Consider the following 223,089-nt stretch of genomic DNA (forward strand, 5'->3'; position numbering starts at 1 on the left):
CGGACGCTTGCTTGGTGATCAGGAAGGCGTTCGCCGAGGGCACGCCCTTCGCATTGCCGCAGGCCCAAGCCATCAGCGGTTGGCCACAGTGCAGCAGCACACCCTCGGCCAGCTTCCGCTCGGTGGTCTTGATCGCTCCGGTGAGCTTCCATCCTTGGGAGATGCCGATGGTCTGGTCTTCCTCGATCCCGGCCTCCAGCAAGGCATCGAGCACGGCGCCAATGCCGGCCGGGTCGAGCCCCACCTTGTCGAGCAGTCCGGCCTCGTTCACCCGGGCGACGTAGACGGCCAGCTCCTCGACGTCATCCCCGATCTTCTCGACGATGGTGAGGTCACCGACGGCCTCCAGGTCTCGCAGCCTGGGCGCCTCTGACTTCCGGCGTTCGAGCACCGACGGGTGCGCCCAGGCGTGCGCCCAGTGAAACCAGCGACGGCCCCCGCGCTCGCGCCCAAGAAGGGTGAGGGCGAGAAGGTCGTCCAGGCCGCCGCCGTCGACACCGCCGACGATCACCTCACAGAGCTCGATCAACCGATCCAGGGACAAACCAGCCAGCGCCTGTGGCTCCCAGAAGGAGGCCCCGACCCAGCTGTCCGACATCAGCGCCAGGCCGATCTCGATGTTGAGGAACTTGGCGAGGAAGCCTCGCACCTCGGCCTCGCCGTCCAGCTCGGCCTGCATGAACAGGCGTTCGAGCGTCGGGCGATCCACCGAAAACCCCATGTTGGGATTCACCAGGTGGAAATTCTCCGGGCGGCGAGCCTCCCCGCTCTCGATCATCTCCTTGGGGAACTCGTAGATGACCGGGAGGAACCGGTTGTCGTCGATGCGACCGTCCCGCACGCCGCGGGCGTAGGTCAGCTTCGACTTGAACACGCCAGCCGGCGGTTCGTTGGACTGGGTCGTCAGCCAGATGATGAAGCCTTCCGGACGCGACAGCAGGCCGCCGGTGGCTTCCCGGATCATGTCCGGTGCCTTGGGGTTCTTGCCGAACAGCCACGCTTCGTCGATCAGCACACCGACCGCTTTCTTGCCGCCGACCACATCGCTGTCGGCGGCGACCACTTTCAGGGTTGCGCCGGTTTCGCGGTGGGTGATCAGGCGCATGTGCGGCTGAACATGGAGCAGCGCCGACAGCTCGTCGTCGTGCTTCACCATCGCCGCTGCCGGCTTGAAGCTGTTGTCGGCGATCTCCTTGGTGGGCGCGAGGATGATGAACTCAGCCTCAAGGCGCCAATTGCGGATCAGCGCAGTCAGCATGATCGCGGCGGCGATGGTCGACTTCGAGTTCTTCTTCGGGATGCAGAGGAAGTACTCGGTGATCAGTCGCTGGCCGGTCTCGCTGTTGTAGCTGCCGAAGATCGCCCCGGCGAATTCGAGCACCCAGGGGGCGCAAGCAGCCTCGATGGTCGGGCTACCTGGTACATCGACCAGCTTCAGAGATCGGAAGACCTCAAGCCCTTCCTCGGCCTCAGCCGGAAAGAGCGGCGCCGGAATGATTGATTCGCCCGCACTCAGGCGCTGCCACCATTCGGGGCAGGCAGTTGTCCAGAGCATGGGTTACCCCTTCACGACTTTGAGCGGCGGCTTGCTCTGCTTGTACTTGCCAGCGCCGGCTTCCTTCGCGGCTTCCTGCTTCGCTTCCTTCTTGCCCTGGTCGCCCTTCTTGCCGTGCACATAAGGCATGGCGGTCTGGGCAGCGTTGCGTCGGTCGAAAACTTTCGCCCGCGGCTCATTCATCAGGGCCAGCAACCACTCCAGGGGATCTCCCGTGTTCGGCAGGCAGGTCAAGAATTCGCCGTCGGACTCATCGCCTTCGGGCAGATCGTCAACGTCATCAGGGGGCGGCTTCCAAGACTTCGCCGATCGCGTCTTGCCCTTAACATTCAGCTCGGCTGTTAACGCCTCAATCGCGGCGATGATCTTCGGATCTTTGGCCCACCGCGAACCCGACACGGAAGCGCTGGAGCCCAGACACCCAGCGGCCTCGGCCGCTTCTTTGTTGGACGCACCACGGGCCTTTGCGTCAACAAACCGTCGCTGTTTGTCTGTTAACGCCATTAACAAAAAACCTTGGGGGTGGAAAAAATGTGCGAATGGGATCGGAGGCGGTCTAGCTGAGCGCCAATCCCCATAATTCGATCCCCCCCTACCCTGGGAGGGTCAGCGACCAGCTCGCGCCGCCGCTTCCTCGCGCTGCTTGTCCGAGTCGTGGCAGGGCTTGCAGAGCGGCTGCCAGTTCTCCTGGTCCCAGAAGAGCTCCGGGTCACCGCAGTGCGCCACCTTGTGGTCGACGACACTGGCGGCAGAGGTCATGCCCTTCCGCAGGCAGTAGACGCACAGCGGGTGATCCCGCAGGTACGTCTCACGCGCCTGCTGCCATCGGTAGTCGTAGCCGCGCTGACTTGAGGTCAGGCCGGCACGCCAGGAGCCAGGCGAAGCGGTGGCAAGCCTGGGGCGCTGTTCCGCCAACTTGGGGCGAAGCGTCTTCAGTCGAGCCATGGGTCAACTCTCGCGGCGCGGAAGTTTCCAATCGGCGAAGCGGTCAGCGATCTCGGCCAACTTCTTCACACCCAGGAAGCCGGTGAAGACACCAGCAGCAGTGGCCATGTTCGATGGCAGGCCGGCCCACTCCAGGACTGGGATCAGTCCGAGGGTGATCAGCGTGCAAAGCGCGGCTTCGAGCAGCGCCTGGCGACGAGTGCCGCCACCGTAGATAACCCGGATCAGGGCAACCAGGAAGGACAGAGCGCCGGCGTACAGCACAGGCGAGTGCTGGCTCAGCCAGGCGAGGACAAGCGCCCACGTCTCTGGTTTGTCGGGCATGTTGGCCATCTCGTTATCCCCTCTGCGGGGCGGAAATGAAAAAGCCCAGCGCGAAGGCTGGGCTCAGAAAAAGCCCGACTCAATGGCCGGGCTGGATGTCGTGCGAAGGTTCGCCGAAGCGGCAAAACCGCAATGTGACACAAACTCTATCTGCGCTGATTATCACTGTCAATACGTCCAGCCTGTATATACCCTCAGGCCGCCTTTCGGTCATCCATCAGGAAGCACGCCGTGATCGCCGACAGCCCAGCGCGAACCAGCATCCGAGCGTCCGCATAGCTACGGTCCATTCGGTCACCCACCTCGCGATAGGTGAGCCCGTGGACGAAGTAATAGGTCATGCTCTCAACCACCTCTGGATCATCCGCTACCAAGCTGGCGAGGTAGCGATCCACCTGCAGGGCTCGGTCATCACTGATCAGCAAGTCGGGTGACTTGAACCGCTTTTCGTTGGCCGGGTTGCGCAACATGATCGCCAGCAAGGGTGACGCGCAACGCGGCACGCCGTTGTCTCGCCACACCCAGAGGCCGTACTGCTCCATCAGGAACTCGGTCGCTTTGATCTTCATGCTGCTCCCCTTTTCAGCTCGCGCACCTTGGCGCGGAAGTGGGCCTTCAGGGCCTTGATCTGTTCAACGCTGAGCTTCAGCGGTTCGTGCTTGCCTTCCAGGCGCGCCACTCGATCAGCGCCGATGCGCTGGATGAGGCGGATTCGGTACTCCAGGATGTTTCCGGACAGCTGCGTGTTGCAGGGCGAGCACTGCTTGTGGACGTTGTCCTCGTCGAAGCGCAACTCTGGGCAGGCGCCAACCGAGCGGTAGTGGCCGGCGTCGTACTTGCCTTGGTGGTGGCGGTCACAAGAGATGCAGGGCTTGTCGGCGTCGCGCAGGCGGATGTACTCGTTGAAGGCCTGCTGAGCCTCCTTCAGGTGATCCGCCCTGCTCTTCAGCTTCTCCTTGCGCTCCTTGATCTCGCGCCGCTCCCGGCGCTGGAACGCCACCCGATCTTTCTCGCGCTGCGCGGCGACCAACTTCAAACCACAAAGCGGGCTGCATACAGCCTGCAACTGGCGATCTGGACTGAACGGCGCTCGGCATTGCTTGCACTTCTTCGCATTGGGCTTCTTCTGCAGGGCCTGTCGCATGGTCAGTCCCCACTGAAGTGAGAGCCGCCTGGGCCCTTCTGGTTGTTCCACTCGCTTTCGTTGTTGCCAGCGATGACTGCGATGCGGATGCGCTCGGACAGGTCGTTCTCGGCCTTGTTGGCGCGCTGACCGAGCGCCCAGGCAAGGTCCTGAATGCTCACGCCGATCAGACCGCGAGCCACCCAGCCAACGCCGCCGCAGTCGTCACAGGGGAGTTGGTAGAAGACACCCTGGACTGTGCCGGTGCCTCGACAGGGGCGGCAGCGCTCAACCTCGATCTGCTCCCGCTTGAACTCAGGCCCGTGCTTCTTCGGCATGCGACCTCCGCTTGATCTCTTCGTCGATGAGGTTGCGCTCGAAGCGTATGTCTCGACCTTCGGCTTCCAGCTTGCGGATGCGACTCCAGTCAGTCTTCGCAACCCTGGTAGCTCGGACCTTCGAGCCGCCGTGAGTGCGCTTCATGGAGACGCCTGCTGCGAATTGCTGACAGTCCATGTTGAGCTTGTGCCGATCAGCTGCATCTGCCTTGGCAGCAAGCAATTGCTCCTGGGTCATGGCGACGACCTGCTCACGCGTCAGCATGAGTCACCTCGCTGGCCTGCATATCAGCCTTGATGATCGCCACCACCTCGTCGCGGGTGGCCAAGTAGAACGAGGGCTCTCGTCCGCCGGGGCGTGTCACCGTGTAGCGGGTTTCCGGCAGCCGGCACACAGCGACGGTGTAACCGGCATCGGTCATCCAGCAGTCAGCAACCTGACTACCGTCTGCGTTTCGTTTGGCGCGCAACTTCAGGGGCGTCAACTCAGGCATTCGGCACCTCCTGGGCGCGTTTGGTGATTTCGATGATTTCGCCAGCGAGCAACTGATCTGCCTGGGCCTGGGCAACCAGAAGCCCCTTCAGCAGCCGGACCGACCTGGCCTCGCTTCGTTCGCGCAGCTCGGTACGCTGCTCGTCGGTCATATCCATGCGGGATGCCCGGCGCTCTTCGGCACGCTCACGGCGCAGGTGATCCAGGCCGGTACGGAGCGCCTCCAGGCGTTCGCGAATTGCGGCGGGTGCCTGGACAGAGTCGCCGGTCAGCAGGCCAGCGATGGCCCTGCCGCCCTCGCCCGCAGGCTCCAGGTTGTGATGGGTGAGCAGCAGGGTTGCAGTGGGCGCAGGAAGACGCCCCAGCACGCGCGCCTCCTCGATGGCGCGAGCCCGGCTGTTCTGGTCATGCCCCAAGGACAGCGCCCAACTCACCGGACGCGCTTCTTGGCGGGCGGCGAGCGTGAAGCGCTCGTAGGCCGAGATGAACGCCATCCGGGCACCCACCTTGTCGCCGGCTTCGTAGATCGGCGTCGCCGCGGCCGCCGCCTTCTGAATTTCCGGCGTCATGAGCACCGTCTCGGCCTCGTCCATCGACTGCATGGCGATCGCCCATGCCTCGTTCGGCTCGGGGCGGCCATCGGCGCCGTGGACCCGCTGCAGGATCGCCGCCAATGTGAGCTTGCCGGTCAGCTCACGACGGCACGCGCGCAGGGCATTGGCGATCAGCTCGACAGGATGCTCGGCCAGGTCCTCAGCGATCATCTCGGCCGCATTCGCGCTCATCAGCTGCCCTAGTACCTCAGCGGTGGCCACTATGGCCATGGCCAGTTCGGCCTTCTGGTCAGAGGAAAGCATTCTTGCCGCCCTCCCCCTTGCCGCGCAGGTTCTGGGCCGCCGTCAGCGCGGCATTGGCGTTCGCCTGGGTCTGCTCGATCTGGCGGGCGGTGGTCCCGTTGACCTGGGAGCCGGTCGCCCACTGGGTGCGGTACGACTCCGCCTTGGCCAGCAGCGAACCCAGGTCGTGGCAATTGCGGATCAGGTAGGCGTCGTTGATGCCGACGAAGTAGGCGGCCACCGCCGGGGCCTCAGCCGCTCCCAAGCGCTTCAGCAGGTCCCGCACCTGGGTGTTGACCTTGGCATTGCGGACAGGGTCCGTGCCGTAGCGGTTGTTGTACGCCGCCGCATAGGCCGACCAGATTGCCCGGCAGTCTTCCTGCCGCACAGCCTTCTCGTCGGGCTGGCCGGAATCGGCCGGCAAAAGGTTCCCTGTTGGTTCTACTGACGGTTCTATTACGGTTCTGGGTGCAGATGCTGCGGGGGTGGGGTGCACATCCTGCGGGGGTTGGGGTGCATCAGGTTCGGGGGTGGGTGCATTTGCTGCGGGGGTGCATTTCTTGCGGGGGCGCACCTTCTGCGGGGGTGCAAATGCTGCGGGGGTTACGGTGAACATGGTCGACCGACCTTGACGCCCCTCGATCCGCAGCACCTTGCACTCGCTCAGCACCTTGATCGCTTGCTGCACAGCGCGCTCGGAGAGGCAGGTGCGCTCACCGATCTTCGCCACCGAAGGCCAGCACACACCCTCGTCGTTAGCGTTGTCCGCCAGGCTGATAAGGACGGACTTCTGGGCAGGGGTGAGCCCCTGGAGCGGCCAGCAGGCCGACATGATGATCGTGCTCACTGCGCGCGCTCCAGTTGGTGCTCGGCCCAAAGGCTGGCAACCCACTGCACGCCCTTCGTAGTGAACCGCGCCTGTGTGTAGGCGTGGCTGTTGTGCTCGCTGGTGCCCGTCCTGGTCTCGAACCGGCCGGCGGCGATGTGGTTGCTGTGAGCGGTGAGCGCCACGTTCAGGTAGTACATCACCTTCTTGCGGATCAGCATGTCACGCAGCTGGTGCTCATTCGCCTTCAGCAGCTTCGCCACCTGGCGGAAGCCCATCGAGCCCTTCGTCTCGACGTAGCGGTCTACAAACTCAACCTTTGGCGCGGCGATCATCAGGGCCTGCTCGGCAACCTGACGCTGCTCGAACTGAACAGCCCAGGCCCTGGCGGCCTCTGCCGGGTTGGCGAAGTTGGGCAGTGCAAGCGCCGGCGCCTGCATGGATTCCAGCTCCTGCCACCGATCAACGATCTTGGCAGTGAACTCGGGCGACAGGCGCGCGACCAGCACCAGGCTGTCGCGCTTGGACAGCAGATGCTCGGGGTACTCCTGGCCGTTCTGTTCATGGACGTAGGGGGTCTCCACAGATTGTGTTACCCCCTGTTCGACCAACTCCCGCGCAGTGCGAAGTACTTGGTCATGGCGCCGACCAGTGAGCTCGGCGATCTCGCGCGACGTCATCGTCATGCGCGCCACGTTTTGCACAAGGTGATTTCGTGGCGCGGTGTTGCTGGTATCAGAAGTGATGTGCATACTGCCTCCTGTGTTCTGAACCCCGGCGCCGTGTCCCCACACCTGGCCGGGGTTTTTCTTTTCTGGCGTCAGGCAGCGCTGACGGATGCTTCCATCTCGTCCAGGCTCGACCGGACGTGTGCGAGCTCTTTGCGGATCGAGGCCTTCTCGATCTGGGTGACATGGCCGTCCTGCAGGGCGGTATGCACCGCGATGGTCAAGTCGGAGACCTCCTTCCCGACCGTCAGCAGCGAGGCAGTCAGGCCAACCGGCTTGGGCTGGTCCTTCTTGACGACTGCCAGACCGAACTCCCCCGCCAGCGCATTCAGGACCAGCTCTCGAGCTTCGTCCGGAAGGTGAGTCAGGATCTGGCCGAACATCTCCACGCTCATGCGATGGCTGTCCCGGTTTGGATTGGCACAATCCAGCAGTCGGGTCTCATTGACCCCCATGCGCTTTGCCAGGGCGGTTCCGCCTTCCGCTTTCACTGCCCGGTGCAGGGCGCGCTCGAACTCTTCCATTGCGAATCTCCGATTTTTTTCGCGTAGCCCCAGCGGCAGGCCGGCGGCAATATGTGGTTACAAGTCAGGCGGCAGAGCGACCCGGAGCAGCGCTGCTGCGAAGCTCGGAAGGGTCAACCAGTTCGCCTCTCGCCTTGGCCAGATCAGCGATACAGTCGGCGTAGTTGGTTTCCCCGGTGTACTCGGTGCGCGGCAACTGATTGCGCTGCACCCACTTGTCCACGGCCTGGCGCGTTTTCTTGCAGGCCTTGGCAACTGCGATCGCCCCGCCCGCTCGAGTGACCGCTTCAGCTACCGGGCCACCAACGGAAGAAGGATTCTTCATGGTCAACCTCTCTTATCAACCCTCAGTTGATATTAAACATCAACTGACTGTTGCACAAGCTTCATGCAAGCATCAACTAATGGTTGAGTCTCAAGACATCCGCGACGCTTTCGCAGCTCGCCTGAACAAAGCTCTCGATGGCGCCTCTGGTGTCAGGGCTGAGCGCGGGCGCAATACAGACCTTCACGCTGAGCTCTCGAAACTCGGCGTCAGCGCTACGAAGCAAGCGACGCACAAGTGGCTGACCGGGGCTTCTATCCCTGAGCGCTCTCACATCGAGAAGCTGGCGAAGTGGCTTGGAGTTCGTACCGAATGGCTGGAATACGGCCATGGCGAGATGAAGGAGATCTCCGCGGCAGCCCCGTCATCGGCCGACATAGTTCGCAAAATGCTTGAGAAGCACGGCAAGTCGCTAACCGCGGACGCCAGGAACAAGATAGTCCAGGCCGTTGAGTCAGAATCGGCGCCGCTAGCCTCTCTGGCAGATGATGAGCTGGCTGTCATTCGTGTGCGTCCTGGAGAGTTGTCCATCCCGCAATATGATGTGCGCGGATCGATGGGCGCCGGCCAGATTCCGGATGATTACGTGCGCCACATCCGCAACGTCATCATCTCCGAGGACATGGTTCGAGAAATGGCGCTGACCTACACGTCGCCCACCAATCTCTGCTTTATGACCGGCATCGGCCAGTCCATGGAGGGCACCATCAACGACAAGAGCCCTTTGCTGGTCGATCGCGGCGTCCAGTCGTTCATCGGCGATGGGGTCTATGCCTTCACGTGGGAAGGATTCTTCAACGTGAAGCGCCTCCAGCTCCTGGACTCGGAACATGTGGAGATCATCTCCGACAACCCGACGTATCAGCCCAGGAAAGCGCGCATCGAGGACCTATTTGTGCATGCGCGCGTTCTGGTTGCCTGGAACGCCAGGAAGCTCTAGCGCTAGAACGGTGATGGCTGCTGCATAAGTTGCTGGAAGGTGACCTCTGGCGCGAGCTCCGTCCTTATCATCGTGAGCTCATCCACATAAGACACGTCTTCCGGAGGCATCTCTTCCTCCTGATCAGCGGCAGTCCACTGCAGCTGAACCGTCCCATCTTCGTTGTGTGTCACCTCAAGACCGTCAGTCTCGGCCAGCTCCCCCATCACCTGGCTCCACGCCGCATCCGTATCGCTGTCGATTCGCCAGATCGTCGCGCGGTGCGCCGCCTGCGCGCGGGGGCTGTGGATCATCTCGGAAATTCGCAGGCGCAGACGGTCAACAGGACTGCTAGACGCCGTGTCTCGGGACACCTTCTTCGGTTGCTTTGCCATCACATAGCTCCATGCCAATGCTGTATGTACATACAGTATTTGAGCGTCCTCGCCTGATCAAGAACCTTTGGTTGAATTAATTTTATCTCCTTAAAAATCAATCAGTTGACCTACATCAGCCAAAATATCAACTATTGGTTGTTGACTGATTGCAACTTACGGTTGATATTTAGGTCACGCCAGCACACCGGCGCCAGGCCACCGAGCCGACCGCTCTTTAACAACGCACCCAATGACGAATACAGCACCTGCCGCTACCGGCGACCGGCGCACCCATCTAGAGGCCAACTGAGGGGCTGAAGGGTGGAGCGCGGCGAAACGCCAAACCGTGTGAATGACCCGGCAAGCAGGTGTGAGGACCAGAACCACCAGTAGTGGACTGGGGAGACACCGAATCGAATTAGCGCGCCAAGCCTCGGCGAAAGGCGCGCCGTACCTCTCGTCGTGTGCCCTACACCAACTGGGCACCGGGGCTGCACGCGGCGAGTTGCATATGCCCGATGACCATGGCGAAACGAGAACGACGCGCACGGCGCCATGACCAGGGAAGCCCCAAGCCAACCGACCTTAAGGCCTGAGCTGCACGCATCGGCGGCGGGCCATACGTACATCGCTGAGCATGCAGCCGCGCAAGATCCCAGCAGGTGCGAGCGGCACCAATGCATCACTGAAGCGCCTTCCCCAGAGGGCGCTTTGGGATGACAACAGGGAGGTAAAGGAAATGGCTCAATTCAACATCGACGCACACCTGAGCAACGGCAAGCGCCTTCAGTGGCTGGCCATACCCGACGAGGGCGAATCCCTCCAGGACGTGGTTCAGCAGGTGAAGACGGCGGCCGCTCGCAAGTTCGGCCTGGCAACTCCCCTGCGCCGCTGGACCATCATCCGCGCCAGTAACGGAGTGGTCACCGTGTCCATGCACATGTAGGCATCACTTCTGCCGCTTCGCTGAGGCGGCAGCGGGATGCCTACCAGCATCAATCCCCCTTGGTATTGCCCGGCTTCGGCCGGGTTCTTTTTAAGCCCAGTCGAGCACAAGGACATCACCATGACCGAGATCATCACCAGCATCACTGCTGCAGAACTTCCCGCTGTTGGCCAGCCCCTGGCCGGCGGCATCTTCGTTGGCCGTTACTGGGCGGGCAAACAAGCCCGCGCCCTGGTGTTGCTGGGCGCGGAGCACGAATTCGAAGGCGCCTGGGGCGAATACGGCCAGGACATCGCCGGCACCCACTGGGTAGATGGCGAGACCAGTACTCGAGCCATGGCCGAGGCCGGTAGCGAGATCGCGAAGAAGGCACTGGAACTCGGCGCCTTCATCCCTTCCTGCCTGGAAGGTCAGCTGATCATGGCGGCCAAGCATGCCGGCGCGATCACTGACCTGCGCGAGGACCGCTTCTACTGGCTGAGCACGCAGTACTCCGCCTACTACGCCTACGGCATGGCCTTCGAGGGTGGCTGGCAGAACTACAACGACAAGGGCAACGAGCGCCTCGTGCGCCCCGTCCGCAGGAAATTCCTCTAGTCCTTCAATCCTTCATTCATGGGCGCGTATGCGCCCTCGCTTTTTGAGGTGCCAGGGTGGCGCTGCATACCGATCTTGAGATTCACCGTAGTGCCGAGGAACTGCTCGGCGTTGTCCTCAAGCTAGTCAGGCATATCCCAAGGGACATGAAGCAGCTAGTCGGTGGGAAGCTCCGTGACGAAGCCCTGCAGGTGATGGTGCTGATTGGTCGGGCCAACATGGACCGGAATAGGCGTCAGCACCTGGATCTTCTCCTCGAAAGCGTTTGGATGATCAACCACCTGTTGCGCGCGATGGTGAACGAGCGATTCATCAGCATCCCGCAGCACGCTCAGGCCATGAAGCTAACCGCCTCAATAGGCCGCCAGGCAAATGCCTGGAAGAGAACCGCAACCGCGCCCGTTACCTGAGAGCTACGGCCCTCTTGTCTGCGCGCTGAATCTGGTCGTGCCGCTGCCCGCCCCGGGCACCGCCAAGCGCATCCACAGGGACCACCGGACACCGGCGAGGCCTGGCGCAGTTCCCCTGCTGAGCAATCGGCAGGGCGACGTGGATAGCACGATAGGTCGCAGTACTCCGCCAACAACGCCTACAACATGGACTTCGAGAATGGCTGGCAGAACAACAACGACAAGAACAACGAGCGCCTCGTGCGCCCCGTCCGCAGATTCAATGGTTGCACCCTTTACGTTCGAAGAGCTGGCCCAGGCCTACTTCGACTGTCGGCGCCACAAGCTCAACACCAACAGTGCGCGCCGGTTCGAGCTGAACCTGGAAGAGAACCTGCTGGGGCTCTACGAAGAGCTCCTCGGCGGAACATACAAGCCGGGCCGCTCCATCTGCTTTGTCATAACCAGGCCAAAGCATCGCGAGGTATGGGCTGCCGACTTTCGGGATCGCATTGTTCATCACCTGCTCTACAACCATATCGGCGCCGACATAGAGGCGAAGTTCATCGCCGACAGCTGCGCCTGCATTCCAGGGCGCGGCACCCTGTACGCCGCCGAGCGCCTGGAGGCGAAGGTACGGAGCGTGACGCAGAACTGGAGCCGCCCAGCGCATTACCTGAAATGTGATCTAGCGAACTTCTTCGTGGCCATCGACAAGCGCGTGCTGACCAACCAACTGGTGCGCCTGATTGACGAGCCCTGGTGGCGCCAACTGGCGCTCCAGATCCTGTGGCACGACCCGCGCGCCGACTACGAGGTGCGCAGCCCCAGAGGCCTGTTCAACAAAGTGCCACAGCACAAGCAACTGACGGCGCAGGCGGCACACCTTGGACTCCCCATCGGCAACCTGTCCTCTCAGTTCTTCGCCAATGTGTATCTGAACGAGCTGGACCAGTTCGTGAAGCACCGGCTGCGGGCGAAGCACTACATCCGCTACGTGGACGACTTCGTGTTACTCCACGATTCCCCGCAGCAGCTGAACGCCTGGCTGGCAGAGATCGAGGCCTTTCTGCCAAGCCTGGGCGCCAGACTCAACCCGAAGAAGACCATCCTGCAGCCGGTAGAGCGCGGCATCGACTTCGTGGGCCATGTCATCAAGCCATGGCGCCGCACAACTCGTGCGAGAACAGTGAAGGAAGCCATACGGCGAGTCGCTGCAGCTGCGCCGGATGACCTCCGCACTATCGCCAACAGCTACTTCGGGCTGCTGCGGCAGACCAGTCACTCACACCGGGACCGTGCCGCACTTGCCAGAGCGGTCCTGGCCAGGGGATGCCCAGTCAGCGGAGCGCTGACCAAGGCCTATCAGCTAACTAAGAGGGAGGATGCAGCCATGTAACCGACAGCCCTGGTAGTTCGGCAACAAGCCGGGCGAGCCGCGAAACGCTCACCGACATAAGGCGGACGTGAGCGCCGGAAAGGCCCTGTCGGACGGGCCTTTCCACCTTCCATTCCCTGATCCCTTTCGAGAGCACTCCTCCGCGGCGCCAACCGGCGCACAGCCGCGCGCTGGAGTGCTGCCCAAAGGAAGCCACCACCCAGACGAGGTGATCGCCATGCAACAGCTGAACACTCGCCCGCAGCTGGCCCAGCTGCTGACCCTGTCCGCCGCAGCGCGCGCCGCATTCGAAGAGCGCCGCACCGTCGTAGTGGAAAAGCCTGCCTACCAGATCCGCCCCTCTGGCCGCGGCTTCTTTCACATCATCGACACTGCAACCGACAAGGTCGCCAGTTTCCGTCGTGATTACCAGGAAGCGATTGCTCGCGCTGAGCAGCTAACCATCCGCAAGCGCGATGACATCGGAGCGGAAGGCTGATGGCCAAGTCCCAGAAGGAACGCAGCAAGGCCTCTGCCGAAAAGCGCCAGCGCCTGGACGAAATCGAGCTGCGGCACCAGGTGCGCCATGGCACTCGGGCGATGCTGGAAAACCTAATGCTCTGGCATGGCCTGCTCGAGATCAGCGAAGCGGTTCAGTTGCTCATCCTGAATACTCACGCCCTGGGAAAAGAAGCCTCCGCGAAGTTCTTCATCGACCGAGGCTCAGGTGGCGATAACTGCAACGAACTGCTGCGCCACAGGTTGCGCCCGGGGCCGAGGCAGGTCTTCGCCGATCTGATGGGCTGGCATGGCATCGAGGAGATCTCCGAAGCGGTTCAGCTCCTGATCATGCATGCCCATGACCTGGGCCAGGAAGGTTCGGCTCCCCTCCTCGCTATTCCGCGCCACGATTTCACACCATCGGAATTCGTGGCGCGTCAGCTCGAAAGGCTCGGCCGGAAGGAGGCTGAGCTTCTCGACCGGATCGAGTCGTGAGCCGGCCTCTCTGCCTTCACGTTGCCTACTACCAGGGGCGCAAGGCCCGCGAAGAAGGCCGCCCATGCCTTCCGCCGCACGGATTCAGCGCGGCCAGCTTCTGGTGGGTAGCCGGCTGGAACGACCGCGACATCGAGTGCCACGCCCTCGACGCTGCATAACCCTATTACCACGCCATCCGCTGCACTCGCGGCGCGGCGGCGCTCTACCTGGAGAAAGTCATGAGCCTACCTGTACAGGCCTGCTCCGATCAGGAGCTGCAGGACTACGCCAGCATTCACCCTGAGGCTGCAGCTGAGCTCGCGCTGCGTATAGCCACGGGAGCGGCGGCGCGCGATGTCGAGATGGATGAACTGCGCGCCCAGATTCGCGACATAGAGGATGAGCTGAGCGAGGTGGAGGACGGGCGTGGCGCGCTGAGGCGCCGTGCCTCCATCTGCATTCGCACCGTGACGCGACTCCTGGAGGATCACAAAGCCAACCCTGCGCTGGCCAATGCCGTGAGAAAAGCGCTCAGCCAGCTGGAGGACGGCTTGTGATCAGCTACGGATCGGTCTGCAGCGGCATCGAGGCCGCGAGCGTTGCGTGGCACTCACTGGGCTTTCGCGCCGACTGGTTCGCCGAGATCGAACCCTTTCCCTGTGCCGTCCTGGCTCACCGCTGGCCCGAAGTTCCCAACCTCGGCGACATGAAGAAGCTCGCGCGCCAGGTGCTGACCGGCGCGATCAAGGCACCGCCGCTGCTGGTAGGCGGCACTCCATGCCAGGCCTTCAGCGTGGCCGGCATGCGCGAAGGCCTGGCCGATCCGCGCGGCGCCCTCACCATCAAATACGTGGAGCTCCTCGATGCAATTGACCATGTTCGAACCCGGCGAGGCGAGCCTGAAGCCGTCTGCCTCTGGGAAAACGTCCCCGGAGTCCTCTCCGACAAGAAAAACGCGTTCGGCTGTTTCCTCGGCGCCCTGGTGGGCGAATCCGAAGAACTCCAGCCGCCAGGGGGCAGGTGGAAGGACGCTGGTTGTGTGTATGGACCCCGGCGAACAATTGCATGGCGGGTTTTGGATGCCCAATATTTCGGCCTGGCCCAACGACGCCGCCGTGTGTTCGTTGTCGCAAGTGCTCGAGCTGGATTCGATCCCGCAGCGGTACTTTTTGAGCGCGAAGGCCTGCGCCGGGATCATCCGCCGCGCCGAGGCGAGGGGAAAGACGTTGCCGGACACGCTCCTTTCGGCCCTTCGCTCCAGTGCGGGTGCGGCTACCTTTTCGGAATAAACCTGGGCGCCTGGGGCTGCCCGAACTGCGAAGGAGACGAAGGTCCTGCCGTCGAAGTGTTGGCCGGTGTGCCGGCCTTCGGCGGAGAGAACCAGTCGCGCTCACTCTTCCAGGCCGGCGCGCTGACTGCGCACGGAGCCAGGAACGACTTCGCTTCTGAAACATTCTGTGTGGCGCCGACGCTTGCTGGCGGCGCTCGAAAGCGCGGCGACTACAGCCTGGACGATATCCCAACCGTTGCCGGCACGCTCCAGGCCAGCGGAAAAGCGGCCGGCAGCGCAACGCAGCAGGATGCCGAGTCGGGGCTGCTGGTTATCCATGGCACCCAAGATCCTGACGTGCTCGGCGACATGGCGCACACACTTGGCCGGAACCATGGCCAGGAGAACGCCGTGCTCGCCTTCAGCTGCAAGGATTACGGCGCGGATGCGGGTTCACTGGCGCCGACCCTGCGCGCGATGGGGCACGATGGCAGCCACGCCAACGCCGGCGGCCAGGTGGCCGTCTGCATCACCGGCGAGATCACTCACACCCTGAAGGCGGAAGGCTTCGACGCCAGCGAAGATGGAACCGGTAGAGGTCAGCCGCTGACGACGGCCGCCGCCGGAGTTCGGCGACTCACTCCGCGCGAATGCGAGCGGCTACAGGGATTTCCTGACGACTACACGTTGGTCCCTGGCTGGGATGGCTGGCGGCCGATGGATGCCAGCGAGACGCCAGAGTCGTGCCAATCCGAAGGCCTGGCTGTGCGGCAGGCGAAGCGCAGCAAGCGCTGGTATGTCCGCGACGTCGACGGCCCCCGCTACAAGGCCATCGGGAACAGCAAGGCTATTCCCGTGGTGCGTTGGATCGGGCGGAGGCTGGCGCAACAGCTCTAGCGCTAGCTCGCCGTTGCTACAGCTCCACCGCCTCCAGCTTGTACTTCTGGAGTTCCCGCATCTGGTGGAACCAGTAGAAAACAGATTCAGCTTTCTGTTTGCTTTCAAACTGTTCGGCGTTTTCAGGTTTAGCGGTTCGGTATCGAATCCCCTCAGTGTCGGGCGAAGTGCCGTAGTACACGCCGTCATCGCCAGTCATCTTCACGATCCACACCATCGCACTCTCCTTGATCCGGCCACATGCCGGGCCATCCGAACCTACCCCAATACCCTGCCGCTGGCTATCAGCCAGGGTTCTTCACACTGAAGTTCGTCGAAGACCACACCAGCGCCACAACCCAGCCGATGAAGGTCCAGCCGATGAAGACATTCAGCAGAACGATCGGCACGACCTGAGGGTGATTGCGCTTGCCAGCGATGATCGATGGCAGGAAGTAGATGGCGCCGCCAATCACCAGGATCAGCACTGCAGTAATTCCGTCCATGTGGCTCTCCTTGTTGGTGAGCCGAACCTACTCCACTCCATGCCATTGCGCCACTACGGCGCGAGGACGAAGTCATGCCCGAAGAAAATGAACCGCTGGCCGTAGCCGGCATTGATCCCAAGACCATGGAATGCAAATTCATCGGCCGGCGCCATCCAGACGATGTGATGGAGGCAATTGAGTGCGGCTTGATCGTTGTGCCGGTGACGGCGGAGAAGGCGCGCTGGGCATATGGCGAGATCATTGGCGACCTGGAGGCGCTCACGAAATGAAGCGCATCTACCTCGCCGGCCCCATGACCGGCCTGCCGGATTTCAACTACCCAGCATTCCACGCCGAGGCCGCGCGCCTGCGCCAGCTCGGCTACCACGTCGAGAACCCCGCCGAGAACCCGGCGCCAGCCTGCGGCACCTGGGCCGGCTATATGCGCCTGGCGCTTGTCCAACTCGTCACCTGCGACTCCATCGCCCTCCTCCCTGGCTGGATCCACTCCAAGGGGGCGCGCCTGGAGTTTACCGTCGCCAAGAACCTGGGCATGCGCGCCATCGACGCCAGCCAGATCACCGAACCAGCGAGGGCAGCAGCATGATGATGGCCAAGGCGAGCGATCGCGACATCGACGCAGCAGGCGAGCTGCTGCAACTGCTCGATACCATCGATCAGCATTGGGGCGGCCCCAGCCCTATTCCAGATGCTCCGGACAACCTCTTGGAGTTCCTGAGCGCGACGGATAGCGAGTTCGACGCGGAAGATCCGGAGCACCTGCAGGTGCTCTACAACCACCTGGCTCGCCTGCTCTGCCGGGCCCCAAACTTCCACGGACGAATCATCGGCGGCATGTGCTACGTCATCCACAACCCGGACAACGAGATCATCGCCCCGGATCTCGACTACCTGGAAATGCATCCGAAGCTGCGCGGGCTGCTGAACAACCTGGCGCCGACGCCATGACCCGCCCCACCTTCTGCCGCGGCACCGGCCAACCCTCCGAGAAATGCGACTGCCTGCGCTGCAGGCCTGCCCTCAAGGAGCAAGCACCATGCAAGCCATCCAACTGACCGTCGAGCACCGCCAGGGCCGCAACGGGAAGCCGTACCTGCTGATCGACGGCCTTCCACGACTCGGCGCCGAACTCGATCCAGACCAGGCCCACGCGCTGGGCCGACAGCTGATCCAGGCCGCAATCGACTCCCGCCAGGGCGAGCGCGGCACCATCCAATACCCCGTAGAGGGCTGAACCATGACCGAACAACAAGCCTGCACCCTCTGCGGTGCGGGAGGGCACACTGCTGCCCAGTGCAACAAGGACGATAACGCACCTGTGGATGCCTGCGCCTGGCTGGAGAGCCTGGAAGGCGACGCATGGGCTGATGCTTGCGAGGAGATTGCAGCGTCGGTGCAGAAGATGCGTCAGCAGGCAGATGACGAAAAAGTGGAGCGCGAGGCTTTTGAAGCGCATGAATCCAAAGAGCGCCGCCTGTCCCCAGCCGATCAGCAGTTTTGGTTCCGGCGTGGCGCTATAGCTGACTACGACCTCAAGTCTATCGATGACGCGTGGAAGGCTTGGAAGGCTCGCGCAGCGCTTGCGCAGCCATCCCTTCAATGCAAGAAGTGCGGCGGCACTGGCGATGCTGACTCAGGCGGAATCCACCCTTGGGGTGAGGCTGCAATGGTTCCTTGCGATTGCGCGCATACAGAAGTAGCGCAGGGGGAACGGGAGTCTCTAGCCCTGCAAGAGCTGATCCGCGTTCGTGAGTGGGTGGCCAATCGGAAAGGCCAGCCTGAGAAGCTAAAGAACACTGGGCAGACCTACATAATGATCGAGAAGTGCGAGACGCTCGACATGCTGGATTGGGCGATTGAGAAAGCCCGCGCCGCCCTGGCGCAACCCTCCCCGGCGCCGGAGCTGGAGCGGCCAATTGCGGTTGCCTATCGCAGCAGCGAATCCGGCAACCTCTATGAGGATCATTACGGATTGAAGGACCCTGAACCGCTGATGACCGTAGCCCAGCACGACCGAATCCGCGCTCAAGATGCCGCACAGATTGACGCGGCGGCGGCCTTGCTGGCTTTCACTCGGGGCAAGCTAGTGAAACTGAAATCCGAGCGCGACGCCGCCCAGGACAGGGTCGTGGAGCTGGAGAGGCAGGAGCCGGTGGAAGAGTGGAGACCGGTTGTTGGCTTTGATGGACACTATTCTGTGTCGTCTTTAGGAAGACTTCGCTCTGATAAAACAGGGAAGTACCTTAGCCTCAATTCGCTAATGGCGAGCGGCTATGTGAAAGCAAGTTTGCACAGGGACGGGGTACGGGAACAGACATCAGTTCACCGTGTCGTTGCCAAGGCATTTCTGGATAACCCGGAAGGACTTGATGAGGTTAATCATCTCAACGGAGACAAGACAGACAATCGGGTGATTAACCTTGCGTGGTGCTCTCGTAGCGAAAACGTCGACCATGGATATTACCAGCTTGGGCATCTTGTTCATCCAGTGAAGGCAATTCCGGCCGAAGGGAATGGACCTGTTCTTATTTTCTCATCCATCGAACAAGCTGTCGCTAATGGGTTTACATCGCGGAATATCTACGACTGCTTAGTTGAAGGATATAGGGTTCATGCCGGCCATCATTGGCAGAGCATGAGGAGTGATCAGGTCGCCCAGGCTGGGCAGGTGCCGGAGGGCGTCCGCGCATGGTTCGAGGCCAAGGAAGCCCACGTCAACGCGGTGGGCGCCTACAACGCTCGCCTGAAGTTCGTTCGCGAGCACTGCCCATTCGGCACCAGCGTCGATCCTGAGTACCAACTGATGGAAGAGGCAGACCGGAAGGCGCGCAGCCTGGTCGGACCGATGTTCGATGAGCTGCGCGGGCTGCTCGCCGCCGCGCCGGCGCAGGGAGGTGAGTGATGGATGACATCTGCGCTACCTTCATCCTCTGCTGCCAGCTCGGCACGCTCTGTGGGCAGGCTTCGATTAAGGACCTCCCGGGCTGCTGGGAGCACAAGGTGGACGAGGACTGGAGCATATCGTTCAACGGGCACAGCGAAGAGGTCCGAGACTCAACTGGGTCGCCGGTGCCGCCTCTGTCGATATGGGTCAAGCACAGCCGTTACTTCGCGGACGGCATCATCACTCCATTCGGCGGAATGATCGTCGGTGGACGAGAAGCGGAAGACGACTTAGTGGCCGCTCTGGAGAGCGCCATTCGCACCCTAGGCGGCACACCAGCTACGGACGACGAACCGGCGCAGGGAGGTCGCGATGAGTGAATTCAAGCGCGAAGAGCGCTTCATCGTCATCAAGCGCAAACATCTTTCCGCCGAAAGCAGAACCCATGACTCGCTCGAGCAAGAGTTGCGCGTCTGGCTGGACCGGCACTTGGTTCCCACTAGCGAATGCGTTGTGGTCGAGAGCGACTGGCCGGAATACGAAACGGTCTGGTCGATGATCGCTGCCAGGATCGAAGGTCGGCTAACGCCTTACCAAGTTCTTGAGCAGCAGGTTCATGCTCTGCGCCAGCACAAGACCGACTACATTGAGGCAGCAGAGGGAACTCGGCGCGCGCTCGAAGCCGAGGCCCAGGCGCTCAGGGATGAAGTTGCAGCTCTGCGCCAGGACATGGAACGACTCAACGCCATCGAGGCCAACTGCTGGGATGTGCACTACGACAGCAGCCCGAATGCCGATGCCGGCGACAGCACCATCAGCATTGAGATCGTCGGCCATTACCAGGGCGCGCCTCACGTCCGTGTGCTCGGCGAGAACTACACCGAGAACCTGCGCGCCGCCATCGATCAGGCGATGACCGCCGAAGCGTACCCGCCGGAGCGGCCTGAATATGACGAGCGCGGTAGACCTGTCCGCGCCACGAAATCGAACAACGATGAAACGTGGCGCGCCACGAAGGGGGCCGGGGGATGCGATATGTAACGGTTCGCAAGTTCGCGGCGGAATCTGGCTATACCGAGGCCGCCATCAGGTCGAAGATCCGCGACGGCGTCTGGCGAAAGGATGACATCTGGATCAGTGCGCCGGACGGCCGAACGCTGATCGACGTAGAGGCATATGAATCATGGGTAGAGATGGGCGGGGAGTCCGAGCGGTCTCCGATACGAGTATTGAAATCACCTTCATGTATCGCGGCGTCCGCTGCCGCGAAAGGGTCGCGCTCAAGCCCACAGCCACTAACCTAAAGCGCGCTGAGCAGCACAAGGCGGCGGTCGAGCACGCGATCGCCGCCGGAACCTTCGACTATGCCGTGACCTTCCCAGGATCCCCGCGCGCCGCCAGGTTCGCCCCCGAGGTATCGCAGGAGACATTGACGGGCTACCTGAAGCGATGGCTGGAGGCGAAGCGCAAGCACGTCTCCAGCAGCACCTTCGACGGTTATCGGAAGATCATCGAGCACCGCCTGATTCCGGGCCTTGGCGTTCTGCTGGTGGTCGACGTGAAGCGGAAGACGGTGCGGGACTGGCTGGACGGCCTCGAGGTCAGCAACAAGACGCTGTCGAATATCCAGAGCTGCCTGCGCTCGGCGCTCAGTGATGCAGTGGAGGAGGAGCTGATCGACAGCAACCCGCTCGCGGGCTGGACGTATAGCCGAAAGGAGGAGGTGAAAGACGATGACGTCGACCCGTTCTCGCCGGAGGAGCAGCAGGCGATTCTGGCCGCGATGGAGGGTCAGGGTCGGAACCTGGTGCAGTTCGCCCTGTGGTCTGGGATGCGCACCAGCGAGCTGGTGGGCCTGGAGTGGGGAGATATCGATTGGCTGCGCGGTGAGGTGCATGTAATGCGGGCCATCACGCAGGCGGCGAAAGGGAAAGCGGAGGTGACAAAGACCGCTTCGAGCCGACGGAGCGTCAAGCTGCTCGGCCCCGCCCTGGAGGCACTGAAGGCGCAGAAAGCCTTCACCTATCTGGCGCACCAAGAGGTATTCCAGAACCCGCGCACCGGAGAGCGCTGGGCCGGCGACGGCCCGATCCGGAAAACCCTGTGGCAGTACGCCCTGAAGCGCGCAGGTGTTCGGTACCGGCGGCCATACCAGACGCGCCACACCTACGCCTCGATGATGCTTTCTGCCGGCGAACACCCGATGTGGGTGGCGCAGCAGATGGGGCACAGCGACTGGACGATGATCGCCCGGGTGTATGGGCGGTGGATGCCGACGGCGGACGAAACTGCCGGATCAAAGGCGGAAGAGCGATTTGCGAAGAATGACAGCAATATGCCAACTTCTGGCTTGGAACCCGCATCAAACAAGGGTTAGACGCGGTTTCAAATCCCCCCGGCTCCACCAAGTCCAAAGAAAAAGGCGCTGAGCCTCAAGCACAGCGCCTTTTTTCTTGTCTGCGATTTGCCTAGAGCGTGAGGAACCCCAGCCGCGGCATCAGCAACTCGGCACGCTCTTCCCCTACCGTTTGGGCACAAGGCTTCCGCAGGCGCAACCGTTCGGCATTGCACAGCAGCGGGCCGTCGTCGTCTTCGGTACCGAAAGGATCATCAATCAGCACACCCTTGATCAGCCCCTGGCGAAACAGCTCACGTATGGCGAGGAGGTTGGCTTCGCGCGGCCCGCTCAGATCGCTGATGGATTTGAAGTCGCTTTCCGTGAGCTGGCTGAGCACTGCATTCAGCTGGGCCTGGGAGGGTTTATGACTCATGAGAAAGCTCCGGGTGCAGCAAGGGTCAAGCCTAACTATCGGCGGCAAATCTTAACGCTGGATTAGCGTCGCGCAGATTGACCTGGGTCCACCTGCGCGGTGCATCGCATCAGTCGCGCGAGACGCCTAGCTCCAGCAGGGCGAGACGCTCTTCGAGAGCCGCAATGCGGCCTTCCAGCTCGACCAGTCGCCCTTCGTCATGACCGCCGCTGTCGCTACGCTCTCCAGAAGCTCGGCTACCGCTGGCCGCGATGGCGGCCTCGCGGTCCTCCTCGGTGCCCAGCAAATGCATATAGCGGTCTTCGCGCTGGCCGCCCAGGCGTTCCAACTGCATGGCCATGCCGCGGCCGGCGAGGCGTTCGAGCTGGTGGCGAACTTCCTCGGTGTCGTCGAAGTCGTGCATGCGCTGGCTGCGGGTGAGCAGTTCGTTGAGCGTCTGCGGGCCGCGCAGGAACAGCAGGCCGAGCAGTATCACCTGCGGCTTGACCAGCTCCAACGCCTTGTCCAGGCGCTGCTCCCAGCGGTCGGCGCGGCTGCCCATCACCAGACGGGTCATCTCGCGGCCTTCGAGGTGGCGCAGGGATTGGCCGACCTGACCGGGGGTGAGGTTCATCACCGGGTCGCGGCTGGTCTTCTGGTTGCAGGCGGTGACCAGGGCGTTGAGGGTCAGCGGGTAGGCTTCGGGCGTGGTGAGCTGCTTTTCGATCAGGCATCCGAGTACGCGAGCATCCACGGCGCTCAGCGGTTCGAAGTCGGGCAGTGTGTCGAGCGACTGGCTCATGGCGGTTTCCGTCAGGTTGGGAACCGCCCTAGCCTAGCCAATTGCGCAGCGTTTGGCAGCCTCAGGCCGCGCCGGACAGTCGGCGGTTCAGCGGTCGCTCGATGACTGCCCAGTGGGAAAAGGATGCTGCCAGCTCCTGTTCGCGGCCCTGCGCATCGCGCCCCAGCGAGCGGTAGGCAAGGTCGCCAGCGAACCAGTTGGCAGTGTTTGCGGCCACCACGCGGCCCTCGCCGTTGACCACCAGGGCCTCATGCCCCATCTGCATCAGGTTGCCCAGCAATACGCCCTCGAACTCATGCAGGGCGATATCGGCGGCGGCGACGCCGATGAAGCGACCGTCCACCTGGATCGGCACGGAGAAGGCGAGGATGTACAGGTCGGTGCCATAGAGATCGACGAAGGGCCCGACCACCGAGGGCTGGCCGCTGGCGCGCGGGCGCGAGAACCAGGGCATGTTGAGGTAGTTGTAGAAGCTCTCGCTGCGCCGGTTGAAGTTCAGGCTCATGGGCACGACCTTGTCGCCGCGGCCGTGGTACCACCACTCCAGGTACATGTCCTGGTCGGCCAGTTCTCCCGGCTCGATCACCACGCCGGTGCCGTGCAGACGCGTACCGTCATCGGTGAGGTCGTGCTGGATGCGCGGGCGCAGTGCACCGAGATCCTTCGAGGACGGACGCTTGCCTTCCTCCGCCAGCGCCCGCCAGATCGCCACGACGTCGCCCGCCAGTTCGTCGAGACGCTGGAAAACGTTACGGATGGAAGCGTCAATGCGCTGGGCGCAGCGCTGGAGTTCATCCGAGGGTTGTTCGCTGGACATGACCGGGTGCCTCGCTGTTCTTGTTATCGCGCAGGCCAGAGAGGCCCGCTCAGTCGGTTCGCTGCGCACCCACTCGTGCGCGCCGGGAAAGCAGAAAGCGTTGTGCCACTCAGCCGTCGTCGGCCAGCAAGCTCAGGCGCAGATTGATCAGCCGCCTGATGCCCCGGGTGACGTGGGCTTCGGCCAGCGCGCTGGCGAGATTCGAGTCGCCCGCACTGATCGCTTCGAGAATGGCGCGGTGTTCCTGCTCGATGGCCGCAGCGCCCGGAAAGCCTTCCACCAGCAGCCAAAGCCATTCGCCGATTTCCGCCTGCAGGCGCGTCTCCGCGTGGGTCAGGCGCACGGACTGGGCGGCGACGGCAATCTCGATATGGAAACGCGCATCGGCGCGGCGTTGTTCCTGCCGAGTCGTGGCGTTCGCCAGCGCATCCAGGTACTGAGCGATGCGCGCCTGCTCATCGGAGGTGGAGCGTTGCGCCGCCAGGCGCGCAGCGGCGCCGGCGATGGCGACATGCTCGTCGCCCAGGTCGCGCAGTTCCAGCGCACTCATCTGGCGCAGTTGCCCCAGCAGAGCGTCCTCGGACGTGTGCTGCGGCGAGCAGACAAAACTCCCGCCATTACGCCCACGGCGGGTTTCGATCACGCCGCGTTCGCGCAAATCCGCCAGCGCATCGCGCAGGGTCACGGTGGCGACGCCGAACTGCATGGCCAACTCGCTTTCGCTGGGCAGTTGCTCGCCCTCGGCGTAGAGGCCGAGATCGACCATCTCCACCAGACGGCGCGCGACTTCCTCGGTGCGCCCTTCCTGGCGCAGGCGCATGAAGCTGGCGGGGCGGACTTTCCTGAATTCGTTCATAGGCGGCAGTGCGAAGGGGGCGCTTGGGGCGGACGCTTCCTGCGCGAAAAGTTCCTGTTCTGGCGGTGATGACGAAGTCTATCTGCAGGCTGGCAGCACCTTCGTTCAAAACTATGTCTCCATATTTTTAAATCGCTTTCGGCACTTTCAGCAAGGTATTTCGCTCTGAAAAGAGCTTTGAAACGTTCATTTTTCGACCTGTATTGGCAACCGCAAAATCTTAAGATATGGTTTCAAATGTATTTGCCAGCGACGGTCCGCAGGCCGTCTCCGCCCACAACAGCAAGAACGAGGAGCGATACGCATGAGCCAGCCAACCCGCGCCGAATGGGAAGCCCGCGCCAAGGCCTTGAAGATCGAAGGCCGCGCCTTCATCCAGGGCGAGTACCTCGCCGCCGCCTCCGGCGACACCTTCGATTGCATCAGCCCGGTGGATGGCCGTCTGCTGGCCAAGGTCGCCAGCTGTGACGCCGCCGACGCCGAGCGTGCCGTGCAGAGCGCCCGCGCCACCTTCGACTCCGGCGTCTGGTCGCGTGAAGCGCCAGCCACCCGCAAGGCCGTGATGATCCGCTTCGCCGCCCTGCTGGAAGAACATGCCGAGGAGCTGGCGCTGCTGGAAACCCTGGACATGGGCAAGCCCATTGGCGATTCGCTGAACGTCGACCTGCCAGGCGCCGCCGACTCCCTGCGCTGGAGCGGCGAGGCCATCGACAAGGTCTACGACGAAGTCGCTGCGACCGCCCATGACCAGCTCGGCCTGGTCACCCGCGAACCGGTGGGCGTGGTCGCCGCCATCGTGCCGTGGAACTTCCCGCTGATGATGGCGGCCTGGAAGCTTGGCCCGGCGCTGGCCACCGGCAACTCGGTGATTCTCAAGCCGTCCGAGCGCTCGCCGCTGACCGCCATCCGCATCGCCCAGTTGGCCATCGACGCTGGCCTGCCGGCCGGGGTGCTGAACGTGCTGCCCGGCTACGGCCATACCGTCGGCAAGGCCCTGGCGCTGCACATGGATGTGGATACCGCGGTCTTCACCGGCTCCACCAAGATCGCCAAGCAACTGATGGTCTACGCCGGCGAATCGAACATGAAGCGCGTCTGGCTGGAAGCTGGCGGCAAGAGCCCGAACATCGTCTTCGAGGATGCCCCGGACCTGCAGGCCGCCGCCGAAGCTGCCGCCGCCGCTATCGCCTTCAACCAGGGCGAAGTCTGCACCGCCGGATCTCGCCTGCTGGTGCAGAAGTCGATCAAGGCGAAATTCCTGCCGCTGGTGGTCGAAGCGCTCAAAAGCTGGAAAGCCGGCCATCCGCTGGACCCGGAAACCAACGTCGGCGCCCTGGTCGATGGTCGCCAGCTGGAGCAGGTGCTCGGCTACATCCAGGCAGGCCAGGACGAAGGCGCGAAGATCCTCACCGGCGGCAAGCGCGTGCTGGAGGAAACCGGTGGCACCTACGTCGAGCCGACCCTGTTCGACGGCGTGAGCAACACGATGAAGATCGCCCGCGAGGAAATCTTCGGCCCGGTGCTCTCGGTCATCGAGTTCGAGGACGCCGAAGAAGCGATCCGCATCGCCAACGACACCCCGTACGGGCTGGCGGCGGCAGTCTGGACCCGCGACATCTCCAAGGCCCACCTCACCGCCCGTGCCCTGCGCGCCGGCAGCGTGTGGGTGAACATGTACGACGGCGGCGACATGACCGCKCCSTTCGGCGGCTTCAAGCAGTCYGGCAACGGSCGCGACAAGTCGCTGCACGCSTTCGACAAGTACACCGAGCTGAAGGCGACCTGGATCAAGCTGTAACGCGATCCGGAACACAAGAGGTTTGGAGCAAGACGGCGCGCGGCTGATGCCGCGCGCCGAACAATAACAACAACGCTTTCCGTTGCACCCGATTGGCTGCCGACGCGAAAACCTCAGACAGGAACCCCACGATGAACAGCTCTATCCAGCCAGGCGCCGCCCTGGACCGCGACGCGGAGCAACTACGCGCGCTGGGCTACACCTCCAATTTCGAACGCAGCATGACCCTCTGGCAGAACTTCGCCCTGGGCTTCACCTACCTCTCGCCGGTGGTCGGCGTGTACACCCTGTTCGGCCTGTGCCTGGCCGCCGGCGGACCGCCAATGTTCTGGTCTTACCTGCTGGTGGGTATCGGGCAGATGCTGGTGTGCCTGATCTTCTGCGAAGTGGTTTCACAGTTCCCCATCTCCGGCGGCGTCTACCCCTGGGCGCGACGCCTGGTGGGCAAACGCTGGGCCTGGATGGTCGGCTGGATCTACTCGGTGTCGCTGTGCGTGACCATCGCCGCCGTGGCACTTGGCGCGGGCCCGTACATCGCCACACTGCTCGGCTTCGAATCCACGCCGGTGACCAACACCTTCGTCGCCCTGGCGCTGACGGTGATCGCCACCCTGCTCAACCTGTCCGGCACCAAGCTGCTGGCCCGCGTGGCAATGTTCGGCTTTATCTGCGAGCTGCTCGGCGCGCTGGTGATCGGCACCTACCTGCTGATCTTCGAGCGTCACCAGCCGTTCTCGGTGCTGTTCAACACCTTCGACATCCGCATCGACGGCAGCTACTGGCCGGCCTTCCTCACCGCCTCGCTGGCGGGGATGTTCCTCTACTACGGCTTCGAGGCCTGCGGTGATGTCGCCGAGGAAACCCCGAACCCCAGCCGCCGGATTCCCAAGGCCATGCGCATGACCATCTGGATCGGCGGCGGCGCGGCCATCTTCGCCGCCCTGGCGCTGATCCTCGCGGTACCGGACATGCAAGCAGTGATCTCCGGCGCCGACAAGGACCCGATGACCACCATCCTCGACAACGCCTTCGGCGTGGCCGGCGCGCGCCTGGTGATGGCCGTGATCATCGTCTCCTTCGTCTCCTGCGTGCTCAGCCTGCAGGCCGCCGCCAGCCGCCTGCTCTACTCCTACGCCCGCGACGAAATGGTGATGGGCAGCGGCCTGCTCAAACGCCTGTCGCCCAACACCCACGTACCAGTCGCGGCGCTGATCGCCTGCGGCGTGATTCCCAGCGTGATCGTCTGCGCCGGCTTCTACCTGCAGAACGCCATCGCCATGGTGGTGAGCTTCGCCGCCATCGGCATCTACCTGTCGTTCCAGATGATCGTCGGCGGCGCCCTATTCGCCCGCCTGCGCGGCTGGAAGCCGAGCGGCGCCTTCACCCTGGGCAACTGGGGCTGGATCGTGAACATCCTGGCGCTGACCTACGGCGTGCTGGCGATCATCAACATGTCCTGGCCACGCACCCCGGACGCGCCCTGGTACCTGAACTACGGGATCATCCTGGTGGGCGGCATCGTGATCGTCCTGGGCCTGGCCTACATGACCCTGTTCCGACCCTACGACAAGGGCACCGCACCCCACGGGGATGCGTGGAAGCTGCATCAGCAGTAAGTGTTGGAGTGAAATGAGAACGCCCGGCGGGATGCCGGGCGTTTTTCATTGAGCGGGTGATTGCCCAGTGCGCTGTTGCCCGGCCACGCGTGCGTAAAGTTCAGCGTAGGCCTCCCCCATCCCACGCGCAGTGAAGGTAGCGAGGAATCGAGCACGTGCAGCCTCGCCATACCTTGCGGCTAGTGCAGGATCGTCCCACAGCGTCTGCATGGCCTGGCGCAGTGCCGAGGCGTCGGCTGGTGGAACCACGATGCCGGTTTCCTCGTGCTGATTGATGAAACTGGTGCCAGTGCCAATCTCGCTGCAGATCAGCGGCTTGCCCATCATCGCACCTTCCAGCAAGCCGATGCCGAATGCTTCCGAGCGCAGGTGCGAGGGGAAGATCACGCCATAGCAGGCCCACATCAGATCGATCTTTTCCTGCTCGTTGACCTGCCCCAGGAAATGCACATTGCTCAGGCCGTGCTGTACGGCCATCTGCATCAGCTCCTGCTCCAGCGGCCCCGCACCGACGATGAGCAACGGCCAGGAAGCGGCCTTCATCGCCTCCAGCAGATAGTGCAGGCCCTTGTAGTAGCGCAGCACGCCAACGAACAGGAAAAAGCGCTCGCCATAGCGCCGGTGCAGCTTCGCTACCTCGGTGACATCGGGACGCGGATACAGGTCCTGCTCCAGTCCGATGGGAATGGCGCAAGCCTTGTCTTGATAGCGCTGCAGAACGGTAGAGCTTTCCAGATAATTGGGGCTGGTCGCGGCGATCGAATCCACCCGTCCCAGGAACGCGCGCATCAAGGGCCGATAGAGTTGCAGCAGGGCCTTCTGCCGCACGATGTCCGAGTGGTAAGTCACCACGCTCGGCTTGCCCAGCCCCTTGAGCAGGTGGACGAGGTCCATGAATGGCCAGGGGAAGTGGTAGTGGATGACGTCCGCCTGCTTGGCCAGGCTCGCGAAGGCCCCCAGCGACGACCAGGAAAAACCAGTGGAGGCGATATGCAGATCCTGCCTGGCCTGCACCAAGCGGAAACTGGAGGTCGTCACCGGCTTCATCGGTTCTTTGGCCAATGACAGCACGGTGTTCTCGCAGCCCTGGGTAGCCGTGGCGTGGGTCAGGTGACGAATGAACATCTCGACACCGCCGAACTGTTCCAGACCGAAGGTCTTGTAGAAGTGCAGGACCTTCATGGCACCCGTACCTTGCCGACCTGGTCCGTCCACAAAGCCCTCTCCAATTCGGCGAAGCGGAACTCAACCCTCACGGTTCGATACTTCTCAGACTCGCCCTGCGCCATTGACCCGCCGATAGAAATTCCGGACCGTCACAGCGGCACTGGATGAAAACGAAAAGAGCACCAGCGATGCTACCGAGACCAGCCAGCGCCGGTGGAACCAGCACAGCAGGTACTTGTTGATCAGCAGGTCGGCGTAACGCAGTGCCTTTTGCGAGGGCGAGCGTTGCGTACGCAGGATGTGCATATCCTGCTCGGTCATCAACGACTCCGGCGCGTAGGGCGCGCTGAGAAATCGACCAGGAGGCTCTACCCCCAGACTCTGCCAATCGTGAAGCTCGAAGTTCTCCAGCAACAGCTCTTCCCACGCACTGAACAGCTCGAAGCTGGTGTGCGAGATATGCTCAAGATCCAGGCGCAGGCCATTGCGCTGAGCAAAGCGCAGAAATATCGCCTGCTCTGGCAGAAGACGGAACGAGGTGAACCCCTGGAAAGTACCAATCGGGTTCGTGCGAGGGCCGCCGGAACGGTACAGGAAGTCCTTGGGTATGAGCTCGCTGCCCCAGAGCTTGCGCAGATCTTCAGTACGCCCGAACTGCAAGGTGTCGGTGAGGTGGAACAGGTACGGAACCTTGCACGGGTTGCGCAGGAACAGGTTGGACACCCCGACTCGCTCGGCGAAAAATTTTGCCGACGCTTGCCCGCCAATGCGCGCGAGCACCACATCGCTGCAAAGGACATGGTCGGTTCTCAGCTTCAGGCAGTATTCCCGTTCGACCCGTGCCAGCCCGTTGATCATGGTCGAGATCAACTTGTTCACGTTGTTGACGTTGCCGTTCACGTCTTCAAATTGCGCAGCCGAGCCATCCGCGACGACAACCACGCCCTCATACGAGGGACTGCGGCTGATGTCGGTGGTGGCAAGCACAATCTGCGCGTCCGGCAGATAGCGTCTGACCGATTCGATGGCGCGCCCCGCCAGGTCCGCGACGCCGTCGCTCAGCGGCCCCTGAAGCAGGACGGTCAGTTGCCGGGAGGTGATGCTCATACGCGGCCGTTGAGTTGATCGGCCAACATCAGGCTCAGCGCCACGACAGTCACCGTAGGGTTGCGCGAGCCACAGCGCGGGAATACGGCGGAGCCGGTGACATAGACGTTTTCTGTGCCACGCAACTTGAATTCGCCGTCCACCACCGAGCGCGGACCATTGCCCATGCCCAGCGTACCGACCAGGTGGTGAGTGCCGAACCACTTGTTGTAGTGCTTCATCTCACCGCTCTTGAGCGGCACCGCTCCCACCGCCTCGATCTTGTCGTAGATGTCCTTGACGATCTTGTCGTAGATCCCCTTTTCGCGGTGATAGGCCTCGCTGTCCAGGGTGATCTTGCCGTTCTTGTAGCCGATGGCCACGTCCCACTCCGGCGGAATCTCCAACAGGATGAACAGGGCCAGCGTCGAACCGACACCGCGAATGGCTTCCTCCAGATCCCAGTGGTTGATCTTGTTCAGATCGATGGCGCCACTGAGCGACTGATCGGAGATGGGGGTCATCAATCCCAGCGTGGTGTATTCGATACCGTCGCGCTCGCCCGACAGCTCCGGGATGACGAGCTGCGAGGAGGTGTTCAATTCGTGATACGGAATCGCCGAGTCAGGCAGCACGCAGGTCAGCTGGGCGATGGCGTGGTCCTGATAGTGATGCCCCATCAGATGCGCCGGCGTGGCCTGGGGCAGGTTGCTCTTGAGCAGCAACTTCATCGACTCGACACCGTGAGCGGCCACGATGACTCGGTTGAAGCGGATGCTCAGTGGCCCTTCCTGGGTCATGCAGAGCGCTTCCACCGCCTTGCCCTCCTCGAAGCGCAGGGACTCGACCATGACCCCATTGAGCACGCGCTTGCCGGCCTGGATATGCAGCGATCGGGTCTTGGCGTCCATGGGGCAGAGTTCGCAATCCCCGGCGCCCATGCAGGAGCCCTGGCCATTGGAGTTGTCGCCGGTCAGGTTGTGTGACTGCGCACCGATGTAGGCCGCCGGGAAATAGGGCTCCAGTGCGGCCCGCCACTTGGCAACACCCTTGATCTTGGCGCGCGCATTGCGCCCATCGGGGTCATGCGGATCGGCGGCGATGCGCAGCAGCTGCTCGGCCTTGGAGTAGAAGGGTTTCATCTGCTCCATGGTGAAGGGCCAGGCAAAGGTGCCCGTGCGATCGGAGAACACGTTTTCGGTGAGCCGGAAGCTCAGCCCGCCCCAGTGATTGGAACAGCCGCCATCCACCACGATGTATTCCGAGCGGCAGTCACCACCAATCTTCTCCGGCTTGTTGAACGGCAGGGCCGAAACATAGGAGTGACGGATCATCGCCGAGTGGCGGTCGATCTTGCCTTCCTTCTGGATCTCGTAGAAGCGCTGGCGACGTTCGAAGATGTTGAACTTCTCGCCGCGCTCGACGATCAGAACGTCTCCATGGAGTTCGCTCGCCACACTGCGGCCAGCAAAGCCATTGCCGATGATCAGGGTATCTACAAACATACTTATTCAGTCACTCGGAAGAAGCCTGGAACGCCATGCAGGCGCTTGGCGGCGTCGGCCACAATGAGATGACGGTTGGGGTTCACCAACTGCCCCATCAACGCCATCCGGTCCCGCTCGGTGACCCGCCGCGAGAGAATCTTGAGCAGCAGCTCCTGAGATACCAACTGCAGGTTCAGGTGCTTGTTGCGCATCACGAATGAGTGCGGATCGAAGCGCCGCGCGTTGGCATTGGTGACGCCCTTGGTGATCGCATGACCAGCCAGGCCGCCAGCCAGCACCAGCATTCCGGAGACGAAGGTTCTACGCTTTACACTTTCCATGGTTCGTCCTTACGCCCGCGCCCGATTGCTGACTCTGCGGATGGCGAACCGCGCCAGCGCCCGCAACATCACGAATGGCCATTTGAGCAGCGGAATTCTGGCCACGAGTTTTTCGGTCGTGGCGGAAAGAAACAGCAAGTCGGTCTCCAGTGAGCTACCAGACAGGCTGCGGATTTCCGGCAGGACGTTGAGCGCGGCATTGCTGGCACGCAGATACAAAGGCAACTGGACGCGAGGGACGATGAACACCAGCTTCGACTGCCGGGCCGGAGGCAGCATGAAGAGGCAGGTCGCCAGCTTGCCGATAAAGTCTTCGCCCGTACTGAGCGCATGCTGGCCGAAGTCGAAGACCAGCCAGTCCTGCTCGATGGAGCCGATCTGCTCGGCAATCCGATTGGTATCGAGCACAACCTTGCCATCGGCGAAACTTCCCTTCTCATGCAGGAAGTCATCGAGCAGGAAGCCTCTGCGCGCCCCCAGCTCGGTGTCTGGCTGAGCCACTAGGTTGTAGAAGTTATCCACTGCAATGATGCTGCTTCTGGGCGCATCTTCCGTCTGGATCGCAGACAGTCTCGCGACGAGACCATCAAGATCCACTGTCCCGGCATCCCGGGCGACGACGAATACTTTCACGAGTCGGCCTTCGCGTAGGAGTCGAAGGGCGTCGAGTTATGGATGGCTCGAACGCACTCCTTGAAGCTGGTGAAATAGAAAAACCGGCCATTCTTCCGATAGAGGTTCAGCGCGGAAAGCAGGACGCCGGGAAGCGACAGCACACGGCTGTGGAAGTATTCCCGTGGAGTCTCGAAGAACCAGGTCTGAACCGTGCGCTGCTTGATCATGCTGCGCACCGGCCAGCAGTCGATGATGAAATTGCGCTTGGCGTCGGCCGGGTCCTTGAGGAACTTCTGCTCGTACTCCAGGCGCAGTCCGTCAGGCAGTTGATCCAGCAGCACCAGCTTCTCGAAATCGGAGATGAACTGGCGGACCGAGGCCAGATCGTTGGCAAACGAGGAATGACGCACCACCGTGCTGATCAGGCGTACCCATCGGCGAGCCCCCAGGTCCTTGAGACCGGTGGGGATCGACGGGGCGCTTTCGTCGCTGACATAGCGGGCGGCGAACAGCTGAAGCCTGGCCAGCGCTGCGGCAGGGGTCATACGTAGCAGCGGCTTCTTCGGCAGCAACGAAAGGAAATTCGGCGAGGCCGACGCAATCGCGCCGTTGGGAACTTCGATGTAGGCGCTGGAGCCCAGCACCGCTCGCGAGGTGATGCTTTGCGTAATACCGTGCGGATTGATGCGGGTGGGCACGCCCAATTTGGAGCTGCGCACGCCGTGCTCGATATCCTCGTATTCCACCCACAGCAGCGACTCGTCCAACGGGCAGAGATTCCACACTTCCCTGCGGCAGATGTAGAGGCTGCCGGTGGGATAGGAGATGTCGTTGTTGTAGCGGATCGGATTGGCGAAGCAGAAGCCGGAGCGCTCGAGTTCGGTGAAGGTCGAAGGCGCAACGGTCACCGCACTTTGATCGGTACGGTGCAGCCCCTTGATGCCACCACCCATCTCATTCATCGAGCGGCCCAGGTCGGAGTAACGACGCGGGTACATGCACATTCGATTGTCGAAGAACAGGCTTTGCAGCGTCATGAGCGGATAGCGCGGGCCAAAGCGACGCACCATCTCGCCGAAATGGCTGGGCAGGAAGACGCGGTCGTGCAGGATCACCAGGTTGTTGTAGCGCGCTTCCTGGGCCAGGCGGTTCTTCTTCTTGCAGATCTGCACCGGCGGCGCGGTAATGTCCTCGCCGACAATGCGCACCTGATCGAAGTAGCGGAAGTTCTTGCCCGGTGTGCCGCAGAGGAGAATTTCCTTGTTGGGAATATCCAGTTCGAGGATGCGCTGCACGACGGCGTTGAGCACCGTGGCGTCTTCCGGACCAACCGGCAGGCCGAAGGTCCAGCTGTCGAGGTCGTCATCGGCCTCGGCCGGCAGACGCGCCGACTTTTGATAGGTGACGCGAGTAGCACTGCGCTCGATGCAGGTCAGTGCTACCTGGAAGTAGTCTCGATCCAGGTAGCTGGGCTGAGGCGTGTCTTCGATCAGCGTCAGCGTTTGCCCCACTTCCAGAAAGTGGGCAGCATCCCACAGCAGCAGCGGACTCAGGGGCGAATCGCTTTGCACGCCGTAGAAGCAGTAGGAGCCCGCTCCGTAGATGTCCAGCGGACGCTTGGCAGCGTGCAGCTTCCTGATCGTGATGTCGGCCTGGCGGCCCTTGAACTGGCGGAAGGAAATCAGCCGCTCGCATGCTTGCGGCAAGCTCAGGTCGAGCGGAATGTCACGCAGTTGCTTGGGCGTCAGATAGCCCAGCTTCGCATCGTGTTGGAGCGCAATCGTCTTCATGCTTCTACGAGGTACTTGTCGTTCAGTGCTCCAGGCACCTTGACTACAACGGTGACCGCATCGGAAAGGGCCTTGAACGCGGTGACATCACCTGGCTCTAGCACCACGATTTCACCAGCGCCCCAGACCTTGCCGCACATTTCCACTTCACCGGAGAGCACCAGCGTCACCTCGGTGGCGATCTTGTGATAATGCGCCGCTTCGGCGTCGCCGGCCTGGTATGGCTTGACCGCCACTTCGCAAGCTTGCGTGCTGAACGCAGTGGGTGTGAAGCCGCCGACGAACCAGCCCTTGACCATGTCTTTGAGATTCGCGGAATTCATCGGGCGCCTACCGTTTCGAAAGCGTGCAGCTGATGGGTGTTCTTCAGCGGGTGGTACTGGTTCAGCTCGACGCGGAAGGTGCCGATCCTCTTGTGCTGCAGTACCAGTTCGTTCAACGCCGGCGCGATGTAGAACACATCGTTGACTTTGGCGTCCTTGCGGATCATTTCCTTCACCGCCTCGACGAATACCGCACCCCGGTCGAACCAGTACAGGCCCGCCACCGCGTGGTTGCTGATCGGGTTTTTCTCCGCTGCTTCGACGACGTAGCCTTCGTCGTTCAGGCGAGCGAAGGAGTAGCGCGGGTGCAGGGATTTGAAGATGACCACGCCGGCATCGCACTGGTCGCTGCGGAAGCCGCCGACGATGTCTCGCAGCGAACCATCGAGCAGTTCGTTGCAATTGAGGATCAGCAACTCGTCATCGTTGTCGATGCTTTCCGCCGCCAGGAGCGCGGTGCACGCCGCCCCCATGGTCAGCGCCTGGACGGCATGCACGCTGGCCACCGGGCTCATCTGCTGGAGCATATTGCGCAGGTGGTACTTGGAGACGTCCCCCTTGGGCAGCATGCAGATGATGCGTGCCGGCTCCAGCGACAGGCAACGTTCCACCAGGTGCTGGATCAGCGGGATACCGTCGCGCTCGGACAGGTAGTCGGGGTAGTTGCTCTCGGCCTTCACCGAAGTGCCTTCACCACCGGCCAGCAGTACGATGTTCAGTTTGCGCATGATCAGGCCTCCGGCCGCTCTTGCCGCTGGGCTTCGATCTGCTCGATGCGGCGGGTGATGTTTTCCAGGTTGACGTCCTCGACGTCCTCGACCACCAGAACGTGTGCGCCGGAAGCGCGAGCTGCGCGAATACCGTTCTCGTTGTCTTCGACAATCAGGCACTCGTCAGGGGAAAGACCGAAGGACTGGATGGCCTTGGTGTAGATGTCCGGAGCAGGCTTGGGGCTCTTGACGTCTTCGTTGGACAGTTTCAGGTCCAGGTACTGATCCAGACGCGCCTTCTCCATCATCACTTCGACGGTGTGGCGAATGGAGTTGGAGGCCACGGCAAGCTTGTAACCACGGTTTTTCAGCGACGACAGCGCGTACTGGTGATTGAAGGTCGGCTTGCACTGCGAGTAGACGATTTCCATCGTGTACGCCTGCTTCATCTCATTGATGAAGCCGTGCAGCTCTTTGGGCAGGTCGTGCTCGACGCTGAGCATGTTGAGCTTGCGCGAGGTCGGCAGACCATCATAGGTGGTCAGGTGGTCGTGGCGGCTGATGGTGTGGCCAAACAGATTCAACGCCTTGTTCAGGGCATCGTAGTGCCACTCCTTCGCCTCGATCAGCACACCGTCCATGTCGAATATCACTGCTTTGATCATGAGTTCATTCCTTGAAGAAAGTACGGGCGGATTCGGGCAGATCGGTGCACAGCGTCAGATTCGCCGCGTCCTGGAAATCGCCCAGCAGTTGCCAAAGCGGCAGATGTTCGCGGCCGTGCAACTCCGAGGAGACGACGCAGATCTGCTTGCCGCCAGCCAGGAGGTCGGCGATCTGATCGCGGGAGTACCACTCGACGCCGAAGCTATCGAGCCAGATGCCATCCGCCTCGTTCAGCCAGGCAGGCGCCGGCTCGACCTCGCTCTGGCGGGTGTAGGTGCTTACACCCGCAGCGAGATAGCTGCGCATGTCCGGGACGGCCATGTCGAAGACGAACCAGTTGCTGTGGCCGCGCGCCGCGAAGGCGCTCTTGAGCGCCTCGCACAGTCCGTCTGCCTTGATGTTCATGGCCAGCGGGAGGTTGCGCCCGGCCATGATGTCCAGCAGATCGTCGAGCGACATCTCATCGCCGCACGGCATGTCGTGGGATATGACCAGGCGACCGGCCACATCACGCACGTCGGTCTCGGTGCCGAAGCCCAGGTCGAACGAGCGCTCGAAGGCAACCTTCAAGTTGCGCTCGGCCTTCTCCAGCCAGTAGCCGCGATGACTGATGATCTGCATGCTCAGCGCCCCGCGGTGGCCGACTGGCTGACCGGCAGGCTGAGGAACAGGTTCAGGTCGGCTGGAATGCCCAGACCGTACATGCCCGCCCCTTCCGAGCCGATGCTGTAGTGAACGATGCGGGCGTCCTGCCCGATCATCTCGTTGTAGGCCGGCGCAACATAGAACTCACCATTGACGCGCAGGCCCTTGTCGAACATCGATTCGATGGCGGTAATCAGTTGTTGGCCGCTGCGGAAGTTGTAGATACCGACGGTGGCTTCGTCGGAGATCACTTCCTTCTCGATGACGCGATCGATGCGGCCGGCAGCGTCGAAACCGACGAAGGACCACTTGGGATCGTCAGCCTTCATGGTCATGATCAGGCCATCGGCCTGCTGTTCTTCCATGGCACGCAGGTAGTCGTTGATGTCGATATCCACGTACTGGTCGCTGTTGGCGATCATCACCGGATCGTTCGAGTCGATCAGCTCCTTGGCGGCGTAGACGGTGCACGCGGCGCCTTCGGTCAGGCCGTCGAGCTCGACGATGGCACAGCCCGGCGCCCACTCCTGCAGCTTGTCTTTCAGGCCATAGGCCTCAACGTGGGCGGCCTGGCAAATGAAGATGAAGCGGTGCTCGCAGGCCGGCGTCAGGTTATCGATCACCACCTTGATCATCGGCACCGAATGCACCGGGATCAGCGGCTTGGGATCCTTGTATCCTGCGACCGCAAAACGGCTACCGGCGCCTGCCATGGGAACTACTATGTTGAGCATCTGCTTTTCCTTCACTTGCGCAGAATGAATTCGTCGTACGCGTCCATGATTTCGCTGGTCGGGCCGAGCATCTGTACGCGTCCATCCTTGAGCCAGCACACACGGCTGCACAGCTCTCTGATACGACTGGAGTCGTGGGACACGAACACCACGGTCTGATTGCCGGCCATCATTTCCCGCATAGTGGCTTCGGCCTTCTCGCGGAAGTGCCCGTCGCCGACGCTTAGCACTTCATCCAGCAGGATCACGTCCGGCCGCGCGCACTTGGAAATGGCGAACCCCAGGCGCGCACGCATGCCGGTGGAATAGCCGCGCACCGGCTGCGACGCGGCGTCGGCCAGCTCGGCGTAATCGAGGATTTCGGCGCAAAGCTCGCGCATGCGCTTGCGGGTCATGCCCATGAACATGCCGCTGAGCACGATGTTGTCGCGTGCATCGAGGTTGTCGTCGAAGCCCAACTGCAGGTTGAGCAGCGAGATATTGGAAACCGAGCGGCGCACGCGGCCACGGGTGGGCTGGTAAATGCCCGCCAGCACCTTGAGCAGGGTGCTTTTGCCGGCGCCATTGCCGCCCACCACGCCGAAAGTCTCACCATGGCCGATGGAGAAAGAAACGTCGTGGAGCACGCCGGTCGAGCCCCTGGAGAAGAGTCCCAGACCATTACGGAAAGACAGCGACAGGCCGTCTGCAGTCAAAGCGTAGGTGTCGTTCATTTGCTCAACGCCATGGCATAGGAGTTCTTGTTGTTCGCCACGAAGAGAGCCGCGACCAGGAACACCGCCAAACCGCCGCTGAACAAGGTGAACAGTTCTTCCAGCGGCGGAGCGCGATCGTACATCAGCACCTCGCGGTACAGATTGACCAGCGATGCCAGCGGGTTGAGCTCGAACAGGGTATGGAACTGCCCAGGAACGATGTCTTTCGTGTAGAAAATCCCGGAAGCGAACATCAGGAATTGCATGCCGGTGGAGATCAGGATGCGCAGATCGGGCATGAACGGAATGAGGCCGGCCACGAAAACGCCGATGCCTGCCGTGATGATCAACTGGACGAACGCGATGAGAGGCAAGTACAGCCAGACCAGCGTCGGTCGCAGCCCCAAGGCGCAGAGCAGGACCAGCAACAGAGCGACTACAACCGATTCCTTGACCACATCCTTGAAGATGGATGTCAGAGGGAAAATCAGCGGGTCCACGGTGCAGTGTTCGAGAATGAATTTCTTCTCGTAGATGGCATCCGTGCAGTTGAGCACGCTCTTGCTGAACCAAGTCCAGAAGGTCACGCCAATGATCAGGAACACGGCGTAGTCCTCCACGGGAATACGCAGCAACTGCCCGAACACCATGTAGTAGATGCCGAGCATGATCAGCGGCTCGAGTACCCACCACGCAAGCCCGAGACGGGTCCTGGTGGACTCTGATTTCAAGCCCAGTCTTGCCCTCTCTATCGATACCTGGACGACCGACCAGATACCGCTCCCCACCCCCAGCTGGAAACTCACGACACTCCCTCACTTTCCCAAGGCCGAATGACGCCGCTGCGCAGGCAAGGGATTTTTAGTCCGCCGCGCAGTTCGTGTGCATTCAAGGCAAAGTTCACCGCGCGGCTTACAGTGCGCCGGCGATGCTCCCCCAACAATTCAGCGCAAAACGCGCCAAAATCCTTCAAACAAAATCGGCAGATGTCTCTCTGCTCGAACCATCCCGTACAGCCACGCAGCCGACGCTTTCGTCGTACTGGCTAGGCAATTGCTACGGAATGGAATGATGCCGCGGCATCCAACTACGAGCCGCACGCAGGCCTGGGTGAACAGGCTGCCGCCGACCTTCTCTGACGACGCCCAGACTCCGGCATTGACGGCGGAGGCTGGGCGATAAGGCTGGTTTTCAGTAGTGGCATTCCCTTGTCCTTTCCGAAAACGAAAAACGCTTCACACCAAAATTATGGATTTATTAAGGTGAGGAAAAACGCAAAAAATGTAGGAAAAATCCGATTACTGGCATAATGACACCCTACCAAACAGGCGTTCGGGTAGGGAAAAGAACTGCACGTTCGTCGGTATTTATTTCCTATTACAACGGTGATAGACCGTCTTTATGTCTCGGCGACAGCCAGACAGCCCAGGCTGGCCTAGGCGAAATTCCTTTCAATACTGCGAACTTACGCAGCATTTACCAACACGTTCGAAGGTAAATCACCACCGCTCCTCTTTGCCGACGCAACGACCACATCCTGACCATCAAAAATCCTTGCGGGCCCGCAGACACTTCGACACGGAACTCTGGCATGCGTTACCTGGTCGCCCCCGGCAGACGCGTGATAAATCGCTTCCAGAGCTCAACGATGCTGAAGAGGCAAAGAAAACACCCTGCAAGCAGGGCGTTATTCAGCGACTCCAGGTCATGTAGCACCGGCCCCTCATCCCCACTCACTTCGAAGAGCCAGCCCCTGAGACAGGATCGCTCGCCAAGCAGTAGACGCGCAGCGGAGGGCGCCTGGATGATCAGGCGAGTTCTTCAGCCACTGCCCACAAACGCTCTCCCGCACCTGGTGTTTCCATCCATTGCTTCAGCGAGCGCGTGGGCAAGTCGAAGTATTCCCGCGTACGCGCATAACCATGCCCGCCCATGCGGCCGATGGCGTCGAGGCCGAGCTGATCGATATAAAGCGTCGCCGGGTCGATCAGGTCGTCGCGCACATGGGCCATCAGCACTTCGCCAAGGATGATCTCTCGCGATTGGCCGATGGACAGCGCCATCATCCTCCGGCACTCCAGTGCAACCGGCGCCTCGCCGATGCGCGGGCAGCCAACGCGGGTGCCGGGGATGGCGGTGAGGCCGGCGGCGACCAGTTCGTCGAAGCCTGGCTCGAAGGGCACGGCGCAGACGTTCATGGCTTCCACCAGCGCGTCGGAGACGATGTTCACGGTGAATTCCTGATTGTTACGGATGTTCAGCGTGGTGTCCTTCGGGCTCAGGTCGCTGTAGTTCTCCACGCCCAGGGCGAGGATCGGCGGGTCGGCAGAAAGGGCGTTGAAGAAGCTGAAGGGGGCGGCGTTGGCGCGGCCTTCGGCGTCGATGGTCGTGACCAGCGCGATGGGCCGCGGCACGACGCTGCCGATGAGGATCTTGTATTTCTCGCGGGCGGACAGCTGCTGGAAGTCGAAGCTGAGCATGGATTGATCCTTCAATGAGCCTGCGGTGCGTGGGCATCGAGCAGCGGTGCGGCGGTGCTGTACGAGTCGGCAAAGGGAATCGCGGAACGGAACAGCGTGCGCCACGGCGGGTTGCCAAAGGCACGCTCTGCGTGGTGCTGCATCTGTTTCTGGAACAGTGCGTCAGCGCGGTGTTGCAGGTCGGCGTAATCGACGCCGATCACCTGGCCGCCCTGCATCACGCTGCGGCCGTCGATGAAGCTGGCGATGCAATCGTCGCCGCGGCCGGCGGTGAACAGGTTCTTCAGCGGATCGAAGAATGGCCCCTGGTGGAAATCACCCAGGCGGAACACCGTGATGTCCGCACGCGCGCCGACGGCGAGACGGCCGAGGTCATCGCGGCCCAGCGCCTGGGCACCGCCGAGGGTGGCGGCGTTGTACAGATCGAGCATGCGCGTGTGCTCGGCATCACCCTCCTTCACCCGCGCGATGTTCAGGCCCTGGCGCAGGTTGTCGAGCATGTCCGCCGGGAAGGTGTCGGTGCCCATGGCGAGATTGATGCCGCGCGCGCGGTAGGCACCGAAGGAATCCAGCGCGTCACCCTCGCGGGCAAACACCACGGGGCAATGCACCAGGCTTGCGCCGGTGTCGGCGAGGCGCTGCAATTCGTGATCGCCGCTGTGCAGGATGCCGTGGGGCAGCACGCTGCGCGGGTTGAGCAGGCCGTAGCTGTCGAGCCATTGCAGCGAGGACGTGTCGCGCAGGCGGCGCACCAGCTCCACTTCGTAGCGCGACTGGCAGCAGTGCAGGCGCAGCGGCGCGTTCAGTTCACGCTGGACGGCGGCGGTGCGTTCCAGCAGCGCGGGTGTGCAGGTTTCGATGCGATCGGGCAACAGCGCGCCGCGTACCAGGCTATTGTGTGCACCGTCGAAGTCGCGGAAGAAGCGTTCGGCTTCCTTCAATCCGGCGAGCCCTGCGGCTTCATCCCAGTGCTGCGCGGGGCTGCCGTCAGCGCGGGCGTAGGTCATCCCGCTCATGTAGCAGGGACCGAGATAGGTGCGCAGGCCCAACTCACCGGAGAGCGCGGCAACCCCGGCGAACTCGTCGTAGTGCTCGGCCCAGCGCCGGTAGTACATGGAGGTGATCGGCATGGCGGTGGTGATACCGTTGCGGATCAGTTGGGTGAAGGCGTAGCGGTATTTGAACAGCTCCTCGTCCGCGCTGTAGCACTCGCTCGGGCCGGTGCGCAGATAATCCTCGGACCAGACGCGGCCCATGTTCCATTCGGCGCCGTTATCCAGGGTGAGCACCGTGGAATCGAGATCGCCCAGCGCATCAAGATCAATGAAACCGGGGCCGACCAGCGCGTGGCCGTAATCGATCCACTGGCCGACGTCACCAGGAAAGCCGCGTCCGACGAAGAGTATTTTCCCGTCCTCGAACACGACTTCGCCGTGACGCCAGAGCACATGCTGCGTGCCGTCGAAGCCGACCACGAAGCTGGCTTTCAGGCCGAGGCGCGCACCGCTCACAGGCGCGACTCCAGCAGCCGCCCATGCTCGGCGATCAGCCTGCCGGCCTTGAATACCTGACGCTGCGCTGGACGCGCGACCACGGCCTCGCCGAGGGATTCGACCGGTAGCAGGAGGAAGTCCGCTGGCGCACCGACCTCGATACGCGCCGGCTCCCGGCCCAGCGCGCGAGCGCCGTTAGCAGTGGCAGCGGCGAAGGCGGCGGCAAGGTCGTCGTCCTTGCACAGGTCGAAGCGGAAGGCCAGCAGCATCGCGCGTTCGAGCATGTCGCCGTTGCCCATGGGCGACCAGGCATCGCGGATGCCATCGCTGCCCAGGCACAGGTTCACGCCGGCTTCGCGCAAGGCGAGGAACGGCGGCACCGGGGTATCGGCCGGGGCGGAGCTCATCAGGGAAATGCCTAGCTCGGAGAGTCGCTCGGCCAGCGGCTCGACCTGCTCCCAGGGCGCCATGCCCAGGCAGTAGGCGTGGCTGATCATGACCTTGCCCTGCAGGCCGTGGCGCTCGGTGAAGTCGGCGATGCGGGCGATCTGCCAGAGGCCCAGCTCGCCCTTGTCGTGCAGATGGATATCGACGCCCCGGCCGAATTCCACGGCGAGGCCGAAGACGATATCCAGCTGGGCGATGGGGTCGTCGTCGATGCCACAGGGGTCGAGGCCGCCGACGTTTTCCACGCCCAGTTGCATCGCCTCGCGCATCAGCTCGGCGGTGCCAGGGCGACTGACCAGGCCGGTCTGCGGGAAGACCACGAACTGCATGTCGATCAGATCAGCGTACCGTTCGCGTAGCGCCTGCATGGCGACCACATGGCGCAGGCCCAGCTCGGGGTCGATGTCCACGTGGCAACGGAAGGTCAGCGAGCCGCGGGCGATGCACTGCTCCAGCAGCGCGCCGGCACGCTCGGAAATCGGCGCCTCGATCTCGCGCAGAACGCGGCGTTCGTTGGCAATGTAGTCCTTGAGCGTCGGCCCGGCGCTGTTAGGCCGCCAGGGTTGGCCCCAGAGTGTCTTGTCCAGGTGGCAATGGCTCTCTACCAGCGGCGGCAGCAGGAGCTGGCCGGCACCGTCGACGTCGTCCTGTGCAATGGCGACGCCGCTCGCCGGGCGGCGCTCGGCGATGCGGCCGTTGTGGATCAGGAAATCTTCCGCCGCGTTACCGAGCGGACGGATGTTGCGCAGCCAGTAGCTGTCGGTCATGGGGACCTCGGATCTTGTTGAAAACGAAGGGCGGATAACCGCTTGCGGTTATCCGCCAATGAGCACGACGACGCGCGCTCCGGGTTCAAACTGGTAGGAGCGAGCTTGCTCGCGAACCGCACAACGTCGGTCAACCCGGAGTCTGTTCGCGAGCAAGGACTAGGCGTCCCCCTCGGTCCTACGAAGAGCAGTCCCGGGTACGGAGCCCGGTCGGACCATCAGCCCTTCAGCTTGGACCAGATGCGGTCCTGCAGCTCGCGGGACTTGTTGCTGCATTCCTTTTCCAGGCGCAGGCGCTGTGCGTATTCCTCGGGCATGTTGATGGCGTCCATGACCTTCCACTTGGCGTCGAGCAACTGGTCGGTCTGGATGCCATTGGAATAGGCGATGGCGTTGGTCACCGCGGCGGCGTTCTCCGGCTTCATCATCCAGTTGATGAAGACCTTGGCGTTCTCCGGATGCGGCGCGCTTTTCGGCACGGCAAAGTTGTCCTGGAAGGACGCCACGCCCTCGCGCGGGTAGACGTACTTGATGGTGCTCTTCTGCAAGGTGGCGCGGGCGGTGGAGCCGTTCCAGTTCTGCATCAGCACCACTTCGCCGGAGGCCATGCGGTCTACGGTGTTGTCCGAGCTGTACATCTTCAGGAAGGGCTTCTGCTTCTGCAGCAGCTCGAGAATCTTCTTCGCATCCTGCGGGTTCTCGGTGCACTCGTCGACGTTGAGGTAATGCGCGGCGGCGTTGATCAGGCTGCTCGGCGTGTCGAGCGCGGCGACCTGCCCCTGCAGCTCCGGACGCGGCTCGAAGAACTCCTTCCACGAGTTATCCAGCTTGCCGCCCGGCACCCGCGCGCTGTCGTAGGAGAAACCGGTGGTGCCCCACAGGTAGGGCGCCGAGTACTTGCGACCGGGATCGAAGCCCGGATCGCGGAAGGCCGGTTTGACGAACTGGAAGTTGGCCAGCGTGGGCGTGTCGATTTCCAGCAGCAGGTCCTGATTGATCAGCGTCTGCATGATCGAGTGCGACGGCACGATCACGTCGTATGCCGCACCGCCGGCCTGCAGTTTCGCCAGCAGGGTTTCATTGCTGTCGTAGCCGTCCATGGTGACCTTGATGCCGGTCTCCTTCTCGAACTTGGCCAGCAGTTCCACCGGGTAGTAGTCGGTCCAGTTGTAGAAGAATAGCTGCTTGGGTTCCTCGGCCTGGGCGACGCCCGCAGCCAGCAGGACGAGGGACAAACCGGCAAGGCCGTGACGCAGGGCATTCAACTTCATAGCGCTCTCCGAAAAGCTAAAGGTCAGGGTCGGCAGTCGTTATCAAGCGTCGGGTTTGCCGCGTTGGCCAAGCCAGTACGACAGCACCACGAGGACGATGGAAATCACCAGCATGAGAGTCGAGATGGCATTGATCTCGGGCGTCACCCCGGCCTTGATGGCCGAGAAGATGTAGACCGGCAGCGTCGTCGAGCCGGGGCCGGCGACGAAGAAGGTCATGATGAAGTCGTCGAGGCTGACCACGAACGCCAGCACCGCACCGGACAGCACCGCCGGCCACAGCAGCGGCAGCGTCACCCGGCGGAACACCTGGTACGGGCTGGCGTACAAATCTCCGGCGGCTTCCAGCAGGCTCTTGTCCAGATCGTTCAGGCGCGCGCGGATCGGCAGGTAGGCGAAGGGAATGCAGAAGCCGACGTGGGCGACGATCACTGTCAGCAAGCCGAGCTTGATGCCCAGCGACATGAACAGCAGCAGCGTGGCCACCGCGATGACGATCTCCGGCAGGATCAGCGGCAGGTTGATCCCGCCTTCCACCAGCCGCCGTCCGTAGAACGGCCGCGAGGTCGCCAGCGCCGCCGCCAGGGCAATCGCCGTGGACAGCACGGTAGCGAAGCCGGCGACCACCAGCGAGTTGAATGCAGCGGCCTGGATCGAGGGGTTGGCGACGATCTTGCCGTACCAGGCGAAGGAGAATTCGGTCCACACCGTGGCCGAGCGGTTGGCGTTGAAGCTGTAGGCGATCAACACGAAGATCGGCAGGTACAGATAGGCCAGCACCAGCAAGCTGGTTTCGCGGGTGCCGGGGAGTTTCTTCAGGTGCTGGGCGATCATGTCGAGGCTCCCAGGTGGACGGCCTTGGCCGCGCGGCGGCTGTACAGGGCGAACGCGATCAGCGCGAGCAGCATGATCGCCAGCAGCAGGAACGACAGCGAACCGCCCAGGGGCCAGTTGCGCGCGGTGCCGAACTGTTGCTGGATCAGGTTGCCGATCATCAGCGTCTTGCCGCCGCCGAGGATGGCGGGGGTAATGAAGGCGCCCAGGCTTGGCACGAACACCAGCAGGGAGCCGGCGATCACGCCCGGCATGGACAGCGGCAGGATCACCCGACGCAGTGCCTTCCAGCGGTTGGCGCCGAGGTCGTAGGCGGCCTCGACGAGACGCCAGTCGAGCTTCTCCAGGGTCGAGTAGATCGGCAGGATCATGAACGGCAGGAAGCTGTAGACCAGCCCGACGCAGACCGCGAAGTCGTTGTACAGCAGGGTGATGCCGCCGGCCTGGGGGAACAGCGCATTGACTGTCTGGGCGATCCAGCCGTGCTCGCGCAGGATGATCAGCCAGGCGTAGTTGCGGATCAGCAGGTTGGTCCAGAACGGGATGGTGATCAGCAGCACCATGAGGTTGCGCGAGCGCTCGCTCAGGCTGGTCATCCACAGCGCCACCGGGAAGCCGAAGAGGAAGCACAGCAGCGTGGTGCCGCCGGCCTGGAACAGCGAGCGCAGCAGCGCCTGGGCGTAGACCCAGTTGAGCTCCAGGTTGCCGTCGAAATCCTCTTGGAAGAACAGCTGCACGTAACTCTGGATCTGCCAGTCGGCGTGCCAGTCGACGCCGCCGTAGAGGTTGCGCGGCAGCAGGCTGATGTAGCCCATGATCGCCAGCGGGATGGCAATCAGCCCGAGCAGCGTCAGGGCCACCGGGCTGAGCAGCAACAGGCGTCGGGTGGTGGGCGACTCCTTCATCTCAAGCCTCCATCAGCAGGCAGGCCTGCGGCGGCAGGTGCACCGCCACGGCCTCGCCGACGTCACGGGCGCGGCCGCCCTCGTTGCTCTCGCGCAGGGTGATCTGCGAGGCATCGGGCAGGCGGCAGCGGTACAGCGTGGCGGTGCCGACGTACATCACCGTCTCGATCACCGCACGCAGGTGGTGCGGCTGCGACGGGTCGACCAACTTCGAGCGCTCCGGGCGGAAGGCCAGTTGCACGCTGGCGCTGCTCAGGCCCGCCGGCATCTCGCAGGCGATTTCCGCGGCCATGGCGTTGGGGTGGAAGCCGCCCTGGCGCATCTGGCCGGGAAGGAAGTTGATGTCGCCGATGAACTGCGCGACGAAGCGATGCGTCGGGCGTTCGTAGATTTCGTTGGGCGTGCCGATCTGCATGATGTTGCCGTGGGACATCACGGCGATGCGGTCGGACAGGGTCAGCGCTTCTTCCTGGTCGTGGGTGACGAAGATGAAGGTGATGCCCGCCTCTTCCTGCACGCGCTTGAGCTCGACCTGCATTTCCTTGCGCAGCTTCAGGTCCAGCGCGGACAGCGGTTCGTCGAGTAGCAGGACCGATGGCTTGGGCGCCAGCGCCCGGGCCAGGGCCACGCGCTGTTGCTGACCGCCGGACAGCTCGGCCGGCTTGCGTCGCGCCAGGTGTTCCATCTGCACCAGCGCGAGCATTTCCTTGACCCGGCCGGGAATCTCGCCGCGCGCCAAGCCCTGCATCTCCAGGCCGAAGGCGATGTTCTCGCTCACCGACATGTGCGGGAACAGCGCATAGCTCTGGAACACGGTGTTGATACGACGACGGTAGGGCGGCAGGTCGTTGACCCGCTCGCCGCCGACGAGGATGTCGCCGGAGGTGACGTTCTCGAACCCGGCGATGCTGCGCAGCAGCGTGGTCTTGCCGCAGCCGGACGGCCCCAGCAGGGTGAAGAACTCGTTATGGGCGATGTCGACCGACACTTCGTTGAGGGCGGGAGCGACGTTGGGATCATCGGTGTAACGCTTGCTGACCCGACGCACCTCGACTGACGACGAGTGATTCATTTTGGTGCATTCCTCTTGTTTTTGTATGCAATATTTGAATGCAATCTAGAAATAGCTGATGTATTTTTCTTCTGCAACTAGTTTTGCACGGACGGTTTTGCGGCATCCTTTGACGGGTCAAGCAAGAGGCGGAGTCGCTCATGACGGAGAAGCACCCCGAATCCACGGTGGAACGCGTCTACCAAGGGGTTTACGAGGCGATCAGCAAGCGCAGCCTGCGCCCGGGCATGAAGCTCGGCGAGGCGGCATTGGCGGATTTGTTCAAGGTCAGCCGCACTTCGGTGCGCGCGGCGCTGAAACATCTGGAAGCGGATGGGCTGGTGTCCAGCGCGCTCAACAAGGGTGCATGGGTGGCGTTACCCAGCGACGAGGAGATCCGCTCCCTGTTCGAAACCCGGCGGCTGATCGAGATCGGTATCGTCAGCGAACTCTGCCGCCGCGCGGACAGCGCGATCATCCAGGACCTGCGCGACCACGTGGCGCTGGAAGAGGCGACCCACGACCACGACCACGCGCGGTTCGTCCATCTGCTCGGCGAGTTTCACCTCAAGCTGGCGGCGGCGCTGAACAACCCGGTGCTGCTGGATTTCTTCCGCAAGCTGATCGAGCGCGCCTCGCTCTATGCCACGACCCTGGACGACGACCAGCACGAGACCTGCCGCGGCAACGAGCACCAGCGGCTGATCGAGTACATCGAGGCGGGCAACCAGGCGGCGGCCATCGAGCTGACCTGCATGCACCTGAACGCCATCGAGCAAGCGATCATCAAGGCGGCGGGGAACCTGAAGGCGGATTACCACCCGCTCAAGCATCTGATTGGTGGCTGAGGCGCTGCCCGCACAAGAACATGGGGCTTGGGGTGCATAACCTGGAACAGGTTATCCACCAGATACAGTCCGGCGGATAACGCTGGCGCGTTATCCGCCCTACGAAAAGCGTGCAGAGAAAACGCCCGACTTCCAGCGGGCGTTCGTCATTCAGGCGGTCGGGCCGCCCGTGATGCGATCGAAGCCCCGGCGAATTTCCTCTTCAGGCAGGTTGTCGCCGATGAAGACGATGACACTCTCGCGCTGCTCGTCACCTTTCCACTCGGTATCCCAGTCGAATCCATAGAGCCGCAGCACGCCCTGGAACACTAGGCGGCGCTCCTCGCCGGCGATGTTCAATACGCCCTTGTAGCGCAGCAGCGAGTTGCCGTGCCATTGCAACAGGTCGTCCATGAACTCACTGAGACGTTCGATTTCCAGCGGCTGGTCGCTGCGCAGCACCAGGGTGGTGATGCGGTCGGTGGTAGCCGCCGCCGGGCGCACCGGGCGCAGCAACGGGCGCAGGCCAACGTCGGCGTTGAGGTTGAAACCGCGCACGTCGAGCAGGCGCTCCAGTTCGATGGTGCCGTGCTCCACCGAGTGGATTTCGGCGCGCCGATTGATGCGCTGCAGGCGCTCGACCAATGCTTCGTATTGCTCCGGCGACACCAGGTCGCGCTTGCTCACCAGGATACGGTCGCCGAAACCGACCTGGGCCTGGGCGATCGCTTCCTGCAGGTGGCGGTCGGCATTGGCGGCGTCTACCAGGGTGATGATGCCGTCGAGCAGGTAGCGCTCGCGCAGGGTCTCGTCGACGAAGAAAGTCTGCGCCACCGGCGCCGGGTCGGCCAGGCCGGTGCACTCGATCACCAGGCGGTCGAAGTCCAGCTCGCCGTTGTCGCGGCGCTCCAGCAGGACGTAGAGCGCACGCTCGAGGTCGTTATTGATGGTGCAGCAGACGCAGCCGTTGGACAGCGTCGTCACCTGCACCGCATCGTCGCCGAGCAATTGGGCATCGATGGGCGTCTCGCTGAATTCGTTCTCGATCACGGCGATCTTCAGGCCGTGTTCGGCCTTGAGGATGTACTTGAGCAGGGTGGTCTTGCCGGCCCCGAGGAAGCCGGTGAGAACAGTCACCGGAATCTGCGGCACGCTTGCGGAATCGGTCATGGGAACATCCAGGCAATCGGAAAAGAAAACGGGCCGCGATCGCTCGCGGCCCGCATTTCTATTTTATGAAACGTCGACGAGGCAGGCGAGGCAAGGCGCCAGCGGCCGGAAAAAGCGGAGTCTACTTCAGTAGATGAGCATTTTTCCGGCCGCTGGCAACGCAGCATCGGCCACGCAGCCAGTTTCATCGCATCAGCAGCAGCGGATCGGCCTCCCCTTGCCGCCGCCATAGCGCGCTTCCTGGCGCTCGCGGAAGAACTCCTCGTAGGTCATCGGAGTCTTGTCCGGATGCTTGTTCTGCATGTGCTGAACGTAGGTGTCGTAATCGGGCATGCCAACCAGCATGCGCGCGGCCTGCCCGAGATACTTACCCATGCGGCTGAGGTCGTTGAACATGATGAACCTCCGTCAGGCGTCCGGGATCGGCTGGAACGGAGCTTCCTTGTCGGTGCGCTCCTTCTTGGTCCAGGCGCTGGCGCCTACCTTGATCGCGTACACCAGAACGCTGAACACCACCAGCAGGAACAGCACGGTGAGGCCGGCGTTGATGTAGGCATTCATCATCACGTGCTGCATCTGGCCGATATCCTTGGCCGGGGCAATGATCTGCCCGGCGTCCAGGCCCGCCGAGTACTTCTTGCCCAGGGCGATGAAGCCCACGGCCGGGTTGCTGTCGAACAGCTTGATCAGGCCGGCGGTGGTGGTGCAGATCAACAGCCAGGCGGCCGGCAGGGCGGTCACCCAGACGTACTGCTGGCGCTTCATCTTGATCAGCACGACGGTGGAGAGCATCAGCGCGATGCCGGCGAGCATCTGGTTGGAGATGCCGAACAGCGGCCACAGCGTGTTGATGCCACCCAGCGGATCGACCACGCCCTGGTACAGCAGCCAGCCCCACAGCGCGACGCAGCCGCCGGTGCCGATGATGTTGGCGGTCCAGGATTCGGTCTTCTTCAGCGCCGGAACGAAGTTGCCCAGCAGATCCTGCAGCATGAAGCGCCCGGCACGGGTGCCGGCGTCCACCGCGGTGAGGATGAACAGCGCCTCGAAGAGGATCGCGAAGTGGTACCAGAAGGCCATGGTGTTCTCACCCGGCAGCACCTGGTGAAGGATGTGCGCGATGCCCACGGCGAGGGTCGGCGCACCACCGGCACGGGCCAGGATGGTGGTCTCGCCGATGTCCTTGGCGGTCTGGGCCAGTACTTCCGGAGTGATGGTGAAGCCCCAGCTGCTGACGGTCGCGGCCACTGCGGTGACGTCGGTGCCGACCACGGCAGGCGGGCTGTTCATGGCGAAGTAGATGCCCGGCTCGATGACCGAGGCGGCAACCATCGCCATGATCGCCACGAAGGACTCCATCAGCATGCCGCCGTAGCCGATGTAGCGGGCGTCGGGTTCGCGGTTGAGCAGCTTGGGCGTGGTGCCCGAGGAGATCAGCGCGTGGAAGCCGGACACGGCGCCACAGGCGATGGTGATGAACAGGAACGGGAACAGGCCGCCCTTCCACACCGGGCCGGTGCCATCGGTGAACTGGGTCAGGGCCGGCATCTTCAGCTCCGGCGAGACGATCACGATGCCGATGGCCAGGGCGATGATGGTGCCGATCTTGAGGAAGGTCGACAGATAGTCACGCGGCGCCAGCAGCAGCCACACGGGCAGCACCGAGGCGATGGCGCCGTAGGCGATCAGCATCCAGACGATCTGCACACCATGGAAGGTGAACACCGGGGCCCATTCGGGGCTGGCGGCAATCTGGCCACCGAGCCAGATGGAGCCCAGCAGCAGCACGATGCCCACCACGGAAATCTCGCCGATGCGGCCCGGGCGGATGTAGCGCATGTACACGCCCATGAACAGCGCGATCGGGATGGTCGCCAGTACGGTGAACATGCCCCACGGGCTTTCGGCCAGGGCCTTCACCACGATCAGCGCGAGCACCGCAAGGATGATGATCATGATCAGGAACGCGCCGAACAGGGCGATGGTCCCCGCCACCTGCCCCATTTCCTCGCGGACCAGTTCACCCAGGGAGCGCCCGTTGCGGCGGCTGGAGATGAACAGCACCATGAAGTCCTGCACGGCGCCGGCCAGTACGACGCCGGCGATCAGCCAGAGCGTGCCGGGCAGGTAGCCCATCTGCGCTGCCAGCACGGGGCCGACCAGCGGGCCGGCGCCGGCGATGGCGGCGAAATGGTGACCGAAGAGGATGTGCTTATTGGTCGGGACGTAGTCCAGGCCGTCGTTATTGAGGACCGCAGGGGTCGCTCGATTGGGGTCCAGTTGCATCACCTTGGTGGCGATGAACAGGCTGTAGTAGCGGTAGGCGACCAGATAGATGGCGACGGCTGCGGCGACGATCCACAGTGCGTTGATGGCTTCGCCGCGGCGTAGCGCCACGACTCCCAAGGCAAATGCACCGACTATCGCCACCGCCAGCCAGGCAAGGTGACGTAGCAGGCTGTTGTTATTGTTCATAGCGAGGCTTCCGACAGTTTGAAGGCGAGAATTCGCAGAAAAATTCTAGTCTTTTCCAGCGACCCATTCATACGACCTTAGTCTAGGGCGGTTACGCGCTTATTGCCGGAGGTCAACGCGTTCCGACCCTGGAGTCAGGAAATGAAAAGACCCGCCGAAAGGCGGGCCTTGGGTGGTGCACGGAGGGATCAGGCCGGTTGCTTGGCGTACTGCGCCAGTACCTGATCGCGGCTCATCACCGCCAGGGTGTTGTTCAGCACCTGCTCGCCGGTGGCGTCCTTAGAAGCGAAGATCTCCCCGAAATGCTGCTGGGTGACTTGAGCGAAGTGCGCGCGATCCTGCACCGGGATGCCCAGCAGAACAGCGTAGGCATCCAGAGCCTCGCCATGTCCCTGCGCCATGTTCTCGGCGATGTTGTCGAGCATGCCGTTCATGGCGAAGATCGAGCGGCCGCCGTAGGTGATGCGCTGGCTGGCGTCGCAACCGTTGGTACCGGAAGTCAGGCCGAAGGTGGCGTTACCCGAGGTGCCGTTGGTGGTGGTGGCCAGCAGGTGCGGGAACAGGCCTCGTTGACCGTCGAAGACCATGTTGCCCCAGCCGCAGCCTTTGCCGCTCTGGCCGGCTTCGTCCGCGTGCGCTGCCAGGCTGGCAACGCTGATAACCCCAAAGATCAGACCCTTGATGAGTTTATTGTCCATGCTCTGCACTCCGCAGTTGTAGTGGTTAGACGCACATGGAGCTTTGGCGAGGGTCAGCTGACTGTCAAACCCGCGCGAGCAGCGTCTGACGGACGAAACGTCAGCAACCGGTGTACGACGCGTCAGTAAGGGCTTACGTCTATAGTGAGGCGAAGCAGAAACGGCCGGAGAGCCACGACATGACTGACGATCACGACGAGCGCCGGCGCTTCCAGCGCATCGCCTTCGACGCCGGCACCGAGATCAGCCAGGGCGACCTGCGCTGGAAGGTGACGCTGCTGGACCTGTCCCTCCAAGGGCTGCTGGTGCAACGTCCGGAGCACTGGAACATAGTCGCGCAAGAACCGGTGCAGGTGCGCATCTACCTGGGCTTCGACGTCAACGTCTATATGGAGGCCGCCCTCGCCTGGGAGCGTGAAGGCCTGCTGGGGTTCAACTGCCGGCACATCGACCTGGACTCCATCAGCCATCTGCGCCGCCTGGTGGAGCTGAACCTGGGGGACGAATCGCTGCTGGAGCGTGAGCTGATGTTGCTCAGCGAGCATTGAGCCGATCCTACAAAGAGCCTCTATTCGAACAACGCATCCAGCGCCTGCTCCAGGCGCGTTACGGCGATGACCTGCAGGCCGGGCGGTGACTCCTTGGGCGCGTTGCCCTTGGGCACGATGGCGCGCTTGAAGCCGTGCTTGGCGGCTTCCTTCAGACGCTCCTGACCACTGGGCACCGGGCGCACCTCGCCGGACAGGCCGACCTCGCCGAACACCAGCAACTGGTGATCCAGCGGCCGGTTGCGCAGGCTGGACATCACCGCCGCCATCAGCGCCAGGTCCGATGCGGTTTCCAGCACCTTCACCCCGCCGACCACGTTGAGGAATACGTCCTGGTCGTAAGTGGGGATACCGCCGTGGCGATGCAGGACCGCCAGCAGCATGGCCAGACGGTTCTGGTCCAGGCCCAGGGTCACCCGGCGCGGGTTGGCCAGGTGGCTGGTGTCGACCAGCGCCTGCACTTCCACCAGCATCGGCCGCGAACCTTCCCAGGTAGCCATGACCACGCTGCCCGGCACCGACTCCTGAGCACGGGTGAGGAAGATTGCCGACGGGTTGGAAACCTCCTTGAGTCCGCGGTCGGTCATGGCGAAAACACCCAACTCGTTCACCGCGCCAAAGCGGTTCTTCACCGCTCGCAGCAAGCGCAGGCGGCCATCGGATTCGCCCTCGAAATACAGCACGGTGTCGACCATGTGTTCCAGCACGCGCGGGCCCGCCAGCGAACCTTCCTTGGTGACGTGGCCGACCAGGAAGATTGCCGTGCCGCTCTGCTTGGCGAAGCGCACCAGCAGCGCCGCGCTCTCGCGCACCTGGGCGACGCCGCCGGGCGCGGATTGCAACTGCTCGGTGAAGATGGTCTGGATCGAGTCGATCACCATCACCTTGGGCTGCTCCTGGCGCGCCGTGGCGATGATGGTCTCGATGCAGGTCTCGGTCATGACCTTGAGCTTGTCTTCGGGCAGGCCCAGGCGGCGGGCGCGCATGGCGACCTGCTGCTGGGACTCCTCGCCGGTGACATAAAGCGCCGGCAGGCGCGTGGCGATGTTGCAGAGGGTTTGCAGAAGGATGGTGGACTTGCCGATACCGGGGTCGCCGCCGATCAGCACCACCGAGCCGTCGACCAGGCCGCCGCCCAGGGCACGGTCCAGTTCCGCCGAGGCGGTGGAGAAGCGCGGCATCTCCTCGACGCTGACTTCGGCGAGGGTCTTGATGTTGGCCTGCTGGCCAGCCCAACCGCCGCGGCCGGAGCTGTTGCCCGAGCCACCGGTGGGCGTGGTGTCGATGACGGCCTCGACCAGGGTGTTCCAGGCGCCGCAGTCAGGACATTGCCCGGCCCATTTGGGATAGGTGGCGCCGCACTCGGTGCAGCCGTACATGCGCTTGGCCTTGGCCATGGGCGGACTCCGTCAAAGACAAAGCCCGCATCATAGCCAATCGGGCCAGGCGCTTCAGCTCGCCAGGCGGCGGTACTGGCTTTCCATGTCGTGCTTGAGGCTTTCGCGGCGCATCAGCAGCGAAGCCAGCGTGCAGTCGGGGCGTTCTATGCCCTCCTCCACGCGGCCGATGCGCTGATCCAGCAATTCGTACTGCAACTTCATGCGCACCAGGCGCTCCTGGGCACGCAGGGCTTCGACATTACGCTTGCAGGGCTTGGTGACGGACTTGCCAGAGGACGAAATGACTTTACGCATGGCGGTGGCACCGGTTGGAAAAGGATGACAGGAGCCTACGCCTTGCTCCATCCAACACCCTTGACTCTGGTCAAGCTCAACCGGATCGCTTGAGCAGGTCGGCGATCTCGTCCTTCAGTGTCACGCGTTGCAGTTTGAGGGAGTTGAGAGCGAGATCGTCCATCGCTTCGCGGCCGTCCTCGATGTCGTAGATCTTCCTGTCCAGTTCCTCGTAGCTGGCGGCCATGCGGGTGAAATTGGCGTCTTTGCCGTGCAAGCGGGTCATCAGGGCCTTCTGCTCGGGAAATTCGCGGGACAGCGGATGATGTTCGAGCGGCATGGCGGGCCTCCTTTTGTGGATCCGTGGGCGTAGATGGGTTGCCCGGTAAGCCTAGACCAGGTTGTGAACCCGCCCAGCGCCGCCGGTCATACGGTGTGAATTGGACGCCACCGGGGTGCTCAGACGACGACAGGCCGCTAAACTGCGCCTGTCCCTCTCTATCTTGCGTAACAAGGAGTCAGTGCATGAGTCTGCTTAGCGAATTCAAGGCCTTCGCCGTCAAGGGCAACGTCGTCGACATGGCCGTCGGTATCATCATCGGCGCCGCGTTCGGCAAGATCGTCTCGTCCTTCGTCGGCGACGTGATCATGCCGCCCATCGGCCTGCTGATCGGAGGCGTGGACTTTTCCGACCTGGCGATCACGCTCAAGGCCGCCGAAGGCGACGTGCCCGCGGTGGTCCTGGCCTACGGCAAGTTCATTCAGACCTGCCTGGACTTCATCATCGTCGCCTTCGCCATCTTCATGGGCGTGAAGGCGATCAACCGCCTCAAGCGCGAAGAGGCCGTGGAGCCCAGCGTTCCGCCGGTGCCGACCCCCGAGGAAACCCTGCTGACCGAGATCCGCGACCTGCTCAAGCAGCAGAACAACCGCGCTCCCTGAGCAGATCGCTGACCATCAGCCGGGTCAGGCTGGCGGCGTCAGCAGCACGCGGCCTATGCGCCGCTCGCTGACGTCCGTCACTTCCAGGCGCCAGCCGCCCAGCTCCAGCGTGTCTCCCTTGGCCGGCAAGCGGCCAAGGTGCTTGAGCGCCAGCCCGCCGAGAGTCTGGTACTCCGCTGTCGGGCGCGCGTAGAAGCCGACCCGCTCGGCGAGCGCACTGAGCGTCACCGCACCGTCCACCCGGTAGCCAGCGGCATCGGGCTCGATATCAGTGCCGGAGACTTCGCTGGCATCGGGCAGCTCGCCGGCGATGGCCTCCAGTACGTCGGTCATGCTCAGCATGCCTTCGAAGCCGCCGAACTCGTTGACCACGAAGGCCAGGTGGGTCGAGGCCTCGCGCATCAGTTCCAGCGCGCCCAGCACGGTGCTGCTGTCCGGAAGGCTCAACGGCTCGCGCAACAGCGGCAGGATGTCCAGCTCTCGGCCCTGCAACAGGTCCGCGAACAGTTCCTTCTTGTGCACATAACCCAGCGGCTCGTCGATATTGCCTGCGCGGATCACCAGCAATCGGGAGTACGGCGACTCCAGCAGCGCGCGGCGGATGTCCTCCGGGCTGTCGGCGACGTCCACGCGGTGCATCCGCTGGCGGTCGATCATCACGGCTTTCACCGGGCGCTCGGCCAGGCCCAGCACGCCACTGATCATCACCCGCTCGCGGCGGTCGAACGGCGCCTCGCTGCCCTCCGCCGGGCCGACCAGGTCAGCGATCTCCTCGCCCACCTCGTCGGCATCCACCTTGCCACCCATCAGGCGCAGCACGGCGTGCGCGGTGCGCTGGCGCAGGCCGCGTTGCCCACGCTGGCTCTTCTGGCGCTTCCAGCGCACCAGTTGGTTGGCCATCTCGATCAGCAGGCTGAAGCCGATGGCGGCGTACAGGTAGCCTTTCGGGATGTGGAAGCCCAGGCCTTCGGCGGTCAGGCTGAAGCCGATCATCAGCAGGAAGCCCAGGCAGAGCATGATTACCGTCGGGTGCTCGTTGACGAAGCGGGTCAGCGGCTTGCTCGCGACCATCATCAGGCCGATGGAGAAGATGACCGCGATCATCATCACTTCCAGCTGGTCGACCATGCCCACGGCGGTGATCACCGCGTCGAGGGAGAACACCGCGTCCAGCACCACGATTTGCGCCACTACCGGCCAGAAGGCGGCATAGACGCGCTTGCCATTGGACGTGTGCACGCGGCCTTCCAGGCGCTCGTGCAGCTCCAGGGTCGCCTTGAACAACAGGAACAGGCCACCGAACAGCATGATCAGGTCACGGCCCGAGAAGCTCTTGCCGAATACTTCGATCAACGGCTCGGTGAGCGTGACCAGCCAGGAAATGCTCGCCAGCAGGCCCAGGCGCATCAGCAGCGCCAGCGACAGGCCGATCAGCCGCGCGCGGTCGCGCAGGTGCGGCGGCAGCTTGTCCGCGAGGATCGCGATGAAGACCAGGTTGTCGATGCCAAGCACCAGCTCGAGCAGGATCAGGGTGAGCAGGCCAAGCCAGGCCGTGGGGTCCATCAGCCATTCCATGTGGACTCACCTCGCTGGGTGCGCGCCATGGCAGGCCGGGAAGCAGCATCCGCGAGCGCGGGTGCCGGGGGAGGTTCGCCGATCACCGGCTCTACGGGGGTAGGCACCGGGGTCGGCTTCGTACTTTGACTGTCCATCGAGGTCCGAAAAAGGGGAAACGGACGCCTATCCTAAGGGCAAAGACGGGGCGCCCTCAGCGGACAATCTTTTCAAAATCTATCGAGCGACACTTACCAATAGTTTTCCACGGCGATCTGGCCGGGCTTGCGCGTCAGCGCCAGGCTCATGCCGCGGGCCTTCAGCACCGCACGGGTGTCCTCGATCATCTGCGGGTTGCCGCAGAGCATCACCCGCGAATGCTCAGGGGTGAGTTCCAGCCCGGCGGCGCGTTCCAGCTCGCCGTTCTCGATCAGCGTGGTGATCCGCGCATTCAGGCAGCCGGGCACCTGCTCGCGGGTGACCACCGGAATGAACTGCAGCTTGTGGATATGTTCGGCCAGGTGCTCCATCGCGCCGAAGCTGGCGATCAGGTCGCGGTAGGCCAGCTCCTTTTCCTCGCGGGCGCTGTAGACCAGCTTGATGGTCTCGAAGCGCTCCCACACCTCGAAGTCCTGCAGGATCGACAGGAACGGCGCCAGGCCGGTGCCGGTGGACAGCAGCCACAGGTCGCGACCATCGGGGAAGCGATCGAGGGTGAGGAAACCGAAAGCCTGGCGATCCACCAGCAACTGGTCGCCGACGCACAAGCGGCTGAGCTCGCTGGTGAATTCGCCGCCGGGAACGACGATGGAGAAAAACTCGAGGAAGTCGTCGTGGGGAGCCGAGACCATCGAATAGGCGCGCCAGACGATGCTGCCGCCGGGCTTGTACACGCCCAGGCGGGCGAACTGCCCGGCGCGGAAGCGGTAGCCGCTGTCGCGGGTGGTGCGCAGGGTGAACAGGCTCGGGGTGAGCGTCTGCACCTCCACCAGGGTCTGGCGGGTGAACTTCTCTTCGCTGGCGGTCATCGTCCGCTCCTTTGCAGGCAACGGCCCATTTTCCCGTATTCAGGGCGATAGAAACACCCGCAAGGCTTGTGGCTATCCGGGGAGATCGCCACAAGCCTGCTCCAGATCACTGCCAGGGGATCAGTGCTTGCGGTTTACCACCTGGGCGGCGCGCAGCACGTCGGTGCCGATCTCCCCTTCGAACTGCTTCCACAACGGCTGCATGGCGGTGCGCCAGGCATCACGCTCGGCCGGCGTCAGGGCGATGATGCGCGCCTTGCCGTTGGCCACCACATGGTCACGTTCCTTCTGGTTCAGCGCCTCGGCGTCCTTGTTCACCTCGACGGTGACCTCTTCGACGATGCTCTCAAGTTGGGTGCGCACCGGGTACGGCATGCTGTTCCAGAACTTCTGGTTGCTGATCACCATGTAGCTGAGCACACCGTGGTTGGTCTCGGTGATGAACGGCTGCGCGGTATCCAGCTTCTGGCTGCCGATGTTCGACCAGGTGTTCTCGGTGCCCTGCACCTTGCCGTCCTGCAGCGCCTTGAGGGTCTCGGCGAAGGGCATCTTCACCGCCGTGGCATCGAGCAGGCCGAACTGCGCGTTGATCACCGAGGACGGCTGGATGCGGAAGGCCAGGCCCTTGGCATCGGCCGGCGCGCGCAGCTCGCGGTTGGCGGAAAGCTGCTTCATGCCGTTGTTCCAGTAGCCCAGGCCGTAGATGCCCGAGCGCGCCATGGAGTGCAGCAGCTCACGGCTCTTGTCGCGCTTCTGGAAGCGCTTCACCGCCTCCAGGTCATCGAACAGGAACGGCAGGTCGAAGACCTCCAGCTGCTTGGTGTAGCCCTCGAACTTCGACAGCGATGGCGCCAGCATCTGCACCTTGCCGTCCTGCAGCGCCTGCAGTTCGTCGGCATCGCCGAACAGCGTGGAGTTGGGGAATACCTCGACCTTCACCTGGCCGGCCAGGCGCTCCTCCACCAGCTTCTTGAACAGCAGCGCGCCACGGCCCTTGGGCGTGTCGTCGGCGACGACGTGGGAGAACTTGATCACGATGGGCGCATCGGCGAAGGCCGCTTGAGCCACGAGGAAAAGGGCGGACAGGGCCACCCCGAGCAATGACTTGTACATCGACATCCTTATGCAATGGCAATAGCCCGGCGCGCGAACGAGCGTCGCGTGTCGAGGATTCGTGAAGACTTGGAGTGGTGGCCGTCGGTCGGCGGAGCGCAGCTCCGGGATCGGGCCCTACCGGGTCGCCTGGAGCGCCCGGTTATTATTGGGAGGCCGCCGCGCAGCGATGCAAAGACGACAGCGGGCGGATAGGTCATAATTTTTCGGTATAACGCCGCCCCGCACAAGCGGATGATGGCCGACTGCTTCGCAGTTTGATGACAATCTCATTGCAATCAGCCTCGTCTCATTGCGACTTCCAGCTCCAGCTGTTCCCAGCCCTACTTCGTTCGAGAGTCCCATGCCCGTCCTCGCCAGCCCCTTCGCCCAGCTCGACCTGGTCCGCCACCCCGAACAGCGCGAAGACCCGCTGCAGGCCTTCGATGCGGCGGACGAATACCTGCTCGCGCACCTCCACGAACAGGGCGTTGGCGTGGATAGCCGGGTGCTGGTGCTCAACGACAGTTTCGGCGCACTCGCCGCCAGCCTCGCGCCCCATGTGCGTCTGACCAGCAGCGGCGATTCACACCTGGGCTTCATCGCCCTGCAGCGCAACCTGGAACGCAACGGCCTGACCGACGCCCCGCTGACCTTCGTGCCCGCCAGCGAAACGCCGCAGGGCCCGTTCGACCAGGTGCTGGTGCGCGTGCCCAAGACCCTGGCGCTGCTGGAGGAACAACTGATCCGCCTGCACGGCCAGCTCGCGCCGGGCGCCAAGGTGGTCGCCGCCGGCATGATCAAGCACCTGCCGCGCGCCGCCGGTGATCTGCTGGAGAAGTACATCGGCCCGATGCAGGCCTCGCTGGCGGTGAAGAAAGCCCGCCTGCTGGTCGCGACCGCCGAACCACGCCCGGCCCCCGCGTCGCCCTACCCCACGCGCTACCGCCTGGACAAACCGGCACTCACGCTGGTCAACCACGCCAACGTGTTCTGCCGCGACGGCCTGGACATCGGCACCCGCGCCTTCCTCCCGCACCTGCCGCAGACCCACCACACCGTGCGCGCAGCGGACCTGGGCTGCGGCAACGGCGTGCTGGGCATTGCCTTCGCCCGGCTCAATCCGCAGGCCGAGCTGACCCTGGTGGATGAGTCCTACATGGCCGTGCAGTCGGCCCGCGAGAACTGGCAAACGGCCCTCGGCGACCGACCTGTGGATATCCATCCCGACGATGGCCTGGCCAGCCAACCTGCCGACTCGCTGGATCTGGTGCTGTGCAACCCGCCCTTCCACCAGCAGCAAGTAGTCGGCGACTTCCTCGCCTGGCGCATGTTCCAGCAGGCCCGCGCGGCGCTCGTGACGGGTGGCGAGCTGTGGATCGTCGGCAACCGTCACCTGGGCTACCACGCCAAGCTCAAGCGCCTGTTCCGCGGCGTGGAGCAGGTGGCGGCAAATCCGAAATTCGTGGTGCTGAAAGCGACCAAATAAGCGACTGGCATTGCTCCGGCCCGCGCGCCGGAGCAGCATGGATCGCCTTCGCCAGGACGCACGCCATGACCGCACAAGAGCCCTCCCCCTCTACACCGGAACTGATCCGCAGCGCCGACGGCGTCAACCTGGCGCTGCGCCTCGTGGGCCCTGCGGATGGCGTGCCCGTCGTGCTGACCCACGGCACCTTTTCCAACCATCGAAGTTGCCAGGGGCTGGCCAACTACCTCGCCGGACAAGGGTTCGCCTGCTGGCTGTTCGAATGGCGCGGACATGGCGACAGTGAGCGCAACGGTTTTATCCACAGCTTCGATGATGTCGCCGAGCAGGACGTGCCGGCGATTCTCGATGCGGTGAGCCTGCGCAGCGGGCAAACGGCGCTGCACTGGATCGGCCATTCCGGCGGCGGGCTGATCGTCTCGATGTGGGCGGCGCGCCATCCCGAACTGGCGCAGCGGCGGCTGCGCTCGATGGTGCTGATCGGCTCCCAGGCCACGGCGGCCGGGGCCAGTCTTTCTCATCGGCTGGCCGTGCTCGGCTACGACTGGCTGCTGCGCTGGCGGCGCGTCGCGCCGAGCCGGGCGAAGAGCGTCGGGCCGGAGGCAGAGAGCGCACGGCTGATGCGCCAGTGGTGCCAGTGGAACCTGCGGCGGCGCTTCGACTCGCTGGCGGGGTTCGACTATCTGGCGGGACTGGCGAACGTCGATTTACCGGTGCTGGGCGTGGCAGGCAGCGGCGATACCTTCATCGCTCCGGTTGCCGGGTGCGAGGCCCTGGTGGAAGCGTTCGGCGGCAACGACGCGAAGCTGGAGCTGTTCGGCCTGGCGACCGGCGCGAAAGAGGATTACAGCCATAACCGACTGCTGCTGTCACGCAATGCCAGCCAGGAAATCTGGCCGCGTATCGCGCAGTGGCTGGAACAGCGCTGAAACCGCGAGATTCGGTGCTGCCGGGACTCGCGAGCAAGCTCGCTCCTACAGGAGAACTCCAGCGCCACCTTGCAGGAATGAGGGGGACGCCCAGTCCTTGCTCGCGAACCCTTCAGGAGCGCAGGACTTCCGGCGTGTCTACGTCTCGCAAGACACCCGCGTCTTTCACTTCGACGACGACGCAACTGTCACGATGCGCCTGCACCACCGCGCGGGCGCCTTCATCGCCAGTGAGCTGCGTCAGTTCCGGCCAGAAGTCACGACCGAACAGCACGGGGTGGCCACGCTGGCCATCGTGAAGCGGAAAGAGAATGGTCGAGGCACCGGCCGCATCGGCCAGCGCACGCAGGGTTTCCGGTGCGATCCACGGCATGTCGCCAAGCAGGATGGCCACGGCCTGGGCGTCGGAGTCCAGCAATGAGGCTGCACCCGCGGCGAGGCTGTGCCCCATGCCAAGCGCTGCGTCCGGGCTGTGGATGACGCGGCAGCCGGCTGGCAGGCCGAAGGCATCCGCCTGCTCGCCAGCACGCAGCACCACCCGCACGTCGTCGAACACGGCCTGGGCCCGCTCGACGCTCTGCGCGAGCAGGCTGCGCCCATCCGGAAGAACCGCGCGGCGCTTGTCCGCGCCGAAGCGCGAGCCCTGGCCGGCGGCCAGGACCAGCGCCACCACCGTCACAGCGCCTCGCGGGCAATGCCGCTGCGCGTGCGCAGGATGTCGGCGAGCACGGCCAGGGCGATTTCCGCCGGGGTCTTGCTACCCAGATTGAGGCCGATGGGCGCGTGCACGCGCGCCAGCTCCGTCTCGTTCAGGCCACCGATGCGGTGCAGGCGTTCGCGGCGTTTGTCGGAAGTGGTGCGCGAACCCATGACGCCAATGTAGAACGCTTCGGTGCGCACCGCCTCGAGCATCGCCAGGTCGTCGATCTTCGGATCGTGGGTCAGCGCCACCACGGCGGTGTCCGCGTGGCAGCCGCCGTTGGCGATGAAGATCGACGGCAGCTCGCGGCGGATTTCGATGCCGTCCAGCACCACGCCATCGAGCGCCTCTTCGCGGGGATCACAGAGGATCACTTCGAAGCCCAGGCCCTTGCCGAACTCCGCGCAGAAATGCGCGACGCTGGAATAACCGGCCAGCAGCAGACGCTGTGCCGCACCCACGCGCAAGCGAACACTGGCTTCGTCCCGCTCCACGCGCGGGCCGTGCTCATGGTCGTCACTCAGACGGCGGCTGCCGTCCTGCAGGTTCACTTCGCGCAGCAGGCGACGCTGGCCGAGCAGCGCCGACTCCAGCTCGCGCAGGTGGGCCTGCACGTCGCAATCGGGCGCGAGGTTTTCCACCAGGACGTCGAGGATGCCGCCGCAGGGCAGGCGGATATTCGTGCGGGTATCGGTGCCGTCACCATAGCGCACGACGACTACCGGCTCGCTGAACTCGCCTTCGGCGACGCGTTCGAGAAAGTTATCCTCGACGCAGCCGCCGGACAGCGAACCCACCCACTGGCCGCTGGCGTTGACCGCCAGCAACGAGCCCGGCGCGCGGGGCGCCGAGCCATAGGTGAAGAGCACGCTGCACAGCCACACGCGCTGGCCGGCGTTGGACCACTGGAGCGCCTGCCGGACCACTTGCAGATCGAGATGCTGCACGACTCACTCCGCTTTGAGTTGAGCGATCTGTTGTACGCCCATGTCGCCCGGCAGGCCACCCCAGGCCTGGCGCAGGTAGTTGATCAGGTCCGTGAGTTGCTCGTCACTGAGCTTGTCGGCAAAGCCCGGCATCGGCTGCATGCGCTCGAAACCGGTGAACTGCTGCTCGCGGATGCCTTCGACGATGACCTTGGCCAGGTTGCGCGAATCGGCCAGGCGCAGGGTGGTGTTGCCCTGCATGGCCACGGCAATGTGCGGCTTGCCCTCGCCATCGTTGCCGTGACAGCCGGCGCAGACGTTGAGGTACTGCTGGCGGCCGCGCTTGGCGCTGTCGCTGAGCTGATCCTCGGCCACCGCCTGGACCACCTTGGCCTGCGGCGGCTGTTCGCCGAGCAGGTAGGTCGACATGGCGGCGAGGTCCTCGTCACCCAGGTGCTGGGTGCTCAGGTGCATCACCGGGAACATCTCGTTGAACATGCTGCCTTGCGGGCTCATGCCGTGCTTGAGGAAGCCGGTCAGGTCGGCGCTGGTCCAGCCGCGCTCGGCCAGGTCCTGGGCCAGCAGGCTCGGAGCGCTGTAGCCGTTGAGCAGGCCGCCGGTCAGGCGCTTGTCCTGCTCCAGGGCGCCGATCTGGTTGCGCGGGGTGTGGCACTCGCCGCAGTGGCCGAGCACTTCCACCAGGTACTGGCCGCGCTTGTAGGGCTCGCTCTTGCCCTCGGTGTTTTCCAGCTGGACGCTCTTGCCGTAGAGCATGTTCCAGCCACTCAGGCCCATCCGTACGTTGAACGGGAAGCTCAGGCTGGTTTGCGGCGCGGCACGGTGCACCGGCGTCTGGCTCATCAGGTAGGCGTAGAGGGCATCGCTGTCCTCGCGCTTGATGAGGTGGTACGAGGTGTAGGGCATGGCCGGATAGAGGTTGGCGCCGTCCTTGCGCTTGCCCTCGGTGAGGGCGGCGAAGAAGTCGTCGGCGCTGTAGTTGCCGATGCCGAAGTCCTTGTCCGGGGTGATGTTGCTGCCATAGATGGTGCCGAACGGCGAGTGGATCGGCAGGCCGCCGGCGAACGGCGCGCCGCCCTCGGCGGTGTGGCAGGCCATGCAGTCGGCAGCGCGGGAGACGTACTCGCCGCGCTTGATCAGCTCCTGGTCAGCGGCTTGTGCGCTGAGCGCTAGACCAAGGCCAATGGCCAGCGCGAGGCCGGAAAGAATGCGCTGCATGCTCAACCCTCCTTGACCAGGCCGAGATCGGTCAGCACTTCGCGGGTGGCGTCGTAGTAACGCACGTACCCGGTGCAGCGACAGATGTGGTGGCCGAGGCTCGCCTCGATGGTCGATTCCAGTTCGCTCTTCTTCAACGGCTGGCGCTGGGCCTTCTCCACCAGCACGGTGGCGGCGTTGACGAAGCCCGGTGCGCAGTAGCTGCACTGGAAGGCGAAGCGGTCGACGAACTTCTGCTGGATCGGGTTCAGTTCCTTCACCGAACCGTCTTCCTCGCGCTTGGCGTGGCCCTCGATGGTGCGCACCTTCTTGCCTTCGAAGTAGTGCGCGCCGGTGATGCAGGTGCGCACTTCCTCGCTGGTGCCGTCGGGGTTGTCGACGATCACCACGCAGGCATGGCAGATGCCCTGGCCGCAGCCCAGGCGCGAACCGGTGAGATTCTGGTATTCGTGCAGGTAGTCGATCATCGGCAGGTCCTCGGGAACCTCGACCGGACCGACGGTTTGACCATTGATGGTCAAGTTGAGCGGACGCTTAGCCATTGAGGGCCTCCTTGATGCGAGCGGGGGTGATGGGCAGGTCGCGGACGCGCTTGCCGATGGCGTGGGCCACGGCGTTGCTGATGGCGCCGACCACCGGGATCATCACCACTTCGGCGATGCCCTTGGACGGGTCGCTGGGCGAGAGCGGCGGAAGGATTTCCGAGCTCTGCTGCCAGACGGCCACGTCCTTCGCCTTCGGGAGACGGTAGCGGTTGAAGTTCCAGTCGCCCTCGCCCGGGCCACCCTCGTACAGCGGCATGTCTTCCAGCAATGCGTGGCCGATGCCCATGGCGGTGCCGCCTTCGATCTGGCCTTTCACCAGTTCCGGCACCAGCACGCGGCCACACTCGATCCAGCTGTGATGGTTGAGCACACTGACTTCGCCGTTGCCCTTGTTCACCTTCAGCTCGACGATGGTCGCCACCGGGCTGTAGTAGGTCACGGCGGCGTTGTTCAGCTGCACCGGCGGATAGGCCACGTTCTGGCGATCCAGCAGGTGGAAGCCGGCGCTGTTCATCTGCGCCTTCTTCACACCCGGCGCGCCGTCGCCGTACTTCACGGCCAGGGCGTCCAGCGGCAGGCGGTCGCGCACGCCATCGATGACGTAGTCGCACTCCGCCCAGCTCCAGCGGTTGAAGCCGTGGACGGTGGCGCCAGTGACCAGGCCCTTCTCGTGGGCGACCTGCGCCAGTTCGGCGAACGACAGTGGCTGCAGGCCGTTGGCGGTGAGCTTGCCGTCGACCCAGTGGGCGTCCTCGCGGCGCACCACCAGCGGGTTGGCGGCGCCGTTGAACGGGCCGCGACGCCAGATTTCCAGGGCCGCCGGCCACAGGCCGTGGTTGAACAGCACGCGTGCCGCTTCGCGGGTGGCGTGGCTGAAGTAGTAGGCCGAGTTGGTCGCCGACGACGCCGAGGCGTACTTGCCGACCCAGCGCGGATTGCGCAGCTTCTCGTCCTGGGTCGGCTGGCTCATGGTGTAGGGGTCTTCACCGCTGATCAGCTGCAGTTCCGGCCACTCGGTTTCGGCGGTCTTCATCTCGTCCGCCGGCTTGCCGAGGAAGTCGGCTACCACCAGCGCCTGGGAAGTGGACATACCGGTACCGATCTCGATGCCGATGTGGCGCATGTGCACCTTGCCGGTGGCATCGAACTCGATGCTCGCCATGGGCGCTTCCGAGCCGGTGCCGAAGTCCTTCTGGCAGATGGCGAAGCCGACGCCGTACCAGTGGTCCGGGTCCTTGGCGTCCATCGACTGCTTGCGTGCGTCGCGGGTCTTCCACCACTCGTGGGCAGCGGCCTTGTCGAGGATTTCGTGCAGGCGCAGCGCACCGGCAGGGATCGCGCCCTGGGTGTTCTTCATGCCCGACTTCAGCGCGTTGACGCGGCGCAGTTCGATGGCGTCCACGCCCAGGCGACCGGCGATCTCGTCCACCATCATCTCGGTGGCGGCCATGCTCTGCAGGGTGCCGTAGCCACGCATGGAGCCGGCCTCGACGGCGCGGGAATGGTAGGCGGTCACCTGCAGGTCGTTCTGCGGCATGTAGTAGATCGACTGCGCGGCGGTGGCGCCCACGGCGGCCACGGACGGGCTGTAGTTGATGCGGCCGCCGCCGTCCACGCTCATCTCGGTGCGGAAGATCTTGAAGGTCATGTCCTTCTTGTCCACCGCGAGCTGGTAGCGGATGTCGAACGGGTGGCGCTTGATGCCGCTCTGGAACTGCTCGTAGCGGTCATTGGCCAGGCGCACCGGTACACCGTTGCCGTACAGCGCAGCGAGGGCCGCGTAGTAGACGAAGATGTTGTGGTCCTTGGAGCCGTAACCCACGGTGTAGCCGGGGTGCATGTTCAGTTTGGCCAGGCCGAAGCGCGACGGGGCGATCATGTGCGCCGTCTCGTAGGCCGCCTCGAACGGGCACTGGGTGGCGACCACGAAGTGCAGGGTCTTGCTCGCCGGGTCGTACCAGCCGTTGCCGTTGTCCGGCTCCATGGCGGCCGGCTCGATGGACGGGGTCTTGTAGCGTTCGTCGAAGACCAGCCAGTTCTCCGGCGGGTTTTCGATCTGGTCCTTGATCTTCTGCGCGTAGAACAGGCCCTGCTCGGTGAGGTCACCGTGCTGGTTGGGCTGCTGGTTCCACACCGGTTTGCGCTCGCGGATCATCGGGAAGAGGATCGAGTCCTTGAGGCTGGAAAACTCGTCCGGATCGGCCGAAGTCGCCCCGCCCACACGCACGTAGCGGAAGCTGCCGTAGGGGTCGCCCTGGTACAGCGGGGCCTGCGCACCGTAGCGGATCGCCTTGTCGTTGAACTTCATCTTCAGCTTGGCCTGACGGAAGCGCTCGAAGTCGTTCCAGATCAGGATCGCCACCGGGTGGCCAATGAACATCGGCACCTTGCCGCGCGGCAGCAGCGGGTCCGGGGCATGGGCTTCGGGGAAGACGATGCCGTCCTTGTCCAGGTCCTCGGCGGTGACGATGCGGTCGGGCTGCAGCTCGGCGCCCAGCCAGGCGAGGTCGATACCGTCGAAGATGCGGTCGGCCTTGATGGTCTTGAGCAGCATGGCGTGGCCCTGCTGCTGCGGCCAGCCGGGCATGTCCTTGGAGCGGATGTCGCGGGCGAACACCTTGTTGCCGCAGACCTTGGACAGCGCATCGTTACGGAAGCGCGCCTTGCCGTCGTGGCCCATCCACTGCTGCGGGGAGACGGTGACGGAGTTTTCCATCAGGGCAGCGAAGGCCCGGCTGCCGAGCGGCGCCATGGTCACGCTGACACCGGCAATCAGCCCGCCCTGCAGGAAGGCGCGCCGGGAAATATCACGGTTGGACATGGTTCATCCTCTGGACGGTGAAGGCCCGCCCATGTCGTTTTTTCGGTGCTGGAGAGAGTTCGGAGGCCGCGGAATCGCGGGCGTCTCGGGGATGGCGCCGGAGGAAAGATCCTGCAGGAAAACCTGACTCTTCTGTCAACTTTAACGCACCTCAATAGTGCGAAGCAAAGTCAATCGGACAGCTTGTCGCGGAGATGAAAATTTTAGTCGACGGGTCGAGACTATTCGCCAATAGCAAAAACCCTCGGCGACAAGCGGGAAAGTGTTACGCCGTGCTACGCTGCATGGCCCTTGCTTAGCCTCCTAACGAACCTTCCAGATAAGCCTCCAAGATGACCGCCGAAGCCACGTCCCTGCTGCGTCACCGCCCTTTTCTCGCCTTCTGGCTGGCCCGCGTCTGCACCGCCAGCGCCTTCCAGATGATCACCGTGGCCATTGGCTGGCATATCTACGAACTGACCCACAACGTGCTCGACCTGGGCCTGGTCGGATTGGTGGAATTCACCCCGCGCGTGCTCTTCATGCTGCACACCGGTCACGTCGCCGATCGCTACGACCGCCGCCGCATCGCTTCGCTCTGCCAGGTCGGCCAGGGCCTGATCGCCGTGGCGCTGGTGGTGGGCGCCAGCACCGACAACGTGACCCGCGAGATGATCTTCGTGATGGCCTTCCTGCTGGGCACCGCGCGGGCCTTCGAGATGCCGACCACCCAGGCGCTGCTGCCGAACATCGTGCCCACGGCACTGTTCCCCCGTGCCGTCGCCGCGTCCGCCTCGGCCATGCAGGCGGCGACCATCGCCGCGCCGGCGTTCGGCGGCTTCCTCTATGCCTTCGGCGCCTTCTGGGTCTACACGCCCACCGCAGTGCTGTACTTCATCGCCTGCACCCTGGTGCTCACCCTGCCCTCGCGCCAGGCGCCGGCCGCCCAGGGCAAGGCCACGCTGGAGTCGCTGCTGGCGGGCATCCGCTTCATCCGCAGCCGCCCGGACATCTTCGGCGCCATCTCGCTGGACCTGTTCGCCGTGCTGCTGGGCGGCGCCACCGCACTGCTGCCGGTGTTCGCCAAGGACATCCTACTGACCGGCCCCTGGGGCCTGGGCCTGCTGCGCTCGGCCCCGGCGGTGGGCGCACTGCTGATGTCGTTCTGGCTGGCGCGCTTCCCCATCGAGCGCAACGTCGGGCGGATCATGTTCGCCGCCGTGGGCGTGTTCGGGGTCACCACCATCGCCTTCGGCCTGTCGACGTCCTTCTGGTTCTCCCTGGCGGTGCTGGTAGTGCTGGGGGCGGCGGACATGATCAGCATGGTCATCCGCGGCGCCTTCGTGCAGCTGGAAACCCCGGACGAGATGCGCGGCCGGGTCAGCGCGGTGAACGGCCTGTTCATCGGTGCCTCGAACCAGCTGGGCGAATTCGAATCCGGAGTCACCGCGCACTGGCTCGGCACGGTGCCGGCGGTTGTACTCGGCGGCGTCGGCACACTGGTCGTCACCGGTGCTTGGATGAAGCTGTTCCCCACCCTGGCCAAGCGCGACAAGCTGCACTGAAAAAAATCCCCCGCTGGAAGCACCGGCGAGGGATGTGGGAACGGGCGCCGGGGGACGGCGCCCGGATGGGATCGATTGCGCGGCTAGTGCGGCGTGCCCAGCCCCGCCGCGCTCATGAACAGGCGCATCAGCCAGGCTGCGACGCCCAGGCCGGCGACGCTCAGCGCCCAGATCAGTACCAGCCAGCCGAGCCGCTTGCGCAGCGGCGCCTTCTCCTGCTCTTCATGGGTCATCACGCGCACCTCTAGTGGTAGCCGTCGCCGTGCTTCACCTTACCGCGGAACACGTAGTAGCTCCACGCGGTGTAGACGAGGATGAAGGGAATGATGAACAGCGCGCCCACCAGCATGAAGCCCAGGCTCTGCGGCGGCGCCGCGGCGTCCCAGATCGACATCGACGGCGGGATAATGTTCGGCCACAGGCTGATGCCCAGCCCGCTGTAGCCCAGGAAGATCAGCGCCAGGGTGAGCAGGAACGGCTTCACATGGTCATTGCGCGCCACCGAGCGCAGCAGGCTGTAGAAGGTCAGCAGCACCAACAGCGGCACCGGCAGGAACCAGAACAGGTTCGGCAGGCTGAACCAGCGCTGGGCGATGTCCTCGTGGGCCAGCGGCGTCCACAGGCTGACGATGCCGATCACTGCCAGCAGCACCAACGCCAGGGGCTTCGCCAGGTCATGCATGCGCTGCTGTAGAGGCCCCTCGGTTTTCATGATCAGCCAGGTGCAGCCCAGCAGGGTGTATGCCACCACCAGGCCCAGGCCGCAGAACAGCGGGAACGGTGCCAGCCAGTCCAGCGCGCCGCCGGCGAAGGCGCGGTTTTCCACCGGGATGCCCTCGATGAAGGCCCCCAGCGCCACGCCTTGGAAGAAGGTCGCCACCAGCGAACCGACGATGAACGACTTGTCCCAGATGTGCCGTTTCGCCGGCCGGGCCTTGAAGCGGAACTCGAAGGCCACGCCGCGGAAGATCAGCCCCATCAGCATCAGGATCAGCGGCAGGTACAGCGCCGAGAGTACCGCCGAATAGGCCACCGGGAAGGCGCCGAACAACGCCGCGCCGCCCAATACCAGCCAGGTCTCGTTGCCGTCCCAGACCGGCGCCACGGTGTTCATCATGACGTCACGGTCGCCCTCGTCCTGGCAGAACGGATAGAGCATGCCGATCCCCAGGTCGAAGCCGTCCATCACCACATACATCATCACGCCGAAGATGATGATGATCGCCCAGATCAGCGGAAGGTCGATGCCCATGCTCAGTTCCTCCCTGCCGGACTGTCGGTTTCATCGTCGTCGAGGCCCTCGGCGGTCGCCGACAGCGGCCGCGCCGGAGTGCGTTGCTGGCCGGCGCCACCCTGGCTGGTTTCGCGCCCCTCATGGGTGATCGGGCCCTTGCGCACCAGGCGCATCATGTAGCCGATGCCCACGCCGAACAGCGAGAAGTACACCACCACGAACATCACCAGGGTGATGCTCATCTGCGTCACGCTGTGGTTGGACACCGCGTCGCTGGTACGCATCAGCCCGTAGACCACCCACGGCTGGCGACCGATCTCGGTGGTGAACCAGCCGGCGAGGATCGCGATCAGGCCGGACGGCCCCATCCACAGCACCAGCTTGAGGAAGGCGCGACTCTCGAACAGCCGCTTGCGCCAGCGCAGCCAGGCGCTCCACAGGCCGACGAAGATCATCAGCATCCCCAGGCCGGCCATGATGCGGAACGACCAGAACACGATGGTGGAATTGGGCCGGTCGGCCTTCGGGAAATCCTTCAGCGCCGGGATCGGCTCGGTCAGGCTGTGATTCAGGATCAGGCTGCCGAGTACCGGAATCTCGATCTTGAAGCGGGTTTCCTCACGCTCCATGTCCGGCCAGCCGAACAGGATCAACGGGGTCGGTTCGCCGCTGCTGTTATCCCAATGGCCTTCCATCGCGGCGATCTTCGCCGGCTGGTGCTTCAGCGTGTTGAGGCCGTGGGCGTCACCGACCATGGCCTGGATCGGCGCGACGATCAGTGCCATCCACATCGCCATCGAGAGCATCTTGCGGATCGCCGGGTTGTCGCGGCCACGCAGCAGGTGCCAGGCCGCCGAGGCGCCAACGAAGAAGGCGGTGGCAACGAACGAGGCGATCGCCATGTGCAGCAGGCGATAGGGGAAGGACGGGTTGAAGATGATCGCCACCCAGTCCACCGGCACCACCACGCCATTGACGATCTCGTGGCCCTGCGGGGTCTGCATCCAGCTGTTGGAAGCGAGGATCCAGAAGGTCGAGATCAGCGTGCCGATCGCCACCATCACCGTGGCGAAGAAGTGCAGGCCGGGGCCGACGCGGTGCCAGCCAAAAAGCATGACGCCGAGGAAGCCGGCCTCGAGGAAGAAGGCGGTCAGCACTTCGTAGGTCAGCAGCGGGCCGGTGACGCTCCCGGCGAACGCCGAGAAGGCGCTCCAGTTGGTGCCGAACTGATAGGCCATGACGAGGCCGGAGACCACGCCCATGCCGAAGTTGACGGCGAATATCTTCGACCAGAAGTGATAGAGGTCGCGGTAGACCTCCTCCTGGGTCTTCAGCCACAGCCCTTCGAGCACTGCCAGGTAGCTGGCGAGGCCGATGGTGATGGCAGGGAAGATGATGTGGAAGGACACGGTAAAGGCGAACTGGATCCGGGCCAGGTCGAGCGCCTCTAATCCGAACATGACGATTCCTCTTCAGGCTGACGCCCACCCCACGGAGGGTCGGCACCGTACCTTGCGCATGCGCAGGGCGTTCTTGCGTGATGTCTGTGTTGCTTGATGGATCTTTTTCGAGCCGCCGATCTCCTGTCGGTTCGGGTTTCTTTTGCCGCCCAATCAGAATGGACCGCCATCCGCATTGACGCCGCTCAAGAAAACGACTCGATTTTACGCGTGCCCGCGGCGCGGGCTGGAGTGGTGGGTTGCCGCGCGACGGGGTGTCGCGCGACAGGATGTCTCATCCGATCAGGCCGTTCGATATGAACAAAATCGAATATGAAAATGAAAAATTAATATTTTATTGGAATAAAAAAGCCGGGTAACTTTCGTCTCAACCGCTGCCAAGTGAGCTGCGGAACTAGAATCCACCGCCCGTACGAAGGCCCCATCCCGGCCGGCCCGGACGCCAGCGGTCATCTGCCCCACAAGGACATCGCAATGAAAAAGCTGCTGCTTCTGACCGCCCTCGCCGCTGCCTTCAGCACCTCTGCCTTCGCCAACGAGAAGCTCGTTGTCGCTGCCACCCCGATCCCCCACGCCGAGATCCTCGAGCTGATCAAGCCGACCCTGGCCAAGGAAGGCGTGGACCTGGAGATCAAGGTCTTCACCGACTACGTGCAGCCCAACGTGCAGGTCGCCGAAAAGCGCCTGGATGCCAACTACTTCCAGACCAAGCCGTACCTGGATAACTTCAACAAGGGCAAGGGCACCAACCTGGTCACCGTGACCGGCGTGCACGTCGAGCCCTTCGGCGGCTACTCGAAGAAATACAAGTCCATCGGCCAATTGCCGGACGGCGCCACCGTCGCCCTGCCCAACGAAGGCAGCAACAGCGGCCGCGCCCTGCTCCTGCTACAGAAGGCCGGCGTGATCAAGCTCAAGGACCCGAGCAACGCCCTGGCCACCCCGAAAGACATCGCCGAGAACCCCAAGCACCTGAAGTTCAAGGAGCTGGAATCGGCCCTGCTGCCGCGCGTGCTGGACCAGGTCGACCTGGACCTGATCAACACCAACTACGCGCTGGAAGCCAAGCTCAACCCGGTGAAGGACGCGCTGATCCTCGAAGACCGCAACTCGCCCTACGTGAACTACCTGGTGGCGCGACCGGACAACAAGGACAGCGATGCGCTGAAGAAGCTCTCCGCCGCCCTGACCAGCCCGGAAGTCAAAGCCTTCATCGAGAAGAAGTACAACGGCGCCGTGGTGCCAGCCTTCTGATCCGTCGCCCGGCCATCCGCCGGGCGCAACGACTCCCACGCTGGGCGCGCCCTTGGCGCACCCGCTTCAACGCCGGTGGGCAGGTTCCACCGGCGTTTTTCTTTCCCAAGGACTTGCCATGAGCGACCACGCCAAAGGCCCTTCCACCCGCGCCGTACACAGCGGCCACGACGCCGACCGGCGCATGGTCACCCGTGCCAAGAGCCAGCCGATCTACCAGAGCTCGGTGTTCGTCTACGACTCCCTGGAGCAGGTCGACGACTTTCTCGCCGGCAACCCCGACAACTACATGTACACGCGCATCGGCAACCCCAACCACAGCGCCGTGGAGGAATTGCTGCGCGACCTGGAAGGCGGCGAGGACGCGCTGTTCTCCGCCTCCGGCATGGCGGCCATTTCCGCCGCGCTGCTCGGCGTGCTCGGCGCCGGTGATCACCTGATCGCCAGCCGCGAGCTGTACGGCACCACCCAGAGCCTGATCGAGAAAGAGCTGACACGCTTCGGCATCGCCTCCACCCTGGTCGACCTCAACGACCTGGCCGCGGTGAAAGCGGCGATCACCCCGACCACGAAACTGATCTACACCGAGACCGCCTCCAACCCGCTGGTGCGCGTGAGCAATGTCCCGGCGCTGGCCGATCTCGCCCACCGCCAGGGCCTCAAGCTGGTGGTGGACAACACCTTCCTCTCGCCGGTGCTCTACCAGCCGCTGCGCGATGGTGCCGACCTGGTGATCCACAGCACGACCAAATACCTGAACGGCCACAGCGACGCCATGGGTGGCGCACTGGTCGGCGACGCACAATGGATCGCCGCGGCGCGGCGTTTCCAGATCAACGCCGGCGGCAGCGCCAGTCCCTTCGAGAGCTGGCTGAACTTCCGTGGCGCGAAAACCCTCGCACTGCGCATGCGCGCGCATTCGCAGAACGCCCAGGCACTGGCCGAGGCCCTCGAGGCGCACCCGCAGGTGGAGCGCGTCTACTATCCCGGCCTGCCCTCGCACCCGGACCACGCACTGGCGCAACGCCTGTTCCGCAAAGGCCACTCGGGCATGCTCAGCTTCACCCTGAAGGGCGGCCTGGACCAGGTCGACGCGCTGATCGGCGCGCTGCAACTGGCCGCCTTCGCCCCGTCGCTGGCCGGTGTCGCCAGCAGCATCACCCACCCCGGCAAGACCTCGCACCGTGCGCTGTCCGCCGAGGCGCTGACCGCGCTGGATATCCACGACGGCACCATCCGAGTCTCGGTGGGCATCGAGGACAGCGAGGACATCGTCAGTGACTTCCTGCAGGCGCTGGACGCGCTGTAAGAGCAGAAGGAGATTTTCCATGAACGCCCCCCACGCACCGCTACCACTGCTGACCTTCCCCGACGCCGACAAGAGCCCGCTGAGCATCCGCGCCAAGGCGCTGGTGTTCTTCGACCCTCGCTCCCACGAAGTGCGCGACGAGGTAGAGCGCCTGGCGCCATTGCCGCAACCGGTGCTGATCCATGGCGAGACCGGCACCGGCAAGGAGCTGCTGGCCCGTCACATCCACCGCGCCAGCGAGCGCCCCGGCCTGTTCGTCGCGGTGAGCTGCAGCGCGCTGAGCCGCAACTACGCCGACGCCGAGCTCTTCGGCTACGCGCCAGGCGCGCACAACGGCCCGGTGGGCAGCCGCGCCGGCTGGTTCGGCTCGGCCAATGGCGGCACCCTCTATCTCGACGAGATCGCCGACCTGCCGCTGTCGCTGCAACAGAAGCTGCTGCGCGTGCTGCAGGAACGTGAAGTGCTGCGCGTCGGCGCGCGCGAGCCGGTGCCGGTGGACGTGCGTCTGGTCGCCGCCACCAGTATCGACCTGGGGCAGGCGGTGAAGGCGGGGAAATTCCTCGAAGGACTGCAGCAATACCTGCACGACGGCAACCTGACCTTGCCGCCGCTGCGCGAGCGCATCGGCGATATCCAGCCGCTGGCCGAGTACTTCCTAGGCGTGCACGCGCAACGCCTGGAACTGTCGGTGCCACAGATCGCCAGCGACACCCAGCGCGCGCTGGAAAGCTATTCGTGGCCGGGCAATATCCGCGAGCTGGAGAACGTCATCCACTTCGCCTTGCTGGTCAGCCCGGACGAAGAGATTCGCCCGGAGCACCTGAATTTTTCGGGCGGCGCGGCCGGGTCAGGCGGCGTAGCGGGGCCAGGCGGGAAAACGGAAGTGAACGAAGCGGCACTGGAGCGCCTGGTGCGCCAGCCCGGCGTCGAGGCGCAGTTGCGTGCGCTGCTGCAACGCCTGGAGCGCGAGCGCGGCTGATGCCGCGCTGTAGTCGCCAGCGCGACCCGAAGGGCCGCGCACGGGCGACGGGGCAGTCTTACTTGGTGGCGGTGTTGGAGTGCGCGACCACTGGAGTGCACGACGGGTTGGTCAGCTTGGCCGGATCGGTCAGCAGGCCCGGCATCATGCGCGAGGTGCAGTTGAACACGCGGCCTTTGGTGGTGGTGGCGACGTAGGAGAGTTCCTGGCCACCCAGGGCGTCCGGCTGACCGGCTTTGACGTCGCTGACGACCAACTCGTCGGAGGAAGCCAGACCGATCATCTGGGCGGTGGCGGCCTGCAGCGGAACGATGGCCTGGTTGGTGGTCATGGTCTGGCAGCCAGCCAGCGAAGCGAAGAGTGCAGTGGCAAGGGCGATGCGTTTGAAGTCCATCTCGATGATGCTCCCTGTTGGTGGTTTTTTGTCCTGCCGGGGGAGACTAACGGAATCAACAAGTCAATCGCCATAGCCGATTCACAAGTTTTTCACGAAAAACTGCACACTCGTTCAAGCTTCCAGACTTGAACCCGCTCTATTTCGGCGATTGTGCTAAGGGAATACCTGTTTCTCGCCGTTGACAGCCGTCTATCGCGTAAAAGCCAGAGCCTGCGCTGAACCGTTTCACCTTTGGCGACGAATGGTCGCAGTGAAAGGCCGGGCCGACCCGCAGGTCGGCAGGAGGGAATCCTGAGCAAACAGTCAAAAACATGACTATTACTCGCAAATATCGTAAAAATCAGTCTCATCGACCATATCAATACCTGCCATCGAGATCATTCACTTCTTTTTGTCACAATCTTCAGGGAAAATGGCTAACAGGCGGTCGGGACCCATTTTCCCCGGCGCCATTGGAGACTATCGTGACCAGCTTTGCCGCTCTTGCTAACTTCTTCGCCGCCACCGCTTTCCTGACTGCGCCCGCGAAGGCCGACCCGGAACGCCGTGAGATCCGTGAGGCGAAAAAGAACCGCCGCAAGTAAGCAGTACCCGCTCCGCTCGGCCCTTTTGACAGGGCCGGCGGCGGGACCATCGGTCCCGCCGATTGGCTTTCCAGGGCCATCCCGTGTTTTCATTGAATGCTTGTTCAAGGAAAAGTCAGAGGGACCCCGCCCGTTTTGTCCGTTGCACAATCGCCCCCGTCCGTAACACCCTCACCCTCCATGCGCATGAACCCACCGGTCTTCTACGGTGCGGCCGCGCTGATCCTTCTCTTCGCCCTGATCGTCATCAGCCAGCCCCAACGGGCCGGTGAATGGCTGCTCGCCGCACAGTCCTGGGCCGCCGATACCGTCGGCTGGTACTACCTGCTGGCGATGACGCTGTACCTGATCTTCGTGGTGGTCACCGCGCTTTCCGGCTACGGAAAGATCAAGCTCGGTGCCGACCACGACGAGCCGGAATTCAGCTACCTGTCCTGGGCCGGCATGCTCTTCGCCGCCGGCATCAGCATCACTTTGTTCTTCTTCTGCGTCTCCGAGCCGCTGACCCACTTCGCCCAGCCACCGCAAGGCGAAGCCGGCACGCCGGAAGCGGCGCGGCAGGCGATGCAGCTGCTGTTCCTGCACTGGGGCCTGCACGGCTGGGGAGTATTCGCCCTGGTGGCGATGGCCCTGGCCTACTTCGCCTACCGGCACAACCTGCCGCTGGCGCTGCGCTCGGCGCTCTACCCGCTGATCGGCAAGCGCATCAACGGCCCCATCGGCTACACCGTGGACTGCTTCGGCATCATCGCCACGGTGTTCGGCCTGGGCGCGGACATGGGCTTCGGCGTGCTGCAACTCAACGCCGGGCTGGACTTCCTGTTCGGCATCGCCCACAGCCATCCGGTGCAGATGACGTTGATCGCGCTGATGATGGGCGCGGCGATCCTGGTCGCTGTATCAGGCGTGGACAAGGGCATCCGCCTGCTCTCTGACATCAACATGCTGCTGGCCTGCGCGCTGCTGCTCTTCGTGCTGTTCGCCGGCCCCACCCAGCACCTGCTCAACACCCTGGTGCAGAACATCGGAGACTACCTCGGCAGCCTGCCGACCAAGAGCTTCGACCTCTACGCCTACGGCAAGGACGGCAGCGACTGGCTGGGTGGCTGGACGGTGTTCTACTGGGCCTGGTGGATCGCCTGGGCGCCTTTCGTCGGGCTGTTCATCGCGCGCATCTCGCGCGGGCGGACGATCCGCGAGTTCGTCTTCGGCGTGCTCTTCATCCCGCTGGGCTTCACCCTGGCGTGGATGTCGATCTTCGGCAACAGCGCACTGGATCAGGTACTCAACCATGGCTTCAGCGAACTGGGCCGCGTGGCCATTGCCGATCCGTCCATGGCGCTGTACCAGATGCTGCAGAACTACCCCGCGAGCCGTGTAGTGATCGCGGTGACGGTGCTGGTCAGCTTCGTCTTCTTCGTCACCTCGGCGGACTCCGGCACCGTGGTGCTCTCCACGCTCTCCGCCCACGGCGGCAACGCCGACGATGACGGCCCGAAGTGGCTGCGGGTGTTCTGGGGCGTGGCCACCGCGCTGGTCACCGGCGGCCTGCTGTTCGCCGGCAGCATCGATGCGCTGAAGTCCGCAGTGGTGCTGACCTCGCTGCCCTTCTCGCTGATCCTGCTGCTGATGATGTGGGGCCTGCACAAGGCGTTCTACCTCGAATCCCAGCGCCAGCGCGCGCGCACCCACTCCCTGGCGCCACCGCCCTCGGCCAAGCCCGGCGGCTGGAAGCGGCGTATCTCCCAGGCCGTGCACTTTCCCACGCGGGATGAGGTGTACCGCTTCATGGTCGATGTGGTCAGCCCGGCGATCGCCGAGGTCTCCGAGGTCTTCCGCGAGAAGGGCCTGCAGGTGGAATCCGATCTCGACCTGGGCAACCTGGAGCTGGTCCTGGAAATCGGCCACGGCGAGCAGCACACGTTCCTCTACCAAGTGTCGATGCGCGGCTACTTCACCCCGTCCTTCGCCCGCGCCGGCATGGGCGGCCTGCACCTGAAGAACCGCCGCTACTTCCGCGCCGAGGTGCACCTCTCCGAAGGCAGCCAGGACTATGACCTGATGGGCTACAGCAAGGAGCAGATCATCAACGACATGCTCGACCAGTACGAGCGGCACCTGCAGTTCCTGCACTTGGTACGTTGAACCAGGCTGAAACGAGAAAGGCGCCCACAGGCGCCTTTTTCACATCACGGCGATGGATCAGCCGCGTGCGCCGCCCAGCACCTTGCGGTAGAACAGCACGCAGATCGCCACGAAGACCACCAAGCCAAGCCACTGCGCGGTGTCCTCGAAGCCGCCGCCGACCAGCGCCAGCGGTGCGTCCGTGCCAGTGGTGCCGATCACGGCCGCCAGCAAGATACCCATCAGGCTCTCGCCCACGATCAGGCCCGAAGCCAGCAGCACGCCACGGCGCTTGGGCTCGTCGGAGTACTTCTCCACATCCTTGCCGGCGGCTGCCGCGCGCTTGGCCAGCGCCGTTTCCAGCAGCCAGGCGATCACCGCGCCGACCACCAGGGTCATGCCGATGGTGGGCGGCAGGTAGATGCCCAGGCCGACGGCGAGCACCGGCAGGCTGGCCTTGCCGGTGCGGCGCAGCAGCACATCCACCAGGATCAGCGCGATGCCCAGCGCCACGCCGATGAGGATCATGTTCCAGTTCAGCGCGTTGTGGAAAATCCCGCTGGCGATGGCGGTCATCAGCGTTGCCTGCGGTGCAGCCAGGGCGGCGTTCGGGTCCATGCCCTCGCGCGGCAATGCGCCGGTGAAGCCATAGGCGTTGAACAGCAGCTCCAGCACCGGCGGGATCACCAGCGCGCCGACCAGGCAGCCGACGATCAGCGCCACCTGCTGGCGCCACGGCGTGGCGCCGACCAGATAACCGGTCTTCAGGTCCTGCAGGTTGTCGTTGGAAATCGCCGCGATGGCGATCACCACCGAGGTGGTGAACAGCGCCAGGGCAATGGCGAGCTTGCCGCCCTGCTGGTCGAGGAAACCGGTCTCCAGCGATCCGACGCCGAGAATCAGCAGCGACACCAGGATCACCGCGATGATGCCGATGCCGGAGATCGGGCTGCTCGACGAGCCGACCAGGCCCGCCATGTAGCCGCAGGCGGCGGCGATCAGGAAGCCGAAGAAGAAGGCGAAGATCACGCAGACCGCCACCAGTCCCCAGAAGCCGACGCCCTTCAGGTCCGGCGCGGCGTCGCTGAGGAAGTAGGAGAAGACCACGAACAGCGCTACCAGCAGGAAGCCGGCGATGGCGACTATCCATTTGGCGGAGAGGTCCTGCTCGGTGCGCAGGTCGCTGGCTTCGCCGCGGCCGCGCACGGCACTGAGCGACGACCAGACGCCCTGCACCATGGGTTTGAACAGCGTCGCCAGGGTCCACAGTGCGGCGATGCCGATGGTGCCGGCGCCGAGGAAGCGCACCTGGCTGCTCCACAGTTTGGTGGCCAGCTCCGGCAGCGTTTGCCCCGCCGCCAGCACGCTGTTCACCGAGAGCAGCGGCACGGCCACGCCCCAGGCGATGACCACGCCGATCAGGATGGCGATGCCGGCGGTGATGCCCATCAGGTAGCCGGCGCCGACCAGCGCCAGGGAGAAGCCGGTGGACAGGCGGAACGCCGCCTGCCCGGCGGTGATCCAGAAGCTGAAGCCTTCGGCGAGCACCTTGAAGCCACTGCTGAACAGGCTGAAGGCCGCCGCGACCACGCCGCCGGCAAGGATGTCGCGCAGGCCCGGGCCGCCGGCTTTCGCGGGCTTGCCGGCCTTCTCCTCTTCCTCGTCCTGGCTGCCGACACGGAGGATCTCCGCCGCCGCCACGCCCTCGGGGTAGGGCAGGCTGCTCTGCACCACCATGACCCGACGCAGCGGGATGGTGTAGAGCACGCCGAGGATGCCGCCGATGGAGCAGATGGCCGCCGTCTGCCAGAACGGGAAGCCGCTCCAGTAGCCGATCATCAAGAGGCCCGGAAGGATGAAGATGATCGAGGACAGGGTGCCGGCCGCCGAGGCCTGGGTCTGCACCATGTTGTTCTCGAGGATGTTGGAGCCGGAGAAGTAGCGCAGCACGGCCATGGAAATGACTGCCGCGGGAATCGACGAGGCGAAGGTCAGGCCGACCTTGAGGCCGAGGTAGACGTTGGAAGCGGTGAACACCACGGTGATCAGCGCGCCGAGGATCAGGCCGCGAACCGTCAGCTCGGCGAGGTTGGACTCGTCGGGAATCCGTTCTTGCATGTAGGCAGTCTCTTCATAAAGCGCAACTGCCAAAGCGTAGGACAGTGCGCCAGCCGCCGCGACCCAGAATGGCGACGAATGCGGTCTGCCGTGCGGCTTTGTTGCCTTAAGTCACGGGGATGAAGGGAAATTGCCCCTGCAGGAGCGAGAGGGACGCCCAGTCCTTGCTCGCGAACCGCACAACACCGACACACCGATGAAATCCGTTCGCGAGCAAGCTCGCTCCTACAGAAGAGCCGGTCAGAACGGTTTGTCCCCGAGAATCGTCGCCCGGTGCATCACCCGCCGCTGCGGGCGGTAATCATCCACCGCGTAGTGCTGGGTCACGCGGTTGTCCCAGAAGGCCACGTCGTTTTCCTTCCAGCGCCAGCGCACGGTGAACTCAGGACGCGCGAAGTGGGCGAACAGCAGGTCGAGAATGGCGCGGCTTTCCGCCGGCTCCAGCTCGTTGATGCGGGTGGTGAAGCCGTCGCTGACGAACAGCGCCTTGCGCCCGGTGACCGGGTGCGTACGGATCACCGGGTGGCTGCGCGGCGGGTTCTTCCTCCGCGCCTCTTCCAGCCGCGCGCGATCCGCGTCGGTGGCACCGAAGCGCTCCTGCGGGAAGGACTTGCTGATGTCGTGGGTCGCGGTAAGGCCGTCGAGGAGTTGCTGCAGTGGCTTCGACAGCGCCTCGAACGCCGCGATGCCGCTGGCCCACAGGGTATCGCCACCGTAGGGCGGCAGCTGCTTGGCGGCGAGCACTGCGCCCAGGGCCGGGGTTTCCAGGAAGGTCACGTCGGTGTGCCAGATAGCGTTGTCGCGCACATCGGTGACGGCGGTATCGAGGACGATGACTTCGCGCTGTTCCGGCGAGCTGGGGTAGATCGGGTGGATGTGCAGGTCACCGAAGCGCGCGGCGAAGTTCGCCTGCTGGCTCGGCGTCAGCGGCTGATCGCGGAAAAACAGCACGTGGTGATCGAGCAGGGCCTGCTCGATCTGGCGCTGCGCCGCGTCGTCCAGCGGATCGGCCAGGCGCACGCCGGAAACGACGGCGCCCAGGGCCGGGCTGATGGGTTCGATGCTCAGGGTGGTCATGTTCGTGTTCTCTCGTGAGGTTCACGGGAAGAGGCGTGCTCTGCCCTGTCCCTCACCTGCGTGGTGAGGGCGTCGGATCAGTGTTCTCGAAGAAGGAAGCGGTTATTCCCAGGAAGCAAACCGTTTCTGCAGCCAGCGCAGCCCCAGCTCGAAGCTCAGCGCGATGGCGGCGATCAGCAGGATGCCCAGCACCACCACGTCGGTGGCGAGGAACTGCGCGGCGGACTGCACCATGAAGCCCAGGCCGCGGTTGGCGGCGATCAGCTCGGCGGCGACCAGGGTCGACCAGCCCACGCCCAGGGCGATGCGCAGGCCGGTCAGGACTTCCGGCAGCGCGCTGGGGAGGATGACGTGACGCACCACCTGCAGGCGGCTCGCGCCCAGGCAGCGCACGGCCTGGATGCGCGACTTGTCCACGCGGCGGACACCGGCGGCAGTAGCGATCAGCAGCGGGGCGAACAGGGCAAGGTAGATGAGCAGCACCTTGGACAGCTCGCCGATGCCGAACCAGATGACGATCAGCGGCAGGTAAGCCAGCGGCGGCACCGGGCGATAGAACTCCACCAGCGGATCGAACGCCGCGCTGACCAGCGGATTGAGGCCCATCAGGATGCCCAGCGGAATCGCCGTCAGCACCGCCGCGCCCAGCGCCAGCAGCACACGCATCAGGCTGGTGCCGACGTGTTGCCACAGCGAGGCGTCGACGTAACCTTCGGCCAGCACGCGCTGGAAGGCCTCCACCAGTTGCTCCGGGGCCGGCAGGAACAGGGTGTCGACCCAGCCCAGATGCGTGGCCAGCCACCAGAGCACGAAGACGCCGACGATGCTGCCGGCGGCAGCCCAGCGGCGGTAATCACCCGGTACGCTGCGGGATTTCGGCGCGGCGGCGGGGAGTTTGGCGGCGAGGGTTTCAGTGGGCATGCTCGGCCTCCGGTTCTTCGAGGAACTCATCGAGAAGCAGTTGGCGCAGACGCGCGAATTCCGGGTCGGACTTGATGCTGCGCACCGGCTCGCCGGCGGCGTAGCGGCGGGCGAAGTCCAGCGACAGGCGCTTGACGATGCGCGCCGGTGGCCCGTCCATCACCACCAGGTCAGTGGCGAGGAACAGCGCTTCGTCGACGCTGTGGGTAATCAGGAACAGGCCCTTGCCGGTCTTGCGCCACAGGTCGAGGGTCAGCACCTGCATGCGTTCGCGGGTCAGCGCGTCGAGCGCGCCGAAGGGTTCGTCGAGCAGGAGGAAATCCGGTTCCACCGCCAGTGCGCGGGCGAGGCCCAGGCGCTGCCGCTGGCCGCCGGAAAGTTGCGAGATGCGGTAGTCCGCGTGCTCGCCCAGGCCCACCAGCTTCAATACTTCGTGGGCACGGGCATTGCGCTCGGCAGCGCCGACGCCGCGAATGCGCAAGCCCAGGGCCACGTTGTCCAGGGCGTTGAGCCAGGGCATCAGGGCGTCATCCTGGAACACCACGCCGCGTTCGCCGCCAGGACCTTCGAGGGTCCGGCCATCGATCTGCACGCGACCGCTGTCAGGCGCCTGGAAGCCCGCGAGCACGTTGAGCAGGCTGGACTTGCCGCAGCCGGACGGGCCGAGCACCACCAGGGATTCGCCCTTGGCCAGGCTGAGAGTGAGGTCCTGCAGCACGACGCGCTCGCGTCCGCGCTGCTGGAAAGTGAGGCTGACCGCCTCGGCCGTCAGACGGCTCATGTTCTGCCCTCCGTAGGGTGAGAAAGGGATGCTGCGGTGCCAACCCTCCGCCCAACCCTCTTCCTGGAAGGGAGAGGGTTGGGGAGAGGGTGCCCCGCTGCAGGTCGATCAGCGCTGCCCCACCTGCACGCTCTCCGCCTGGCGCACGTATTCCGCGCTGACGTAGGGCGAGTAGTCCTTGAGTACCGAAGGCACGCGCTTCTGCTCTTTCAGGAAGGCAGCGGTGCCAGCGATGTCCTTGGCGGTGCCACCACCCAGCAGCGCGGAAGACAGCTGCGCCTGGGACTCGGGGAAGGCCGAACCGGCCAGCAACTCGGGCACGTCCTTCGGATCGGCGCCGGTCAGCTTGGCGATCTTCTTCACCTGTTCGGAATCGGCGGTCCACTCGGCCTTGTGGGCGTTGTAGTCGGCGAAGGAGTCCAGGCTGACCTTGGCGAACTTGGCGATGACTTCCGGGTGCTTCTCGGCGAAGTCCTTGCGAGCGACCCAGACCTCGAAGGTCGGTGCGCCCCACTTGCCGACTTCGGCGGCGTCGGTCAGTACCTTGCCGGATTTCTTGATCTCGCCCAGGGCGGGCGACCAGACGAAGGCGCCATCGATGTCGCCACGGCGCCAGGCGGCGGCGATCTCGGTGGGGTTGAGGTTGACGATCTTCACTTTGCCGGGGTCGATGTTCCAGTGCTTGAGCGCGCCCAGCAGGCTGTAGTGCGAGGTCGACACGAAGGGCGTGGCGATGGTCTTGCCGACCAGGTCCTCGGGCTTCTCGATCTTGCTGCCGTTGCGCACCACCAGGGCCTCGGCGGCGTTGATCTGCGCGGAGACGATGAAGGCGACGATCGGCAGGCCACGGGAAGTCGCGGCGGCCAGCGGGCTGGAGCCGAGGTTGCCCAGTTGCACGTCGCCCGAGGCAATGGCGGCGACCACTTCCGGGCCGCTGTTGAAGCGGCGCCAGTCGAGCTTCTCGCCGATGACTTTCTCGTAGGTACCGTCGGCCTGGGGCACCTTGGTCGGGTCGATGCCGGTCTGGTAGCCGAGGGTGATATCGGCCTGGGCGGCGCCAGCGACGCCGACCAGGGCAAGCGCGGCCAGCAGGCGGCGCGGGGCACTGATGTGTTTCATGTGGAGCTCCTGGAAATGCGTACAAAGGCGGCCGGCCGGGCCGTGACGGGCCGCTCGGGAGAGCGGCGGGAAATAGGGGATCAGTTGCTCGCCACGTCCGGCTGCCACACCGGCACCGCGCGGGCATCGACAGGCTTGGGCAGCAGGCCTTCGGCGTAGAAGGCGTCGGCAATGCGTTGCTGCTCGTCGAGGCCGTCCTTGCGCACCGGCTGAACGTCATAGCTGCGGCGGGCATTGGCCTGTTCGACGGTGGCGACATCGAGGTTGCCCCACAGCGGGCCGAGCACCTTGGCGGCGTCGCTGGGGTGCTCCTTCACCCAGCGGCCGGTCTTCTGCAGTTCGGCGAAGACCTGCTTGAGCACTTCCGGGTGAGCCTTGGCGTACTCGGTGGACGCCAGGTAGTAGCGCTGGTAGCTGGCCAGGCCCTTGCCATCGACCAGCACGCGGGCGTTCTGCTGACGCTGGGCGCTGGCCACGTACGGGTCCCAGGTCACCCAGGCATCGACCTTGTGGTTCTCGAAGGCGGCACGGCCATCGGCGGGAGTGAGGTACGCCGGCTGGATGTCGGAGAACTTCAGCCCGGCCTTCTGCAGGGCGGCGATCAGCAGGTAGTGGCTGCCGGCGGCCTTGGTCACGGCCACACGCTTGCCTTTGAGATCGGCCAGGGAGTTGAGCGGCGAATCGTGCGGCACGAGGATCGACTGCGCGGTGGGCGACGGGGTTTCGCGGGCGAAATAGGTCAGCTGCGCGCCGGCGGCCTGGGCGAAGACGGGTACGGTATCGGCGACGTCGGCGGACAGGTCGACGTTGCCCACATTCAGCGATTCGAGCAGCGGCAGGCCGCTGGGGAACTCATGCCAGGTGACCTTGATGCCCTGCTTGCCCAGCTCGCGCTCCAGGTTGCCCTGGGCTTTCACCACGGTCAGCAGCGTGGAGGACTTCTGGAAGCCGATGCGCAGGGTCTGCTCAGCCTGGGCGGACAGGGCGCCGAACAGGGCGACCGACGCGCTGAGGCCAACGGCGAAACGGCGCAGGAAATGACTGCGGGACATGGATACGGCTCCTCGGGTACGGGTTGGCCGCCCGCAGAGCGAGGCGGACCACTGGACAGGTCAGGTGATGCTGGATGAGTCCGGTGGTCCGGTAGAGCGAAGATTACAGGTATAAAAAATCTAAAATAAATAATTTTTAGTTCTTAACTAATGCCGGACGGATTTACCCGCCGATCAGTGCGCAGCCCCCAGCAGCCGGGCCCTCAAGCCTTCCGCGCGGAGACTCGACTGCGCGGCCTCACGAGCCACCGCCAGCGCCTGGATGGCCAGGTTGGAGAAATGGCTGCTGCGGCTGAAGCTCAGCCCGGCGCCAGCGGCGATGTCGTCGTCCAGTTGCGCGGCGGCCTGTTCGCTGAGCACCAGCCCCAGCCCGAGAAGCCGCAACAACTCAGAGCTCTGCGCCAGTTCCAGCCGCTCTGCCGCATGCAGTGCAAGACCGAGGGCGACGTTGGCTTCCAGCAGCAGGGCCAGGCCATCGCACAGCGAACGCCGAGGCGTGATCGCCAGCCCCGGCGGCAGGAGGATGTCTTCCGGGTGCAGACGCAGTTCGTTGCACTGCGCACCGCCGCGCAGCACCAGGCCCGCACGGGCGCCGGGCAGCGCGGCGAGGAGGAAATCGCGACCGGGTTCGTACCAGGCGCGCAGCACCAGCCAGTCGGCGGCTTCGACGGTGAAGGCGTCCCACTCCGCGCCATTGACGCGGAAACCACCGCGCACATGTTCGGCGGCCTGCAGCGACTGCCCGTCCCCCAGCGCACCCCACAGCGGCTCGCGCAACAGCGTCAGGTTGAGCAGGCGCTGCACCTGCTCGCGGCTGCCCAGCAGGCTGACCCGCGCCAGCTGCAGGTGGTGGACGGCGAACAGCCGGGCCAGCCCGCCGTCCCGCTCGCAGAGATCGCGCAGGGTTTGCAGGATGTCCTGCCAGGGACTGGCGCTACCGCCCAGTTGAGCCGGCAGGGACAGCCGCAGCAGGCCGGACTCGCGCAGGGCGCGAGCCCAGGTTCCGGCCGTGCTGGGAACAGGCGGTGCGACCGGCCGGGTCGCAGCCAGCCGGAATGGAACAACGCTCATGGACACCTCTGGAAAGACGCGAGGATCAGTGGCCTGGGCGTTGGGCGCGCGGGTGGACTGAAGCGGAAACGGAGCCTGGAACAACCCCGTTACGCCGTCGGGCAGAGCCGACGGCCAGGGCGGCACTTAGAACCATATCCAAGCACCGCCACAAGGTTAAATAACCTTTTTGCCTTAGCTGAGAACCCGCCACTCAGTGGAATGAGGTGGCGAAGGAGGTATCGATCACGCTGGAGGTATCGAAAGCCTTGGGCAGCGCGCCGGTCTGCAGGAGGAAGTCGGCGGTGCCCTGGTAATCGGCGGCGGCCTGTTTATCCACCGGGCCGACGCTCATGGCGGCCTGGCCGATCCAGTGGCGCGACACGGACTGGTCGAGGTTGGCCTTTTTCGCCCAGATTTCGGCGTACTGCTCCTTGTGCGCCTCGACCCAGGCGCGGGCCTTCTGCAGGCGGCCAAGGAAATCGGCGATCTGCTCGCGCTTGGGATCGATGGAATTGGCGTTGGCAGCGATGCTCGACAGCCCCGGCATCAGGTCGCGGGCAGTGAGGATCGGGCGCGCGCCGGAGAACACGATCTGCTGCGAGATGTAGGGCTCCCACACCGGGAAGGCATCGATGCTGCCGCGTGGCAATGCGGCGGCGGCGTCGATGGGCATCAGCTTGACGAACTCCACGTAATCGCTGGGCAAGCCGGCCTTCTCCAGCGCACGCAGGGTCAATTGCTGGCTCCAGGCGCCCGGCCAGTAGGCGACCTTCTTGCCCTTGAGGTCGGCGATGGTCTTCACCGGCGAATCCTTGGGCACCAGCAGGGCAATGGTGTCCGGGTTCTGCCGGGAGATGCCGATCAGCTTCACCGGCGCGCCCTTGGCGGCGAGGAAGATGAAGCCCGAGTCGCCGAGGAAGCCCAGGTCCAGCGCACCGGCCTGCAGGCCTTCGGCCACCGGCGCGGCGGACTGGAAGTGCTTCCAGTCGACGGTGTAGGGCGCGCCTTCAAGCACCCCGGACGCTTCCATCGATGCGCGCACGTTGTAGTAGTTCTGGTCGCCCACCCGCAAGGTCGGCAGGTCGGCGGCCTGGGCCAACGGCGCGCCCAGGATGAGCGCGGCGAAGGTGGCGCGCAGGCGTTGCTTCAGGTTCATCGAAAAGCTCCTCAGCCGGCGCGCCGCAGTTGCGGCAGACGGGCGATATGGTCGTGGATGGCGGGAATCAGACCCTGGCCGTAGCGCACGGCATCGCCGAGCGGGTCGAAGCCACGGATCAGGAAGGTGGAAACGCCCAGGCGGTAGTACTCGCCCAGCGCGGCGGCGACTTGCTCGGGCGTGCCGACCAGCGCGGTGGAGTTCCAGCGCGCACCGGTAAGCCGGGCCACGCCGGTCCACAGGCGTGTATCGAGCACCTCGCCCTGCTGCGCCGCGGCCAGCAGGCGCTGGGAGCCAACGTTTTCCGGCTGGTGGTCATTGAGCGGCAGGCCCAGGCGGGTGCGGTTCTCCCGCACCTGTTCGAGCACTTCGGCGGCGCGCTTCCAGGCAGCTTCCTCGGTATCGGCGACGATGGGGCGGAAGGACACCGAGAAGCGTGGATCACGCCCCTGGGCATGCGCGGCAGCCCGCACGCGGCGGATGTGACCGTCGACGGCGGCCAGCGGTTCGCCCCAGAGCATGTAGGTGTCCGCGTGCTTCGCCGCGACGTCGATGGCGGCATCCGAGGAGCCGCTGAAGTAGATCGGGATGTGCGGCTTCTGCTGCGGGCGCACGGCGGGCGAGGCCCCCTGGAAGCGATAGAACTCGCCATCGAAGTCCACCGGGCCTTCAGCGCTCCAGATGTCGCGCAGCGCTTGCAGGTATTCATCGGTGCGGGCGTAGCGGCGGTCGTGTTCGAGGTAGTCGCCGTCGCGGGCGAGGTCTTCGTCGTTGCCGCCGCTGACCACGTTGAGGGCCAGGCGCCCATCGCTGAACTGATCGAGAGTGGCAAGTTGCCGGGCAGCCAGGGGCGGCGCGATCACTCCGGGTCGATAGGCCAGCAGGATGCCCAGGCGCCGGGTAGCGGCAGCGACGAAGGAACTGACCACCGCTCCTTCGGCGGCATTGCTGAAATACCCCACCAGCACGCGGTCGAAACCAGCGTCCTCATGGGCCTGGGCAAAGCGCCGGACGAATCCGGCATCCACCGCCTCCCCCAGCGGCTGGTCCACCTCGGAACTCGGGGTGGCGGTGATCATGCCGAGAATTTCCACGCTCACTGTGTTGCCCTCGCCTGGGCCGCTGCATAAGGTCGGCGGCTTTCGTTATAAGGAAAGCGTCGGTTTTGACGTTGTTCTTAGAAGCTATAGGCAAGTTATTCATGATGGAAATTCATTTTTGTCATATCCTAATATGCTAAATACGCATATTCAGGCGCGACCAAGTTGCAGAGCGGGATTTTCTGCGTTTCTACAAGGGCAGCAGGTGCGGCGAATCAGGCCGCCGCGATGTCGAGACCTTCAGCCACCGCATCACCGAACAGCCGCGCCGGCGATTCGAGATTGCCCAGCAGGCGCGGGCGCACCAGCCAGAGCTGGATCAGCGGCTGGAAGTCGTCCAGTTGCAGCACGCGCAACTGGTCGCGGTAGCGACTGCGCGCCAGGGCCGGCGCCGGCACGAGGCCCAGCCCGCGCCCTTCGGCCACAAGGCCCAGCTGCAGCTCGCTGCCGAAGGTTTCCAGGTTCAGCTGCAACCCCAGCCCCTGGTCGGCCAAGGCGCGTTGCAGGCCGGCGCGGAAACCACAGCCGTCGGGGTTGAGCACCCAGCCGTGCTGGTAGCAGTCGAGCAGGCGGCGGGCCTTCACCTCACTGTCGCGCGCGGCCACCACGCACAATTCCATGCGGCCCAGCGCGGTGGCGCCGAGGTCATCGGGGAACACCTTGCTCGGCGGGAACAGCACCACGGCCGCGTCCAGCTCGGCATTCTCCAGCCGAGCCAGCAGATGGCTGCCCCACCCGCTGCTGACCTGCGCGCGCAGCTCCGGGTATTCACCGGTCAGCCGCCGCAGGGCCTCCAGCAACACCACCTCGCCGATGCTCTGCGGCACGCCCAGGCGCAACACGCCGCTGGGCGCGCTGTCGCCGGCCACCAGCTCACGCAGGCCGTCCACCTCGCGCATCACCCGCAAGCACTGCTCGAACACGCGGCGCCCGGCGGCAGTGGGTTTGAGCGGCTTGGTGTTGCGGTCCAGCAGCTCCACCCCGAGGGACTCCTCCAGGCTCTGCACCCGCCGGGTGATGGCTGACTGGGTCAGGCCAAGGCTCTCGGCGGCCTGGCTGAGGGAGGCGTTGCGGATCACCGCGACGAAGGCATCGATGTCGTCGATCTTCATGGGGCTGGCACCAATTGCATTTCTCGCATATTAGCTTAGATTCAAAATGCATTTCAGGAATAAAAATGCGTTTGCTACCGTAGCGCCAGAACCTTCCGGAGTGAATCCCCCGCATGTCAGCCTCCCTTCGCCTCGACCGCCTGCGCCAGTTCATCGGCGATCTGGCAGCCGTGATCGACACCGCTCCCGACGAAGCCGCGCTGCTGGCCGAAGCCCGCCCGTTGCTCGCCGAACTGGTGCGCCATGACGACTGGCTACCCGAGGACTACGCCCGCCCCGACCCGCAGCGCTACCAGCAGTACCTGCTGCACGCCGATTCGCGGCAGCGCTTTTCGGTGGTCAGCTTCGTCTGGGGCCCGGGTCAGCGCACGCCAGTGCACGACCACCGCGTCTGGGGTCTGATCGGCATGCTGCGCGGCGCCGAGTATTCGCAGCCGTTCGCCTTCGCCGCCGATGGCCGCCTGCAGCCCGTGGGCGAGCCGCATCGCCTGGAGCCGGGCGAAGTGGAGGCAGTGTCACCCCGCATCGGCGACATCCACCAGGTCAGCAACGCCTTCGCCGACCGGCCGTCCATCAGCATCCACGTCTACGGTGCCAACATCGGCGCGGTTCGGCGTGCTGTCTTCAGTGCCGAAGGTGAAGAGAAACCCTTCATCTCCGGCTATTCCAATAGCCAGTTGCCCAATATCTGGGACCTGTCGAAAGAGAACCCTGCATGAGCCAGATCATCCGTCGTTCCTTCCACGATATCCGCGCCGCCCTCCTCGCCCGCCAGGAGTTGGCATTGCTGGATGTGCGCGAGGAAGACCCATTCGCCCAGGAACACCCGCTGTTCGCCGCCAACGTGCCGCTGTCCAAGCTGGAGCTGGAGATCTACGCCCGCGTGCCGCGCCGCGATACGCCGGTCACCGTCTATGACGACGGCGAAGGCCTGGCGCAGATCGCCGCGCAGCGCCTGCTGGCGCTGGGCTACAGCGACGTGGCCATTCTCGACGGCGGGCTCGCCGGCTGGCGCGAGGCCGGTGGCGAGTTGTTCAAGGACGTGAACGTCCCGAGCAAGTCGTTCGGCGAACTGGTGGAGGCCGAGCGCCACACCCCGTCGCTGGCCGCCGAGGAAGTGAAGGCGCTGCTCGACGCCCAGGCCGACGTGGTGGTGCTCGACGCCCGCCGCTTCGACGAATACCAGACCATGAGCATCCCCAGCGGCGTCAGCGTGCCGGGCGCCGAACTGGTGCTGCGCGTCGCCGAGCTGGCGCCGAACCCGGCCACCCGCGTCATCGTCAACTGCGCCGGGCGCACCCGCAGCATCATCGGCACCCAGTCGCTGGTGAACGCCGGCATTCCCAACCCGGTGTCGGCGCTGCGCAACGGCACCATCGGCTGGACCCTGGCCGGCCAGCAGCTGGAACACGGGCAGGCACGGCGCTTCGCCGAGGTTTCCGCCAGTACCCGCGAATCCGCCGCCCAGCGCGCCCGCGCCGTGGCCGACCGCGCAAACGTCGCGCGTATCGACCTGGCCGGCCTGCGCCAATGGCAGGGCGAAACCGAGCGCACCACCTACCTGTTCGACGTGCGCACGCCGGAAGAATACGAAGCCGGCCACCTGCCGGGTTCGCGCTCGACTCCCGGCGGCCAGCTGGTGCAGGAAACCGACCACGTCGCCAGCGTGCGCGGTGCGCGTCTGGTGCTGGTGGACAACGACGGCGTACGCGCCAACATGAGCGCTTCCTGGCTGGCCCAGATGGGCTGGCAGGTGGCAGTGCTGGACGGGTTGACTGCCGCCGACTTCAGCGAACAGGGCGCGTGGAGTGCACCGCTGCCGCCCAAGCCGCAGGCCGAGACCATCAGCCCGCAGACCCTGGCCGACTGGCTGCGCGAACCGGGCACCGCCGTGCTCGACTTCACCGCCAGCGCCAACTACGTGAAGCGCCACATCCCCGGCGCCGCCTGGGCCCTGCGCAGCCAGCTGAAGCAGGCAGTGGCGCAACTGGGCAATGCCGAGCGTTATGTGCTCACCTGCGGCAGCAGCCTGCTGGCGCGCTTCGCCGTGGCGGAAGTGGAGGCCCTGAGCAACAAGCCGGTGTTCCTGCTCGATGGCGGCACCGGTGCCTGGGTCGCCGCCGGCCTGCCCACCGAGGAAGGCGAAAGCCATCTGGCGGCGCCGCGCATCGACCGCTACCGCCGTCCGTACGAAGGCACCGACAACCCCCGAGAAGCCATGCAGGGCTATCTGGACTGGGAGTTCGGCCTGGTCGAGCAACTGGGCCGCGACGGCACCCACGGCTTCTTCGTGATCTGACCTGAGCCGGAAAACACAGCGCCCGCCCACAGCCTCCTGTGGGCGGGCGCTTTGCGTTCCGGGATCAGTTCGCGGGGCCGCGTCGCCACTGCGGCAGGCCGATCAAGACCACCGCGCTGATGATCACCGCCATCGCCAGGGATTCCGCCAGGCCGATGTGCTCGCCGGCGAATACCACGCCGAGCATGACCGCCACCGCCGGGTTGACGTAGGCGTAACTGGTCGCCGCCGCCGGGCGCACATTGGCCAGCAGGTACATGTAGGCGCTGAAGGCGATGATCGAGCCGAAGACCACCAGGTAGGCCAGCGCGCCCCAGCCGGCGGCGGTGGGCATCTGCTCCAGGCGCTCGCCGCTGAGCAGGCTGCCCAGCAGCAGCACGCCGCCACCCACCAGCATCTCCACCGCGCTGGCCATGGCGCCGGCGGGCAGGTCCAGGCGCCGGCTCCACACCGAGCCGAAGGCCCAGGTGGCCGCCGCAAAGATGATCAGCGCCGCGCCCGCCGGGCTGCCCTGCAGGTTCGAGCCGAGGTTGAGCAGCACGATGCCGAGCAGGCCCAGGGCGATGCCGGCCCACTCCAGCGCGTTGGTCCTGTTGCCGAAGAAGCGCCCGAACACCAGGGTGAACAGCGGCACGGTTGCCACGGCCAACGCCGCCACACCCGAAGCCACGCCCCAGTGCTCGGCCACCGTCACCCCGCCATTGCCGCAGCTGAGCAGCAGGATGCCAATGGCGCCCGCCGACAAGCACTGTTTGAGGCTCGGCAGCGGCGCGCCGCGCCAGAGCATCCAGGCGAACAGGATCGCCCCGGCAATGATGAAGCGGCAGCCGGCCATCAGCATCGGCGGCCAGGATTCCACGCCGATACGGATGACCAGGTAGGTCGAGCCCCAGATGAAATAGAGGGCGAAAAACGCGGCGATCAGGGTCAGGGAGACGCGGGCTCTGGGCATGGGCAGGGTGGTCATGAAAGGGGCTCGACAAGGCGGGTGGGGCGATTCATTTTATGCAGGCATCCACCCACGGATAAGGCACAGACAACGCCAATAGCGGCGTAACACTTTTCAATCGATGGATTTTCCGGTCATTTTCCGTTGAATCTGTTTTAACCAGAATGCCGAGGCAAGACTGATGGACAAATACGACCGCGCCCTGCTCGCCGCCCTGCTGGAAGACGGCCGCCTGTCCTTCGCCGAACTGGCCCGACGCATCAACCTCTCGCCTCCCGCCGTGGCCGACCGCGTGGCGCGCCTGGAGGCCGAAGGCGTGATCACCGGCTACCACGCCAGCGTAGACCTGTCGAAGATGGGCCGTTCGATCCAGTGCCTGATCGAACTGCGCCTGAACGACCATCGCAGCAAGACCATGCTCGACCCATTGCTGGAAATCCCGCAGATCATCGACTGCTACCGCATCACCGGCGAAGCCTGCGTGATGCTCAAGGTGGCGGTGAGCTGCACCCAGGAACTGGAAGAGCTGATCGACCGCCTCGCCCAGTTCGGCACCAGCAAGACTTCACTGGTGCTCTCCACGCCCTTCTCCCGGCGAATCCATCCGGCGATGTTGCAGGGTGGCTGAGGACCTTTCTAGAAGGCAATTGCAGGGGGAAGACTCTCTCCTACGGAAGCGACCTGGCGAGGCCCCGCTCGCCGGCTTTCTGTAGGAGCGAGCTTGCTCGCGAGCAGCCCGAACTTCGGCGTAACCGGTATTCGCGAGCAAGCTCGCTCCTACAGCTCCCTCGCAGTTTCGTAGGGCGCATAACGCGCCAGCGTTATCCGCCACTCCCCTATCGGCGGATAACCTGTTCCAGGTTATGCGCCCTACGCTCTGCTCTTCGTAGGATAAAAAAAGGCGGCGCCGCTCGCGCGGTGCCGCCTGAAGTCACGGAGTTGCTACATCGCGGGGCGGCGAAGAGGGCCGCCCCGTTGTATTGGATTACCGTTCGATGATCGCGGTCACACCCTGGCCGCCCGCGGCGCAGATCGAGATCAGCCCGCGCCCCTTGCCGGCGGCATCCAGCAGCTTGGCCAGGTTGGCGACGATGCGCCCGCCAGTGGCGGCAAACGGGTGGCCGGCTGCCAGCGAACTGCCCTTCACGTTGAGCTTGCTGCGGTCGATGGAACCCAGCGGCGCATCCAGCCCCAGGCGCTCCCTGCAGTAGTCCGCGTCTTCCCAGGCCTTGAGGGTGCACAGCACCTGGGCGGCGAAGGCTTCATGGATTTCATAGAAGTCGAAGTCCTGCAGGGTCAGGCCGTTGCGCGCCAGCAGGCGCGGCACTGCGTAAACCGGCGCCATCAGCAGGCCTTCGTGGCCGCCGACGAAGTCCACCGCCGCAGCTTCGCCATCCTTGAAGTACGCCAGGATCGGCAGGCCACGCGCCTTCGCCCACTCCTCGCTGGCCAGCAGCACCACGGAAGCGCCATCGGTCAGCGGTGTGGAGTTGGCCGCCGTCAGGGTGCCGCGCGGGCCCTTCTCGAACACCGGCTTGAGGGTGCCGATCTTTTCCAGGTTGATATCCGGGCGCAGGTTCTGGTCGCGCACCAGGCCGCGGAACGGCGTCATCAGGTCGTTCTGCCAGCCCTCGTCGTAGGCGGCGGCCAGCTTGTGGTGGCTCTCGTAGGCCAGCTTGTCCTGCTCGTCGCGGGGAATGGCCCAGGTCTGCGCCATCAGCTCGCAGTGCTCGCCCATCGACAGCCCGGTGCGCGGCTCGCCGTTCTTCGGGATGTGCGGCATCAGGTGGCGCGGGCGGATCTTCAGCAGGCTTTTGATCTTCTCGGCGTTGGACTTGCCGCGGTTGGCTTCCAGCAGGATCTTGCGCAGCCCTTCGTTGACGCCGATGGGCGCATCGGAGGTGGTGTCCACGCCGCCGGCGATGCCGCAGTCGATCTGCCCGAGGGCGATCTTGTTGGCCACGAGAATCGCCGCTTCCAGGCCGGTACCGCAGGCCTGCTGGATGTCATAGGCCGGAGTTTCCGGCGCCAGGCGCGTGCCCAGCACGCACTCGCGGGTCAGGTTGAAGTCGCGCGAATGCTTGAGCACTGCGCCGGCGACCACCTCGCCCAGGCGCTCGCCGTGCAGCTTGTAGCGCTCGATCAGGCCGTCCAGCGCGGAGGTCAGCATCTCCTGGTTGCTCGCCGTGGAGTACAGGGTGTTGGAGCGGGCGAAGGGAATACGGTTGCCGCCGACGATGGCGACCCGGCGCAATTGGGTCATGCAGAGCTCCTGGATGGATGAGCGTTAAAGTGCGGTCAAGGCTAACCTTAGCCGCTTGTGTCGCATTGGCCGCCCCGCCGTTGCGCAGGTCAGCGCGGTCAATTGCGTCGAACCCCTGCCTGCGTAGAGTGGTCAGCACTTTAGAGAATCCGTTCAGGAGCCCGTTCCATGACCGATCGCTACATTGCCTTCGCCAACTCCAACGTCGGCCGCCGCCTGGTCGGCGCCCTCGGCCTGCCTGCGCCGGTTCGCCTGGAGCGCTGGAGCGCCGGGCGCACGCGGCCGGTGGATGGGGCGCTGCTGCTCGGTGGCGAGGGCAACCTGAACGAGGCCGTGCTGCCCTTCGCCGAGTGCCTGACCGATTCGATCTTCGCCTTCAGCGACGGCCAGTACGGCCTGCCGCGCTGGACCGCCGAGCACGGCCCCAAGCTCAAGGCCATCGTCTTCGATGCCAGCGGCCTGACCCGTTTCGAGCAGACGATCGAACTGCGCACCTTCTTCCAGGGCGCCCTCAAGGGCCTGGATAAATGCCCGCACGTGGTGATCCTCGGCCGCGCGCCGGAATCGATCAAAGACCCCATCGCCGCCAGCGTGCAGCGCAGCCTCGAAGGCTTCAGCCGCTCGCTCGGCAAGGAAATCCGCCGCGGCGGCAACGTGCAACTGGTGTATGTCGGCAAGGGAGCCGAGGACCAGCTCGAAGGTGCATTGCGCTTCTTCCTTTCGCCAAAGAGCGCGTATGTCTCCGGGCAGGTCGTGCGCCTGTCTGCCTACGACAAGCAGGTGCAGGACTGGAGCCGCCCGCTGGTGGGCAAGCGCGCACTGGTGACCGGCGCCGCTCGCGGTATCGGTGCGGCCATTGCCGAGACCCTGGCCCGTGACGGCGCCGAGGTGGTGCTGCTGGATGTGCCACCGGCCAAGGACGCGCTCGACGCCCTCGCCGCGCGCCTGGGTGGCCGTGGCGTGGCGCTGGATATCTGCGCCGCTGATGCTGGAGAGCAACTGGTGGCGGCGCTGCCCGATGGCGTCGATATCGTGGTGCACAACGCCGGCATCACCCGCGACAAGACCGTCGCCAAGATGAGCGAAGCGTTCTGGAATTCGGTGATCGAGGTGAACCTCAAGGCGCCGCAGGTGCTGACCCAGGCCCTGCTGGACGCGAACAAGCTGCATGACGATGGCCGCGTGGTGCTGCTCGCCTCCATCAGCGGCATCGCCGGCAACATGGGCCAGACCAACTACGCGGTGAGCAAGGCCGGCCTGATCGGCCTGGCGCAGGCCTGGGCGCCGACGCTGGGCAAGAAGGGCATCAGCATCAACGCGGTGGCGCCGGGCTTCATCGAAACCCAGATGACCGCCGCCATCCCGTTGACCATTCGCGAGGCCGGCCGACGGATGAACTCCATGGGCCAGGGCGGCCTGCCGCAGGACGTCGCCGAAGCGGTGGCCTGGTTCGCCCAGCCGGGCTCCGGCGCGGTGAGCGGCCAGGTGCTGCGGGTGTGTGGGCAGAGTCTGCTGGGCGCCTGATCCGCTCCAATTGACTCCATCTGCAGGATGGCGTGGAGCTAAGCGATACCCATCAATCCCTGCAACAGCATGGGTATCGCTTGGGCTCCACCCATCCTACGAACCACGCCACAGGCCGCAGGGCGGATAACCTGGAACAGGTTATCCGCCGGCCCCTTGATGGCGGATAACGCTGGCGCGTTATTCGCCCTACATAAAGCCGCTCTCCCCTGCCCCCGCCATGCTCTCGATCCGGCCATCAAACCGGTCATCTGTCGCGCCGGCCGGTCAATGTCGCGCCGCGATCAACTCGCGAAACTCCTCCGCGCTCACCCGGTGGTCGCCATCGCGGTCCGCACGCACGATCAACGCCGGCTCCTGGGTCATGAACTCCGCCTGGCTGACCTTGCCGTCACCGTCATGGTCCGGCCAGGCGATGGCATTGGGCGAGACCTGCACGCTGGGATTTGGCGGCGTCACTTCCTCGCGGGTCAGCAAGCCGTCCTGATTACGGTCCAGCCGGTGGAATATGCGCGCGCGCATCGGCGCCATGTCGCTGGCCTCGATGTAACCGTCGCCGTTGGCATCCAGGCGGGAGAAGGCCGTTTCGCCCATTTCTCCCGCAAAGGCGCAGGGCGCGGACAACAGAGCGGCAGACAGCAGGAAGGCGTGGCGGATTCGGCTTTGCATCGGTGATTCCAAGGTGGGACTGACCGGCAAAGCCTATCCACAGGCGGGCTCGAAAGGGTTCGATCACTCCGCCGGCGGTTGCGGGCGACCGCGGCGGCGGAACTCCACGGGGGTCTCGCCGACCCAGCGCTTGAAGGCACGGTAGAAGGTGCTGGGCTCGGAAAAGCCGGTCCGCTCGACGATCACCTCGATGCGCTCGTCGGTCTTGAGCAGCAGTTCCTTGGCCAGGCGACAGCGGTAGTCGGTCACCAGGTCATTGAAACGCACTCCCGCCATGGCCAGGCGTTCGCGCAGGCGGCGGGCCGGCATGTCCAGCCGCGCGGCGACCTGTTCCAGCGTTGCGCCGCCATCCACCAGCAGCACGCCGATCAGCTCGCGTACCTTGCGCACCAGGTCCAGCCGTTCCACTTCCGCCAGTTGCCGGCGCGCCAGTGACTCGTGCATGCGCAGCAGCTCGGGAGCGGCATGGCGCGAGGCCTTGTCCAGCACGGCGGCGTCGAAGACCAGGGCATAACGCTCGGCACCCAGCACGGCGGGGCAGCCGTAGACTTCGCGATAACGCCCGGCCGGCGCGCCTTCCGCATGCATCAACTGCACTTCGTGGGGCTTGAAGTCACCTTCGGTGAGGGCGTGGAACAGGCGCACGACCGCACCGGCCAGCATTTCGGGAAAGTGCCGGTTGGTCCCGGCGCTGTGGCCGAGCAGCAGCACGGCCTTCTCGCCCTCGACTTCCAGGCGCGCGTTGAGGGTGTCGGAGAGCAGGCGCACGTAGCGCAGGGCATGGCGCAGCCCTTCGCCGAACGTGGCGCTGGACAGGAACAGGTATTCCAGCAGCAAGCCATGGAATGCGGGCAGGTGTCCGGCCAGGTAGAGGCCGACATGCTCTTCGCCGCACTCTTCGGCGGCGGCTTTCCAGAACAGGTTCTGAGCGCTGTGGGGGAATCGTCCGGCAGGCAGGCTGCCAGCGGGCAGGCCGACGCGGGCCAGCACGCGGTCGGGGTCGGTACCGCTGGCGCGCAGGGCGTCGATCACCGGGCGCATCAGCGCCACATCGTCGGTCAGATCACGCATGGTGTTTTTTCTAGTTATCCATGGGGCGGGCCCATCTTAGGCAGCTTTCTTATCGCCCCTCAAGAGAATCAGGAAGCAGGTTGAGGGAAATATCCAGGCAATGGCGGGTCAGATTGACTTGCCTGCCGCGCGCCGCGTTGCCACGGCCAATGCCTGGGGCCGAGCACTGGCTAAGCTGAATGAATGCCCCTCAGGAGATACCCGATGCCCCGCGATTGGCTCGACCTGTCCGCCCCACCCGCCCTCACCGGCCTGTTCGTTCGCGCGGCGCTGCGCCGTGGCGTGCGTGGCCGCAGCCTGCCAACCCGCGGCGTGCGCTGCCCGGTCACGGTCGACCCGAAGCAGCTGGAGCGCTACCGCAAGGTCTGCGGTTTCACCGATAACCACCTGTTGCCGCCTACCTATCCGCACATCCTCGCCTTTGGCCTGCAGATGGGACTGCTCACCGACGCGAGCTTCCCGTTCCCTCTGCTGGGCCTGGTACACCTGGAAAACCGTATCAGCGTGTTGCGACCGCTGGGCGGGCTGGGCCCCTTCAACGTCAGCGTGCGGGTGGCGGACCTGCAGCCCCACGAGAAAGGCGTGACCTTCAGCATCATCACCCAGCTGCACGACCAGCTCGGCCTGCTCTGGGAAGGCGACAGCCGCATCCTGTTCCGCGGCATGCGCCTGGACGGCTCGCCAGCGGCGCGCCACGAAGAGGCCGAGCTGCCTTTGGAGCAGATCGACGCGTGGAACTGCCCGGCGGACATCGGCCGGCGTTACGCCCGCGTCGCCGGCGACTACAACCCGATCCACCTGTCGGCTGCCAGCGCAAAACTGTTCGGCTTCCCTCGCGCCATCGCCCACGGCCTGTGGAACAAGGCGCGCAGCCTGGCCGCCCTGGGCGAGCGTCTGCCGGCCGCCGGTTATCGGGTCGATGTGCGCTTCCAGAAGCCCGTCCTGCTGCCCTCCTCCGTCACCCTGCTGGCCAGCGAGCCCGCGCCTGTCGGGCAATTCAGCCTGCGCGGCAAGGACGACCTGCCGCATATGGCCGGCAGTTGGGGCCCGCTGGACGTTTGAAGCGCCAGGCTTGAAGCTATGGGGCTGACGCTGGAGCCCCATCTGCAATGAACCTCGAAGCCATCACCGCACGCCTGCACGCCATCCGCGACCACAACGACTGGAGTCGCTTCCACAGCCCGAAGAACCTGGCCATGGCGGCCAGCGTGGAAATGGCCGAACTGGTGGAAATCTTCCAGTGGCTGCGCGAGGACGAATCGCGCCAGTTGCCACCGGAGAAACTCGCCCACGCCGGCCAGGAGGTCGGCGATATCGTGCTCTACCTGCTGCTGATGTGCGCAGAACTGGGCATCGACATGAACCAGGCGGTACTCGCCAAGCTGGCCGACAGCGAACGGCGCTTCATCGAAGGAGGCGCCAAGTGAGCGAATCCCCGAAGACCGGCGACCGTCACTTCGACGAACTGGCCACCCGCTTCGCCGAGAAGATCTACGGCGGCGCCAAGGGCGCCATCCGCCTCGCCGTGCTCCAGGCCGACCTGGCCGAAGCCTTGCCCGATCGCCCGCTGCGGGTACTCGACATCGGCGCGGGCCTGGGCCACATGTCGCTGTGGTTGGCCGGGCGCGGCCATGAAGTCACCCTCGCCGAACCGGCCGCACCGATGCTCGTGGCCGCGCGCCAGCGTTTCGAGGAAGCGGGTCTGAACGCCACCTTCATCGAGGCTCCCTGGCAGGACCTGCTCGGCCAGCTCAACGAGCCCTACGACCTGGTGATCTGCCACGCCGTGCTGGAATGGCTGGCCGAGCCGCTGGCCATACTTCCCGTGCTGCACCAACTGACCCGCGCCGATGGCTGGCTGTCCCTGGCCTTCTACAACCGCGATGCGCTGATCTACCGCAACCTGCTCAAGGGGCATTTCCGCAAGCTGCGCAAGAACCGCTTCGCCGGCGAGGGCCAAAGCCTGACCCCGCAGGAACCGCTCGATCCGCGCGTACTGGAGGCTGCCATGGCCGGTCACTGGAGCATCGAGGTGCGCAGCGGCGTGCGGGTGTTCCACGACTACATGCCGGTGGAATTCCAGCACAAGGCCGAGCCGCTGGACCTGGTGGAGATGGAACTGCAATACCGTCGACATCCTGCCTTCGCCGGCCTCGGCCGTTACCTGCACTGGCTGTGCCGGCCGCAGGATTAGGTGCATAGTTGCCACTGCGCACGCCAATCGAAGTGAGCGTGCGGGAGTCCGTCATGCCGCGTCATCTGCTGGTCCTGCCACTGTTCGCCGCCCTCGCCGCCTGCCAGGGCCAGAACCCCTACACCGCCACCTCGCTGCCGATGCCACCGGCACCCGCGCAGGCGGCCAATCCCGGTCTCGATCCGGGCAGCTATCCCGCGCCGCCGCTGGACTACGGGCGCTTCCGCTCGTGGAGCTGGATGGACGGCACCGGCTTCGGTGGCCCGCTGCAGGATGCCGTCAGTGAGGCACTGGATCAGCGCGGCCTGCGCCCGGCTCGCCCGAATACGCCGGCGGACCTGACCGTCAGCGCCCATCTATACAGCGAGCAGCGCACCCGCCAGACCACCGACTACTACAACGGCGGTTACTACGGCGGATACGGCCGCTGGAACGACCCGTGGTATGGCGGCTACGGCGCCTCCTACCCGGTCACCCGCACCTACGTGGTCACCGTCAGCGTGGTGCGCATCGCGCTCTTCGATGCGCACAACCGCCAGCAGGTATGGAGCGGCAGCGCCGAGTACGAAGACGGCAGCAGCCAGGCCGACCAGGCCCGCGCGCTGCGCGAAGCCGCGCGCAAGGCCATGGACGGTTACCCGCCGGGCTGATCGCCGGCTGGCCGGAAACCTTGCCAGAATTCATCCTTCGCGCCGCGCCCCGTCTGCCGCTTGCCTTTGCGCGGACTCTGCGCTTGGATGAAAGCTCTGTCAGGAGTAATCCAACCATGATCCGCCGTTTGCTGCTCTTAGGCCTGCTGCTCGGCCTCGCCGCCTGCGAAACCACCAGTGTCAGCCGCGACTACGACACCACCCGCGACTTCTCGCGCTACCAGACCTGGAGCTGGGCTCAGCCAGCGTTCGAATACCGCCCGGATGACCCACGCATCAAGAGCGACCTCACCGAGCAACGCATCAGCGATGCGGTTGCCGACCAGTTCGACCAGCGCGGCCTGCGCAAGGCCCAGGACGGCAACCCGGGCGATGTGAAGATCCGCGCCTACCTGATCGTCGACCAGCGCCAGGACCAGGTGACCACCTACACCGGCGGCTACTGGGGCGGTTACTGGGGTGGCTACTGGGGCCCGCCGCCCATGGCCGAGACCCGCAGCGTGACCTACAAGGTCGCCACCATCCAGGTCGACATGCTCGACGGCAAGGACGGCAAGCTGGTCTGGCGCGGCAGCGGCGAGCAGATCATGCGCAGCAGCCCACCGACGCCCGCCGAGCGCGAAGCGGCAATCCGCGAGACGGTGCAGAAGATCATCGCCCAGTACCCGCCGCACTGAGTCTGGTGAGCACGTGAAGCAACCCGCCCTGCAACACCGCCCCGCCCTCGCCGACGACCTCGGCGAGGTGGTCGGCTTTCCCCGGGACGCCGACGAACTCTTCTACTGCTACCCCAAGGCGAGCTGGCCGTTGACCATCGGCCAGCTCGCCGCCGCCATGGCCGAACGGCGCGCAAGCACCGTGGCGCTGCTCGATGGCCGGGTCGCCGGCTTCGCCAACTTCTACCAGTGGCAAGCCAATGAGTCCTGCGCGCTGGGCAACATGATGGTCGCGCCCTGGGCACGGCGCAGCGGCGTGGCGCAGTACCTGATCGAGGTCATGGAGCATCTCGCCCGCGACCAGTACAAGGCACAGGTCATGAAAGTGTCCTGCTTCAACGCCAACGCCGCCGGCCTGCTGCTTTACGCACGCCTGGGCTATCGGCCGCAGGGCATCGTCGAGCGCGCCGACCCGCAAGGCCGGCGCGTCGCCCTGGTCCAACTGGAGAAATCCCTTGTCCACGCCTGAAGTCCAGCGGGTGCTGATCATCGTCAGCAGCGGCCCGAGCACCCCGGCGCGCTGCGCCGCGCCTTTCTACACCGCCACGCTGCTGGCCTGCATGGACGCACAGGTCACCCTGTTCCTCAGTGGCGAAGGCACGCGCCTGGCCTTTCAGGACATCGCCGATCACCTTTATGCCGCGGAGGGTGGCGAGCCCATCAGCCATTTCATCCAGCAGGCCAAGGAAGCCGGCGCGCGCCTGCTGATGTGCCGCGCACCGGGTATCAACATCGATGAGAGCCGACTGATCGAAGAGGTCGACGAGATCGCCAGCGGCGGCGAGATGGCGCGCATGATCCTCGAGTATGACCGGGTACTGACCCTGTGAAGCTGCAAGGCCTCGAATTCCCGGATCAGCTGCTCTACGCCCCCGAGTACAACCTCTGGCTGCGCGAGGAAGGAAGCGGCGCCGTCACACTCGGCCTCACCTCATACGGCTGTGCGATCTACGGGCAGATATTCGCCTTCACCCCCAAGCGCGATGGCTGGCACATCGATTGCGACCGCAGCTTCGGCGTGGTGGAGTTCGCCAAGGCTGCTTCCTCGGCGCGCAGCCCGCTGGACGGTACCGTTCTCGCCAGCAACGAAGCCGTGGTGCGTCGCCCCGGCCTGATCAACCAGGACTGCTACGGCGAGGGCTGGATGGTGCGCCTGAAGCCCGACGACTGGGCCAGCGCCCGTGGCCGTTTCCTGTACGGCGAGGCCGCGCTGAAAGCCTTCGAGCAGCGCATGCACCTGGACAATTTCGACCCGGATGACGACGGGGTCCAGGCGCTGCGCCCATGAGCCGGGAAGGCAGATGCCTCGCGCTACTGCTCTGCCTGCTGGCCAGCCCGGCACTGTACGCAGACCAGCCCACGCAGGACGGCTTCGTCTATCTCGACCAGGTACTGAAGTCCGCGCGCTATGAGGTGCGCTACGCCGGCGCCGACAACTTCGTCGGCGAGCCCATCGACGGTTACCAGAAAGCGCGGATCATCCTGACCCGCGAAGCAGCCAGCGCATTGGCGGCGGTGGAGAAGGACGTCGCCCTGAGCGGTCTGGCACTGAAGATCTTCGATGGCTATCGCCCGCAGCGCGCCGTGGATGAGTTCCGCCGCTGGGCCGCCGACCCGCAGGACATTCGCCAGAAGGCCCGCTATTACCCCGCGCTGGACAAGCCTGCACTGTTCCGCGACGGCTATATCGCCAAGCATTCCGGCCACTCGCGCGGCAGCACCGTCGACCTCACGCTGGTGGACTCCAGCTCCGGGGAAGAACTGGACATGGGCAGCCCGTTCGACTTCTTCGGGCCCATCTCCCATCACGGCACCGCGCTGGTCAGCGTGCAGCAGACGCGCAACCGAGAAACCCTGCGCCAGGCCATGCTGCGCCACGGCTTCGAGCCTTATGGCGCCGAGTGGTGGCACTACACCCTGAAGGCCGAGCCCTACCCGAAGACCTACTTCGATTTCCCGGTGCAGTAAGCGATAGCGGCCTTCCCTGGCCGCGGGAAATCAATCGTCGTCGTGCTTGCTGGAGTTGTCGCCAGCGCCGTCCAGTCCCTTGGTGTTGTGGGTGCCCGGCGTCGTCGCGGAAATCGCCGTCGCCTTGGACAGGCCACGGGTGTCCTTGGAATGCGCCACCGAGGAAGTCGTCTGGCCGTGGCCCTTGCTGTCGTTCTTGGTGCTGCCGTAGTGATTACCGCTCAGGCCATGGTCGCGGGTGGCCTTGCCGGCATGCTCGCCGCCATCGTTCGCGCCATTGCTGTTGCTGCCGTGGTTACCGCCGGGGCCGCCCTTGCCGCCGCCATGGCCACCACCGTTGCCGCCGGCATTGCCACCGCCGTGACCGCCGCCATTACCACCACCGTTTCCACCACCGCCACCGCCTTTGGCATAGACCGAACCGATCGGCGAGAGGTCGGCGGGCAGCAAGGCTGTCGTGCCGAGTGCGAATGCACAGGCTACCGCAACAACCAGGGACATTTTCATCTTGTTATCGCCTCCAGGGGCGGGGGGTTGAGATACCTGTATGACTTGCTACAGCCCCCGCAGTTCGTGGCCTGCCGACGAAATGCCAGCACGCCGGTGCCAACTCCATCGCTGCCGCGGTAGCGTCATAACGGCTACGCTGTACCTCACAGGAACTTAAACAGGGAAGCAACACGGATATGTCCAGACTCAACACCCTCTTGGCTGCCGTCATCGGCTTCACGCTGCTGGGTAGCGGCCCACTGCTATTGGCCGACCCGGGCAAGAACAAGGGGCACGGCAACAACGCTCAGCACGGCAATCGGGGCAACGCCGGCCAGGGCGGCAACAACTGGCAGGGCGGCGGCCCGAGCATCGACGTCAGCGGCGTGCAGGTCATCCTCAACGACAACCGCAACTACTGGAATCCGGGCGCCACGCTACCGCCGGGCATCCAGAAGAACCTCGCGCGCGGCAAGCCTCTGCCACCAGGCATCGCGAAGAAGCTCGACGGCCGCCTGATCGGCCGTCTGCCCCACTACGACGGCTACGAGTGGCAGCAGGCAGGCACCGACCTGCTGCTGGTGACCATCGCCACCGGCGTCATCTACGAAGTGCTGCATAACGTGCTGGATTGATTGGTTTGAGCTGCAGGAGAGGGTGATGCCGCGATCGCGACCACGGGGCGCTCCTGCAGGATTGACTCGGAACTCCGTCGGCCCGATCAGCCTCCAATCCTCGCCCTCCCACCGCTATCGCCGGAGTTTCCACATGAGCCCGCAAGCCCCCGAATTCGACGGCCAGCGCTGGAGCAACGCCGAAGACGACCGCATCGAAGTCGTTGCAGCCGATCCCCATTGGCCACAACGATTCGCCGAGGAAGCCGCCGCCATCGCCCAACAGGTCGAGCTCCCCGGCCTGGGTATCGAGCACATCGGCAGCACCGCCGTACCGGGGATGGATGCCAAGCCGATCATCGACATCCTCCTGCTGCCGCCGCCGGGCAGCGACCCGCACCGGCTCATCGAACCGCTGCAAGGGCTGGGTTACCAGTACTGGGCGGAGAATCCCGACACCTCGCGACTGTTCTTCGTCAAAGGCATGCCGCCGCTGGGCAGCGGGCGCACCCATCATGTCCACGTCATGGAGCTGAACGAAGCCTCGCGGCGGCTGCTGTTCCGCGACTGGCTGCGCACCCACCCCGACGACGCCCGACTCTACGCGCAGGTGAAACACGACCTGGCACAGCGCTTCCCCACCGACCGCGACGCCTACACCGAAGGCAAGGACGAGGTCGTCGCGCAGATACTGGGGCGCGCGCTCAACCCGCCGGAGCACCACCGCGACGGCGACGCAGCCCACGGCGGCGAAATCCAGGGACCGGACAGCCGGCGTTAATCCGCCGTTAATCCAGCCGGCCGAAGCTCGGGGCTCCCCTCAGGAGGAAGTCCCATGCTCAAGCTCTCCGTGGTCACCTTCGCCTGCTTCACCCTGGTCGGCTGCGCCGACGCCCCGCACTACAACCACTTCGGTGCCATCGAATCGCCCGTGCGCGAATCCTTCGGCGAAGACAACCTCGAACGCCAGCCCACCCGCGTGCGCCTGCAAAGCGACGATTATTCGGCGCAGCAACAGCGGATGATGTGGGGCGAGTGACGTCGCAACACCTCGGCAGACCGCGCCAGCGGCTGCCGAGTGCGCTATAACGGCAACTCCCCAAGGCACAGGAATCGACGCCATGGCCTTCGACTGGCACAGCGCCCCGATCACCCGGCAGACCCCGCTGGATAGCCACTACCGCAACACCCAGAACGTCCGCCGCTTCATGACCCAGCACTGCGGCGACGACTTCCATTTCGACCGCGCCTTCATGACCTGGATACGCAGCGGCGCGCCAGCGGACATGGGCGCGGTGGTCGATGAGTGGCGGCGGCGCAGGGGCTGCGCGACCACTCGTTAACAACCGATCCACAGAGTAAAGCGGCCGTCGCGAATGGGCATGGCGCCCCGTACAACGCTGTAACGCACGGGCAGGACCCCACCCGCTCCGACGCCCAGACGATCAGCCAGCGCCAGTACTTCTTCGAAGGACACTTCCGGCAGGTACTTGTTGAAGGAGAAACTTTCTCCGCCAATCAGCACCTGCAGCGCGTAGACGTCATCGCGCTCTGCGTCATAAGCCATCAAGCCCTGTAGCTGAGCACCGGACGGTAATCGAAACAATGCGCGAACAAGCAAGGGGCCCAATTGCCCGGCCTGAGTCGCCATCAGCGGGATCAGAAAACATTCTTCCCGTCGCCCATCCTGCAACCGCCAAAGATCGCCCAACTCCAGGTGCTCTTCGGTGAACTGGTCCAGCCTGACCATGGCCAGAGCCCTCCTGACGGCGCAGCCTTGATGATCCCAGGCAGACAATAGCTCATGCCTGCTCAGCCTGTGCCGAGGGAGGAAGAAGTCGAAACTGGGGAATTGGCGGAAGGCAGTGAGAGTCGAACTCACCCAGGAACGGCTGCCGTCCCCCACCGGGTTTGAAGCCCGGCCACGCCACCGGGCGTGATTGCCTTCCCTGGTCAGAAGCCGGCTGCGCGAATGCAGCGGCGAAAGCGGGAGCCCGGATGTTGCCATTGTTGCCACGCTGGATGCCAGCGCAGTGATGCCGCAACGCTAGCTGGAACGTGACGCCATTCCCCGCAGTCCGTCATACAAATATGGCCAAGTACAATCAAATTGCTATTTACTGGCCAGAAAAAGACGGCAATCTGGCTGCCCGTGCTCTAACCTCGCTAGCAGTAACCCAGGGAGCTACAACGGCATGAAGCCCACTCTACCCATCCTCGAGATTTGCCCACATCAGGGCATCGGCCCGGTCTGTCTGGGCGACACGCGAGCCATGGCGCGCGACGCGCTGGCTGCCGCCGGTTTCCCGCTGGAATCGTCCAACGGGCCAACGGACTACTTCTGCCAGGCGGCGATCCAGGCCGAATGCGATGAGCAAGGGCTGGTCTGGTTCATCGGTATCTCCCAGAACGAGCGATACCTCGCTCGCTACCAGGGTGTGGACGTGTTTTCGCTGTCAGCCGGCGATCTGTTCTCGTTGATCGCCTCGACGGATGACTCCGGCGCCCACGAATTCACCGACAGTGAATACCTGTTCCCCGGCCAGATCATCACGTTGTGGGATGCGGACGAACAATACGACCGCCAGGGCAACGAGACGCGCCCTGTCTGGGGCCCAGGTGGGCATCGGCAACTCCGCTTATGCCGAAGCGATCGCGGCCATTTGAGCCACTGGCGGACTTTGTGGCGACTGGGGCTCTATGCTTGTCCCGCACGCTGACAAGGGAACTCCATGCTGAACGCCAAACTCACCAGGGCACTGCTCTGGGTAGTCATCGCCATCCTCGCCATCGTCGTACTGGCACTGGGGCTGCGGGTCGCCGCGCTGCGCAACATCCCGCCGCTGGAGCCCTGGCATACCTGGGTACCGAACGACCTGCGCAGCAACGAAATCGACCACCTGGACTGGACCGGTTACCTGGCCGCCGAAGACAGGCTCATGCAGGCCATGCGCAAGGAAATGGCGGCCAGCCTGCAGCCCTTCGAGCGGGTGGCCTACAACCGCTATTTCGATAAGAGCGAGGTCTACCCCGGCCACTTCGCCACCGACTGGAACCGTTCCTACGAGATGCATCCAGCCGGCGAAGTGCGCGGCGCGGCAGTGCTGTTGCATGGGCTGACCGATTCACCCTATAGCCTGCGCCACCTGGGCGAGCACCTGCGGCAACAGGGTTTCGTGGTCATCGCGATCCGCATGCCGGGCCACGGCACGGTACCCGCCGGGCTGACCGATGCGGACTGGGAAGACTGGATGGCTGCCACCCGGCTGGCTGTGCGCGAGGCATCGGCGCAATTGCCCAAGGGCGCACCGCTGCTGATGGTGGGCTTCTCCAACGGTGGCGCACTGGCGATGAAGTACAGCCTGGATGCACTGGACGACGCGAGCCTGGTCATGCCGAAGCAACTGGTGCTGATCTCGCCGATGATCGGCGTCACCCGTTACGCCCAGTTCGCCGGGTTCGCCGGTTTGCCAGCGCTATTGCCGGCCTTCGCCAAGGCGGCGTGGCTCAACGTACTCCCGGAGTTCAACCCCTTCAAATACAACTCCTTCCCCATCGCCGCAGCACGCCAGACGGTGGAGTTGACCGACGCTGTCCAGCGCAGTCTGGAGAGCGCCAATCGCCGCGGCAGCCTCGCTCGCCTGCCATCGATCCTCACGTTCCAGTCCCTGGCCGACAGCACCGTCAGCACTCCAGCGGTGATCAGCAACCTGTACGACCGGCTGCCGGACAACGGTAGCGAACTGGTGCTGTTCGACCTCAACCGCTCGCTGAACTACGGCCCACTGCTGCGCCCGGAAATGGCCACACTGGGCGACCGCCTGCTGCCGGAGCGCCAGCGCAACTACGACCTGACGGTAATCTCCAACAGCCCGCTGGGCAGCCAGGTTGCAGCTCTGCATACGCCTACCCACAGCCAGCGACAGGAGAGCCAGCCGCTAGCGGTAAGCTACCCACCGGACCTGTTCTCTCTGTCCCACGTGGCGCTGCCCTTCCCGCCCAACGATGCGCTGTATGGCCAGCACCCGGACCCATCGGAAGACTTCGGCATCCACCTGGGCACCCTCACGCCCCGCGGTGAACGGGGCGTACTGATCGTCGGGCTGGACCTGTTCCAGCGCGTGACGTCCAACCCGTTCTATGACTACCTCGTGCAGCGGGTGGATCAGGTTTTGCCATCACGCTAACGCCTGCCCATGTCCGGAAAGGCGGCAGTCAGCTGTCGGTGATGAACCGCCGAATCAGCCAGGAACGCGTTGGGCCCACTTCCCGCTAGAGAACAAGGCTCTCGAAGGATGCGGGGAATAGAGTGTTCAGAAGGCATCTTCGGCGGTACCAACCGAGCATTGGCGCTAACCGCGCGGCTCACTGTTGATGGCGTTGATCATCGCCCAACGGCGGCCACATCCTGGATGTGTGCACCAGCGCGAGAACCCACAGGACGTCGGCCTCGATCTGATAGACCAGCCGGTAGCTCTCATGGGGGATCAGCTCACGCGTGCCGGGAATTCGGCCGGGCTTGCCCATCATCGGGAAGCTCCTGAGCCTGGCGGCGGTAGTGCTGAAAAGGATGTCCATGTGCGCGGCTGCGCCTGGGTTTTCGGAGGCAAGGTATTCCCAGATATCGAGGCGATCCTGCTGGGCATCCCGCGTCCAGAAGACCTTCATTTACGCTCGGTTGCCCTTGATCGAAGCGCCGCAAATACCGCCTCGACTTCTTCGTCCGAACGCCCGTCTCCCACAGCCATCGAAGCACGCCCCGCCTCGACCTTGGCCTGCAAGTACTCGTCGTAGTCCTGAGCCTGGCGTTGCTGGCGTATGAAATCCCGCATCAGTTCGCGCATGACCTGAGACGCAGGGCGATGAGCCGCCTCGGCGGCGGCCATGAACTCGGCGCGCAACTCGGGCTCGAGCTTCATGGTGAATACGGCTTCTTTGCTCATGGGGAATTACCTGGTGATGAAAAAGTATATACCTTGTATACACCCACCTCACTGTAGGCGATCCCCGCTGTTCAGCGGAATCCGCTTCCGACCAATAGTCAGGAATTGTCGTCGGACGGGCCCTGCGCCAACGCCGAATCCTCCCTGATCCCTCGCTCATTGCCGAAGCGGCGGGTGAAGCCGATGCGGTCGAAGTACTCCAGCAACTGGATGCAGCGCTTGCGGCCGATGCCGATGCGGTCGCGGAAGGTGGCGGCGCGGATGATGCCGGCTTCGTCGCGCAGTTGCAGGGCGTGGCCGGCCAGTTCGCGTAGGGTCTGCTCGGGGTAGAACAGGTCCTTCACCACCTGGTGCAGTTGGCCCAGGCGGGCGAGCTTGCGCAACAACAGGCGCACGTCGGCCTCCTCCTCCTCCAGCTCCCGCGCCAGGTCGCGTACCCAGGGCGGGTCGAAGGAGCCCGCCAGCAACAAAGGCCAGAGGCGTTCGCGCAGCTTCTCGTCGGCCTCGACCAGTTGTACCCGGTGATCCGGCAAGTGCAGCCAGGGACCGCTGCTGGCAACCTGCCCGGTCGCCAGCAGGCTTTCCAGCAGGGCGATGAAGACCGGCCGTTCCAGAGAAGAGAAAGCGTAGCGGCGCAAGCGATCACGGTCGGGGCCGAGTTCGTCGGGGGCTTCGGCGTGGAAGCGTTGCAGGGCATCGAGCAGTTGCTGCTGCAGTGCAGACCAGCGTTCGGCTGCGAACAGCCGTGCTCCGAGCCGTGTATGGATCTCAACCAGTTCGCCGGGCAGTTGCCAGCCCTCGCGCGGGCGATTGAACTGGCGCGCCAAGAGCGCCGGATCGAGGCCATTGCCGGCGTGCGCCAGCAGTGTTGGCAAGGCACCTTCAAGGCTGTCGCCCTGCAGTGCGCGCAACTGCTCCAGGCGCTCCGGGCTGCGCCGATTGCGCGCCGGGGCGAACGGGTCGAGCACACGGCCGCCGCCAAGGGTGCGTTGCGCGGACTGGTCACGCAGCACCAGGTGGTCGCCGTGTACGGCATGGCTGGGTGCATTCAGCACCAGCTGCGCGAAGGCACGTTCGCCAGGCTGCAGTCGCTCGCCTTCCAGTAGTGCGACGCGGCCGGTGACGTCCTGCGCGCCAAGGTGGACATGCACCGGCGTCCAGTGTGCAAAGGCACGGCTTTCGCCGGGCAGCAACTGCAGGTCGATATCGATGCGCGTGGTGGGTGCGTAAAGCTCCGGGGCGATCAGCCAGTCGCCGCGGTGAATCTTCTCGAGGCTCAGCCGCTCGCCGGCGATATTCACCGCCACCCGCTGGCCGGCGTGGGCCTGCTGCGCTTCGCGGTTCTGTGCATGCAGGCCACGCACGCGAACGCGGCGGCCGGCAGTGCCCAGCAACAGCTCATCGCCGACCTGGACGTGGCCGGCAAAAGCCGTTCCGGTCACGACGATGCCCGCTCCGCTGACGCTGAACGCGCGATCCACCGCCAGGCGGAATCCACCGTTCGCCGCCAGCTCGCGAGTCTCGCGGGCCGCCTCGCGAAGAGCGTCGCGCAGGATGTCGATGCCCTCGCCATTGACGCTGGAAACCGCAATGACCGGTGCACCGGCAAAGGGCCCGGCCGCCAGCAGTTCGTGCAGATCGTCCGTAACCTGCTCCACCCGCTCGGACAGCACGCGGTCGGCCTTGGTCAGCGCAACGATGGCGCGGCGTATCCCGAGCAGTTCGACAATAGCCAGGTGTTCGCGGGTCTGCGGCATCACGCCGTCGTCGGCGGCGACCACCAGCAACACCAGGTCGATGCCGCTGGCGCCGGCGAGCATGTTGTGGACGAAGCGCTCGTGCCCCGGCACGTCGATAAAACCTGTCAACGCACCGTCGCCGAGCTCTGCGTAGACATAGCCCAGGTCGATGGTGATACCGCGCTCGCGTTCGGCCGGGCGGCGGTCGCCTTCGACGCCGGTGAGGGCGCGCAGCAGGGACGTCTTGCCGTGGTCGATGTGCCCGGCGGTGCCGACGATCACGCCTCGCCCTCGGCCAGCAGAGGCAGTTGCCCGACGAAGCCGGGCTCGTCGTCGAGCTGGCGCAGGTCGAGCCACAGCGCGTCGTCGTCAATGCGGCCGAGCACCGGGATCGGCAGGCAGCGCAGGCGCTCTTCAAGGTCCAGCAATGCGCGGCCACGCTGGCGCTTGGGCTGGTTCGGTCGCAGGCACAATGCAGCGCTGGGCAGCCGCGCAACCGGCTGTGCGCCGCTGCCGATCATGCCCAGGGCATCCACGGCTCTGACGCTCCAGCGATCGCCAAGCAGCGCAGCGAAGGCCGGCGCAAGTCGTTGCGCCTGGGTGCGGATATCGGCCTGCGGCCGGCTGAGCAAGCGCAGGCTGGTAAGGCGCTCGGCGAGGCGGTCGGGGTCGCGGTAGAGATTGAGCACGGCCTCCAGCGCGGCAAGGGTCAGCTTGTCCACGCGCAGGGCGCGCTTGAGCGGGTTCTTCTTGATCCGACCGATCAGCTCCCTGCTGCCCAGGATCAGCCCGGCTTGCGGGCCGCCAAGCAACTTGTCGCCGCTGAAGGTGACGATGTCGGCACCGTCGCGCAGAGCCTCCTGCACGGTCGGCTCCTTGGGCAGGCCCCAGCGGGTGAGATCGACCAGGGTGCCGCTGCCCAGATCCTCCAGCAGCGGCAAACCATGGGCGTGGGCGATCTGTGCCAGTTGCGGCGTCGACACGCTGGCAGTGAAGCCCTGCACACTGTAGTTGCTGGTGTGCACGCGCATCAGCAGGCCGGAGCGCGGGCCGATGACGGCTTCGTAGTCCTTGGCGTGGGTGCGGTTGGTGGTGCCGACCTCGACCAGCTTCACCCCGGCGCGGGACATGATATCGGGGATGCGAAAGGCGCCGCCGATCTCGATCAGCTCGCCACGGGAAATGACCCCTTCCTTGCGCGCGCCCAGGCTGTTGAGCGCCAGCAGCACGGCGGCGGCGTTGTTGTTGACCACGGTGACGGCCTCGGCGCCGGTGAGCTCGCGGATCAGCCCGGTGATGAGGTCGTCGCGGTCGCCACGCTTGCCGGTGGCGAGGTCGAATTCGAGGTTGAGCGGGTAGCGCGCCGCCATCGTGATGGCTTCGATGGCCTCCTCCGGCAACAGCGCGCGGCCGAGGTTGGTGTGCAGCACGGTACCGGTGAGGTTGAACACCCGCCGCACGCGGCTGGCGTGGTGCGCGGCGAGGCGTTCGCCGGCACGGCCGGCGAGCACGGACTCTTCCAACTCGACTGCTGCCAGTTGGCCATGGCGCGCGGGGTCACGCAGCTCGTCTAGCAGGTCGCGCAGGGTCTTGAGCAGGGCCTCACGGCCATAGCGTTGCTGCAAAGGCTGGCAGGCCGGGCTGCGCAGCAGGCGGTCGATGGAGGGCAAACGTACCGAGGTCATGGACGAACCTTAATGCGGAGTCGATGGCTGGAGTCAGTGTAGGGCGCATAACGCGGAACGCGTTATCCGCCGTTGTCGCTCGGCGTTCATAGGATGGGTGGAGCCTGCGATACCCATGCTGTGCTTGATGGGTATCGCTTCGCTTCACCGCATCCTACGAAGAGCCACCCGGTGCGAGCAGCAGATTCGGTGCGGTGCGCAGATAGCCGTCTTCGGCGAGGCGAATGTCCAGGGCGAGGCTGGCCAGGTCGTCCGCCTGGGGTTCCGCGTGCTTGTCGTGCTGCAGGTAGAACTGCTTGAGGTAGGACTGGCAGCCAGGGCAGGTTTCGGCCTTGAGCGGCGCCTGGTCGCTGGCCACGCCTTCGCGCTGCAATGAGTAGTAGGCCAGCCCCTTGCTCTCGGCGCAGTGGCTGCACTTCACGCGCACGTAGTGCCATTCGCAGGAGCACAGCGAGCAGGCCAGATAACGCAGCCCGGCGTGCTTGCCCTGGTGGCGGATCATCCCGGCCACCGGCGGCGCGCCGCAGGCCGGGCAGAGGGCCTGGCTGTCGGTTTCCACCAGGGTGTCTTCCGGCAGTTGCAGCAGCCACTGGCTGAAGGCGACCTGCAGTACGGCGCCGAGGAAGGGCACCAGGGCTGGCGGCAGCAGGTCGAACTGGCCGTTGAGCAGGCCCAGTGCCCAGGCCTTGCGCTGGCCGGAGTCGGCGTTGCGCAGTGTCTTCAGCGCCTCGACCACGGCCGGGTTGGCGGTGAGCTCATAGGCATCGAGGAAAGCATCCAGCAGCGGCAGCCACGCACCTTCGCGCACCAGGACTTCGTAGGCCAGCGGCGGCATGCGGTGTTCCTGGCTGCGGGCCAGCGCGGCGGCATCCGGCGTGGGCAGGAACAGCTTGCGGTCCAGCAGCACCTGCTGAGCGTCGCAGACCCCGGCAATCAGCTCCAGGTAGCCCTGCAGCGGATTATCCGGTGCCAGTTCGCGCAGGCGTGCGGCGCGGCGGGAGAACAGGTCTTGGAGAGGTAGATTGAACAGCGGCGGGATGTTTGCGGCAGCTTCGATCTGCCCGGGTTCAAGAATTCGGCCTGACACGCAGGACTCCTTGTTGGGTTCGGAGCGGGGCCTGAATAGCCCCTCTCCCTAGCCCTCTCCCGGAAGAGAGAGGGTATGGTTCGTGCCGGCGAGTGCACTGGCCTCAGCCGGCGATTACGTCGAGGGTCAGTGGCCCTTGCCCTTGTCCACGTCCTTGAGCCAGGCAGCGTGGTGCTTGCGCGCCCAGCCGCGGCTGACCCAGCCGTAGAGCATGGCGCCCATCGAACCCTTCACCCAGAGGCCGGCGTAGATGTGCACCAGGATGCTGCAGATGAGTACGAAGGCGGCGAAGGCATGCAGCAGCGAGGCGATGCGGATGATGTCGATGCCGAAGAAGTGGCTGAAGTACGCCCGCCACATCACGAAGCCGGTCACCAGCAGCACCAGCATGCACAGCAGCAGGGTCCAGAACAGCAGCTTCTGCCCGGCGTTGTAGCGCCCGACCTCGGGGAGGTTCTCCTCGCGGTTGGTCACCACGTCGCGCCATTGTTTCAGCCACTGCACATCGCGCTTTTCCACCAGGTTGTGGTGGGCAAAGCGGATCACCAGGCCGAGGAAGAACAGGAACATCGCCACCCCGAGGAAGGGATGGAGAATGCGCGTCCACGGCCCGCCGCCGAACAGGTTGGTCAGCCAGAACATGGCCGGATGGAACAGCGCCAGCCCCGAGAGGCCGGCGAGGAAGAACAGAATGGCCACCATCCAGTGGTTGCTCCGTTCGTTGGCGTTGTAACGCTGGATATCTTTTTTCATGTCGTCGGGCTCCTTGCTGCCCTTTTCCGCCCCCCCGCGAGGAGGGCGGACGTCAGTCAGCGGGGATCGCGCGGATCATAGTCATGCACCGATGGGTCGACCTTGTGCACCGGCGCCTGCGGGTCGGGGCCGTCTTCCTCGTCCTCCTCGACCCGGTTGGGGCCGATGCGGGTGTAGTGGAAGAACCCGGCCAGCACCACGCCGGCCATGGCCAGCAGGCCCAGCGGCTTGGTCAGGCCTTTCCACAGGCTGACCAGCGGGCTGATCGCCGGTTTGTCGGGCAACCCGGCATACAGCGACGGCTGGTCGGCATGGTGCAGCACGTACATCACGTGCGTACCGCCGACGCCTTCCGGGTCATACAGGCCGGCGTGCTCGAAGCCACGGGACTTCAGGTCGACGATGCGCTCGGCAGCGTGTTCCTTCATGTCCTCCTTGGTACCGAAGACGATGGCGCCGGTCGGGCAGGTCTTCACGCAGGCCGGCTCCATGCCCACGGCCACGCGGTCGGAACACAGGGTGCACTTGTACGCCTTGTGGTCCTTCTGCGAGATCCGCGGGATGTTGAACGGGCAGCCGGTGATGCAGTAGCCGCAGCCGATGCAGTGGTCCTGGTTGAAGTCGACGATGCCGTTGGCGTACTTCACGATCGCCCCGGGGCTCGGGCAGGCCTTCAGGCAGCCGGGCTCGGCGCAATGCATGCAGCCGTCCTTGCGGATCAGCCATTCCAGGTTGCCGGCTGGCGCTTCGTACTCGGTGAAGCGCATCACCGTCCACGACTGGTCCGTCAGGTCGATGGGGTTGTCGTAGGTGCCATGGTTGTGGCCCACCTCGTCGCGCAGCTCGTTCCATTCCGAGCAGGCGACCTGGCAGGCCTTGCAACCGATGCACTTGGACACGTCGATCAGCTTGGCCACTTCCTCCTCGTGACGCACCGAGGGTGACGGCAAGGTGGTGGCGGAGCGGGCGTAGATGTCTTGGCTACTCATGGGTCACCTCACGCCTTTTCCACGTTGACGAGGAAGGACTTGAACTCCGGCGTCTGCGTGTTCCCGTCACCCACGAAGGGGGTCAGGGTGTTGGTCAGATAGCCGTTGCGCGCCACGCCGGAGAAGCCCCAGTGCAGGGGAATGCCCACGTGGTGCACGGTCTGGCCGTTGACCTGCAGCGGACGAATGCGCTTGGTCACCACCGCCACCGCCTTGATGAAGCCGCGGTTGGAGGACACCTTCACGCGGTCGCCGGCCTTGATGCCGATTTCCTTGGCCAACGCCTCGCCGATCTCGACGAACTGCTCCGGCTGGACGATGGCATTCAGGCGGCAATGCTTGGTCCAGAAGTGGAAGTGCTCGGTGAGCCGGTAGGTGGTCGCGGCGTACGGAAATTCCTTCGCCGTGCCGAACAGCTCCATGTCGTTCTTGAACACCCGCGCCGCCGGGCTGCTGATCGCCTGCGGGTTCTTGTGCAGCGGGTTGACGCCGATCGGCGTCTCGAACGGCTCGTAGTGCTCGGGGAACGGGCCCTCGGCCATCTTGTCGACGGCGAAGAAGCGCGCCACGCCTTCGGGGTTCATGATGAACGGGTTCATCCCCGCTTCCGGCGCCGAGTCGGGCTTGAAGTCCGGGATGTCGGTGCCGCCCCAGGCCTTGCCGTTCCACCACACCAGGCGCTTCTTCAGCGGGTCCCACGGCTTGCCGCTGACGTCGGCCGAGGCGCGGTTGTAGAGGATGCGCCGGTTGGCCGGCCACGCCCAGGCCCAGCCCAGGGTCTGGCCCATGGCGTAGGGATCGCTGTTGTCGCGGCGGCCCATCTGGTTGCCCTGCTGCGTCCAGGAGCCGGCGAAGATCCAGCAGCCACTGGCAGTACTGCCGTCGTCACGCAGCAGCGCAAAGCCGGGCAACTGCTCGCCCGCCTTCGCCAGTACCATGCCATTGGCGGGGTCGACGAGGTCGGCCAGTGCCTTGCCGTTGTACTCCTTGGCGATCTCCTCCGGAGTCGGTTCGTCGGGCGTCAGGTACGGCCAGTCCAGGCCCAGGATCGGGTCTGGGAACTTGCCGCCGTCCTTGCGATAGGCTTCGCGCAGGCGATGCAGCAGGCCGCTCATGATGGCGATGTCGGTGCGCGCTTCACCCGGCGGCTCGGCGCCCTTCCAGTGCCATTGCAGCCAGCGGCCGGAGTTGACGATGGAGCCGTCCTCCTCGGCGAAACAACTGGTGGGCAGGCGGAACACCGTGGTCTGGATGGCCTGGGTGTCGACGTCGTTGTGCTCGCCGGCATTGCGCCAGAACTCGGAGGTTTCGGTGGCCAGCGGGTCCATCACCACCATCCACTTCAGCTTGGCCAGCGCAGCGCTGACCTTGGCCTTGTTGGGGAACGAGGCGATGGGATTGAAGCCCTGGCAGAAGTAACCGTTGACCTTGCCCTGGTACATCATGTCGAAGTAGCGCAGCACGTCGTAGCCGGCGCCGGGCATGTCCAGCTTGGGCAGCCAGTCGTAGCACCAGTTGTTTTCCTTGGTCGCGGATTTGCCGAACCAGGATTTCATCAGGCTGACGTGGAACTTGGGATAGTTCTGCCAATAGGACAACTGCCCCGGACGCAGCGGCTTGGACGTACGCTTGGCGAGGTATGCGGTGAAGTCCTGCTCGGCATCGCCGGCCAGGGTCAGGTAGCCGGGCAGCGAGTTGGACAGCAGCCCGAGGTCGGTCAGGCCCTGGATGTTGGAGTGACCGCGCAGGGCGTTCATGCCGCCGCCGGGCATGCCGATGTTGCCCAGCAGCAGTTGGACCATCGCGCCGGTACGGATCATCTGCGCGCCCACCGAGTGCTGGGTCCAGCCCAGGGCGTACATGATGGTCATCACCTTGCCCGGTGCGGCGGTGGTGGAAATCTCCTCCCACACCTTGAGCATCATGTCCTTGGGCGTGCCACAGATGTTGCTCACCACATCCGGCGTATAGCGGCTGTAGTGCTGCTTCATCAGGTTGAACACGCAGCGCGGATGCGTCAGGGTCGGGTCGACCTTGGCGAAGCCGTCCTCACCCAGCTCGTACTGCCAGGAGGACTTGTCCGGGTAGGTGCGCTTCTCGGCGTCATAGCCGTTGAACAGACCGTCGTCGAAGCCGAAGCCTTCCTTCACGATGAAGGAGACGTCGGTGTAGTTGTGCACGTACTCCTTCTGGTACCTGTCGTTTTCCAGCAGGAAATTGATCAGGCCACCGAGGAAGGCGATGTCCGTGCCGGTACGGATCGGCGCGTAGTAGTCGGCCACCGAAGCGGAACGGGTGAATCTTGGGTCGACCACCAGCAGGCGCGCCTTGTTGTGCGCCTTGGCTTCGGTCACCCACTTGAAGCCGCACGGATGCGCTTCAGCGGCGTTTCCGCCCATGATCAGAATCAGATCGGCATTCTTGATGTCGGTCCAATGGTTGGTCATGGCGCCACGGCCAAACGTCGGGGCAAGACTTGCCACCGTCGGGCCGTGTCAGACACGCGCTTGGTTGTCGAATGCCAGCAGTCCCAGGGAACGCATCACCTTGTGGGTGATGTAGCCCGCTTCGTTGGAAGACGCCGACGCGGCCAGGAAGCCGGTGGTCAGCCAGCGGTTCACCGTCTGGCCCTGGGCGTTCTTCTCGATGAAGTTGGCGTCACGATCTTCCTTCACCAGTTTGGCGATGCGGTCCAGCGCTTCGTCCCAGCCGATGCGCTTCCACTCGCTCGAACCCGCTTCGCGAATCTGCGGGTACTTCAGGCGATTGGGGCTGTGGACGAAATCGAGCAGGCCGGCGCCCTTTGGGCAAAGCGTGCCGCGGTTGACCGGGTGATCGGAATCACCCTCGATGTGGATGATGTTCTGCGAGACGTTCTTCGCCGCATCACCCTGGCTGTACATGAGGATGCCGCAGCCTACCGAGCAGTACGGGCAGGTGTTGCGGGTCTCGACGGTGCGCGCAAGCTTGAAATGGCGGATCTGGTCGGCGAATGCATCCGGGGGTGCCATCCCGAGTGCCGCCAGGCTCGATCCTCCAAGGCCCACGGCGCAGACCTTGAAAAATTGCCGACGGTTCATATCCATCGTGCGTCTCCTGATCAGGCAGCGTACGTCCGGTGCATAGCCGGACCCTTGCTGCTTAAAAGATAGCCAAGCGGACGCAATGCGCCAGCTTTGAGCGGGGCAGACCATGCACGCGGAGACTTTGCGGCGCATTGACGCGCGTCAGTGCGTCACTCAGAACGGACTGGCGAGTACCCCTAAATGGGCAACGGGCGGGTAGGCGCAGGAGATAGAGGCCCCATCGAAACGACAGGCGGACTGCGCGCGATCCGGCTGGAGGGTTTCGTGCAGTCCGAGCAGTGCCACACCGATGAGGGCAGCGAGCAGGTAATGGCGCGCATGTCTTGTTCTTATCGCTTTCATGACGACCTCCGTCACTTCAGCCAGCGTTCGGGGCACGAAGCCCTGCCATGGGACAAGTCTGGAACCTGTGGCCAGTCTGTCAAATCGAAACGCTTGACCGAAATGCCCGAACGGAACGGCAGCCGGGCCGTTAACCGACCCACCGCCGGCCCATTAGGGTGGCAGGACCTGATTGCCCATGAGTGCTTCCATGCCGTCCGCCGCCTCGCCTTTTCCTCACCTGCTCGCCCCGCTCGACCTGGGCGCCCTCCAGCTACGCAACCGCGTGGTGATGGGCTCGATGCATACCGGGCTGGAAGATCGCCTCTGGGACTTCGGCAAGCTCGCCGCCTACTATCGAGAGCGCGCGCGCGGCGGCGTCGGTCTGATCATCACTGGCGGCTTCGCCCCCAACCGCGAAGGCTGGCTGCTGCCGCTGGGCAGCAGCCTGACCAGCGGCCTGCAGGTGCCGGCGCACCGCCGCCTGACTCAGGCGGTGCACCGCGAGGGCGGGCGCATCCTCCTGCAGATCCTCCATGCCGGGCGCTACGGTTATCACCCGCTGGTGGTCTCGGCCTCGCCGCTGAAATCGCCGATCAGCTGGTTCGCCCCGCGCGAGCTCTCCGAGCGCGGCATCCTGCGGACCATCGCCGCCTTCGTGCGCTGCGCGAAGCTCGCCCACGCCGCCGGCTACGACGGCGTGGAGATCATGGGCAGCGAGGGCTACCTGCTGAACCAGTTTCTCTGCCCACGCACCAACCAGCGCCACGACCGCTGGGGTGGCGACCTGGGCAACCGCATGCGCCTGCCGCTGGAGATCGTGCGCCGCACGCGTCGCGCGCTGGGCGAACGCTTCGTCATCAGCTACCGCCTGTCGCTGCTCGACCTGGTGGAAGGCGGCAACAACTGGGACGAAGTCCGCACCGTTGCACGAGCCCTCGAAGGCGCGGGGATCGACCTGCTCAACACCGGCGTCGGCTGGCACGAGTCGCGGGTGCCGACCATCGTCACCTCGGTGCCGCGCGCCGCCTTCGCCGACGTCACCGCACGCCTGCGCCGGGAGTTGCGTGTGCCGGTGATCGCCAGCAACCGCATCAACACGCCGGAAGTCGCCGAACGCCTGCTCGCGGAGGGCCACGCCGATCTGGTCTCAATGGCCCGTCCGCTGCTGGCCGATCCGCAGTTCGTGGAAAAAGCTGCCGCCGGCCGCGCGGAATCGATCAATACCTGCATCGCCTGCAACCAGGCCTGCCTGGACCACGCCTTTGCCAATCGCCGCGCCAGTTGCCTGGTCAACCCGCGTGCAGCCTTCGAGACCGAACTGCGTTACCGCAAGGCGCGCGTCCACAAACGCATCGCGGTGATCGGCGCGGGACCGGCCGGGTTGTCCGCCGCCTGCGTCGCCGCCGAGCGCGGCCATCGCGTGACGCTGTTCGAGGCTGCCGGGGAGATCGGCGGGCAGTTCAACCTTGCCAAGCGCGTGCCGGGCAAGGAGGAATTCCACGAGACATTGCGCTACTTCGCCGTGCGACTGGGCGAGCTGGGCGTCCAGGTGCAACTGGGCCGGCGTATCCAGCGCGGCGAACTGAGCGGCGAGTACGACGAGGTGATAGTCGCCACCGGCATCCAGCCGCGCACGCCGTCGATCCCGGGCATCGCCCACGCCAAGGTGCTGAGCTACCTCGACGTGCTGCGCGGCGCACCGGTGGGCGCGAAGGTCGCACTGATCGGCGCCGGCGGCATCGGCTTCGACGTCGCCAGCTTCCTGCTGACCGACCGCGATGGGCCGCAACCGCTGGGCGAATGGCTCGGCCAGTGGGGCATCGATCTGGACAATGCCACGGGTGGCGGGCTGATCCCGCCGGTCGCCGCCGCTCCCCGCCGGCAGCTCTGGCTGCTGCAGCGCAAGGCCGGGCAACCGGGGGCCGGGCTGGGCAAGACCAGCGGCTGGGTGCACCGCGCGCACCTCAGGCATCACGGTGTACGAATGCTTGGCGGCGTCGAGTACCTGCGCATCGACGATGACGGCCTGCACATCCGCATCGATGGCGAAGAGCAATGCCTGGCCGCGGACAATGTGGTGATCTGCGCCGGCCAGGAACCCCTGCTGGAACTGCAACCGACACTGGCGGCGGAGAACCTGCGCTACCACGTCATCGGCGGCGCCAGCGTGGCGCGGGAGCTGGATGCCAAACGGGCCATCCGCGAGGGCGCCGAACTGGCCGCGCGGTTGTAGGACATGCGCCCGGCCAGTGAAGACTTCCCACAAGTATCTCAGCCAGGGAGACTGTAATCTGTTAGATTACAGTCCAGCGATGTTCAGGAGCTCCCGCCACAAAGGGCTGCGCGCCCTTTATCAGTACGGTGATCCTCGCGGCGTGCGGGCGCAACGCATCCTCGCCGCTCTGGATACAGCCAATGGCCCCAGAGATATGGACCTGCCCGGTTACCGCCTGCATGGACTCAAAGGCTCGTTGGCCGGTTACTGGGCCGTCAATGTCTCGGACAATTGGCGGGTGATTTTCCGCTTCATCGACAGCGACGCAGAGTTGCTGGACTATCTCGACTATCACTGACCGAAGGAGCAGAGCATGGCGATGCATAATCCGCCTCATCCCGGAGAAGTCCTGCTCGAGGATGTCTTGCCGGAGCTATGCCTGTCCGTGACGGCACTGGCAACCCACCTCGGCATAAGCCGCCCGCACCTGTCCAAGGTTCTCCATGGCCGCGCGCCGATCAGCGCCGACCTGGCCTGGCGCCTGGAGCAGGCGGGCCTGGGGACTGCCCGCCATTGGCTGGCCATGCAGGCCGCATACGACCTCTGGCAGGTCAGCCAGCAAGCTCACCCGCCCATCGCTCGGCTGAAAGCCGTCGCCTGATCCCGCTGATTCACGCCGACTCAAGCAATACCTTGATCGCCTGCAGGTCGCGCTCCACCCACTGCGCATCGCGCTCGAAGGTGGCGTCGTCCATCTGCGGCTGACGCAGCAGGGTCAACTGCAACTCGCAGCCATCGCCATTGGGGATCAGCCGCAGCGGGATATGAATGGCCGGAGCCTGCTCGGGTAGCACGTCGTGGTCCAGCACGCCGAACCCGTTGCGCGGCGAAAAACGCACGCGCAGGGGCCCCTGGGGTGTCTGCGCCAGCCACAGGTCGCCTTCAAGCGGCGCGATGGCGCTGCACAGCCCGGAAGCCCAGTAAGGGAAGTTATTCGGGTCGGCGAGGAAGTCGTAGGCCGCATCGCGAGTCCGCTCGATGCGGACGCTGAGGACGCGGGAAGCGCGGGTGGCCATGATCGGCACCTCCATCGGGACGGGAGCAATGCTCCGGTCTGGTGCATACTACGCGGCTACATTTCATCGTTCGATCGCAGGACGGCCCTTCGCCGCCCTGCCCGCGAGCCGTTTCCGGAGTTTCCCATGCCTACGCCGCCCTGGTGGATGTTCGTCCTGCCGCTGATCGCCGGCGCCTGCCTGCCGTTGCAGGCGGGCATCAACGGTCAACTGGCCAAGCAAGTGTCCAGCGTACTGGCCGCCGCGCTGATTTCCTTCTTTGTCGGCATGCTCGGCCTGCTCGCGCTGACCCTGGCCAACCGTGAATTCCCCAGCCTCGCAGCGATGCGCGGGATGCCCTGGTGGCAGTGGTGCGGCGGTTTCCTGGGGATGTTCTTCATCTTCATCGCCGCCTTCGCCGCGCCGCGCGTCGGTGCGCTGATGTTCATGGTGCTGGTGCTCGCCGGGCAACTGGGCATGGCGCTGGCCCTGGACCACTTCGGCTGGGCCGGCTTCAAGGAAGCGCCGGTCAGCGCTATGAAGGTCGCCGGCATGGTCGCCATCGCCATCGGTATCTGGATGATCCGCAGGGGCTGAGCGGACCGACGGGCGGGCCCGACAACCAAGCCACACTGGCTATGCTGCTGGGACCCGGACCGTGCCGAGTCACGTCATGGATACACTCCCGCACAGCGACGAGCCGTCGGAATGGCTATTCGGCTCCCGCACCTTCAACCTGCGTCGCGACCGCCTGCGCTGGCCCGGCCGTGACGAGCCGGAAACCGCCTACGTTCTCGAGTACCCGGACTGGGTCAATGCCACGGCGCTGACCCGCGATGGCGAGCTGCTCCTCGTGCGCCAGTACCGCCATGGCGTTCGAGGCTGGGTAGTGGAGCTGCCCGGCGGCTGGGTCAAGCCGGACGACGCCGACCGCGAGCAAGCCATTCGGCGCGAGCTGCTGGAAGAGACCGGCTATGTGTTCGACCAGGTCGAGCCGTTGCTGTCGCTCTCACCCAACCCCGGCACCCATGACAACCTGCTGCATGCCTTCCTCGCCACAAGCGGGCAACGCGTACGCGAACCGCAGCCGGACGACGACGAGCACATCGTCGTGCTGACGCTGCCGCTGGCGGAGGTGCAGACGCGCTTGCTGGACGGCTCGCTGCTCGACAACGGCCACCTCAGTTGCCTGCTACTGGGTCTGATGCGTCTGGGCCGGCTGCGTTTCGGATTCCCCGAGGGAGATCTTGCATGACGGATATCCAGGTGATTCTGGTCGACGAGCACGACAACCCCGTCGGCACACTGGAAAAACTCGAGGCGCACCGACAGGGCCTGCGGCATCGGGCAATCTCGGTCTATCTGTTCAATCCGGCAGGGGAACTGCTGCTGCAACGCCGCGCGCAAGCCAAATACCACTGCGGCGGACTGTGGAGCAACAGTTGCTGCGGTCACCCCTACCCCGACGAAACCGCCCTCGACGCCGCCGAACGCCGGCTGGGCGAGGAGATGGGTGTCCATGTACACCTGCACAAGTTGTTCGAGTTCAGCTACTGCCTCGAGCTGCCCGGCGGCCTCATCGAGAACGAGTACGGGCATATCTTCGCCGCCGTGGACGATCAGCCACCCCACCCCGATCCGGAGGAGGCCGACGATTTTCGTTACATCACCCTGGCCGACCTGGAAATGGAAATGGCCGCCGCCCCGGACCGCTTCACCCCCTGGTTCCGCCTCTGCTATCCAGCGCTCAACGCCCACCTTCGGGAGCACGGCGGGCTGACGGCACTCTGAGGCCCTTCGTCGAAAGAGCGCGCAATTGCCCTGCCTCACCACTATGATGCGCACCTTTGCAACGCCCCGCCGAATGCCCCCATGAGAAAACCACCGCTGATCGCCAACGCTGAACTGGACCGCCTGGAAACCTGGGCCAAGTACACCTCGGGCCTGTGCAAGGACTGCAACGCCACCTGCTGCACTATGCCGGCGGAAGTCAACGTCAACGACCTGATCCGGATCGGCGTCGTCGACGAATTCGAGCGCGACGAGCCGGCAAAGAACATCGCCAAACGCTTGCTGAAGGAAGGCATCGTCGAGCGCTTCAACCAGAAGAGCGGCATCTTCACCCTGACCCGCACCAGCAACGGCGACTGCTACTTCCTCGACCGCAAGACCCGCCTCTGCAGTGTCTACGCCAAGCGCCCGGACACCTGTCGCAACCACCCGCAGGTCGGCCCGCGCCCTGGCTACTGCGCCTATCGCAAGAGAACCGGCTGACCTTCGTCCGCTGAAATCGGTGGCTCCCGGCTCGCTATACTGCGGGCCTGCTCAGGAGCCCCGAATGAATTCCCTGCTCGAAGCCTGGCGGCATTCGCCAACCCACCACCGTGTCTGGGCGCTCGCCGCGCCGATGATCCTTTCCAACGTCTCCGTGCCGCTGGTTACCCTGGTCGACAGCGCGGTGATCGGTCACCTGCCGCACGCGCACCAACTCGGCGCGGTGGCCGTCGGCGGCGGGCTCTATACCCTGCTGGTGGGCGTACTGGGCTTCCTGCGCATGGGCACCACCGGTTTTGCCGCGCAGGCGACCGGGCGTGACGATGGCGGCGCGCTGCGGCGGATACTCGGCCAGAGTCTCCTGCTGGCCCTGGGTCTGGCGCTGCTGCTCGGCTTGCTGGCGATCCCGCTGACCGGCCCCGTGCTCGCGCTGATGCGCCCCTCCGCAGAGCTGGACTCCCTGGCTCGCGAGTTCTTCCACATCCGCCTGTTCGGCCTGCCGGCAGCGCTGGCCACCTACGCGCTGGTCGGCTGGTTCCTCGGGACGCAGAACGCCCGCGCGCCACTGGCGATCCTGCTGACCACCAACGTCATCAACATCGTTCTCAGCCTCTGGTTCGTGATCGGCCTGGGCTGGGGCGTCGCCGGTGCGGCGAAGGCCTCCGTGCTCGCCGAATGGAGTGGCGCCCTGCTCGGCCTGGCGCTGACCCGCGGGACCCTGGCGCGCTACTCCGGCCAGCCGGACTGGACTCGCCTGCGCGCCTGGGCCAGTTGGCGCCCACTGCTGATGGTCAACCGCGATATATTCATCCGCAGCCTGGCGCTGCAGGGCGTGTTCTTCCTGCTGACGGTGCAGGGCACCCGCCTGGGCGACGCCACGGTGGCCGCCAATGCCTTGCTGCTGAACGGGCTGATGGTCACCTCCTACGCCCTCGACGGACTCGCCCATGCGGTGGAGGCCCTGTGCGGGCATGCCATCGGCAGCCGCGACCGCACCGCGCTGCGTCGTTCGCTGGTGGTCGCCTGCGGCTGGTCACTGATCGCCAGCCTGCTGTTCGTTGCCCTTTTCACCTTCGCCGGGCACCTGTTCATCGCCCTGCAGAGCGACATCCCCGAAGTACGCGCCACCGCCGACCAGTACCTGCCCTACCTCGCCTGCCTGCCGCTGATCGGCATGTGGAGCTATCTGCTCGACGGCCTGTTCATCGGCGCCACCCGCGCCCGCGAGATGCGCAACGCCATGCTGCTCGCCTGTGCCGCCAGCCTGCCGCTGGGCATCGCGCTGCAGGGCTGGGGAAATCACGGTTTATGGCTAACCTTCCTATGCTTCATGTTGCTGCGCGGCGTGATCCTCGCCCTCTACGCCTGGAGGCTCACGCGCCAAGATGCCTGGCAGGTGCCTGCCAGCCCCTGACCAGTTGAGGAGACGCCATGCCGGCTTGTCCCATTCCCGTTGACGAAACCCTGCGTCAGCAGACCCTGGATGAGATGAACCTGCTCGACACCCCGGCCGAGCACTACCTGGACACGCTGGTCCAGCTGACCCAGGACCTGGTGAAGGTCGACACGGTTCTGATCAGCCTGATCGACCAGGACCGCCAGTGGTTCAAGGCCCGCGTCGGCCTCGACGCCAACGAGACGACGCGCGACGTGTCCTTCTGCGGCTACGCGATTCTTGGCGAGGACACCCTGCTGGTACCCGACGCCACCCTCGACGCACGTTTCGCCGACAACCCGCTGGTGCTCGGCCCGCCCTACATCCGCTTCTACGCCGGGCGCCCGCTGCGCGCCGGCAATGGGCAGGCCATCGGCACCCTGTGCATGGTCGACCCGCGCCCGCGCAGCATGACCCAGGCGCAACAGGCAAATTTCCGCGACCTCGCCACCCTAGCCGAGGGCTACCTGCAACTGCGCACACTGATCCAGAACAACCGCGACCTGCGCGTGGAGATGGACCGCGAACAGCGCAAGGCCCTGCTCGACCCGCTGACCCAGCTGTGGAACCGGGGCGGCCTGCTGACCTTCCAGGAGCGCGAATGCCGGATGGCGCGGGAAAGCCATGCGCAGCTGGGCGTGCTGTATGCCGACCTCGACTTCTTCAAGTCGATCAACGACCAGCATGGCCATGCCGCCGGTGACCAGGTGCTGTGCGAATGTGCCCGACGCCTGCGCGCCGCGCTACGCCCCGACGACCTGCTGGTGCGCCAGGGCGGAGAGGAATTCGTCGCGCTGCTCAAGGTGAAGGACGGCGAGGAATTGCAGCGGGTCGCCGAACGCGTGCGCCAGTTGATCGGCAACGAGCCGGTGCCGTTGGCCAGCGGGCCACTGCCGGTGAGCCTGAGCATCGGCTGCACCCTGCTGGTCGGCGAGGAAGCCGTGGACCAGGCACTGGAACGCGCCGACGCCGCGCTTTACAGTGCCAAGCAGGCCGGACGCAACCGGGTGGTTTTCCACGCGTCATCGGCCCAAGCCTGAATCCCCAATAAGAAGGCCCCATCCGAGGAAGCCTCCATGGCCCAAGCCATTGCCGCGTACCTGCACTACCTGTCGATCTTCATCCTGTTCGCCCTGCTGGTGCTGGAGCACCAGTTGTTCCGCCTGCCCCTGGACCTGTCGCGGGCGCGCAGCCTGGTCATCGTCGACCTCGCCTACGGCGCCTGCGCCGGCCTGGTCCTGTTGACCGGCGCGGCACGCGTGGTGTGGTTCGCCAAGGGCACCGAGTATTACCTGCACAACAGTATCTTCCACGCCAAGATCGGCCTGTTCGTCCTGGTGGCGCTGCTGTCGATCCTGCCAACCATGACCTTCCTCAACTGGCGCAACGAGCTCAAGGCCGGGCGCGTGCCGGCGCCCAGCGAGCGCCAGGCGAAGCGGGTGATCATGACCATCCGCGTCGAACTGCTCGCGCTGCTGATCCTGCCGCTGCTGGCGAGCCTGATGGCGCGCGGTTTCGGGATGATCGGTTGAGCCGAGTCACATGACTCGTGCGGTTTGCCACTTTCCTACATTTGAAAAGGACTGATCCGCTTCAGGCGCTTCCGCGAGGAGTGGATGCTTCTGCGCAGCTACGACTGCCGCAGGCTTCATACATGCCCCACTTCGCCTTCCGCTTCAGTATCCTCCTGGCCTTCGCCGTCCTGGGCGGCTGCGCCAGCGATGAATTCACGCTGGAAGCAGACCTGCCGGGAGACTTCCAACTCCGCGGCGACGCCCAATATCTTCCGTCCCCAGGCGGTACCTGCTCCGGAGCGACGAAGCAGAGCGTCAGTCATCACCTGTTCAATACGCCGGGGCATGCTGCGCGACCCCAGCGCGTCAGTTTCCAGGTGCCACTGATCGCTCGCGCTGACGGCTGCACGCGCCAGCTCAGCCGCATCCAGATCCAGCTCGACGGTGAGTCCGCCTCTCACCCCAACGATGTGGTCCAACCGGACCAGGCCTTCGCCATCCTGTCATTCCGCGATCACCTGCCTGCCTCCGCCTGGGAACCACCGCGCCAAGGAGCGATCATCTTCGATGGCCAATGCCGCTGGCTGTTGCCGCCGGCCGAAGCGGGCAGCACCATCGAGCGGCGACTGCAATGCAGTGCATCAGACCTGCAAGGCCGCTGGTTCGATGCCACGCCGGGCGGTACGCTGCGACGCAGTGACCTGGCGGGCCGGACCGTGCGCCTGGCCATCGGTGCGGCACCCGACGTACCCGCCACCGTCACCGCTTCCGGTCAATAACCCCTCTCAGCTGTTCGGCGGCAACAGTTGCGCCAGCCGCATGCGCAGGGGCTCGATCTCTGCCGGCACGGGCTGCAGGTGGAAGCGCTGGCGCAGGACTGCCAGCAGTTCATCCACATCAGCGATGTTGGACTGCTCGACATCACCTTCCGTCGTCCGCCGGCTGAACTGCCCGTTGAGCAGCGACAACCGTGCGCCCTCTTCGCTCAGCGCCACGCGCAGGGAATTGCGGAACACGCTCTGCGGGTAGGTCGAGGTGTACCAGTTGCGCATGGTGTAATCGGCCCAGTGCTGGGCCTCCAGGGTGAAGCGGTAAAGCGTCTGCCAGCCGGAGGCAGAGCGCGTCGCCATCGCCAGTTCCCCATCTCCCCTCTGGCTGATGCGCCACCCGCCGGGCAGCTCCACATCCACGCGCAACGGCAGGGCACGCGGCGAGGCCGGACCGCCGAAACCGATATCCACCAGGTGCGCACCTTCCTCCAGGTCGACCCGCAGCAGCAGGTGGGTCTGCGGCGTCAGCGGCGCATCCGCCGCAAGCCCCCAGCGCACCCTCGCCACCAGCAGCGTCACCCGGTAATCCAGGCTGTTCAGCAGGCGCGCGAACAGGCTGTTGAGCTCGAAGCAGTAGCCGCCGCGATGGCGCTCGACGACTTTCTCGAACACCGCGTCCGGCTCGATCAACACCGGCTTGTCCAGCAGGACGTCGAGGTTCTCGAAGGGCAACCGGTGCAATGCCGCAACGATCAGCCGGTCGAGGTTCTCCAGGGTCGGGGCGGGGCGCTCCGACGACAGGCCAAGGCGCGCCAGGGTGGCATCGAGCTGGGCGGTGTCGAAGGGGGTGAGCGGGGTCATGCGAGTCTCCTTTCGCGAAGCATCAAGGCGTGCTCCGGGCAGTGGGTTCGGGAATCACCAGCGGCCCGCAATTCTCCTCGCTGACGATCACCGCCAGCAGCCGCGCGGGTTCGCTGGCGCTGGGGTTCTCGGCGAAGAGGTGCAGCTCGCGGCTGGGCTCGAACCAGGTTTCCCCCGGTCCGTAAATCTGCGCCGGCAGGCCCTGCATCTGCGAGCGGACCTGGCCGCTGAGCACGATGGCAGTCACCGCGCCGGGATGGCGGTGAGCGGGCGTGAAGCCCCCGGGCGGGAAATCCACCTGCAACGTGGTGACGACCTTGCCGGGCATATCCGCCAGCGGCTCGCAGGAAAGGCGCTTCACCTGCGTAGCCGGCCGCACGTCGGCGGAGTGCCCGCCATGGCTTTCGGCAAGAAGCATCACGGGGCGCGATGCGGGATGCCAGAGCAATGCACCCGCCGCAACAGCTGCCGCCAGCGCCAGCCCGATGCGCCACTCGCGGCCCGCGGCCGGATTCATGCCGGTGTCCCCGCCAGGCGAAAGCCCGGCTGCCAGCCAAGCCGGTGGCGGGCCTTGGCAGAGCTGACCTCGACGTCCTGCTCGGCGATGTTGTAGACACCGTGAGCGCCCCACTCCAGCGCCAGCAGCGCGGCACGAGCCGCGTCATCGACATGCACGGATAGCCGCGGATCAGCCGTTTCAGCTCCTGTTCCGGGACCATAGAGCCGGCCGTAGCGCAGCACGATGCCTTCCATCGGTTGGGCGCCGAGCACGGCATTTTCCAGCGCTGCTACGCCGCCGACACTGATGGCGCGCGGGCCTTCGGCGCCAAGGTCCAGCGGTTGCTCCTCGTGCAATGGCTGCTCGCCGGCCCGGTAGGCCCAGGCGATGCTCTGCGCGACCATGCGCTCGACGCCGGCGGCACGCGCAGCCGCCACCAGGTTGGCAGTGCCTTCGCGGCGCACGCGGGCATTGCGCGGCTGGGCGGCGGGCATCTGCGCCGGATCAAGACCGGCGGGCAGATCGGTCAGCTGATGGATCACCCAGCGCGGTCCGAACGCCTGTACGGCGTCCCGCAGACCGTCGCCATCGAAGACATCCAGCACCAGCGCCCGAGCGCCGGCAGCCTCGATGCGAGCGGCGCGCTCGGGCGAGCGGCTCATCGCCAGCACCTCATAGCCACGCTCCAGCAACAAGGGCAGCAGGCGCTGGCCAATGGCACCGCTGGCGCCGGCGAAAAACACTTTCATGCACATGGTGGACCTCGACTCGGGCAATTCAGGACATGGCCTCACTCTAGGAGCGTGATGCCCTACCCCACAGAGCCAAGATCGCGCCGAATGACTGGGACATGCGACCGGCCTTCTTGATCCAGGTCCGGCCAGGACCGCCGGCATCGTCTATAACAAACGACTCAACTACCGCTTTCCCGAGGAGTCGTCATGAGCCAAGTCTTCGATGTTGCCGTGGTCGTCGGCAGCCTGCGCAAGGAATCCCTGAATCGCAAGATCGCCAAGGCATTCGCCGCACTGGCGCCGACCAACCTGAAGCTGGAAATCGTCGAGATCGGCGACCTGCCGCTGTACAACGAAGAGCTCGACGCAGGCACCCCGCCCGCCAGCTACGCTGCCTTTCGCGAGCGCATCGGCCGAGCCGACGCGGTGCTTTTCGTCACGCCCGAGTACAACCGCTCGGTGCCGGGCGTGCTGAAGAACGCCATCGACGTCGGCTCCCGGCCGTACGGCAAGAGCGCCTGGAACGCCAAGCCCTGCGCCGTGGTCAGCGCATCGCCAGGCGCCATCGGCGGCTTCGGCGCCAACCACCACCTGCGCCAGTCCCTGGTATTCCTCAACATGCCGGTGCTGCAGCAACCCGAGGCCTACCTGGGCGGTGCCGGCGGCTTCTTCGACGAAGCCGGCAAGCTGTCGGAAAAGACCCAGCCCTTCCTGCAGAGCATCATCGACGCCTTCGCCGGCTGGATCGAACAGAACCAGCCACGTTGAACACCGCAGGCACCGACACTCGCCGGCGCCTTCCCGCCTCACCAATCTGAGCAGCCGGTCGCAGGCCTCTGCTCAGATTGCCATTCACCGTTGATCCAACTGGCTGCACAGCCTCGCGCGCGCCATGGTTCAGGCTCGCCTTTCCCGCCCGGACCATCCATGTTCCCCCGCCACGTCTCGTTCTGCACCCTCGCCCTTGCCCTGCTCGCTGGCTGCACATCGCCGCCGGTGAAGAAGGATATCGATGGTGAAAGCTTCAAGGCCGGGCAGCTGCTACAGAACGATGCCAACCGCGCCGCCAACCTGGCGATGGGCGATAACCTGGAAAGCCTCTCACGGCTGCTGGACAAGCTCTACAAGCGCAACCCGAGGGAGTGGAGGAAAACCGGCGCCCGGTCGCGCGAAGAGGCGCACCAGAACGTGATGGAGGCCATCGTCGAGCAGCGCCCGCTGATCGGCTTGGGCGACAAGCGTTCCGTCGCCGCCCTGCCGGTGGCCTTCGAAATGGAGTTCCAGGGCGATCGCGCCGGCGCCCTGATCTATGGGATCGGCAGCATGCTGATGGAGCTTTATGGCGGCACCACCACCCAGCACCTGCTCAGCGGGCTGAATTCGCAGAAGACCGCCAACGCGGCCTGGAACATCGAGGTCGCCGCCTGGCTGCTGGCCAGCCGGACCGATACCAGTGGCCAACCCTTGCTGCTCTCCAACGAGATCAGTGCCGCCGGGCGCAACCTGTCCTTCGAGCGCGAGTTCGGCCGCATGATCGGGCGTCTGGAGCTGCTCGCCCAAACCAGCGACGAAAGCCTGCGCCGCAGCGGCATCAACTATGTGCAAGGTATCCTCGCCGCGCCGATCATCGGTCTGGTGCAGTTCATCCCGCTGGATGCCGCCACGGCGGCGGCATCGCAGTAGCGGCCTAGTCTTCCAGCAGGCGCGCCAGGCGCTGGCGCAGATAACGGTTCTCCGCGCGCAGTTCGTCGACTTCGTCCAGCAGCCGGAGCGCCAGCGCGATGCCCGGCCAGTCCAGTTCGAACTCGCGGCGCAGGCGCACGGCACGGCGCACCACGCTGACCGCCTGGTAATCGAAAACCCAGTGCCCTGCGCCTTGCTCACGGGGCTCCACGATGCCCACCTCGACGATCTCGACGAGCACGTCGCGGGGGAGGTTCACCGACTGGCAGAGCTCGTCGAGGTCCACCACCATCACTGTCGTCGTCATGCGCGTTTACCCCATTCGGCACGGGGGTCGAAGGCCGCCTTGGCAGCCAGTTCTTCCCAGAGTTTGCGGGTCGCCTCGTCCGCCGTCTTCGGCATCACCACCTTGAGCACGGCGTAGAGATCGCCGGCGGCGGCATCGCCCTTGTTCGGCAGGCCCTTGCCCTTGATGCGCAGGCGCTGGCCGGCCTGGCTGTTGGCCGGGATGCCGAGGTTGATTCGGCCACCGAGGGTGGGCACTTCCACCTTGGCACCGAGCGCCGCTTCCCAGGGCGCCACCGGTACGGTGACGATGAGGTCGCGGCCATCGACGTCGAACACCGGGTGCGGTACTAGGCGAATCACCAGGTACAGGTCGCCCGCCGGCCCGCCGTTGATACCCGCCGCGCCCTGCCCCTTGAGGCGGATGCGTTCGCCGTCGGCGGTGCCCACGGGGATCTTCACGTTCAGCGACTTGTTCTGCGGCGGCAGCTTGCGACCGTACTCGTCGTAGCTGGGCAGGCTGAAGCTGATCGGCCGGCTCTCGCCGGACAAGGTCTCCTCGAGGAACAGCGGCACCTCCATCTCGATGTCCTGGCCACGGTGCTGGCGCGGTTGGCGAGCGCCACCGAAGCCGCCTTGGGGACCTGCGCGGCCGCCGAAAATCTGCTCGAAGAAGTCGCTGAAGTCCTGCTCGTGCCCTGGCGGCGGGCCGTCGAAGCCTCCGCGCGGTTGCCAGCCAGGGGGCGCCTCGAACTGCGGCCCCTGCGGACCGTAACGACGCAGTTCGTCGTACTCGGCGCGCTTTTCCGGGCTCTTCAGCACTTCGTAGGCCTCGGAGACCTCCTTGAAGTGCGTCTCGGCGTCCGGCTCCTTGCTGACGTCCGGATGGTACTTGCGCGCGAGCTTGCGGTAGGCGGTCTTGATCGCCTTCTCATCGGCGTCGGGTTCGACCCCGAGCGCCGCGTAGTAATCCTTGAATTCCATCGGTAGCGGTCACTCCTCACATGCGTTGGACCTGTCGGCGCCTGGGACACGGGGGATTCGCGCGGGCAGCCGAAGCCGCTGCGCGCACTGCGAGGCGAACAGGTGGGAAAAGCAGGTTCTGACCTACCAGATGGAGGCGTCGCGCCCGCTTTTCAACACTGCCTGCAAGCCTAGACGCTGATCCTGCATCGGGTCTGCCGGGACGACTTGATACCGGTCATGGCATAGTCATTTCCCCCACCTAGCCACGAACCTTCCAGGCCATGAGCACACCCACCGACTCGTTCCGCCAGCCGCTGGACCCCAGCCATGAGCTGCCGATCTATCGGCAGCTCTATGGGCGCATCCGCGACGCCATCACCCGTGGCGCACTGCGGCCGGGCGAGCGGGTGCCCCCAGTACGAGGGCTGGCCGGCGACCTGGGCGTGGCGCGCGGCACCGTCGAACTGGCCTACCAGTTGCTGACCAGCGAAGGCTACCTGCTAGCGCGCGGGCCGGCCGGCACCGTGGTCTCCCCGCAACTCGCCGGCCGCACGGAGGCTGCCCTGCCCATCGTCGCCCCCCCTGCGACCGTAGAGCGCAGTCTGCCCGGCCTGATCGCCCACGGCCCAGCCCTGCGGCCGTTCCAGCTCGGCGTGCCGGCGCTGGACGCCTTCCCCCGCGCGCTCTGGTCACGCCTGTGCGCACGCCGCCTGCGCCAGCAGGGCGCCTCGATGCTGGCATACCCGGAACCCTGCGGCTACGGCCCGCTGCGCGAGGCGGTGGCGGGCTACCTGGGCATCTCCCGCGGCATCGCCTGCGACCCGGCACAGGTATTCATCTGCGCGGGTTACCAGGGTGCGCTGGACCTGATCAGCCGCACTTTGCTGGAGCCCGGCCAGCGCTTCTGGCACGAGGACCCCGGCTACCCGCGCGGCCGCGAACTGCTGCGCCGCGCCGGCGGCGTGCCGGTGCCGGTCGCGGTGGATGCAGACGGCCTGCGTGTGGAGGACGGCATTGCCCGCGCGCCGGATGCGCGCTTCGCCCTGATCACGCCGTCGCAGCAAAGCCCCACCGGCGTCGCCCTCAGCCTGCCGCGGCGCCTGGCCCTGCTGGACTGGGCGGCGAGCAGCGGCGCCTGGATCGTCGAGGACGACTACGACAGCGAATACCGCTATGCCGGCTTCCCCCTGCCGGCGCTGAAAAGCCTCGACCGCGCAGGCCGCGTGCTCTACACCGGCACCTTCAGCAAGGTGCTCTACCCGGCGCTGCGCCTGGGCTATCTCGTGGTACCGGCGGAACTGGTGGAAGACTTCGTGCGCACCCAGCAGGTATTCACCTCAGGCTGCGCCGAGCTGCTCCAGGCGACCCTCTGCGACTTCATGCAGGAAGGCCATTTCGCCCGTCACCTCAAGCGCACCCGCACGCTTTACGCACTGCGCCGCCAGTGGTTGCGCAGCGCGCTGGAAGATCGCCTCGGCGAGCGCCTGCGCTTCGCCGACACGCCCGGGGGCCTGCACCTGGTCGGCGCGCTGGAACAGGATGACCTCGCCGTCGCCCGCCGCGCCCACGCGGACGGTCTCGGTCTGCAAGCGCTGAACGCCTGGTGCGTGGAGGCCAGGCGCGAGCCGGCACTGCTCATGAGCTTCACCAACGTCAGCGACGAGAAGCTCGCAGGACGCCTGGCAGAGCGGTTGGCGCCGTTGCTGGACTGATTCACGCCGAGCAGCGGTCAATACCTCCGATGGCGAAACTTGGCTGACAGGTGACGTTGACCGAGGTCAATTTCCCTTCAGACGAAGTCGTTAGATTTCCACAACATCTTGTTGTCTTGAATAAATCGAGACACATCATGTTGTGGAATCCAGCCAATGCCTCTGACACGGACCGCCCCCCTTCCCGCCAGCCTGCGCAAGCGCAATGGCAACGCCGTAGTCTTCGACCCGAGCAAGATCGAACGCGCCATTGCCGCCGCCGGCGAAGCCAGCGGCGAGTTCTCCGCGCCCCACGCCCAGGAGCTGACCCGCCGCGTGCTGGCGCGCCTGCCCGCGCAGAATGATCTCGACGTGGAACAGGTGCAGGACGTGGTCGAGCGCGCCCTGATGGAAGCCGGCCACTACCCCACCGCGCGCGCCTACATCGTCTACCGCGAACGCCACGGACGCCTGCGGCGCGAGCGCAAGACGCTGGTGGATGTCGCCGCTTCGATGAACGAATACCTGTCGCGCGAAGACTGGCGGGTGCGCGCCAACGCCAACCAGGGTTACTCCCTGGGCGGGCTGATCCTCAACGTGTCGGGCAAGGTCACCGCCAACTACTGGCTGGACGAGGTGTACAGCGAGGGCATCGCCGTCGCCCACCGCGAGGCGGACCTGCACATCCACGACCTCGACATGCTCGCCGGCTACTGCGCCGGCTGGTCGCTGCGCACCCTGCTCAGCGAAGGCCTGAACGGTGTACCGGGGCGGGTCGAGGCAGGGCCGCCGAAGCACCTGTCCAGCGCGCTGGGGCAGATGGTCAACTTCCTCGGCACACTGCAGAACGAGTGGGCCGGCGCCCAGGCCTTCAGCTCCTTCGACACCTACCTCGCGCCCTATGTGCGCAAGGACGGCCTGAGTTATCAACAGGTGCGCCAGGCGCTGCAGGAGTTCATCTACAACCTCAACGTGCCGTCGCGCTGGGGCACCCAGACGCCCTTCACCAACCTGACCTTCGACTGGGTCTGCCCGGAAGACCTGCGCGAGCAGGTTCCCTACGTCGGCGGCGTGGAGATGCCGTTCGCCTACGGCGACCTGCAGGCCGAGATGGACCTGATCAACCGCGCCTACATCGAAGTGATGCAGGCCGGCGACGCCCACGGCCGGGTGTTCACCTTCCCGATCCCGACCTACAACATCACCCACGATTTCCCCTGGGACAGCGACAACGCCACGCGCCTCTTCGAGATGACCGCGCGCTACGGCCTGCCGTACTTCCAGAACTTCGTCAATTCGGATATGCAGCCCAACCAGGTGCGCTCCATGTGCTGCCGCCTGCAACTGGACGTGCGCGAGCTGCTCAAGCGCGGCAATGGGCTGTTCGGCTCGGCGGAGCAGACCGGTTCGCTGGGCGTGGTGACCCTCAACTGCGCGCGCCTGGGCTATCGCCATCGCGGCGACGCTGCCGCCCTCTACGCCCAGCTCGACTACCTGCTGGAGCTGGCCTTCGACAGCCTGGAGGTCAAGCGCAAGGTCATCCAGCAGCACATGGATGCCGGGCTCTACCCGTACACCAAACGTTACCTCGGCACCCTGCGCAATCACTTCTCCACCATCGGTGTGAACGGCCTGCACGAGATGGTGCGCAACTTCACCGGTGGCCGCGAAGGCCTGCACACCGAGTCCGGCCGGCAGATCGCACTGGAGCTACTGGACCATGTACGGGCGCGACTGGTGCGCTTCCAGGAAGACAGCGGCCACCTCTACAACCTCGAAGCCACCCCGGCCGAAGGCACCACCTACCGCTTCGCCCGCGAGGACCGCAAGCGCCACGCCGGCATCCTCCAGGCCGGCACGCCGGATGCGCCCTACTACACCAACTCCTCGCAGTTGCCGGTGGGCCTCACCGACGATCCGTTCGAGGCGCTGGAGCTGCAGGACGCGCTGCAGTGCAAGTACACCGGCGGCACCGTGCTGCACCTGTACATGGCCGAACGCATCTCCAGCGCCGAGGCCTGCAAGACCCTGGTGCGCACCGCCCTCGGGCGCTTCCGCCTACCCTACCTGACGGTGACGCCGACCTTCTCCATCTGCCCCGTACACGGCTACCTCGCCGGCGAACACGAGTTCTGCCCGAGGTGCGACGAAGCCGCGCTGCAGAAGGCCGCGCCCAAGAGCTGCTGTGGCGGCTGATCCTCCGTTCACTTTCATCCCCGCAAAAAGGAGCACTACCGATGACCGCGAACCAATTGCCCGAAAGCCAGCGCCAGCGCTGCGAGGTGTGGACCCGCGTAATGGGTTATCACCGCCCGGTGTCGGCCTTCAACGCCGGCAAGCAATCCGAGCACCGCGAGCGCCGCCACTTCCGCGAGACGCGATGAGCGCCACGCTCAGGGTCGGGGGCCTGGTGCCCCTGACTACCCTCGACTATCCCGGCCTGCTCGCCTGCGTGCTGTTCTGCCAGGGCTGCGCGTGGCGCTGCCGGTACTGCCACAACCCGGGGCTGATCCCGGCGCGGGGCCCAGCGGAAATCCACTGGGACGACATCCTCGCCTTCCTCCGTCGTCGCCAGGGATTGTTGCAGGGCGTCGTCTTCAGCGGCGGCGAAGCAACGTTGCAGAACGCCCTGCCCGATGCCATGGCGAACGTCCGCGAGATGGGGTTTCGCATCGGCCTGCACAGCGCCGGTATCCGTCCGGATTCCTTTGCCCGTGCACTGCCCCAGGCAGACTGGGTCGGGTTCGACGTGAAGGGGCTGGCCGAGAACATGGACGCCATCACCGGCGTAAAACGCAGTGGACTAGCCAACTGGCGCAGCCTGGAACTGTTGCTGGAGAGCGGCGTGAACCACGAATGCCGGACGACCGTGCATTGGCAGTTGTTCGATCTGGAGCGCTTGCGTCAGTTGGCGCTGCATCTGCGCAAGGCGGGGGTGGAGAGGTTCGTGGTGCAGTTGGCACGAAGCGGACGGCAATTTGATCGTCAGTTGATTGCCAAACCAGCTCCTCAAGGAACCCAGGAGCTTTGGCAGCAGCTAGCAGCGCTTTTCCCAAGTTTTGAGTTACGCGGCGACTGAGACCTGGACGCTTCTCCAGACCATATGCAGAGGCCATTGCAGGCCTCAATGTGCCCCACATTGGTGGGGCACATTGACTAAGGCACCCTTACACCGCCCCCTTAAGCGTGTTGAATTAAGCGCCATACAACCGCTATTCCATTGTGAGAAGGCATTACGTTCCCCTTCGCAATCGGCACGGCCCTGGAAGGAGAGTTTTCAGACGTCCAGATACCACTCACTGGACATTTTTCACCAGTCTTTGTGGTAGTAGCCAAAGGTGCCTTGTTCATAATGGGTCCCTACTGAAAGCGCCAGCGTATTCTGGCCCTGCCAATACTGGTGCGGAGAAAATCAATTCAAAGTGGTCAAGCAACTTCAAGGAAGAATCTCAATACTTAACAAGAGTTGCCCTACAACCTAGCTTTCTGGGACGCCCCTGAAGAAAAAAAGCCCCGCTGATGCGGGGCTTTTCTCTCGCGGACTGCTACTCCATCAGGACGACAGGTAAGCCGACCGGGTCAACCCCAGACGCAGGGCGTCGAGGAATTGCGTGCGCTCGCGCACGGTGAGCTTGGCCCCGGCCACCTTGTCGCGGTAGTGGGTCATCAGCTCCTCGGGCGACAGGTGCACGTAGCGCAGCATGTCCTCGATGGTGTCGTGGGTCTCGATGCCGGCGTGGTAGTAGCTGCCGTCGGCGTTCTGGTAGACGTTCACCGAATCGGTATCGCCGAACAGGTTGTGCATGTCGCCGAGGATTTCCTGGTAGGCGCCGACCAGGAAGGTGCCGATCAGGTAGTCCTCGCCTTCCTTCACATCGTGCACCGGCATGCTGGTCTCGATGCTCTGCTCGTCGACGTATTGAGTGATCTTGCCGTCGGAGTCGCAGGTCAGGTCCTGCAGCACCGCGCGGCGGGTCGGCTCCTCGCCCAGGCGGTGGATCGGCAGGATCGGCAGCACCTGGCCGATGGCCCAGGTGTCGGGCAGGCTCTGGAACACCGAGAAGTTGCAGATGTACTTGTCGGCAAGCTTGTCGTTGAGCTCGTCGAGCACCTGACGGTGCGAACGCTGATGTGCCTTGAGCTGGTTGTGCAGGCGGCGGCAGATGGCGAAGTAGCACTGCTCGGCCAGGGCCTTCTGCGCCAGGCTGATCTTGCCCTCGGCGTACTGCGCAGCGGCGTCGCTCATGTAGTGGGTGGCGCGCCAGTAGGTCTCGGTGACCATCTCGGCATCGGTCGGGCCGAGCAGGTCGGCCAGCCACTGGACGATCTCCGGCTGCTCGGCGAGGTCGGTGATCTTCGGCACTTCGTCGTTATGGCGCTCGACGTCGGTGACCTGGGTGATCAGCACCGCGTGGTGCGCGGTCAGCGCGCGGCCGCTCTCGGAAAAGATGTGCGGGTGCGGCAGGCCTTGCGCGTCGCAGAATTCCTTGAGCATGCCCACCACCACACCGGCGAAGTCGTCGATGTCGTAGTTGATCGAGCTGGCGTTGCGCGAGTGGGTGCCGTCGTAGTCCACGCCCAGGCCGCCGCCGACGTCCACGTGGTCCACCGGCAGGCCGAGGGCACGCAGTTCGCCGTAGTAGCGGATGGCTTCCTTGAAGCCGTGCTGGTAGTCGGCCAGGTTGGCGATCTGCGAGCCCATGTGGAAGTGCAGCAGGCGCACGCCCTGGTCCAGCCCAGCCGCGCGGAAGCGCTCGACCACCGACAGCAGCTGCGCGGCGGACAGGCCGAACTTGGCCTTCTCGCCGCCGGTATCGGCCCACTTGGAGGACGCCAGCGAGGACAGGCGCACGCGCAGGCCGACCTGGGGCAGCACGCCGATCACGGCGGCTTCCTCGATCACCAGCTGCACCTCGGATTCCTTCTCGATCACGATGAACACGTTGTGGCCGAGCTTCTGCCCCATCAGCGCCAGCTTGATGAACTCGCGGTCCTTGTAGCCATTGCAGACGATGGTGCCGCCCTTGGGCGCCAGCGCCAGCACGGCCATCAGCTCTGGCTTGGAGCCGGCCTCCAGGCCGATGGAGACGTTCTGCGTGGCAATGATGCTTTCCACCACCGCTTCCTGCTGGTTCACCTTGATCGGGTACAGCGCGGTGTAGCGGCTGGTGTATTCCAGACGCGCGATATTGGCATCGAAGGCGCCGGTGAGCTTGCGCACGCGGTCCTGCAGGATGTCCGGGAAACGCACCAGCAGCGGCAGCGACAGGCCGGCCTCGCGCAGCTGCTCGACCAGCCCGTGCAGATCGATCGGCTGGGCATCGGCGCCCTGCGGGCGAACTTCCACGTTACCGGCGTCGTTGATGGCGTAGTAGCCAGCGCCCCAGTGGCGAATTCCGTAGATGCTGCGGCTGTCTGCCACGGTCCAGTTGCTGCCGTCGTCTTTGCGGGTCCGTCTAGCGGCCATGCGGGGTGGTCTCCTCAAGTAGCACGAATGAATTGCGCGAATGTGTGCAGGCGCCCGCCCGGCGTGCGGGTGAGTCGTCAAAGCCTGGTGGTGTAAACCTAGCCGGGCCTCGTGACGTTGCCGTGTTGACCGCCGGGGTTGGCGGTAAGTTTAGGAAAATCCGACGACACGCCCAGGGCGCGCCGATAAATCTCCCATCTAGGGAAAGGGCTTGCCGGCAATGCACGCAACGCACATCGCCTGGAACCCCTTCTCTGCAGAGGAGAATCGTTCGGGAGAGACGGCTCAGCCGCCGGATTTCTTCGCCTTGAGGCCGCGTTTGGTCAGCTCTTCGAGCAGCAGGTCGACGTGGTCGCCCTGGATTTCGATGATGCCGTCCTTCAGCGCGCCACCCGTGCCGCAGCGCTTCTTCAGCGCGGTCGCCAGGTCTTTCAGCGCATCGGCCGCCAGCGGCACGCCGGTCACCGTGGTCACGGTCTTGCCACCGCGGCCCTTGGTTTCACGACGCACGCGAGCGATGCCATCGCCGGCCGGAATTTCGGCCTGCTTGCAGATGCACGCGCCAACGGGCTGATTGCAGTCCGGGCAATGCCGGCCGGAATCAGTGGAGTAGACGAGCCCGCCGAGGGCGGACAGGGAGGATGCTTTCTTGACCACCGGGCGTTTCCCCAGGATTGGCCTCTTCGGGCCAGGTCAACGAATGGCCGGCGGGTACCGACCGCGACGCCCCACTCAGGCAGGGGCTGCGCAATTCCCGGCGGAGGACCCTGCCGGAAAGGTCGCGCAATTTAGCAGCATTGGAGGCAAATGCTAAGAGCGAAAATGCGTCATTGATCGGTGGTTTGGCGACATGCCCAACCCGGCCGGAGTCTTGGGGTGCCTGTAGGAGCGAGCCTGCTCGCGAACAAACCCCGCAGCGGGGCTCAGTTCGCGAGCAGGCTCGCTACTACGAAAAGCAACCCGACGTCAGAAACTGACCAGGTACTTGCGCAACGCCGCCAGCGAATCCGGGCAATAAGGTGTGCCCGCCTTGGCCTCGGCCAGCGCCTGGTGCGGGTCGATGAATTTCGCTTCCAGCACTTCCTCGGGCTGCAATGTCAGCGGCGCATCGGAAACGGCGGAGAACACCGCGCACCAGAGGCGGTTGTCCGGCTGGTCGAAGAAGAACGTGCCGTGGGGACGCAACTCGACGCCGGCGATGCCCAGCTCTTCCTCCAGCTCGCGGGCGGCGGACTCGGCGTAGCTTTCCTCGGCCTGGACCATGCCGCCGGCTGCCGGGTCCCAGTAGCCGGGGTAGACCGCCTTGCTCAGGGTACGGCGGTGCACGCACAGCTCGCCGGCAGAGTTGAACAGCAGGATGAAGGTGCCCCGGCCGATCAGCCCGCGCGCGCGCAGTTCGGCGCGCGGCAGGCTGCCCAGCAACTGGTCGTCATCGTCGACCCAGGCGATCTTCTCGGCGTCCGAGGCCGCCCGGTGGGCGGCCTCCTTGCGGCTGATGCCTTCCATCGATCAGCCCTGGGCCAGCAGCTGGCGCAGGTCGATGATCGCGGCGTTGGCGCGGGAGATGTAGTTGGCCATCACCAGCGAGTGGTTGGCCAGCACGCCGAAGCCGCTGCCGTTGAGGACCATCGGGCTCCACAGCGGCGCCTCGGCGGCCTCCAGTTCACGGATGATCTGGCGCACGCTGACGGTAGCGTTCTTCTTCGCCAGCACGTCGGCGAAGTCCACCTCGATGGCACGCAGGATGTGCGACAGCGCCCAGGCTTGGCCACGGGCTTCGTAGAACACGTTGTCGATCTGCATCCAGGGGGTTTCCTGGACCACTTCCTCGACCTGCGGCGCCTGGCCGGGCGCGACCGGCTGCATCGGCGTGATGTTGGTGTTCAGCTTGACCCGGCCAACGCTGGCCGAGAGGCGCTGGGACAGCGAGCCCAGGCGGGTGGAGACGTCACCCAGCCAGTTGTTCAGGCTGTCGGCGCGGGCGTAGAACTGCGCGCCGGCCGGATCGGCGGACAGGCGGCCGAGGTAGCGGTCCAGGGACTTGATGCCTTCGGCGTACTCGGACTCCGAGGACGGCAGCGCCCAGCTCTTGTTGTCGAAGTTGAAGCGCGGCTCGGCGCGCGCCAGGTCGGCGTCCTCGGTGGACTGCGACTGGGAGCGGGCGAAGTCCTTGCGCAGCGCGCGGGACAGGTCGCGCACCTGGACCAGGGCGCCATATTCCCAGCTGGGCATGTTGTCCAGCCAGACGCCCGGCGGGAAGATGTCGTTGGACAGGTAGCCGCCCGGCTTGTTGAGGATGGTGGCGACCACTTCCTTGAGGGTTTCCACCGTGGTGTAGCCCACCACCATCTGCCGGCCGGCGCGCTCGGCGGCGGCCTGGGCGTTCTGCTGCACGGGGAACAGATCCGGTTCCTGGCTCCAGTACCAGCCGATCACCCCGCAGACCACCAGGTAGGCACCCAGCAGGCCGCCCAGCACGCGACCCAGCCAGGGGCCGCCGAAGTAGGCGCGTGCATTGTCTACCGTGTCATCCACGCGATCACGCACGGAGCCGCGTTTCTTCCAGTTCCACATGGCAAGTTCCTTGATGTCCCGAATTCGAAGATAGCTTGGACCCACAACCGGCCCCAGGGTGCCGCGATTTTAGGCCTCGCTGCGCAAGCATGCCGCACCCGGGCAGGCCAGCGCAGCCTACCCTGCGCATGGTGCTAGGTAATGGTGCGAATTACAAAGCTTGAGATGTTTGACCGAAGGCACTGTTATTGCCATCAAGGATTGGTAGCATAGGGCCATCAGTGTGTATCACGGCGGAAACATATTCGCCCCGCAGGCCGCCGGTACGGCCCTATAAAGAAGCGCGCGATGACCGAGCTCGACGATCCATCCCTCGACCGCCTCAAGCATCACTTCGCCCAGCGGGTGATACACCAGGCCCGCCACCTGCTGGAGGTCTGGCAGCGCCTGTCGCGCTCGGAGTGGAACAGCGTCGGCATGGCCGAGCTGGCCGAGGCCTGCCTGCGCCTGCAGCGCTATGCCGAACGCTTCGAGCAGGCCGAGCACGCCGACCTCGCCAAGGCCATCGACCAATGCCTGCGCGCCGTGCAGGACAACCGCGGGCGCCTCTCCAGCGAGCTGATCACCGAGCTGAACCGGCTGATGCAGCGCCTGTCGCGCACCGGCCTGCGCCATGGCGACCAGTTCGAACATACCCACCTGCCGCCGCTGCGCAAGCCGGTCTACCTGGCCCTGCAGGACCTTGAGCGCGCTGAGCGCCTGGCCCAGCAGCTGGAGTTCTTCGGCATGGCCGCGCAGCCCTGCGAGCATGCCAACGCCTTCCGTGCCGCCATGGCCGACCGCCATCCGGCAGCCATCGTCATGGAAATCGACTTTGCCAACGGCCAGGGCCTGGCCCTGGCTGACGAAGCCCAGGCCGGCCTCAAGCAGAAGCTGCCGGTGCTGTTCTTCAGCCATGAGGAAACCGACACCCCGACCCGCCTGGCGGCCGCCCGCGCCGGTGGCCAGGACTTCTTCAGCGGCGCCCTGGACGCTTCCGGCCTGCTGGAGAAGATCGAGACGCTGACCCGCGTGGCGCACTACGAGCCGTTCCGCGTGCTGATCGTCGACGACTCCCGCGCCCAGGCCGCGCACACCGAGATGGTCCTCAACAGCGCCGGCATCGTCACCCGCGCCCTTACTGCGCCGCTGTCGGTGATGGCCGAGCTGGCCGAGTTTCAGCCGGACCTGATCATCCTCGACATGTACATGCCCGAGTGCCTGGGCACCGAGCTGGCCAAGGTGATACGCCAGCACGAGCGCCATGTCAGCGTGCCGATCATCTACCTGTCCGCCGAGGACGACCTGGACAAGCAGCTGGACGCCATGAGCGAAGGCGGCGACGACTTCCTCACCAAGCCGATCAAGCCGCGCCACCTGATCGCCACCGTGCGCAACCGCGCCGCCCGCGCCCGCAGCCTCAAAGCGCGGATGGTGCGCGACAGCCTGACCGGCCTGTACAACCACACCCATACCCTGCAGCTGCTGGATGACGCTCGCTTCCGCGCCCGCCGCGACGAGCGCCCGCTGACCTTCGCGATGCTCGATATCGACCACTTCAAGCGGGTCAACGACACCTACGGCCACCCCATGGGCGACCGGGTGATCAAGAGCCTGGCGCTGTTCCTCAAGCAGCGCCTGCGCAAGACCGATCACATCGGCCGCTACGGCGGCGAGGAATTCGCCGTGGTGCTGCCGGACACCGACGCCGAGTCGGCGCGCAAGGTACTGGAGGAAATCCGCCAGCGCTTCGCCGAGATCCACTATCCGGCGCAACCCCATGACCTCTCCTGCACCTTCAGCTGCGGCATCGCCGAACTCGGCGAGGAGATGGACATCAAGACCCTCGCCAAGCAGGCCGACGAGGCGCTGTACACCGCCAAGCACGGTGGCCGCAATCGCGTCGAGGTCTTCAAGTAACACCCAGCAGTGGCAGCGCGGCGCTCTGCCGCGACACATTCCGACCAAATGCTGGCACCGTGTCATCAGCCAGTAACCAAACTGCAATAGGTTCAGGGCTCGCCGTTTTTTCGCTGTCGGTCGAGACCTGCCATGCGCCTCAAGCTGCTCACCAACCTCAACACCGTCCTGCTCCTGCTCGTGTGTCTCGCGCTGGGCGCCACCCTGTGGTGGTCGCAACGCGCGCTGGAGCGCCCCTTCACGCTGATGGACCGCTACCTGGAACTCTCCCAGGGCTTCGAGCGCAAGGTGGCGCAGAACATCCAGGCGTACCTCGCCAGCGGCGACGCACTCAAGCAGAAAGCCGCGCAGCAGGCATTGGACGAACTGGCCGCGGAGCTGCCGCAACTGCCGGACAGCCTCAGCCAATTGCTCGGCCAGAGCCTCGACGAACTGCACCAGTTCAGCGGCAACCAGTTGCTCGCCGCCGGCAAGCTGGCGGGTGATCCGCAGGGTCTGCTGCTGCAGGCCGAGCGTGACCTGCTGGCCGCGCTGGACCAGCTCGGCACCTATGCCGACGCCAGCCAGAACCCTACCGCCGCCGAGTACCGTACCCCGCTACTGCAGGCCGGCCTGCACCTGACACGCCTGGCCCACGCGCGCGCCAAGCTGGTGGAAAGCGGCAACCCGGCGCTGGCCGAGGATATCCAGCGCGAGCTGGAAACCCTGCGCCAGCTGGCCGAGCGCATCGACGCCCTGCCGCTACTCGGCGTGCTGGAACAGCAGGCCTCTGCCTCGGACGACTTCGCCGCGATGATGGGCCTGGAATCCCGGCCGGCCGGCGAGGCGCAGAGCGAGGATCGCGGCGTCACCCTCAAGCGCGACCTCGCCAGCGTATTGCGCCGCTACCCCGACGAACTCAACCGCACCCGCCAACTGATCGCCCAGCGCCAGCAGCTGGCCAACGCCACCGCCCAGCGCCTGGGCGCCGTGCAGCAGGCCCTGGCGACGCTGGAGCCGCAGGTGCGCGAGGAGCGCTCGAAGATCCAGACGCAGGTACGCATCATCCAGGGCGCGCTGATCGCTCTGATCCTCGCCACCGCGCTGCTCATCGACACCCTGCAACGTCGCCTGGCGCGCGTGCTCGGTCAACTGGTCCCGGCGCTCTCGACCTGGGCGCGCGGGGACTTCGCCACCCCCATCGCGCTGAACACCCGTACCCGCGACCTGGTGGAACTGCAGGAATCGCTGAATCGCCTGCGCGACTTCCTCGGCACCCTGGTCGGCACTATCCACCAGCGCGCCGAGGAAGTGGCCGGCAGCAGCCGCGCCCTGGCCGAACTCAGCGGCGGACTGCACGCCGGCGCCGAGCGCCAGGCCAGCGACACCGGGGAAATCCGCGACGCGCTGGGCGATATGGAAGCGGCCATCCAGCAGGTGGCCGGCGACGCCAGCCAGGCGGCCTCGGCCAGCCATGCCGCCGGCATGGCCGTCGAACAGGGGCAGCAGGTCATCGGCAACAGCCTCAATGGCATGCGCGCGCTGGTGGACGAAGTGCAGAGCAACGCCCAGGCCATCGAGAACCTGGCGGAGGAATCGGCCACCATCGGCAACGTGCTGGGGGTGATCCGCTCCATCGCCGATCAGACCAACCTGCTGGCGCTCAACGCCGCCATCGAGGCCGCGCGCGCCGGTGAACAAGGCCGCGGGTTCGCCGTGGTGGCCGAGGAAGTGCGCTCTCTGGCCTTGCGCACCGCCGGCGCCACCGAGGAAATCCAGCAGCTCACCAAACGTCTGCAACAGGCCGCGCGGCAATCGGTGGAAGCGATGCGTAGCCAGGTCGAGCATGCGGAAATCACCGCCAACCAGGCCGGCGCAGCCGAGGGCGCGCTGGACGAAGTGGTCGGCGCCATCCGCACCATCGCCAGCATGGCCGAACGCATCGCCGAAAGCTCCGCGCAGCAGAGCGGCGCGGTCAGCGAGATCCGCTCGCATAGCGAGCGCATCCACGAGTTGGGCAGCCAGAACCTGCGCCTGATCGGCCAGGGACGCAGCCAGGGCGAGCAGCTGCAGGAACTGGGCGGGGCATTGCATACGGCGGTGCGGGCGTTTCGGGTGTAACGGACTCGACCTGTAGGAGCGCTCCCTGCGCGCAATCAAGGCCATGCCCCGTCCTTGAAGATCAAGAGCCCCTCACCCTAACCCTGGCTGCGCGCCCCGCTCCTCAAGCGGGAGAGGGGACCGTTCGGTGCAGGACGAAACCTCAGTCTCAGCCGGCACGGACGGCTCCCTCTCCCTCTGGGAGAGGGCTGGGGTGAGGGCATGCCCCGGCACAATGCCAACGGTTCGCTAGCTGGCCGAACTCAGCGCTCGCCCAGCTTGTGCCGCGCCGCGTACAGGCAAACCATCTCCATCGCCAGGGTCGCGCCGGCCAGGGCAGTGATCTCGGCGTTGTCGTAGGGCGGCGCGACTTCCACCACGTCCATCCCCACCAGGTTGATGCCGCGTAGTGCGCGGAGGATTTCCAGTGCCTGGTGCGAACTCAGCCCGCCGCAGACCGGCGTGCCGGTGCCCGGAGCGAAGGCAGGGTCGAGGCAGTCGATGTCGAAGGTCAGGTACACCGGGTTGTCGCCGACCCGCGTGCGGATGCGCTCGGCGATGGCTTGCGGCGAGTTGCGATGGACTTCACGGGCGTCCAGCACCTGGAAGCCCATCACGTCGTCGTTGGTGGTGCGCAGGCCGACCTGCACGGAGCGCGACGGGTCCACCAGTCCCTCGCGGGCCGCGTGGTAGAACATGGTGCCGTGGTCGATGCGCTGGCAGTCCTCGTCGGGCCAGGTGTCGCTGTGCGCGTCGAAGTGGATCAGCGACAGCGGGCCGTGCTTCTTCGCATGGGCCTTGAGCAGCGGGTAGCTGATGAAGTGGTCGCCGCCCAGGGTCAGCAGCGCGCAGCCGGCATCGAGGATGCGCGCAGCGTGGGCTTCGATGACGTCCGGGGTTTCCTGCGGCACGCCGTGGTCGAAGGAGCAGTCGCCGTAGTCGATCACCGCCAGGTGGTCGAAGGGGTCGAACTCCCAGGGAAAGTGCCGAGCCCACGCCATCTGCACCGAGGCGGCACGGATCGCGCGCGGCCCGAAGCGGCTGCCGGGGCGGTTGGTGGTGGCGGTGTCGAACGGCACGCCGCTGACCACCAGGTCGACGCCGCGCAGGTCGCGGCTGTAACGGCGGCGCATGAAGCTGGTGATGCCGGCGTACGTGGATTCGGCAGCGGTGCCGTAAAGGCTGTTGCGGGTGATGGCCTGGTCGTTGTCGTTAGCGAGATCCATGGCTTCCTCATCTTGGTTATCGGTGGGTCACGGTGTTCGGGGACGGTCCACAACGTAGGGCGCATAACCTGGAACAGGTTATCCGCCAGCCCTGTTTCGGCTCGGCGGATAACGCTGGCGCGTTATGCACCCTACAAAAGGTTCCAGGTCAGCTACGGGTGCGGAACGCTGACCACAGCCGGGTGCGGTCGCGCTGTTGCTTGAGCGTCAGCAATTGCTCGCCGAACAACTTCTGGCGCATCGCCGCCGGCGGGTAGATGTCCGGGTCGCCAGCCACGTCGGCGTTGAGCAGCGGCGTGGCCTTCTGGTTGGCGTTGGCGAAATACAGGGTGTTGGTCAGCTCGGCGATGGACTCCGGGCGCAGCATGAAGTCGATGAAGGCGCGGGCTTCCTGCGGGTGGGGGGCGTCCACCGGGATGGCCATGGTGTCGAACCAGATCAGCGTGCCCTCCTTGGGTATCCGATAGATCACCTCGAACGGCTTGTTCGCCTGCTTCGCTTGCGCGGCGCCCATCAGCGCGTCGCCGGTATAGGTCAGCGCGACGCACAGCGAACCGTTGGCAAGGTCATTGATGTGCTTGCCGCTGGCGATGTAGCGAACGTTGGGTTGCAGCTTGGCCAGCAACTCGCGCACCTGGGCAAGGTCGGCCGGCTCGGTGCTGTAGGGCGACTTGCCCAGGTAGTTCAGCGCCACGCTGATGACTTCCTGGGGCGAATCGATCAGCGAGATGCCGCAGTCGGCCAGGCGGCCGGCGTACTCGGGCTTGAACAGCAGGTCGAGGCTGTCCAGCGGCGCATCGGGAATACGCTTGAGCACCGCGTCCTTGTTGATCGCCAGGCCCACGGTGCCCCAGGTGTAGGGCACGCCGAAGCGGTTACCCGGATCGATGGTTGCGAGTTTCGCCAGCAGTTCCGGATCGAGGTTGGCGACGTTCTTCAGCTGCCCATCGTCCACCGGCTGCACGGCCTTGGCCTGGATGGCGCGGGCCAGCCCGCTGCTGGCCGGGAAGACGACGTCATAGCCGCTGCGGCCGGTCATCAGCTTGCTGTCGAGCACCTCGGCACTGTCGAAGGTGTCGTATTTGACGCGGATGCCGGTTTCCTTCTGGAAGCGTTGCAGCGCATCCGCGCCGACATAATCCGCCCAGTTGTACAGGTTGAGCACCCGCTCCTGCGCCTGCAGGGGCACGGCCAGCGCCACGGTCAGCGCCGCGAGAGTCGCCCGGAAGAACACACGCATGATCATCGCCTCGGAGTTGTTGTGGTTATGGGGCGAGCATGGGCTGGGCTTTACTTTGCAAAAATACAAAGTTAATTACTTTGGCATTTCTTCATAACAATGTTTGGGGACGACCATGCTCAGCCAATTGCGCGATCTCGACCTGCAACTGCTGCGCCTGTTCGTCACCGTGGTCGAATGCGGCGGCTTCAGCGCCGCCCAGGGCGAGCTGGGGCTGAGCCAGCCAAGCATCAGCATCCAGATGGCCAAGCTGGAGACGCGCCTGGGCTACCGCCTGTGCGAACGCGGCAAGGGCGGCTTCCGCCTGACGCCCAAGGGTGAGCATCTGTTGCAGGCGACGCGGCGGCTGCTCCTGTGCATCGAGGACTTCCGCGACGAGGCGCGCGGGGTGGCCGACAAACTGCTCGGCGAGGTGCGCATCGGCCTGTCGGAAAGCCTCGAAGAGAGCGTGCTGGCGCGGCTGTCCGACGCCATCCGGCGCTTCCGCCAGCGCAACGAGGCGGTCACCCTCGACCTGCTCACCGCCACGCCGGCCGAACTGGAACGCCTGCTCCTGCAGGACCGGCTGCACCTGGCGGTCGGCTACTTCGCCGGCACCCAGGCCGCGTTGCAGCACCGCACCTTGTTCATCGAACCGCAGGGACTGTACTGCGGCACCGGCCACCCGGCCTTCAAGGAAAGGAAGCCGACCCGTGATTCCCTCGCGGACGCCGACCAGGTGCTGCACCCCTACCGCTTCATCGCCGCCGACGAACCGTTACAGACCAGCCGCAGCAGCGCACGCTGCGAGCAGGTGGACGGCAGCCTGGCCTTCATCCTCTCCGGCGCGCACATCGGCTATCTGCCCCGGCACGTCGCCCAGCCCTGGATCGAACGCGGCCAATTGCGCGAACTGCTGCCCGGCGAGTTGGGTTTCGACGTAGCCTTCAGCCTGACGCGACATCGCGGTCGCCATCCCGGCGACGCCGAACAGGCTTTCGTCAGCGACCTGCTGGCAGCCTTCGGCCAGCGCGCGACGGATTGACGCAGGAGCAGCAGGGGAACCCGACCGCTCTGGCGCAGTCCCAAGCGGCCGATCACTTCTTGTGACAGCTCGTCGGGCATCGCCTCGGGCTGCGCCGGAAGCTTTCCGCTATCATGCCCGCCACCCCTGTAGTCCGCGAGATGTCCATGCGCCGCCTGCTTACCCTGCTCCTGCTCCTCGTCGCCCTGCCCGCCTCCGCCGGCCTGTTCGACAAACCCGCCGACAAGGGCGGCTTCGCCGTCGCGCAACCGGCCAAGGGCGACTTCCTGCCGGTGGCCGAGGCCTTCCGCGTCAGCGTCGAGGACAGCGACAGCCAGCAGGTGAAACTGCGCTTCATCAATGCCGACGGCTACTACCTGTACCAGCACCGGTTCAGCTTCAAGGTCGAACCCGCCGACAGTGGCGTGAGCGTCGGCGAAGTGAAGCTGCCGCCGGGCAAGCAGCACCACGACGATTATTTCGGCGACACCGTCGTCTACTACGCCATCACCGACATCGACATCCCGCTGGTCAACCCGCAGCACAAGCCCTTCACTCTCGTCGTCAGCTACCAGGGCTGCGCCGACAAGGGCCTTTGCTACGCGCCGGAAACCACCCGCCTGCAGATCGCCGACGGCCAGGCCGCCAGCGTGGTGACAGGCCCCGCGCCCGCCTCTGCCGCAAAGTCCGCCGCCGCTTCCGGCAACCCGCTGGCCAGCCTGCTGGGCGACCACGAACCGGGCAAGATCAAGAAGCTCGGCCGCGCTCTGGTGATCGTCTTCCTGCTGGGCCTGGCGCTGACCTTCACCCCCTGCGTGCTGCCGATGCTGCCGATCCTCTCTGGCGTGGTCCTGCGCGGCCGTCCGGGCGGCATGCGCGGCCTGGCACTGTCGCTGGCCTACGTGCTGCCGATGGCCGCCTGCTACGCGGTGCTCGGCACCCTGATGGGCCTGTTCGGCGCCAAGCTCAACCTGCAGGCGATGCTGCAGTCGCCCTGGGTGCTGATTCCCTTCGCGGCGTTCTTCGTGGTCTTCGCCGTGGCCATGTTCGGCGTGTTCGAGATGCGCCTGCCGGGCTTCCTGCGCGAACGCCTGGACAACATGGCCAACAACACCCGGGGCGGCTCCATCGCCGGCGCGGCGACCCTCGGCGTGCTCTCCAGCCTGCTGGTGTCACCCTGCGTCACCGCTCCGCTGGCCGGCCTGCTGCTCTATATCAGCAGCACCGGTGATGCCGTGGGCGGCGGCCTGCTGCTGTTCTCCCTCGGCCTGGGCATGGGCACGCCGCTGGTGATCTTCGCCGTCGGCGGTGGGGCACTGCTGCCCAAGAGCGGCGCCTGGATGAACGGCGTGCGCAACGTCTTCGGCGTGATGCTGCTGGCCGTGGCCATCTGGATGCTCGAACGACTGGTCTCCGGCCCGGTAGCGCTGACGCTCTGGGGCACCCTTGCCGGCGGCGTCGCCCTGGCCATCGGCACCCTCGAACTGGGGCCGAAGAAGCCGCTGCAGCGCCTTGGGCAACTGTTTGGCCTGATGCTGCTGGTCTACGCCGTGGCCGCCTGGACCGGCGCCCTGCGCGGTGAATCCGACCCGCTGCACCCGCTGGGGCGCAGCGGTCAGCGCATCCATGCCGGCCCACCCAGTTCCACGCCTGGCGACTGGCAGAACATCACCAGCCCCGCGCAACTCGATGCCGCCCTGGCCAGTGCCCGGTCCGCCGGCCGCCCGGTACTGCTGGACTGGTACGCCGACTGGTGCATCAGCTGCAAGATCATCGAGCGCCAGGTGCTGCCAGCGCCGGAGGTCCAGTCACAGCTGCCCGGCTTCGTCCTGCTGCGTTTCGACATGACCGCCAGTACCGAGGAACAGCGCGCCCTGCTCGACCGCTACAACCTGTTCGGCCCGCCGGCACTGCTGTTCTTCTCGCCAGAAGGCGACGAATGGAGCGATCTGCGCATCATCGGCGAGACCGACGCCGCCACCCTCGCCGACCGCCTCAAACAGGCGGGAACGCGCTCCTAAGAACCTGTTTGCAATCTCGCGAGCTAGGGCAGGGCAAGGCAAAAACGGGGGAGGAAGCGGAGTTTACGAGTAGTAAATGAGCATGACTCGCTGCGCTCGCCCCTTCGGGGCCGCACTGAAGTGCGTTAGCCGCAAGCGGCTTCCGACCCCCGTTTTTAACGCGGCCATGCCGACTCGCAGCAGGTTGCAAGCAGGTTCTGATCACAGTTTGACTGCAACGGTTCTGCCGTAATCGGCTGGCAACATGCTGACATCTACGGCAAAACCCGCATGACTGGACAGTCACGCCGGCTTTCCGGCATAGTCCCGCCCTATCTTTTCCCGCCAATAACAAGGACTACCGCATCCAGATGGCGACCTTACTGGTACTGCACGGGCCGAACCTCAACCTGCTGGGCACCCGCGAGCCCGACAAGTACGGCTCCGTCACCCTTGAGCAGATCAACCAGGACCTGGAGCGCCGCGCCCGCGAGGCCGGCCACCACCTGATGCACCTGCAGAGCAACGCCGAGTACGAACTGATCGACCGGATACACGCCGCGCGCAACGAAGGCGTGGACTTCATCCTGATCAATCCGGCCGCGTTTACGCATACAAGTGTCGCTCTACGTGACGCATTGCTCGCAGTGAGCATCCCATTCATCGAAGTGCACCTCTCCAACGTGCACAAACGTGAACCTTTCCGGCATCACTCCTACTTCTCCGACGTGGCGGTAGGGGTGATCTGCGGCCTGGGCGCCACAGGCTACCGCCTGGCCCTGGAATCCGCCCTCGAACAACTTGAACGCCCGTGACCTCACCTGGGAGAGCGAACACTGATGGACATCCGTAAAGTCAAGAAACTGATCGAACTGCTCGAAGAATCCGGCATCGACGAACTGGAGATCAAAGAGGGCGAAGAGTCCGTACGTATCAGCCGTCACAGCAAGACCGCCGCCCAGCCGGTCTACGCCGCCCCCCCCGCCTACGCTCCGGCCCCTGTCGCCGCCCCGGCTGCAGCTCCCGCCGCTGCCGCGCCGGCCGCCGAAGCCGCTCCGGCTGCGCAGAACCTCGCCGGCGCCGTGCGCTCGCCGATGGTCGGCACCTTCTACCGCGCTGCGTCGCCGACTTCCGCCAACTTCGTCGAAGTCGGCCAGAGCGTGAAGAAAGGCGACATCCTCTGCATCGTCGAAGCCATGAAGATGATGAACCACATCGAGGCCGAGACCAGCGGCGTGATCGGTCAGATCCTCGTGGAGAACGGTCAGCCGGTCGAGTTCGACCAGCCCCTGTTCACCATCGTTTAAAGCGCGGGGAGCCTGCGATGTTGGAAAAAGTACTGATCGCCAACCGCGGCGAAATTGCGCTGCGCATCCTGCGCGCGTGCAAGGAGCTGGGCATCAAGACAGTGGCCGTGCACTCGACCGCCGACCGTGAACTGATGCACCTGTCGCTGGCCGACGAAGCGGTCTGCATCGGTCCGGCCCCGGCTGCGCAGTCCTACCTGCACATCCCGGCGATCATCGCCGCGGCCGAGGTCACCGGCGCCGTGGGTATCCACCCCGGCTACGGCTTCCTCGCCGAAAACGCCGATTTCGCCGAGCAGGTCGAGCGCTCCGGCTTCACCTTCATCGGCCCGAGCGCCGACGTCATCCGCCTGATGGGTGACAAGGTGTCCGCCAAGGACGCCATGAAGAAAGCCGGCGTGCCGACCGTACCGGGCTCCGACGGCCCGCTGCCCGAAGACGAAGAAACCGCGCTGGCGATTGCCCGCGAGGTGGGCTACCCGGTGATCATCAAGGCCGCCGGTGGCGGTGGTGGTCGCGGCATGCGCGTGGTGCACCACGAGGAAGACCTGATCAAGTCCGCCAAGCTGACCCGCACCGAAGCGGGAGCGGCGTTCGGCAACTCGATGGTCTACCTGGAGAAGTTCCTGACCAACCCGCGCCACGTGGAAGTCCAGGTGCTCTCCGACGGCCAGGGCAACGCCATCCACCTGGGCGACCGCGACTGCTCCCTGCAGCGTCGTCACCAGAAGGTGCTGGAAGAAGCCCCAGCCCCGGGCATCGACGAGAAGGCCCGCGCCGAAGTGCTGGCCCGCTGCGTCCAGGCCTGCGTGGAAATCGGCTACCGTGGTGCCGGCACCTTCGAGTTCCTCTACGAGAACGGCCGCTTCTACTTCATCGAGATGAACACCCGCGTGCAGGTGGAGCATCCGGTGTCGGAGATGGTCACGGGCATCGACATCGTCAAGGAGATGCTCAGCATCGCCTCGGGCAACAAGCTGTCGATCAAGCAGGAAGACGTGGTCATCCGTGGCCATGCGCTGGAATGCCGGATCAACGCCGAAGACCCGAAGACCTTCATGCCCAGCCCCGGCAAGGTGAAGCACTTCCACGCACCGGGCGGCAATGGCGTGCGCGTGGATTCGCACCTGTACAGCGGCTACGCCGTACCGCCGAACTACGACTCGCTGGTGGGCAAGATCATCACCTACGGCAAGGACCGCGATGAAGCCATGGCGCGCATGCGCAACGCGCTGGACGAGCTGATCGTCGATGGCATCAAGACCAACACCGAGCTGCACAAGGAACTGGTCCGCGACAAAGAGTTCTGCAAAGGTGGCGTGAACATCCACTACCTGGAGAAGAAGCTGGGCATGGACAAGCACTAAGCGCCTGTCGAAAGCTGCTTCGCCTCCACCACAAGGGCTGCCTCCGGGCGGCCCTTGTGCTTTGCGGACCCAGCCCGCTGGCATGGCAAGGTGCCGTGCAGTAAGCTTGCCGCCTTTATCTGCGGGCCGCCCAGGCGGCCCGCTGTCTTTCCAGCACCATCCCAGCACGATCGAGGTTCCGCCCATGCCCTGGCTCCAAGTCCGACTCGCCATCACCCCGGATCAGGCGGAAACCTATGAAGATGCACTGCTGGAAGTCGGCGCCGTATCGGTGACCTTCATGGACGCCGAAGACCAGCCGATCTTCGAGCCGGACCTAGGCACCACGCCGCTGTGGAGTCACACCCACCTGCTCGCGCTGTTCGAGGCAGACACCGACGAAACCTCGTTGATCGCCCATCTGACCCTGCTGACCGGCGGCGAACTGCCCCAGCACCAGATCGAGCACATCGCCGACCAGGACTGGGAACGCAGCTGGATGGACAACTTCAAGCCGATGCGCTTCGGCCGCCGCCTGTGGATCGTCCCCAGCTGGCACGACGCCCCGGAGCCGGACGCGGTGAACCTGCTGCTCGATCCGGGCCTGGCGTTCGGCACCGGCACCCACCCGACCACCGCGCTGTGTCTGGAATGGCTAGACGGCCAGGAGCTGGCCGGCCAGCAGGTACTGGATTTCGGCTGCGGCTCGGGCATCCTCGCCATCGCCGCGCTGCTGCTGGGCGCCGCGCAGGCGACTGGCACCGATATCGACCCGCAGGCGCTGGAAGCCTCGCGCGACAACGCCTCGCGCAACGGCATCGAGCCGGAGAAATTCCCCGTCTACCTGCCCGCTGATCTGCCGAAGGAACCAGCGGACGTCCTGGTGGCGAACATTCTGGCCGGCCCGCTGGTCACATTGGCAGAGCAGCTCACCGGGCTGGTGAAATCCGGCGGCCTGCTGGCCCTCTCGGGCATCCTCGCCGAGCAGGCCGAGGAAGTGCGCGCGGCCTATGCCGGGGCCTTCGACCTCGACCCGACCGCCGAGCGCGATGGCTGGATCCGCATCAGCGGCCGCCGCCGCTGAGTGCCCGCCGTACGGGGCTTGAGTTAGACTAACCGCCAGATTTTTCCGCCGGACCGCCGCATGAGCGACAGCTTCATCACCCAGTGCCCCCATTGCCAGACCCGATTCCGCGTCAACGCGGCGCAACTGGGCGCGGCCAGCGGTGCTGTGCGCTGCGGAACCTGCCTGAAGGTGTTCAGCGCGCCGCAGAACCTGGTGGGCGAGCCGACCCAGGCGCCGGCAGTGGCAGCCAACGCGGCGCGCCCCATTGAAGCCGCCGAACCGGCAACCACCCCGGAGCCGATCATACCAGCGGCTCCGCCGAAGGCTCCGGAGCCGGTCGCCGCGGCGCCGATTCCCACGCCGGCCTTCAGCACCTTCACCCCCGAGAAGCCAGCCGTAGCGAGCGCCCCCGGCACCGCCACCCTTGGCTGGCCGCTGGCACCCCATGCCGCGCGGCACTCCAGCGATGTGGCGGAAAAACCCGCCATCGCTGAAGCGAAGGTGGAAGCAAAACCGACACCGGCTCCCGAGCCCACCCCGGCCATTGCCGCGACCACGGTGATCGCCCCGGCGGCAACCGTGATCAGCGAGCCAGCCAAACCCTCTCCCGTGACGGCAAAGAAAGACGAGACGCTGTGGATCCACGACGATCTCGACCTGGACAGCCTCAATCTCGACGAGGAACTGGCCAAGCTCGACGAGTTCGAGCTGTCCCAGGAATTTCTCAGTATCGAACGCGCGCCGCGCCCCAGCGAAGCCCTGCAGACTCGCCAGGAAGAGAAGCGCGACCCGCACGACGAACGCTGGGCCGAGGCCTTGATCGAAGAGGAACAGAAAGGCGCCAGCCGTGTGTCCCGCCAGGAACCCAGCCTCGGCCAACTGCCTGCCGACGAACTGGAGGAGCCGCCCGCCAGCGCACGCCTGGTAGCCGTAGCCGACCAGGAACCCGAGTCGGAAGAGCCGGAGGACGAACCGGCGCACGAACCGCGCATCGACCCCGCTCCCCTGCGAGCCGAGACCGACGACGAGAAGCTCCCCGCTTTCAGCGCCCGCCGCGATGAGGACGAGCCCAACGCCGTCGACGCCGAGGACGAAGAGCCGCCGCTGGCCGACAGCCGCCGCGCCGAACCGGGGTTGGGCAGTGACGGCCTGCACGACCTGAGCGACGAACCGCTGCAACTGGACTGGCAGAAACCCAAGAGCCGCTGGGGCCTCCGCCTGCTCTGGCTGCTGCTGGTCCTCCTGGCCCTGGCCGGCCTCGCCGGCCAGTACATCGCTTATCACTTCGACGAACTGGCCCGCCAGGACCAGTACCGTCCCTGGTTCGCCCAGGCCTGCCCGGAGCTGGGCTGCACCCTGCCGTCCAAGGTCGACGTGGAGCAGATCCGCAGCAGTAACCTGGTGGTGCGCAGCCACCCTGACTTCAGCGGCGCGCTGGTCGTGGACGCGATCATCTACAACCGCGCCAACTTCTCCCAGCCCTTCCCGCTGCTGGAAATGCGCTTCGCCGACCTCAACGGCCAACTGATCGCCAGCCGCCGTTTCAAGCCCAGCGAATACCTCTCCGGCGAACTGGCCGGGCAGAGCGAGATGCCGCCGCAGACGCCGATCCACATCTCCCTGGACATCCTCGATCCGGGCCCGAAAGCGGTGAACTACAGCCTGAGCTTCCACTCGCCGGAATGACCCGGCGGGTAGCTCAAAGCGCCTGAGCGCGCCAGTTCCGCTCGTCTTCCTACCTTGGGTGCTAAGCCCGAAGCTGTTCAGAATTTATCCAAAATCGCCTTTATCCGGTCATCGAGAGCGGGTATCATGCCCTCCCTTTTTTGCTAGCACCGGTGGCAGGCTCCGAAACGCATCCGCGAGTGGTACAACGCGCGGCGCCTCGGTGTTCCCGCCCCATTGACCATGGAAATCCAGTCGGTGGTACGCATCGGCTCCTACACACTGCCCAACAGACTGATCCTGGCCCCGATGGCCGGCGTCACCGATCGTCCGTTCCGCCAGCTGTGCCGCCGCCTTGGCGCCGGCATGGTGGTATCGGAGATGGTCACCAGCGACGTCCGCCTGTGGAACAGCCGCAAGTCGCGCCTGCGCCTGCAGCACGACAACGAAGATCAGCCGCGTTCGGTGCAGATCGCCGGCGGCGACCCGCAGATGCTCGCGGAAGCTGCCCAGCGCAATGTGGAGCTCGGCGCGCAGATCATCGACATCAACATGGGCTGTCCGGCAAAGAAGGTGTGTAACAAGGCCGCGGGTTCCGCGCTGATGAAGGATGAACGGCTGGTGGCTGACATCCTCAAGGCGGTGGTCGCGGCGGTAGAGGTTCCCGTCACCCTGAAGATTCGCACCGGCTGGGACCGGTCGAACAAGAACGGTGTGACGGTGGCGCGGATCGCCGAGCAGTCGGGCATCCAGGCGCTGGCGGTACACGGCAGGACCCGTGCCGACCTCTACACCGGCGAAGCGGAGTACGAAACCATCGCGGCGATCAAGCAGGCGGTTTCGATTCCGGTCTTCGCCAACGGTGATATCGACTCACCGCGCAAGGCACGGCAGGTATTCGAACAGACGGGCGTGGATGCCCTGCTGATCGGCCGCGCCGCCCAGGGCAATCCCTGGATCTTCCGCGAGATCGATCATTACCTGAGCACCGGCGAGCTATTGCCGGCGCCGAGTCTGCACGAGGTGCAGAGCATCCTGCTCGAACACCTCGCTGCATTGCATGCGTTTTATGGGGAGGAAATGGGTGTGCGCATTGCCCGCAAGCATGTGGGCTGGTACCTCGCAACCCAACCGGGCGCGGCGGAGTTCCGCGCCCAGTTCAATCGTTTGCAGGACACGGATGCACAGAGCGCCAGCGTCAGGCAGTTCTTCGCCGAGCGCCACAATAACGGAGAAGGGGTGGCCGCATGACAACGATGACCGAGACATTAGTGAGTGGAATGACACCCGTGAGCGACAACGCCAACCTTAAACAGCACCTGACCACTCCGACGCAGGAGGGCCAGACCCTCCGCGACAGCGTGGAAAAGGCACTGCATAACTATTTCGCCCATCTCGAAGGGCAGCCGGTCACGGACGTGTACAACATGGTGCTTTGCGAAGTCGAAGCGCCGCTGCTGGAAACCGTCATGAACCACGTGAAGGGTAACCAGACCAAAGCCTCCGAACTGCTGGGGCTGAACCGCGGGACCCTGCGCAAGAAACTCAAGCAGTACGATCTTCTCTGACAGGTGGCAGGCGCGGGCCCGCGACCGCAAGGTCAGCCGGGCCCACGCCTGACACGCGAAAAGCCCGAAGCCTTTGTGGAAGCCGTTATGACCGACCAAACCACCCGCCTGCCCGTCCGCCGTGCGCTGATCAGCGTTTCCGACAAGACCGGCGTCGTCGATTTCGCCCGTGAGCTGGCAGCCCTCGGCGTGGAGATCCTCTCCACCGGCGGCACCTACAAGCTGCTCAAGGACAATGGCATCGCCGCCGTGGAAGTGGCCGACTACACCGGCTTCCCGGAGATGATGGACGGCCGCGTGAAGACCCTGCACCCGAAGATCCACGGCGGCATCCTCGGCCGTCGCGACCTCGACGGCGCGGTGATGGAGCAGCACGGCATCAAGCCGATCGACCTGGTGGCGGTCAACCTCTACCCGTTCGAAGCGACCGTGGCCAAGGCCGACTGCGACCTGCCGACCGCCATCGAGAACATCGACATCGGCGGCCCGACCATGGTTCGTTCCGCAGCGAAGAACCACAAGGACGTCGCCATCGTGGTCAATGCCGGCGACTACGCCGGCATCGTCGAAGCCCTGAAAGCAGGCGGCCTGACCTACGCCCAGCGCTTCGACCTGGCCCTGAAGGCCTTCGAGCACACCTCGGCCTACGACGGCATGATCGCCAACTACCTGGGCACCATCGACCAGGCGCGCGACACCCTGTCCACCGCCGACCGCGGCGCCTTCCCGCGCACCTTCAACAGCCAGTTCATCAAGGCGCAGGAGATGCGCTACGGCGAGAACCCGCACCAGAGCGCGGCGTTCTATGTCGAGGCGAAGAAGGGCGAGGCCAGCGTCTCCACCGCCATCCAGCTGCAGGGCAAGGAACTGTCGTTCAACAACGTGGCCGACACCGACGCCGCGCTGGAGTGCGTGAAGAGCTTCGTCAAGCCGGCCTGCGTCATCGTCAAGCACGCCAACCCGTGCGGCGTGGCCGTGGTTCCGGAGAACGAAGGCGGCATCCGCAAGGCCTATGACCTGGCCTACGCCACCGACACCGAGTCGGCCTTCGGCGGCATCATCGCCTTCAACCGCGAGCTGGACGGCGACACCGCCCAGGCCATCGTCGAGCGTCAGTTCGTCGAAGTGATCATCGCCCCTAAAATCTCCGCAGCCGCCCGCGCCGTGGTCGCCGCCAAGGCCAACGTGCGCCTGCTCGAATGCGGCGAGTGGCCGGCCGAGCGTGCGCCGGGCTGGGACTTCAAGCGCGTCAACGGCGGTCTGCTGGTACAGAGCCGCGACATCGGCATGATCACCGCCGATGACCTGAAGATCGTCACCCAGCGCGCGCCGAGCGAGCAGGAAATCCACGACCTGATCTTCGCCTGGAAAGTCGCCAAGTTCGTCAAGTCCAACGCCATCGTCTACGCCAAGGCGCGTCAGACCGTGGGCGTCGGCGCCGGCCAGATGAGCCGCGTGAACTCCGCCCGCATCGCCGCCATCAAGGCCGAGCACGCTGGCCTGGAAGTGAAGGGTGCAGTCATGGCTTCCGACGCCTTCTTCCCGTTCCGCGACGGCATCGACAACGCTGCCAAGGCCGGCATCACCGCGGTGATCCAGCCGGGTGGTTCGATGCGTGACAACGAAGTGATCGCCGCAGCGGATGAGGCGGGAATCGCCATGGTGTTCACCGGCATGCGCCACTTCCGCCATTAAGCGGTAAGGACGCACTCGGACTCGCATCTGCGGCGTTGCCCGGCCCTTCCCCCATGCTCATTGCCAGAAGGCAACTCCGCTGGGTGAAGGGCCAGGCGCCTTGCATCTACGAGCCCGATTGCGCCCCTTGAGATCGGTCCATTGAGAGAGGACTGGTCATAAAGAATTCGTAGGTTGGGTCGGGCGGCGCTCCGCGAGCGAAGCGATACCCAACGATCCGGCACTGCCGGAACTGTTCAGGAGAACTCCAATGAACGTACTCATCATCGGTAGCGGCGGTCGCGAGCACGCGCTGGCCTGGAAGGTCGCGCAGGATTCGCGCGTGCAGAAGGTCTTCGTCGCGCCGGGCAACGCCGGTACCGCCACCGAAGCCAAGTGCGAGAACGTCGCCATCGACGTACTGGCCCTGGAGGAGCTGGCCGATTTCGCCGCGAAGAACGTACAACTGACCATCGTCGGCCCCGAGGCGCCGCTGGTCAAAGGCGTGGTCGACCTGTTCCGCGCCCGTGGCCTGGATATCTTCGGCCCCACCGCCGGCGCTGCGCAGCTGGAAGGTTCCAAGGCCTTCACCAAGGACTTCCTCGCACGCCACCAGATCCCCACCGCCGGCTACCAGAACTTCACCGAAGTCGAGCCGGCGCTGGCCTACCTGAAAGAGAAGGGCGCGCCCATCGTGATCAAGGCCGACGGCCTGGCCGCGGGCAAGGGCGTGATCGTCGCCATGACCCTGGCCGAAGCCGAGGAAGCCGTGCGCGACATGCTCGCCGGCAACGCCTTCGGTGACGCCGGTTCGCGCGTGGTGATCGAAGAGTTCCTCGACGGCGAGGAAGCCAGCTTCATCGTCATGGTCGACGGCCAGAACGTGCTGCCCATGGCCACCAGCCAGGACCACAAGCGCGTCGGCGATGGCGACAGCGGCCCGAACACCGGCGGCATGGGCGCGTACTCCCCCGCTCCGGTGGTCACCGCCGACGTGCACCAGCGCGTGATGGACGAAGTGATCTACCCGACCGTGCGCGGCATGGCCGAGGAAGGCAACGTCTACACCGGCTTCCTGTATGCCGGCCTGATGATCGACAAGAGCGGCGCGCCCAAGGTCATCGAGTTCAACTGCCGCTTCGGCGACCCGGAAACCCAGCCGATCATGGTCCGCCTGGAGTCGTCCCTGGTCCTGCTGGTCGAAGCCGCACTGGCCAAGGCGCTGGACAAGGTCGAAGCCACCTGGGACCCACGTCCCACCGTGGGCGTGGTGATCGCCGCGGGCGGCTACCCGGGCGACTACGCCAAGGGTGACGTCATCGAAGGCCTGGACGAAGCCGCCAAGCTCGAGGGCAAGGTGTTCCACGCCGGCACCGCGCTCAAGGACGGCCAGATCGTCAGCGCCGGCGGCCGCGTGCTGTGCGCCACGGCCATCGGCCCGACCGTTTCCTCCGCGCAGCAACAGGCTTACCGCCTGGCCGAGAAGATTCGCTGGAACGGCAGTTTCTACCGCACCGACATCGGTTATCGCGCCATCGCCCGCGAGCGCGGCGAAGGCTGATCCGACGGCCGGAGGCGTCCCTCGTCGGACGCCTCCGCTGCACCGGTCCCCGCGTGCACGGGTGGATTACGGCCTTCAGCACACTTGGCTATAATCCGCCCACTCACTACCGAAGGGACTTCGCCGTGCGTCGGCTCTGGACTGCCACAGGACTCCTCGTCAGCTTGCTGCTGGCCGCTCTGGTCTGTCTTCCGACCTACGCGGCAAGCCAGGATCCCGGCTGGTCCCAGCTTCACGACAGTGACGCCCGCCTGCAACTGCAGGACGTGATCTCCCCGCGCTACCGCACCCTTTTCAGCCCCCTCGACATCAACGACCTGCACGCCCCCGCCGGCCCCGGCGCGACCTGGCTGCACTTCCGTCTTCCCGCCAGCGACGAGCCCCAGCAACTGCGCCTGTTCGCGCCGAGCCTGGACAGCTTCGAGATGTTCATTCTCGACGGGCAGAAGGTGCTCGAGCAGAAGAGCGCCGGCAACCTCTCCCCAGTGCAGCGCCCGCTGCTCAACAGCGACCTGGTGATCCCCCTGCGCTCAGCCGCCGAGCCGCTGGACCTCTACCTGCGCCTCGCCTCGACGATGCCACTGCGGCCGAACATCAGCATCGAGGCCGCCGGCCAGCCGAGCAACGACCAGCGCCCGCTGCACTTCGGCGTGCTGATCGGCTGCCTGGCCATGCTGCTGACCTACAACCTCGTGCGCTTCGCCTATACCCGCGTTGCCAGCGGACTGTGGCTGGCCGGCGTACACGCCAGCCTGCTGCTGGCCTGCCTCAACCTGTTCGGCCTGCTCAGCCCCTGGTACGGCAACAGCCAGTCGCTGCAGCCGATGGCCGCCCTGGCCTGCCTGGTGGTGACGCTGTTCTGCGCGCTGGGCTATACCGCCAGCTTCTTCTCAGACCTCAGCCCGCGCCTGCCGCTCAGACGTCTGCTGCTGGGCGGCACCGCCGCACTCGTGGTGCTCGGCATCGCGCTCAACCTGTTGTTCTCCCTGTCCGTCAGCAGCCTGGTGTACGGGCTGATCACCCTGGTGACCCTGGGCATGCTCGGCGTCGCGGTCTACTACTGGATTCACGCCTACCGGCCGGCGCGCCTGTTCGCTATCGGCATGGGCCTCTTCGTCGTGATCTGGTGCCTGTGCCTGCCGTCGCTGCTGGGCTACGCGGCGACCCGTACCGAATGGCTCGGTAGCGGCCTGCTGGGGCTTTCGGCGGTGGTCGGCTTCCTGCTCAGCCTGGCCCTGGCCGAACGCCAGCGGAAGATCCAGAACGATCATTTCGCCGCCAGCCGCGTGCGTGCCGCCAACGTCGCCGAACTCAAGGCCAAGGGCGACTTCCTGGCGAAGATCAGCCACGAGATCCGCACCCCCATGAACGGCGTGCTGGGCATGACCGAGCTGCTGCTCGGCACCCCGCTCTCGGCCAAGCAGCGCGACTACGTACAGACCATCCACAGTGCGGGCAACGAGTTGCTCTCGCTGATCAACGAGATCCTCGACATCTCCAAGCTGGAATCCGGTCAGATCGAACTGGACGAGGTGCAGTTCGACCTCGGCGCGCTGATCGAGGACTGCCTGGCGATCTTCCGTGCCAAGGCCGAACAGCAGAAGGTCGAGCTGATCAGCTTCACCCAGCCGCAAGTGCCACGCATCATCAGTGGCGATCCGACGCGCCTGCGCCAGGCCGTGCTGAGCCTGCTGGACAATGCCTTCAAGCAGACCGACGAGGGCGAGATCCTTCTCGTCGTCGCCCTCGACGGCCCGGCCGAGCGCCCGCGCCTGCGCATCGCCGTGCAGGACAGCGGCAGGCCCCTGGACAGCGCCGACCGCCAGGCGCTGCTCACCGCCGAATTGCACAGCCGCGACTTCCTCTCCGCCACCCGCATGAGCAGCCGCCTCGGCCTGATCATCGCCCGCCAGCTGATCCGCCTGATGTCGGGCGACTTTGGAATAGAGAGCGGCATCGAGAGCGGCAACAGCGCCGAAGGCGCGGGCAACCTGCTATGGCTCAGCCTGCCGCTGGACCCGCAGCAGATCGACCAGGCCGGCGCCGACCTCGACAGCCCGCTGCAGGGCGCACGCCTGCTGGTGGTGGACGACAACCAGACCTGTCGCAAGGTGGTAGTGCAGCAGTGCAGCGCCTGGGGCATGAACGTCAGCGCGGTATCCTCGGGCAAGGAAGCGCTGGCCCAGTTGCGCACCAAGGCGCACCTGCGCGAGTACTTCGACGTGGTCCTGCTGGACCAGGACATGCCCGGCATGACCGGCATGCAGCTGGCCACCAAGATCCAGGAAGACCCGAACCTCAATCACGACATCCTGCTGATCATGCTCACCGGCATCAGCAACGCGCCGAGCAAGATCATCGCCCGCAACGCCGGGATCAAGCGCATCCTGGCCAAGCCGGTGGCCGGCTACACGCTCAAGGCGACGCTCGCCGAGGAGCTGTCGCAGCGTGGCCCGAGCGGCGTGAGCAACTACCTCTCGCCGGCCAGCGAGCCGGTGTCCAACGTGCCGCCGAGCGACTTCCGCATCCTCGTCGCCGAGGACAACAGCATCTCTACCAAGGTCATCCGCGGCATGCTCAGCAAGCTCAACCTGCAGCCGGACACCGCCAACAACGGCGAGGAAGCCCTGGCCGCGATGCAGTCCACCCAGTACGACCTGGTGCTGATGGACTGCGAGATGCCGGTACTCGACGGCTTCTCCGCCACCGAGCGCCTGCGCGCCTGGGAAGCCAGCGAACACCGCCCGCACACCCCGGTGGTGGCGCTCACCGCGCACATCCTCAGCGAGCACAAGGAGCGCGCGCGACTGGTGGGCATGGACGGGCACATGGCCAAGCCGGTGGAGCTGTCGCAACTGCGCGAACTGGTGGCCTACTGGGTCGGCGAACGTGACCGTCGCCTGCGCCAGCAGCAGAGCGACGCACTGCCGTCCTGATCTCGCCAGCCTACGGCGGCCGGTTTCAATTGCCCCGCCGCAATGCCGCGCATCTTCCCACCCGCTATGCTTTGCCCAGCCGCGCCCTCTCAATCCGGACGAGTCGTTCCCATGCAAGTGATGTTCAGCGTGTACCTGAAGATGCTGGTGCTCTACAGCCCCTTCTTCGTGCTCTCCTGCTTCATCAGCCTGAACCGCGGCTTCGCCCCGCGCGACCGCAAGCGCATGGCCTGGCGCGTGGCCCTGGCGGCGCTGATCGCCAGCGTGCTGCTGTACCTGTTCGGCCGCTACATCTTCACGCTCTTCGGCATCACCGCCGACGCCTTCCGCATCGGCGCCGGTTCCGTGCTGTTCATCTCCGCCCTGGGCATGGCGCAAGGGCGCTCGGCGGTGCAGGCGGACAATGTGCAGCAGGATGTGACCATCGTCCCGCTGACCATCCCCATCACCGTCGGCCCCGGCACCATCGGTGCGCTGCTGGTGATGGGCGTGAACCAGGACTGGGAGCACAAGCTGCTGGCCCTGGCGGCAATCTTCCTGGCCTGCCTGACCGTGGGCGTCACGCTCTACCTCTCCGACAAGATCGAAAAGGTCCTGGGCGAGCAGGGCCTGATGATCGTCAGCCGCCTGATGGGGCTGTTCGTCTGCGCCCTCGCCGCGCAGATCATCATGACCGGCGTGCGCGGCTACTTCATCCCGCAATGACGCGCCCCTTTGGGGAGCGCCGCGCACCATTTGGCGCTTGGCGCACCAAAGCTGCGCACTGAAAAACCTCACCAATACGACAGAAAATCGCGCTCAGCCCATCTGCGCCGAGGCTTTTGCCTGCTTGGCACGGATGCTGCGATGGCAGCTTCGATCCCGCTCAAGGATCGCCCCATTTCCGGGGAAGCTGCCGCCGGCGGCAACTCCCCGCCCCTGGATAGCCAAGGAGGCTGCCGCGATGAAACGTCGTCCGCTGTTGCAAAGTACGCTGGCCATGAGCGCCCTGCTGCTCACCGGTCTGTTCCCGTTCAGCACCCAGGCTGCCGAGACCATCAAGGTCGGCATCCTGCACTCGCTGTCCGGCACCATGGCGATCTCCGAGACCTCGCTCAAGGACATGGCGCTGATGACCATCGACGAGATCAACGCCAAGGGCGGAGTGAACGGCAAGCAGCTCGAAGCGGTGGTGGTCGACCCGGCCTCCAACTGGCCGCTGTTCGCCGAGAAAGCGCGCCAGCTGCTGACCCAGGACAAGGTCGCGGTGGTCTTCGGCTGCTGGACCAGCGTGTCGCGCAAGTCCGTGCTGCCGGTGTTCGAGGAACTCAACGGCCTGCTGTTCTACCCGGTGCAGTACGAGGGTGAGGAAATGTCGCCCAACGTCTTCTACACCGGAGCGGCGCCGAACCAGCAGGCCATCCCGGCGGTGGAGTACCTGATGAGCGAGGACGGCGGCAGCGCCAAGCGCTTCTTCCTGCTGGGCACCGACTACGTCTATCCGCGCACCACCAACAAGATCCTGCGCGCCTTCCTGCACAGCAAGGGCGTGGCCGACAAGGATATCCAGGAGGTCTACACGCCGTTCGGCCACAGCGACTATCAAACCATCGTCGCCGACATCAAGAAGTTCTCCGCCGGCGGCAAGACCGCGGTGATCTCCACCGTCAACGGCGACTCCAACGTGCCCTTCTACAAGGAGCTGGCCAACCAGGGCCTGGAAGCCACCGAAGTACCGGTGGTGGCCTTCTCCGTGGGCGAGGAGGAACTGCGCGGCATCGACACCAAGCCGCTGGTGGGCAACCTCGCCGCATGGAACTACTTCGAGTCGGTGAAGAACCCGGAGAACACCAAGTTCGTTGCCGACTGGAAGGCCTACGCCAAGGCCAAGAACCTGCCGAACTACAGCACCGCCGTGACCAACGACCCGATGGAGGCCACCTACGTCGGCATCCACATGTGGGCGCAGGCCGTGCAGAAGGCCGGCAGCACCGACGTGGACAAGGTCCGCGAAGCCATGGGCGGCCAGACCTTCAAGGCGCCGTCGGGCTTCACCCTGACCATGGACAAGACCAACCACCACCTGCACAAGCCGGTGATGATCGGCGAGATCGAGGACAACGGGCAGTTCAACGTGGTCTGGAAAACCCCCGAGCCGATCCGCGCCCAGCCGTGGAGCCCGTTCATTCCGGGCAACGACAAGAAGCCGGATTACGCGGTGCGTAGTAACTGATCCTCCGGGGAGCGAGAGCCCCTCACCCTAACCCTAGCTGCGCGCCCCGCTCCGGAGGGAGAGGGGACCGGACGGCGCGGATTGTCAGCCCGCACTCCGGCTCCGCTCTTCCCCCTCTCCCCCCGGGAGAGGGCCGGGGTGAGGGAATCCCAGACTCCTGTGTGCCGGGATATGAAGATGCCCACTGCCCTTCTCCACCTGCTCCGCCTGTGCGCCCTGGCGCTGGCCGCGCTGCTACCGCAGCTCGCCTTCGCCGGTCCCGCGCAGGACTTCGCCAGTGCCGACAATGACGGCCGCGCGAAACTGCTCGAACAATGGGCCGCCGCGCCCGACGCCGATCGCCTGCCCCTGTTGGAAGCCATCCAGTCCGGTCGACTGGCCCTCGACGCGCAGAGCCGCGCCTTCCTCCTGGGCGACGACCAGCAGTACCACGCCGCCGAGGGTGGCGCGGGACCGGTGGGCGAGCCCGACAAACTGCGCTTGAACAACCGTCTGCGTGGCCTGGTGAACACCGCGATGGCCAGCCACCAACTGGTGGCCGACAACGCCGAGGTGCGCCTGGAAGCCGCACGGCAGTTGCAGAAAAGCGCCCGTCCCGCGCAGCGCACGCTCCTCGAATACCGCCTCAACGAAGAGTCCGACGACGGCGTCAAGGCCGCGCTGCAACTGGCCCTGGCCAACCTGCAGCTGGCCGACCCAGCGCCAGCGGTGCGCCTGTCCGCCGTACGCCTGCTCGGCGAATCCGGCGATCCGCAGGCGCGCACCCGCCTGGAAAACCTCCTCGACCCCGCGGTCGAACCCGACGATTCGGTGCGCACCGCCGCCGCCACCAGCCTCGGCCAGGTCAAGCGCCGGCTGCTGATGGGCGATCTGTTCGGCCAGGCCTTCAGCGGCCTGTCGCTGGGTTCGATCCTGCTGCTCGCCGCCCTGGGCCTGGCGATTACCTATGGCCTGCTCGGGGTGATCAACATGGCCCACGGTGAAATGCTGATGCTCGGCGCCTACTCCACTTACGTGGTGCAGTTGCTCTGCCAGCGCTTCGCTCCCGGCCTGCTGGAGCTGTATCCGCTGCTGGCCCTGCCGGTGGCCTTCCTGGTCACCGCCTGCATCGGCATGGCCCTGGAGCGCACGGTGATCCGCCATCTCTACGGCCGCCCGCTGGAAACCCTGCTCGCCACCTGGGGTATCAGCCTGGTGCTGATCCAACTGGTGCGCGTGCTGTTCGGCGCGCAGAACGTCGAGGTGGCCAACCCGGCCTGGCTATCCGGCGGCATTCAGGTGCTGCCCAACCTCGTGCTGCCGTGGAACCGTATCGTCATCATCGGCTTCGCGCTGTTCGTGCTGGCGCTCACCTGGCTGCTGCTCAACCGCACACGGCTGGGCCTGAACGTTCGCGCCGTCACCCAGAACCGCAACATGGCCGCCTGCTGCGGCGTGCCCACCGGCCGCGTGGACATGCTCGCCTTCGGCCTGGGCTCGGGCATCGCCGGCTTGGGCGGCGTGGCGCTGTCGCAGGTCGGCAACGTCGGCCCGGACCTGGGCCAGAGCTACATCATCGACTCCTTCCTGGTGGTGGTACTCGGCGGTGTCGGCCAGCTCGCCGGCAGCGTGTTCGCCGCCTTCGGCCTGGGCGTGGCGAACAAGATCCTCGAACCGCAGATCGGCGCGGTGCTGGGCAAGATCCTGATCCTTGCGCTGATCATCCTGTTCATCCAGAAACGTCCGCAAGGGCTCTTCGCTCTGAAAGGGAGGGTCATCGATTGAACCAGCCACTCACCGTGACGGCCGCGCAAAAGGCCGGCCCGAAACTCACTGCCAGCCTGGTCGGCACCGTCCTCATCGCACTGCTGATCCTGCCGCTGCTGCACCTGCTGCCGGAAAGCAGCGCACTGTACCTGTCCGCCTATGGGCTGACGCTGACCGGCAAGATCCTCTGCTACGCCATCGTCGCGCTGGCGCTGGACCTGGTCTGGGGCTACGCCGGCCTGCTGTCGCTGGGCCACGGGCTGTTCTTCGCCCTGGGCGGCTACGCCATGGGCATGTACCTGATGCGCGAGGCGGCCGGCGACCAGTTGCCGGCATTCATGACCTTCCTCTCCTGGACGGAGCTGCCCTGGTACTGGGCCGGCACCCAGCACTTCCTCTGGGCACTGTGCCTGGTGGTGCTGGCGCCCGGCCTGCTGGCCCTGGTGTTCGGCTTCTTCGCCTTCCGCTCGCGGATCAAGGGCGTGTACTTCTCGATCATGACCCAGGCGCTGACCTTCGCCGGCATGCTGCTGTTCTTCCGCAACGAGACCGGCTTTGGCGGCAACAACGGCTTCACCAATTTCCGCAGCATCCTCGGCTTTTCCATCACCGCGCCGGGTACGCGGGTGGCGCTGTTCATCGCCATCGTCGTGCTGCTGGCGGCGAGCCTGGCCGTGGGATTCGCCCTGGCGCGCAGCAAGTTCGGCCGGGTACTCACCGCCCTGCGCGACGCGGAGAACCGCCTGATGTTCTGCGGCTATGACCCGCGCGGCTACAAGCTGTTCGTCTGGACCCTCTCCGCGGTGATCTGCGGCCTGGCCGGCGCACTGTTCGTGCCGCTGGTGGGCATCATCAACCCCAGCGAAATGTCGCCGACCAACTCCATCGAAGCCGCCGTGTGGGTCGCCCTCGGCGGCCGCGGCACACTGATCGGCCCGCTGCTGGGCGCCGGCGTGGTCAACGGCGCGAAGAGCTGGTTCACCGTGGCCTTCCCCGAGTACTGGCTGTTCTTCCTCGGCGCGCTGTTCATCGTCGTCACCCTGTACCTGCCGCGCGGCATCCTCGGCCTGATCAAGCGGGAGAAAGAGCAATGAGAGCGGTCCCCCACCTGATGCTGGAGCCAGCCTACGATCCCAACCGCAACCCCGGCGCCAGCCGCGATGCCATCGGCCTCGGTTCGAGCGCCAGCGGCCAGCTGGACGTGCGCCACGGCACCATCCTGACCCTGGAAGACATCAACGTCAGCTTCGATGGCTTCCGCGCCCTGCGCGATCTCACGCTGTACATCGGTGTCGGCGAACTGCGTTGCATCATCGGCCCCAACGGCGCGGGCAAGACCACGCTGATGGACGTGATCACCGGCAAGACCCGCTCGGACAACGGCAAGGCGTACTTCGGCGAAACCCTCGACCTCACCCGCATGAGCGAGGTGGAAATCGCCCAGGCCGGTATCGGCCGCAAGTTCCAGAAGCCCACGGTGTTCGAGGCGCTCTCGGTGTTCGAGAACCTGGAGCTCGCGCAGAAGACCGACAAGTCGGTGTGGGCCAGCCTCAAGGCGAAGCTGTCCGGCGAGCAGAAGGACCGCATTGAGGAAGTGCTCACCACCATCCGCCTGCGCGAATCGCGCAACCGCCCCGCCGGGCTGCTCTCCCACGGGCAGAAACAGTTCCTGGAGATCGGCATGCTGCTGGTGCAGGAGCCGCAATTGCTGCTGCTCGACGAGCCGGTGGCGGGCATGACCGACGCCGAGACCGAGTTCACCGCCGAGCTGTTCAAGTCCCTCGCCGGCCAGCATTCGCTGATGGTGGTGGAGCACGACATGGGCTTCGTCGGCAGCATCGCCGACCACGTCAGCGTGCTGCACCAGGGGCATGTGCTGGCCGAGGGTTCGCTGGAGGAAGTACAGGCGAACGAGCAGGTGATCGAGGTTTATCTGGGGCGTTAGAACGACGGCGGATGAAGCGTCCCGCTTCATTTGCCCTACGCCTAAGCCATCCGTAGGGCGCATAACGCGCAGCGTTATGCGCCGCAGCCCAATGCAAAGGAAACACCCATGCTGCAAGTCGACAAACTGCACCAGTACTACGGCGGCAGCCACATCCTGCGTGGCCTGTCGTTCGACGCGAAGATTGGTGAAGTCACCTGCCTGCTCGGGCGCAACGGCGTAGGCAAGACCACCCTGCTGCGCTGCCTGATGGGCCTGGTACCCGCCAAGGAAGGCAAGGTCAGTTGGGAAGGCAAGCCGATCACCGGTTTCAAGCCGCACCAGCGCGTGCATGCCGGCATCGCCTACGTGCCGCAAGGCCGGGAAATCTTCCCGCGCCTGACGGTGGAGGAAAACCTGCTGATGGGCCTGTCGCGCCTCAGCGCCAGCGAAGCCAAATCGGTGCCCGAGCCCATCTACGAGCTGTTCCCGGTGCTGCGGGAAATGAAGCAGCGCCGTGGCGGCGACCTCTCCGGCGGCCAGCAGCAACAGTTGGCCATCGGCCGCGCGCTGGCCAGCCAGCCGCGCCTGTTGATCCTCGACGAACCCACCGAAGGCATCCAACCCTCGGTGATCAAGGAGATTGGCGCAGTGATCAAGAAGCTCGCCCAACGCGGCGACATGGCCATCCTGCTGGTGGAGCAGTTCTACGACTTCGCCGCCGAACTGGCCGACCAGTACCTGGTGATGTCGCGCGGCGAGATCGTCCAGCAGGGGCGCGGAGTGGACATGGAACGCGACGGAGTGCGCGGGTTGGTGACCATCTGAGGCGACCGGTCACTGGCGAATGGCGTCGGCCAATGGCAAGCTGCCGAGCCCCGTACTGGTTTTTCCGGAGTTTGTCATGCCCCTCGTCCTGCGCCCCGCCGTCAACGACGACGCCGGTTTCGCCGCAGTCTGCGTGGCCGCCGCCTACGCCCAGTGGATACCCACGCTCGGCCGCAAGCCGGGGCCGATGCTGGATGACTACCACGCCATCATCGCCGAAGACCGCGTTCTGATTGCCGAGCAGGACGGCGCCCCCGTCGGCCTGCTGGTGATGCGCGAGACCGACGAAGGCTTCCTGCTCGACAACATCGCCGTGCTGCCCGAGTGTGCCGGCCAGGGCATCGGCCGCACCCTGCTGATCCATGCCGAGGTCACCGCCGCGCAATTGGGCTACGCGTCGTTGTACCTCTATACCAACGAGCGGATGACCGAGAACATCGAACTGTACGCGAAGAACGGCTATCAGGAATACGCGCGCAAGGTCGAGAACGGTTTTCGCCGCGTGTACATGCGCAAGCAGCTCTCCGTGTAGGAACGAGCTTGCTCGGTAACCATCGCGCCCCCGGGACGCCCGAAGTTCGCCCGAGCCTTGTTGGCGGGCAGCCTCGCCGCTGGCGCACCAGCATGGTGCGCAATTGCCGCCAACGCACCGCAACCGCGCCGGAACCTGACCAAGTGGACAGTCTGCAGCACCACCGTCGATCCCGCGCCATACCCGAGCGGCACAAGGGGAAGCCGCGGCCACGCACTATCCTGGCGCAGCCGGCACGCTGATTGCTCTGTCTTGAGCATCCTTCTTTCAGCAACAGCCCATGAACGCACCGGTCACCCTTTTCCACCCCGCCTGGCACGCCGAGCTCGAGCTGGCTTATGCCCGCATCGGTGACTGCACGCGCCCGGTCCGGCGGCGGCATCTTGGCCCTTTGCGGGTGCAGAAGCACCTGTATGCCGAAGGCCCGGAGGTGTGCCAGCACATCATCGTGCACCCGCCCGGTGGCATCGCCGGTGGCGACACCCTGAACCTCGACATTCGCGCCGGCAACGACAGCTGGGCGCAACTCACCAGCCCCGGCGCGGCCAAGTGGTACCGCGCCAACTGCGTGGCAAAACAACAACTGAGTATCCGCGTAGCCCCCGGTGCCACGCTGGAATGGCTGCCACAGGAAACCATCGCCTACGCCGGCGCCCAGGCCGAGCTGACGACCCGTATCGATCTCGAAGCCAACGCCCGGCTGTTCTACTGGGATGTCGTCGCCCTCGGCCGCCCCGCCAGTGGCGAGCGCTTCGACAGCGGTCACCTCGCTGCCGCCCTGGACATCCACCGCGACGGCCAGCGCCTGTGGCACGAGCGCCAGCGCGTGACGGGCAACGACCGCCTGCTCGACTCGCCCATCGGCCTCGCCGGCCAACCGGTGATGGCAACGCTGATCGCCAGTGGGCAGATCGATGCGGCGCTGCTCGAAGCCTGCCGCGCCGTGCCCTGCCAGGGGCGCGGCAACCTCACCCAACTGCCCGGCCTGGTGGTCGCCCGCTGCCTCGCCCATGAGGCACTGCACGCCCGTGCCTGGCTCATCGAACTCTGGCGTCGGCTGCGGCCGGCTCTGCTCGGCCGCGAGGCCGTTCCTCCCCGAATCTGGAGCACCTGAAATGGATTTGACCCCTCGCGAGAAGGACAAGCTGCTGATCTTCACCGCCGGCCTGGTCGCCGAGCGTCGCCTCGCCCGCGGGGTGAAACTCAACTACCCGGAAGCCGTGGCGCTGATCTCCGCCGCGCTGCTCGAAGGCGCGCGGGATGGCCAGACGGTCGCCGACCTGATGCACTACGGCACCACGCTGCTGAGCCGTGAACAGGTGATGGAAGGCGTGCCGGAAATGATCCCGGAGATCCAGGTGGAAGCCACCTTCCCGGACGGCACCAAGCTGGTCACCGTGCATCAGCCCATCGCCTGATCGCGCGCCCTCGAACGAGGGTGCGGCGACAATGGCGGATGAAGCGTTCCGCTTCATTCGCCCTACGTATAGAGGAACCACCATGCTCATCCGCGACGCCAGCCAAGCCGACCTCGGCAGTCTGCGCGACATCTACAACGACGCCGTGCTCAATACCACCGCCATCTGGAACGAGGTCGCCATCGACCTGGAGAGCCGTCGCGCCTGGCTGGAACTGCGTGCGCAGCAAGGCTTCCCGGTGCTGGTGGCCGAAGATGGCGGCGAGGTGGTGGGCTATGCCAGCTACGGCCCATGGCGAGCCTTCGACGGCTTCCGCGAAACCGTCGAGCACTCGGTTTACGTGCGCGCCGACCAGCGCGGCAAGGGCCTCGGCCCAGTGCTGATGCAGGCACTGATCGAGCGCGCCCGCGCCCAGGGCCTGCACGTGATGGTCGCCGCCATTGAAAGCGGCAACACGGCGTCGATCCGCCTGCACCAGCGGCTGGGCTTCGTCACCAGCGGGCAGATGCCGCAGGTGGGACAGAAGTTCGGCCGCTGGCTGGACCTGACTTTCATGCAATTGATCCTCGACCCAAGGAGCGCCCCATGATCCCTGGCGAATACGATATCCAGAGCGGCGAGATCGAACTCAACGCCGGCCGCCGCACGCTCGCCCTCACGGTGGCCAATAGCGGCGACCGGCCGATCCAGGTCGGCTCGCACTACCACTTCTTCGAGACCAACGACGCGCTGCAATTCGATCGCGACGCGGCACGCGGCATGCGCTTGAACATTCCCGCCGGCACCGCCGTGCGCTTCGAGCCGGGGCAGAGCCGCGAGGTGGAACTGGTGGAACTGGCGGGCGAGAGAAAGGTTTACGGCTTTGCCGGGCGGGTGATGGGCGCGCTCTGAGAGCCCCTCACCCCGCCCCTCTCCCAGAGGGAGAGGGAGAAAAGCAGCCCGCTGCGGCGGGATGGATCAGCGCGCCGATCAGCCCCCTCTCCCTCCGGGAGAGGGTTGGGGTGAGGGCGAAACCAATGCAGGGATCGACCAGGGAGCCCCGATGAAAATCAGCAGACAAGCCTACGCCGACATGTTCGGCCCCACCGTCGGCGACCGCGTGCGCCTGGCCGACACGGACCTGTGGGTCGAAGTGGAAAAGGACTTCACCGTCTACGGCGAGGAAGTGAAGTTCGGCGGTGGCAAGGTCATCCGCGACGGCATGGGCCAGGGTCAGCTGTGCGCCGCGCAGGTGGCCGACACGGTCATCACCAACGCGCTGATCATTGACCACTGGGGCATCGTCAAGGCCGACGTCGGCCTCAAGCACGGCCGCATCGCCGCCATCGGCAAGGCCGGCAACCCGGATATCCAGCCCGGCGTGACCATCGCCCTGGGCGCCAGCACCGAAGTGATCGCCGGCGAAGGCATGATCCTCACCGCCGGCGGCATCGACACGCACATCCACTTCATCTGCCCGCAGCAGATCGAAGAGGCACTGATGAGCGGCGTCACCACCATGATCGGTGGCGGCACCGGGCCGGCTACCGGCACCAACGCCACCACCTGCACCTCCGGCCCGTGGCACATGGCGCGCATGCTCCAGGCCGCCGACGCCTTCCCGATGAACATCGGCTTCACCGGCAAGGGCAACGCCAGCCTGCCGCTGCCGCTGGAGGAGCAGGTGCGCGCCGGCGCCATCGGCCTGAAGCTGCACGAGGACTGGGGCACCACCCCGGCGGCCATCGACAACTGCCTGTCGGTGGCCGACCGTCTCGACGTGCAGGTGGCGATCCACACCGACACCCTCAACGAATCCGGCTTCGTCGAAACTACCCTGGCCGCCTTCAAGGGCCGCACCATCCACACCTACCACACCGAAGGCGCCGGTGGCGGCCACGCGCCGGACATCATCAAGGCCTGCGGCTTCGCCAACGTGCTGCCCAGCTCGACCAACCCGACGCGCCCCTTCACCCGCAATACCATCGACGAGCACCTGGACATGCTCATGGTCTGCCATCACCTGGACCCGAGCATCGCCGAGGACGTGGCCTTCGCCGAGTCGCGCATTCGCCGCGAGACCATCGCCGCCGAGGACATCCTCCACGACCTCGGCGCCTTCAGCATGATCAGCTCCGACAGCCAGGCCATGGGCCGCGTCGGCGAAGTGATCACCCGTACCTGGCAGACCGCCGACAAGATGAAGAAACAGCGCGGCGCCCTGGACGGCGACGGTGCGCGCAACGACAACTTCCGCGCCAAGCGCTACATCGCCAAGTACACCATCAACCCGGCGATCACCCACGGCGTGGCCCATGAAGTGGGCAGCATCGAAGTGGGCAAGCTGGCCGACCTGGTGCTCTGGCGCCCGGCTTTCTTCGGCGTGAAGCCGAGCCTGATCCTCAAGGGCGGCGCGATCGCCGCAAGCCTGATGGGCGACGCCAACGCCTCGATCCCGACGCCGCAGCCGGTGCACTACCGGCCGATGTTCGCCAGCTACGCCGGCAGCCGCCACGCCACCTGCCTGACCTTCATCAGCCAGGCGGCGTTCGACCTTGGCGTGCACCACGAGCTGGGCCTGCGCAAAGCCATCGGTGTGGTGAAAGGCTGCCGCAGCGTGCAGAAGACCGACCTGATCCACAACGCGTACCTGCCGAACATCGAGGTCGATGCGCAGAACTATCAGGTGCGCGCGGACGGGCAGTTGCTGTGGTGCGAGCCGGCGGACGTGCTGCCGATGGCACAGCGCTATTTTCTGTTCTGAGCCGCTTCACCGGACCGGCGCGCAACGCCCGGTCCGGTTCTCCTCATTGCGATAAATCAAGCTTTTTCCGATCCCGCCGCCCGCCCATGGCCGATTGAGATTCGTCTTATTCGGCCAGCTGAACCGCAGCTGAACAATGAGCCCACTGATCCAGCGCGCCCTACGCAGCTGGACGGGCAGGGCTCTGAAGTCCGGAGTGCTGCCCTCCCCTTGCCTGACGCGATCAGGCGCCATCTCCCGGTGCAGGAAGGATCCGCTCTTGGAAGCCCAAGCTTCCGCTCTTCAGCCAGTGAACGGCTCCTTGCGCCGGAATACGCATTCGCTCACCTAGTGAGCGGGCGCAAGGAGGAATGCAATGCGCTTCAAGAAAACCCTGCTGGCCATCCACGTCGCCCTGGCCGCCGGCATGCTTGCCCATAGCGGAGGCGCCGCCGCCGGCTCCTGCTCGGTAGACGGCTCGACGCTGAACTGCACGACCAGCATCTACTGGGCCCCTGGCGATACGTCGACCTACGAAAAGATCGTGATCGATACCACTGGCGAGAATCAGTCCTTCACGCCCACCGGTTTCGGCATCTACGGCAACAGCTCGAAGTACACCCTCAAGGATGTGTCGATCACCACGGCCTCCAGCAAGTCGGACGCCATTCAGGCCAACAACGGTGGGAGCAAGATCTCCATCGACAAGCTGCACATCGTCACCAAGGGCAGCTCGGCGGACGGCATCAACGTGACCGAGAACGCGCTCAACTCGGAAGTGCGTGTCGGCGACGGCGCCATCATCACCGCCGAAGGATCGGGTATGGGTGTGCGCGCCAACACCTCGAAGAACGGAGGCAAAAACCTCATCGAACTGGGCGCCGGCGCGCAGATCACCACCAACGGAAGTGGCGCGAATTCGATCGACGGAACGGGTTACGCTGTCTATGCAGGCAATCGCTCGCTGTCCGCCAATACCTACTGGGGCGACGCCGAAGTAATTCTCGGCGACGGCAGCACCATCGTCAGCAAGGGCAGCTCTGCCCATGCCGTCTATGCCAACCGCGGCGGCGTTATCCGCCTCGGCGATACCAGTATTACCACCGAGAAAACCAACGCATACGGCATCTACGCGCAAACGGCGGCAGACAAGAACGGCGACCGTGGCGGCCAGGTCTACCTGGGCGGCGACACCAGCGTCACCGTCACCGATGGCAACCGTGCGCTCTACGCCTCCGGCGCCGACTCGCTGATTCGCGCCGAGGCAGCCTCGGTGTACCGCCTGGACAGCAGCGCGGCGAGTGACGTGCAGAACCGCAAGGGCGTTGCCCTGTATGCCGACAAGACCGGCGTCATCGACCTGAAAATGGCCGCCGGCTCCTACCTCAATGGCACCACCAGCACCGCCACCGATGGCGTGATCGACCTCGCCATGGATGGCGCCGCCAGCCAGTGGTTCATGACCGGCAACTCCAACCTCACCAACCTGACGCTCACCAACGGCGCGCAACTGGTCTATGACCGCCACGACGAACACGGCGCATACACCTACAAGACGCTGACCGTGGATGGCGATTTCAGCGGTGGCGGCCATCTGGTCATGAACACCTACCTGGGCGACGACACCTCGGAAACCGACAAACTGGCCATCACCGGCAGTACCTCGGGCGAAACCCGCGTCACGGTCAACAACACCACCGGGCTGGGCGACGAAACCGAACAGGGGATCGAGATGATCACCGTCGGCGGCACCTCCGCGGGCGAGTTCAAGTCCGACCGCGTCACCGCTGGCGGCTATGAGTACGTGCTGCGCCGCGGCGGCAGCTTCGTCGGCTCCACCGGTGCGGACAGCGACTGGTTCCTGACCTCGTACAAGCCGAACGATCCCGATCCGGAGGATCCGCCACCCGTTGACCCGCCGCCGGTTGATCCTCCACCGGTTGATCCGCCGCCAGTTGATCCGCCGCCAGTCGACCCGCCGGGCCCGGTCGACCCGACCCCGGAAGACCCCGATCCGGTCGATCCCGCGCCGGAGCAACCAGGGCCCGTGGACCCAGCGCCGAAGCCCAGCGACAAGGACCGCGTGCGCCAGCCCGAAGGCGGCAGCTACACCGCCAACATCGCGGCGGCCAACACCATGTTCCTGCACCGTCTGCATGACCGCACCGGCAACCTGACCTACGTCGATCCGGATACCGGCAAGGAAGTCACTTCCATGCTCTGGATGCGCAACGTCGATGGCTCGACCCGCTGGGAAGACAGCACCGGCCAGCTCAAGACCGAAGCCAACCGCTACGTGCTGCAGATCGGCAGCGACCTGTACCGCAAGGAAACCGACAACGGCGACTGGGTACTGGGTGTGATGGCCGGCTACGCCAACGGCAACTCGACGACCAAGTCCCGCGTCACCGGCTACCGCTCGCGCGGCGAGATCGACGGCTACAGCCTGGGCGTCTATGGCACCTGGTACGAGAACAAGGACGATGAGAACGGTGCGTACGTCGACGGCTGGATTCTCTACAACGAATTCGATGCCGACGTGAAAGGCGACCAGTTGGCCAAGGAGAGCTACGACCTCAAGGGCATCACTGCTTCCATCGAGGCCGGCAAGACCTTCGAAGTGGCGAAGACCGAAAGCGCCAGCTACTACGTGCAGCCCCAGGCGCAGGTGGTGTACATGGGCGTGAAGGCTGACAGCCACCGCGAGGCCAACGGCACCAAGGTCACCGGCAAGGGCGACGGCAATGTCATGACCCGCCTGGGCGCCCGCGCCGCCGTGCGCAGCAACCAGGAAGGCGGCTTCGCCAACACCTATGGCGTGGAGCCGTACCTGGAGACCAACTGGATCCACAACTCCAAGGACTTCGGTGCGAAGATGGGCAGCAGCAAGTTCGAGATGGACGGCGCCAGCGACATCTTCGAAGTGAAGCTCGGCGCCACCAGCAAGGTGAACAGCCGGGTCAACGTCTGGGGTGAAGTGGGCAAGCAGTTCGGCGACAACGGTTACCGCGACCAGGCGGTGACGCTGGGGCTGAAGGTCAACTTCTGATCCCACGCTGAACGGGGGCCGTCGCACGAGAGTGTGGCGGCCTTTTTTTTGCACTTCGCCTCCTCCTGGAAACACCTGACATTTCGATCAGCTTTCATCCGTCGGCCCTGTCGTACAGCTGGGCTGCTATGCTCTGCTGCTCGAAGAATCAGGTGGACCAGCGATGACGGCGATGACTCCGCAGACAAACGACCGCACGGGTATTTCGCCCGCTCTGGCCGCGTTGCGCGCAGCCACCCATGCCCTGCATGCCGACCTCGACAGTCGCTCGCCGCTGACTGCCGCGCTGACCCGCGCCGACTACCTCGATCATGCCGCCCGCGTTCTCGGCTGGATGCGCCCGCTGGAGCAGGCACTCTGGCCGCTCTGGCCGGACGCCGACGATGCAGCCCTGCGCCGGGGCAAGAGCCGGTGGCTGGAAGACGACCTGCGGGCCGGCGCCCACGCCGAAGAGCCCATGGCCGACTGCCCCTGGGTACCCAAGCCGAGCTGCCTGGCCGAAGCCTTCGGCATCGCCTATGTCGCCGAAGGCGCGACCCTTGGCGGACGCGTACTCTACAAGCGCCTCAAGACCTCCCTCGATCCCCTGCCGCTGCGCTGGCTGCAAGGCTACGGCGAGCACACGGGCGAGCGCTGGGGCAGCTTCCAGCGCCTGCTGGCCGAACACGTCAGCACCGCCGAAGACATCGCCCTTGCGCAACAGGCGGCCGTACAGGCCTTCACGTCGTTCCGCGACTGGGTGATCGACGCCACACCCGACCGGGCGGGCCAGGCATGAGCGATCAGCCCGTCACCCTCGCCAACTGCGAGGACGAACCCATCCATGTGCCCGGCGCGATCCAGCCCCACGGTGCGCTGATCGCACTCGACGAGCAGGGTCGAGTACTCGGCTTCAGCGACAACCTCGGCACCCTGCTGGGCATCGCCCCGCCGCTGGGCGAACCGCTGGCGGAAGCCTGCGTCGGGCCCGGCGTGCTGGCGATGCTCGCGGACGGGCTGGCCGAGCAGGGCCCCTGGGTCAACAGCGTGGAGGCACGGATCAACCGGCGCTGCTTCGACGTGATCGGCCACAGCCATGACGGCGTGCGCTACCTGGAGTTCGAACGGCGCGCTGCCGGGACCGCCTCCTTCACCACCTTCGCCCTCAACGCCCAGCGCCTGGTCAGCCAGCTGCAGCTACGCAATGACGTCGAGAGCCTGCTGATCAGCGTCACCGAGGAAGTGCGGCGGATGACCGGCTACGACCGCGTCATGGCCTACCGCTTCAACGAAGACGAGTCCGGCGAGGTGGTCGCCGAATCCCGTCGCGAAGACCTGGAAAGCTATCTCGGCCAGCGCTACCCGGCATCGGACATCCCCGCCCAGGCGCGCCGCCTGTACCTGCAGAATCCGGTGCGGCTGATCGGCGATGCCGCCTACCAGCCGGTGGCCGTGCACCCCACGCTGAACCCCGGCAGCGGCAAGCCGTTCGACCTGAGTTTCAGCACCCTGCGCAGCGTCTCGCCGATCCACTGCGAGTACTTGGCGAACATGGGCGTGCGCGCCTCGATGAGCATTTCCATCGTAGTCGGCGGGCGCCTGTGGGGGCTGTTCTCCTGCCACCACATGAGCCCGAAGGTGGTGCCCTACCCGATCCGCATGTCCTTCCAGGTGTTCTCCCAGGTCTGCAGCGCCATGGTCGAGCGCCTGGAACAGAGCCGCACCAGCGAACTCCTGCGCCAGGCTTCCGAGCGCCAGCAGGCACTGCTGCGCCGCACCCGCGACTCCGACGACCTGCTCAGCGCCCTGGCCCGCCCCGATGCCAACGTCGCCGACCTGCTGCCCTGCGATGGCGCGGTGGTGATGCTCGGCGGGCGCGCCAGCAGCATCGGCGGCGACTTCGAGGACCTGGCCGTTTCCATCGTCGCCCAGCTGCAACAGAACGACGAGCTGGACCTGTTCCACAGCGACCGCCGCCTGGATCTGCCCGAGGGCCTGCATGACCCGCGCTACTGCGGCGTCATGGCGATTCGTTTCCATCGCCAGGAGTCGGGCTGGATCGTCTGGCTGCGCCTGGAGCAGGTGCACCGCATCCGCTGGGGTGGCAAGCCGGAGAAGATCGTCAAGACCGGCCCCTCCGGCGCGCGCCTGACCCCGCGTGGCTCGTTCGAGGCCTGGGAAGAAGTGGTGCGTGGGCGCTCGATGCCCTGGACCGGTATCGATCTGAGCGTCGCCGACAAGCTGCGCACCGAACTGGTGGAGCTGTGCCTGAACCGCGCCGGGGAGATCGACCGCATGCGCCAGCGCCTGATCGCCGTGCTCGGCCACGACCTGCGCAACCCGCTGCAATCCATCTCCATGGCGGCCGCGATGCTTTCCTCCAGCGACGTGCGCAATGCCGAGCTGCGCCAGCACATCACCTACTCCAGCAGCCGCATGGAACGCCTGATCAGCCAGATTCTCGAGATGAGCCGTCTGCAAAGCGGCGCGGGAATGACGGTGAAGCCGGTAGCCGCCGAGCTCTCGCGGCTGGTACGCGATATCGTCCAGGAAACCGACGTGGCCTATCCGGGCCTGTCCATCGAGACCGCCATCGAGGAAGACGTGCAGGCGCAGGTCGACCCGGACCGTTATCTGCAGGTGGTGGCCAACCTGTTGAGCAATGCCCGCCACCACGGCCGCCCCGGCCGCCCGGTGCTGGTGGAGCTGCGCCGCCAGGGCGAGCTGGCGCGGCTGAGTATCCTCAACGAGGCCGAGGCACTGGACGAGGCGCGTCTGGGCAACCTCTTCGAGCCGTTCAAGCAGGATGCCGGCGGTCGTGGCCGCAACAAGAGCGGGCTGGGCATCGGCCTGTACATTTCCCAGGCCATCGTCAACGCCCATGGCGGCCGCATCGAAGTGGAACAGGCCGACGGCATCATCAGCTTCAGCGTACTGGTGCCGCTCATGCCAACCCCTTGATACCGGAATGCTCGCTCCTACAATGCAGAACGGCGCCTCGGGGCGCCGCTCTCATTGGAGGAAAAAGCCTCAGCGCAGCTGGCTGTCCTTGCTGCCGCGACGGTTGTAGCCGCTGTGGGCGGACTGCTCCTTGTCATGCGCGGCCTGGCAGCTGACGCACAGCCGCACGCCGGGAATGGCCTTGCGCCGCGCCTCGGGAATCAGCGCATCGCACTCCTCGCAATGGGTCAGGCTCTCGCCCTTGGGCAACTGGCTGCGCGCCCGTGCAATGGCATCCTCGATGGTGCTGTCGATCTGCTCCTGAACCGCTCCGTCGTTTGCCCAGCCGCTGGCCATGGCGACCTCCCGTGGAATCTTCGCTGTACTGAAGATATGCAGGGCACTGCAAGGGATTGCAAGGGTGATGGCGCAGGAAGCGACGAGCGCGTCGCCGGGAATCCAGATACGTCTGATGTTCCGCACGGGCAAGCCTGCCGAGAATCGGCAGATCTCTGTCTGCCGGAACCCCGCCATGCGCTACGCCTCCGCCTTACTCGCCAGCCTTCTTCTCGCCGGCCTTCTGCCGCGCGCCGCCAATGCCGACGCCGTCGATGCCAGCCTGCGCGATATGGAACGCTACCTGCTGCTGTACAGCGCGACCGGCGACGAACGTTTCCTGACGCGCCTGGAGAGCCTGGGCCCAAGCTTCGAGCAACAACTGTCGCAGCAGAAGAATGCCGCCAACCTGCAGGACCTCTGGCAACTCTATCGACAGACGCTGGAAAAGGTGCGTGCGGCTTACTTGCAGAAGGACGTTGACCTGCAACAAGCATTGCTGCAGACACGGGAAGTGGCCGGGCTGTTCGACACCTTCATCCTGGCGCGGGAGCCGGCACCAGACGGACTGCAAGACGAGCTGCGCGAGCTGGCGCTGCTGGAGGCGCGGCGGGCCAACGGGCGTTTGCTGGGGAAGGAAAGCGAGGGCGATGCGACACGCATCGGGGAACTGCAGGAGCTGATCGGCGAACGCCTGGCGGCACTACCCGCCGGTGCCAGCCGGGACTCCCTGCTCTCGCGCTGGAGCTACCTGCGCAAGGCGGAGAAACCCGAAGGCACTCTGCTCTATCCCTTCAACGCCCAGGTCGAATACCTGCTGGCGCATCTGCCGCGAAGTTGAGCGACGCGGGATAGGCGGTCCTACTCTTTGACTTCCATGTATTCGCGCGCCCAGATCTGGTACTCCTCGGGCAGCGTGTACTTCTTCGCCAGTTCCGAAGCGGTCAGGTCGGAGGCATGCACGCCGCGCTGCTCGCGCAGGCAGTCGTAGGTAGCCTTGATCGCGGCGAAGTAGGCGGCGTGGCCGTCGACCACGATGCGCACGCCCAGCTCGGCCAGTCGTGCATCGTCGCGCAGCTCGGGGTTGCCGTAGGACACCAGCATCAGCGGCACGGACAGGTGGCGGGAGATGGCTTCCAGGTGGTCGAAGTCGCGGATGCCGACCATGCAGATGCCGTCGGCGCCGGCGGCCTGGTAGGCCAGGGTGCGGCGGATCACATCGTCCACTTCCAGCACCTCGGCGTTGGTGCGGGCGATGATCGCCATTTCCGAATCGATGCGCGCTTCCAGCGCGGCGCGGATCTTGCCGACGCCTTCCTCGACCGGGATCAGGTCGGTGGACTTGCGGCCGAATTGCGCCGGCAGCAGCGTATCCTCGATGGTCAGCGCGGCCACGCCGGCGCGCTCCAGCTCGACGATGGTGCGCATGGTGTTCAGCGCGTTGCCGTAGCCGTGGTCGGCGTCGGCGATCACCGGCAGACGGGCGACGCGACCGATGCGGGTGGCCTGCTCGGTGAATTCGCTAAGGGTGATCAGCGCGAAGTCAGGCGCAGCCAGAACTTGTAGTGAAGCTACAGAACCGCCCAGGATGCCCACCTCGAACCCCAGATCCGCGGCGATGCGCGCCGACATGGGATCGAACACCGATGCGGTGTGATAGCAGGCTGAAGAACTCAGTAAGGCGCGGAAATCCTTGCGCAATTCGTGGAAGGAGGCTCTGTGCATGGTGGGATCCAACTGCTTGTACGGGGTGGGAGAACGGAAATCAGATAGTCGAAAACTCTTGTAGGAAAACTACAGGAATACAATGTAGCAAAACTACAAGCTACTCCCCAAGCCCTCTTTGCCACCATAGCCTTCCGACGGATACCCTGGTTTTCCCTCCGCGCTCGCGTACACTGCGCGGCCGTTTTTTCTCCGGACACTCGCGCACCATGTTCCCGACTACTGCGGCCCGCGCCCTGGGCATCGACTTCGGCACCTCCAACTCCACCGTCGGCTGGTGGCGCCCGGACACCGAACCGCTGATCGCCCTGGAAGACGACAAGATCACCCTGCCCTCGGTGATCTTCTTCAACGTCGAGGAACGCCGCCCGGTGTACGGCCGCCTGGCCCTGCACGAATACCTGGAAGGCTACGAAGGCCGCCTGATGCGCTCGCTGAAAAGCCTGCTGGGTTCCTCACTGCTGAAAAGCGAGACCACCGTGCTGGGCAGCGCCATGCCGTTCAAGGACCTGCTGGGGCTGTTCATCGGCGAGCTGAAGAAGCGCGCCGAAGCGGTTGCCGGGCGCGAGTTCGAGTCCGTCGTGCTGGGCCGTCCGGTGTTCTTCGTCGACGACGATCCCAAGGCTGACCAGGAAGCCCAGGACACCCTGGTCGCCGTGGCGCAGAAGCTCGGCTTCAAGGACGTCTCCTTCCAGTACGAACCTCTCGCCGCGGCCTTCGACTACGAGCGCAGCATCGAGCGCGAGGAGCTGGTGCTGATCGTCGATATCGGCGGCGGTACCTCGGACTTCTCGCTGGTGCGCCTGTCGCCCGAGCGTCGCGAAGTGGCCGACCGCCAGAGCGACATCCTCGCCACCGGCGGTGTGCATATCGGCGGTACCGATTTCGACAAGCAACTGAGCATCCAGGGCGTGATGCCGCTGTTCGGCTACGGCAGCAGGATGAAGAGCGACGCCTTCATGCCGACCAGCTACCACCTCAACCTGGCTACCTGGCACACCATCAACGCGGTATACGCGCAGAAGTCCCAGCTGGCGCTGCAGAACATGCGCTACGACATCGTCGACGCCACCGGCATCGACCGCCTGTTCAAGCTGATCGAGCAGCGCGCCGGCCACTGGCTGGCGATGCAGGTGGAAACCAGCAAGATCGAGCTGTCCGACACCGAGCGCCGCGACATCGACCTGATGCGTATCGAGCCGGGGCTGGTCGCCGAGCTGAGCCGCGAACTGTTCGAAGGCGCCATCGCCCCGCTGCTGGAGCGCGTGCGCGGTAGCATCACCAACCTGCTCAATTCGGCCGACGTGGACCCGGCGCGCGTGGACACGGTGTTCTTCACCGGCGGTTCCTCCGGCGTACCGGCGTTGCGCCAGAGCGTGGCGGCCATGCTGCCCAACGCCCGGCACGTCGACGGCGACCGCTTCGGCGGGATCGGCAACGGCCTGGCCATCGAAGCGATGAAGCGCTACGGCTGAGCGGTCGCGCACTGACGCCGGGACCGCCATGCGCTAGTGTGGCGGTCATTCCTCCCCGCGCCGGAGCCCGCCATGCGCCTCTTCCACCTGAGCAGCCTCCTGATGCTTTGCGCCGCCCTTTCGGCCTGCGGCCTCGGCGAAACCGCCGCGACCACGGCCACCACCGCCAAGCTGCAAGCCCAGCAGGCGCAACAGGCCCAGCAGCAGATCGAGCAGCTCAAACAGCAGATCGACGCCGCCAACGTACAGAACCAGCAGCGCCTGGACGAAGCCCTGAAGGAAGCCGAATAAAAGCCTGCCCTGCAGATTTCTTGAACGCCCGATCCTGGCCTAGGCTCCAAGTTGAGCGAGTGAATTGCTCAACCAAGGAGAACACCATGTACAAGCGATCACTGCTGGCGCTGTTGGTACTGGCTTCGGTGGCGGGCTGCGCTTCCACCAAGGTGCAGAACCCGGTCAACTACATCACCTTCCGCGACCAGCCGCTGGTGCGCAACGTCGAGAAGGGAATGAGCCAGGAAGAAGTCCTGAAGATCGGCGGCACACCGTCGTCGACGCAGAAACGCCTAATGAAACCGGGCAGCTGCAACAGCTACATCCTCAGCAAGGACGGGCAGCAACAGCCCTTCTACGTGAGCTTCGACGGCAGTGGCCGAGTCGATGGATCGGGCTTCATGACCTGCTCCGAGCTCGACCGACACGAGCGCGACGCCCAGCCGTGATGCCCGCCCGGGCGTGACGACAAGCCCCCGCCGGCCGGCGGGGGCTTTTTCGTTCGGCACATCGCCACAGTCCTGCAGGCGGGGATATTCCCGCCACGCGGTGGCCGTCTATCATCCCAGCAGCCACCTGAGGAGCCGACCATGAAATACCGCATCATCGAACTGCCCGCCTTCGACGTGGTGGGCATGGATTACCGTGGCAGCGCGCCGGGCGACAGCATTGGCCAGCTGTGGCAGCGCTTCCTGCCACGCGAAAAGGAGGTCAGCGCCAGCGCGCAGGACACAGCCGCCTATGGCGTCTGCAGCCAGCTGCCGGGCGGCGAATTCCACTACATCGCCGGGCTGCCGGTGGAGCCCGGCGCGAACGTGCCCGCGGGCATGACCCGCTACGGGGTTCCCGCGCAGAAGTACGCGGTGTTCACCCACATCGGCCCGGTCACCGCCATCGCCGACAGCTTCCAGGCTATCTATTCCAGCCTGCTGGCCCGCCACGGCCTGGAGCCGAAGAAGGGCGTGGACCTGGAGCGCTACACCGAGCGCTTCCTGGGGCCGGAAGATCCGGCTTCGGAAACCGACCTGTACGTGCCGATTTATTAGAGAACACCGACCCGGCCTTTCGTAGGAGCGAGCCTGCTCGCGAACACCCCCGCTGCGAGGCGGTTCGCGAACAAGGACTAGGCGTCCCCCTCGCTCCTACAGGTTCATCCCGCCTTTTATTTGCGCGTGGTCGGCGCTTTCGGCGGCTGCTTCATCTGCTGCAGCAGCGCCGCGCACTGGTTGTCGTCCTGCTTGCTCGGGGCGATCAGCGCCAGCAGCGCTGCCGCCGGGGCCACCGCCACGCCGAGAGCGACCATCCCTGCGCCACGCGCCGCCAGCGGCAGCACATGCACGCCAGCTTTCGGATTCTTGAAGGTACCCTGCACATAGAGCGGCGAACGCAGGGAGAAAATGCGCACACCCTTGCTCTGCGGCGTGATGTCCAGGTCGAGCTGCTCGGTGGCGAAGTTGGCCGTGCCATCCACCGTGATGATGGCGTTCTCGGTATCGAAGGCGAACACCCGCGGCTTGGCCAGGCCATTGGCAATACCCACGTCGGCGGCGGCGCAATTGATCTTCACCTCGTCATCGCCGAACAGTTTGTTCACCACGTAGTTGCCCACGTTGAGCCCGGCGATCTCCATCAGGCTGCGGCTGATGCGGCCATCATTGATCAGCAGCTTCATCTCGCCATTGGCGCCGGCCAGGATGGTCGCCACCGAATTGCCGGTGCCGGCAATGGTCGCGTCGCCGTTGAGCTCGCCGAAGCTCGACTGCATCGGCGCGAAGCTGGGGAACAACTCCTTGAGCTTGAAGCTGCGCGCCTGCAACTGGACCTTGCTCTGCAGCGGCGTCTTGCCGCCGTCCAGGCGGATGTGCGAATCCAGCGTGCCGCCGGCCACGCCGAAGCGCAGCGGTTCCAGGCTCAGCAGGCCATCGTTGAGCACCAGGTGGGTATAGAGGTCGCTGATCGGCAGCTTGTCGCCGTGCACGATGCGCTTGCCGGTGAACTCCACGTCGGCGTCCATGGCGCGCCAGCGGTCGGTGCGGAACTCTTCCACCGGCAGCACTTTGTCCGCCGGCTGGCGGGTGCTCTGGCCACGCGCCTGCTTTTCCTGATTGGAGTCTGCACCGATCAGCGGGCCGAGGTCGGCCATGCGCAACTGGTCCGAGCGCAACTTGCCGGACAGTTTGGGCCGCGGCTGGCGATTGACGAACACGAGGTCGCCATGCAGGTCGCTGTCGCCAACCTTGCCGTTGAAGTTCTCGTAGTGGAACTGCGCGCCGCCCGAGTCGTGCAGCTCGGCCTTGAGGCGGCCGTCGGTCTCGTAGGCCGGCGTATCGGGCAGGGTCACGCCGGTGAGCGGGAAAAGGTTGGCCATGCTGGTGCCGGCCAGTTGCAGGCGCAAATCCAGCGCGCCAAGGTTCAGCGGATCGGTCAGGGTGCCGACGATGCTCGCGCGGGTGCTCCCGGCGGATACGTCGGCCTGCACCGGGAACGGCTTGGCCGCATTCTGCAACGCCAGCACGCCACCGACCTTGCCCGCGCCCGCGAGCGGCAGGCCCTTGTACTGGCCCTTGAGCTTCCAGCCGAACACGTAGTCCTGGGTGGCCGCCTTGTCGCCACCGGCCAGCGCCTTGCCCGCCAACTGGCCGAAGGGCACCGGCTTGCCGAGCGGATCCACCAGCAGCTCGAGGCGAGTCTTCAGGCTCTGGTCATCGAGGGTGACGCTGCCCTTGTCGAAGCCGATCTCGCCGATGTCCAGCTTCCAGGAGGATTGCTCGGGGATGGCGTTGGGGTCTTCTTCCTTCTTCGGCAGCTCGAAGGTCCAGGTGGCGCGGCCGTCGGCCAGGCGCAGCAGGTCGGCGCTGGGGCGGGTGAGGACGATCTGCGGGATGCGCACCGTCTGCCACAACAGCGGCAGCGGGGCGAGGCGGAACTCGACTTTTTCGAGGCTCGCGAAGTTCGGCGCGCGCGTCTTGCCCGCCGCCCAGTCCGGATTGCCCAGGGTAATGTCCTGCGCGCTGAAGTGCGGCCACGGCACGTAGGCGCGCCAGCCGCCCTCCGCAGGTTCCGTGCGCCAGAACACCTGCAGGTCGCCATTGATGGCGAAGGGGCGCCCCAGCTCGGCCGAGACCTTCTCGTTGATGGTCGGCTTCACCCGGTTCCAGTCGAAGGTGGCGATGAACACCACCAGCGCGGCTATCACCGCGATGAAACCGGTGAAGCTCCAGAGGCAGATTCGTTTCCCGCGCGTCATACCTGAACTCCCTGCTGGCCGCGTCGGTGGAAGCAGCGACGTCCCCACGCCGCTGCCGGTAATCATCGGCCGCCTGAGCATGCCGGGCCGGCATTCTCCCTTGGCCTGTTCACTTGGACCAGCATAGCGGTGCGTTGTATCCACCGATTTGCACGCAGAAAGTCCGATGCAGACGCCATGGCGAGAAAACTTAAACTTTCGCCGCCTCCGGCGACTCACACCCTTGTGACCCGATTTGAGCCGTGCGCCACCGCAGCGCCGGTTTGCCACAAGGAGATGACTGATGAACCAGGCACAACTGACCGACGTCCAGACCCTGCGCCAGCGGGCGCGCCAGAACATCGAGGACGGCGCGGTGACCGAGGGCTACCATGCCGATCGCAAGACCGTGCTGCGTCTGCTCAACGAGTCGCTGGCCACCGAGCTGGTCTGCTACCTGCGCTACAAACGCCACTACTTCATGGCCACGGGCCTGAAGGCGAGCGTCGCCGCGGCGGAATTCCTCGAGCATGCCACCCAGGAACTGCAACATGCCGACCTGCTGGCAGAGCGCATCATGCAACTGGGCGGCGAACCGGACTTCAACCCGGCCGGCCTGACCGAGCGCTCCCACGCCGAGTATGTGGCCGGCAAGAATCTGCGCGAGATGATCACCGAAAACCTGGTCGCCGAGCGCATCGCCGTCGACAGCTACCGCGAGATCGTGGTCTACCTGGGCGATGACGACCCGACCACGCGCCGCCTGTTCGAGGAGATCCTCGCCCAGGAAGAAGAACACGCCGACGACATGGCGGACCTGCTCCAGGACCTGAAATAACCCCCACCGCTGTCATCGATACCCGGCTCCGGCCGGGCATCGTGGGCGCGCCCGTCCCGCTGAGCGTAAAGCCCCGTTCCAGAGCCTTGCCCACAGATTTCGCCCTCAATATATCGATTAATCAGATACTAACAATCCCACCAATACCGCCAATCGAAGGCATTGATAGAAGTCAATTTTCAAAATCAACTCTATGATTTTAAACAATTTATCCAACAATCATCGGCATCGATAGCGACTATCTTCCAGCATCGTTTTCCAATCGATAATCCAGAACAGATACTGAGTCCGTGTCCAACGAACTCCCCCACTCTTTCTGGAGCCGCATCATGAAACGCACCCTCGTACTTGGCTTTGCCCTCTCCGTATTTGCTGCCAATGCCGCTTTCGCCGGCTCCCAGCAGGAATCCCCGGTCATCAACGCCAGCCAGACTCAGGTTCTGGTCCAGGACGGCGCAGAGCGCACCCTGGATCAACAACAGAAACAACTCGATGCCGCCAAGGCCCGTATCGCCGAAAACGGCTCCAGCCAGTCGGTCGATCGCCTGATCCAGAAAATGAACGTCGCCGAGAACGGCTCCAGCCAGACCGTCGAYCGCYTGCACAAGCAACTGGGYGTCGCTGAAAACGGTTCGAGCAAAACCATCGACCGTCTGCACAGCGAGATGAGCGTTGCMGAAAACGGTTCGAGCCAGTCGGTTGACCGCCTGCACCAGCARATGAACGTCGCCGAGAACGGCTCCAGCCAGACTGTCGACCGCCTGCACAAGCAACTGGGCGTCGCTGAAAACGGTTCGAGCAAAACCATCGAGCGTCTGCACAGCGAAATGAACGTGGCCGAGAACGGCTCCGAGCACACCGTCGACCAGTTGCACAGCAACATGGTTGCCGAGTCGGGTGGCGACACCGTCTTCAACGCCCATCTGAAGGCATAAGTCTCCAGGCAGTACACCGCAAGGTGAGAGAAAAGCCCGGCCCCGCCGGGCTTTCTTATCGCCCCAGAGCCGCAACGGCACGCCATCGATACCAGGCCACCCGCGATTTGTAACGGCGTCTTGCCTGAAACCTCCTTTGAAACGCCTTAAGACACCGCCCTAGAGCGGTTTTCGTCGTTCCATCATTGGCGGCGATAGTTGAAATTAGCCGGCTAAATAATCGACATCACTGATGCTCTGTATCACCCAGCATCGTTTTTAAATCGATTTATCCGAAGGGAAAATAACCCCGTAGCCAAAACAAACCGCCCCCTTTCGGAGCCACCCAACATGAAAACCAAGATCGCCCTCAGCCTTGCACTCACCTCCCTGATGACCGCCAGCGCCGTCTTCGCCGCCCCGGCCATCCTCAACAATGGCCCGCGCAGCACGCACCAACTCCAGCAGCAGAGCGCCCAGCCCCGCGTTGCGGATAATGGCTCCGAACGCACCATCGACCGCCTGCACAAGCAGATGGACGATGCCCGCGTTGCCGACAACGGCTCTGAACGCACCATCGACCGTCTGCACAAGCAAATGGACGATGCCCGCGTCGCCGACAACGGTTCCGAACGCACCATCGACCGCCTGCACAAGCAAATGGAAGACGTCCGCGTTGCCGAGAACGGCTCCGAGCACACCATCGACAAGCTGCACAACAACATGGTCGCCGAGTCCGGTGGTGACACCGTGTTCGATGCCCACCTGAAGCGTGTTTCCTGATCGGCGCGAAATACGCCGAACAGGCGAAAGAAAAGCCCGGCATCTGCCGGGCTTTCTCATTTCTGCGGTTTGTCTAGCGCGGTCAACTCTTGTTCTCGGCGCCATCCGGCTCGCCATCGGAGCGGCCGATGCTGGCCGGTGCCTCCACCACCAACTCCTCCGGCACTTCCTCAACGCGCGGGTCCAGCGCTGCAGCCATCGGGCTGACGGTGTCGGGCATGGCCACGTGATGCAATGGCGCCTCATCGACACGGTGCACACCGGTGACGCGCTTGGGCTGCACCCAGAAGATCAGGATCAGCGCATAGGCCGACACCAGCATGTAGAACATGCCCGGGCCGAAGTGGCGCATCATCGCGCCGGCGAACAGCGGGCCGATACAGGCGCCGACGCCGTAGGTGGTCAGCAGCATGGCCGAGAGTGCCACCCGGCGAGACTGTTCGACATGGTCGTTGCCCAATGCCACCGCCAGCGGATAGAGGGTGAACAGCAACATGCCAGTGACGAAACCATTGGCCAGCAGCAGCGCGTAGGGTAGTTCGATCAGGCCCCACATCGGCACCGCCGCCAGGCACAGCAGCAAGGCATTGGCGCGGATCAGCCAGCTGCGGTTGACCCTATCGGACAACCAGCCCAGCGGCCACTGCGCACAGAAGCCGGCGACGATGCACATGCCGACGAAGAGGCTCGCCTGCGAGGTGTCCAGACCGTTGCGCGCCGCATACACCGGCGCCAGGCCGTAGAAGGCGCCGACCATCAGGCCGGCGACGAAGATGGTGCCCAGCGATTGCGGCACGCGCTTCCAGAAGAAACCGATCTCCAGCGGCGCCGCCACCAGCTTGGCCGGGTGGACGCGGCGGGTCAGCGCCAGCGGGATCAGGCAGGAGGAGAAGCAGATGGCGACCAGCAGCAGCGGCTTGTAATCCAGCGCCGGGCTCAGCGCCAGCAGGCCCTGGCCGACCACCAGGCCAGCGTCCACCGCCACCATGTAGCCGGCGAACACCTTGCCGCGCTGATGTCCTTCAGCCTGCTCGTTGAGCCAGCTCTCGATCACCATGTACTGGTTCATCATCACGGCGCCCATCACGAAGCGCAGCACGATCCACACCTCCAGCTGCGAGACCAGCGCGTGGATCAGCACGATCACCGTCGCCATGCCCGCGCAGGCCACGTAGGAACGGATGTGACCGAAGCCTGCGATCAGCTTGTGGCCGAACTTGCCGCCGCAGACCAGGCCGAAATAGTAGGCCGCCATCAGGCCGCCGACCCACAGGTCGCTGACACCCTCCTGGGTCAGGCGCAGGCCCATATAGGTGGTGAACAGGCCGGAGCCGGCGAGCATCAGCAGCGTGGCTGTGTAGAGCGCGGGAAAGGTGACGAGCGGGCTGAACATGGCGAGTCCGGCAGGCAAATGGGATGAAAGAGTGCGGCGACGAAAAAACCGTCCCGATATCGGACAGTGCTGGCGCGACAAAGATCACAGGTTTTACGAAGCCGCGCATTATGGTGCTGCAACACCCCGCCGGCTATCAGACCTCGTGCCTTCAGTTGCATGAAACCATACCGTCGCAGGATCGATCCTAAGCAGCATGTACCTGGAGAGTCGCCACGCTGCTCCGGGATCTCAAGTATTTCCTGCTCTAATGCCCCGCCATCCTGCTGATATGGCTCTTCGCCTTCGGCCTCACCCGCGGCGTTGTCTACCGCCTGCACACACGCTTATCCGACTTGCCGCTGGAGGACTTGGGTGCCATTCATTACGGCGGGGGATCGGCCGCCTGCTGTTCAACCTGGTGCCCCTGCCGGCGCTGTGCAGCTTTCTGAATCGATGCGCCACCGCTGCGACATCATGACCGCCGATCAGAAAGCAACTTGTTGAAATTTATTGGAAATAATCAGGTCGTAGGGTGCGTGCAGTTTTCAGGAGAACACCAACGTGAACCACGCAACCCGCAGCCTGCGAAAGACCCTCGACGCCGTCGCCAGCAACAACGAGGCCACGGCCCTGGAGGTCATGCGGGCGGTCGAACAGGTCCAGGACGACCTGCTCCGGCAGAGACTGCTCAAGGCCATCCACCATCTCAATCAGGACGCCGCCGAGTTGCGCGCCCTGCGTGAAGAAGTCGCCTCGCCGCATTCCCGCCGCGCCTGACCCGGATCAGGCGCGGGCCGGAACGGTGGGTCGACGATGGACCCAGATGCGCTTGAGCACCGTGGCGAACTGCGCCGACAAGCGGCCGCTGTTGTAGGTCTGGCCGTAGCGCGCAGCGATCTCTCGAACCTCCCGCGATAGTGCCGCATAACGCCGCGCGGGCAGGTCCGGATAGAGGTGGTGCTCGATCTGGTGGCTGAGGTTGCCAGTCATGATGTGGAAGATCGGCCCGCCTTCCAGGTTGCTCGACCCGCGCAGCTGGCGCAGATACCAGTGGCCGCGCGTCTCGTCCTGCAGTACCTCGGGCGGGAACACCGCGGCCTTCTCGGTGAAGTGGCCGCAGAAGATCACCGTGAAGGTCCACAGGTTGCGCATCAGGTTGGCGATGACGTTGCCCAGCAGCACAGCGCCGAAGGCGCCGGTGATCAGGCCGAGCAGCGGGAACACGATGTAGTCCTTGACCCACTGGCGCCCGACCTTGGCGTTGAACTGGCGCAGCAGCGGGCGCAGTTCTTCCTTGCTCATCCGCCCCTTCACGTACTTGTCCAGGCGCAGGTGCTGAACCGCCACGGCGTACTGGAACAGCAGCGCCTGGAGCGTCACCCACAGCGGCTGCCAGCGGTAGAACGGCTTCCACTTCTGCTCCGGGAACAGCCGCACCACGCCGTAGCCCACGTCGTCATCCATGCCCAGCACGTTGGTGTAGGTGTGGTGCACATGGTTGTGCGTGTGCCGCCAGAAGTCCGAAGGACCGACGATGTCCCACTCGTAGCGCTGCCCGGAAAGCTCCGGGTCGTTCATCCAGTCGTACTGGCCATGCATGACGTTATGGCCCAGCTCCATGTTCTCCAGGATCTTGCCCATCCCGAGCAGCAAAGTGCCCAGCAGCCAGGTCGGCGGGAACCAGCCGGCCATCAGCAGCGCGCGGCCGCTCCAGCAGCAGAAGCGCACCGCCGCGCGAATGCGGCGGATGTAGCGGGCGTCTTTTGCCCCCAGGTCGTGCAGGGTGCGCTGGCGCAGGGCGTCCAGTTCGGCACCGAAGGCCGCCAGCTCGGCGGCGGTCAGATCGCGGTCTTCACGCATGGCGATGGCTTCCGGAATATTCAGAGATCGACAGTCAGGTCGCCCTGGGGCGCGCTGACACAGATGCGGATGGGCTGACCCGGTTCGCTGAACAGCTCGCCGCTACGCAGATCGCGCACGCAGCCGCTGACCAGGGTGCAGGTGCAACTCGTGCAAACGCCCTGGCGGCAACCGTGTACCGGGCGCAGACCGTTGGCTTCGGCCTGTTCCAGCAGGCTGCGGCGGCTGTCACCCGCCACCTCCAGCGCGCTACGGGCAAAGCGCAGGCTCACGGACTGCGCCGGCGCGCGCTCATCCCAGCTCGGCGGGCTGAAGCTTTCCACCTGCAGGCTGCGGCTGCTGGCACCTAACGCCAGGCGCACGCTCTCGACGAAACCACCGGGGCCGCAGGCCAGCACGTGGCGCCCGTCCAGGCCGCAGACGTGCTCCGGCTGAAAGCGCCCGGACAATTCGCCTGCCAGCGCCGTATCGCCGCTCAGCGACCAGCGCAACTCCAGGTTCGGATACTGCCGCGCCAAGGCGTCCAGGCCAGCCACGAAGGCTTTCTGCCCGCGCTCGCGGACGTAATGCAGCAGCGTCACCGGCCCGTTGTAGCCGCGCGCCAAGGCCTCGCGCAGCAAACCGAGCAGCGGCGTCAGCCCGCTCCCGGCAGCCAGCAGCAGCACGCCCTGGTCATCGAGCGGCCAGCTCAGGTCGCCGTCCGGTTGGCCCAGCTCCAGCACATCGCCCACGCACAGCTGCTGCACCAGCAGGGAAGACACCCGCCCGCCCGGCTGCCGCTTCACGGCAATCTCCAGGCAGCCGTCATCGGCGATGCGCGTCAGGCTATAGCTGCGGCTGTGGCGCACGCCGTCGTGCTCGACGAACAACTGCAGGTGCTGCCCGGGGCGCGCACCGCGCCAATGGGCGTTGGGGCGCAGGCGCAGCTCCAGCATGTCATCCGCCACCCATTGCCGCGCCTCGACCCGTGCATACACGCGTTGCAATGACCAGCCGCGATTGAGCACCCGCAGCCACGCATCGACATCCGCCTCGCGCAGCCACTGGTTGCGCACCAGCGAACACAGCGGAGCAAGCAGCGGCTGGATCAGGCTCAGAGTGGAAAAGGGCAGCAGCGACATTGGGCGTGACCGAACAGTAAACAGGTGTTCACTTAAAATCTCATGGGTAGGAGTTTTCAGTCAACACCTGTTCACTATTGCCATCAGGAACTTCCCAAACGCCGAGCGGCTTTTGCTAGAGTGCCTGCGCCTTTGTCATGGATCGCCGTATGTCCACTCCCCGCGCCGAACAGAAACAACAGACCCGCCTGGCCCTGATGGATGCCGCGCGGAGCCTGATGGACAGCGGCCGCGGCTTCGGCACCCTGAGCCTGCGCGAAGTGGCGAAGACGGCGGGCATCGTCCCGGCGGGCTTCTACCGGCACTTCACCGACATGGACCAACTCGGCCTTGCGCTGGTGGCGGACGTCGACGAAACCTTCCGCGAAACCCTGCGCGTGGTGCGCCGCAACGAGTTCGAGCTGGGCGGCGTGATCGAGGCATCGGTGCGCATCTTCCTCGATGCCGTCACCGCCAACCGCACCCAGTTCCTCTTCCTCGCCCGCGAGCAGTACGGCGGCTCGCACCCGATCCGCCAGGCCGTCGGTGCCCTGCGCCAGCGCATCACCGACGACCTGGCCGCTGACCTGGCGCTACTCAACAAGCTGCCGCACCTGGGCGGCCAGGACATCGACGTGATCGCCGATCTGGTCGTCAAGACGGTGTTCGCCACCCTGCCCGAACTGATCGACCCGCCGGCGGAGAGCCTGCCGACGCACCTCTCGCCCCAGGCGAAGATCACCCAGCAGTTGCGCTTCATCATGATCGGCGCCAAGCACTGGACCGGGATCGGTTCACGGCCCTAACGAAAATCCTGTAGGCGCCCCCTCGCTCCTACAAAGAGCCCACTGCCCCGACATGGTGCGCACCGTTTTCGTGCGCACCATCCTTGACCACGCGCACCATTCCTGATCGCTCGGACAACCCCGCCAGGCCGCGCCAGCACTGACCGCCGCCTGCACTGGCAAGCCCCTTGCTGTAGCACTGCCATTGCTACTGCCGGACACTGCCATGCTGGTCATCCACCAACGAATCGAACCCCGCGAACACTGGGACGCCGAACTGCGCCTGAATTACGAGGCGCGCAGCAAAAGCCGCCTGCGCTGCTTCAGCGCCGGGGGTGAAGACGTCGGGCTGTTCCTCGAACGCGGCCAGTCGCCGCTGGCCGATGGCGAATTCCTGCTGGCCAACGACGGACGCGTGGTGCGCGTCTGCGCCGCGCCGGAGAAGCTGCTCCACGTCACCTGCGCCAACGCCCGCGAGCTGAACCGCGCGGCTTATCACCTGGGCAATCGCCACGTTGCCCTGCAGGTCGGTGAAGGTTGGCTACGCCTGCTCGACGACTACGTACTCAAGGCCATGCTCGACCAGCTCGGCGCCACGGTGGAGGCCATCGAAGCGCCCTTCCAGCCGGAACACGGTGCCTACGGCGGCGGGCATCATCATTCGCATCAGGGCGAAGAAGAATTCAACTACGCGCCGAAGCTGCATCAATTCGGAGTGCGCCGGTGACCCCCCTCTGGGCACTGCTGCGCCTGGCCAGCCCGCAGTTGCCCATCGGTGGCTACAGCTACTCGCAAGGGCTGGAAAGCGCCATCGACCAGGGCCAGGTCAAGGATGCCGACAGCGCACGCACCTGGCTGACCGATCAACTGCACCTGAACCTCGCGCGCTTCGAAGGCCCGCTGCTGGCCGAGCTGCTGCGTGCCGCCCAAGCCGGTGATTGGGACGCCCTGCGCGACGCCGCAGAGCGCCACCGCGCCAGCCGCGAAACGCGCGAGCTGGGTCTGGAGAACCGGCAGATGGGCTTCTCCCTCGGCCAGTTGCTCGAAGCCCTGCCCGAGCTGGACGCGCCCGCTCGCCAGTGCCTCGCCGAGCAGGCCGCTCCCTCCTTCGCCGCCGCCTGGGCGCTGGCCGCCCGCGCCTGGGAACTTTCCCCGGAACAGGCCCTCGGCGCCTGGCTGTGGAGCTGGCTGGAGAACCAACTGGCGGTACTGATGAAAACCCTGCCGCTGGGCCAATTGGCCGCGCAGAAGCTCACGTCGCAATTGCTACCCGAGCTCGACGTCGCCTGCCAGGCCGCGCTGGAAAACGATCCCCATGGCGGCGCGCCCTTCGGTCTCGCGCTGGCCTGCATGACTCACGAAACCCAATACAGCCGTCTGTTCCGCTCCTAGGAGAACTGCCATGAACTCTCAACCTCTTCGCGTCGGCATCGGCGGCCCGGTGGGCTCCGGCAAGACCGCCCTGACCCTGGCGCTGTGCCGCGCCTTGCGCCAGCGCTACAACATCGCCGTGGTCACCAATGACATCTACACCCAGGAAGACGCGCAGTTCCTGGTACGCAACGAGGCGCTGGAGCCGGAGCGGATCATCGGCGTGGAAACCGGCGGCTGCCCCCACACGGCAATCCGCGAGGATGCCTCGATCAACCTGGAGGCGGTGGACCAGCTCAACCGCCGCTTCCCCGGCCTCGACCTGATCCTGGTGGAGTCCGGCGGCGACAACCTCTCGGCTACCTTCAGCCCTGAGCTGTCGGACCTGACCCTTTACGTGATCGACGTCTCCGCCGGCGACAAGATCCCGCGCAAGGGCGGACCGGGCATCTGCAAGTCCGACCTGCTGGTGATCAACAAGATCGACCTCGCCCCGCTGGTGGGCGCCTCGCTGGAAGTGATGGACCAGGACGCCTCGCGCATGCGCGGCGACAAGCCCTTCGTCTTCAGCAACCAGAAGACCGGCCAGGGCCTGGCCGAGATCATCACCTTCATCGAGCGCCAGGGACTGCTGACTGCAGCCTGAACAGCCCCACAGACCAAGGAATGACCATGACCCTGCGTAAAGCCCTCTACAGCCTGGCGCTGTTCCTCACCCCGGCAGTGGCCTTCGCTCATCCGGGCCACGGCGACCACGGCCTGATCGCCGGCATCGCCCACCCCATCACCGGCCTCGACCACCTGCTGGCGATGCTCGCCGTCGGCCTCTGGGCCGCCCAGCAACAGGGCGCCGCACGCCTGGCGCTGCCCTGCACCTTCGTCGGCACCATGCTGATCGGCGGGCTGCTGGGCTTCGAGGGGCTGGAGATTCCGTTCATGGAGACCGGCATCTCCGCTTCGGTATTGGCGCTGGGCCTGTGCGTGGCGCTGGCGGTGCGTCCGCCGCTGGCGGTGGCGATGGGCGTCACTGCGCTGTTCGCTCTCGCCCACGGCGTGGCACACGGGCTGGAACTGCCGGACCTGAGCAGTCCGTGGCTGTACGCCGCCGGTTTCGTTGCCGCAACGGCTGCGCTGCATGGGGCGGGTTACGGTCTGGTTCGCGTGTTGCCTCAGGCGGCGGCGCCGCTGGTGCGCTTCGCCGGGCTGGCTTCGGCGGCTGCAGGTGCCTGGTTGCTCGCAGGCTGACGCCTTATCTGTAGGATCAACAGCACCTCACCCCAGCCCTCTCCCGGAGGGAGAGGGACGGTCTGGAGCAGATCGAAACCACGCCATCAGCCGGGACGAACGGCCCCCCTCTGGGGGAGGGCTGGGGTGAGGGTACCCCCCGCACAAAAATCACCCCTTGCGATGCACCGAGAAGCCCGCCCAGGCCTGGCTCACCGGCATGATTTCCAGGGTGTTGATGTTGATGTGCGGCGGCTGGTTCAGGATCCAGTGGATGGTCTCGGCGATGTCTGCGGACTGGATCGGCTCGGCGCCGGCGTAGGTCTTGTCGTACCTCGCCTGATCACCGCCGAAGCGCACCAGGGAGAACTCGCTCTCGCACATGCCCGGCTCGAGGTTGGTGACACGCACGCCGGTGCCCTGCAGGTCGCAACGCAGGTTCAGCGAGAACTGCTCGACGAAGGCTTTGGTCGCGCCATACACGTGGCCGCCCGGATAGGGCCAGTGACCAGCAACCGAGCCCAGATTGAGGATGCTCGCGCCCGGACCATGGGCGATCAGACGCGGCAGCAGCAGGCGGGTGGCGTACATCAGGCCCTTGATGTTGGTGTCGACCATGGTGTCCCAGTCGTCCAGCTCGCACTCCTGCGCCGGGTCGGCCCCCAGGGCGAGGCCGGCGTTGTTGATCAGGCCACGCAGCTTGGCGAACCTCTCCGGCAGGCAGTCCACCGCTGCGGTCATGGCCGCGCGATCACGCACGTCGAGCACCAGCGGCAGCACCTCGGTCTCGGCGGAAAGCTCCTGGGCCAGCGCATTGAGGCGCTCCTCGCGGCGACCGGTGATCACCAGCGACCAGCCGTCACGGGCGAAACGCCGGGCACAGGCTTCGCCGAAGCCGGAGGTGGCGCCGGTAATGAACAGAGTGGGAGTGGTCATCACAGATATCCTCTTGCAGGGCACTGCCGTCGCCGATGCATGCCGGGGAGTCGTGCGGTGCGCGTTCTTGTCGGTCGGCCGAGCATAACAGCCCGAACTCGCCGCGTTGCGTTACAGCGGTGCTGGATAAAACCCGAACAGCCGCGTGAAAGGCCCATGGCTGTGGGCCTGCCGAGAGTTGCGCCCATCTTGTCCACAGGCTGCTCCACGGTTTCTGTGGGCAAGCGGAAGAGCGCATTCCCCCTGGACGATTTTCAAGCGCTTCAGCACAGGCCGCGTCGCCTCTGCGCTGGAGCCGTTCTTCCCAAGGTTATCCACAAGTCTTTCAACGGCTGACGGGGACAACTATCGGAACTGCGGAACTTTTCCACGAAGTGGTAACTGTCCATCCATACAGGGGTTGCAGGGCAATCGAACAGAAAACGAGCGGTACTGCCGGCGCCCGTTGTCACGCGGGCTCGCAAGGTTCTCCCAGATGTTATCCACAGCGCCGCCCACAGAATTTCGGGACAACTTCACTGCAGGAGCAGGCGCGCCGCGATCAGATCTTCCAGTGCATAACCCACGGACTTGAACAGGGTGATCTCGCTATCGTCCTTGCGCGCGCCGCGACCGTTCAGGAGGTCGGCCAACTGACAGTCGATAGCGCGCTCGTCGATCACGCCTTCGCCCAGGGGAATCAGCAGATCGCCCGCCTCTGCCAGTGAACCTTCGCGGGTGTCGACGACGATGCGCGCACGGCGCACGGCTTCGCTGTCGGTCTCGCGCATGGACGGCAGGAAGGCTCCGACCAGATCGAGGTGGCAACCCGAGCGCAGCCAGGCGCCGTGGACGATGGGCTCGCGGGAAGTGGTGACGCAACTGATGCAGTCCGCCGCTGCCACGCCACCGCGCAGATCGGCACTGGCGTGGACGGGATAGCCTTCGTCCTGCAACTGCTTCACCAGCGCTTGCACCTTGTCTTCCTGGCGCCCCCAGAGGGCGATGTCCTCGTACTCGCGCACCGAGCAGTGGGCGCGGACCATATGCGGCGCCAGGGTGCCGCTGCCGACGATCAGCAGCCGCCGTGCGTCGCGGCGTACCAGGTAATCGGCGGCCAACGCGGAGGTGCAGGCGGTGCGCCGGGCGGTCATTTCCGAAGCTTCGAGCATCGCCAGCGGATGGCCGGTCTGTCCGTCGAACAGGCAGAACAAGGCGGCCACCGCCGGCAGGTTCTTCGCGCCGTTATCGGGGAATACGGTGACCAGCTTCACGCCGATGTCCTGCCCCGGTCGCCACACCGGCATGGTCAGCAGCGAGGCGTTGCCGGGCAGTTCATGACAGCCGCGCACCGGGGCTTCGCAGGCTCCGGCGAGGCCGATGCGCAGGGCTTCGATCAACTGGGGATAACTCAGTCGTTCGGCGACGTCGGCGTTGGTGAGGAAGCGGAGGTCTTGCATGGAAACCCCTCTTCGGGAAAGCGGTGAAGGAATCGTAGGAGCGGACTCCGTCCGCTCCTACGAAAGGCGAAGGCGTCAGTGCCCGCCCAGATACGCGTTGCGAACCTCCTGGTTACCCAGCAGTTCCGCCCCTGTGCCGCTCAGGCGGATCTCGCCGTTGACCATCACGTAGCCGCGGTCGGACAGCTTCAGCGCGTGGTTGGCGTTCTGCTCCACGAGGAACAGTGTCATCCCGCTCTGCGCCAGTTCGCGCAAGGTCTGGAAGATCTGCTTGACCACGATGGGCGCCAGGCCCAGGGACGGTTCGTCGAGCAACAGCAGCTTGGGCCGGCTCATCAGCGCGCGGGCGATGGCGAGCATCTGCTGCTCGCCGCCGGACATGGTCATGGCGCGCTGGTTGCGCCGCTCCTTCAGGCGCGGGAAGAGGTCGAACATGCGCTGCATGTCGTCCTGGGCGTGGTCCATGCCGATGGGGATGGTGCCCATCAGCAGGTTCTCCTCCACGGTCATGTCGGGGAACACCCGGCGCCCTTCCGGCGACTGCGCGATGCCGTTGGAGGCCACGTAGTGCGCGGACTTCTGGCGGATGTCCTGGCCCTTGTAGAGGATCGCGCCGCCCGCCGCGCGCGGCTGGCCGAAGATCGACATCAGGAGCGTCGACTTGCCCGCGCCGTTGGCGCCGATCAGCGCCACGGTCTCTCCTTCGTTGACGGTCAGCGAGACTTTCTTCAGCGCCTGGATCGGCCCGTAGAACACATCGACCTCACGGAATTCCAACATCGGCGCCGTCATGCCAGCTCCTCTTCGTCTGCGCCGAGATAGGCGGCAATGACCTTGTCGTTGTGGCGAATCTCCTCCGGGCCGCCACGGGCGATGACCACGCCGTGGTCGAGCACGATGATATGGTCGGAGATGTTCATCACCATGCCCATGTCGTGCTCGATCAGCAGCACGGTGATGCCGTGGTGGTCGCGCAGGTAGCGCACGATGCGCGCCAGGGCCTGGGTTTCGGCCGGGTTGAGGCCGGCGGCCGGTTCGTCCAGGCAGATCAACTCGGGCCGGGTGCACATGGCGCGGGCAATCTCCAGGCGACGCTGCTGCCCGTAGGACATCTCGCCGGCCAGGCGGTTGGCGCAGTCCACCAGGTCCACCACTTCCAGCCAGTAGAAGGCGTGGTCCAGCGCTTCGCTTTCCGCGCGGCGGTAGCCGGGGGTGTTGAGCACGCCGGCGATGAGGTTGCGGTTGACGAACATGTGCTGGGCCACCAGCAGGTTCTCCACCACCGACATCTCGCGGAACAGCCGGATGTTCTGGAAGGTCCGCGCGAGCCCCGCGCGGTTCACCAGGTGGGTGCCGCCGAACATCTTGTAGTAGAGGCGGTTGCCGAACTGCGCCGGGTTGACGAAGTCGCCGCCCTGGAACGGCTGGCCGAGCACCTTGATGACGTCGGTGGTGCCGCCCTGGGTGTTGAGCAGGATATTGCCGCCGGTGGCCTTGTAGAAGCCGGTGAGACAGTTGAACACCGTGGTCTTGCCGGCGCCGTTGGGGCCGATCAGCGCGGTGATGGAGCCGCGTTCCACGTCGAGGTTGACGTCGTTGAGCGCCTTGATGCCACCGAAGTGCATCATCAGGTGCTCGACGCTGAGGATCTTGTCGCCGCTCATGGCGCCACCCCCTTGCGTACGGCGAAGCCCGAGCGGCTGATGCGGATCAGCCCGCGCGGGCGCCAGATCATCATCAGCACCATGAGGATGCCGAACAGCAGCACGCGGTAGTCAGCGAAGCTGCGCAGCAGTTCTGGCGCGACGGTGAGGACGAAGGCGGCGATCACCACGCCCACCGTCGACCCCATGCCGCCCAGCACCACGATGGCGAGGATCAGCGCCGACTCGAAGAAGGTGAAGGACGACGGGTTGACGAAGCCCTGGTAGCTGGCGAAGAACACGCCCGCCAACCCTGCGGTGGAGGCACCCAGCATGAACGCCGAGAGCTTCACCAGCACGTGGTTCAGGCCCATGGCGCGGCAGGCGATCTCGTCCTCGCGCAGCGCTTCCCAGGCACGGCCCACCGGCATGCGAGTCAGCCGGTGCTTGATGTAGAGCACCAGCATGACGACCAGGAACAGCACGATGTAGATGAACAGGAACTTGAAGTTCTGGTTGTAATCGATGCCGAGGAACTCGTGGATCGGCGTGCCGCCGTCCTTCGCCCGGCGGCCGAATTCGAGGCCGAAGAAGGTCGGTGCCGGCACCGGCATGCCGTTCGGGCCACCAGTGAACGACAGCCAGTTGTTGAGGATCAGGCGAATGATCTCGCCGAAGCCCAGGGTCACGATGGCCAGGTAGTCACCGTGCATTCGCAGTACCGGAAAGCCCAGCAGCGCCCCCGCCAGCGCGGCAACGATGGCAGCCAGCGGCAGCACCGTCCAGAAGCCCAGGCCCAGATACTGGTAGCCCAGCGCCAGGCCGTAGGCGCCGATGGCGTAGAAGGCCACGTAGCCGAGGTCGAGCAGGCCGGCGAGGCCGACCACGATGTTCAGGCCCAGGCCCAGCAACACGTAGATCAACCCGAGGATGATCACCGTGAGCAGGTACTTGCTGGCGAAGAACGGGAAGATCACCGCGGCCACGATGACGATCGGGACTATCCAGCGCAGGCGCGTCTTGTAGCCCGGCGGCAGTACGCTGATGCCCGAGTCGGAGCTCTCGAAGCGGTCCATGATGCGCAGGCCGGCGGGCGTCTGCAGGAACAGGCTGAGCAGCAGGCGACCGAGCATCACCGCGCCGATCATCCAGGCCAGGCGAACCGGTTCGACCTTGAAGCTGTAGCCATCGAGCACGATGCCGACGATGGGGCCGAACACGATCAGGGCGATCAGCCCGGCGAGAACGGTGTCGACAAGGCTCTTCCTGATATCGATGCGCGCCGGCTTCGGCGCGGCTGAGGTCTGGGTTGCGGACATCATGCTTACACCTTCGATACCTGGGGACGACCCAGGAGCCCTTGCGGTCGGAAGATCAGGATGGTCACCAGCAGGCCGAAGGCGAACACATCCTTGAAGTCGGTGTTCACCATGCCGGAGAACTGCGCCTCGGCCACGCCCAGGATCAGGCCGCCAAGCATGGCGCCGGGTAGCGAGCCGATGCCGCCGAGCACCGCGGCGGTGAACGCCTTGATGCCGATGATGAAGCCGGCGTAGAAGTCGAAGGTGCCGTAGTTCATGGTGATCAGCACGCCGGCCAGCGCGGCCATGGCGGCGCCGATGATGAACACGTAGGAGATCACCCGGTCGGTGTTGATCCCCAGGATCGAGGCCATCTTGCGGTCCTGCTGGGTGGCGCGGCACATGCGCCCGAGCTTGGTGTACTGGATCACGTAAGTCAGCACGCCCATGCCGACGAAGGCGGCGATGAGGATGAACACCTTGGTGTAGGTCAGCTGCACGAAGCCTTCGCCGATATGGAACTTGAAGGCGCCGTCGAGCAGGGTCGGCACGCCTTGCTGGCGCGGCCCCTGGGCCAGCTGCACGTAGTTCTGCAGGATCAGCGACATGCCGATGGCGGAGATCAGCGGCGCCAGGCGCGTGGAGTTGCGCAGCGGCTTGTAGGCGATGCGCTCGATCACCCAGCCGTACACGCCGGTGACGAAGATGGTGAAGACCAGGGTGCCCAGGATCAGCAGCGGGAACGACTGCAGGCCGAAGAAGGCCAGCAGCGCCAGGGCCACTGCCGAGAGATAGGCGGAGATCATGTAGACCTCGCCGTGGGCGAAGTTGATCATGCCGATGATGCCGTAAACCATCGTGTAGCCGATGGCGATCAGCCCGTAGACCGACCCCAGGGTCAGCCCGTTGATCATTTGCTGAAGGAAGATACCGTCCACGATTGGGTACTCGCGCAAGCAGGGCAGGAAAGGCTGACGGCTCGCGCAATCACCGGCTCGTGACCAGCTGCGCGCGTACCGCCGACCTGCGGGGAAGCCGGCGCCGCGGGTAGCGGCGCCGGCCGGGTCAGGCGGTTACTTCTTGAACGCGTCGAGCTGGTGGTACTTGCCCTTGTCGTCCCACTCGTAGACCACGTAGTCGGAGACTTTCAGGTCGCCTTTCTTGTCCCACTCCTTCTTGCCCATCACGGTCTGCACCGGATTAGCCTTCAGCCAGGCGCTCGCCTTGGCCGGGTCGGTCTTGCCCGCGCCATTGAAGGCGGCGGCCAGGGCCTGTACCGAAGAGTAGGCATAGAGGGTGTAGCCTTCGGGCTCGAAGCCGTTGGCGCGGAATTTCTCCACCACGGCCTTGCCGTCCGGAATCAGGCGCGGGTCGGCGCCGAAGGTCATCAGCACACCCTTGACGTATTGCGGGCCGCCAGCGGTGGTGACCAGTTCGTCGGTGACGATACCGTCGTCGGACATGAACTTGGCAGTCAGGCCCTGCTCGCGCATCTGACGAACCAGCGGGCCGGCTTCCGGGTGCAGGCCGCCGAAATAGACGACCTCTGCGCCCGAGGCGCGGATCTTGGTGACCAGGGCGTTGAAGTCCTTTTCGCCGCGGGTCAGGCCTTCATAAAGCACTTCCTTCACGCCGCGCTTGTTCAGCTGGGCACGGGTAGCGTCCGCCAGGCCCTGGCCGTAGGTGTCCTTGTCGTGGATCACCGCGACTTTCTTGGCCTTGAGCACGTCAACGATGTAGTCGCCGGCGACCACGCCCTGCTGGTCGTCACGGCCGCACATGCGGAACATGCCGGAAAGACCGCGCTCGGTGACCTGCGGGTTGGTGGAGCCAGGGGTGATGGCGATGATGCCGGCCTCGTCGTAGACCTCCGAGGCGGGGATGGTGGAGGAGGAGCAGAAGTGGCCGACCACGGCGACTGCCTTGTCCTGGTCCACCAGGCGGTTGGCCACGGCCACGGCCTGTTTCGGCTCGCAGGCGTCGTCCGCCTTCACCAGCTTGATCTTCTCGCCATTGATACCGCCGGCGGCGTTGATGTCTTCCGCGGCCTGGCTAGCCCCACGCCAGTACTGCTCCCCGAACGAGGCGTTGGCCCCGGTGTGCGGTCCTGCGACCCCGATAACGACATCGGCCTGTACTACGGAAGACATGCCCAGCGCGGTGATGACCGCCAGAGCCAGAAAACCTTTTCTGTAAATCTTCTGCGACATGGAGTTTTGCTCCTGAGGGTTTTTGTAATGGCGCGTTGTATTTCTTGTTGGCGATTTCTCGTGCAGCGATTCAGCGACTTAGCGATCAATCAACAGCAAGCGGCGTGCCATTCGTTTTTGTTATTAACCAAGTCCTACAGCGAAAACAGCTCGAGCTGGCAGATATCAAGCCCTAGACACGTGCAACCCATTGAAAGCATAAGGTGCAACCAGGCAGCCGAAAGGGTGCAACCAGCCTTCCCGTGAGCTGTCCTTTTCCAGCCACCACAGGCGCAACCCCAACCGTAACCATCGCTGTCACCGAACTGCACATCCGCGGTGCAGACCCGTCGGGGTAACGCACCATAAGAGGCTAGACCAAAGTGCAGCGAGCGTTGGCGGGCTACCCCGGAGGCGGCTTGCGCCGCCTTCGCGGCAGGCTCAGATCACCACCCGCAGGCATTGCCCGGCGTGGTAAAGGGAGAAGCCGGCCTCGTACAGACAGCTGCGCAGGCCCACGGCGGAGATTTCCTCCATCGGCCGCAGCGGCATCGGCAAGGCGCTGGCATCCCCGTCCAGCAGGAAGTCGGCGAAGGCCTTGCCCACCACCGTGCCGGTGGTGACGCCGCGGCCGTTGTAGCCGCTCATGGCGACCAGCCCCGGCGCCGGCTCGAACAGGCGCATGAGGTGGTCGGGGGTGAAGTCGATGCAGCCGGTCCAGGTGAACTCCCAGTCCACCTTGCCCAGCCTGGGGAAGTAATGCTGCTGGATGCGATCCGCCCAGCTCTTCAGGAACCACGCCGGTTTGCCGGTGCCCTTGCCGAGGCTGCCGAGCAACAGGCGGCCATCGGCATCGCGGCGGATGCTGCTGAGCACCTGGCGGGTATCCCAGGAGCCCTGCCCGCCCGGCAGGATGCGCGCGGCTTCCGCGCCCTCCAGCGGACGCGAGGCAACCTGGTAGTAGTAACCGGGGAAGAAGGTGCGGCGCAGTTCTGTCCACTCACCTTCGGTGTAGGCGCTGGAGGCGATCACCACCTGCTCGGCGGTGACCACGCCCCCGGCAGTGATCACGTTCCACGCGTTACCGACGCGCACCAGGCCAACCACCGGGGAATGGTGGTACAGCTCACCGCCCAGCCCAACGACCGCACGGGCGAGGCCGCTGACGTAGGCCATGGGGTTGAGCGTACCGGCGCGGCGATCGAGCAGCGCGCCGGCGATCTTGTCGGTGCCGCAGGCCTGTTCGCATTCGCTGCCGGTGAGCAGTTCCACCGGAGCGCCACGGCGCCCCCACTGCTCGCAGCGGCTACGCAGGTCGGCCAGGCCACGGGCGTTGTGCGCCATATGCAGGGTGCCTTCGCGGCGCGCCTGGCAATCGATGCCGTACTTGTCGATCAAAGAGAACACCAGCGAGGGCGCGTTGCCGAGCATGCGGTTGACTCGCTGGCCGACCTCCGCCCCCATGCCCGCTTCGATTTCGTCCGGGGGAATCCACAGGCCGGCGTTGACCAGCCCGACGTTGCGCCCCGAGCCGCCATGCCCGGTGGTGTGGGCTTCCAGCACACAGACCGTCTGGTCGCGCTCCAGCAGATGCAGCGCGGCGGAGAGGCCGGTGAAGCCCGCGCCGATGACACACACGTCGACCTTGCGATCCCCGCGCAGCTCCGGAGCTTCCGGGCGGTCGGGGGTCAGGTATTCCCACAGACATTCTTGGCGAAGCGACATCCAGCGATCCTTATCGGTGAATCTTGTGAATGGCAGGCGAAGCGTGGTGCAGCGCCGGCCCTCTGACGGGGCCGGCGCGTTGGTCATCAATCGAAGACTATGCCCTGGGCCAACGGCAGTTCCCGCGAGTAGTTCACGGTGTTGGTCTGCCGGCGCATATAGCCCTTCCAGGCGTCGGAGCCGGACTCGCGGCCGCCGCCGGTTTCCTTCTCGCCACCGAAGGCGCCGCCGATCTCCGCGCCGCTGGGGCCGATGTTGACGTTGGCGATGCCGCAGTCGCTGCCCACCGCCGAGATGAAGGCTTCCGCCTCGCGCAGGTCGGTGGTGAAGATGCAGGACGACAGCCCCTGGGGCACGCCGTTGTTCAGCGCCACTGCATCGTTGAAGTCCTTGTAGGGCACCACGTAGAGGATCGGCGCAAAGGTCTCACTGCGCACCACATCGCTCTGCTCGGGCATCTCGACGATGGCCGGCGCCACGTAATAGGCGTTGGGGAATTTATCGGCCAGTTGGCGCTCGCCGCCGAACACCACGCCGCCCTCGCCGCGCGCCTGCTCCAGCGCGCCCTGCATGGCCAGGAAGCTGCGCTCGTCGATCAGCGGGCCGACCAGGTTGCCTTCCAGCGGATGGCCGATGCGCACCTTGGAGTAGGCCGTCTTCAGGCGGCTGACGAATTCGTCCTTCACCGACTCGTGGGCGATCAGCCGACGCAGCGTGGTGCAGCGCTGCCCGGCCGTGCCGACGGCGCTGAACAGCACGGCGCGCACGGCCATGTCGAGGTCGGCGCTGGGCGCCAGGATCATCGCGTTGTTGCCGCCCAGTTCGAGAATGCTGCGGCCGAAGCGAGCCGCTACGCGCGGGCCGACTTCGCTACCCATGCGGGTACTGCCGGTGGCGCTGATCAGAGCGACGCGCACGTCGTCCACCAGGGCTTCACCGGCGCTGCGATCGCCGATCACCACCTGGCTCAGATACTCCGGCGCATCACCGAACTTCTTCAGCGCGCGCTCGAACAGCGCCTGGCAGGCCAACGCGGTGAGCGGGGTTTTCTCCGACGGCTTCCACACCACCGAGTTGCCGCACACCAGCGCCAGCGCGGTATTCCACGACCACACGGCGACCGGGAAGTTGAAGGCGCTGATGACCCCGACCACGCCCAGCGGATGCCAGGTTTCGCGCATGTGGTGGCCAGGGCGCTCGGAGGCGATGGTCAGGCCGTAGAGCTGGCGCGACAGGCCGACGGCGAAGTCGCAGATGTCGATCATTTCCTGCACTTCGCCCAGGCCTTCCTGGGTGATCTTGCCGGCCTCCCAGGACACCAGTTCGCCCAAGGCGGCCTTGCTTGCCCGCAACTCCTCGCCGAACAGCCGCACCAGTTCGCCGCGACGAGGCGCCGGCACCTTGCGCCAGGCGTCGAAAGCATGGGCGGCGCGGCCGATCTTCTGCTCCACCTCGGCGGCGCTTTGCAGGCGCACCGCGCCCAGGCGGCTGCCGTCGATGGGAGAGTGGATGACCTGATCGCCACCGGTAACCAGGCGGGCGTCGACGCCGAGGGATTCGAGCAGTGCGGAAATCATGCGGACTCCAGTTCTTTTCAGATGACCTGACGGAATGCCAGCAGTAATAAACGGCTTGCCGAGGTACAACAAACGACGTTTCCTATGCACATCATTCCGTAAATTCATGAACTGCCCGCCATGCTGAGCAAACGCCATCTGCCGTCCATGACCGCCCTGCAATGCTTCGAAGCGGTGGCTCGGCACCTGAGTTTCACCCGTGCTTCCGAAGAGCTGAACCTGACCCAGAGCGCGGTCAGCAAGCAGGTGGCTCAGCTGGAAGAGATGCTCCAGCACCTGCTGTTCCGTCGCGTGCGACGCCGCCTGCAATTAACTCCGGCGGGAGACCTGTACCTGGTGGAAGTGCGCAAGATCCTCACCCAGGTGGAGATGTCCACCCACTACCTGCTCTCCTATGGCGGCGAGACTGAAGTACTGCGCGTGGCCACACCACCGACCTTCGGCGCACGCTGGCTGATCCCGCGGCTGAACGGTTGGCGTCATCGCCACCCGAACATCCACCTCGACCTGCGCCAGGAGCTGGAGCCCGGGGACCTGCTGCAATCGCGCTGCGACATCGCCTTCTTCTTCGGCGCCGGCACCCTGCCCGGCGCGGAGTGCATGGCGCTGTTCGGCGAAGAGATGGTGCCGGTGTGCTCACCAACGATCCTGCCGGCACAGCCGCTGAGCGAGCCGACGCAATTGGCCGACCTTGTCCTGCTGCAGAACGCCACGCGCCAGGAGGCCTGGCACGAGTGGTTCCTCAGCCTCGGCCAGCACAGCGAGCACAGCTACCACGGGCCGCGCTTCGACACGTTCTACATGTGCATCCGCGCCGCCCAGGCCGGTTGCGGCGTGGCGCTGCTGCCGCGCTTCCTGGTGGAAGAGGAACTGAGCGAGGGCAAGCTGGTGATCGCCTGGGAGCACGGGCTGCAAAGTCGCAGCGGGTATTACCTGGCGTACCCCGAACATGCAGCGGCGGTGCCCAAGATCAGGGCGTTCGTGGAGTGGATTGGGGAGCGGATGGAGGGGTGAGGGGGCCGCAAGGCTCAGGACTGTCCGGAGCCGCCCTAAACCAACAAACTCCGATCAAACATGAACGCCCCCTCCCCCTGCGGCGTGAAGCGCAATACATGCTGCGGTCGCCCCATGGGTGGCTGGTGACGTTCACCGGTGTCTTGTACCCAGCCCGCCGCTTTCATCCGCTCCAACCGCCCGCGCAGGCTGGAATGCTGGATTTCCTCGCCAATGGAAAGCTCGAAGGCCTTCAGCGCCTCCGCCACGGTGAAGCGCTCCGGCAACAGGTGCAGCGGCAACGCGCTGTACACCGACTTGCTGGCCAGCCGCTCACAGGCCTGCTGCACCAGATGGGCATGGTCGAAGGGCAAGGCCAGGCGCTCGCCGCGCACGGCGTCGAGCGGCACGAAGTCGAGATCGTCGGCGGCCAGTTCGGTCTCCGGCGCCACCAGCACGAGATAGAACACGCTCAGTGACCAGCCGCGCGGGTCGCGCACTGCGTTGCCGACCGTGGCCACCTGCTCCATGTACGCCGGCTGCACCCGCGCCTTCTCGCGCAACGCGCGCAGAGCCGCATCGTCCAGGCCGTGATCCGCGCAGCGGCCGTTGATCAGCACGCCGGGCAACGCCCACTGCCCCTCGAACGGCCCGTGGGCGCGACGGATCAGCAGCAGTTCCAGCCCGCGCTCCGGGTTCAGGCGCAGCGCCACGATATCCACGGTGGCCAGCACTTCAGCGGTACTCATCGAAGCTCCTTGAAAAGGTTTTCGCCGGGGAAAATCCTGCGACTTATTTCATCACGCATAGAAAGCATCTTCCACTGCCGATCATTTCCGTTATTTTTACTTGACGACTTATTTCACGTCGTGAATTATGTGGTCACGACAGGCCACCAACGGTCAAGCGGAGGCTTCCATGAACCTGATCGCCAGCTTCGATGTAGATGCCCAGAAGGGCTTCACCCCGCTCTGCCCCAACGAACTGCCGGTGCCCGGCGGCGATGCCATCGGCGGCGCCCTGAACCTTCTGGCCCAGCGCGCCAGCCTGCGCCTGGGCAGCAAGGACGCGCACACTGCGCAAGCGCCCTGGGTAGTGAGCGAGCCGGCACAGATGCTGCAGCCGCTCTCCCTGCCCAACGCCGACCTCACCTGGGTCAGCCACTGTGTGCCGGGCACGCCGGGCTTCGAACTGCTGGACGAACTGCCCCAACCGATGGACTACGACTTCTTCATCTGGAAAGGCGTCGAGCCGGATCTGCACCCCTACGGTGCGTGCTACCACGACCTGGCGGAACGGCGCAGTACCGGAGCCATCGAGTACCTGCGGCAGAACGGGGTCAGCCACGTACTGGTGGGCGGCCTGGCGCTGGACTACTGCGTGAAGACCACCGCACTGCAACTGCGCCGCGCCGGCTTCCAGGTGCTGCTGTATCTGCCGGCCTGCCGCGCCATCGCGGAGGAAACCGCCAGGGCCGCCTGCGCCGAGATGCGCGCCGCCGGGGTCATCCTCTGCGCGGACGAGAACGAGCTGGACGAGGCCCTCATGGGCATCAGGGAGAATTGATCATGGCCGAAAGCGTGTTTGCCGAGAGCATCGTGCAGAACCTGCTGGACACCGACTTCTACAAGCTGACGATGATGCAGGCGGTGCTGCACAACTACCCCAACGCCGAAGTGGAGTGGGAATTCCGTTGCCGCAACGCCGAGGACCTGCGCCCGTACCTGGCGGAAATCCGCTACCAGATCGAGCGCCTGGCCGAGCTGGAGGCTACGCCGGACCAGTTGGCCTTTCTCGAACGCATCCCGTTCATCAAGCCGGACTTCATCCGCTTCCTCAGCCTGTTCCGCTTCAACCTGCGCTACGTGCACACCAGCATCGAGGACGACCAACTGGCCATCCGCCTGCGCGGGCCGTGGCTGCATGTGATCCTCTTCGAAGTGCCGCTGCTGGCCATCGTCAGCGAAGTGCGCAACCGCTATCGCTACCGCGAGGTAGTGCTGGAGCAGGTCGGCGAGCAGCTCTACCGCAAGCTCGACTGGCTTGCCGGCAATGCCAGCAAAGAGGAGCTGAAGGAGTTCCAGGTGGCGGACTTCGGTACCCGCCGGCGCTTTTCCTACCGCACCCAGGAAGAAGTCGTACACATCTTGAAGCGCGACTTCCCTGGCCGCTTCGTCGGCACCAGCAACGTCCACCTGGCCCGCGAGTTCGACGTGAAACCGATCGGCACCATGGCCCACGAATGGCTGATGGCACACCAACAGCTCGGCCCACGGCTGATCGACAGCCAGATCGCCGCGCTGGACTGCTGGGTGCGCGAGTACCGCGGTCAATTGGGCATCGCGCTCACCGACTGCATTACCATGGACGCCTTCCTCAACGACTTCGACCTGTACTTCGCCAAGCTCTTCGACGGCCTGCGCCATGACTCCGGCGACCCGCTGGTCTGGGCCGAGAAAGCCATCGCCCATTACCGCCGGCTAGGGATCGACCCGATGACCAAGACCCTGGTGTTCTCCGACGGTCTCGACCTGCCCAAGGCGTTGCAGCTCTTCCGTGCATTGCGTGGCAAGATCAACACCAGCTTCGGTATCGGCACCAACCTGACCTGCGACATCCCCGGGGTGGAACCGATGAACATCGTGCTCAAGATGACGGCCTGCAACGGCCACCCCGTGGCGAAGATTTCCGACACACCCGGCAAGACCCAATGCCGCGACGAGAATTTCGTCGCCTACCTGCGCCACGTGTTCAAGGTGCCGGTGTAACCCTTTTCGCATCCGACCAGGAGCCCATCAGATGAAAGACAGACAGGCCGCCATCGCCAGAGAACTCAACGTGCAGCCGCCCTTCCAGTCCGACGCCGAGCTGCAGGCCGAGATCCAGCGCCGCATTCGTTTCATCCAGGACTGCCTGAAGGGTTCGGGGATGAAGACCCTGGTGCTGGGCATCAGTGGCGGCGTCGACTCGCTCACCGCCGGCATGCTCTGCCAGCGCGCCGTGGAAGGCCTGCGCACCGAGACCGGCAACCAGGACTATCGCTTCCTCGCCGTGCGCCTGCCCTACAACGTCCAGGGTGACGAACAGGACGCCCAGGACTCGGTGGACTGCATCGCCCCGGACGAGCGCCACACCGTGAACATCGGCCCGTCGGTCCAGGCGCTGGCGTCGGAAACCCAGGCGCTGGAAGGCCTGGCGCCGGCCACCCGCGATTTCGCCCTGGGCAACACCAAGGCGCGGATTCGCATGGTCGCCCAGTACACCATCGCCAATGCCCGCGCCGGCCTGGTGGTCGGCACCGACCACGCCGCCGAGGCAGTGATGGGCTTCTTCACCAAGTTCGGCGACGGCGCCTGCGACCTCGCCCCGCTCACCGGCCTGGTGAAGAACCAGGTGCGCAGCATCGCCCGCAGCCTGGGCGCGCCGGAGCATCTGGTGGAGAAGGTGCCGACTGCGGACCTCGAAGACCTCGCCCCCGGCAAGCCGGACGAGCATTCCCACGGTGTGACCTACAAGGAAATCGACGCTTTCCTGCACGGCCAGGAGGTCAGCCAGGAAGCCTTCGACATCATCGTCCGCACCTTCGAGAAGACCCATCACAAGCGCGCCCTGCCGACCGCCCCGTAAGCCGTCGGCAACCAGCGGCGCGGGAGCGGTCCTGCGCCGCCCGGCTCAATGCTGGGGAATGACGTAGCGCCAGATGGCGATGAAGTGCAGCAGGCTGCCGGCGATCACGAACAGGTGCCAGATGCCGTGCCAGTGGCGGAAGCGGCTGTCATAGGCAAAGAAGATGATGCCGATGGTGTAGAAGGCCCCGCCGCCCACCAGCCAGGCGAAACCCGCGCCGCCCAGGGCGCGGTACAGCGGCCCGACCGCGATCAGCACGATCCAGCCCATCACCGCGTAGATGATGATCGACAGCACCCGCGCCTCGGAGCGCGGCTTGATCTCCTGCAGCATGCCGATCACCGCCATCGACCAGACGATGCCGAACAGCGTCCAGCCCCAGGGCCCCTTCAGCGTCACCAGGCAGAAGGGCGTATAGCTCCCCGCGATGAGCAGATAGATCGACAGGTGGTCGAGCTTGCGCAGGATCACCTTCGCCCGCCCGCGCACGCTGTGGTACAGCGTGGAGATGCTGTAGAGCAGAAGCAGCGTCGTTCCATAGATCGCCACGCTGACGATGCGCAGCGGCTCGCCCAGCAGGCTGGTGGCGACCAGCAGCCAGATGCCGCCCACCAGCGCCAGCAAGGCACCGATCAGGTGGGTCCAGGCGTTGAAGCGTTCACCGTGGTACATGGGTCCCCCATTCAAATTCCAGCAACCGACACCCTGACTTCGTTTTTTGAACTAAAAAGCGTGAAATAAAAAGCCCGACCAATAGTCGGGCTTTTCGAATCACAGGCTTTTTAGCAAAGCCGGATCACTTCAGGGTGAGGGTGCCCTTCATCATGGCCGAGTGGCCCGGGAAGGAGCAGAAGAAGGTGTACTGCTCGCCTTCCTTGAGCTTGGAAACGTCGAAGCTCACCGAATCCTTCTCGCCGGAGCCAATGATCTTGGTGTGGGCGATGACGCGAGTGTCGCCGTCTTTCACGTAGTTCTTGTCCAGACCAGCGGCCATACCGTCGGTCACCACGCCCTGCATGTCGCCGGCGGTGGTCAGTACCCAGTTATGGCCCATGACGTTCTTCGGCAGGCTGCCCGGGTGGGACAGGTTCACGGTGAAGGTCTTGCAGCTCTTGTCGACGCTGATGGCGTTGGTGCTGAACTGCATCTGGTCGTTGCCCTGGATGTCCACGGAGCATTCGGCGGCCAGCAGCGGGGCACTGAACAGGCCAAGCAGGGATACAGCGGCGAGTTTACGGAACATGACATGCCTCCTAGGCAGGTTGGGCGGAGAATCCTGAAGGGGAAGACTGCCCGAAGGCGATCCGGGTTCCCCTGATCTGCATCAATGGCCATCGGCCACGAGCCAAGCTTCAAACTGTCTATCAGGTCGATCGGCAGGATCAACGAGGCAGAACAGCGCACCCCGCCTAGCATAGACGCCATCCCCCGGCCCAACAGGAGTTAGCGCCATGCACCGTCTTCCGATGTTACAAAGCCAGTTGCTGCGAAACCTGCTCGCCTGCTACGCACTCGGCACCTGCGGCGGGGGCGGCCGACGAGCTGAAATGGACTAGGAAAATTCGGACTTGGTCGCACTCGAGGCTGCCGCTACCCTGACGGCCTGCAAAACGAGGCAGCCAATCGAGGAAGTTCCATGACCTTGCGTTCCATCTGCGTATTCTGCGGCGCCAGCCCCGGCGCCACCCCGATCTACCAGGAAGCCGCCGAAGCCCTCGGCCGTCACCTCGCCGAGAACGGCATCCAGCTGGTCTATGGCGGGGGGGCCGTGGGCCTGATGGGCATGGTCGCCAATGCCGCGCTGGCCGCCGGCGGCGAAGTCATCGGCATCATCCCGCAGAGCCTGAAGGACGCCGAAGTCGGCCACAGCGGCCTGACGCGCCTGGAAGTGGTCGACGGCATGCACGCGCGCAAGGCCCGCATGGCGGAGCTGAGCGACGCTTTCATCGCCCTGCCCGGTGGCCTGGGCACCCTGGAAGAGCTGTTCGAAGTCTGGACCTGGGGCCAGCTCGGCTACCATGCAAAGCCCCTGGGCCTGCTGGAGGTGAACGGCTTCTTCGACCCGCTGCTGGCGTTCCTCGACCACCTGGTGCAGGAGCGCTTCGTGCGCCAGCCCCATCGCGACATGCTGCAGCGCGCCGCCTCGCCCGCTGAACTGGTCGATGCCCTGGCCGCGTGGAAGCCCCTGGCGGCGCCCAAGTGGGTGGATCGCACGCCGACTTGACGCACCGCTACCAGCAGCGCTCCGAGGCCGCGCCACGGAGCCCGCTGCTGGCCAGCGTGAGTGTTCCGCAATCATCGCCCGCCATGCTGCCCTGAGGTTCGGCCATCAGCGTGAAGCTCGCGGACTCCGGCTCGTCGGCGAAGCCCAGGCGATAGCGCGCCGGCCCGTTTCGTGGTGAATGCTGATACGGCAGGGCCGCACCCACGTAGCTGCCATGGCTGGTGTGATAGCGCTCCAGGTACTGCGCCAATTCCACCAGGGATTTTTGTGCATCCACCCGGTGAGCCCGGCGAATATAGTCCTGGTAGGTCGGTACCGCGATGGCCAGCAGGATGCCGATCAGCGCTACTGTCGTGAGCATTTCCGGCAGCGTGAAACCGCGACGCACGGCAGACTTCATCTCAGCGCAGCTCCTGCCAGGCCTTGCGCCCGCTGTCGCCCGGCCAGTCGAGATCACGCGAGCGGGGGCGACCGCCTTCATCCAGCGTCGTGAGCCGCACACCGCTTTCCCCCTCCCCCGGCCGCACCAGCAGACCGCCGGGCCGCCCGAACACCACATTGCCTGCCGCGGACACCACAGGGAGTGCCGTACCCGGATCGCCGCCACTGGCAATATCCAGCGCGACGGAGCCGTAGCGCAGCGGATCGTCACACGGGTCGTCCCCAGGTGTCATGAGATTGAACAGCACGAAGCGATCCGCACGCAGCTGCGCGCGTTCGATGACACGGGTGCCGTCGGCGGGCAGGTCCAGATACCAGCCACGGCTGCCGTCGCCTGGCGAATCGGCGGACCGCGCCAGCGACTCCACGTCGAGGCCTTGCGCCGATAGCCGGGTACGCCCGACCGTCGCGGTACCGTCGTCGAGAACGCCATACAGGCTTTCGACCTTCTCAGGCTCGGCGGGCAGGTTGTCGCCCACGCGGTAATACCGCCCGGTGCCGAACATCACTCGCACCGCACCACTGCCATCTCGCGCCGCGACCACGGGCGCAGAAATCACCTGTGCCACTCCCTTTGCGTCAACGGCCTTGAACAGGGCCCCTCCGGCCAGGGACGCGGGAATGGCCGAATCCTGGCCGTCATCGCCTGCGAGATCCACTCGCCAGAGGTTGCCGCGACTATCCCCGAGGTACAGACGGTCAGCCGTGACATCGCCCGTGCTGCTGATCGCCGTCACCGGCCCCAGGTCTCCTGCGCCGGGCAGCCTGACGCGCTTGAGCGGACGACCGTCCGCTGCATCGAGCAGCCACAGTTCGCCATCCTTGCCCTGCGGGTCACGGGCGCCGGAGGACAGCGCCACCACGAACCTTCCCGACGCCAACGCCAGCAAGGCCGGGCGGCCCAGGCTGTAGCCGAGCTCCGGGTGGCTGAACTCCCACAGCACGCTGCCTGGCTGCATACGCTGCGGATCGCTGATATCCAGGGCGAAGACGCTGTTGCCTCCCGCTCCTGGAGTGCCTACCAGCAAGGTGCGCCAGCGCCCTTCGATCCAGGCATTCCCAATGCTCGGCGAGCCATCGACGAAGTAGCGGTGCACGTAGCCCGGAGCGGCCAGTTCGCGCAGATGGGCGAAGACCGCCGCCGGCACATAGGCAAACAGCTCACGCCCATCGCGTGCATCGAAACCATGCAGCATGCCGTCATTCGCACCAACCACCACCAGAGGCGCACGCTGCCGGTAGGTCGCGCTGTCGAGGAAGTCTCGGTAGGCGCTGCCCAGGCTCAGCCCGTTGGCGAGCGGCTGGGGCAGCGCGGCGTATGGCTGCGGATCATGCCAGGAGTATGCCGGGCGCGAATGGACGATGTCGCCCAGCCGACTGCCGCGCTGCCGGTATGGTCGGGGGCTTGCCGCCGAGTCGCGCTCCTCCAGCCTGGAACCACGCAGGTAGTCGACCAGGCGCTCACCGTCGTTGCCTTCGGCGGCCAGCGCCTCACGCTGTCGATCGTCCAGCGCAGACCAGGCGAAGGCGAGTCCCTGCCGCGCAATACCGGAACCGTCCGGCGTGCGTACAGTGAAGATATTTCTCCCGCCCAATCGCGCCTCGTCCAGCTCATCCAATCGTTGCGCCGCCGACCAGACAGGCTTCGCGGAACTCCCCTGCCAAAGCAGCAGGTCACCGCTCCACCTCGCTGGGTTCAATGTCGTGCTGAATACCTCGTCGGAACGCCCGCCCGCGATGAACTGGCTGAACGCTCCCGCGCCGCTCTCGGCAGTGCGTGCGAACGCCCGTTGCAGCTCATCACGCCAGCGCGCCGGCTCCGTGGCGTCCAGCAGGTTGTCCGGGCGCACGGCAAGGGAGATCGCTGCATCGTGCCACCAGGCCGCCGGCAGCGGCGCATCCCGCGCATCGCTGTAGCCCTTGGGCACGAAGAAGCCGCCATATTTCGTCGCCAGCCAGAGGGCGCTGCCCTGGCCTGCCGACTCGAGGGGCAGCCAGTAGGTGGAAAGCGTCTGTCGCCCTGGAAGGTCCGGGCGGAGATCGCGGGTGTGCGCATCGTAGGCGAGGCCGGCGAAGTCCAGGGTCGCGTCGTCGGCACCTACCCCCTCCATGGCGGCCACGCGGCGACCGGCCTGGGCCATATCCACGGCCAGGTCCTTCCCCGCGAGGCGAGGCAGGCTCTCGCCAATTCGCGCCTCCCCCGCACCACCCAGCCCGAGAACGCTGTTGCGCTGGCAGGCATGGCTGATCGGGTCGCCCCAGGGCGCGACGGCAGGGAAAACACGGACGGCGCCAGCATCGGCCGGCGCCGCAAGGCTGCCCTGGTTTCTCAGGTAGCGGGTCGCCGCATGCAACGACTCGCCCAGGTCATCCCCGCGGCGCAACTGCGCCTCGTCGAAGCGGTTGAGGTAGTCGATTACGCCGCTGCGGCCGGACGCATCCCGGTCCGGGTTGGCGAGAAATATGCCGCTGCGTGCCGACCATTCCGCTTGCGGATTATCCGCGCCGTCGCCCAGTTGCGGGCCGATGAACTTGTGTCGGGCACGCAGCACGACGTCGCTATCAGCCCGGCCAAGCACGCTGACCTGCAGCCGGCTGGCGTACTGCTGCAATAGACCTTCGGGCTTGGACTGGCCGCCATAGCGGTGGCAGTTGCGCTCGAGCAGCCCAGCCACACAGACCTGTACCCGAACGGGTAGGCGATAGGTTTCCGTGGCCTGCACAACCGTCCCGGCGAGGTAATCCTGCGGCTCACCGGCAAACGCCGGGCTGCGGCTGAACAGGAGGCTGCGATCCTGCCCGGCGATGCGGAACGACAAGGACAGCCCGGAAAACGGCGTGGCTCCGCCCGCGAGCGCCGTGGATAAATGGCGGTCCGGGAAGCTGCCGTCAGCTTCCGTATTGCGCGCCTTCTGCAGCACTGTTGTACCGGCGGTATCGATGTAACGGTCCCCGCCGGTCAGCGCGGAGCGCACGACATCGAGGCGCTGCGCCGTTGCCCAGTTGAGGAAGTTGCCGCTCCAGGCGCCAGAGCAGAGATGTTCCTGCGCCGCCCGCAGGGGCTGGAAGTACTGCTGCGCAGGCTCCTGGCCATAACACTTCGCAGGATCGAAATAGCCGACGTACGTCCGCTCGGGAATGTAGGTATCCCCCGAGTGGGCAGCCGCCGCAACGGACGAGTGAGCCGTCGATGGCAGCAACACGAGATTGCCCGGAGCGCCGCCACCAACCTGTAACGGCACCTGGCTGATCGGCGTGGCGCTTGCCAGCCCGTGCAACCCTGCCACGAGCGCCAGCGACGCGTATTTCCCTCCTCGTGCCACCACCGCCTCCCTGTCGTCCGTCAGCGAATGAAGTAGATGCTGCGCAACCGCGCACTGGAGACCGGCTCGCCCGAGGGCTGGCGGCGCACACCGTAGCCCGTTGCGCTCACCTCCACTG

General features: G+C 65.2%; 231 protein-coding genes and 1 tRNA gene (2 of these 232 running past the window's edge). 114 read left to right on the forward strand and 118 right to left on the reverse strand.

Features of this window, described 5'->3' with window-relative positions:
• The 14 genes from A9513_RS20465 to A9513_RS20530 all read right to left on the reverse strand — a co-directional run.
• Positions 1–1,555 carry the 5' portion of a terminase large subunit gene (locus A9513_RS20465; RefSeq protein WP_065085427.1) on the reverse strand. It extends 125 nt beyond the left edge of the window, so the window shows 1,555 of its 1,680 coding nt (coding positions 1–1,555); its start codon is at positions 1,553–1,555; its stop codon lies off the left edge, out of view.
• Between the two features lie 3 nt (positions 1,556–1,558).
• The gene (locus tag A9513_RS20470; protein ID WP_065085428.1) at positions 1,559–2,059 is read right to left on the reverse strand and encodes a terminase small subunit; all 501 of its coding nucleotides are present in this window, start codon (positions 2,057–2,059) and stop codon (positions 1,559–1,561) included.
• Between the two features lie 102 nt (positions 2,060–2,161).
• Positions 2,162–2,500: an HNH endonuclease gene (locus A9513_RS20475; protein ID WP_065085429.1), complete on the reverse strand. Its 339-nt coding sequence runs from the start codon at positions 2,498–2,500 to the stop codon at positions 2,162–2,164.
• 3 nt (positions 2,501–2,503) lie between these two features.
• The gene (locus A9513_RS20480; RefSeq protein ID WP_065085430.1) at positions 2,504–2,833 is read right to left on the reverse strand and encodes a phage holin, lambda family; all 330 of its coding nucleotides are present in this window, start codon (positions 2,831–2,833) and stop codon (positions 2,504–2,506) included.
• A gap of 185 nt (positions 2,834–3,018) precedes the next feature.
• Positions 3,019–3,393, reverse strand: a complete 375-nt coding sequence (locus tag A9513_RS20485; RefSeq protein ID WP_065085431.1) for an antiterminator Q family protein — start codon at positions 3,391–3,393, stop codon at positions 3,019–3,021.
• A complete protein-coding gene (locus A9513_RS20490; protein WP_065085432.1) occupies positions 3,390–3,968 on the reverse strand; it encodes a recombination protein NinG in 579 nt (192 codons plus the stop codon). Before A9513_RS20490 ends, A9513_RS20485 begins: the two co-directional genes overlap by 4 nt.
• A 2-nt stretch (positions 3,969–3,970) precedes the next feature.
• Complete coding sequence (locus A9513_RS20495; protein ID WP_065085433.1) at positions 3,971–4,285, reverse strand: hypothetical protein; 315 nt, start codon at positions 4,283–4,285, stop codon at positions 3,971–3,973.
• Positions 4,263–4,550: a hypothetical protein gene (locus A9513_RS20500; protein WP_065085434.1), complete on the reverse strand. Its 288-nt coding sequence runs from the start codon at positions 4,548–4,550 to the stop codon at positions 4,263–4,265. The genes A9513_RS20495 and A9513_RS20500 overlap by 23 nt, the downstream gene beginning before the upstream one ends.
• Positions 4,537–4,779 carry a hypothetical protein gene (locus tag A9513_RS20505; RefSeq protein WP_255302879.1) on the reverse strand — a complete coding sequence of 81 codons (243 nt, stop codon included), beginning with the start codon at positions 4,777–4,779 and terminating at the stop codon, positions 4,537–4,539. Before A9513_RS20505 ends, A9513_RS20500 begins: the two co-directional genes overlap by 14 nt.
• The gene (locus A9513_RS20510; RefSeq protein WP_065085435.1) at positions 4,772–5,635 is read right to left on the reverse strand and encodes a hypothetical protein; all 864 of its coding nucleotides are present in this window, start codon (positions 5,633–5,635) and stop codon (positions 4,772–4,774) included. The genes A9513_RS20505 and A9513_RS20510 overlap by 8 nt, the downstream gene beginning before the upstream one ends.
• The gene (locus A9513_RS20515; protein WP_065085436.1) at positions 5,622–6,461 is read right to left on the reverse strand and encodes a helix-turn-helix domain-containing protein; all 840 of its coding nucleotides are present in this window, start codon (positions 6,459–6,461) and stop codon (positions 5,622–5,624) included. The genes A9513_RS20510 and A9513_RS20515 overlap by 14 nt, the downstream gene beginning before the upstream one ends.
• Positions 6,458–7,192 (reverse strand): phage antirepressor KilAC domain-containing protein, encoded by a 735-nt coding sequence (locus A9513_RS20520; protein WP_065085437.1) that lies wholly within the window; start codon positions 7,190–7,192, stop codon positions 6,458–6,460. Before A9513_RS20520 ends, A9513_RS20515 begins: the two co-directional genes overlap by 4 nt.
• 68 nt (positions 7,193–7,260) lie before the next feature.
• Positions 7,261–7,692, reverse strand: a complete 432-nt coding sequence (locus A9513_RS20525; protein ID WP_065085438.1) for a phage regulatory CII family protein — start codon at positions 7,690–7,692, stop codon at positions 7,261–7,263.
• A gap of 64 nt (positions 7,693–7,756) precedes the next feature.
• Positions 7,757–8,017 carry a hypothetical protein gene (locus tag A9513_RS20530; protein WP_065085439.1) on the reverse strand — a complete coding sequence of 87 codons (261 nt, stop codon included), beginning with the start codon at positions 8,015–8,017 and terminating at the stop codon, positions 7,757–7,759.
• Here A9513_RS20530 and A9513_RS20535 point away from each other — a divergent pair.
• Positions 8,016–8,957 carry a S24 family peptidase gene (locus A9513_RS20535; RefSeq protein WP_083196174.1) on the forward strand — a complete coding sequence of 314 codons (942 nt, stop codon included), beginning with the start codon at positions 8,016–8,018 and terminating at the stop codon, positions 8,955–8,957. The genes A9513_RS20530 and A9513_RS20535 overlap by 2 nt on opposite strands.
• Positions 8,958–8,959: 2 nt before the next feature.
• Here A9513_RS20535 and A9513_RS20540 read toward each other — a convergent pair whose 3' ends face one another.
• Positions 8,960–9,331, reverse strand: a complete 372-nt coding sequence (locus tag A9513_RS20540) for a DUF1654 domain-containing protein (RefSeq protein ID WP_065085440.1) — start codon at positions 9,329–9,331, stop codon at positions 8,960–8,962.
• A gap of 721 nt (positions 9,332–10,052) precedes the next feature.
• On the opposite strand from A9513_RS20540, the gene A9513_RS20545 reads away from it, so the two are divergent.
• The 9 genes from A9513_RS20545 (at position 10,053) to A9513_RS20580 (ending at position 15,768) form a co-directional block, all read left to right on the forward strand.
• On the forward strand, positions 10,053–10,259 hold the full coding sequence (locus A9513_RS20545) for a hypothetical protein (protein WP_065085441.1): 207 nt from the start codon (positions 10,053–10,055) through the stop codon (positions 10,257–10,259).
• Positions 10,260–10,379: 120 nt separating this feature from the next.
• The gene (locus A9513_RS20550) at positions 10,380–10,856 is read left to right on the forward strand and encodes a DUF1566 domain-containing protein (RefSeq protein WP_065085442.1); all 477 of its coding nucleotides are present in this window, start codon (positions 10,380–10,382) and stop codon (positions 10,854–10,856) included.
• 56 nt (positions 10,857–10,912) lie between these two features.
• Positions 10,913–11,266, forward strand: a complete 354-nt coding sequence (locus tag A9513_RS20555) for a four helix bundle protein (RefSeq protein ID WP_065085443.1) — start codon at positions 10,913–10,915, stop codon at positions 11,264–11,266.
• Positions 11,267–11,528: 262 nt separating this feature from the next.
• Positions 11,529–12,644, forward strand: coding sequence for an RNA-directed DNA polymerase (locus A9513_RS20560; protein ID WP_065085444.1), 1,116 nt, complete (start codon positions 11,529–11,531; stop codon positions 12,642–12,644).
• A gap of 217 nt (positions 12,645–12,861) precedes the next feature.
• Positions 12,862–13,122, forward strand: a complete 261-nt coding sequence (locus tag A9513_RS20565; protein WP_065085445.1) for a hypothetical protein — start codon at positions 12,862–12,864, stop codon at positions 13,120–13,122.
• Entirely contained in the window at positions 13,122–13,619 is a 498-nt protein-coding gene (locus A9513_RS36155; protein ID WP_176707269.1) for a hypothetical protein, read from the forward strand. The genes A9513_RS20565 and A9513_RS36155 overlap by 1 nt, the downstream gene beginning before the upstream one ends.
• Complete coding sequence (locus A9513_RS36160; RefSeq protein WP_176707270.1) at positions 13,616–13,780, forward strand: hypothetical protein; 165 nt, start codon at positions 13,616–13,618, stop codon at positions 13,778–13,780. Before A9513_RS36155 ends, A9513_RS36160 begins: the two co-directional genes overlap by 4 nt.
• A gap of 60 nt (positions 13,781–13,840) precedes the next feature.
• Complete coding sequence (locus A9513_RS20575; RefSeq protein WP_065085446.1) at positions 13,841–14,158, forward strand: hypothetical protein; 318 nt, start codon at positions 13,841–13,843, stop codon at positions 14,156–14,158.
• Entirely contained in the window at positions 14,155–15,768 is a 1,614-nt protein-coding gene (locus A9513_RS20580; RefSeq protein WP_065085447.1) for a DNA cytosine methyltransferase, read from the forward strand. The genes A9513_RS20575 and A9513_RS20580 overlap by 4 nt, the downstream gene beginning before the upstream one ends.
• 16 nt (positions 15,769–15,784) lie before the next feature.
• Here A9513_RS20580 and A9513_RS20585 read toward each other — a convergent pair whose 3' ends face one another.
• Positions 15,785–15,985, reverse strand: a complete 201-nt coding sequence (locus A9513_RS20585) for a hypothetical protein (RefSeq protein ID WP_065085448.1) — start codon at positions 15,983–15,985, stop codon at positions 15,785–15,787.
• A gap of 67 nt (positions 15,986–16,052) precedes the next feature.
• Positions 16,053–16,253 carry a superinfection immunity protein gene (locus A9513_RS20590; RefSeq protein WP_065085449.1) on the reverse strand — a complete coding sequence of 67 codons (201 nt, stop codon included), beginning with the start codon at positions 16,251–16,253 and terminating at the stop codon, positions 16,053–16,055.
• 74 nt (positions 16,254–16,327) lie between these two features.
• Here A9513_RS20590 and A9513_RS20595 point away from each other — a divergent pair, with 74 nt between their 5' ends.
• The 8 genes from A9513_RS20595 to A9513_RS20630 all read left to right on the forward strand — a co-directional run bounded on the left by A9513_RS20595 (position 16,328) and on the right by A9513_RS20630 (position 21,517).
• The gene (locus A9513_RS20595; protein WP_065085450.1) at positions 16,328–16,525 is read left to right on the forward strand and encodes a hypothetical protein; all 198 of its coding nucleotides are present in this window, start codon (positions 16,328–16,330) and stop codon (positions 16,523–16,525) included.
• Positions 16,522–16,842 carry a DUF4406 domain-containing protein gene (locus A9513_RS20600; RefSeq protein WP_065085451.1) on the forward strand — a complete coding sequence of 107 codons (321 nt, stop codon included), beginning with the start codon at positions 16,522–16,524 and terminating at the stop codon, positions 16,840–16,842. Before A9513_RS20595 ends, A9513_RS20600 begins: the two co-directional genes overlap by 4 nt.
• Positions 16,839–17,204: a hypothetical protein gene (locus tag A9513_RS20605; protein ID WP_065085452.1), complete on the forward strand. Its 366-nt coding sequence runs from the start codon at positions 16,839–16,841 to the stop codon at positions 17,202–17,204. Before A9513_RS20600 ends, A9513_RS20605 begins: the two co-directional genes overlap by 4 nt.
• A gap of 88 nt (positions 17,205–17,292) precedes the next feature.
• A complete protein-coding gene (locus A9513_RS20610) occupies positions 17,293–17,490 on the forward strand; it encodes a hypothetical protein (RefSeq protein ID WP_065085453.1) in 198 nt (65 codons plus the stop codon).
• A gap of 3 nt (positions 17,491–17,493) precedes the next feature.
• Complete coding sequence (locus tag A9513_RS20615) at positions 17,494–19,158, forward strand: NUMOD4 motif-containing HNH endonuclease (RefSeq protein WP_065085454.1); 1,665 nt, start codon at positions 17,494–17,496, stop codon at positions 19,156–19,158.
• A complete protein-coding gene (locus A9513_RS20620) occupies positions 19,158–19,520 on the forward strand; it encodes a hypothetical protein (RefSeq protein ID WP_065085455.1) in 363 nt (120 codons plus the stop codon). Before A9513_RS20615 ends, A9513_RS20620 begins: the two co-directional genes overlap by 1 nt.
• Positions 19,513–20,181, forward strand: a complete 669-nt coding sequence (locus A9513_RS36165; protein ID WP_176707271.1) for a hypothetical protein — start codon at positions 19,513–19,515, stop codon at positions 20,179–20,181. The genes A9513_RS20620 and A9513_RS36165 overlap by 8 nt, the downstream gene beginning before the upstream one ends.
• Positions 20,182–20,323: 142 nt before the next feature.
• Entirely contained in the window at positions 20,324–21,517 is a 1,194-nt protein-coding gene (locus tag A9513_RS20630; protein WP_065085456.1) for an Arm DNA-binding domain-containing protein, read from the forward strand.
• A gap of 91 nt (positions 21,518–21,608) precedes the next feature.
• Here the strand turns inward: A9513_RS20630 and A9513_RS20635 are convergent, their stop codons facing one another.
• The 4 genes from A9513_RS20635 to A9513_RS20650 form a co-directional block, all read right to left on the reverse strand.
• Positions 21,609–21,911 carry a hypothetical protein gene (locus tag A9513_RS20635; protein ID WP_024764810.1) on the reverse strand — a complete coding sequence of 101 codons (303 nt, stop codon included), beginning with the start codon at positions 21,909–21,911 and terminating at the stop codon, positions 21,609–21,611.
• Between the two features lie 109 nt (positions 21,912–22,020).
• A complete protein-coding gene (locus A9513_RS20640; RefSeq protein ID WP_024764809.1) occupies positions 22,021–22,692 on the reverse strand; it encodes a YceH family protein in 672 nt (223 codons plus the stop codon).
• 61 nt (positions 22,693–22,753) lie between these two features.
• Positions 22,754–23,509 carry a cache domain-containing protein gene (locus tag A9513_RS20645; RefSeq protein ID WP_024764808.1) on the reverse strand — a complete coding sequence of 252 codons (756 nt, stop codon included), beginning with the start codon at positions 23,507–23,509 and terminating at the stop codon, positions 22,754–22,756.
• Positions 23,510–23,618: 109 nt separating this feature from the next.
• Entirely contained in the window at positions 23,619–24,365 is a 747-nt protein-coding gene (locus tag A9513_RS20650) for a FadR/GntR family transcriptional regulator (RefSeq protein WP_037016039.1), read from the reverse strand.
• A 304-nt stretch (positions 24,366–24,669) separates the two neighbouring features.
• Here A9513_RS20650 and A9513_RS20655 point away from each other — a divergent pair, with 304 nt between their 5' ends.
• The gene (locus A9513_RS20655) at positions 24,670–26,163 is read left to right on the forward strand and encodes an aldehyde dehydrogenase (RefSeq protein WP_065085457.1); all 1,494 of its coding nucleotides are present in this window, start codon (positions 24,670–24,672) and stop codon (positions 26,161–26,163) included.
• A gap of 131 nt (positions 26,164–26,294) precedes the next feature.
• Complete coding sequence (locus A9513_RS20660; RefSeq protein ID WP_024764805.1) at positions 26,295–27,779, forward strand: APC family permease; 1,485 nt, start codon at positions 26,295–26,297, stop codon at positions 27,777–27,779.
• Positions 27,780–27,824: 45 nt separating this feature from the next.
• Here A9513_RS20660 and A9513_RS20665 read toward each other — a convergent pair whose 3' ends face one another.
• From A9513_RS20665 to A9513_RS20760, 20 genes are all read right to left on the reverse strand, one after another.
• Positions 27,825–28,961 (reverse strand): glycosyltransferase, encoded by a 1,137-nt coding sequence (locus A9513_RS20665; RefSeq protein ID WP_065085458.1) that lies wholly within the window; start codon positions 28,959–28,961, stop codon positions 27,825–27,827.
• Between the two features lie 87 nt (positions 28,962–29,048).
• Complete coding sequence (locus A9513_RS20670) at positions 29,049–30,053, reverse strand: WavE lipopolysaccharide synthesis family protein (RefSeq protein ID WP_065085459.1); 1,005 nt, start codon at positions 30,051–30,053, stop codon at positions 29,049–29,051.
• Complete coding sequence (locus A9513_RS20675; protein ID WP_037016717.1) at positions 30,050–31,537, reverse strand: GMC oxidoreductase; 1,488 nt, start codon at positions 31,535–31,537, stop codon at positions 30,050–30,052. Before A9513_RS20675 ends, A9513_RS20670 begins: the two co-directional genes overlap by 4 nt.
• Before the next feature lie 2 nt (positions 31,538–31,539).
• Positions 31,540–31,860 carry a hypothetical protein gene (locus A9513_RS20680; RefSeq protein ID WP_141678466.1) on the reverse strand — a complete coding sequence of 107 codons (321 nt, stop codon included), beginning with the start codon at positions 31,858–31,860 and terminating at the stop codon, positions 31,540–31,542.
• 9 nt (positions 31,861–31,869) lie between these two features.
• Complete coding sequence (locus tag A9513_RS20685; protein WP_065327739.1) at positions 31,870–32,493, reverse strand: hypothetical protein; 624 nt, start codon at positions 32,491–32,493, stop codon at positions 31,870–31,872.
• The gene (locus tag A9513_RS20690; protein ID WP_065085462.1) at positions 32,490–34,265 is read right to left on the reverse strand and encodes a hypothetical protein; all 1,776 of its coding nucleotides are present in this window, start codon (positions 34,263–34,265) and stop codon (positions 32,490–32,492) included. The genes A9513_RS20685 and A9513_RS20690 overlap by 4 nt, the downstream gene beginning before the upstream one ends.
• Complete coding sequence (locus tag A9513_RS20695) at positions 34,262–34,588, reverse strand: hypothetical protein (protein ID WP_037016706.1); 327 nt, start codon at positions 34,586–34,588, stop codon at positions 34,262–34,264. The genes A9513_RS20690 and A9513_RS20695 overlap by 4 nt, the downstream gene beginning before the upstream one ends.
• Complete coding sequence (locus tag A9513_RS20700; RefSeq protein WP_037016703.1) at positions 34,585–35,316, reverse strand: glycosyltransferase family 2 protein; 732 nt, start codon at positions 35,314–35,316, stop codon at positions 34,585–34,587. Before A9513_RS20700 ends, A9513_RS20695 begins: the two co-directional genes overlap by 4 nt.
• A gap of 2 nt (positions 35,317–35,318) precedes the next feature.
• Positions 35,319–35,963 carry an HAD family phosphatase gene (locus tag A9513_RS20705; protein ID WP_065085463.1) on the reverse strand — a complete coding sequence of 215 codons (645 nt, stop codon included), beginning with the start codon at positions 35,961–35,963 and terminating at the stop codon, positions 35,319–35,321.
• 4 nt (positions 35,964–35,967) lie between these two features.
• Positions 35,968–36,585: a phosphodiesterase gene (locus A9513_RS20710; protein WP_037016700.1), complete on the reverse strand. Its 618-nt coding sequence runs from the start codon at positions 36,583–36,585 to the stop codon at positions 35,968–35,970.
• 2 nt (positions 36,586–36,587) lie between these two features.
• Positions 36,588–37,343 (reverse strand): glycosyltransferase family 2 protein, encoded by a 756-nt coding sequence (locus A9513_RS20715; protein WP_065085464.1) that lies wholly within the window; start codon positions 37,341–37,343, stop codon positions 36,588–36,590.
• A gap of 11 nt (positions 37,344–37,354) precedes the next feature.
• Entirely contained in the window at positions 37,355–38,056 is a 702-nt protein-coding gene (locus A9513_RS20720; protein WP_037016694.1) for an ABC transporter ATP-binding protein, read from the reverse strand.
• Positions 38,053–38,844 (reverse strand): ABC transporter permease, encoded by a 792-nt coding sequence (locus A9513_RS20725; RefSeq protein WP_141678467.1) that lies wholly within the window; start codon positions 38,842–38,844, stop codon positions 38,053–38,055. The genes A9513_RS20720 and A9513_RS20725 overlap by 4 nt, the downstream gene beginning before the upstream one ends.
• Before the next feature lie 1,002 nt (positions 38,845–39,846).
• Positions 39,847–40,518: a flavin reductase family protein gene (locus tag A9513_RS20730; RefSeq protein ID WP_065085466.1), complete on the reverse strand. Its 672-nt coding sequence runs from the start codon at positions 40,516–40,518 to the stop codon at positions 39,847–39,849.
• An 11-nt stretch (positions 40,519–40,529) separates the two neighbouring features.
• The gene (locus A9513_RS20735) at positions 40,530–42,029 is read right to left on the reverse strand and encodes an amidohydrolase family protein (RefSeq protein WP_065085467.1); all 1,500 of its coding nucleotides are present in this window, start codon (positions 42,027–42,029) and stop codon (positions 40,530–40,532) included.
• Positions 42,026–43,225, reverse strand: coding sequence for an amidohydrolase family protein (locus A9513_RS20740; RefSeq protein ID WP_065085468.1), 1,200 nt, complete (start codon positions 43,223–43,225; stop codon positions 42,026–42,028). The genes A9513_RS20735 and A9513_RS20740 overlap by 4 nt, the downstream gene beginning before the upstream one ends.
• A 218-nt stretch (positions 43,226–43,443) precedes the next feature.
• The gene (locus A9513_RS20745) at positions 43,444–44,496 is read right to left on the reverse strand and encodes an extracellular solute-binding protein (RefSeq protein WP_065085469.1); all 1,053 of its coding nucleotides are present in this window, start codon (positions 44,494–44,496) and stop codon (positions 43,444–43,446) included.
• A gap of 42 nt (positions 44,497–44,538) precedes the next feature.
• Positions 44,539–45,330 (reverse strand): ABC transporter permease, encoded by a 792-nt coding sequence (locus A9513_RS20750; protein ID WP_038803366.1) that lies wholly within the window; start codon positions 45,328–45,330, stop codon positions 44,539–44,541.
• Positions 45,327–46,235, reverse strand: a complete 909-nt coding sequence (locus A9513_RS20755) for an ABC transporter permease (RefSeq protein WP_024764789.1) — start codon at positions 46,233–46,235, stop codon at positions 45,327–45,329. Before A9513_RS20755 ends, A9513_RS20750 begins: the two co-directional genes overlap by 4 nt.
• 1 nt (position 46,236) lies before the next feature.
• On the reverse strand, positions 46,237–47,307 hold the full coding sequence (locus tag A9513_RS20760; RefSeq protein WP_065085470.1) for an ABC transporter ATP-binding protein: 1,071 nt from the start codon (positions 47,305–47,307) through the stop codon (positions 46,237–46,239).
• Positions 47,308–47,447: 140 nt separating this feature from the next.
• Between A9513_RS20760 and A9513_RS20765 the strand changes: the two genes are divergently transcribed.
• A complete protein-coding gene (locus A9513_RS20765) occupies positions 47,448–48,134 on the forward strand; it encodes a GntR family transcriptional regulator (protein WP_024764787.1) in 687 nt (228 codons plus the stop codon).
• 150 nt (positions 48,135–48,284) lie between these two features.
• Here A9513_RS20765 and yjiA read toward each other — a convergent pair whose 3' ends face one another.
• From yjiA to A9513_RS20785, 4 genes are all read right to left on the reverse strand, one after another.
• Positions 48,285–49,283 carry a GTPase gene (gene yjiA, locus A9513_RS20770; RefSeq protein ID WP_065085471.1) on the reverse strand — a complete coding sequence of 333 codons (999 nt, stop codon included), beginning with the start codon at positions 49,281–49,283 and terminating at the stop codon, positions 48,285–48,287.
• A gap of 192 nt (positions 49,284–49,475) precedes the next feature.
• A complete protein-coding gene (locus A9513_RS20775) occupies positions 49,476–49,679 on the reverse strand; it encodes a YbdD/YjiX family protein (RefSeq protein WP_015478970.1) in 204 nt (67 codons plus the stop codon).
• Positions 49,680–49,691: 12 nt separating this feature from the next.
• Positions 49,692–51,758, reverse strand: a complete 2,067-nt coding sequence (locus A9513_RS20780; RefSeq protein ID WP_065085472.1) for a carbon starvation CstA family protein — start codon at positions 51,756–51,758, stop codon at positions 49,692–49,694.
• 188 nt (positions 51,759–51,946) lie between these two features.
• Complete coding sequence (locus tag A9513_RS20785) at positions 51,947–52,456, reverse strand: DUF3015 domain-containing protein (RefSeq protein WP_024764783.1); 510 nt, start codon at positions 52,454–52,456, stop codon at positions 51,947–51,949.
• Between the two features lie 179 nt (positions 52,457–52,635).
• Here A9513_RS20785 and A9513_RS20790 point away from each other — a divergent pair, with 179 nt between their 5' ends.
• Positions 52,636–53,004, forward strand: coding sequence for a PilZ domain-containing protein (locus tag A9513_RS20790; RefSeq protein ID WP_065085473.1), 369 nt, complete (start codon positions 52,636–52,638; stop codon positions 53,002–53,004).
• A 20-nt stretch (positions 53,005–53,024) separates the two neighbouring features.
• Here A9513_RS20790 and radA read toward each other — a convergent pair whose 3' ends face one another.
• The 3 genes from radA to A9513_RS20805 all read right to left on the reverse strand — a co-directional run bounded on the left by radA (position 53,025) and on the right by A9513_RS20805 (position 55,017).
• Positions 53,025–54,401, reverse strand: a complete 1,377-nt coding sequence (radA, locus tag A9513_RS20795; RefSeq protein WP_065085474.1) for a DNA repair protein RadA — start codon at positions 54,399–54,401, stop codon at positions 53,025–53,027.
• Positions 54,402–54,455: 54 nt separating this feature from the next.
• The gene (locus tag A9513_RS20800; RefSeq protein ID WP_024764780.1) at positions 54,456–54,698 is read right to left on the reverse strand and encodes a hypothetical protein; all 243 of its coding nucleotides are present in this window, start codon (positions 54,696–54,698) and stop codon (positions 54,456–54,458) included.
• 76 nt (positions 54,699–54,774) lie between these two features.
• The gene (locus tag A9513_RS20805; protein ID WP_024764779.1) at positions 54,775–55,017 is read right to left on the reverse strand and encodes a YdcH family protein; all 243 of its coding nucleotides are present in this window, start codon (positions 55,015–55,017) and stop codon (positions 54,775–54,777) included.
• Positions 55,018–55,202: 185 nt separating this feature from the next.
• Between A9513_RS20805 and mscL the strand changes: the two genes are divergently transcribed.
• The gene (gene mscL / locus A9513_RS20810; protein WP_024764778.1) at positions 55,203–55,619 is read left to right on the forward strand and encodes a large-conductance mechanosensitive channel protein MscL; all 417 of its coding nucleotides are present in this window, start codon (positions 55,203–55,205) and stop codon (positions 55,617–55,619) included.
• 24 nt (positions 55,620–55,643) lie between these two features.
• Here the strand turns inward: mscL and A9513_RS20815 are convergent, their stop codons facing one another.
• From A9513_RS20815 to A9513_RS20825, 3 genes are all read right to left on the reverse strand, one after another.
• On the reverse strand, positions 55,644–57,194 hold the full coding sequence (locus A9513_RS20815; RefSeq protein WP_065085475.1) for a TerC family protein: 1,551 nt from the start codon (positions 57,192–57,194) through the stop codon (positions 55,644–55,646).
• Positions 57,195–57,424: 230 nt separating this feature from the next.
• A complete protein-coding gene (locus A9513_RS20820; RefSeq protein WP_065085476.1) occupies positions 57,425–58,201 on the reverse strand; it encodes a ferredoxin--NADP reductase in 777 nt (258 codons plus the stop codon).
• 120 nt (positions 58,202–58,321) lie between these two features.
• Entirely contained in the window at positions 58,322–59,314 is a 993-nt protein-coding gene (locus A9513_RS20825; RefSeq protein ID WP_065085477.1) for a TRAP transporter substrate-binding protein, read from the reverse strand.
• A gap of 343 nt (positions 59,315–59,657) precedes the next feature.
• Between A9513_RS20825 and A9513_RS20830 the strand changes: the two genes are divergently transcribed.
• Positions 59,658–60,782 (forward strand): class I SAM-dependent methyltransferase, encoded by a 1,125-nt coding sequence (locus tag A9513_RS20830; RefSeq protein WP_065085478.1) that lies wholly within the window; start codon positions 59,658–59,660, stop codon positions 60,780–60,782.
• A gap of 65 nt (positions 60,783–60,847) precedes the next feature.
• The gene (locus A9513_RS20835) at positions 60,848–61,711 is read left to right on the forward strand and encodes an alpha/beta fold hydrolase (RefSeq protein ID WP_065085479.1); all 864 of its coding nucleotides are present in this window, start codon (positions 60,848–60,850) and stop codon (positions 61,709–61,711) included.
• 112 nt (positions 61,712–61,823) lie between these two features.
• Here the strand turns inward: A9513_RS20835 and A9513_RS20840 are convergent, their stop codons facing one another.
• The 5 genes from A9513_RS20840 to A9513_RS20860 are packed head-to-tail and all read right to left on the reverse strand — an operon-like array spanning position 61,824 to position 67,939.
• On the reverse strand, positions 61,824–62,390 hold the full coding sequence (locus A9513_RS20840; RefSeq protein WP_065085480.1) for an NTP transferase domain-containing protein: 567 nt from the start codon (positions 62,388–62,390) through the stop codon (positions 61,824–61,826).
• A complete protein-coding gene (locus A9513_RS20845) occupies positions 62,387–63,358 on the reverse strand; it encodes an XdhC family protein (RefSeq protein ID WP_065085481.1) in 972 nt (323 codons plus the stop codon). Before A9513_RS20845 ends, A9513_RS20840 begins: the two co-directional genes overlap by 4 nt.
• Positions 63,359–63,361: 3 nt before the next feature.
• The gene (locus A9513_RS20850) at positions 63,362–64,573 is read right to left on the reverse strand and encodes a cytochrome c (protein ID WP_065085482.1); all 1,212 of its coding nucleotides are present in this window, start codon (positions 64,571–64,573) and stop codon (positions 63,362–63,364) included.
• Between the two features lie 2 nt (positions 64,574–64,575).
• Positions 64,576–65,115 (reverse strand): (2Fe-2S)-binding protein, encoded by a 540-nt coding sequence (locus tag A9513_RS20855; RefSeq protein ID WP_065085483.1) that lies wholly within the window; start codon positions 65,113–65,115, stop codon positions 64,576–64,578.
• Positions 65,108–67,939 carry a xanthine dehydrogenase family protein molybdopterin-binding subunit gene (locus A9513_RS20860; RefSeq protein WP_054906504.1) on the reverse strand — a complete coding sequence of 944 codons (2,832 nt, stop codon included), beginning with the start codon at positions 67,937–67,939 and terminating at the stop codon, positions 65,108–65,110. Before A9513_RS20860 ends, A9513_RS20855 begins: the two co-directional genes overlap by 8 nt.
• Before the next feature lie 332 nt (positions 67,940–68,271).
• On the opposite strand from A9513_RS20860, the gene A9513_RS20865 reads away from it, so the two are divergent.
• Entirely contained in the window at positions 68,272–69,483 is a 1,212-nt protein-coding gene (locus tag A9513_RS20865) for an MFS transporter (protein ID WP_024764768.1), read from the forward strand.
• A gap of 83 nt (positions 69,484–69,566) precedes the next feature.
• Here the strand turns inward: A9513_RS20865 and A9513_RS20870 are convergent, their stop codons facing one another.
• The 3 genes from A9513_RS20870 to A9513_RS20880 are packed head-to-tail and all read right to left on the reverse strand — an operon-like array spanning position 69,567 to position 72,177.
• Positions 69,567–69,716 carry a DUF2474 domain-containing protein gene (locus A9513_RS20870; RefSeq protein WP_037007166.1) on the reverse strand — a complete coding sequence of 50 codons (150 nt, stop codon included), beginning with the start codon at positions 69,714–69,716 and terminating at the stop codon, positions 69,567–69,569.
• Positions 69,717–69,727: 11 nt separating this feature from the next.
• Positions 69,728–70,735, reverse strand: coding sequence for a cytochrome d ubiquinol oxidase subunit II (gene cydB / locus A9513_RS20875; RefSeq protein WP_024764767.1), 1,008 nt, complete (start codon positions 70,733–70,735; stop codon positions 69,728–69,730).
• Positions 70,736–70,737: 2 nt separating this feature from the next.
• Complete coding sequence (locus A9513_RS20880) at positions 70,738–72,177, reverse strand: cytochrome ubiquinol oxidase subunit I (protein WP_065085484.1); 1,440 nt, start codon at positions 72,175–72,177, stop codon at positions 70,738–70,740.
• Between the two features lie 474 nt (positions 72,178–72,651).
• Between A9513_RS20880 and A9513_RS20885 the strand changes: the two genes are divergently transcribed.
• The 3 genes from A9513_RS20885 to A9513_RS20895 all read left to right on the forward strand — a co-directional run bounded on the left by A9513_RS20885 (position 72,652) and on the right by A9513_RS20895 (position 75,719).
• On the forward strand, positions 72,652–73,431 hold the full coding sequence (locus A9513_RS20885) for a MetQ/NlpA family ABC transporter substrate-binding protein (protein ID WP_065085485.1): 780 nt from the start codon (positions 72,652–72,654) through the stop codon (positions 73,429–73,431).
• 118 nt (positions 73,432–73,549) lie between these two features.
• The gene (locus A9513_RS20890) at positions 73,550–74,740 is read left to right on the forward strand and encodes a PLP-dependent aspartate aminotransferase family protein (RefSeq protein WP_065085486.1); all 1,191 of its coding nucleotides are present in this window, start codon (positions 73,550–73,552) and stop codon (positions 74,738–74,740) included.
• Between the two features lie 19 nt (positions 74,741–74,759).
• Complete coding sequence (locus A9513_RS20895; protein WP_065085487.1) at positions 74,760–75,719, forward strand: sigma 54-interacting transcriptional regulator; 960 nt, start codon at positions 74,760–74,762, stop codon at positions 75,717–75,719.
• A 58-nt stretch (positions 75,720–75,777) separates the two neighbouring features.
• On the opposite strand, the gene A9513_RS20900 is transcribed toward A9513_RS20895, so the two are convergent.
• Complete coding sequence (locus A9513_RS20900) at positions 75,778–76,113, reverse strand: hypothetical protein (RefSeq protein ID WP_024764762.1); 336 nt, start codon at positions 76,111–76,113, stop codon at positions 75,778–75,780.
• A 773-nt stretch (positions 76,114–76,886) separates the two neighbouring features.
• On the opposite strand from A9513_RS20900, the gene betT reads away from it, so the two are divergent.
• A complete protein-coding gene (gene betT, locus A9513_RS20905; RefSeq protein WP_141678468.1) occupies positions 76,887–78,845 on the forward strand; it encodes a choline BCCT transporter BetT in 1,959 nt (652 codons plus the stop codon).
• 57 nt (positions 78,846–78,902) lie between these two features.
• Here betT and A9513_RS20910 read toward each other — a convergent pair whose 3' ends face one another.
• From A9513_RS20910 to A9513_RS20955, 10 genes are all read right to left on the reverse strand, one after another.
• Entirely contained in the window at positions 78,903–80,942 is a 2,040-nt protein-coding gene (locus tag A9513_RS20910; protein WP_024764761.1) for an OPT family oligopeptide transporter, read from the reverse strand.
• A 240-nt stretch (positions 80,943–81,182) separates the two neighbouring features.
• Positions 81,183–82,019 carry a taurine dioxygenase gene (tauD, locus tag A9513_RS20915; protein ID WP_024764760.1) on the reverse strand — a complete coding sequence of 279 codons (837 nt, stop codon included), beginning with the start codon at positions 82,017–82,019 and terminating at the stop codon, positions 81,183–81,185.
• Between the two features lie 102 nt (positions 82,020–82,121).
• Positions 82,122–82,940, reverse strand: coding sequence for an ABC transporter permease subunit (locus tag A9513_RS20920; RefSeq protein WP_065085489.1), 819 nt, complete (start codon positions 82,938–82,940; stop codon positions 82,122–82,124).
• Positions 82,930–83,721, reverse strand: a complete 792-nt coding sequence (locus A9513_RS20925; RefSeq protein WP_037015270.1) for a taurine ABC transporter ATP-binding protein — start codon at positions 83,719–83,721, stop codon at positions 82,930–82,932. The genes A9513_RS20920 and A9513_RS20925 overlap by 11 nt, the downstream gene beginning before the upstream one ends.
• Before the next feature lie 108 nt (positions 83,722–83,829).
• Positions 83,830–84,840, reverse strand: coding sequence for a taurine ABC transporter substrate-binding protein (tauA, locus tag A9513_RS20930; RefSeq protein ID WP_065085490.1), 1,011 nt, complete (start codon positions 84,838–84,840; stop codon positions 83,830–83,832).
• Positions 84,841–84,920: 80 nt separating this feature from the next.
• Positions 84,921–85,892 (reverse strand): aliphatic sulfonate ABC transporter substrate-binding protein, encoded by a 972-nt coding sequence (locus A9513_RS20935; protein ID WP_037015267.1) that lies wholly within the window; start codon positions 85,890–85,892, stop codon positions 84,921–84,923.
• Positions 85,893–86,066: 174 nt separating this feature from the next.
• Complete coding sequence (locus A9513_RS20940; RefSeq protein ID WP_052239088.1) at positions 86,067–86,963, reverse strand: hypothetical protein; 897 nt, start codon at positions 86,961–86,963, stop codon at positions 86,067–86,069.
• A 193-nt stretch (positions 86,964–87,156) separates the two neighbouring features.
• Positions 87,157–88,101: an ABC transporter substrate-binding protein gene (locus tag A9513_RS20945; protein WP_065085491.1), complete on the reverse strand. Its 945-nt coding sequence runs from the start codon at positions 88,099–88,101 to the stop codon at positions 87,157–87,159.
• An 11-nt stretch (positions 88,102–88,112) separates the two neighbouring features.
• Entirely contained in the window at positions 88,113–89,180 is a 1,068-nt protein-coding gene (locus A9513_RS20950; protein WP_081754021.1) for an LLM class flavin-dependent oxidoreductase, read from the reverse strand.
• Between the two features lie 236 nt (positions 89,181–89,416).
• On the reverse strand, positions 89,417–90,313 hold the full coding sequence (locus A9513_RS20955) for a LysR family transcriptional regulator (protein WP_065085492.1): 897 nt from the start codon (positions 90,311–90,313) through the stop codon (positions 89,417–89,419).
• Between the two features lie 113 nt (positions 90,314–90,426).
• On the opposite strand from A9513_RS20955, the gene A9513_RS20960 reads away from it, so the two are divergent.
• Both A9513_RS20960 and A9513_RS20965 read left to right on the forward strand, forming a co-directional pair.
• Complete coding sequence (locus A9513_RS20960; protein WP_065085493.1) at positions 90,427–91,032, forward strand: 3-mercaptopropionate dioxygenase; 606 nt, start codon at positions 90,427–90,429, stop codon at positions 91,030–91,032.
• Complete coding sequence (locus A9513_RS20965; RefSeq protein WP_065085494.1) at positions 91,029–92,612, forward strand: rhodanese-related sulfurtransferase; 1,584 nt, start codon at positions 91,029–91,031, stop codon at positions 92,610–92,612. The genes A9513_RS20960 and A9513_RS20965 overlap by 4 nt, the downstream gene beginning before the upstream one ends.
• Positions 92,613–92,676: 64 nt before the next feature.
• On the opposite strand, the gene yedA is transcribed toward A9513_RS20965, so the two are convergent.
• Positions 92,677–93,564 (reverse strand): drug/metabolite exporter YedA, encoded by an 888-nt coding sequence (gene yedA / locus A9513_RS20970; protein WP_024766206.1) that lies wholly within the window; start codon positions 93,562–93,564, stop codon positions 92,677–92,679.
• Positions 93,565–93,742: 178 nt separating this feature from the next.
• On the opposite strand from yedA, the gene A9513_RS20975 reads away from it, so the two are divergent.
• A complete protein-coding gene (locus A9513_RS20975) occupies positions 93,743–94,189 on the forward strand; it encodes an Lrp/AsnC family transcriptional regulator (RefSeq protein ID WP_065085495.1) in 447 nt (148 codons plus the stop codon).
• A 357-nt stretch (positions 94,190–94,546) separates the two neighbouring features.
• Here the strand turns inward: A9513_RS20975 and A9513_RS20980 are convergent, their stop codons facing one another.
• Entirely contained in the window at positions 94,547–95,824 is a 1,278-nt protein-coding gene (locus tag A9513_RS20980; protein WP_037017360.1) for an acetyl-CoA C-acetyltransferase, read from the reverse strand.
• Positions 95,825–95,992: 168 nt separating this feature from the next.
• Here A9513_RS20980 and A9513_RS20985 point away from each other — a divergent pair, with 168 nt between their 5' ends.
• Complete coding sequence (locus A9513_RS20985) at positions 95,993–97,348, forward strand: 3-oxoacyl-ACP reductase (protein ID WP_065085496.1); 1,356 nt, start codon at positions 95,993–95,995, stop codon at positions 97,346–97,348.
• Positions 97,349–97,615: 267 nt separating this feature from the next.
• On the opposite strand, the gene A9513_RS20990 is transcribed toward A9513_RS20985, so the two are convergent.
• A complete protein-coding gene (locus A9513_RS20990; protein ID WP_065085497.1) occupies positions 97,616–98,017 on the reverse strand; it encodes an EF-hand domain-containing protein in 402 nt (133 codons plus the stop codon).
• Between the two features lie 63 nt (positions 98,018–98,080).
• Positions 98,081–99,088: an AraC family transcriptional regulator gene (locus tag A9513_RS20995; protein ID WP_037017366.1), complete on the reverse strand. Its 1,008-nt coding sequence runs from the start codon at positions 99,086–99,088 to the stop codon at positions 98,081–98,083.
• A gap of 204 nt (positions 99,089–99,292) precedes the next feature.
• Here A9513_RS20995 and A9513_RS21000 point away from each other — a divergent pair, with 204 nt between their 5' ends.
• The 9 genes from A9513_RS21000 to A9513_RS21040 all read left to right on the forward strand — a co-directional run bounded on the left by A9513_RS21000 (position 99,293) and on the right by A9513_RS21040 (position 104,616).
• Entirely contained in the window at positions 99,293–100,150 is an 858-nt protein-coding gene (locus tag A9513_RS21000; protein WP_065085498.1) for a MaoC family dehydratase, read from the forward strand.
• 47 nt (positions 100,151–100,197) lie between these two features.
• Complete coding sequence (locus A9513_RS21005) at positions 100,198–100,515, forward strand: nucleotide pyrophosphohydrolase (RefSeq protein WP_024766201.1); 318 nt, start codon at positions 100,198–100,200, stop codon at positions 100,513–100,515.
• Positions 100,512–101,282 carry a methyltransferase gene (locus A9513_RS21010; RefSeq protein WP_065085499.1) on the forward strand — a complete coding sequence of 257 codons (771 nt, stop codon included), beginning with the start codon at positions 100,512–100,514 and terminating at the stop codon, positions 101,280–101,282. The genes A9513_RS21005 and A9513_RS21010 overlap by 4 nt, the downstream gene beginning before the upstream one ends.
• A 53-nt stretch (positions 101,283–101,335) precedes the next feature.
• Positions 101,336–101,932 carry a DUF4136 domain-containing protein gene (locus tag A9513_RS21015; RefSeq protein WP_065085500.1) on the forward strand — a complete coding sequence of 199 codons (597 nt, stop codon included), beginning with the start codon at positions 101,336–101,338 and terminating at the stop codon, positions 101,930–101,932.
• Between the two features lie 116 nt (positions 101,933–102,048).
• Positions 102,049–102,609 (forward strand): DUF4136 domain-containing protein, encoded by a 561-nt coding sequence (locus tag A9513_RS21020; RefSeq protein WP_037017378.1) that lies wholly within the window; start codon positions 102,049–102,051, stop codon positions 102,607–102,609.
• A 13-nt stretch (positions 102,610–102,622) separates the two neighbouring features.
• Positions 102,623–103,117, forward strand: coding sequence for a GNAT family N-acetyltransferase (locus tag A9513_RS21025; protein ID WP_037017383.1), 495 nt, complete (start codon positions 102,623–102,625; stop codon positions 103,115–103,117).
• Positions 103,104–103,478 (forward strand): DsrE family protein, encoded by a 375-nt coding sequence (locus A9513_RS21030; RefSeq protein ID WP_065085501.1) that lies wholly within the window; start codon positions 103,104–103,106, stop codon positions 103,476–103,478. Before A9513_RS21025 ends, A9513_RS21030 begins: the two co-directional genes overlap by 14 nt.
• Positions 103,475–103,936: a glycine cleavage system protein H gene (locus A9513_RS21035; RefSeq protein WP_065085502.1), complete on the forward strand. Its 462-nt coding sequence runs from the start codon at positions 103,475–103,477 to the stop codon at positions 103,934–103,936. Before A9513_RS21030 ends, A9513_RS21035 begins: the two co-directional genes overlap by 4 nt.
• Complete coding sequence (locus A9513_RS21040; RefSeq protein WP_083196177.1) at positions 103,933–104,616, forward strand: M15 family metallopeptidase; 684 nt, start codon at positions 103,933–103,935, stop codon at positions 104,614–104,616. The genes A9513_RS21035 and A9513_RS21040 overlap by 4 nt, the downstream gene beginning before the upstream one ends.
• A gap of 30 nt (positions 104,617–104,646) precedes the next feature.
• Here the strand turns inward: A9513_RS21040 and A9513_RS21045 are convergent, their stop codons facing one another.
• Complete coding sequence (locus tag A9513_RS21045) at positions 104,647–105,123, reverse strand: hypothetical protein (RefSeq protein ID WP_065085503.1); 477 nt, start codon at positions 105,121–105,123, stop codon at positions 104,647–104,649.
• A 179-nt stretch (positions 105,124–105,302) separates the two neighbouring features.
• Here A9513_RS21045 and A9513_RS21050 point away from each other — a divergent pair, with 179 nt between their 5' ends.
• The 4 genes from A9513_RS21050 (at position 105,303) to A9513_RS21065 (ending at position 107,062) form a co-directional block, all read left to right on the forward strand.
• Positions 105,303–105,740: an anti-virulence regulator CigR family protein gene (locus A9513_RS21050; RefSeq protein ID WP_065085504.1), complete on the forward strand. Its 438-nt coding sequence runs from the start codon at positions 105,303–105,305 to the stop codon at positions 105,738–105,740.
• A gap of 133 nt (positions 105,741–105,873) precedes the next feature.
• Complete coding sequence (locus A9513_RS21055) at positions 105,874–106,500, forward strand: GrpB family protein (RefSeq protein ID WP_065085505.1); 627 nt, start codon at positions 105,874–105,876, stop codon at positions 106,498–106,500.
• A gap of 54 nt (positions 106,501–106,554) precedes the next feature.
• Complete coding sequence (locus tag A9513_RS21060; RefSeq protein WP_065085506.1) at positions 106,555–106,758, forward strand: hypothetical protein; 204 nt, start codon at positions 106,555–106,557, stop codon at positions 106,756–106,758.
• Positions 106,759–106,840: 82 nt separating this feature from the next.
• The gene (locus A9513_RS21065; protein WP_024766190.1) at positions 106,841–107,062 is read left to right on the forward strand and encodes a DUF6434 domain-containing protein; all 222 of its coding nucleotides are present in this window, start codon (positions 106,841–106,843) and stop codon (positions 107,060–107,062) included.
• Here A9513_RS21065 and A9513_RS21070 read toward each other — a convergent pair.
• Both A9513_RS21070 and A9513_RS21075 read right to left on the reverse strand, forming a co-directional pair.
• On the reverse strand, positions 107,059–107,469 hold the full coding sequence (locus tag A9513_RS21070; RefSeq protein ID WP_024766189.1) for a hypothetical protein: 411 nt from the start codon (positions 107,467–107,469) through the stop codon (positions 107,059–107,061). The genes A9513_RS21065 and A9513_RS21070 overlap by 4 nt on opposite strands.
• 103 nt (positions 107,470–107,572) lie before the next feature.
• A tRNA-Sec gene (locus tag A9513_RS21075) sits at positions 107,573–107,668 on the reverse strand.
• A 246-nt stretch (positions 107,669–107,914) separates the two neighbouring features.
• On the opposite strand from A9513_RS21075, the gene A9513_RS21080 reads away from it, so the two are divergent.
• Both A9513_RS21080 and A9513_RS21085 read left to right on the forward strand, forming a co-directional pair.
• Positions 107,915–108,439, forward strand: a complete 525-nt coding sequence (locus A9513_RS21080) for a hypothetical protein (protein WP_226045609.1) — start codon at positions 107,915–107,917, stop codon at positions 108,437–108,439.
• 12 nt (positions 108,440–108,451) lie between these two features.
• Complete coding sequence (locus A9513_RS21085) at positions 108,452–109,906, forward strand: carboxylesterase (RefSeq protein ID WP_065085507.1); 1,455 nt, start codon at positions 108,452–108,454, stop codon at positions 109,904–109,906.
• Positions 109,907–110,084: 178 nt separating this feature from the next.
• Here the strand turns inward: A9513_RS21085 and A9513_RS21090 are convergent, their stop codons facing one another.
• From A9513_RS21090 to fdnG, 8 genes are all read right to left on the reverse strand, one after another.
• Entirely contained in the window at positions 110,085–110,387 is a 303-nt protein-coding gene (locus A9513_RS21090) for a type II toxin-antitoxin system mRNA interferase toxin, RelE/StbE family (protein ID WP_065085508.1), read from the reverse strand.
• On the reverse strand, positions 110,384–110,662 hold the full coding sequence (locus tag A9513_RS21095) for a hypothetical protein (protein WP_024766185.1): 279 nt from the start codon (positions 110,660–110,662) through the stop codon (positions 110,384–110,386). Before A9513_RS21095 ends, A9513_RS21090 begins: the two co-directional genes overlap by 4 nt.
• A 98-nt stretch (positions 110,663–110,760) precedes the next feature.
• A complete protein-coding gene (gene selB, locus A9513_RS21100) occupies positions 110,761–112,683 on the reverse strand; it encodes a selenocysteine-specific translation elongation factor (protein WP_065085509.1) in 1,923 nt (640 codons plus the stop codon).
• The gene (gene selA / locus A9513_RS21105) at positions 112,680–114,086 is read right to left on the reverse strand and encodes an L-seryl-tRNA(Sec) selenium transferase (protein WP_065085510.1); all 1,407 of its coding nucleotides are present in this window, start codon (positions 114,084–114,086) and stop codon (positions 112,680–112,682) included. Before selA ends, selB begins: the two co-directional genes overlap by 4 nt.
• A 154-nt stretch (positions 114,087–114,240) precedes the next feature.
• Entirely contained in the window at positions 114,241–115,173 is a 933-nt protein-coding gene (gene fdhE / locus A9513_RS21110) for a formate dehydrogenase accessory protein FdhE (RefSeq protein ID WP_024766182.1), read from the reverse strand.
• 126 nt (positions 115,174–115,299) lie between these two features.
• Positions 115,300–115,926, reverse strand: a complete 627-nt coding sequence (locus A9513_RS21115) for a formate dehydrogenase subunit gamma (RefSeq protein ID WP_024766181.1) — start codon at positions 115,924–115,926, stop codon at positions 115,300–115,302.
• A gap of 56 nt (positions 115,927–115,982) precedes the next feature.
• Positions 115,983–116,915 carry a formate dehydrogenase subunit beta gene (fdxH, locus tag A9513_RS21120; protein WP_065085511.1) on the reverse strand — a complete coding sequence of 311 codons (933 nt, stop codon included), beginning with the start codon at positions 116,913–116,915 and terminating at the stop codon, positions 115,983–115,985.
• Positions 116,916–116,923: 8 nt separating this feature from the next.
• Entirely contained in the window at positions 116,924–120,001 is a 3,078-nt protein-coding gene (gene fdnG / locus A9513_RS21125; protein ID WP_141678469.1) for a formate dehydrogenase-N subunit alpha, read from the reverse strand.
• A 520-nt stretch (positions 120,002–120,521) separates the two neighbouring features.
• Between fdnG and A9513_RS21135 the strand changes: the two genes are divergently transcribed.
• From A9513_RS21135 to A9513_RS21145, 3 genes are all read left to right on the forward strand, one after another.
• Positions 120,522–122,558, forward strand: a complete 2,037-nt coding sequence (locus A9513_RS21135) for an FAD-dependent oxidoreductase (protein WP_141678470.1) — start codon at positions 120,522–120,524, stop codon at positions 122,556–122,558.
• Between the two features lie 79 nt (positions 122,559–122,637).
• Positions 122,638–122,898, forward strand: a complete 261-nt coding sequence (locus A9513_RS21140; protein WP_065085514.1) for a type II toxin-antitoxin system RelE/ParE family toxin — start codon at positions 122,638–122,640, stop codon at positions 122,896–122,898.
• A 15-nt stretch (positions 122,899–122,913) separates the two neighbouring features.
• Positions 122,914–123,201: a HigA family addiction module antitoxin gene (locus A9513_RS21145; protein WP_037011676.1), complete on the forward strand. Its 288-nt coding sequence runs from the start codon at positions 122,914–122,916 to the stop codon at positions 123,199–123,201.
• A 10-nt stretch (positions 123,202–123,211) separates the two neighbouring features.
• Here the strand turns inward: A9513_RS21145 and A9513_RS21150 are convergent, their stop codons facing one another.
• Positions 123,212–123,616, reverse strand: coding sequence for an SRPBCC family protein (locus tag A9513_RS21150; RefSeq protein ID WP_024766174.1), 405 nt, complete (start codon positions 123,614–123,616; stop codon positions 123,212–123,214).
• A 126-nt stretch (positions 123,617–123,742) separates the two neighbouring features.
• Here A9513_RS21150 and A9513_RS21155 point away from each other — a divergent pair, with 126 nt between their 5' ends.
• The 8 genes from A9513_RS21155 to A9513_RS21190 all read left to right on the forward strand — a co-directional run bounded on the left by A9513_RS21155 (position 123,743) and on the right by A9513_RS21190 (position 129,597).
• Positions 123,743–124,192, forward strand: coding sequence for a DMT family transporter (locus A9513_RS21155; RefSeq protein ID WP_024766173.1), 450 nt, complete (start codon positions 123,743–123,745; stop codon positions 124,190–124,192).
• A gap of 76 nt (positions 124,193–124,268) precedes the next feature.
• Positions 124,269–124,850, forward strand: a complete 582-nt coding sequence (locus A9513_RS21160; RefSeq protein WP_065085515.1) for an NUDIX hydrolase — start codon at positions 124,269–124,271, stop codon at positions 124,848–124,850.
• Positions 124,847–125,386: an isopentenyl-diphosphate Delta-isomerase gene (idi, locus tag A9513_RS21165; protein ID WP_065085516.1), complete on the forward strand. Its 540-nt coding sequence runs from the start codon at positions 124,847–124,849 to the stop codon at positions 125,384–125,386. Before A9513_RS21160 ends, idi begins: the two co-directional genes overlap by 4 nt.
• A gap of 81 nt (positions 125,387–125,467) precedes the next feature.
• Positions 125,468–125,869, forward strand: a complete 402-nt coding sequence (locus A9513_RS21170) for a YkgJ family cysteine cluster protein (RefSeq protein WP_065085517.1) — start codon at positions 125,468–125,470, stop codon at positions 125,867–125,869.
• A 64-nt stretch (positions 125,870–125,933) separates the two neighbouring features.
• Entirely contained in the window at positions 125,934–127,283 is a 1,350-nt protein-coding gene (locus A9513_RS21175) for an MATE family efflux transporter (RefSeq protein ID WP_065085518.1), read from the forward strand.
• 17 nt (positions 127,284–127,300) lie between these two features.
• A complete protein-coding gene (locus A9513_RS21180; protein ID WP_024766169.1) occupies positions 127,301–128,344 on the forward strand; it encodes a sensor domain-containing diguanylate cyclase in 1,044 nt (347 codons plus the stop codon).
• Positions 128,345–128,380: 36 nt separating this feature from the next.
• On the forward strand, positions 128,381–128,836 hold the full coding sequence (locus A9513_RS21185; protein WP_024766168.1) for a DUF2214 family protein: 456 nt from the start codon (positions 128,381–128,383) through the stop codon (positions 128,834–128,836).
• Between the two features lie 122 nt (positions 128,837–128,958).
• The gene (locus A9513_RS21190; RefSeq protein ID WP_024766167.1) at positions 128,959–129,597 is read left to right on the forward strand and encodes a hypothetical protein; all 639 of its coding nucleotides are present in this window, start codon (positions 128,959–128,961) and stop codon (positions 129,595–129,597) included.
• 6 nt (positions 129,598–129,603) lie between these two features.
• Here the strand turns inward: A9513_RS21190 and A9513_RS21195 are convergent, their stop codons facing one another.
• From A9513_RS21195 to A9513_RS21205, 3 genes are read right to left on the reverse strand one after another with little or no spacing between them, the layout of a single operon-like run.
• Positions 129,604–130,449 carry an arylamine N-acetyltransferase gene (locus tag A9513_RS21195; RefSeq protein ID WP_065085519.1) on the reverse strand — a complete coding sequence of 282 codons (846 nt, stop codon included), beginning with the start codon at positions 130,447–130,449 and terminating at the stop codon, positions 129,604–129,606.
• 22 nt (positions 130,450–130,471) lie between these two features.
• Positions 130,472–130,966, reverse strand: a complete 495-nt coding sequence (locus A9513_RS21200) for a cupin domain-containing protein (RefSeq protein WP_065085520.1) — start codon at positions 130,964–130,966, stop codon at positions 130,472–130,474.
• A complete protein-coding gene (locus tag A9513_RS21205) occupies positions 130,963–131,703 on the reverse strand; it encodes an NAD(P)-dependent oxidoreductase (protein ID WP_037011683.1) in 741 nt (246 codons plus the stop codon). The genes A9513_RS21200 and A9513_RS21205 overlap by 4 nt, the downstream gene beginning before the upstream one ends.
• 186 nt (positions 131,704–131,889) lie before the next feature.
• On the opposite strand from A9513_RS21205, the gene A9513_RS21210 reads away from it, so the two are divergent.
• Both A9513_RS21210 and A9513_RS21215 read left to right on the forward strand, forming a co-directional pair.
• Entirely contained in the window at positions 131,890–132,450 is a 561-nt protein-coding gene (locus tag A9513_RS21210; protein ID WP_024766163.1) for an NADPH-dependent FMN reductase, read from the forward strand.
• A gap of 159 nt (positions 132,451–132,609) precedes the next feature.
• Positions 132,610–133,365 (forward strand): hypothetical protein, encoded by a 756-nt coding sequence (locus A9513_RS21215; protein ID WP_065085521.1) that lies wholly within the window; start codon positions 132,610–132,612, stop codon positions 133,363–133,365.
• 4 nt (positions 133,366–133,369) lie between these two features.
• Here the strand turns inward: A9513_RS21215 and A9513_RS21220 are convergent, their stop codons facing one another.
• Together A9513_RS21220 and cbpA are read right to left on the reverse strand one after the other, a co-directional pair.
• Positions 133,370–133,672, reverse strand: a complete 303-nt coding sequence (locus A9513_RS21220; RefSeq protein ID WP_024766161.1) for a chaperone modulator CbpM — start codon at positions 133,670–133,672, stop codon at positions 133,370–133,372.
• Positions 133,669–134,634, reverse strand: a complete 966-nt coding sequence (gene cbpA / locus A9513_RS21225) for a curved DNA-binding protein (RefSeq protein WP_065085522.1) — start codon at positions 134,632–134,634, stop codon at positions 133,669–133,671. Before cbpA ends, A9513_RS21220 begins: the two co-directional genes overlap by 4 nt.
• 263 nt (positions 134,635–134,897) lie before the next feature.
• Here cbpA and A9513_RS21230 point away from each other — a divergent pair, with 263 nt between their 5' ends.
• From A9513_RS21230 to A9513_RS21245, 4 genes are all read left to right on the forward strand, one after another.
• Positions 134,898–136,328 (forward strand): PLP-dependent aminotransferase family protein, encoded by a 1,431-nt coding sequence (locus tag A9513_RS21230; RefSeq protein WP_065085523.1) that lies wholly within the window; start codon positions 134,898–134,900, stop codon positions 136,326–136,328.
• A gap of 156 nt (positions 136,329–136,484) precedes the next feature.
• A complete protein-coding gene (locus A9513_RS21235; RefSeq protein ID WP_065085524.1) occupies positions 136,485–138,503 on the forward strand; it encodes a ribonucleoside triphosphate reductase in 2,019 nt (672 codons plus the stop codon).
• 41 nt (positions 138,504–138,544) lie between these two features.
• Positions 138,545–138,691 carry an anaerobic ribonucleoside-triphosphate reductase gene (gene nrdD / locus A9513_RS21240; RefSeq protein WP_024766965.1) on the forward strand — a complete coding sequence of 49 codons (147 nt, stop codon included), beginning with the start codon at positions 138,545–138,547 and terminating at the stop codon, positions 138,689–138,691.
• Positions 138,688–139,386 carry an anaerobic ribonucleoside-triphosphate reductase activating protein gene (locus A9513_RS21245; RefSeq protein WP_065085525.1) on the forward strand — a complete coding sequence of 233 codons (699 nt, stop codon included), beginning with the start codon at positions 138,688–138,690 and terminating at the stop codon, positions 139,384–139,386. Before nrdD ends, A9513_RS21245 begins: the two co-directional genes overlap by 4 nt.
• Before the next feature lie 474 nt (positions 139,387–139,860).
• Here A9513_RS21245 and speA read toward each other — a convergent pair whose 3' ends face one another.
• From speA to A9513_RS21265, 4 genes are all read right to left on the reverse strand, one after another.
• Positions 139,861–141,774 (reverse strand): arginine decarboxylase, encoded by a 1,914-nt coding sequence (gene speA / locus A9513_RS21250; protein WP_065085526.1) that lies wholly within the window; start codon positions 141,772–141,774, stop codon positions 139,861–139,863.
• A gap of 285 nt (positions 141,775–142,059) precedes the next feature.
• Entirely contained in the window at positions 142,060–142,431 is a 372-nt protein-coding gene (locus A9513_RS21255) for a translation initiation factor Sui1 (RefSeq protein ID WP_024766966.1), read from the reverse strand.
• Between the two features lie 309 nt (positions 142,432–142,740).
• Positions 142,741–143,280, reverse strand: a complete 540-nt coding sequence (locus tag A9513_RS21260) for an NUDIX hydrolase (protein ID WP_065085527.1) — start codon at positions 143,278–143,280, stop codon at positions 142,741–142,743.
• A gap of 3 nt (positions 143,281–143,283) precedes the next feature.
• On the reverse strand, positions 143,284–144,348 hold the full coding sequence (locus A9513_RS21265) for a DUF2333 family protein (RefSeq protein ID WP_024766968.1): 1,065 nt from the start codon (positions 144,346–144,348) through the stop codon (positions 143,284–143,286).
• A gap of 288 nt (positions 144,349–144,636) precedes the next feature.
• On the opposite strand from A9513_RS21265, the gene A9513_RS21270 reads away from it, so the two are divergent.
• Together A9513_RS21270 and A9513_RS21275 are read left to right on the forward strand one after the other, a co-directional pair.
• Entirely contained in the window at positions 144,637–146,247 is a 1,611-nt protein-coding gene (locus tag A9513_RS21270; RefSeq protein ID WP_037014983.1) for a PleD family two-component system response regulator, read from the forward strand.
• A 132-nt stretch (positions 146,248–146,379) separates the two neighbouring features.
• Positions 146,380–148,347 carry a methyl-accepting chemotaxis protein gene (locus tag A9513_RS21275; protein WP_065085528.1) on the forward strand — a complete coding sequence of 656 codons (1,968 nt, stop codon included), beginning with the start codon at positions 146,380–146,382 and terminating at the stop codon, positions 148,345–148,347.
• A gap of 242 nt (positions 148,348–148,589) precedes the next feature.
• Here the strand turns inward: A9513_RS21275 and speB are convergent, their stop codons facing one another.
• Together speB and A9513_RS21285 are read right to left on the reverse strand one after the other, a co-directional pair.
• Positions 148,590–149,552, reverse strand: coding sequence for an agmatinase (gene speB, locus A9513_RS21280; RefSeq protein WP_065085529.1), 963 nt, complete (start codon positions 149,550–149,552; stop codon positions 148,590–148,592).
• A 148-nt stretch (positions 149,553–149,700) separates the two neighbouring features.
• Complete coding sequence (locus A9513_RS21285; RefSeq protein ID WP_038803358.1) at positions 149,701–150,792, reverse strand: polyamine ABC transporter substrate-binding protein; 1,092 nt, start codon at positions 150,790–150,792, stop codon at positions 149,701–149,703.
• 115 nt (positions 150,793–150,907) lie between these two features.
• Between A9513_RS21285 and A9513_RS21290 the strand changes: the two genes are divergently transcribed.
• From A9513_RS21290 to A9513_RS21420, 27 genes are all read left to right on the forward strand, one after another.
• Positions 150,908–151,816 carry a LysR family transcriptional regulator gene (locus A9513_RS21290; protein WP_065085530.1) on the forward strand — a complete coding sequence of 303 codons (909 nt, stop codon included), beginning with the start codon at positions 150,908–150,910 and terminating at the stop codon, positions 151,814–151,816.
• A 146-nt stretch (positions 151,817–151,962) separates the two neighbouring features.
• Complete coding sequence (locus A9513_RS21295) at positions 151,963–153,816, forward strand: protein-disulfide reductase DsbD (protein WP_065085531.1); 1,854 nt, start codon at positions 151,963–151,965, stop codon at positions 153,814–153,816.
• A 350-nt stretch (positions 153,817–154,166) separates the two neighbouring features.
• Positions 154,167–154,610, forward strand: coding sequence for a type II 3-dehydroquinate dehydratase (aroQ, locus tag A9513_RS21300; protein ID WP_015479055.1), 444 nt, complete (start codon positions 154,167–154,169; stop codon positions 154,608–154,610).
• Between the two features lie 24 nt (positions 154,611–154,634).
• Positions 154,635–155,102, forward strand: a complete 468-nt coding sequence (accB, locus tag A9513_RS21305) for an acetyl-CoA carboxylase biotin carboxyl carrier protein (RefSeq protein WP_065085532.1) — start codon at positions 154,635–154,637, stop codon at positions 155,100–155,102.
• A 17-nt stretch (positions 155,103–155,119) separates the two neighbouring features.
• Positions 155,120–156,469 carry an acetyl-CoA carboxylase biotin carboxylase subunit gene (accC, locus tag A9513_RS21310; protein WP_024766369.1) on the forward strand — a complete coding sequence of 450 codons (1,350 nt, stop codon included), beginning with the start codon at positions 155,120–155,122 and terminating at the stop codon, positions 156,467–156,469.
• A 184-nt stretch (positions 156,470–156,653) separates the two neighbouring features.
• Entirely contained in the window at positions 156,654–157,532 is an 879-nt protein-coding gene (gene prmA / locus A9513_RS21315) for a 50S ribosomal protein L11 methyltransferase (RefSeq protein WP_024766368.1), read from the forward strand.
• Between the two features lie 60 nt (positions 157,533–157,592).
• Positions 157,593–159,200: a DUF3426 domain-containing protein gene (locus A9513_RS21320; protein ID WP_083196179.1), complete on the forward strand. Its 1,608-nt coding sequence runs from the start codon at positions 157,593–157,595 to the stop codon at positions 159,198–159,200.
• A 222-nt stretch (positions 159,201–159,422) separates the two neighbouring features.
• Positions 159,423–160,430, forward strand: a complete 1,008-nt coding sequence (gene dusB, locus A9513_RS21325) for a tRNA dihydrouridine synthase DusB (protein WP_065085533.1) — start codon at positions 159,423–159,425, stop codon at positions 160,428–160,430.
• Positions 160,427–160,747, forward strand: coding sequence for a DNA-binding transcriptional regulator Fis (fis, locus tag A9513_RS21330; RefSeq protein WP_024766365.1), 321 nt, complete (start codon positions 160,427–160,429; stop codon positions 160,745–160,747). Before dusB ends, fis begins: the two co-directional genes overlap by 4 nt.
• Before the next feature lie 87 nt (positions 160,748–160,834).
• Positions 160,835–162,442: a bifunctional phosphoribosylaminoimidazolecarboxamide formyltransferase/IMP cyclohydrolase gene (gene purH / locus A9513_RS21335; RefSeq protein ID WP_065085534.1), complete on the forward strand. Its 1,608-nt coding sequence runs from the start codon at positions 160,835–160,837 to the stop codon at positions 162,440–162,442.
• Between the two features lie 250 nt (positions 162,443–162,692).
• A complete protein-coding gene (gene purD, locus A9513_RS21340) occupies positions 162,693–163,982 on the forward strand; it encodes a phosphoribosylamine--glycine ligase (protein WP_065085535.1) in 1,290 nt (429 codons plus the stop codon).
• Between the two features lie 125 nt (positions 163,983–164,107).
• A complete protein-coding gene (locus A9513_RS21345) occupies positions 164,108–166,918 on the forward strand; it encodes a hybrid sensor histidine kinase/response regulator (RefSeq protein WP_065085536.1) in 2,811 nt (936 codons plus the stop codon).
• A gap of 111 nt (positions 166,919–167,029) precedes the next feature.
• On the forward strand, positions 167,030–167,623 hold the full coding sequence (locus A9513_RS21350; protein WP_024766361.1) for a MarC family protein: 594 nt from the start codon (positions 167,030–167,032) through the stop codon (positions 167,621–167,623).
• 238 nt (positions 167,624–167,861) lie between these two features.
• Complete coding sequence (urtA, locus tag A9513_RS21355) at positions 167,862–169,130, forward strand: urea ABC transporter substrate-binding protein (protein WP_038803356.1); 1,269 nt, start codon at positions 167,862–167,864, stop codon at positions 169,128–169,130.
• Between the two features lie 177 nt (positions 169,131–169,307).
• Positions 169,308–170,894: an urea ABC transporter permease subunit UrtB gene (urtB, locus tag A9513_RS21360; RefSeq protein WP_065085605.1), complete on the forward strand. Its 1,587-nt coding sequence runs from the start codon at positions 169,308–169,310 to the stop codon at positions 170,892–170,894.
• Complete coding sequence (gene urtC, locus A9513_RS21365) at positions 170,891–171,970, forward strand: urea ABC transporter permease subunit UrtC (RefSeq protein ID WP_024766359.1); 1,080 nt, start codon at positions 170,891–170,893, stop codon at positions 171,968–171,970. Before urtB ends, urtC begins: the two co-directional genes overlap by 4 nt.
• On the forward strand, positions 171,967–172,821 hold the full coding sequence (gene urtD / locus A9513_RS21370; protein WP_141678471.1) for an urea ABC transporter ATP-binding protein UrtD: 855 nt from the start codon (positions 171,967–171,969) through the stop codon (positions 172,819–172,821). Before urtC ends, urtD begins: the two co-directional genes overlap by 4 nt.
• Positions 172,822–172,929: 108 nt before the next feature.
• Positions 172,930–173,628, forward strand: coding sequence for an urea ABC transporter ATP-binding subunit UrtE (gene urtE / locus A9513_RS21375; protein WP_065085538.1), 699 nt, complete (start codon positions 172,930–172,932; stop codon positions 173,626–173,628).
• 76 nt (positions 173,629–173,704) lie between these two features.
• On the forward strand, positions 173,705–174,160 hold the full coding sequence (locus tag A9513_RS21380) for a GNAT family N-acetyltransferase (protein WP_024766356.1): 456 nt from the start codon (positions 173,705–173,707) through the stop codon (positions 174,158–174,160).
• 280 nt (positions 174,161–174,440) lie between these two features.
• Entirely contained in the window at positions 174,441–175,274 is an 834-nt protein-coding gene (locus A9513_RS21385) for an urease accessory protein UreD (RefSeq protein ID WP_065085539.1), read from the forward strand.
• Between the two features lies 1 nt (position 175,275).
• Positions 175,276–175,578 carry an urease subunit gamma gene (locus A9513_RS21390; protein WP_017518207.1) on the forward strand — a complete coding sequence of 101 codons (303 nt, stop codon included), beginning with the start codon at positions 175,276–175,278 and terminating at the stop codon, positions 175,576–175,578.
• Between the two features lie 82 nt (positions 175,579–175,660).
• The gene (locus A9513_RS21395; protein ID WP_024766354.1) at positions 175,661–176,167 is read left to right on the forward strand and encodes a GNAT family N-acetyltransferase; all 507 of its coding nucleotides are present in this window, start codon (positions 175,661–175,663) and stop codon (positions 176,165–176,167) included.
• Entirely contained in the window at positions 176,164–176,469 is a 306-nt protein-coding gene (locus A9513_RS21400; protein ID WP_024766353.1) for an urease subunit beta, read from the forward strand. The genes A9513_RS21395 and A9513_RS21400 overlap by 4 nt, the downstream gene beginning before the upstream one ends.
• Positions 176,470–176,620: 151 nt before the next feature.
• Complete coding sequence (gene ureC / locus A9513_RS21405; RefSeq protein ID WP_065085540.1) at positions 176,621–178,321, forward strand: urease subunit alpha; 1,701 nt, start codon at positions 176,621–176,623, stop codon at positions 178,319–178,321.
• Between the two features lie 355 nt (positions 178,322–178,676).
• Positions 178,677–181,349, forward strand: coding sequence for an autotransporter outer membrane beta-barrel domain-containing protein (locus A9513_RS21410; RefSeq protein ID WP_065085541.1), 2,673 nt, complete (start codon positions 178,677–178,679; stop codon positions 181,347–181,349).
• Positions 181,350–181,521: 172 nt separating this feature from the next.
• A complete protein-coding gene (locus A9513_RS21415; RefSeq protein WP_038803382.1) occupies positions 181,522–182,127 on the forward strand; it encodes a biliverdin-producing heme oxygenase in 606 nt (201 codons plus the stop codon).
• Positions 182,124–184,289: a GAF domain-containing protein gene (locus A9513_RS21420; protein ID WP_065085542.1), complete on the forward strand. Its 2,166-nt coding sequence runs from the start codon at positions 182,124–182,126 to the stop codon at positions 184,287–184,289. Before A9513_RS21415 ends, A9513_RS21420 begins: the two co-directional genes overlap by 4 nt.
• A 69-nt stretch (positions 184,290–184,358) precedes the next feature.
• On the opposite strand, the gene A9513_RS21425 is transcribed toward A9513_RS21420, so the two are convergent.
• The gene (locus tag A9513_RS21425; protein ID WP_024766349.1) at positions 184,359–184,625 is read right to left on the reverse strand and encodes a DksA/TraR family C4-type zinc finger protein; all 267 of its coding nucleotides are present in this window, start codon (positions 184,623–184,625) and stop codon (positions 184,359–184,361) included.
• A gap of 175 nt (positions 184,626–184,800) precedes the next feature.
• On the opposite strand from A9513_RS21425, the gene A9513_RS21430 reads away from it, so the two are divergent.
• Entirely contained in the window at positions 184,801–185,445 is a 645-nt protein-coding gene (locus A9513_RS21430) for a hypothetical protein (protein ID WP_024766348.1), read from the forward strand.
• A gap of 20 nt (positions 185,446–185,465) precedes the next feature.
• Here the strand turns inward: A9513_RS21430 and A9513_RS21435 are convergent, their stop codons facing one another.
• A complete protein-coding gene (locus A9513_RS21435) occupies positions 185,466–186,329 on the reverse strand; it encodes an oxaloacetate decarboxylase (RefSeq protein WP_037011984.1) in 864 nt (287 codons plus the stop codon).
• Between the two features lie 209 nt (positions 186,330–186,538).
• Here A9513_RS21435 and A9513_RS21440 point away from each other — a divergent pair, with 209 nt between their 5' ends.
• The 4 genes from A9513_RS21440 to A9513_RS21455 all read left to right on the forward strand — a co-directional run bounded on the left by A9513_RS21440 (position 186,539) and on the right by A9513_RS21455 (position 189,123).
• Positions 186,539–187,804, forward strand: a complete 1,266-nt coding sequence (locus A9513_RS21440) for an Hsp70 family protein (RefSeq protein ID WP_024766347.1) — start codon at positions 186,539–186,541, stop codon at positions 187,802–187,804.
• 72 nt (positions 187,805–187,876) lie between these two features.
• Complete coding sequence (locus A9513_RS21445) at positions 187,877–188,095, forward strand: hypothetical protein (protein WP_024766346.1); 219 nt, start codon at positions 187,877–187,879, stop codon at positions 188,093–188,095.
• A gap of 86 nt (positions 188,096–188,181) precedes the next feature.
• On the forward strand, positions 188,182–188,526 hold the full coding sequence (osmE, locus tag A9513_RS21450) for an osmotically-inducible lipoprotein OsmE (RefSeq protein WP_017518219.1): 345 nt from the start codon (positions 188,182–188,184) through the stop codon (positions 188,524–188,526).
• Between the two features lie 141 nt (positions 188,527–188,667).
• Positions 188,668–189,123, forward strand: a complete 456-nt coding sequence (locus tag A9513_RS21455) for a GyrI-like domain-containing protein (RefSeq protein WP_065085543.1) — start codon at positions 188,668–188,670, stop codon at positions 189,121–189,123.
• Between the two features lie 116 nt (positions 189,124–189,239).
• Here the strand turns inward: A9513_RS21455 and A9513_RS21460 are convergent, their stop codons facing one another.
• Positions 189,240–191,324: an AsmA family protein gene (locus A9513_RS21460; RefSeq protein WP_065085544.1), complete on the reverse strand. Its 2,085-nt coding sequence runs from the start codon at positions 191,322–191,324 to the stop codon at positions 189,240–189,242.
• A gap of 283 nt (positions 191,325–191,607) precedes the next feature.
• Here A9513_RS21460 and A9513_RS21465 point away from each other — a divergent pair, with 283 nt between their 5' ends.
• From A9513_RS21465 to A9513_RS21475, 3 genes are all read left to right on the forward strand, one after another.
• Positions 191,608–192,141 carry a bacterioferritin gene (locus tag A9513_RS21465; protein WP_024766344.1) on the forward strand — a complete coding sequence of 178 codons (534 nt, stop codon included), beginning with the start codon at positions 191,608–191,610 and terminating at the stop codon, positions 192,139–192,141.
• 329 nt (positions 192,142–192,470) lie between these two features.
• Positions 192,471–193,076, forward strand: coding sequence for a hypothetical protein (locus A9513_RS35125; RefSeq protein ID WP_083196180.1), 606 nt, complete (start codon positions 192,471–192,473; stop codon positions 193,074–193,076).
• A gap of 330 nt (positions 193,077–193,406) precedes the next feature.
• Positions 193,407–193,838, forward strand: a complete 432-nt coding sequence (locus tag A9513_RS21475) for a hypothetical protein (RefSeq protein ID WP_038803353.1) — start codon at positions 193,407–193,409, stop codon at positions 193,836–193,838.
• An 82-nt stretch (positions 193,839–193,920) separates the two neighbouring features.
• Here the strand turns inward: A9513_RS21475 and A9513_RS21480 are convergent, their stop codons facing one another.
• On the reverse strand, positions 193,921–195,231 hold the full coding sequence (locus A9513_RS21480; RefSeq protein ID WP_024765978.1) for an MFS transporter: 1,311 nt from the start codon (positions 195,229–195,231) through the stop codon (positions 193,921–193,923).
• Positions 195,232–195,774: 543 nt separating this feature from the next.
• On the opposite strand from A9513_RS21480, the gene A9513_RS21485 reads away from it, so the two are divergent.
• Positions 195,775–195,990 carry a hypothetical protein gene (locus tag A9513_RS21485; protein ID WP_024765979.1) on the forward strand — a complete coding sequence of 72 codons (216 nt, stop codon included), beginning with the start codon at positions 195,775–195,777 and terminating at the stop codon, positions 195,988–195,990.
• A gap of 6 nt (positions 195,991–195,996) precedes the next feature.
• Here A9513_RS21485 and A9513_RS21490 read toward each other — a convergent pair whose 3' ends face one another.
• Complete coding sequence (locus A9513_RS21490) at positions 195,997–197,097, reverse strand: fatty acid desaturase (RefSeq protein WP_141678472.1); 1,101 nt, start codon at positions 197,095–197,097, stop codon at positions 195,997–195,999.
• The gene (locus A9513_RS21495) at positions 197,094–198,194 is read right to left on the reverse strand and encodes a ferredoxin reductase (RefSeq protein ID WP_024765981.1); all 1,101 of its coding nucleotides are present in this window, start codon (positions 198,192–198,194) and stop codon (positions 197,094–197,096) included. Before A9513_RS21495 ends, A9513_RS21490 begins: the two co-directional genes overlap by 4 nt.
• A 149-nt stretch (positions 198,195–198,343) precedes the next feature.
• Between A9513_RS21495 and A9513_RS21500 the strand changes: the two genes are divergently transcribed.
• The 5 genes from A9513_RS21500 (at position 198,344) to A9513_RS21520 (ending at position 201,574) form a co-directional block, all read left to right on the forward strand.
• Complete coding sequence (locus A9513_RS21500) at positions 198,344–198,979, forward strand: TetR family transcriptional regulator (RefSeq protein ID WP_024765982.1); 636 nt, start codon at positions 198,344–198,346, stop codon at positions 198,977–198,979.
• 205 nt (positions 198,980–199,184) lie between these two features.
• On the forward strand, positions 199,185–199,685 hold the full coding sequence (ureE, locus tag A9513_RS21505) for an urease accessory protein UreE (protein ID WP_065085546.1): 501 nt from the start codon (positions 199,185–199,187) through the stop codon (positions 199,683–199,685).
• A complete protein-coding gene (locus A9513_RS21510; RefSeq protein WP_037012002.1) occupies positions 199,682–200,350 on the forward strand; it encodes an urease accessory protein UreF in 669 nt (222 codons plus the stop codon). Before ureE ends, A9513_RS21510 begins: the two co-directional genes overlap by 4 nt.
• A gap of 10 nt (positions 200,351–200,360) precedes the next feature.
• A complete protein-coding gene (ureG, locus tag A9513_RS21515; RefSeq protein ID WP_037012004.1) occupies positions 200,361–200,975 on the forward strand; it encodes an urease accessory protein UreG in 615 nt (204 codons plus the stop codon).
• Between the two features lie 26 nt (positions 200,976–201,001).
• Positions 201,002–201,574, forward strand: coding sequence for a HupE/UreJ family protein (locus tag A9513_RS21520; RefSeq protein WP_065085547.1), 573 nt, complete (start codon positions 201,002–201,004; stop codon positions 201,572–201,574).
• Positions 201,575–201,724: 150 nt separating this feature from the next.
• Here A9513_RS21520 and A9513_RS21525 read toward each other — a convergent pair whose 3' ends face one another.
• The 9 genes from A9513_RS21525 to A9513_RS21565 all read right to left on the reverse strand — a co-directional run bounded on the left by A9513_RS21525 (position 201,725) and on the right by A9513_RS21565 (position 212,363).
• Positions 201,725–202,489 carry an SDR family oxidoreductase gene (locus tag A9513_RS21525; RefSeq protein WP_083196181.1) on the reverse strand — a complete coding sequence of 255 codons (765 nt, stop codon included), beginning with the start codon at positions 202,487–202,489 and terminating at the stop codon, positions 201,725–201,727.
• Between the two features lie 515 nt (positions 202,490–203,004).
• On the reverse strand, positions 203,005–203,928 hold the full coding sequence (locus A9513_RS21530; RefSeq protein WP_065085549.1) for an ornithine cyclodeaminase family protein: 924 nt from the start codon (positions 203,926–203,928) through the stop codon (positions 203,005–203,007).
• A 75-nt stretch (positions 203,929–204,003) separates the two neighbouring features.
• Entirely contained in the window at positions 204,004–204,720 is a 717-nt protein-coding gene (locus A9513_RS21535; RefSeq protein ID WP_037012012.1) for an ABC transporter ATP-binding protein, read from the reverse strand.
• On the reverse strand, positions 204,717–205,592 hold the full coding sequence (locus tag A9513_RS21540) for an ABC transporter ATP-binding protein (RefSeq protein ID WP_024765989.1): 876 nt from the start codon (positions 205,590–205,592) through the stop codon (positions 204,717–204,719). Before A9513_RS21540 ends, A9513_RS21535 begins: the two co-directional genes overlap by 4 nt.
• Positions 205,589–206,890: a high-affinity branched-chain amino acid ABC transporter permease LivM gene (gene livM, locus A9513_RS21545; protein WP_024765990.1), complete on the reverse strand. Its 1,302-nt coding sequence runs from the start codon at positions 206,888–206,890 to the stop codon at positions 205,589–205,591. The genes A9513_RS21540 and livM overlap by 4 nt, the downstream gene beginning before the upstream one ends.
• Before the next feature lie 5 nt (positions 206,891–206,895).
• Positions 206,896–207,810: a branched-chain amino acid ABC transporter permease gene (locus A9513_RS21550; protein WP_024765991.1), complete on the reverse strand. Its 915-nt coding sequence runs from the start codon at positions 207,808–207,810 to the stop codon at positions 206,896–206,898.
• 135 nt (positions 207,811–207,945) lie between these two features.
• A complete protein-coding gene (locus A9513_RS21555) occupies positions 207,946–209,082 on the reverse strand; it encodes a branched-chain amino acid ABC transporter substrate-binding protein (RefSeq protein ID WP_065085550.1) in 1,137 nt (378 codons plus the stop codon).
• A gap of 420 nt (positions 209,083–209,502) precedes the next feature.
• On the reverse strand, positions 209,503–210,786 hold the full coding sequence (locus A9513_RS21560; protein WP_024765993.1) for an FAD-binding oxidoreductase: 1,284 nt from the start codon (positions 210,784–210,786) through the stop codon (positions 209,503–209,505).
• Positions 210,787–210,872: 86 nt separating this feature from the next.
• Positions 210,873–212,363, reverse strand: coding sequence for an aldehyde dehydrogenase family protein (locus A9513_RS21565; protein ID WP_024765994.1), 1,491 nt, complete (start codon positions 212,361–212,363; stop codon positions 210,873–210,875).
• Positions 212,364–212,483: 120 nt separating this feature from the next.
• On the opposite strand from A9513_RS21565, the gene A9513_RS21570 reads away from it, so the two are divergent.
• On the forward strand, positions 212,484–213,377 hold the full coding sequence (locus A9513_RS21570) for a LysR family transcriptional regulator (RefSeq protein WP_024765995.1): 894 nt from the start codon (positions 212,484–212,486) through the stop codon (positions 213,375–213,377).
• Positions 213,378–213,412: 35 nt separating this feature from the next.
• Here A9513_RS21570 and A9513_RS21575 read toward each other — a convergent pair whose 3' ends face one another.
• Positions 213,413–214,105 carry an NUDIX domain-containing protein gene (locus tag A9513_RS21575; RefSeq protein ID WP_024765996.1) on the reverse strand — a complete coding sequence of 231 codons (693 nt, stop codon included), beginning with the start codon at positions 214,103–214,105 and terminating at the stop codon, positions 213,413–213,415.
• A 169-nt stretch (positions 214,106–214,274) separates the two neighbouring features.
• Between A9513_RS21575 and A9513_RS21580 the strand changes: the two genes are divergently transcribed.
• Genes A9513_RS21580 through nadE form a run of 3 tightly spaced genes read left to right on the forward strand, consistent with a single transcriptional unit; the run spans position 214,275 to position 216,983 of the window.
• Positions 214,275–214,922, forward strand: coding sequence for a nicotinamidase (locus A9513_RS21580; protein ID WP_024765997.1), 648 nt, complete (start codon positions 214,275–214,277; stop codon positions 214,920–214,922).
• 2 nt (positions 214,923–214,924) lie between these two features.
• On the forward strand, positions 214,925–216,124 hold the full coding sequence (gene pncB, locus A9513_RS21585; protein ID WP_065085551.1) for a nicotinate phosphoribosyltransferase: 1,200 nt from the start codon (positions 214,925–214,927) through the stop codon (positions 216,122–216,124).
• Between the two features lie 31 nt (positions 216,125–216,155).
• On the forward strand, positions 216,156–216,983 hold the full coding sequence (gene nadE, locus A9513_RS21590; protein ID WP_065085552.1) for an ammonia-dependent NAD(+) synthetase: 828 nt from the start codon (positions 216,156–216,158) through the stop codon (positions 216,981–216,983).
• Positions 216,984–217,028: 45 nt separating this feature from the next.
• Here nadE and A9513_RS21595 read toward each other — a convergent pair whose 3' ends face one another.
• Together A9513_RS21595 and azu are read right to left on the reverse strand one after the other, a co-directional pair.
• Positions 217,029–217,655 carry a hemolysin III family protein gene (locus A9513_RS21595; RefSeq protein ID WP_024766000.1) on the reverse strand — a complete coding sequence of 209 codons (627 nt, stop codon included), beginning with the start codon at positions 217,653–217,655 and terminating at the stop codon, positions 217,029–217,031.
• A 124-nt stretch (positions 217,656–217,779) separates the two neighbouring features.
• Positions 217,780–218,226: an azurin gene (gene azu, locus A9513_RS21600; RefSeq protein WP_024766001.1), complete on the reverse strand. Its 447-nt coding sequence runs from the start codon at positions 218,224–218,226 to the stop codon at positions 217,780–217,782.
• 393 nt (positions 218,227–218,619) lie between these two features.
• Here azu and A9513_RS21605 point away from each other — a divergent pair, with 393 nt between their 5' ends.
• Positions 218,620–219,207, forward strand: coding sequence for a TIGR00730 family Rossman fold protein (locus A9513_RS21605; RefSeq protein WP_024766002.1), 588 nt, complete (start codon positions 218,620–218,622; stop codon positions 219,205–219,207).
• Positions 219,208–219,214: 7 nt separating this feature from the next.
• On the opposite strand, the gene A9513_RS21610 is transcribed toward A9513_RS21605, so the two are convergent.
• The 3 genes in view from A9513_RS21610 to A9513_RS21620 are tightly spaced (at most 20 nt apart) and all read right to left on the reverse strand, a layout consistent with a single transcriptional unit that may run on beyond the window.
• Positions 219,215–219,607: a type IV pilin protein gene (locus A9513_RS21610; protein ID WP_065085553.1), complete on the reverse strand. Its 393-nt coding sequence runs from the start codon at positions 219,605–219,607 to the stop codon at positions 219,215–219,217.
• 1 nt (position 219,608) lies between these two features.
• Positions 219,609–222,971 (reverse strand): PilC/PilY family type IV pilus protein, encoded by a 3,363-nt coding sequence (locus A9513_RS21615; RefSeq protein ID WP_141678474.1) that lies wholly within the window; start codon positions 222,969–222,971, stop codon positions 219,609–219,611.
• Positions 222,972–222,991: 20 nt separating this feature from the next.
• Positions 222,992–223,089 carry the final stretch of a PilX N-terminal domain-containing pilus assembly protein gene (locus tag A9513_RS21620; protein ID WP_065085555.1) on the reverse strand. 343 nt of this gene lie beyond the right edge of the window, so only the last 98 of its 441 coding nucleotides appear in the window; the start codon falls outside the window, past its right edge; its stop codon occupies positions 222,992–222,994.

It is taken from the genome of Pseudomonas sp. AU12215 (assembly GCF_001675465.2).
Taxonomy (GTDB): Bacteria; Pseudomonadota; Gammaproteobacteria; order Pseudomonadales; family Pseudomonadaceae; genus Pseudomonas; species Pseudomonas nitroreducens.

Excerpts from the sequence above, each read along its gene's own strand:
- fis (WP_024766365.1), top strand. The coding sequence starts at position 160,427 with ATGACAACGATGACCGAGACATTAGTGAGTGGAATGACACCCGTGAGC.
- A9513_RS21610 (WP_065085553.1), bottom strand. The coding sequence starts at position 219,607 with ATGAAGTCTGCCGTGCGTCGCGGTTTCACGCTGCCGGAAATGCTCACG.
- A9513_RS21135 (WP_141678470.1), top strand. The coding sequence starts at position 120,522 with ATGAGTGCTTCCATGCCGTCCGCCGCCTCGCCTTTTCCTCACCTGCTC.
- A9513_RS20765 (WP_024764787.1), top strand. The coding sequence starts at position 47,448 with ATGACGGAGAAGCACCCCGAATCCACGGTGGAACGCGTCTACCAAGGG.
- A9513_RS20895 (WP_065085487.1), top strand. The coding sequence starts at position 74,760 with ATGAACGCCCCCCACGCACCGCTACCACTGCTGACCTTCCCCGACGCC.
- azu (WP_024766001.1), bottom strand. The coding sequence starts at position 218,226 with ATGTTCCGTAAACTCGCCGCTGTATCCCTGCTTGGCCTGTTCAGTGCC.
- A9513_RS21090 (WP_065085508.1), bottom strand. The coding sequence starts at position 110,387 with ATGAAGGTCTTCTGGACGCGGGATGCCCAGCAGGATCGCCTCGATATC.
- A9513_RS20820 (WP_065085476.1), bottom strand. The coding sequence starts at position 58,201 with ATGACCGCCAGCGAAGAGAAGTTCACCCGCCAGACCCTGGTGGAGGTG.
- A9513_RS20740 (WP_065085468.1), bottom strand. The coding sequence starts at position 43,225 with ATGACCGACAGCTACTGGCTGCGCAACATCCGTCCGCTCGGTAACGCG.
- A9513_RS20560 (WP_065085444.1), top strand. The coding sequence starts at position 11,529 with ATGGTTGCACCCTTTACGTTCGAAGAGCTGGCCCAGGCCTACTTCGAC.
- A9513_RS21190 (WP_024766167.1), top strand. The coding sequence starts at position 128,959 with ATGCCCCACTTCGCCTTCCGCTTCAGTATCCTCCTGGCCTTCGCCGTC.
- A9513_RS21185 (WP_024766168.1), top strand. The coding sequence starts at position 128,381 with ATGGCCCAAGCCATTGCCGCGTACCTGCACTACCTGTCGATCTTCATC.
- A9513_RS21155 (WP_024766173.1), top strand. The coding sequence starts at position 123,743 with ATGCCTACGCCGCCCTGGTGGATGTTCGTCCTGCCGCTGATCGCCGGC.
- A9513_RS21555 (WP_065085550.1), bottom strand. The coding sequence starts at position 209,082 with ATGTCGCAGAAGATTTACAGAAAAGGTTTTCTGGCTCTGGCGGTCATC.
- A9513_RS21560 (WP_024765993.1), bottom strand. The coding sequence starts at position 210,786 with ATGTCGCTTCGCCAAGAATGTCTGTGGGAATACCTGACCCCCGACCGC.
- A9513_RS20585 (WP_065085448.1), bottom strand. The coding sequence starts at position 15,985 with ATGGTGTGGATCGTGAAGATGACTGGCGATGACGGCGTGTACTACGGC.
- A9513_RS21440 (WP_024766347.1), top strand. The coding sequence starts at position 186,539 with ATGTTCCCGACTACTGCGGCCCGCGCCCTGGGCATCGACTTCGGCACC.
- A9513_RS20755 (WP_024764789.1), bottom strand. The coding sequence starts at position 46,235 with ATGAAGGAGTCGCCCACCACCCGACGCCTGTTGCTGCTCAGCCCGGTG.
- A9513_RS20540 (WP_065085440.1), bottom strand. The coding sequence starts at position 9,331 with ATGGCAAAGCAACCGAAGAAGGTGTCCCGAGACACGGCGTCTAGCAGT.
- A9513_RS20475 (WP_065085429.1), bottom strand. The coding sequence starts at position 2,500 with ATGGCTCGACTGAAGACGCTTCGCCCCAAGTTGGCGGAACAGCGCCCC.
- nadE (WP_065085552.1), top strand. The coding sequence starts at position 216,156 with ATGAAAGACAGACAGGCCGCCATCGCCAGAGAACTCAACGTGCAGCCG.
- A9513_RS21540 (WP_024765989.1), bottom strand. The coding sequence starts at position 205,592 with ATGAGCGGCGACAAGATCCTCAGCGTCGAGCACCTGATGATGCACTTC.
- A9513_RS20780 (WP_065085472.1), bottom strand. The coding sequence starts at position 51,758 with ATGAACAATAACAACAGCCTGCTACGTCACCTTGCCTGGCTGGCGGTG.
- prmA (WP_024766368.1), top strand. The coding sequence starts at position 156,654 with ATGCCCTGGCTCCAAGTCCGACTCGCCATCACCCCGGATCAGGCGGAA.
- A9513_RS20510 (WP_065085435.1), bottom strand. The coding sequence starts at position 5,635 with ATGCTTTCCTCTGACCAGAAGGCCGAACTGGCCATGGCCATAGTGGCC.
- purH (WP_065085534.1), top strand. The coding sequence starts at position 160,835 with ATGACCGACCAAACCACCCGCCTGCCCGTCCGCCGTGCGCTGATCAGC.
- aroQ (WP_015479055.1), top strand. The coding sequence starts at position 154,167 with ATGGCGACCTTACTGGTACTGCACGGGCCGAACCTCAACCTGCTGGGC.
- A9513_RS20815 (WP_065085475.1), bottom strand. The coding sequence starts at position 57,194 with ATGGAATGGCTGATGGACCCCACGGCCTGGCTTGGCCTGCTCACCCTG.
- A9513_RS21045 (WP_065085503.1), bottom strand. The coding sequence starts at position 105,123 with ATGAAAATGTCCCTGGTTGTTGCGGTAGCCTGTGCATTCGCACTCGGC.
- A9513_RS21170 (WP_065085517.1), top strand. The coding sequence starts at position 125,468 with ATGAGAAAACCACCGCTGATCGCCAACGCTGAACTGGACCGCCTGGAA.
- A9513_RS20495 (WP_065085433.1), bottom strand. The coding sequence starts at position 4,285 with ATGCCGAAGAAGCACGGGCCTGAGTTCAAGCGGGAGCAGATCGAGGTT.
- A9513_RS20715 (WP_065085464.1), bottom strand. The coding sequence starts at position 37,343 with ATGCTCAACATAGTAGTTCCCATGGCAGGCGCCGGTAGCCGTTTTGCG.
- A9513_RS21400 (WP_024766353.1), top strand. The coding sequence starts at position 176,164 with ATGATCCCTGGCGAATACGATATCCAGAGCGGCGAGATCGAACTCAAC.
- nrdD (WP_024766965.1), top strand. The coding sequence starts at position 138,545 with ATGACCGCGAACCAATTGCCCGAAAGCCAGCGCCAGCGCTGCGAGGTG.
- mscL (WP_024764778.1), top strand. The coding sequence starts at position 55,203 with ATGAGTCTGCTTAGCGAATTCAAGGCCTTCGCCGTCAAGGGCAACGTC.
- A9513_RS20885 (WP_065085485.1), top strand. The coding sequence starts at position 72,652 with ATGAAAAAGCTGCTGCTTCTGACCGCCCTCGCCGCTGCCTTCAGCACC.
- A9513_RS20825 (WP_065085477.1), bottom strand. The coding sequence starts at position 59,314 with ATGTACAAGTCATTGCTCGGGGTGGCCCTGTCCGCCCTTTTCCTCGTG.
- A9513_RS20695 (WP_037016706.1), bottom strand. The coding sequence starts at position 34,588 with ATGAATTCCGCGAATCTCAAAGACATGGTCAAGGGCTGGTTCGTCGGC.
- tauA (WP_065085490.1), bottom strand. The coding sequence starts at position 84,840 with ATGAAACACATCAGTGCCCCGCGCCGCCTGCTGGCCGCGCTTGCCCTG.
- A9513_RS20975 (WP_065085495.1), top strand. The coding sequence starts at position 93,743 with ATGGACAAATACGACCGCGCCCTGCTCGCCGCCCTGCTGGAAGACGGC.
- A9513_RS21430 (WP_024766348.1), top strand. The coding sequence starts at position 184,801 with ATGCGCTACGCCTCCGCCTTACTCGCCAGCCTTCTTCTCGCCGGCCTT.
- A9513_RS36165 (WP_176707271.1), top strand. The coding sequence starts at position 19,513 with ATGAGTGAATTCAAGCGCGAAGAGCGCTTCATCGTCATCAAGCGCAAA.
- A9513_RS21000 (WP_065085498.1), top strand. The coding sequence starts at position 99,293 with ATGCCCCGCGATTGGCTCGACCTGTCCGCCCCACCCGCCCTCACCGGC.
- A9513_RS21015 (WP_065085500.1), top strand. The coding sequence starts at position 101,336 with ATGCCGCGTCATCTGCTGGTCCTGCCACTGTTCGCCGCCCTCGCCGCC.
- A9513_RS20790 (WP_065085473.1), top strand. The coding sequence starts at position 52,636 with ATGACTGACGATCACGACGAGCGCCGGCGCTTCCAGCGCATCGCCTTC.
- A9513_RS21460 (WP_065085544.1), bottom strand. The coding sequence starts at position 191,324 with ATGACGCGCGGGAAACGAATCTGCCTCTGGAGCTTCACCGGTTTCATC.
- A9513_RS21095 (WP_024766185.1), bottom strand. The coding sequence starts at position 110,662 with ATGAGCAAAGAAGCCGTATTCACCATGAAGCTCGAGCCCGAGTTGCGC.
- A9513_RS21320 (WP_083196179.1), top strand. The coding sequence starts at position 157,593 with ATGAGCGACAGCTTCATCACCCAGTGCCCCCATTGCCAGACCCGATTC.
- A9513_RS20615 (WP_065085454.1), top strand. The coding sequence starts at position 17,494 with ATGACCGAACAACAAGCCTGCACCCTCTGCGGTGCGGGAGGGCACACT.
- A9513_RS21055 (WP_065085505.1), top strand. The coding sequence starts at position 105,874 with ATGAGCCCGCAAGCCCCCGAATTCGACGGCCAGCGCTGGAGCAACGCC.
- A9513_RS21040 (WP_083196177.1), top strand. The coding sequence starts at position 103,933 with ATGAGCCGGGAAGGCAGATGCCTCGCGCTACTGCTCTGCCTGCTGGCC.
- A9513_RS20945 (WP_065085491.1), bottom strand. The coding sequence starts at position 88,101 with ATGAACCTGAAGCAACGCCTGCGCGCCACCTTCGCCGCGCTCATCCTG.
- yedA (WP_024766206.1), bottom strand. The coding sequence starts at position 93,564 with ATGCCCAGAGCCCGCGTCTCCCTGACCCTGATCGCCGCGTTTTTCGCC.
- A9513_RS21235 (WP_065085524.1), top strand. The coding sequence starts at position 136,485 with ATGCCTCTGACACGGACCGCCCCCCTTCCCGCCAGCCTGCGCAAGCGC.
- A9513_RS20635 (WP_024764810.1), bottom strand. The coding sequence starts at position 21,911 with ATGAGTCATAAACCCTCCCAGGCCCAGCTGAATGCAGTGCTCAGCCAG.
- A9513_RS20525 (WP_065085438.1), bottom strand. The coding sequence starts at position 7,692 with ATGGAAGAGTTCGAGCGCGCCCTGCACCGGGCAGTGAAAGCGGAAGGC.
- A9513_RS21565 (WP_024765994.1), bottom strand. The coding sequence starts at position 212,363 with ATGATTTCCGCACTGCTCGAATCCCTCGGCGTCGACGCCCGCCTGGTT.
- A9513_RS20750 (WP_038803366.1), bottom strand. The coding sequence starts at position 45,330 with ATGATCGCCCAGCACCTGAAGAAACTCCCCGGCACCCGCGAAACCAGC.
- urtA (WP_038803356.1), top strand. The coding sequence starts at position 167,862 with ATGAAACGTCGTCCGCTGTTGCAAAGTACGCTGGCCATGAGCGCCCTG.
- ureC (WP_065085540.1), top strand. The coding sequence starts at position 176,621 with ATGAAAATCAGCAGACAAGCCTACGCCGACATGTTCGGCCCCACCGTC.
- A9513_RS21605 (WP_024766002.1), top strand. The coding sequence starts at position 218,620 with ATGACCTTGCGTTCCATCTGCGTATTCTGCGGCGCCAGCCCCGGCGCC.
- A9513_RS21535 (WP_037012012.1), bottom strand. The coding sequence starts at position 204,720 with ATGACGGCGCCGATGTTGGAATTCCGTGAGGTCGATGTGTTCTACGGG.
- A9513_RS21160 (WP_065085515.1), top strand. The coding sequence starts at position 124,269 with ATGGATACACTCCCGCACAGCGACGAGCCGTCGGAATGGCTATTCGGC.
- A9513_RS21480 (WP_024765978.1), bottom strand. The coding sequence starts at position 195,231 with ATGTTCAGCCCGCTCGTCACCTTTCCCGCGCTCTACACAGCCACGCTG.
- A9513_RS20745 (WP_065085469.1), bottom strand. The coding sequence starts at position 44,496 with ATGAAGTTGAATGCCCTGCGTCACGGCCTTGCCGGTTTGTCCCTCGTC.
- A9513_RS21230 (WP_065085523.1), top strand. The coding sequence starts at position 134,898 with ATGAGCACACCCACCGACTCGTTCCGCCAGCCGCTGGACCCCAGCCAT.
- A9513_RS21410 (WP_065085541.1), top strand. The coding sequence starts at position 178,677 with ATGCGCTTCAAGAAAACCCTGCTGGCCATCCACGTCGCCCTGGCCGCC.
- A9513_RS20805 (WP_024764779.1), bottom strand. The coding sequence starts at position 55,017 with ATGCCGCTCGAACATCATCCGCTGTCCCGCGAATTTCCCGAGCAGAAG.
- A9513_RS21415 (WP_038803382.1), top strand. The coding sequence starts at position 181,522 with ATGACTCCGCAGACAAACGACCGCACGGGTATTTCGCCCGCTCTGGCC.
- A9513_RS21570 (WP_024765995.1), top strand. The coding sequence starts at position 212,484 with ATGCTGAGCAAACGCCATCTGCCGTCCATGACCGCCCTGCAATGCTTC.
- osmE (WP_017518219.1), top strand. The coding sequence starts at position 188,182 with ATGTACAAGCGATCACTGCTGGCGCTGTTGGTACTGGCTTCGGTGGCG.
- A9513_RS20680 (WP_141678466.1), bottom strand. The coding sequence starts at position 31,860 with ATGGAAAGTGTAAAGCGTAGAACCTTCGTCTCCGGAATGCTGGTGCTG.
- A9513_RS21420 (WP_065085542.1), top strand. The coding sequence starts at position 182,124 with ATGAGCGATCAGCCCGTCACCCTCGCCAACTGCGAGGACGAACCCATC.
- A9513_RS21140 (WP_065085514.1), top strand. The coding sequence starts at position 122,638 with ATGTTCAGGAGCTCCCGCCACAAAGGGCTGCGCGCCCTTTATCAGTAC.
- A9513_RS21520 (WP_065085547.1), top strand. The coding sequence starts at position 201,002 with ATGACCCTGCGTAAAGCCCTCTACAGCCTGGCGCTGTTCCTCACCCCG.
- betT (WP_141678468.1), top strand. The coding sequence starts at position 76,887 with ATGAACCCACCGGTCTTCTACGGTGCGGCCGCGCTGATCCTTCTCTTC.
- selA (WP_065085510.1), bottom strand. The coding sequence starts at position 114,086 with ATGACCTCGGTACGTTTGCCCTCCATCGACCGCCTGCTGCGCAGCCCG.
- A9513_RS20480 (WP_065085430.1), bottom strand. The coding sequence starts at position 2,833 with ATGGCCAACATGCCCGACAAACCAGAGACGTGGGCGCTTGTCCTCGCC.
- A9513_RS20785 (WP_024764783.1), bottom strand. The coding sequence starts at position 52,456 with ATGGACAATAAACTCATCAAGGGTCTGATCTTTGGGGTTATCAGCGTT.
- A9513_RS21385 (WP_065085539.1), top strand. The coding sequence starts at position 174,441 with ATGAACGCACCGGTCACCCTTTTCCACCCCGCCTGGCACGCCGAGCTC.
- A9513_RS21575 (WP_024765996.1), bottom strand. The coding sequence starts at position 214,105 with ATGAGTACCGCTGAAGTGCTGGCCACCGTGGATATCGTGGCGCTGCGC.
- A9513_RS20935 (WP_037015267.1), bottom strand. The coding sequence starts at position 85,892 with ATGTCCCGCAGTCATTTCCTGCGCCGTTTCGCCGTTGGCCTCAGCGCG.
- A9513_RS21070 (WP_024766189.1), bottom strand. The coding sequence starts at position 107,469 with ATGGTCAGGCTGGACCAGTTCACCGAAGAGCACCTGGAGTTGGGCGAT.
- A9513_RS21115 (WP_024766181.1), bottom strand. The coding sequence starts at position 115,926 with ATGAAAAAAGATATCCAGCGTTACAACGCCAACGAACGGAGCAACCAC.
- A9513_RS20550 (WP_065085442.1), top strand. The coding sequence starts at position 10,380 with ATGACCGAGATCATCACCAGCATCACTGCTGCAGAACTTCCCGCTGTT.
- A9513_RS21145 (WP_037011676.1), top strand. The coding sequence starts at position 122,914 with ATGGCGATGCATAATCCGCCTCATCCCGGAGAAGTCCTGCTCGAGGAT.
- tauD (WP_024764760.1), bottom strand. The coding sequence starts at position 82,019 with ATGACCACCCTGAGCATCGAACCCATCAGCCCGGCCCTGGGCGCCGTC.
- A9513_RS21295 (WP_065085531.1), top strand. The coding sequence starts at position 151,963 with ATGCGCCGCCTGCTTACCCTGCTCCTGCTCCTCGTCGCCCTGCCCGCC.
- A9513_RS20535 (WP_083196174.1), top strand. The coding sequence starts at position 8,016 with ATGGTCAACCTCTCTTATCAACCCTCAGTTGATATTAAACATCAACTG.
- A9513_RS20530 (WP_065085439.1), bottom strand. The coding sequence starts at position 8,017 with ATGAAGAATCCTTCTTCCGTTGGTGGCCCGGTAGCTGAAGCGGTCACT.
- A9513_RS20640 (WP_024764809.1), bottom strand. The coding sequence starts at position 22,692 with ATGAGCCAGTCGCTCGACACACTGCCCGACTTCGAACCGCTGAGCGCC.
- A9513_RS20520 (WP_065085437.1), bottom strand. The coding sequence starts at position 7,192 with ATGCACATCACTTCTGATACCAGCAACACCGCGCCACGAAATCACCTT.
- A9513_RS21020 (WP_037017378.1), top strand. The coding sequence starts at position 102,049 with ATGATCCGCCGTTTGCTGCTCTTAGGCCTGCTGCTCGGCCTCGCCGCC.
- A9513_RS20500 (WP_065085434.1), bottom strand. The coding sequence starts at position 4,550 with ATGCTGACGCGTGAGCAGGTCGTCGCCATGACCCAGGAGCAATTGCTT.
- A9513_RS20470 (WP_065085428.1), bottom strand. The coding sequence starts at position 2,059 with ATGGCGTTAACAGACAAACAGCGACGGTTTGTTGACGCAAAGGCCCGT.
- urtD (WP_141678471.1), top strand. The coding sequence starts at position 171,967 with ATGAGAGCGGTCCCCCACCTGATGCTGGAGCCAGCCTACGATCCCAAC.
- A9513_RS20925 (WP_037015270.1), bottom strand. The coding sequence starts at position 83,721 with ATGAGCCGTCTGACGGCCGAGGCGGTCAGCCTCACTTTCCAGCAGCGC.
- A9513_RS20505 (WP_255302879.1), bottom strand. The coding sequence starts at position 4,779 with ATGCCTGAGTTGACGCCCCTGAAGTTGCGCGCCAAACGAAACGCAGAC.
- A9513_RS20865 (WP_024764768.1), top strand. The coding sequence starts at position 68,272 with ATGACCGCCGAAGCCACGTCCCTGCTGCGTCACCGCCCTTTTCTCGCC.
- A9513_RS20760 (WP_065085470.1), bottom strand. The coding sequence starts at position 47,307 with ATGAATCACTCGTCGTCAGTCGAGGTGCGTCGGGTCAGCAAGCGTTAC.
- A9513_RS21005 (WP_024766201.1), top strand. The coding sequence starts at position 100,198 with ATGAACCTCGAAGCCATCACCGCACGCCTGCACGCCATCCGCGACCAC.
- A9513_RS20490 (WP_065085432.1), bottom strand. The coding sequence starts at position 3,968 with ATGCGACAGGCCCTGCAGAAGAAGCCCAATGCGAAGAAGTGCAAGCAA.
- A9513_RS36155 (WP_176707269.1), top strand. The coding sequence starts at position 13,122 with ATGGCCAAGTCCCAGAAGGAACGCAGCAAGGCCTCTGCCGAAAAGCGC.
- dusB (WP_065085533.1), top strand. The coding sequence starts at position 159,423 with ATGGAAATCCAGTCGGTGGTACGCATCGGCTCCTACACACTGCCCAAC.
- A9513_RS21350 (WP_024766361.1), top strand. The coding sequence starts at position 167,030 with ATGCAAGTGATGTTCAGCGTGTACCTGAAGATGCTGGTGCTCTACAGC.
- A9513_RS20710 (WP_037016700.1), bottom strand. The coding sequence starts at position 36,585 with ATGCAGATCATCAGTCATCGCGGCTACTGGCTGGAGAAGGCCGAGCGC.
- A9513_RS21205 (WP_037011683.1), bottom strand. The coding sequence starts at position 131,703 with ATGTGCATGAAAGTGTTTTTCGCCGGCGCCAGCGGTGCCATTGGCCAG.
- purD (WP_065085535.1), top strand. The coding sequence starts at position 162,693 with ATGAACGTACTCATCATCGGTAGCGGCGGTCGCGAGCACGCGCTGGCC.
- A9513_RS20990 (WP_065085497.1), bottom strand. The coding sequence starts at position 98,017 with ATGCAAAGCCGAATCCGCCACGCCTTCCTGCTGTCTGCCGCTCTGTTG.
- A9513_RS20900 (WP_024764762.1), bottom strand. The coding sequence starts at position 76,113 with ATGGACTTCAAACGCATCGCCCTTGCCACTGCACTCTTCGCTTCGCTG.
- A9513_RS21425 (WP_024766349.1), bottom strand. The coding sequence starts at position 184,625 with ATGGCCAGCGGCTGGGCAAACGACGGAGCGGTTCAGGAGCAGATCGAC.
- A9513_RS21500 (WP_024765982.1), top strand. The coding sequence starts at position 198,344 with ATGTCCACTCCCCGCGCCGAACAGAAACAACAGACCCGCCTGGCCCTG.
- ureE (WP_065085546.1), top strand. The coding sequence starts at position 199,185 with ATGCTGGTCATCCACCAACGAATCGAACCCCGCGAACACTGGGACGCC.
- A9513_RS20660 (WP_024764805.1), top strand. The coding sequence starts at position 26,295 with ATGAACAGCTCTATCCAGCCAGGCGCCGCCCTGGACCGCGACGCGGAG.
- A9513_RS20590 (WP_065085449.1), bottom strand. The coding sequence starts at position 16,253 with ATGGACGGAATTACTGCAGTGCTGATCCTGGTGATTGGCGGCGCCATC.
- A9513_RS20910 (WP_024764761.1), bottom strand. The coding sequence starts at position 80,942 with ATGCAAGAACGGATTCCCGACGAGTCCAACCTCGCCGAGCTGACGGTT.
- A9513_RS20700 (WP_037016703.1), bottom strand. The coding sequence starts at position 35,316 with ATGCGCAAACTGAACATCGTACTGCTGGCCGGTGGTGAAGGCACTTCG.
- A9513_RS21175 (WP_065085518.1), top strand. The coding sequence starts at position 125,934 with ATGAATTCCCTGCTCGAAGCCTGGCGGCATTCGCCAACCCACCACCGT.
- speA (WP_065085526.1), bottom strand. The coding sequence starts at position 141,774 with ATGGCCGCTAGACGGACCCGCAAAGACGACGGCAGCAACTGGACCGTG.
- fdxH (WP_065085511.1), bottom strand. The coding sequence starts at position 116,915 with ATGAGTAGCCAAGACATCTACGCCCGCTCCGCCACCACCTTGCCGTCA.
- A9513_RS20880 (WP_065085484.1), bottom strand. The coding sequence starts at position 72,177 with ATGTTCGGATTAGAGGCGCTCGACCTGGCCCGGATCCAGTTCGCCTTT.
- A9513_RS20830 (WP_065085478.1), top strand. The coding sequence starts at position 59,658 with ATGCCCGTCCTCGCCAGCCCCTTCGCCCAGCTCGACCTGGTCCGCCAC.
- A9513_RS20645 (WP_024764808.1), bottom strand. The coding sequence starts at position 23,509 with ATGTCCAGCGAACAACCCTCGGATGAACTCCAGCGCTGCGCCCAGCGC.
- A9513_RS21455 (WP_065085543.1), top strand. The coding sequence starts at position 188,668 with ATGAAATACCGCATCATCGAACTGCCCGCCTTCGACGTGGTGGGCATG.
- speB (WP_065085529.1), bottom strand. The coding sequence starts at position 149,552 with ATGGATCTCGCTAACGACAACGACCAGGCCATCACCCGCAACAGCCTT.
- A9513_RS21390 (WP_017518207.1), top strand. The coding sequence starts at position 175,276 with ATGGATTTGACCCCTCGCGAGAAGGACAAGCTGCTGATCTTCACCGCC.
- radA (WP_065085474.1), bottom strand. The coding sequence starts at position 54,401 with ATGGCCAAGGCCAAGCGCATGTACGGCTGCACCGAGTGCGGCGCCACC.
- A9513_RS20605 (WP_065085452.1), top strand. The coding sequence starts at position 16,839 with ATGATGATGGCCAAGGCGAGCGATCGCGACATCGACGCAGCAGGCGAG.
- A9513_RS20650 (WP_037016039.1), bottom strand. The coding sequence starts at position 24,365 with ATGAACGAATTCAGGAAAGTCCGCCCCGCCAGCTTCATGCGCCTGCGC.
- ureG (WP_037012004.1), top strand. The coding sequence starts at position 200,361 with ATGAACTCTCAACCTCTTCGCGTCGGCATCGGCGGCCCGGTGGGCTCC.
- A9513_RS21530 (WP_065085549.1), bottom strand. The coding sequence starts at position 203,928 with ATGCAAGACCTCCGCTTCCTCACCAACGCCGACGTCGCCGAACGACTG.
- A9513_RS20985 (WP_065085496.1), top strand. The coding sequence starts at position 95,993 with ATGACCGATCGCTACATTGCCTTCGCCAACTCCAACGTCGGCCGCCGC.
- A9513_RS21495 (WP_024765981.1), bottom strand. The coding sequence starts at position 198,194 with ATGTCGCTGCTGCCCTTTTCCACTCTGAGCCTGATCCAGCCGCTGCTT.
- A9513_RS20775 (WP_015478970.1), bottom strand. The coding sequence starts at position 49,679 with ATGTTCAACGACCTCAGCCGCATGGGTAAGTATCTCGGGCAGGCCGCG.
- A9513_RS21265 (WP_024766968.1), bottom strand. The coding sequence starts at position 144,348 with ATGTGGAACTGGAAGAAACGCGGCTCCGTGCGTGATCGCGTGGATGAC.
- A9513_RS20850 (WP_065085482.1), bottom strand. The coding sequence starts at position 64,573 with ATGCAGCGCATTCTTTCCGGCCTCGCGCTGGCCATTGGCCTTGGTCTA.
- A9513_RS21260 (WP_065085527.1), bottom strand. The coding sequence starts at position 143,280 with ATGGAAGGCATCAGCCGCAAGGAGGCCGCCCACCGGGCGGCCTCGGAC.
- A9513_RS21060 (WP_065085506.1), top strand. The coding sequence starts at position 106,555 with ATGCTCAAGCTCTCCGTGGTCACCTTCGCCTGCTTCACCCTGGTCGGC.
- A9513_RS20730 (WP_065085466.1), bottom strand. The coding sequence starts at position 40,518 with ATGCTCAGCTTCGACTTCCAGCAGCTGTCCGCCCGCGAGAAATACAAG.
- A9513_RS20870 (WP_037007166.1), bottom strand. The coding sequence starts at position 69,716 with ATGACCCATGAAGAGCAGGAGAAGGCGCCGCTGCGCAAGCGGCTCGGC.
- A9513_RS20595 (WP_065085450.1), top strand. The coding sequence starts at position 16,328 with ATGCCCGAAGAAAATGAACCGCTGGCCGTAGCCGGCATTGATCCCAAG.
- yjiA (WP_065085471.1), bottom strand. The coding sequence starts at position 49,283 with ATGACCGATTCCGCAAGCGTGCCGCAGATTCCGGTGACTGTTCTCACC.
- A9513_RS21085 (WP_065085507.1), top strand. The coding sequence starts at position 108,452 with ATGCTGAACGCCAAACTCACCAGGGCACTGCTCTGGGTAGTCATCGCC.
- A9513_RS20485 (WP_065085431.1), bottom strand. The coding sequence starts at position 3,393 with ATGAAGATCAAAGCGACCGAGTTCCTGATGGAGCAGTACGGCCTCTGG.
- A9513_RS20600 (WP_065085451.1), top strand. The coding sequence starts at position 16,522 with ATGAAGCGCATCTACCTCGCCGGCCCCATGACCGGCCTGCCGGATTTC.
- cydB (WP_024764767.1), bottom strand. The coding sequence starts at position 70,735 with ATGGGCATCGACCTTCCGCTGATCTGGGCGATCATCATCATCTTCGGC.
- A9513_RS20950 (WP_081754021.1), bottom strand. The coding sequence starts at position 89,180 with ATGATCACCGCCACCCCGAGTTCCGAGGTGGACCAGCCGCTGGGGGAG.
- A9513_RS20960 (WP_065085493.1), top strand. The coding sequence starts at position 90,427 with ATGTCAGCCTCCCTTCGCCTCGACCGCCTGCGCCAGTTCATCGGCGAT.
- A9513_RS21080 (WP_226045609.1), top strand. The coding sequence starts at position 107,915 with ATGAAGCCCACTCTACCCATCCTCGAGATTTGCCCACATCAGGGCATC.
- A9513_RS20565 (WP_065085445.1), top strand. The coding sequence starts at position 12,862 with ATGCAACAGCTGAACACTCGCCCGCAGCTGGCCCAGCTGCTGACCCTG.
- A9513_RS21245 (WP_065085525.1), top strand. The coding sequence starts at position 138,688 with ATGAGCGCCACGCTCAGGGTCGGGGGCCTGGTGCCCCTGACTACCCTC.
- A9513_RS20920 (WP_065085489.1), bottom strand. The coding sequence starts at position 82,940 with ATGCCCACTGAAACCCTCGCCGCCAAACTCCCCGCCGCCGCGCCGAAA.
- A9513_RS20955 (WP_065085492.1), bottom strand. The coding sequence starts at position 90,313 with ATGAAGATCGACGACATCGATGCCTTCGTCGCGGTGATCCGCAACGCC.
- A9513_RS21580 (WP_024765997.1), top strand. The coding sequence starts at position 214,275 with ATGAACCTGATCGCCAGCTTCGATGTAGATGCCCAGAAGGGCTTCACC.
- A9513_RS21065 (WP_024766190.1), top strand. The coding sequence starts at position 106,841 with ATGGCCTTCGACTGGCACAGCGCCCCGATCACCCGGCAGACCCCGCTG.
- idi (WP_065085516.1), top strand. The coding sequence starts at position 124,847 with ATGACGGATATCCAGGTGATTCTGGTCGACGAGCACGACAACCCCGTC.
- A9513_RS20860 (WP_054906504.1), bottom strand. The coding sequence starts at position 67,939 with ATGTCCAACCGTGATATTTCCCGGCGCGCCTTCCTGCAGGGCGGGCTG.
- urtB (WP_065085605.1), top strand. The coding sequence starts at position 169,308 with ATGCCCACTGCCCTTCTCCACCTGCTCCGCCTGTGCGCCCTGGCGCTG.
- cbpA (WP_065085522.1), bottom strand. The coding sequence starts at position 134,634 with ATGGAATTCAAGGATTACTACGCGGCGCTCGGGGTCGAACCCGACGCC.
- A9513_RS21445 (WP_024766346.1), top strand. The coding sequence starts at position 187,877 with ATGCGCCTCTTCCACCTGAGCAGCCTCCTGATGCTTTGCGCCGCCCTT.
- A9513_RS21220 (WP_024766161.1), bottom strand. The coding sequence starts at position 133,672 with ATGACGACGACAGTGATGGTGGTGGACCTCGACGAGCTCTGCCAGTCG.
- accB (WP_065085532.1), top strand. The coding sequence starts at position 154,635 with ATGGACATCCGTAAAGTCAAGAAACTGATCGAACTGCTCGAAGAATCC.
- A9513_RS20675 (WP_037016717.1), bottom strand. The coding sequence starts at position 31,537 with ATGTTTGTAGATACCCTGATCATCGGCAATGGCTTTGCTGGCCGCAGT.
- A9513_RS20965 (WP_065085494.1), top strand. The coding sequence starts at position 91,029 with ATGAGCCAGATCATCCGTCGTTCCTTCCACGATATCCGCGCCGCCCTC.
- A9513_RS20545 (WP_065085441.1), top strand. The coding sequence starts at position 10,053 with ATGGCTCAATTCAACATCGACGCACACCTGAGCAACGGCAAGCGCCTT.
- A9513_RS20575 (WP_065085446.1), top strand. The coding sequence starts at position 13,841 with ATGAGCCTACCTGTACAGGCCTGCTCCGATCAGGAGCTGCAGGACTAC.
- livM (WP_024765990.1), bottom strand. The coding sequence starts at position 206,890 with ATGTCCGCAACCCAGACCTCAGCCGCGCCGAAGCCGGCGCGCATCGAT.
- A9513_RS21210 (WP_024766163.1), top strand. The coding sequence starts at position 131,890 with ATGAGCCAAGTCTTCGATGTTGCCGTGGTCGTCGGCAGCCTGCGCAAG.
- pncB (WP_065085551.1), top strand. The coding sequence starts at position 214,925 with ATGGCCGAAAGCGTGTTTGCCGAGAGCATCGTGCAGAACCTGCTGGAC.
- A9513_RS21270 (WP_037014983.1), top strand. The coding sequence starts at position 144,637 with ATGACCGAGCTCGACGATCCATCCCTCGACCGCCTCAAGCATCACTTC.
- urtE (WP_065085538.1), top strand. The coding sequence starts at position 172,930 with ATGCTGCAAGTCGACAAACTGCACCAGTACTACGGCGGCAGCCACATC.
- A9513_RS20855 (WP_065085483.1), bottom strand. The coding sequence starts at position 65,115 with ATGGCTAAGCGTCCGCTCAACTTGACCATCAATGGTCAAACCGTCGGT.
- A9513_RS21525 (WP_083196181.1), bottom strand. The coding sequence starts at position 202,489 with ATGACCACTCCCACTCTGTTCATTACCGGCGCCACCTCCGGCTTCGGC.
- A9513_RS21050 (WP_065085504.1), top strand. The coding sequence starts at position 105,303 with ATGTCCAGACTCAACACCCTCTTGGCTGCCGTCATCGGCTTCACGCTG.
- A9513_RS21395 (WP_024766354.1), top strand. The coding sequence starts at position 175,661 with ATGCTCATCCGCGACGCCAGCCAAGCCGACCTCGGCAGTCTGCGCGAC.
- A9513_RS20690 (WP_065085462.1), bottom strand. The coding sequence starts at position 34,265 with ATGAAGACGATTGCGCTCCAACACGATGCGAAGCTGGGCTATCTGACG.
- A9513_RS20940 (WP_052239088.1), bottom strand. The coding sequence starts at position 86,963 with ATGAGCGTTGTTCCATTCCGGCTGGCTGCGACCCGGCCGGTCGCACCG.
- A9513_RS20620 (WP_065085455.1), top strand. The coding sequence starts at position 19,158 with ATGGATGACATCTGCGCTACCTTCATCCTCTGCTGCCAGCTCGGCACG.
- A9513_RS21200 (WP_065085520.1), bottom strand. The coding sequence starts at position 130,966 with ATGAATCCGGCCGCGGGCCGCGAGTGGCGCATCGGGCTGGCGCTGGCG.
- A9513_RS20665 (WP_065085458.1), bottom strand. The coding sequence starts at position 28,961 with ATGAAGGTCCTGCACTTCTACAAGACCTTCGGTCTGGAACAGTTCGGC.
- A9513_RS21595 (WP_024766000.1), bottom strand. The coding sequence starts at position 217,655 with ATGTACCACGGTGAACGCTTCAACGCCTGGACCCACCTGATCGGTGCC.
- A9513_RS20720 (WP_037016694.1), bottom strand. The coding sequence starts at position 38,056 with ATGAACGACACCTACGCTTTGACTGCAGACGGCCTGTCGCTGTCTTTC.
- A9513_RS21195 (WP_065085519.1), bottom strand. The coding sequence starts at position 130,449 with ATGACCCCGCTCACCCCCTTCGACACCGCCCAGCTCGATGCCACCCTG.
- accC (WP_024766369.1), top strand. The coding sequence starts at position 155,120 with ATGTTGGAAAAAGTACTGATCGCCAACCGCGGCGAAATTGCGCTGCGC.
- A9513_RS21380 (WP_024766356.1), top strand. The coding sequence starts at position 173,705 with ATGCCCCTCGTCCTGCGCCCCGCCGTCAACGACGACGCCGGTTTCGCC.
- A9513_RS20835 (WP_065085479.1), top strand. The coding sequence starts at position 60,848 with ATGACCGCACAAGAGCCCTCCCCCTCTACACCGGAACTGATCCGCAGC.
- A9513_RS21435 (WP_037011984.1), bottom strand. The coding sequence starts at position 186,329 with ATGCACAGAGCCTCCTTCCACGAATTGCGCAAGGATTTCCGCGCCTTA.
- A9513_RS20630 (WP_065085456.1), top strand. The coding sequence starts at position 20,324 with ATGGGTAGAGATGGGCGGGGAGTCCGAGCGGTCTCCGATACGAGTATT.
- A9513_RS20800 (WP_024764780.1), bottom strand. The coding sequence starts at position 54,698 with ATGCGTAAAGTCATTTCGTCCTCTGGCAAGTCCGTCACCAAGCCCTGC.
- A9513_RS20610 (WP_065085453.1), top strand. The coding sequence starts at position 17,293 with ATGCAAGCCATCCAACTGACCGTCGAGCACCGCCAGGGCCGCAACGGG.
- A9513_RS20890 (WP_065085486.1), top strand. The coding sequence starts at position 73,550 with ATGAGCGACCACGCCAAAGGCCCTTCCACCCGCGCCGTACACAGCGGC.
- A9513_RS21285 (WP_038803358.1), bottom strand. The coding sequence starts at position 150,792 with ATGCGTGTGTTCTTCCGGGCGACTCTCGCGGCGCTGACCGTGGCGCTG.
- A9513_RS21215 (WP_065085521.1), top strand. The coding sequence starts at position 132,610 with ATGTTCCCCCGCCACGTCTCGTTCTGCACCCTCGCCCTTGCCCTGCTC.
- A9513_RS20705 (WP_065085463.1), bottom strand. The coding sequence starts at position 35,963 with ATGATCAAAGCAGTGATATTCGACATGGACGGTGTGCTGATCGAGGCG.
- A9513_RS21150 (WP_024766174.1), bottom strand. The coding sequence starts at position 123,616 with ATGGCCACCCGCGCTTCCCGCGTCCTCAGCGTCCGCATCGAGCGGACT.
- A9513_RS21180 (WP_024766169.1), top strand. The coding sequence starts at position 127,301 with ATGCCGGCTTGTCCCATTCCCGTTGACGAAACCCTGCGTCAGCAGACC.
- A9513_RS21465 (WP_024766344.1), top strand. The coding sequence starts at position 191,608 with ATGAACCAGGCACAACTGACCGACGTCCAGACCCTGCGCCAGCGGGCG.
- A9513_RS21290 (WP_065085530.1), top strand. The coding sequence starts at position 150,908 with ATGCTCAGCCAATTGCGCGATCTCGACCTGCAACTGCTGCGCCTGTTC.
- A9513_RS21275 (WP_065085528.1), top strand. The coding sequence starts at position 146,380 with ATGCGCCTCAAGCTGCTCACCAACCTCAACACCGTCCTGCTCCTGCTC.
- A9513_RS20980 (WP_037017360.1), bottom strand. The coding sequence starts at position 95,824 with ATGACCCAATTGCGCCGGGTCGCCATCGTCGGCGGCAACCGTATTCCC.
- A9513_RS21475 (WP_038803353.1), top strand. The coding sequence starts at position 193,407 with ATGAAAACCAAGATCGCCCTCAGCCTTGCACTCACCTCCCTGATGACC.
- A9513_RS20995 (WP_037017366.1), bottom strand. The coding sequence starts at position 99,088 with ATGCGTGATCTGACCGACGATGTGGCGCTGATGCGCCCGGTGATCGAC.
- A9513_RS20670 (WP_065085459.1), bottom strand. The coding sequence starts at position 30,053 with ATGAGCATCACCTCCCGGCAACTGACCGTCCTGCTTCAGGGGCCGCTG.